162 protein-coding genes, 3 tRNA genes, 1 other RNA gene, 1 pseudogene and 1 riboswitch (1 of these 168 running past the window's edge) are annotated in these 165,619 nt (G+C 73.2%); of the genes and pseudogenes, 93 read left to right on the forward strand and 74 right to left on the reverse strand.

Features of this window, described 5'->3' with window-relative positions:
* The 8 genes from ACLQ2X_RS15915 to ACLQ2X_RS15950 form a co-directional block, all read left to right on the forward strand.
* Window positions 1-491, forward strand: the 3' end of a protein-coding gene (locus tag ACLQ2X_RS15915) for a deoxyguanosinetriphosphate triphosphohydrolase (RefSeq protein ID WP_425681796.1). It extends 745 nt beyond the left edge of the window; 491 of the gene's 1,236 nt are visible here — the last part of the coding sequence; its start codon lies off the left edge, out of view; it ends in the stop codon at window positions 489-491.
* A 46-nt stretch (window positions 492-537) separates the two neighbouring features.
* A complete protein-coding gene (locus ACLQ2X_RS15920) occupies window positions 538-1,374 on the forward strand; it encodes a siderophore-interacting protein (RefSeq protein WP_425681797.1) in 837 nt (278 codons plus the stop codon).
* Window positions 1,375-1,429: 55 nt separating this feature from the next.
* Window positions 1,430-3,061 carry a BCCT family transporter gene (locus tag ACLQ2X_RS15925; RefSeq protein WP_425681798.1) on the forward strand — a complete coding sequence of 544 codons (1,632 nt, stop codon included), beginning with the start codon at window positions 1,430-1,432 and terminating at the stop codon, window positions 3,059-3,061.
* A 44-nt stretch (window positions 3,062-3,105) separates the two neighbouring features.
* Window positions 3,106-4,080, forward strand: a complete 975-nt coding sequence (locus tag ACLQ2X_RS15930) for an ABC transporter ATP-binding protein (RefSeq protein WP_425681799.1) — start codon at window positions 3,106-3,108, stop codon at window positions 4,078-4,080.
* Complete coding sequence (locus tag ACLQ2X_RS15935) at window positions 4,077-4,928, forward strand: ABC transporter permease (RefSeq protein WP_425681800.1); 852 nt, start codon at window positions 4,077-4,079, stop codon at window positions 4,926-4,928. Before ACLQ2X_RS15930 ends, ACLQ2X_RS15935 begins: the two co-directional genes overlap by 4 nt.
* 10 nt (window positions 4,929-4,938) lie before the next feature.
* Window positions 4,939-5,184, forward strand: a complete 246-nt coding sequence (locus tag ACLQ2X_RS15940) for a helix-turn-helix transcriptional regulator (RefSeq protein WP_357388648.1) — start codon at window positions 4,939-4,941, stop codon at window positions 5,182-5,184.
* A gap of 94 nt (window positions 5,185-5,278) precedes the next feature.
* Window positions 5,279-7,147: a DNA primase gene (gene dnaG, locus ACLQ2X_RS15945; protein ID WP_425681801.1), complete on the forward strand. Its 1,869-nt coding sequence runs from the start codon at window positions 5,279-5,281 to the stop codon at window positions 7,145-7,147.
* Window positions 7,147-7,689 carry a hypothetical protein gene (locus tag ACLQ2X_RS15950; RefSeq protein ID WP_425681802.1) on the forward strand — a complete coding sequence of 181 codons (543 nt, stop codon included), beginning with the start codon at window positions 7,147-7,149 and terminating at the stop codon, window positions 7,687-7,689. The genes dnaG and ACLQ2X_RS15950 overlap by 1 nt, the downstream gene beginning before the upstream one ends.
* A 37-nt stretch (window positions 7,690-7,726) precedes the next feature.
* On the opposite strand, the gene ACLQ2X_RS15955 is transcribed toward ACLQ2X_RS15950, so the two are convergent.
* Genes ACLQ2X_RS15955 through ACLQ2X_RS15965 form a run of 3 tightly spaced genes read right to left on the reverse strand, consistent with a single transcriptional unit; the run spans window position 7,727 to window position 10,031 of the window.
* Window positions 7,727-8,284 carry a TetR/AcrR family transcriptional regulator gene (locus ACLQ2X_RS15955; RefSeq protein WP_425681803.1) on the reverse strand — a complete coding sequence of 186 codons (558 nt, stop codon included), beginning with the start codon at window positions 8,282-8,284 and terminating at the stop codon, window positions 7,727-7,729.
* Complete coding sequence (locus ACLQ2X_RS15960) at window positions 8,281-9,072, reverse strand: ABC transporter permease (protein WP_425681804.1); 792 nt, start codon at window positions 9,070-9,072, stop codon at window positions 8,281-8,283. Before ACLQ2X_RS15960 ends, ACLQ2X_RS15955 begins: the two co-directional genes overlap by 4 nt.
* Before the next feature lie 35 nt (window positions 9,073-9,107).
* Window positions 9,108-10,031: an ATP-binding cassette domain-containing protein gene (locus tag ACLQ2X_RS15965; RefSeq protein WP_425681805.1), complete on the reverse strand. Its 924-nt coding sequence runs from the start codon at window positions 10,029-10,031 to the stop codon at window positions 9,108-9,110.
* A gap of 101 nt (window positions 10,032-10,132) precedes the next feature.
* Here ACLQ2X_RS15965 and ACLQ2X_RS15970 point away from each other — a divergent pair, with 101 nt between their 5' ends.
* Window positions 10,133-10,672, forward strand: coding sequence for a GNAT family N-acetyltransferase (locus ACLQ2X_RS15970; RefSeq protein WP_425681806.1), 540 nt, complete (start codon window positions 10,133-10,135; stop codon window positions 10,670-10,672).
* Window positions 10,673-10,784: 112 nt separating this feature from the next.
* On the opposite strand, the gene ACLQ2X_RS15975 is transcribed toward ACLQ2X_RS15970, so the two are convergent.
* The 5 genes from ACLQ2X_RS15975 to ACLQ2X_RS15995 form a co-directional block, all read right to left on the reverse strand.
* Window positions 10,785-11,753: a TAXI family TRAP transporter solute-binding subunit gene (locus tag ACLQ2X_RS15975; RefSeq protein WP_425681807.1), complete on the reverse strand. Its 969-nt coding sequence runs from the start codon at window positions 11,751-11,753 to the stop codon at window positions 10,785-10,787.
* On the reverse strand, window positions 11,750-12,142 hold the full coding sequence (locus tag ACLQ2X_RS15980) for a roadblock/LC7 domain-containing protein (RefSeq protein WP_425681808.1): 393 nt from the start codon (window positions 12,140-12,142) through the stop codon (window positions 11,750-11,752). The genes ACLQ2X_RS15975 and ACLQ2X_RS15980 overlap by 4 nt, the downstream gene beginning before the upstream one ends.
* Window positions 12,139-14,481 carry a nitrate- and nitrite sensing domain-containing protein gene (locus tag ACLQ2X_RS15985; RefSeq protein ID WP_425681809.1) on the reverse strand — a complete coding sequence of 781 codons (2,343 nt, stop codon included), beginning with the start codon at window positions 14,479-14,481 and terminating at the stop codon, window positions 12,139-12,141. Before ACLQ2X_RS15985 ends, ACLQ2X_RS15980 begins: the two co-directional genes overlap by 4 nt.
* 67 nt (window positions 14,482-14,548) lie before the next feature.
* Entirely contained in the window at window positions 14,549-15,568 is a 1,020-nt protein-coding gene (locus ACLQ2X_RS15990; RefSeq protein WP_425681810.1) for a TAXI family TRAP transporter solute-binding subunit, read from the reverse strand.
* The gene (locus tag ACLQ2X_RS15995; protein ID WP_425681811.1) at window positions 15,544-17,967 is read right to left on the reverse strand and encodes a TRAP transporter permease; all 2,424 of its coding nucleotides are present in this window, start codon (window positions 17,965-17,967) and stop codon (window positions 15,544-15,546) included. The genes ACLQ2X_RS15990 and ACLQ2X_RS15995 overlap by 25 nt, the downstream gene beginning before the upstream one ends.
* Window positions 17,968-18,893: 926 nt before the next feature.
* Between ACLQ2X_RS15995 and ACLQ2X_RS16000 the strand changes: the two genes are divergently transcribed.
* Together ACLQ2X_RS16000 and ACLQ2X_RS16005 are read left to right on the forward strand one after the other, a co-directional pair.
* Entirely contained in the window at window positions 18,894-19,907 is a 1,014-nt protein-coding gene (locus tag ACLQ2X_RS16000) for a YihY/virulence factor BrkB family protein (protein ID WP_425681812.1), read from the forward strand.
* Window positions 19,908-20,260: 353 nt separating this feature from the next.
* The gene (locus ACLQ2X_RS16005; RefSeq protein ID WP_425681813.1) at window positions 20,261-21,331 is read left to right on the forward strand and encodes a polyprenyl synthetase family protein; all 1,071 of its coding nucleotides are present in this window, start codon (window positions 20,261-20,263) and stop codon (window positions 21,329-21,331) included.
* Between the two features lie 72 nt (window positions 21,332-21,403).
* Here ACLQ2X_RS16005 and ACLQ2X_RS16010 read toward each other — a convergent pair whose 3' ends face one another.
* Window positions 21,404-21,793, reverse strand: coding sequence for a hypothetical protein (locus ACLQ2X_RS16010; protein ID WP_425681814.1), 390 nt, complete (start codon window positions 21,791-21,793; stop codon window positions 21,404-21,406).
* Window positions 21,794-22,060: 267 nt separating this feature from the next.
* Here ACLQ2X_RS16010 and ACLQ2X_RS16015 point away from each other — a divergent pair.
* The 4 genes from ACLQ2X_RS16015 to ACLQ2X_RS16030 all read left to right on the forward strand — a co-directional run bounded on the left by ACLQ2X_RS16015 (window position 22,061) and on the right by ACLQ2X_RS16030 (window position 25,882).
* Window positions 22,061-22,133 (forward strand) — tRNA-Asn (locus ACLQ2X_RS16015).
* A 191-nt stretch (window positions 22,134-22,324) separates the two neighbouring features.
* Window positions 22,325-24,460, forward strand: coding sequence for an MMPL family transporter (locus ACLQ2X_RS16020; RefSeq protein WP_425681815.1), 2,136 nt, complete (start codon window positions 22,325-22,327; stop codon window positions 24,458-24,460).
* Window positions 24,453-25,685, forward strand: a complete 1,233-nt coding sequence (locus ACLQ2X_RS16025; RefSeq protein WP_425681816.1) for an FAD-dependent oxidoreductase — start codon at window positions 24,453-24,455, stop codon at window positions 25,683-25,685. The genes ACLQ2X_RS16020 and ACLQ2X_RS16025 overlap by 8 nt, the downstream gene beginning before the upstream one ends.
* A gap of 120 nt (window positions 25,686-25,805) precedes the next feature.
* A tRNA-Ile gene (locus ACLQ2X_RS16030) sits at window positions 25,806-25,882 on the forward strand.
* A gap of 280 nt (window positions 25,883-26,162) precedes the next feature.
* Here the strand turns inward: ACLQ2X_RS16030 and ACLQ2X_RS16035 are convergent.
* Genes ACLQ2X_RS16035 through ACLQ2X_RS16045 form a run of 3 tightly spaced genes read right to left on the reverse strand, consistent with a single transcriptional unit; the run spans window position 26,163 to window position 27,923 of the window.
* On the reverse strand, window positions 26,163-26,813 hold the full coding sequence (locus ACLQ2X_RS16035) for a GNAT family N-acetyltransferase (RefSeq protein WP_425681817.1): 651 nt from the start codon (window positions 26,811-26,813) through the stop codon (window positions 26,163-26,165).
* Window positions 26,801-27,076 carry a hypothetical protein gene (locus ACLQ2X_RS16040; RefSeq protein WP_425681818.1) on the reverse strand — a complete coding sequence of 92 codons (276 nt, stop codon included), beginning with the start codon at window positions 27,074-27,076 and terminating at the stop codon, window positions 26,801-26,803. Before ACLQ2X_RS16040 ends, ACLQ2X_RS16035 begins: the two co-directional genes overlap by 13 nt.
* 55 nt (window positions 27,077-27,131) lie before the next feature.
* A complete protein-coding gene (locus ACLQ2X_RS16045; protein ID WP_425681819.1) occupies window positions 27,132-27,923 on the reverse strand; it encodes an aminoglycoside N(3)-acetyltransferase in 792 nt (263 codons plus the stop codon).
* A gap of 107 nt (window positions 27,924-28,030) precedes the next feature.
* Here ACLQ2X_RS16045 and ACLQ2X_RS16050 point away from each other — a divergent pair, with 107 nt between their 5' ends.
* The gene (locus ACLQ2X_RS16050; RefSeq protein WP_425681820.1) at window positions 28,031-28,537 is read left to right on the forward strand and encodes a SigE family RNA polymerase sigma factor; all 507 of its coding nucleotides are present in this window, start codon (window positions 28,031-28,033) and stop codon (window positions 28,535-28,537) included.
* Window positions 28,534-28,935, forward strand: a complete 402-nt coding sequence (locus ACLQ2X_RS16055; protein ID WP_425681821.1) for a hypothetical protein — start codon at window positions 28,534-28,536, stop codon at window positions 28,933-28,935. Before ACLQ2X_RS16050 ends, ACLQ2X_RS16055 begins: the two co-directional genes overlap by 4 nt.
* 114 nt (window positions 28,936-29,049) lie before the next feature.
* Here the strand turns inward: ACLQ2X_RS16055 and ACLQ2X_RS16060 are convergent, their stop codons facing one another.
* A complete protein-coding gene (locus ACLQ2X_RS16060; protein ID WP_425681822.1) occupies window positions 29,050-29,484 on the reverse strand; it encodes a hypothetical protein in 435 nt (144 codons plus the stop codon).
* 61 nt (window positions 29,485-29,545) lie between these two features.
* Between ACLQ2X_RS16060 and ACLQ2X_RS16065 the strand changes: the two genes are divergently transcribed.
* Together ACLQ2X_RS16065 and ACLQ2X_RS16070 are read left to right on the forward strand one after the other, a co-directional pair.
* Window positions 29,546-30,142, forward strand: a complete 597-nt coding sequence (locus ACLQ2X_RS16065) for a GNAT family N-acetyltransferase (protein WP_425681823.1) — start codon at window positions 29,546-29,548, stop codon at window positions 30,140-30,142.
* A gap of 73 nt (window positions 30,143-30,215) precedes the next feature.
* Complete coding sequence (locus tag ACLQ2X_RS16070) at window positions 30,216-30,518, forward strand: DUF7336 domain-containing protein (protein ID WP_425681824.1); 303 nt, start codon at window positions 30,216-30,218, stop codon at window positions 30,516-30,518.
* An 89-nt stretch (window positions 30,519-30,607) separates the two neighbouring features.
* Here ACLQ2X_RS16070 and ACLQ2X_RS16075 read toward each other — a convergent pair whose 3' ends face one another.
* Complete coding sequence (locus tag ACLQ2X_RS16075; protein ID WP_425681825.1) at window positions 30,608-31,150, reverse strand: pyridoxamine 5'-phosphate oxidase family protein; 543 nt, start codon at window positions 31,148-31,150, stop codon at window positions 30,608-30,610.
* A 97-nt stretch (window positions 31,151-31,247) separates the two neighbouring features.
* Between ACLQ2X_RS16075 and ACLQ2X_RS16080 the strand changes: the two genes are divergently transcribed.
* Window positions 31,248-32,024 carry a GNAT family N-acetyltransferase gene (locus tag ACLQ2X_RS16080; RefSeq protein WP_425681826.1) on the forward strand — a complete coding sequence of 259 codons (777 nt, stop codon included), beginning with the start codon at window positions 31,248-31,250 and terminating at the stop codon, window positions 32,022-32,024.
* Window positions 32,025-32,218: 194 nt separating this feature from the next.
* Here ACLQ2X_RS16080 and ACLQ2X_RS16085 read toward each other — a convergent pair.
* Both ACLQ2X_RS16085 and ACLQ2X_RS16090 read right to left on the reverse strand, forming a co-directional pair.
* A pseudogene (locus ACLQ2X_RS16085) lies at window positions 32,219-32,347 on the reverse strand (daunorubicin/doxorubicin resistance ABC transporter ATP-binding protein DrrA); the annotation flags it as partial.
* A gap of 96 nt (window positions 32,348-32,443) precedes the next feature.
* Window positions 32,444-33,025, reverse strand: a complete 582-nt coding sequence (locus tag ACLQ2X_RS16090; RefSeq protein WP_425681827.1) for a TetR/AcrR family transcriptional regulator — start codon at window positions 33,023-33,025, stop codon at window positions 32,444-32,446.
* 71 nt (window positions 33,026-33,096) lie between these two features.
* On the opposite strand from ACLQ2X_RS16090, the gene ACLQ2X_RS16095 reads away from it, so the two are divergent.
* Window positions 33,097-34,302, forward strand: coding sequence for an FAD-dependent monooxygenase (locus ACLQ2X_RS16095; RefSeq protein WP_425681828.1), 1,206 nt, complete (start codon window positions 33,097-33,099; stop codon window positions 34,300-34,302).
* Between the two features lie 3 nt (window positions 34,303-34,305).
* Here ACLQ2X_RS16095 and ACLQ2X_RS16100 read toward each other — a convergent pair whose 3' ends face one another.
* Entirely contained in the window at window positions 34,306-34,836 is a 531-nt protein-coding gene (locus ACLQ2X_RS16100) for an SRPBCC family protein (protein WP_425681829.1), read from the reverse strand.
* A 3-nt stretch (window positions 34,837-34,839) separates the two neighbouring features.
* The gene (locus ACLQ2X_RS16105) at window positions 34,840-35,148 is read right to left on the reverse strand and encodes an ArsR/SmtB family transcription factor (protein WP_425681830.1); all 309 of its coding nucleotides are present in this window, start codon (window positions 35,146-35,148) and stop codon (window positions 34,840-34,842) included.
* 87 nt (window positions 35,149-35,235) lie between these two features.
* Between ACLQ2X_RS16105 and ACLQ2X_RS16110 the strand changes: the two genes are divergently transcribed.
* On the forward strand, window positions 35,236-36,165 hold the full coding sequence (locus tag ACLQ2X_RS16110) for an LLM class F420-dependent oxidoreductase (protein ID WP_425681831.1): 930 nt from the start codon (window positions 35,236-35,238) through the stop codon (window positions 36,163-36,165).
* Between the two features lie 64 nt (window positions 36,166-36,229).
* On the opposite strand, the gene ACLQ2X_RS16115 is transcribed toward ACLQ2X_RS16110, so the two are convergent.
* Window positions 36,230-36,604, reverse strand: a complete 375-nt coding sequence (locus ACLQ2X_RS16115) for a hypothetical protein (protein WP_425681832.1) — start codon at window positions 36,602-36,604, stop codon at window positions 36,230-36,232.
* A gap of 67 nt (window positions 36,605-36,671) precedes the next feature.
* On the opposite strand from ACLQ2X_RS16115, the gene ACLQ2X_RS16120 reads away from it, so the two are divergent.
* Window positions 36,672-37,898, forward strand: coding sequence for an FAD-binding protein (locus ACLQ2X_RS16120; RefSeq protein WP_425681833.1), 1,227 nt, complete (start codon window positions 36,672-36,674; stop codon window positions 37,896-37,898).
* A 1-nt stretch (window position 37,899) separates the two neighbouring features.
* On the opposite strand, the gene ACLQ2X_RS16125 is transcribed toward ACLQ2X_RS16120, so the two are convergent.
* Window positions 37,900-39,039 (reverse strand): site-2 protease family protein, encoded by a 1,140-nt coding sequence (locus tag ACLQ2X_RS16125; protein WP_425681834.1) that lies wholly within the window; start codon window positions 39,037-39,039, stop codon window positions 37,900-37,902.
* Between the two features lie 97 nt (window positions 39,040-39,136).
* Between ACLQ2X_RS16125 and ACLQ2X_RS16130 the strand changes: the two genes are divergently transcribed.
* Window positions 39,137-39,628, forward strand: coding sequence for a DUF1648 domain-containing protein (locus tag ACLQ2X_RS16130; protein ID WP_425681835.1), 492 nt, complete (start codon window positions 39,137-39,139; stop codon window positions 39,626-39,628).
* A gap of 65 nt (window positions 39,629-39,693) precedes the next feature.
* Here ACLQ2X_RS16130 and ACLQ2X_RS16135 read toward each other — a convergent pair whose 3' ends face one another.
* Window positions 39,694-40,113: a PIN domain nuclease gene (locus tag ACLQ2X_RS16135; protein WP_425681836.1), complete on the reverse strand. Its 420-nt coding sequence runs from the start codon at window positions 40,111-40,113 to the stop codon at window positions 39,694-39,696.
* Window positions 40,110-40,319: a type II toxin-antitoxin system VapB family antitoxin gene (locus tag ACLQ2X_RS16140; protein ID WP_425681837.1), complete on the reverse strand. Its 210-nt coding sequence runs from the start codon at window positions 40,317-40,319 to the stop codon at window positions 40,110-40,112. The genes ACLQ2X_RS16135 and ACLQ2X_RS16140 overlap by 4 nt, the downstream gene beginning before the upstream one ends.
* A 192-nt stretch (window positions 40,320-40,511) precedes the next feature.
* Here ACLQ2X_RS16140 and ACLQ2X_RS16145 point away from each other — a divergent pair, with 192 nt between their 5' ends.
* The 5 genes from ACLQ2X_RS16145 to ACLQ2X_RS16165 all read left to right on the forward strand — a co-directional run bounded on the left by ACLQ2X_RS16145 (window position 40,512) and on the right by ACLQ2X_RS16165 (window position 44,336).
* A complete protein-coding gene (locus ACLQ2X_RS16145; RefSeq protein WP_425681838.1) occupies window positions 40,512-41,420 on the forward strand; it encodes an ABC transporter ATP-binding protein in 909 nt (302 codons plus the stop codon).
* Window positions 41,417-42,217, forward strand: a complete 801-nt coding sequence (locus ACLQ2X_RS16150) for an ABC transporter permease (RefSeq protein WP_425681839.1) — start codon at window positions 41,417-41,419, stop codon at window positions 42,215-42,217. The genes ACLQ2X_RS16145 and ACLQ2X_RS16150 overlap by 4 nt, the downstream gene beginning before the upstream one ends.
* 17 nt (window positions 42,218-42,234) lie before the next feature.
* A complete protein-coding gene (locus ACLQ2X_RS16155) occupies window positions 42,235-43,386 on the forward strand; it encodes a sensor histidine kinase (protein ID WP_425681840.1) in 1,152 nt (383 codons plus the stop codon).
* Entirely contained in the window at window positions 43,383-44,003 is a 621-nt protein-coding gene (locus tag ACLQ2X_RS16160; protein ID WP_425681841.1) for a response regulator, read from the forward strand. Before ACLQ2X_RS16155 ends, ACLQ2X_RS16160 begins: the two co-directional genes overlap by 4 nt.
* A 192-nt stretch (window positions 44,004-44,195) precedes the next feature.
* Window positions 44,196-44,336 (forward strand): hypothetical protein, encoded by a 141-nt coding sequence (locus tag ACLQ2X_RS16165; RefSeq protein WP_425681842.1) that lies wholly within the window; start codon window positions 44,196-44,198, stop codon window positions 44,334-44,336.
* 211 nt (window positions 44,337-44,547) lie between these two features.
* Here the strand turns inward: ACLQ2X_RS16165 and ACLQ2X_RS16170 are convergent, their stop codons facing one another.
* Window positions 44,548-45,990 (reverse strand): alpha-amylase, encoded by a 1,443-nt coding sequence (locus ACLQ2X_RS16170; protein ID WP_425681843.1) that lies wholly within the window; start codon window positions 45,988-45,990, stop codon window positions 44,548-44,550.
* Window positions 45,991-46,238: 248 nt separating this feature from the next.
* Here ACLQ2X_RS16170 and ACLQ2X_RS16175 point away from each other — a divergent pair, with 248 nt between their 5' ends.
* Window positions 46,239-47,819 (forward strand): hypothetical protein, encoded by a 1,581-nt coding sequence (locus ACLQ2X_RS16175; protein WP_425681844.1) that lies wholly within the window; start codon window positions 46,239-46,241, stop codon window positions 47,817-47,819.
* Window positions 47,816-49,282, forward strand: a complete 1,467-nt coding sequence (locus ACLQ2X_RS16180) for an NADH-ubiquinone oxidoreductase-F iron-sulfur binding region domain-containing protein (protein WP_425681845.1) — start codon at window positions 47,816-47,818, stop codon at window positions 49,280-49,282. The genes ACLQ2X_RS16175 and ACLQ2X_RS16180 overlap by 4 nt, the downstream gene beginning before the upstream one ends.
* 123 nt (window positions 49,283-49,405) lie before the next feature.
* Here ACLQ2X_RS16180 and serS read toward each other — a convergent pair whose 3' ends face one another.
* The 5 genes from serS to ACLQ2X_RS16205 all read right to left on the reverse strand — a co-directional run bounded on the left by serS (window position 49,406) and on the right by ACLQ2X_RS16205 (window position 55,042).
* Window positions 49,406-50,692 carry a serine--tRNA ligase gene (gene serS / locus ACLQ2X_RS16185; RefSeq protein WP_425681846.1) on the reverse strand — a complete coding sequence of 429 codons (1,287 nt, stop codon included), beginning with the start codon at window positions 50,690-50,692 and terminating at the stop codon, window positions 49,406-49,408.
* Between the two features lie 428 nt (window positions 50,693-51,120).
* A complete protein-coding gene (locus tag ACLQ2X_RS16190; protein WP_425681847.1) occupies window positions 51,121-52,254 on the reverse strand; it encodes a MerR family transcriptional regulator in 1,134 nt (377 codons plus the stop codon).
* A 31-nt stretch (window positions 52,255-52,285) separates the two neighbouring features.
* A complete protein-coding gene (locus ACLQ2X_RS16195; protein WP_425681848.1) occupies window positions 52,286-53,461 on the reverse strand; it encodes a saccharopine dehydrogenase family protein in 1,176 nt (391 codons plus the stop codon).
* 31 nt (window positions 53,462-53,492) lie between these two features.
* On the reverse strand, window positions 53,493-54,620 hold the full coding sequence (locus ACLQ2X_RS16200; RefSeq protein ID WP_425681849.1) for an alcohol dehydrogenase catalytic domain-containing protein: 1,128 nt from the start codon (window positions 54,618-54,620) through the stop codon (window positions 53,493-53,495).
* A complete protein-coding gene (locus ACLQ2X_RS16205; protein WP_425681850.1) occupies window positions 54,617-55,042 on the reverse strand; it encodes a hypothetical protein in 426 nt (141 codons plus the stop codon). Before ACLQ2X_RS16205 ends, ACLQ2X_RS16200 begins: the two co-directional genes overlap by 4 nt.
* A gap of 161 nt (window positions 55,043-55,203) precedes the next feature.
* Between ACLQ2X_RS16205 and ACLQ2X_RS16210 the strand changes: the two genes are divergently transcribed.
* Complete coding sequence (locus ACLQ2X_RS16210; RefSeq protein ID WP_425681851.1) at window positions 55,204-58,011, forward strand: LuxR C-terminal-related transcriptional regulator; 2,808 nt, start codon at window positions 55,204-55,206, stop codon at window positions 58,009-58,011.
* A 5-nt stretch (window positions 58,012-58,016) separates the two neighbouring features.
* Here the strand turns inward: ACLQ2X_RS16210 and ACLQ2X_RS16215 are convergent, their stop codons facing one another.
* Both ACLQ2X_RS16215 and ACLQ2X_RS16220 read right to left on the reverse strand, forming a co-directional pair.
* Entirely contained in the window at window positions 58,017-58,568 is a 552-nt protein-coding gene (locus tag ACLQ2X_RS16215) for a DsbA family protein (RefSeq protein ID WP_425681852.1), read from the reverse strand.
* 128 nt (window positions 58,569-58,696) lie between these two features.
* Entirely contained in the window at window positions 58,697-59,101 is a 405-nt protein-coding gene (locus ACLQ2X_RS16220) for a hypothetical protein (protein ID WP_425681853.1), read from the reverse strand.
* A 415-nt stretch (window positions 59,102-59,516) separates the two neighbouring features.
* Here ACLQ2X_RS16220 and ACLQ2X_RS16225 point away from each other — a divergent pair, with 415 nt between their 5' ends.
* Window positions 59,517-59,876 (forward strand): STAS domain-containing protein, encoded by a 360-nt coding sequence (locus tag ACLQ2X_RS16225; protein ID WP_013287849.1) that lies wholly within the window; start codon window positions 59,517-59,519, stop codon window positions 59,874-59,876.
* Window positions 59,877-59,978: 102 nt separating this feature from the next.
* Window positions 59,979-60,431, forward strand: coding sequence for an SRPBCC family protein (locus tag ACLQ2X_RS16230; protein ID WP_425681854.1), 453 nt, complete (start codon window positions 59,979-59,981; stop codon window positions 60,429-60,431).
* A 17-nt stretch (window positions 60,432-60,448) separates the two neighbouring features.
* Here ACLQ2X_RS16230 and ACLQ2X_RS16235 read toward each other — a convergent pair whose 3' ends face one another.
* From ACLQ2X_RS16235 to ACLQ2X_RS16250, 4 genes are all read right to left on the reverse strand, one after another.
* Entirely contained in the window at window positions 60,449-61,522 is a 1,074-nt protein-coding gene (locus ACLQ2X_RS16235; RefSeq protein ID WP_425681855.1) for a coiled-coil domain-containing protein, read from the reverse strand.
* A gap of 5 nt (window positions 61,523-61,527) precedes the next feature.
* Window positions 61,528-61,658, reverse strand: a riboswitch (cyclic di-AMP (ydaO/yuaA leader).
* A 145-nt stretch (window positions 61,659-61,803) separates the two neighbouring features.
* The gene (locus ACLQ2X_RS16240; RefSeq protein ID WP_425681856.1) at window positions 61,804-62,718 is read right to left on the reverse strand and encodes a cation diffusion facilitator family transporter; all 915 of its coding nucleotides are present in this window, start codon (window positions 62,716-62,718) and stop codon (window positions 61,804-61,806) included.
* A 97-nt stretch (window positions 62,719-62,815) separates the two neighbouring features.
* The gene (locus ACLQ2X_RS16245) at window positions 62,816-64,933 is read right to left on the reverse strand and encodes a HelD family protein (protein ID WP_425681857.1); all 2,118 of its coding nucleotides are present in this window, start codon (window positions 64,931-64,933) and stop codon (window positions 62,816-62,818) included.
* A gap of 151 nt (window positions 64,934-65,084) precedes the next feature.
* Entirely contained in the window at window positions 65,085-66,023 is a 939-nt protein-coding gene (locus ACLQ2X_RS16250; RefSeq protein ID WP_425681959.1) for an alpha/beta fold hydrolase, read from the reverse strand.
* 139 nt (window positions 66,024-66,162) lie between these two features.
* Between ACLQ2X_RS16250 and ACLQ2X_RS16255 the strand changes: the two genes are divergently transcribed.
* On the forward strand, window positions 66,163-66,789 hold the full coding sequence (locus ACLQ2X_RS16255) for a carbonic anhydrase (protein ID WP_425681858.1): 627 nt from the start codon (window positions 66,163-66,165) through the stop codon (window positions 66,787-66,789).
* A 37-nt stretch (window positions 66,790-66,826) separates the two neighbouring features.
* Here the strand turns inward: ACLQ2X_RS16255 and ACLQ2X_RS16260 are convergent, their stop codons facing one another.
* A complete protein-coding gene (locus tag ACLQ2X_RS16260; protein WP_425681859.1) occupies window positions 66,827-67,156 on the reverse strand; it encodes a hypothetical protein in 330 nt (109 codons plus the stop codon).
* Between the two features lie 327 nt (window positions 67,157-67,483).
* On the opposite strand from ACLQ2X_RS16260, the gene ACLQ2X_RS16265 reads away from it, so the two are divergent.
* From ACLQ2X_RS16265 to ACLQ2X_RS16275, 3 genes are read left to right on the forward strand one after another with little or no spacing between them, the layout of a single operon-like run.
* Entirely contained in the window at window positions 67,484-67,975 is a 492-nt protein-coding gene (locus ACLQ2X_RS16265; protein WP_425681860.1) for a DUF3145 domain-containing protein, read from the forward strand.
* A 25-nt stretch (window positions 67,976-68,000) separates the two neighbouring features.
* A complete protein-coding gene (locus ACLQ2X_RS16270) occupies window positions 68,001-69,734 on the forward strand; it encodes a glycoside hydrolase family 3 protein (protein ID WP_425681861.1) in 1,734 nt (577 codons plus the stop codon).
* Between the two features lie 50 nt (window positions 69,735-69,784).
* Window positions 69,785-70,003 (forward strand): hypothetical protein, encoded by a 219-nt coding sequence (locus ACLQ2X_RS16275; protein WP_425681862.1) that lies wholly within the window; start codon window positions 69,785-69,787, stop codon window positions 70,001-70,003.
* Between the two features lie 61 nt (window positions 70,004-70,064).
* Here the strand turns inward: ACLQ2X_RS16275 and fabF are convergent, their stop codons facing one another.
* From fabF to ACLQ2X_RS16300, 5 genes are all read right to left on the reverse strand, one after another.
* Window positions 70,065-71,291, reverse strand: coding sequence for a beta-ketoacyl-ACP synthase II (gene fabF, locus ACLQ2X_RS16280; protein WP_425681863.1), 1,227 nt, complete (start codon window positions 71,289-71,291; stop codon window positions 70,065-70,067).
* A gap of 2 nt (window positions 71,292-71,293) precedes the next feature.
* Window positions 71,294-71,533 carry an acyl carrier protein gene (locus ACLQ2X_RS16285; protein ID WP_007072348.1) on the reverse strand — a complete coding sequence of 80 codons (240 nt, stop codon included), beginning with the start codon at window positions 71,531-71,533 and terminating at the stop codon, window positions 71,294-71,296.
* Window positions 71,534-71,616: 83 nt separating this feature from the next.
* Entirely contained in the window at window positions 71,617-72,561 is a 945-nt protein-coding gene (locus ACLQ2X_RS16290) for a beta-ketoacyl-ACP synthase III (protein WP_425681864.1), read from the reverse strand.
* Window positions 72,562-73,731, reverse strand: coding sequence for an acyltransferase domain-containing protein (locus tag ACLQ2X_RS16295; protein ID WP_425681865.1), 1,170 nt, complete (start codon window positions 73,729-73,731; stop codon window positions 72,562-72,564).
* A gap of 78 nt (window positions 73,732-73,809) precedes the next feature.
* Window positions 73,810-75,156 (reverse strand): PucR family transcriptional regulator, encoded by a 1,347-nt coding sequence (locus ACLQ2X_RS16300; RefSeq protein ID WP_425681866.1) that lies wholly within the window; start codon window positions 75,154-75,156, stop codon window positions 73,810-73,812.
* Window positions 75,157-75,250: 94 nt separating this feature from the next.
* On the opposite strand from ACLQ2X_RS16300, the gene ACLQ2X_RS16305 reads away from it, so the two are divergent.
* A complete protein-coding gene (locus tag ACLQ2X_RS16305) occupies window positions 75,251-75,574 on the forward strand; it encodes a hypothetical protein (protein ID WP_425681867.1) in 324 nt (107 codons plus the stop codon).
* A 49-nt stretch (window positions 75,575-75,623) separates the two neighbouring features.
* Here the strand turns inward: ACLQ2X_RS16305 and ACLQ2X_RS16310 are convergent, their stop codons facing one another.
* Window positions 75,624-76,277, reverse strand: coding sequence for a hypothetical protein (locus ACLQ2X_RS16310; protein WP_425681868.1), 654 nt, complete (start codon window positions 76,275-76,277; stop codon window positions 75,624-75,626).
* Between the two features lie 191 nt (window positions 76,278-76,468).
* Between ACLQ2X_RS16310 and ACLQ2X_RS16315 the strand changes: the two genes are divergently transcribed.
* Window positions 76,469-77,062: a copper resistance CopC family protein gene (locus ACLQ2X_RS16315; RefSeq protein WP_425681869.1), complete on the forward strand. Its 594-nt coding sequence runs from the start codon at window positions 76,469-76,471 to the stop codon at window positions 77,060-77,062.
* A 22-nt stretch (window positions 77,063-77,084) separates the two neighbouring features.
* Here the strand turns inward: ACLQ2X_RS16315 and gltX are convergent, their stop codons facing one another.
* The 3 genes from gltX to ACLQ2X_RS16330 are packed head-to-tail and all read right to left on the reverse strand — an operon-like array spanning window position 77,085 to window position 81,145.
* Window positions 77,085-78,494, reverse strand: coding sequence for a glutamate--tRNA ligase (gene gltX / locus ACLQ2X_RS16320; RefSeq protein WP_425681870.1), 1,410 nt, complete (start codon window positions 78,492-78,494; stop codon window positions 77,085-77,087).
* Window positions 78,495-78,542: 48 nt separating this feature from the next.
* A complete protein-coding gene (locus ACLQ2X_RS16325) occupies window positions 78,543-79,820 on the reverse strand; it encodes an MFS transporter (protein WP_425681871.1) in 1,278 nt (425 codons plus the stop codon).
* The gene (locus ACLQ2X_RS16330) at window positions 79,817-81,145 is read right to left on the reverse strand and encodes a GH1 family beta-glucosidase (RefSeq protein WP_425681872.1); all 1,329 of its coding nucleotides are present in this window, start codon (window positions 81,143-81,145) and stop codon (window positions 79,817-79,819) included. Before ACLQ2X_RS16330 ends, ACLQ2X_RS16325 begins: the two co-directional genes overlap by 4 nt.
* Before the next feature lie 185 nt (window positions 81,146-81,330).
* Here ACLQ2X_RS16330 and ACLQ2X_RS16335 point away from each other — a divergent pair, with 185 nt between their 5' ends.
* Entirely contained in the window at window positions 81,331-81,777 is a 447-nt protein-coding gene (locus ACLQ2X_RS16335) for an SRPBCC family protein (RefSeq protein WP_425681873.1), read from the forward strand.
* Between the two features lie 131 nt (window positions 81,778-81,908).
* Here ACLQ2X_RS16335 and aceE read toward each other — a convergent pair whose 3' ends face one another.
* Window positions 81,909-84,653: a pyruvate dehydrogenase (acetyl-transferring), homodimeric type gene (gene aceE, locus ACLQ2X_RS16340; RefSeq protein ID WP_425681874.1), complete on the reverse strand. Its 2,745-nt coding sequence runs from the start codon at window positions 84,651-84,653 to the stop codon at window positions 81,909-81,911.
* Between the two features lie 202 nt (window positions 84,654-84,855).
* Here aceE and ACLQ2X_RS16345 point away from each other — a divergent pair, with 202 nt between their 5' ends.
* The 7 genes from ACLQ2X_RS16345 to ACLQ2X_RS16375 all read left to right on the forward strand — a co-directional run bounded on the left by ACLQ2X_RS16345 (window position 84,856) and on the right by ACLQ2X_RS16375 (window position 90,222).
* A complete protein-coding gene (locus ACLQ2X_RS16345) occupies window positions 84,856-85,260 on the forward strand; it encodes a YjbQ family protein (protein WP_425681875.1) in 405 nt (134 codons plus the stop codon).
* Between the two features lie 74 nt (window positions 85,261-85,334).
* The gene (locus tag ACLQ2X_RS16350) at window positions 85,335-85,817 is read left to right on the forward strand and encodes a MarR family winged helix-turn-helix transcriptional regulator (protein WP_425681876.1); all 483 of its coding nucleotides are present in this window, start codon (window positions 85,335-85,337) and stop codon (window positions 85,815-85,817) included.
* Between the two features lie 51 nt (window positions 85,818-85,868).
* Window positions 85,869-88,511, forward strand: a complete 2,643-nt coding sequence (locus tag ACLQ2X_RS16355; protein WP_425681877.1) for a transketolase C-terminal domain-containing protein — start codon at window positions 85,869-85,871, stop codon at window positions 88,509-88,511.
* A gap of 113 nt (window positions 88,512-88,624) precedes the next feature.
* Entirely contained in the window at window positions 88,625-89,059 is a 435-nt protein-coding gene (locus tag ACLQ2X_RS16360) for a DUF3052 domain-containing protein (protein WP_425681878.1), read from the forward strand.
* A gap of 43 nt (window positions 89,060-89,102) precedes the next feature.
* A complete protein-coding gene (locus tag ACLQ2X_RS16365; protein ID WP_425681879.1) occupies window positions 89,103-89,570 on the forward strand; it encodes a peroxiredoxin in 468 nt (155 codons plus the stop codon).
* Between the two features lie 78 nt (window positions 89,571-89,648).
* Window positions 89,649-89,723, forward strand: a tRNA-Val gene (locus ACLQ2X_RS16370).
* 187 nt (window positions 89,724-89,910) lie between these two features.
* Window positions 89,911-90,222, forward strand: coding sequence for a hypothetical protein (locus ACLQ2X_RS16375; protein WP_425681880.1), 312 nt, complete (start codon window positions 89,911-89,913; stop codon window positions 90,220-90,222).
* Between the two features lie 62 nt (window positions 90,223-90,284).
* On the opposite strand, the gene ACLQ2X_RS16380 is transcribed toward ACLQ2X_RS16375, so the two are convergent.
* The 6 genes from ACLQ2X_RS16380 to ACLQ2X_RS16405 all read right to left on the reverse strand — a co-directional run bounded on the left by ACLQ2X_RS16380 (window position 90,285) and on the right by ACLQ2X_RS16405 (window position 93,372).
* Complete coding sequence (locus ACLQ2X_RS16380; RefSeq protein ID WP_425681881.1) at window positions 90,285-90,674, reverse strand: Imm32 family immunity protein; 390 nt, start codon at window positions 90,672-90,674, stop codon at window positions 90,285-90,287.
* The gene (locus tag ACLQ2X_RS16385) at window positions 90,667-91,233 is read right to left on the reverse strand and encodes a hypothetical protein (RefSeq protein ID WP_425681882.1); all 567 of its coding nucleotides are present in this window, start codon (window positions 91,231-91,233) and stop codon (window positions 90,667-90,669) included. The genes ACLQ2X_RS16380 and ACLQ2X_RS16385 overlap by 8 nt, the downstream gene beginning before the upstream one ends.
* An 18-nt stretch (window positions 91,234-91,251) precedes the next feature.
* On the reverse strand, window positions 91,252-91,707 hold the full coding sequence (locus tag ACLQ2X_RS16390; RefSeq protein ID WP_425681883.1) for a hypothetical protein: 456 nt from the start codon (window positions 91,705-91,707) through the stop codon (window positions 91,252-91,254).
* Between the two features lie 36 nt (window positions 91,708-91,743).
* The gene (locus tag ACLQ2X_RS16395) at window positions 91,744-92,190 is read right to left on the reverse strand and encodes a hypothetical protein (protein WP_425681884.1); all 447 of its coding nucleotides are present in this window, start codon (window positions 92,188-92,190) and stop codon (window positions 91,744-91,746) included.
* Window positions 92,191-92,300: 110 nt separating this feature from the next.
* Window positions 92,301-92,708 carry a DUF6896 domain-containing protein gene (locus tag ACLQ2X_RS16400; protein WP_425681885.1) on the reverse strand — a complete coding sequence of 136 codons (408 nt, stop codon included), beginning with the start codon at window positions 92,706-92,708 and terminating at the stop codon, window positions 92,301-92,303.
* Between the two features lie 106 nt (window positions 92,709-92,814).
* A complete protein-coding gene (locus ACLQ2X_RS16405) occupies window positions 92,815-93,372 on the reverse strand; it encodes a hypothetical protein (RefSeq protein ID WP_425681886.1) in 558 nt (185 codons plus the stop codon).
* A gap of 58 nt (window positions 93,373-93,430) precedes the next feature.
* Here ACLQ2X_RS16405 and ACLQ2X_RS16410 point away from each other — a divergent pair, with 58 nt between their 5' ends.
* From ACLQ2X_RS16410 to ACLQ2X_RS16420, 3 genes are all read left to right on the forward strand, one after another.
* Window positions 93,431-94,030: an NUDIX domain-containing protein gene (locus tag ACLQ2X_RS16410; protein WP_425681887.1), complete on the forward strand. Its 600-nt coding sequence runs from the start codon at window positions 93,431-93,433 to the stop codon at window positions 94,028-94,030.
* Between the two features lie 130 nt (window positions 94,031-94,160).
* The gene (locus ACLQ2X_RS16415) at window positions 94,161-94,718 is read left to right on the forward strand and encodes a GNAT family N-acetyltransferase (protein ID WP_425681888.1); all 558 of its coding nucleotides are present in this window, start codon (window positions 94,161-94,163) and stop codon (window positions 94,716-94,718) included.
* On the forward strand, window positions 94,715-95,458 hold the full coding sequence (locus tag ACLQ2X_RS16420) for a GNAT family N-acetyltransferase (protein WP_425681889.1): 744 nt from the start codon (window positions 94,715-94,717) through the stop codon (window positions 95,456-95,458). Before ACLQ2X_RS16415 ends, ACLQ2X_RS16420 begins: the two co-directional genes overlap by 4 nt.
* Before the next feature lie 27 nt (window positions 95,459-95,485).
* Here ACLQ2X_RS16420 and ACLQ2X_RS16425 read toward each other — a convergent pair whose 3' ends face one another.
* Together ACLQ2X_RS16425 and ACLQ2X_RS16430 are read right to left on the reverse strand one after the other, a co-directional pair.
* Window positions 95,486-97,333, reverse strand: coding sequence for a glycoside hydrolase family 15 protein (locus ACLQ2X_RS16425; protein ID WP_425681890.1), 1,848 nt, complete (start codon window positions 97,331-97,333; stop codon window positions 95,486-95,488).
* Window positions 97,334-97,456: 123 nt separating this feature from the next.
* A complete protein-coding gene (locus ACLQ2X_RS16430) occupies window positions 97,457-97,960 on the reverse strand; it encodes a hypothetical protein (protein ID WP_425681891.1) in 504 nt (167 codons plus the stop codon).
* A gap of 75 nt (window positions 97,961-98,035) precedes the next feature.
* Here ACLQ2X_RS16430 and ACLQ2X_RS16435 point away from each other — a divergent pair, with 75 nt between their 5' ends.
* Window positions 98,036-98,932 carry a universal stress protein gene (locus tag ACLQ2X_RS16435; RefSeq protein WP_425681892.1) on the forward strand — a complete coding sequence of 299 codons (897 nt, stop codon included), beginning with the start codon at window positions 98,036-98,038 and terminating at the stop codon, window positions 98,930-98,932.
* A gap of 81 nt (window positions 98,933-99,013) precedes the next feature.
* On the opposite strand, the gene ACLQ2X_RS16440 is transcribed toward ACLQ2X_RS16435, so the two are convergent.
* Window positions 99,014-100,345: a TolB family protein gene (locus tag ACLQ2X_RS16440; RefSeq protein WP_425681893.1), complete on the reverse strand. Its 1,332-nt coding sequence runs from the start codon at window positions 100,343-100,345 to the stop codon at window positions 99,014-99,016.
* 186 nt (window positions 100,346-100,531) lie between these two features.
* Between ACLQ2X_RS16440 and ACLQ2X_RS16445 the strand changes: the two genes are divergently transcribed.
* From ACLQ2X_RS16445 to ACLQ2X_RS16455, 3 genes are read left to right on the forward strand one after another with little or no spacing between them, the layout of a single operon-like run.
* Window positions 100,532-101,260 (forward strand): NUDIX hydrolase, encoded by a 729-nt coding sequence (locus ACLQ2X_RS16445; protein ID WP_425681894.1) that lies wholly within the window; start codon window positions 100,532-100,534, stop codon window positions 101,258-101,260.
* The gene (locus tag ACLQ2X_RS16450) at window positions 101,257-102,414 is read left to right on the forward strand and encodes a purine phosphorylase (RefSeq protein ID WP_425681895.1); all 1,158 of its coding nucleotides are present in this window, start codon (window positions 101,257-101,259) and stop codon (window positions 102,412-102,414) included. Before ACLQ2X_RS16445 ends, ACLQ2X_RS16450 begins: the two co-directional genes overlap by 4 nt.
* On the forward strand, window positions 102,411-104,405 hold the full coding sequence (locus tag ACLQ2X_RS16455) for a hypothetical protein (protein ID WP_425681896.1): 1,995 nt from the start codon (window positions 102,411-102,413) through the stop codon (window positions 104,403-104,405). The genes ACLQ2X_RS16450 and ACLQ2X_RS16455 overlap by 4 nt, the downstream gene beginning before the upstream one ends.
* A 20-nt stretch (window positions 104,406-104,425) precedes the next feature.
* Here ACLQ2X_RS16455 and ACLQ2X_RS16460 read toward each other — a convergent pair whose 3' ends face one another.
* The gene (locus tag ACLQ2X_RS16460) at window positions 104,426-104,887 is read right to left on the reverse strand and encodes a SigE family RNA polymerase sigma factor (protein WP_425681897.1); all 462 of its coding nucleotides are present in this window, start codon (window positions 104,885-104,887) and stop codon (window positions 104,426-104,428) included.
* Between the two features lie 139 nt (window positions 104,888-105,026).
* Here ACLQ2X_RS16460 and ACLQ2X_RS16465 point away from each other — a divergent pair, with 139 nt between their 5' ends.
* Window positions 105,027-106,247 (forward strand): ROK family protein, encoded by a 1,221-nt coding sequence (locus ACLQ2X_RS16465; protein ID WP_425681898.1) that lies wholly within the window; start codon window positions 105,027-105,029, stop codon window positions 106,245-106,247.
* Between the two features lie 125 nt (window positions 106,248-106,372).
* On the opposite strand, the gene ACLQ2X_RS16470 is transcribed toward ACLQ2X_RS16465, so the two are convergent.
* Both ACLQ2X_RS16470 and ACLQ2X_RS16475 read right to left on the reverse strand, forming a co-directional pair.
* A complete protein-coding gene (locus tag ACLQ2X_RS16470; RefSeq protein ID WP_425681899.1) occupies window positions 106,373-107,314 on the reverse strand; it encodes a phosphotransferase family protein in 942 nt (313 codons plus the stop codon).
* A 40-nt stretch (window positions 107,315-107,354) separates the two neighbouring features.
* Window positions 107,355-107,957: a dihydrofolate reductase family protein gene (locus ACLQ2X_RS16475; protein WP_425681900.1), complete on the reverse strand. Its 603-nt coding sequence runs from the start codon at window positions 107,955-107,957 to the stop codon at window positions 107,355-107,357.
* 62 nt (window positions 107,958-108,019) lie between these two features.
* On the opposite strand from ACLQ2X_RS16475, the gene ACLQ2X_RS16480 reads away from it, so the two are divergent.
* Together ACLQ2X_RS16480 and ACLQ2X_RS16485 are read left to right on the forward strand one after the other, a co-directional pair.
* Complete coding sequence (locus ACLQ2X_RS16480) at window positions 108,020-108,628, forward strand: TetR/AcrR family transcriptional regulator (protein WP_425681901.1); 609 nt, start codon at window positions 108,020-108,022, stop codon at window positions 108,626-108,628.
* A 53-nt stretch (window positions 108,629-108,681) separates the two neighbouring features.
* Window positions 108,682-109,827, forward strand: a complete 1,146-nt coding sequence (locus tag ACLQ2X_RS16485) for a polysaccharide pyruvyl transferase family protein (protein ID WP_425681902.1) — start codon at window positions 108,682-108,684, stop codon at window positions 109,825-109,827.
* 10 nt (window positions 109,828-109,837) lie between these two features.
* Here the strand turns inward: ACLQ2X_RS16485 and ACLQ2X_RS16490 are convergent, their stop codons facing one another.
* Complete coding sequence (locus ACLQ2X_RS16490) at window positions 109,838-110,044, reverse strand: hypothetical protein (RefSeq protein WP_425681903.1); 207 nt, start codon at window positions 110,042-110,044, stop codon at window positions 109,838-109,840.
* 86 nt (window positions 110,045-110,130) lie between these two features.
* Here ACLQ2X_RS16490 and ACLQ2X_RS16495 point away from each other — a divergent pair, with 86 nt between their 5' ends.
* The 3 genes from ACLQ2X_RS16495 (at window position 110,131) to ACLQ2X_RS16505 (ending at window position 115,059) form a co-directional block, all read left to right on the forward strand.
* Window positions 110,131-110,652: a DinB family protein gene (locus ACLQ2X_RS16495; RefSeq protein ID WP_425681904.1), complete on the forward strand. Its 522-nt coding sequence runs from the start codon at window positions 110,131-110,133 to the stop codon at window positions 110,650-110,652.
* Between the two features lie 97 nt (window positions 110,653-110,749).
* A complete protein-coding gene (locus ACLQ2X_RS16500) occupies window positions 110,750-113,902 on the forward strand; it encodes an SNF2-related protein (protein ID WP_425681905.1) in 3,153 nt (1,050 codons plus the stop codon).
* Entirely contained in the window at window positions 113,899-115,059 is a 1,161-nt protein-coding gene (locus tag ACLQ2X_RS16505) for an SWIM zinc finger family protein (protein ID WP_425681906.1), read from the forward strand. Before ACLQ2X_RS16500 ends, ACLQ2X_RS16505 begins: the two co-directional genes overlap by 4 nt.
* 55 nt (window positions 115,060-115,114) lie before the next feature.
* On the opposite strand, the gene ACLQ2X_RS16510 is transcribed toward ACLQ2X_RS16505, so the two are convergent.
* Window positions 115,115-115,372, reverse strand: a complete 258-nt coding sequence (locus tag ACLQ2X_RS16510) for a DUF3040 domain-containing protein (protein WP_425681907.1) — start codon at window positions 115,370-115,372, stop codon at window positions 115,115-115,117.
* A 455-nt stretch (window positions 115,373-115,827) separates the two neighbouring features.
* Here ACLQ2X_RS16510 and ACLQ2X_RS16515 point away from each other — a divergent pair, with 455 nt between their 5' ends.
* The 5 genes from ACLQ2X_RS16515 to ACLQ2X_RS16535 are packed head-to-tail and all read left to right on the forward strand — an operon-like array spanning window position 115,828 to window position 122,113.
* On the forward strand, window positions 115,828-117,867 hold the full coding sequence (locus ACLQ2X_RS16515; protein ID WP_425681908.1) for a DUF1800 domain-containing protein: 2,040 nt from the start codon (window positions 115,828-115,830) through the stop codon (window positions 117,865-117,867).
* A gap of 14 nt (window positions 117,868-117,881) precedes the next feature.
* On the forward strand, window positions 117,882-119,255 hold the full coding sequence (locus ACLQ2X_RS16520; protein ID WP_425681960.1) for a DUF1501 domain-containing protein: 1,374 nt from the start codon (window positions 117,882-117,884) through the stop codon (window positions 119,253-119,255).
* Window positions 119,252-120,667 carry a ferredoxin reductase family protein gene (locus tag ACLQ2X_RS16525; RefSeq protein ID WP_425681909.1) on the forward strand — a complete coding sequence of 472 codons (1,416 nt, stop codon included), beginning with the start codon at window positions 119,252-119,254 and terminating at the stop codon, window positions 120,665-120,667. Before ACLQ2X_RS16520 ends, ACLQ2X_RS16525 begins: the two co-directional genes overlap by 4 nt.
* 13 nt (window positions 120,668-120,680) lie before the next feature.
* Window positions 120,681-121,280, forward strand: a complete 600-nt coding sequence (locus tag ACLQ2X_RS16530; protein ID WP_425681910.1) for an FMN-binding protein — start codon at window positions 120,681-120,683, stop codon at window positions 121,278-121,280.
* Between the two features lie 50 nt (window positions 121,281-121,330).
* Entirely contained in the window at window positions 121,331-122,113 is a 783-nt protein-coding gene (locus ACLQ2X_RS16535; RefSeq protein ID WP_425681961.1) for an FAD:protein FMN transferase, read from the forward strand.
* A 44-nt stretch (window positions 122,114-122,157) separates the two neighbouring features.
* On the opposite strand, the gene ACLQ2X_RS16540 is transcribed toward ACLQ2X_RS16535, so the two are convergent.
* Together ACLQ2X_RS16540 and ACLQ2X_RS16545 are read right to left on the reverse strand one after the other, a co-directional pair.
* Window positions 122,158-122,319 (reverse strand): hypothetical protein, encoded by a 162-nt coding sequence (locus tag ACLQ2X_RS16540; RefSeq protein ID WP_425681911.1) that lies wholly within the window; start codon window positions 122,317-122,319, stop codon window positions 122,158-122,160.
* 121 nt (window positions 122,320-122,440) lie between these two features.
* Window positions 122,441-123,112 carry a bifunctional DNA primase/polymerase gene (locus ACLQ2X_RS16545; RefSeq protein ID WP_425681912.1) on the reverse strand — a complete coding sequence of 224 codons (672 nt, stop codon included), beginning with the start codon at window positions 123,110-123,112 and terminating at the stop codon, window positions 122,441-122,443.
* 209 nt (window positions 123,113-123,321) lie between these two features.
* On the opposite strand from ACLQ2X_RS16545, the gene ACLQ2X_RS16550 reads away from it, so the two are divergent.
* The 7 genes from ACLQ2X_RS16550 (at window position 123,322) to mctP (ending at window position 130,041) form a co-directional block, all read left to right on the forward strand.
* Window positions 123,322-124,551 (forward strand): helix-turn-helix domain-containing protein, encoded by a 1,230-nt coding sequence (locus ACLQ2X_RS16550; protein WP_425681913.1) that lies wholly within the window; start codon window positions 123,322-123,324, stop codon window positions 124,549-124,551.
* Window positions 124,548-125,129: a flavoprotein gene (locus tag ACLQ2X_RS16555; RefSeq protein WP_425681914.1), complete on the forward strand. Its 582-nt coding sequence runs from the start codon at window positions 124,548-124,550 to the stop codon at window positions 125,127-125,129. Before ACLQ2X_RS16550 ends, ACLQ2X_RS16555 begins: the two co-directional genes overlap by 4 nt.
* Before the next feature lie 92 nt (window positions 125,130-125,221).
* A complete protein-coding gene (locus ACLQ2X_RS16560; protein ID WP_425681915.1) occupies window positions 125,222-126,088 on the forward strand; it encodes a Nif3-like dinuclear metal center hexameric protein in 867 nt (288 codons plus the stop codon).
* Window positions 126,085-126,822, forward strand: coding sequence for a zinc ribbon domain-containing protein (locus tag ACLQ2X_RS16565; RefSeq protein WP_425681916.1), 738 nt, complete (start codon window positions 126,085-126,087; stop codon window positions 126,820-126,822). Before ACLQ2X_RS16560 ends, ACLQ2X_RS16565 begins: the two co-directional genes overlap by 4 nt.
* Window positions 126,823-126,827: 5 nt before the next feature.
* Window positions 126,828-128,000: a bifunctional RNase H/acid phosphatase gene (locus ACLQ2X_RS16570; RefSeq protein ID WP_425681917.1), complete on the forward strand. Its 1,173-nt coding sequence runs from the start codon at window positions 126,828-126,830 to the stop codon at window positions 127,998-128,000.
* A 143-nt stretch (window positions 128,001-128,143) separates the two neighbouring features.
* Window positions 128,144-128,386, forward strand: coding sequence for a DUF3311 domain-containing protein (locus ACLQ2X_RS16575; protein ID WP_425681918.1), 243 nt, complete (start codon window positions 128,144-128,146; stop codon window positions 128,384-128,386).
* Complete coding sequence (mctP, locus tag ACLQ2X_RS16580) at window positions 128,386-130,041, forward strand: monocarboxylate uptake permease MctP (RefSeq protein WP_425681919.1); 1,656 nt, start codon at window positions 128,386-128,388, stop codon at window positions 130,039-130,041. The genes ACLQ2X_RS16575 and mctP overlap by 1 nt, the downstream gene beginning before the upstream one ends.
* A 79-nt stretch (window positions 130,042-130,120) precedes the next feature.
* On the opposite strand, the gene ACLQ2X_RS16585 is transcribed toward mctP, so the two are convergent.
* A complete protein-coding gene (locus ACLQ2X_RS16585) occupies window positions 130,121-130,882 on the reverse strand; it encodes a sulfite exporter TauE/SafE family protein (protein WP_425681920.1) in 762 nt (253 codons plus the stop codon).
* A gap of 116 nt (window positions 130,883-130,998) precedes the next feature.
* Here ACLQ2X_RS16585 and rnpB point away from each other — a divergent pair.
* From rnpB to ACLQ2X_RS16615, 6 genes are all read left to right on the forward strand, one after another.
* Window positions 130,999-131,407, forward strand: an RNA gene (gene rnpB, locus ACLQ2X_RS16590) — RNase P RNA component class A.
* Window positions 131,408-131,805: 398 nt separating this feature from the next.
* Window positions 131,806-132,039 (forward strand): hypothetical protein, encoded by a 234-nt coding sequence (locus tag ACLQ2X_RS16595; protein WP_425681921.1) that lies wholly within the window; start codon window positions 131,806-131,808, stop codon window positions 132,037-132,039.
* A gap of 293 nt (window positions 132,040-132,332) precedes the next feature.
* Complete coding sequence (locus ACLQ2X_RS16600) at window positions 132,333-132,701, forward strand: hypothetical protein (RefSeq protein ID WP_425681922.1); 369 nt, start codon at window positions 132,333-132,335, stop codon at window positions 132,699-132,701.
* A complete protein-coding gene (locus ACLQ2X_RS16605; protein ID WP_425681923.1) occupies window positions 132,698-133,060 on the forward strand; it encodes a hypothetical protein in 363 nt (120 codons plus the stop codon). Before ACLQ2X_RS16600 ends, ACLQ2X_RS16605 begins: the two co-directional genes overlap by 4 nt.
* A gap of 564 nt (window positions 133,061-133,624) precedes the next feature.
* Window positions 133,625-134,410 (forward strand): maleylpyruvate isomerase N-terminal domain-containing protein, encoded by a 786-nt coding sequence (locus ACLQ2X_RS16610; RefSeq protein WP_425681924.1) that lies wholly within the window; start codon window positions 133,625-133,627, stop codon window positions 134,408-134,410.
* Between the two features lie 140 nt (window positions 134,411-134,550).
* Window positions 134,551-135,078: a hypothetical protein gene (locus ACLQ2X_RS16615; protein ID WP_425681925.1), complete on the forward strand. Its 528-nt coding sequence runs from the start codon at window positions 134,551-134,553 to the stop codon at window positions 135,076-135,078.
* Window positions 135,079-135,091: 13 nt separating this feature from the next.
* Here ACLQ2X_RS16615 and ACLQ2X_RS16620 read toward each other — a convergent pair whose 3' ends face one another.
* The 4 genes from ACLQ2X_RS16620 to ACLQ2X_RS16635 form a co-directional block, all read right to left on the reverse strand.
* The gene (locus tag ACLQ2X_RS16620) at window positions 135,092-135,568 is read right to left on the reverse strand and encodes a hypothetical protein (RefSeq protein ID WP_425681926.1); all 477 of its coding nucleotides are present in this window, start codon (window positions 135,566-135,568) and stop codon (window positions 135,092-135,094) included.
* A 14-nt stretch (window positions 135,569-135,582) separates the two neighbouring features.
* Window positions 135,583-136,167 (reverse strand): suppressor of fused domain protein, encoded by a 585-nt coding sequence (locus ACLQ2X_RS16625; protein ID WP_425681927.1) that lies wholly within the window; start codon window positions 136,165-136,167, stop codon window positions 135,583-135,585.
* A gap of 106 nt (window positions 136,168-136,273) precedes the next feature.
* The gene (locus ACLQ2X_RS16630) at window positions 136,274-137,128 is read right to left on the reverse strand and encodes a helix-turn-helix domain-containing protein (RefSeq protein ID WP_425681928.1); all 855 of its coding nucleotides are present in this window, start codon (window positions 137,126-137,128) and stop codon (window positions 136,274-136,276) included.
* A gap of 9 nt (window positions 137,129-137,137) precedes the next feature.
* The gene (locus ACLQ2X_RS16635; RefSeq protein ID WP_425681929.1) at window positions 137,138-137,974 is read right to left on the reverse strand and encodes an alpha/beta fold hydrolase; all 837 of its coding nucleotides are present in this window, start codon (window positions 137,972-137,974) and stop codon (window positions 137,138-137,140) included.
* 128 nt (window positions 137,975-138,102) lie between these two features.
* On the opposite strand from ACLQ2X_RS16635, the gene ACLQ2X_RS16640 reads away from it, so the two are divergent.
* Entirely contained in the window at window positions 138,103-139,059 is a 957-nt protein-coding gene (locus ACLQ2X_RS16640; protein WP_425681930.1) for a threonine/serine dehydratase, read from the forward strand.
* Between the two features lie 86 nt (window positions 139,060-139,145).
* Here ACLQ2X_RS16640 and ACLQ2X_RS16645 read toward each other — a convergent pair whose 3' ends face one another.
* The 3 genes from ACLQ2X_RS16645 to ACLQ2X_RS16655 form a co-directional block, all read right to left on the reverse strand.
* A complete protein-coding gene (locus tag ACLQ2X_RS16645; RefSeq protein WP_425681931.1) occupies window positions 139,146-139,631 on the reverse strand; it encodes a roadblock/LC7 domain-containing protein in 486 nt (161 codons plus the stop codon).
* Window positions 139,628-139,999, reverse strand: a complete 372-nt coding sequence (locus tag ACLQ2X_RS16650; protein WP_425681932.1) for a hypothetical protein — start codon at window positions 139,997-139,999, stop codon at window positions 139,628-139,630. The genes ACLQ2X_RS16645 and ACLQ2X_RS16650 overlap by 4 nt, the downstream gene beginning before the upstream one ends.
* 211 nt (window positions 140,000-140,210) lie before the next feature.
* Entirely contained in the window at window positions 140,211-141,290 is a 1,080-nt protein-coding gene (locus ACLQ2X_RS16655; protein WP_425681933.1) for a DNA glycosylase AlkZ-like family protein, read from the reverse strand.
* A 529-nt stretch (window positions 141,291-141,819) separates the two neighbouring features.
* Here ACLQ2X_RS16655 and ACLQ2X_RS16660 point away from each other — a divergent pair.
* The 3 genes from ACLQ2X_RS16660 (at window position 141,820) to npdG (ending at window position 144,873) form a co-directional block, all read left to right on the forward strand.
* On the forward strand, window positions 141,820-142,599 hold the full coding sequence (locus ACLQ2X_RS16660; RefSeq protein ID WP_425681934.1) for a histone: 780 nt from the start codon (window positions 141,820-141,822) through the stop codon (window positions 142,597-142,599).
* A 71-nt stretch (window positions 142,600-142,670) separates the two neighbouring features.
* A complete protein-coding gene (locus ACLQ2X_RS16665) occupies window positions 142,671-144,107 on the forward strand; it encodes an RNB domain-containing ribonuclease (RefSeq protein WP_425681935.1) in 1,437 nt (478 codons plus the stop codon).
* A 67-nt stretch (window positions 144,108-144,174) separates the two neighbouring features.
* Entirely contained in the window at window positions 144,175-144,873 is a 699-nt protein-coding gene (gene npdG, locus ACLQ2X_RS16670; protein ID WP_425681936.1) for an NADPH-dependent F420 reductase, read from the forward strand.
* A gap of 111 nt (window positions 144,874-144,984) precedes the next feature.
* Here npdG and panB read toward each other — a convergent pair whose 3' ends face one another.
* A complete protein-coding gene (panB, locus tag ACLQ2X_RS16675; RefSeq protein ID WP_425681937.1) occupies window positions 144,985-145,848 on the reverse strand; it encodes a 3-methyl-2-oxobutanoate hydroxymethyltransferase in 864 nt (287 codons plus the stop codon).
* 118 nt (window positions 145,849-145,966) lie between these two features.
* On the reverse strand, window positions 145,967-147,727 hold the full coding sequence (locus tag ACLQ2X_RS16680) for an NAD+ synthase (RefSeq protein ID WP_425681938.1): 1,761 nt from the start codon (window positions 147,725-147,727) through the stop codon (window positions 145,967-145,969).
* Window positions 147,728-147,889: 162 nt separating this feature from the next.
* Here ACLQ2X_RS16680 and glnA point away from each other — a divergent pair, with 162 nt between their 5' ends.
* From glnA to ACLQ2X_RS16705, 5 genes are all read left to right on the forward strand, one after another.
* Window positions 147,890-149,239, forward strand: a complete 1,350-nt coding sequence (glnA, locus tag ACLQ2X_RS16685; protein WP_425681939.1) for a type I glutamate--ammonia ligase — start codon at window positions 147,890-147,892, stop codon at window positions 149,237-149,239.
* A 79-nt stretch (window positions 149,240-149,318) separates the two neighbouring features.
* Window positions 149,319-149,744, forward strand: a complete 426-nt coding sequence (locus ACLQ2X_RS16690) for a DUF350 domain-containing protein (protein ID WP_425681940.1) — start codon at window positions 149,319-149,321, stop codon at window positions 149,742-149,744.
* A gap of 32 nt (window positions 149,745-149,776) precedes the next feature.
* Window positions 149,777-150,469: a helix-turn-helix transcriptional regulator gene (locus tag ACLQ2X_RS16695; RefSeq protein WP_425681941.1), complete on the forward strand. Its 693-nt coding sequence runs from the start codon at window positions 149,777-149,779 to the stop codon at window positions 150,467-150,469.
* A 68-nt stretch (window positions 150,470-150,537) separates the two neighbouring features.
* Window positions 150,538-153,900, forward strand: coding sequence for an NACHT domain-containing protein (locus ACLQ2X_RS16700; protein ID WP_425681942.1), 3,363 nt, complete (start codon window positions 150,538-150,540; stop codon window positions 153,898-153,900).
* Window positions 153,901-153,939: 39 nt separating this feature from the next.
* Window positions 153,940-154,302, forward strand: coding sequence for a VOC family protein (locus ACLQ2X_RS16705; protein ID WP_425681943.1), 363 nt, complete (start codon window positions 153,940-153,942; stop codon window positions 154,300-154,302).
* A 149-nt stretch (window positions 154,303-154,451) separates the two neighbouring features.
* Here the strand turns inward: ACLQ2X_RS16705 and ACLQ2X_RS16710 are convergent, their stop codons facing one another.
* Window positions 154,452-154,982, reverse strand: a complete 531-nt coding sequence (locus tag ACLQ2X_RS16710; protein ID WP_425681944.1) for a hypothetical protein — start codon at window positions 154,980-154,982, stop codon at window positions 154,452-154,454.
* Window positions 154,983-155,162: 180 nt separating this feature from the next.
* Between ACLQ2X_RS16710 and ACLQ2X_RS16715 the strand changes: the two genes are divergently transcribed.
* Window positions 155,163-156,053 carry a virginiamycin B lyase family protein gene (locus ACLQ2X_RS16715; protein WP_425681945.1) on the forward strand — a complete coding sequence of 297 codons (891 nt, stop codon included), beginning with the start codon at window positions 155,163-155,165 and terminating at the stop codon, window positions 156,051-156,053.
* A gap of 74 nt (window positions 156,054-156,127) precedes the next feature.
* Here ACLQ2X_RS16715 and ACLQ2X_RS16720 read toward each other — a convergent pair whose 3' ends face one another.
* A complete protein-coding gene (locus tag ACLQ2X_RS16720) occupies window positions 156,128-157,057 on the reverse strand; it encodes a S66 peptidase family protein (protein WP_425681946.1) in 930 nt (309 codons plus the stop codon).
* 66 nt (window positions 157,058-157,123) lie between these two features.
* On the opposite strand from ACLQ2X_RS16720, the gene ACLQ2X_RS16725 reads away from it, so the two are divergent.
* Entirely contained in the window at window positions 157,124-157,891 is a 768-nt protein-coding gene (locus tag ACLQ2X_RS16725) for a type 1 glutamine amidotransferase (RefSeq protein WP_425681947.1), read from the forward strand.
* A complete protein-coding gene (locus ACLQ2X_RS16730; RefSeq protein ID WP_425681948.1) occupies window positions 157,891-160,917 on the forward strand; it encodes a bifunctional [glutamine synthetase] adenylyltransferase/[glutamine synthetase]-adenylyl-L-tyrosine phosphorylase in 3,027 nt (1,008 codons plus the stop codon). Before ACLQ2X_RS16725 ends, ACLQ2X_RS16730 begins: the two co-directional genes overlap by 1 nt.
* 45 nt (window positions 160,918-160,962) lie before the next feature.
* Here ACLQ2X_RS16730 and ACLQ2X_RS16735 read toward each other — a convergent pair whose 3' ends face one another.
* The gene (locus ACLQ2X_RS16735; protein ID WP_425681949.1) at window positions 160,963-162,519 is read right to left on the reverse strand and encodes a hypothetical protein; all 1,557 of its coding nucleotides are present in this window, start codon (window positions 162,517-162,519) and stop codon (window positions 160,963-160,965) included.
* 36 nt (window positions 162,520-162,555) lie between these two features.
* On the opposite strand from ACLQ2X_RS16735, the gene mptB (ACLQ2X_RS16740) reads away from it, so the two are divergent.
* Both mptB (ACLQ2X_RS16740) and mptB (ACLQ2X_RS16745) read left to right on the forward strand, forming a co-directional pair.
* On the forward strand, window positions 162,556-163,968 hold the full coding sequence (mptB, locus tag ACLQ2X_RS16740) for a polyprenol phosphomannose-dependent alpha 1,6 mannosyltransferase MptB (protein ID WP_425681950.1): 1,413 nt from the start codon (window positions 162,556-162,558) through the stop codon (window positions 163,966-163,968).
* Window positions 163,969-163,979: 11 nt separating this feature from the next.
* Window positions 163,980-165,461 (forward strand): polyprenol phosphomannose-dependent alpha 1,6 mannosyltransferase MptB, encoded by a 1,482-nt coding sequence (gene mptB / locus ACLQ2X_RS16745; protein ID WP_425681951.1) that lies wholly within the window; start codon window positions 163,980-163,982, stop codon window positions 165,459-165,461.
* Window positions 165,462-165,619 lie beyond the last annotated feature (158 nt).

Here is a 165,619-nt window from a genome sequence, read left to right on the forward strand (position 1 = left end):
TGGGTGAGGTGCTTGACGACCTGCTCGCCGATCCGGCGCTCGCCCCGCTGGCCGCGTACGACGGCAGCCATCGCGCCCTCGCCGCGTTGAAGGGCACCACGAGCGTGCTCACCGGCCGTTTCGTCTCGGGAGTGGTGTCCGCCACCGTGCGGCGCCACGGGCCCGGCCCGCACCGTCGCTACGCCGCCGACCTGGTGGTGCCGCGTCGGCTCCGGGCGCAGTGCGCGCTGCTCAAGGGCATCGCCTTGCGGTACGTGATGCGCCGCCCCGGCGCGACGGAGCGCTACGCGCGGCAGCAGGAGGTTCTCGCCGGTCTGGTCGGCGCGTTGCGGGACCGGGCGCCGGACGCGTTGGACCCGGTGTTCGCGCCGCTGTGGCGGGCGGCGGCGGACGACGCGCAGCGGCGGCGCGTGGTGATCGACCAGGTCGCCTCGCTCACCGACCCGGCCGCCCTGGCCTGGCACGACCGCCTGGTGCCCGCACGACGCTGACCGCACCACCCCGGAGCCGGGGAAGTAGTGAGGTTAGCCTAAGCGCATGACGGATCGTCCGAAGATGCTCACCGCCGCCACGGTCGTCCGGACCGCGCGGCCCACCCCGCACCTGATCCGGCTCGTGCTGGGCGGCCCCGAGCTGGCCGGCCTGCCGGTGGGCGCGCACACCGACCACTACGTGAAGTTCGTCTTCCCGCCGGACGGGGTGACCTATCCGCACCCGGTGGACATGGCCACCATCAAGCGGGAGTACCCGGCGCGGCAGTGGCCGCGACTGCGGGCGTACACGGTGCGGGCCTGGGACGCGGCGGCCGGCGAGATGACCGTGGACGTGGTGCACCACGGCGACGCGGGGCTGGCTGGCCCGTGGGCGGCGGCGTTGCGCCCCGGGGACCGGGTGCTGTTCGCCGGGCCGGGTGGCGCGTACGCGCCGGACCCGACCGCCGACTGGCATCTGCTGGCCGGTGACGAGAGCGCGTTGCCGGCGATCGCCGCCGCCCTGGAGCGGCTGCCGGCCGGCGCGCGCGCGGTCGCGTACGTCGAGGTGGACGGCCCGGCCGACGAGATGCCGCTGGCCAGCGCCGGCGATGTGGAGCTCCGCTGGCTGCACCGCGCCGGCCGCCCGTTCGGCGCGGCGCTTGTCGAGGCGGTGCGGGCGTTGGAGTTCCCGCCCGGCCGGGTGCACGCGTTCGTGCACGGGGAGGCCGGGGCGGTCAAGGAGCTTCGCCGGCTGCTGCGGATGGAGCGTGGCGTGCCCCGGGGTGACCTGTCCATCTCCGGCTACTGGCGGCAGGGCATGGACGACGAGGGCTGGCGTTCCTCCAAGCCGGCCTGGAACGCCGCCGTGGAGGCCGAGGAGGCCGCTGCCGTCCCGGCCTGACGGGGTTCCTGCGCGTTCCGGCCCGGCGGTGCGCCAGCCCGCCCACGATGGGGTCATGACAGGACAAGTGGGGCGGCCCGCGACCCAGCCGGTCGACCGGGTGGTGTTCGGGGTCGGGGTCGCCGGTGTGCTGGCCGTGGTGGCGTGGGGCGGGTTCGCCGGGGGCTCGCTGGCCCGGTTCGGCGAGTCCGGCCTGGCCTGGACCGTCAGCACGTTCGGCTGGTTCTTCGTGGTCGCGGCCGACGCCTTCCTGGTGCTGGCGGTGGTCATCGCCGCCTCCCGGTTCGGCCGGATCCGGCTGGGCGCCGACGACGACGAGCCGGAGTTCGAGACGCTGGCCTGGATCGCCATGATGTTCAGCGCCGGCATGGGCATCGGCCTGGTGTTCTTCGCCGTGGCCGAACCGATCCAGCACTACGCCGCGCCGCCGCCTGCCTCCGGCGTCGAGCCGCAGACCGGCGCCGCCGCCGCGACGGCCATGCAGTACACGCTCTTCCACTGGACCCTGCACCCGTGGGGCATCTACGCGGTCGCGGCGCTGGCGCTGGCGTACTCGACCTTCCGCAAGGGGCGGGGCAACCGGATCTCCTCGGCGTTCGCGCCGCTGCTCGGTGCGCGGACCGACGGCGCGCTCGGTCGCGCGATCGACCTGCTGGCCGTCTTCGCCACCGTGTTCGGCTCCGCGACCAGTCTCGGGCTGGGCGCGCTCCAGGTGGCGGCGGGCCTGGACCTGGTGGCCGGCGTGCCGGACAGCCGGGCGGTCGAGGTGGCGATCATCGCCGCACTCACGCTTGCCTTCGTCGTCTCCGCCTTCTCCGGCCTGCACCGCGGCGTCAAGTGGTTGTCCACCACGAACGTGCTGATCGCCGTCGTGTTGATGGTGTTCGTGTTCGTGGTCGGGCCCACCGTCTACACGCTTGAGGTGCTGCCGGCCTCGATCGGTGACTACCTGAGTGGCCTGGTGCGGATGTCGACGCGGACCGGGGCGTTCTCCGACCCGGCCTGGCTGGGCTCGTGGACCATCTTCTACTGGGCGTGGTGGATCTCCTGGGCGCCGTTCGTGGGCACGTTCATCGCCCGCATCTCGCGCGGGCGTACGGTCCGCCAGTTCCTGATCGGCGTGCTGCTGGTGCCCAGCGGCGCGAGCACGGTCTGGTTCGCGGTGCTGGGCGGCAGCGCCCTGCGTGCCCAGACCACCGGCAGCCGAGACCTGGTGGCCGACGTGGAAGCCGGCTCCGAGCAGGCGTTGTTCGGGCTGCTCGACACGCTGCCGCTGGCCACGCTGACAAGCGTGCTCGCCATGGTGCTCATCGCCCTCTACTTCGTCACCAGCGCCGACTCGGCGTCGCTGGTGCTCGGCTCGCTCAGCTCGCGTGGCGCACTGCGGCCGCACCGCGGGCTGGTGGTGCTCTGGGGCGTGCTGATCGGCGCGGTGGCGGCGGCGTTGCTGCTGGCCGGCGGCCTGGCCGCGTTGCAACAGGCGACCATCCTGGTCGCGTTGCCGTTCGTGGTGGTGATGCTGGGCCTGGCGGTCGCGGTGCTCCGGGAGATGGCCGCCGATCCGATGCTGCGCGCCGGGCCCCGACCCCGCCGCGCGGGCCTGGCCGCCGCGGTGAACGCCGCCCGGTCGTACGAGGAGGAGGACCCGGCGCCCGTCACCCGCTGGTTCCACCGTCCGCGCCACTGAGTGGGGGTACCTCGGTTTGTAGTATGAGTGCTACATTCCAAGGTATGACTGTGGTTGAACATCCGGGGGTCGCCGCGTCCTCCCGGCCTCCCGACGAGGATCTCGTCCTCGACGTCCGCGACCTGCGTATGCGCTACGGCGCCGTCGACGTGCTGCACGGCGTCGACCTCACCGCCCGGCGGGGCGAGGTGGTGGCGTTGCTCGGACCCAACGGCGCGGGCAAGACGACCACCATCGAGATCCTGGAGGGCTTCCGGCTGCCCTCGGCCGGCACGATCCAGGTGCTCGGCGTCGATCCCGCCCACGGTGACGAGCGGTGGCGTGCCCGGCTGGGCGTGGTGCTCCAGTCCTGGCGCGACCACGGCAAGTGGCGGGTCCGTGAGCTGCTCGCCCACCTCGGCGACTTCTACGCGCCGTACGCCACCGACCGGAGCCCGCGCCCGTGGCCGGTCGACGACCTGCTGGCCACCGTCGGCCTGACCGCGCACGCCGGCAGCCGGGTGGCCCGGCTCTCCGGCGGCCAGCGTCGCCGCCTCGACGTGGCGGTCGGCATCGTGGGCCGGCCGGAACTGCTCTTCCTGGACGAGCCGACGGTCGGCTTCGACCCGGCCGCCCGGCGCGAGTTCCACGAGCTGGTGCACCGACTCGCCGACCTGGACGAGACCACGATCGTGCTGACCACCCACGACCTGGCCGAGGCGGAGAAGCTGGCCGACCGCATCCTCATCCTGGCCGGCGGCCGGATCATCGCCGAGGGCTCGCCGGACCAGCTCGCCCGGCGAGTCGCGGGGGACGCCGAGGTCCGCTGGACCCGCGCCGGCGAGCGGTACGTGCACTGCACCGCCGATGCCACCGCGTTCCTGCGCGACCTGCTCCGCGAGCACGGCGATCGGGTGGGGGAGCTGGAGGTGCGCCGGGCCAGCCTGGAGGACGCCTATCTGGCCCTGGTGCACGAGGAGGAGACCGGCATCCGCACCGGGCGGGCCGAGCGGGTGTGGCAGCAGGAGGCGAACCGATGAACCCGACCACGAACGCGCTGCGCGCCGGGCTGCGGCGTGGCCTGATCGAGCTGCGCGCCACGTTCACCAACGGCCAGGATCTCTGGACCTACTTCTTCCCCACCGTGGTGCTGCTGGTCGCCGTGTTCTGGATGCGCGGTTCGACAGTGCCCGGCACCGACTTCTCGCTCGGCGCCCGTACGCTGCCCAGCGCGCTCGGCATGGGCCTGCTCTTCGGCGGCCTGCTCGGGCTGGCCAACCAGCTCGTGATCGACCGGGAGGACGGCACGCTGCTGCGCGCCAAGGCGATCCCGGACGGCATGCTCGGCTACCTGGTCGGCAAGATCGTGCTGGTCTCGGCGGTCGCGTTGATCGGCGTGGCCATCCAGCTCACCCCAGGGCTGTTCTTCCTCGACGGGCTGCGGCTCGGCGATCCCGGTGCCTGGCTCACCCTGGCCTGGGTGGTGCCGCTCGGCCTGGTCGCGACGCTGCCGCTGGGGGCGGTGATCGGCTCGCTGATCGAGAACCCGCGCAACATGGGCCTGGTGGTGATGCCGATCTTCGGTCTGATCGCCCTGTCCGGCATCTTCTCTCCGATCAACGGCCTGCCCGGCTGGCTCCAGGGCGTCGCCCAGGTGTTCCCGCTCTACTGGCTAGGCTTGGGCATGCGCTCGGCGCTGCTCCCCGCTGACCTCGCGGCGGTCGAACTCGGCGGCTCCTGGCGGCACCTGGAGACGGTCGGCGTGCTCGGCGCCTGGGCGGTGCTCGGGCTCGTGCTGGCCCCGGTGGTGCTGCGCCGGATGGCCCGCCGGGAGTCCGGCTCGCGGGTCGCCGCCCGGCGGGAGCGGGCCATGCAGCGGGTCGGATGAGAGGGCGTCGATGAGCGAGACCGTGCACAACCGGATCGCGGTGCTGCGCGCCGAACGGGGCGTCTCCCGGCGGCAGCTCGCCGACGCGCTCGGTGTGCACTACCAGACCGTCGGCTACCTGGAGCGCGGTGAGTTCCGGCCCAGCCTGCACCTGGCGCTGCGCATCGCCGCGTACTTCGAGGTGCCGGTCGAGGTGGTCTTCTCCATCGAGCCGTTCCCGCGCATCGGCGACCCCGCCGCCGCCCGCTCGGCCTGAGCCCGTGGGCGGGCGGGTCGGCCACCCGCCCGTCCCCCGGCCGCCGTGACGTCGGTCCGGCAGGGCAGGATGTAGGCCGAGGGGGGTGGCGGTCATGGCGGGGCGGATCCGGGACGAGGACATCGCGCTGGTCCGCGAGCGCACCTCCATCGCGGATGTCATCTCCGACGTGGTGACGCTCAGGTCGGCAGGCGGCGGCAACCTCAAGGGGCTCTGCCCGTTCCACGACGAGAAGAGCCCTTCGTTCAACGTCTCGCCCGCCCGCAACGTGTTCTACTGCTTCGGCTGCGGGGTCGGCGGCGACGCGATCAAGTTCCTGATGGACGCCGAGCACCTCAGCTTCGTCGAGTCCGTCGAGCGGCTCGCCGCCCGCGCCGGCATCCAGCTGCGATACGTCGAGGACGACCGGTCCGCGCCGCGTACCCGTCCGCAGCAGGGGCAGCGGCAGCGCCTGGTGGCCGCGCACGCCGCCGCCGTCGAGTTCTACCGGGCCCAGCTGACCACCGCCGGTGCCCGTCCGGCCCGGGAGTTCCTGGCGGCGCGCGGGTTCGACCGGGCCGCCGCCGAGCGCTACACCTGCGGGTTCGCCCCGGACGGGTGGGACCTGCTCACCAAGCACCTGCGCCAGCAGGGCTTCAGCCACGACGAGATGGTCACCGGCGGCCTGTCCCGTCCGGCCCGCTCCGGGTCGTTGATCGACAGGTTCCGCCGCCGGCTGATGTGGCCCATCCGGGACATCACCGGCGACGTGATCGGCTTCGGCGCGCGCAAGCTGTTCGACGACGACGACGGCCCGAAATACCTCAACACCCCCGAGACGCCGCTCTACAAGAAGTCGCACGTGCTCTACGGCATCGACCAGGCCAAGCGGGAGATCGCCAAGCAGGGCAAGGTGGTGGTGGTCGAGGGCTACACCGACGTGATGGCCTGCCACCTCGCCGACGTGCCGACCGCGGTGGCGACGTGCGGCACCGCGTTCGGCGGCGACCACATCTCGGTGCTGCGCCGGGTGCTGTTCGACAGCGACGAACGGGCCGGCGAGATCATCTTCACCTTCGACGGTGACGCGGCCGGTCAGAAGGCCGCGTTGCGGGCGTTCGAGGACGACCAGCGCTTCGTCGGGCGCACGTTCATCGCGGTCAGCCCCGACAACATGGACCCGTGCGAGCTGCGGCTGGCCAAGGGCGACCTGGCCGTACGCGACCTGGTGGCCCGCCGCGAGCCGCTCGTCGACTTCGCGCTGCGGCACGTGATCAGCCGGTTCGACCTGGACACCGTCGACGGGCGGGTCGAGGCCATGCGCCGCGCGGCCCCGCTGGTGGCCAAGATCAAGGATCGGGAGAAGCGCCCGGAGTACGTGCGCAAGCTGGCCGCCGACCTCGGCATGGAGATCGAGCCGGTGCAGCGGGCGGTGCTGGCCGCCACGCACGGCCAGCCGGCCGCCGGTCGCCCCGCCCCGAACCGGTCGGGCCCGGCCGTGGCGGCGGTGGACAGCCCGCGTTCCATGGTGGAGCGGGAGGCGCTCAAACTGGCGTTGCAGGAGCCGGTGCTCGCCGGGCCGATGTTCGATGCGGTCGAGGCGGGCGACTACCAGCACCCGGTGCACGTGGCGGTGCGCACCGCCATCGCCGCGGCCGGCGGCGCGGCCGGCGCCACCGGCGGCGCGGTATGGATCGAGCAGGTCCGCGACGCCTGCGACGACCTGGCCGGCCAGGCGCTGGTCGGTGAACTGGCGGTGGACCCGTTGCGCATCGACGGCGAGCCCGACCCGCGCTACGTCTCGGTCACCATGGCCCGGCTCCAGTGGAGTTCGGTCACCGGCCGGATTCGTGACCTGAAGTCGAAGATCCAGCGGGTCAACCCGGTGAGTCACAAGGACGAATACTTCGCCCTGTTCGGGGAGTTGCTCTCGCTGGAACAACACGCGCGGGCGCTGCGCGAGCAGGCCGCCGGAGGTTTGTGATGGGTTTGTTCAGACGCCGCCCGAAGCTGCCGTCGGCCGACCGGCCGCCGCTGACCGCCGACGAGCGGGTGCTGGCCTGGGCCGCCGCCGGCAAGGGTGACGGTGCCGGTGAGGGCGTGCTGGTGGCCACCAACCGCGGGCTCTGGCTGCCCGGCCGGGCGGAGCGTCTCGGCTGGCACGACGTCCTCAAGGCGGTCTGGTCCGGCCGGGAACTCACCGTCACCCCGGCGGAGCCGCTCGCCGAGCGCGACGGCTACCTGGTCGTCGTCGACGGCCCGCCCGAAACCCACCTGCTGGTGGACCCGGGCGACCTGCCGCACCAGGTGCGGGCCCGGGTCACCGGTTCGGTGGCGTACACCGTGCACCACGAGGTGCCCGGCGGTGCCGGCCGGATCGCGGCCCGGCGGGTGTCCGGGGTGGACGGACTGACCTGGACGGTCCGCTACGACCCGGGCACGCCCGCCGACGACGAAGCGGTGGTCGCCGAGACCGACCGGCTGGTCGCGGAGGCGCGCGCCGCCACCACCCCCGCCGACGTCTGAGGCCCCGCCGGCCGGGGGAGTCGACGGCGCGGACCGTTCAGGTGCGTGGGCGGGCGCCGTCGAGGAAGAGCGCGACAACCCGGTCCGGCCCGGTGTCGTCGGTGAGGTCGGCCGCGCGGGCCAGGTGCAGGAACGCGTTCATCAGGAACTCGGGGTCGCCGGTGACGGCGCCCTCGGCCCGCGCGTCGGCGAAGAACCGGGTCACCGGCGCCAGCATCAGCGCGACGTAGAGGCCCGAGACGTGCTCGCTGGTCTCGGCGGAGACCAGCGGCAGCGTGTCGTAGATGCGCTGCTCGAAGGTGATCGCGTCGCCGTGCTGCCCGGCGGCGACGGCGGCGAGCGCGTGCAGCCGTCGCGTCACGTCGCCGGGTCCGGTCAGCGCTGCCGAGATCCGGCCGCCGACGTCCCGGATGTACCGTTCCGCCACCGCGATGTAGAGGTCCTCCTTCCCGCCGGGGAAGTGGTGGTAGATGGACGGCTTCTGGATGCCCACGCTGCGGCCCACGCCGACCAGGGAGATGCCCTGGTAGCCGGTCGCGGCGAGCTGCTCGGCGAAGGCGTCCATGATCTGGGTGCGGGTGTCGGTGGGGTTCATCGGTTCTTTCTCACGTGCTGGAGGGCGAGGGCGCAGGCGGCGGTTCCGGCGACGGCGAGGGTGACGATCGCCGTGACGCCGATCGGGGCCGAGGTGAGCGCCGTGCCGTCGCCGAGCTGGCGGGCGGTGTCGACGATATAGGTGAGCGGGTTGACCCGGGCGATCAGGCGCATCCAGCCGGCGAGTTCGTCGACCGGCGCGAACACGCCGGTGAAGAACGACAGGCCGAACACGACGAGCGTGACCAGGTTGGTGGTCGAGGCCGAGGCCGACCGGATCGCGAGCGCCATGCTCAGCAGCGCCACGCCGAGACCCAGGGCCAGCATCAGCAGCAGCATCCCGGCGACGCCGGACCAGCTCGTGGGCCGGTAGCCGATAAGCGACGCGCCGGCGACCGTGACCGTCATCTGGAGTACGACAGCGATCAGCGCGGCGACGACCGGGCCGACGAGGAACGGTGTCGTGGTGCCGTGGGCGAGCCGCAGGCGGTCGAGGTATCCGCTGGTGATGTCGCCCAGCACCAGGGTGCCCGCCGCGCCCGCGCCGGTGGCGACGCCGGTGAGCAGGATCAGCGGCAGCAGGAACGCGACGAAACCCGTCCCGTCCAGGTAGGTGCTGCCCACGGCGTCGAGCTGCCCGGCGTAGACGAGCAGGAAGAACAGGGACTGGGCGACCGGGGCGACAAGCAGCGCGGGGGTACGGAGCACGGCCCGGGTCGAGCGTCCGATCGCCGCGAGGACGACCGGGGCAGGGGAGTGGCGGGGCGGGGTGAGCGCGAGCGGGAGCACGGTGTCGGGCCTTTCCGGGTGTGGTGGGGCACGCCTCAGCGGGCGGCGAGGGCGACGAAGACGTCGTCGAGGGACGGTTCGGCGAGCTGGAGCCGGGTGATGTCGGCGGCGGCCGCGCCCGTCTCGTGCAGGGCTGCCGTCAGCGCCCGCGGGTCGTCCGGGACGCTGAGGCGGACCCGGGCCGGACGGTCGGGGTCGGCCCGGAAACCGGCCTCGGAGGCGGCGGCGAGCGCGGTCGCGGCGGCGTCGTCGGACAGGTCGATCGTCAGCGTGCGGCTGCCCACGCGCTGCTTGAGCGACGCCGGTGAGCCCTGGGCGACCACCCGGCCGTCCCGGAGCACCGCGATCTCCGTGGCCAGCACGTCCGCCTCGTGGAGGTCCTGGGTGGAGATGAGCAGCGAGGTGCCGCCCTGGTTGAGGCGGGTCAGTTCGGTCCAGAAGTCGATGCGTGCGAGCGGGTCCAGGCCGGTGGTCGGCTCGTCCAGGATCACCACGGCCGGCTCGGCGACGAGCGCCACGGCCAGGTCCAGTTTCCGCCGGGTGCCGCCGGAGAGCGTGGCCACCCGGGACGAGCGGTGCTCACCCAGACCGAACAGGTCGACGAGTTCCCGCGTGCGGCGGGCTCGCTGCCGGCGGCCCAGCCCGAGCGCCACGCCGTGGAAGTCGAGCACCTCGACAGGCGAGGCGAGTGGGTCCAGGGCATTCGACTGCGGCGCGAGGCCGAGCAGGCGCCGGGCGTCCCGCGCCTGCGTCACCGTGTCGAACCCGCCGATGCGTACCGAGCCCGACGTCGGGGTGCGCAGCGTCGCGATGACCTCCAGCAGGGTCGACTTGCCCGCGCCGTTGTGGCCGAGCACGACAAAGCGGCTGCCCGGCGCGATGGCGAGGTCGAGCGCGCACAGGGCGTCCCGGTTCCGGTAGGTCTTGGTCAGGGCGGTGGCGAGCACGAGCGGGGTCATACCCCCACCCTACCGACCGGTCGGTAGGGTGGGGGTATGGGATGCCCCCGACCGCCGGATAACCGATCGTAATGTTCGGGACGGGCTGCTAGCGTCGCGGAATGTTCGCCACCGACCGCGTCCGGCTGCGGCCCCCCACGCCCGACGACGCGCCGAACATGTTCCGCCTGCACAGCGACCCCGAGCTGCACCTGATCACCGACGACGAGCCGTTCCTGCCGCACCACGTCGGCCAGGTCCGGGCCCGGCTGGAGAAACAGGTCACCGAGCCGCCCGACGGCCGGAGTTCGGTGTCGCTGCTGGCCGAGACCGTGGCCGACGGCACGTTCCTGGGCGGCGGCGTGCTGTGGGGGATCAACCCGTTCAGCCAGTTCGCCCACCTCGGCATCACGCTGCTCCCGGAGGCACGTGGCCAGGGATACGGCACCGACGTGATCCGCCTGCTCTGCCGGTACGGCTTCCGCAGCCGCAACCTCCGCCGTCTGGAGATCGAGACGCTGGCCGGCAACACCGCGATGCGGCGTACCGCCGAGGCGTGCGGCTTCACGCTCGAAGGCATCCAGCGCGAGCGCGAGTACGACGGCGACGGCTTCGCCGACATGGCCGTCTACGGGCTGCTCCGACGCGACTGGACGCCGTAGCCGGCGAGGCGACGCCCGTCCGCGCCGTGCCGCCGGCCGGCCCGGTCGGGCTCACGTTCCGCGGCACGCGCGGGTGGGCCGGCCCGGCCGGCCCACCGCACGTCACCTCGCCTCAGCCGGTGCGGTAGAAGCGGAGCGCACCAGGGTGCAGCGGAACCGCCCCGGTCGCCGCCGCACTGGCCCGGTTGAAGTTCGCCGCCTCCGGATGCACCCGGATCAGGTCGCCCTGCCACGTGAACAGCACCCGCGTCAGGTCGTACGCGAGCTGCTCGGGCATGTCCACCGGCACCACGAGCACGTTCGCCACCGTGATGGTGGGCGTCGGCTCGGGGGTGCCGTACACGTCCTTCGGCAGCGTGGCGGCGGTGTAGACCCCGCTGTAGCGGGCATCGAGCGGTTCGACCAACTCGGCGAGGGGCAGCAGCCGGAACTTTCCCGGTGCCGAGGAGAGCAGGTCCTTCACACCCGGCGTGGGCAGGCCGCCGGCGAAGAACATCGCATCGAGGTCGTTCGTGCGCATCTGCTTGACCGTTTCCGGCAGCGACAGGTTGAAGCGCTGGATGTCCCGGGTCGGGTCCATGCCGGCGGCGGTGAGCAGCCGCCCGGCGATGATGTCCGTACCGGACCTCGGCGAGCCGGTCGAGACGCGCTTGCCCCGCAGATCGGCGAAACTGTCGATCTTGCCTGAGGTCCGGACGATCACATGCGTGTAGTTGCTGTAGACCCGGGCCAGAGCCCGTACCGGCTGGGGCTGCTTGTCGAACGTCCCCCGCCCCTGGACCGCGTCCGACGCCGTGTCGGCCAGGCTGAACGCGATCTCCATGTCACCGCTGGCCACCCGGGTGATGTTCTCCACCGACGCCCCGGTCGGCTCTGCCCGCGCCTCGTAACCGGGCAGATGCTGGGTGATCAGGTCGGCGTACCCGCCGCCGAGCTGGTAGTAGACGCCCGTGGTGTTGCCGGTAGCCACGAAGATGCGCCCGTCGTGCCACACCTGCGAGTCGGGGCGCTCCGCGCCGCAACCCGCCACCAGCGCCAGCCCCACCAGCGCCGCCACCAGTCGCCGCCCGCGGCCGGTCACCGGCGGACCGCCGGTTCCAGCGCCTCCGCCACCCGCTGCACGAGCGTCGCCGTCTCGTAACCGATCTGCCCCAGGTCGCAGCCGGGGGCGGCGAGCACACCGAGCAGCGCCCGCTCGCCGACCGCCATCACCAGCAACACCCCGCCGTCCATGTCGACGATCTGCTGGCGTACCCGGCCGGCGGACATCAACCGGGCCGCACCCACGGTCAGGCTGGCCAGGCCGCTGATCACCGCGGAGAGCTGGTCGACCTGATCGTGGGAGAGGTCCGGGGACGACGCCAGCCGCAGCCCGTCCTCGGACACCGCGATCGCGTGTGAGACATCCGGCACCTGATCGGCGAAGTTCTTCAACAGCCAATCCAGGCCGGTCGAAACGGGTGAGGTCATGGTCTTCTCCCGGGGGGTGTGGTGTTCGGGGCACGGCGCGTCGCGCTGGCCACACCCTCGGCGAGGGCGGACAGCCTTGCACGTACCACTTCGGGGTCGAGTAGGTCCGTGGCGGGCTGCGGCGCGCCCACCGGGGGCATCGGCGCGGGCAGGTGCTCGCCGACCGGCCGCCGGGGCAGCCCGGCGCCGGTCGTGGGCGGCAGCGCGCTCACCGGCCGGACCCGCGACGTGCCCGGTGTCAGGGGCGCGTTGGCCTGTGGTCGCACCGTGGCGACGCCGCGCACCGGACCGCCGGCCGCTACCGCGCTGACCAGCTCGCGGGGGGCGGCCGGCGCGCCGGGCACGCCCTTGAACCACGGCGCCCCGCGTCCGTGTGCCCGCCGCTCGGCGGGCGGGCGGACCGACGCCGCCTCCACCCGGGTCAACACCGACTCCGGTACGTCGATCTGGGCGATCGTGCCGGCGCCGGGATTGTGCAACTGCACCCGGATGCCGTGTCGGGCGGCCAGGTGCGCCACCACGTGCAGGCCCATGCTGCCGGCGGCGGCGCTGGACAGCATGGCCGGGGCGGCCAGTCGTTCGTTGATCTCGGCGAGCCGCTTGTCGCTGATGCCGATGCCCTGGTCGTGCACGCGTAGCACCAGCCCGTCGATCGTGCGCCGGCCGTTGACCAGCACCCGCGAGTTCGGCGGCGAGTAGACGGTCGCGTTCTCCAGCAGCTCGGCCAGCAGGTGCACCAGGTTGCCGGCCGCCAAGCCGTGGACCGCCGCGGTCGGCACCTCGATCTCCACCCGCTGGTAGTCCTCGATCTCGGAGGCCGCCGCCCGCGCCACATCGTCCAGGAGCAACGCGCCCTCGTGCCCCCGGCCGGGCTCCCCGCCCGCGAGGACCAGCAGGTTCTCCCCGTTGCGGCGCAACCGGGCGGCCAGGTGGTCAAGCGCGAACAGGCGCGCCAGCGCGTCCGGGTCGGTCTCCTCGCGCTCGAAGTCGTCGAGCAGCCGCAACTGCCGGGTGATCAGGGTACGGATGCGCCGGGCCAGCGCCTCGGCCATCCGGGTCATGTCCAGGCGCAGCTCGGCCTGCTGGCCGGCGAGGCGCAGCGCGGCCCGGTTCACCGTGTCGAACGCCTCCGCGACCTGCGCCACCTCGTCGCGTCCCTGGCGGATGCCGGCGGTCATCCGGGTCGCCTGGCCCTCGGCCGGCGCCCCCACACCCGACGCGATCGAGGTGATCCGCTCCGGCAGTTCCCGGTTCGCCATGGTGAGCGCGGCGATCCGCAGTCGACGCAGGCGGCGGCTGGTACGCACCGCCAGCAGCACGGCGGTGGCCAGCGAGGCGAGCGCGACGGTGCTGGTCGCGCCGGCGGTCACTACCGCACGCAGGCGGGCCGTTCCGGCCAGGTCGGCCGCGTCCCGGTCCAGCCCGTCGGACAGTTCCCGGCCGAGCAGGTTGTAGCGGCGGATCGCGCCGCTCTGCGCCACGTACCATGCGTCGCCGTCGGTCCGAAGCGATCCGGGCGCGCCGTCGGAGTCCAGCACCGTGTCCCGGATGCGCCGGGCGGTCGTCACGTCCGTGCCGTCGACCAGGCGGTACCAGTCGGCGCGCGCCGACCCGGAGGCGATCCGGAGGAACTCGGCCTGCCGTTGTTCCCGCGCACCGCGCAGCCGACCCAGCCGACCCAACTCGCCGCGCTGCAGTCCACCTCGGACGAACACCGCGCGCAGCAGGTCACGCTCCAGCGCGGACAGGTGCTCCTGGGCGGCCACCGCGGCGACCTCACGGGCCTCGTTGGCCAGGTCCGCGTCGCGGAGCTGGCTGGGCAGCGCGTCCGCCACCGTGAGCAGCGACTCGACCAGCGACCCGTACGCCACGTCGCCGCGCTCGCCGGCCAACGCCAGCTCCCGGGTGGGCGACATCTGGTTGAGGCGTCCGTTCGCGTCGTCGAGCACCCCGGTCAGGTTCGGGGCGGCCCGGCGGGCGTCCCGGCCGGCCGAGCGGTAACGGTCGACAGCGGCGTCCACCCGACGCCGTTGGGCGTCGACGAGCGGCCGCCCGGCCGTGCCGCCACGCTGGCGCAGCGCGGCGGTCTCGGCGAGTTCGCGCTCCAGTTCGTGGACCAGCCGCACGGTGGCGGTGGCGGTGCCGGCCAGCACGCGGGCCCGGTCGGCGTCGGCGGACGCGTCGAGCGCGGAGCTGGTCTGCACCGCGCCGAGCACGACCAGGCCGGCCGTGGCCACCAGGATCGGGGCGAGCAGTTGGACGCGGACGGAGCGCAGGCGTCCGGTGCGGTCCGCGGAACGGTTGTGCCGGCGTACGCGGGCCGGATGGGGCAGCGGCACGTGGGTCTCCGGATCAGGGTCGGGCCGGGTCGGGCCCGGACATGCGTCCGGACCCGACCCGATCAGGTCAGCTCGCGCCGAGGTCGCTCAGTGCCCGCTCCGCGCCCCGGTGCAGCTGCACCGGGTCGGTCTTGCGGGCGTTGCCCAGCTCGATGCCCTTCGCCGCCGGGTTCGCCTGCGCCAGGACGTCCTTCTTGTCGAAGACCGTCCGGGTGATCGCGCAAGCCACGTCGGCGTCGAGGTTGTCCCGGACCAGCAGCACGTTCGGCACCACGATGGTCGGCACGTCGGCCGGGGTCTTGTAGATGTCCTTGCCGATGGTTCCGGCCTGGTACGCAGGGTTCAGTTCGGCCATCTTCGGCAGCAGCGGGCTGATGTCGACGAATTTCACCTTGTCACCGGAGGTGGTGAACAGGTCGGTGACCCCGCCGGTCGGCACGCCGCCGGACCAGAAGAAGCCGTCGATGCTGCCGTCCTTCATGCCGTCGACGGTCTTGGTGAGGTCGAGCCGCTGTGCCTGGACGTCCTTCGCCGGGTCCAGCCCGGCAGCGGTGAGCAGCCGGTTGGCGATGACCTCGGTACCGGACTTGGGTGAGCCGGTGGAGATCTTCTTGCCCTTCATGTCCGCCACCGACGTGATGCCCGCGTCGGCCCGCACGACCACCTGCGTGTAGTTGTCGTAGATCCGGGCCAGCGCCTTGACCGGCTGCGGCGCGGTGAAGTTCCCCTTGCCCTGCACCGCGTTCACCGCGGTGTCGAACAGCGAGAACGCCACGTCGTACTGCCCGGCGACGAGCTGCTCCACGTTCTGCACCGAGGCGCCGGTCTCCGCGGCCGTGCCGGAGAGCTTGCCGTCGGTCGTCTTGCTGAGTTGGCCGGCGAGCGCGTTGCCCACCACGTAGTAGACGCCTGTCGCGTTGCCGGTCGCGATGCCGACCCGGGTGTCCTTGGTGACCTTGCAGCTGATGTCGCGGGCCGCGTCGTCCGTCGCCGCACTGTCCTGGCGACCTCCGCAGCCGGCGGTGCCAGCGGTGACCAGGACCAGTGCCCCGACCCCTGCCACTATCCTCGCGTCGATCCGTCCCACTCTCTCTCCTCCCCATGGTCCACCGATTTCCGTACCGACGGGTCGCCGGCGTTACTACCGGCGCGACGTCGCACGTACACGCCCGCGACGGCCAGCGCGGCGAGCGCCGCGCCGATCGCCATGGGCAGCGGTTCCAGCCAGAGCAGCACCAGCCCGGCGACCGCGCCGACGATCCGCTCCGGCGCTCCGGCCCGCCCCACGCCGGGCAGCCAGCCGCCGGCCGCCACGGCCAGCACGGCGACGCCGAGCGCGGAGACCAGGCCGGCGGTCAGGATCCGCCCGAACCCACCGATGCCGAGCAGGCCGAGGCCGGTCGGGGTGACCACGAAGGCCAGCGGGATGAGGTAGGCCGGCAGCGCGTACCGCAGGGTCTGCCACATCGTCGGCACCAGCCGACCGCCGGTGACCGCGGCGGCGGCGACCGCGGCCAGGGCCGTCGGCGGGGACACCTCGGACAGCACCGCGAAGTAGAAGACGAACATGGCCGCGGCGGGCGCGGAGACGCCCAGGTTCAGCAGCGCCGGGCCGATGATCACCCAACCGATGACGAAGGACGCGGTGACCGGCACGGCGAGGCCGAGCAGGCTGAGCGCGACCGCGGCGAGCACGGCGGTGAGTGCCAGCACGACTGCCGGCTCCGAGCTGACCACCTGCGCGCCGTCGATCAGCAGCGCCGCCGCCTGCGGCCCGAGGCCGGTCTTCGTGGTGGTGGCGGTGATGATGCCGGCCGCCGCGCAGACCGCGCTGACCGCGAGTACCCCGCGCACGCCGTCGCGCAGCGCCGCCACCAGCCGGCCCGGCGTGAGCCGGTGCCGCCGGTCCAGGAAGGACAGGACGAATGCCAGCGCGGTGGCGATCACCACCGCCCGCGTCGCCGACCAGCCCAGCGCCAGCACCACGATGATCACGAACAGGGAGAGGAAGTGGTAGCCGAAGCGCGCCAGCAGCCGCCATGCCGAGCCGGCGGCGATGACCACCGGGCGTACGCCGGAGCGCCGGGCGTCGATCTCCACGGAGAGCAGGATGCCCAGGTAGTAGAGGATCGTCGGCACCGTGGCCCAGCCGAGCACCTGCAGGTAGGACACGCCCAGGTACTCGGCGATGATGAAGGCGGCCGCGCCGAGCGTCGGCGGGGACAGGATCGCGCCCACACCGGCGGCGGCCAGCATGCCGCCGGCCCGCTCGGCCGGGTAGCCGGCCCGACGCAGGATCGGCCAGGTCACCGCTCCGATGCTGACCGTGGTCGCGGCGCCGGAGCCGGAAACCGTGCCGAGCAGGAACCCGGAGGCCACGGCGGTGCGCCCGGCGGCGGTACGGGAACGGCGGAACGCGGCGGCGGACAGCTCCACGAAGAACCGGCCCGCCCCGGACAGGTCGAGCACCGCGCCGTAGATGGTGAACAGCACGATGTACGACGCGGCCACGTCCAGCGGGGTGCCGTAGAAGCCGCTGTCGGAGTTGTAGAACGAGTCGACCATCTGTCCGAAGTCGAGCCCGGCGTGCGCCACCGGCCAGGCCTGCGGCAGCAGCCCGCCGTAGTAGCCGTATCCCAGGAACAGCACGCAGACCGCCGGCAGGATCCAGCCGGTGGTGCGTCGGCACGCCTCCAGCAGGAGGACCAGCAGGCCGGTGCCGAACGCCACGTCCATTGGGTCGAGCAGGCCCTGCCGGTCGAGGAAGGCGTCGTAGCCGCCGCCGGCGGCGCCGATCGCGACCGGCAGTACCGGGTAGAGGCAGACCACAAGCGCGAGGGCCGCCAGCAGCCAGTCGACGGGCGTCGGCCCGCGCGGCTCCGCCTGATCGGCCAGGTCGGTGCCCTCGCGGCGCAGGCGCACCCCCGAGGGGTACGCGAGGAACACCATCGGCAGGATGCCGGCCAGGAAGAAGATGAGGTAGTACTTGCTGCCCTGCGGCAGCGGGAAGAAGACCTGCCAGAGCGTCAGCAGCGCGACCGCGACGGTGACCCCGGTGAAGAGGAGCCCGACCGGTCCGGCCAGCATCCGTCCGGGTTTCTCGTCCTCGAACCGCGCGGCCAGTTCCTTTGTGTCCGGGTCGTCGCCGGTGCCGAGGCGGTGCGCGGTCCCGGGGTGGTCCTCGCTCCCGGGGTGGTCCTCGCTCCCGGGGTGGTGCTCGCCTCGGGGGTGGTTGTCGCTGCCGGGGTGCGTGCCGTCTGCCGTGGTGCCGTCGGCCGGATGGTGGGCGGCGTCGAGGCGGCGCGCCTCCTGCCGGGTGTGCAGGTGCGGTTCGCCCGGACCGTCGTCGGCCCAGGCCGCGCTGCTGACGCTGCCTTCGTCCGCGGGGAGGGGGACCGGATCGGAGCCCGCGTCGGACCCCGCTTGCGCGGCGGCCGGTGGCCGGGGCGTCGGGGGCGTCGCTTCGGGGGGGCGAACGGACGGCACGAGGGGGCACGATACGCGAATGGAGTGCGCGATGGGAACATTGCCGATCATGATTGCAATGAGTGACGGAGAGATAGTCGGACCACTCTCCTGAGAGTTTCTCGCAATCCCCCTTCGGCGTGCGAAGAGCGCTTCGGCAATCCCCTTGCGGGGAGCGGGCCGGCCACGATTCCAACGATGCACGGAAGGTTTGCTGGACGCGATCCCGTTACTCATGGTAGTTGATTGGTGGAGCTATTCCGCCTCCCGAGGAATGCCCGACCCGGGTCACCGCCTGCGTGCGTGACGCCATGGCCCGGCCCTCCGGCTCGACGGGCGCGACCCGCGGCGCCACGCGCCCGCCCGACGGCACGCCGGGTCCGTGTCGCGCCGTCTCGGACACCGACACGGTCCGCGCCACCTCACCGCAGACCGCCGCCGCAGGTGGCGGCGCGTGAACGGGTACGAGCACGACCAATCCATGATCATTCGCCGCGGTGCGTGGCCGGCCCTCCGGCGGCCGTCGAGCGCCGCTTCGCCGCGATGCCCAGGTGCGCCGTCGCGCGTCGCGTCCCACCGAGGCGTTCGGCGGAGCTGTCACCCACGCCGCTCTACTCGCCGTGACCACCGAACCGGACCCGGGCGAGTTGTCGTCGGTGACCCGGGCGGCATCGTGCACGATCTCCTCCGGCCACCGCATCCGGGCCGGACCGGTGCCCCGATCCGGTTGCGGGTGCTCCGCAGCCTCGTCGCGGCGGACACGCACCGTGACGAGGTGGGTCGATGGTTGTCGAGGCGACGGGAAGGCGGACGGCACCGCGCGGGGGATGGCGAAGCGGTTTGCCGGGGGCGCGCCGTCGACAGACGAACTGATTGGCGCGGGGCGGTTATGGGGTACTCCGACAGGGCATGTCGTCGGCACGACACGACGACGAGGAGGAGGTGCCGTGGCCGCTGACGATGCTTCCGCGGAGGATGGGCGTGACCGCAGCCGACCGGTGGGTCCCGACGAGGGCCCGGACAGCCCGGCCGAGTTGTCCGGCAAGGGCTGGGGCGGGGCGCTGAAGCGGACCGTACGAGAGTTCCAGGAAGACAGTCTGAGCGACTGGGCCGCCGCACTCACCTATTACGGAGTGCTGTCCATCTTCCCCGGTGTGCTGGTGTTGATCTCCCTACTCGGCCTGCTCGGGGAGCGGGCCACCGAAGGCGTGCGGGACGCCGTCGGACAGGCGGTGCCGGAGGAGAACATCCGGAAGATCATCGAGAGCGCGATCGACCAGGCCGGACAGTCCGGCGGCCTGGCCAGCATCGCGGCGATCATCGGTCTGGTCACGGCCTTCTGGTCCGCCTCCGGCTACATCGCCGCCTTCATGCGCGCCTCCAACAGCATCTACGACGTGCCCGAGGGGCGGCCGATCTGGAAGACCCTGCCGATCCGCCTCGGCGTGACCGCCCTGGTCGGCGTGATGCTGCTGGCCAGCGCCGTGATCGTGGTGTTCACCGGCGGCCTGGCCGAGCAGGTGGGTGACGCGATCGGGTTGGGCTCGACCGCCGTCACGGTGTGGAACATCGTCAAGTGGCCGGTGCTGCTGGTGCTGGTAAGCCTGATGTTCGCGATCCTCTACTGGGCCTCACCCAACGCGCGACACGGCGGTTTCCGCTGGGTCAGCCCCGGTGGAGTGCTCGCCGTCGTGCTGTGGCTTGTGGTTTCCGGCCTCTTCGCGCTCTACGTGAGCAACTTCGGCTCCTACAACAAGACGTACGGGGCCGTGGCCGGTGTGATCATCTTCCTGGTCTGGTTGTGGCTGAGCAACATCGCCATCCTGCTCGGCGCGGAGTTCGACGCCGAGTTGGAGCGCAGCCGCGCGATCGCCGCGGGGCATCCGGCCGACAAGGAGCCCTACGTCGAACTGCGCGACGACCGCAAGCTGCGGAAGAAGAAGGCGCGGCCGTCCCGCTGATGCTCGCGCCGCCCACCCCGGTACCGGGGTGGGCGGCGCGTTTCCGCACCCGGAACCCGGCTGTCCGGCTGAACCGACGGCGCACGCCTACGCGGTATTCTCAAGCATGGATACCGGCCGGCTCGGGATCTGCCCGCACCCGGTGTGCGCGGGAAAGGCGCCGGCCGGTCCGCTGATCCGGATGGGGCAGGATGACGCTGCCGGCGGCCGGCGGCGTCCGGTCACCGCCGGGACGCCCGGCCGCGCTGCCGTGGCTCGGACCGGCTCCGGCGCGGCCGCGTTCCGCGCCCGGTCGTGGCGGTCGACGTGACGATCTCTGCTGCCCCAGCCCGTCGACCGGCCAGGGAGGCACCATGACCGTGACCGTCGCACCGACCGATCCGGCCCTGCTGCGGGGCCGCTTCGACGCCGCGCTCGCCGCGTTCCTGGACGCGAGGGAAGCGGACGGGCCGGACGACGGTACGGCGGTTGTCCACTCCGTGTTGCGCCGCTTCGTCCTGGCCGGGGGCAAACGGCTGCGACCGCTGTTCTGCTACTGGGGCTGGCGGGGCTTCGGCGGCCCGGACGACGCGCCGATCGTGGCCGCCGCGGCGGCGTTGGAACTGTTCCACGCGTTCGCGCTGATCCACGACGACATCGTGGACCGCAGTGACCGTCGACGCGGCGAGCCGACGCTGCACCGGCACTTCGCCGACCTGCACGCGCGTTCCGGATGGCACGGCGACCCGGCGGCGTACGGGCGGCAGGCGGCTCTGCTCTGCGGTGACCTCTGCGTGGCCTGGTCGGCGCAGATGTTCCACGACTGCGGACTGCCCGACGAGCGGCTGCGACGCGCACACACCCTGCTGGCGCGGATGCGGTCCGAGGTCATCGCGGGGGAGTACCTGGACGTGATGGCGGCGGTCGGTGACGGCTCGGTGGCGAGCGCACTCACAGTGGTGCGACTGAAGACGGCCCGCTACACGGTGACCCGTCCGGTGCAGATCGGCGCGGCGCTGGCGGGGGCATCACCGGGGCAGGTGGCGGCGCTGGCCGGATATGGCGACCCGCTCGGGGACGCCTTCCAGCTCCGCGACGACCTGCTCGGCATCTTCGGCGACCCGGCGGTGACCGGTAAGTCGAACCTGGACGACCTGCGGGAGGGAAAGCCGACGGTGCTGCTGGCGCTGGCGCGGGAGGCCGCCTCCCCGGCCGCCGCGGCCCGGCTGCGGGCGCTGGTCGGTGACCCCGCGTTGGACCAGGCGGGGGCCGCCGAGGTGCGCGGCATCATCGAGGAGTCCGGCGCCCGGTCGGCGGTGGAGCGGATGATCCGTACCCGGGCCGAGGCGGCTCTGGGCGCGCTCGACGCGCTGCCGCTGGCGCACCCGTCGGCACGGCGGGTGCTGGCCTCGCTCGTGGAGCAGGCGGTCGACCGCCGCGAGTGACCCGGCCGGTCCACGTCGGCGTACGCGAACGAGCCGGCCACCCGAAGGTGCCCGGCCCGTTGTGCGCTTACGTCAGAGGGTGGTGCCCGTGCCGGACGGCTTGGTGGTGCCCGTGCCGGACGTGGCCGAGCCGGTCGTGCTGGCCGAGCTCGTGCCGTTGGCGCTGCTGCGGCTGCCGACGGATGCCGGCGTGCCGGCGAACGGCTTGTCGGCGTCGGTCATGCCCGCCTTGTCCCCGTTGCCGAGCTTCTCGCCGATCTTGGTCTGCCCGAGCTTGTCCTTGCCCTCCGAGTAGAGCCGGTTCGCCTGGGCCTGCGCGACCCCCGCCGCCTCCTGGACGGTCGGGTGGTCGAGCACCTTGCGCCCGCGGACCACCAACTCCTCGTACTTCTCCCGGCCGGCACGGGCGCCCAGGACGAATCCCGCAGCCAGCCCGCCAAGGAACATGATCTTTCCGCGCATGGCGGCTCCTTTCGTACCTGACGCTCTGCCGATTTCCGCCTGCTGGCGGAAGCGACCATGTCGCGCCTGCGTTCTCTGTCGACGACTAACTACCCATCCTGCTCTCCGCTCATACCTGCCTGTGCCGAGATGGCGATTTGTCCGGAAACTGGGGCGCGTCGAGCGGCCTGGTCGAGTCAGCCAACCCTCTGGCGCATCACCCCCCGATGTCCTGTACGCTTGTCTCCGTCGCACGGCGCGGAGTGATCCGGACCGAGCGGTGCACGGTCCCCTGTAGCTCAATTGGCAGAGCAGCCGGCTGTTAACCGGCAGGTTATTGGTTCGAGTCCAATCGGGGGAGCTTCGCTCCACGTCACGCCCGTCGGCATCGCCGGCGGGCGTTTTTCGTTGCCCGGTCCGCTTGTCCGCTCTGCCCCGCGCCTGGAGGGCTCGTCCAGTTTCCGCCCGGAACGGCCTTTCGCCCGGCAGGATGGTCCGGGTCGACCTAGACTCGCGCTGCGTCGATTGATGCGTCGATCCGAGGTGGTGGAGATGGCCGCAGGACGCAGCCGCTGGACCGCGACGGTGATCGCGGTGGCCGTGGTGCTCGGCTGGCTCGTCGTCGGCGGGATCGCCGGACCCTACTCCGGCAAGCTCGGCGAGGTCTCCACCAACGACAACGCCTCCTTCCTGCCCGCCGACGCCGAAGCGACCCGGGCACAGGACCTGGCCGCCGGATTCGTCGACCGGGAGACCACCCCGGCGCTCGTCGTCTACGAACGCCCCGGCGGCATCACCCCCGCCGACCAGCAGCGGATCCGGGACGACGCAGCGCGGTTCGCCCGGGTGCCGGGCGTGGCCGGGCCACTGCCCCCACCCGTCGTCAGCCGGGACGGGCAGGCCGCCGAGGTGATCGTGCCGGTCGACAGCGACGACGGCGAAGGCATCCGCGGCGTCGTGGAGCAGCTGCGCGACATCGCCGGCCCCGACCGCGACGGGCTCACCGTCTCGGTGGCCGGCCCGGCCGGGCTGCTCGGCGACCTGATCGAGGTGTTCGGCGCGATCGACGGGCCGCTGCTGCTGGTCACCCTGGTCGTGGTGCTCGTCATCCTGCTCGTCGTCTACCGCAGCCCGGTGCTCTGGATCTTCCCGCTGCTGGCCGCCGGCATGTCGTACGCACTGGCCGCCGTGTTCGTCTACCTGCTGGCCGACCACGACGTGGTCACGCTCAACGGGCAGGCGCAGGGCATCCTCACCGTGCTCGTCTTCGGCGCCGGCACCGACTACGCGCTGCTGCTCATCGCCCGCTACCGCGAGGAACTGCACCGGCACGAACGCCCCTGGGACGCGATGAGGACCGCGTGGAAAGGCGCCGCCCCGGCCATCATCGCCTCCGGCGCCACCGTCATCGTCAGCCTGCTCTGCCTGTTGCTGTCCAGCCTGAACTCCAACCGCTCACTCGGCCCGGTCAGCGCCGTCGGCATCGCCGCCACCCTGCTGGTCATGCTCACGTTCCTGCCCGCGCTGCTGGTGCTCGGCGGCCGGTGGGCGTTCTGGCCCCGCCGACCCCGGCACGACGACGCCGACCCACGCACCGAGCACGGCCTCTGGGGGCGGATCGCCGGGTTCGTGGCACGCCGCGCGCGTACCGTCTGGGTCGTCACCGCCGTGGCGCTGGCGGTCCTCGCGATCGGGGTGACCCAGCTCGGCGCCACCACCCTCGGCCAGTCGCAACTGTTCACCCAGCGCACCGACTCGGTGACCGGGCAGGAGGTCATCGACAGGCACTTCCCGGCCGGCACCGGCAGCCCGGCCACCGTGTTCACCACCCAGGCCACCGCCGGCCGGGTCGCCCAGGTGGCGCAGGGCGTACCGGGTGTCGCCTCGGTCGTGCCGCTGGGCCAGCGGGGCGGGAACGCGCCACCCGAACCGAACACCCCGCCGAAGGTCGTCGACGGGCGGGTGCAGCTCGACGTCACGCTCGCCGACCCGCCGGACAGCAACGGTGCCGAGCGGACCGTCCGCGACCTGCGCGAGGCGGTGCACCAGGTGCCCGGCGCGGACGCCGTGGTCGGCGGCTTCACCGCGATCAACGTGGACACCGCCGACGCCTCGGTACGCGACCGCAACGTGATCATCCCGGTGGTGCTGCTGGTCATCGCGCTCATCCTGGCCCTGCTGCTGCGCGCCCTGCTCGCCCCGATCCTGCTGATCGCCACCGTGGTCCTGTCGTTCCTGGCCACCCTCGGCCTGTGCGCGCTGCTGTTCCGGTACGTCTTCGACTTCCCCGGCGTCGACCAGTCGTTCCCGCTGTTCGCCTTCGTCTTCCTCGTCGCGCTCGGCATCGACTACAACATCTTCCTGATGAGCCGCGTCCGCGAGGAGTCGGCACGCCGGGGCACCCGGGCCGGCGTCCTCGCCGGCCTGGCGGTCACCGGTGGCGTCATCACCTCCGCCGGCATCGTGCTCGCCGCCACGTTCTCCGCCCTCGCCGTCCTGCCGCTCGTGGTGCTCGTCGAGCTGGGCGTCGCGGTCGCCGTCGGGGTACTGCTGGACACCATCGTGGTCCGCTCGCTGCTGGTGCCCGCGTTGGCGTACGACATCGGACCGAAGGTGTGGTGGCCGGGCCGGTTGTCCCGGTCGCACCGCGAGGGCGACCGCGCCGGCGCGGGGGCCGAGCATGCCTGACACCGACGTGGTCGTGGTCGGCGGCGGCCTGGCCGGTCTCGCCGCCGCCCGGCGGCTGCACCGCGCGGGCGTGCCGTGGCGACTGGTGGAAGCCGCCGACCGGCTCGGCGGGCGGGTCGCCACCGACCGGGTCGACGGGTTCCGGTTGGACCGAGGCTTCCAGGTGCTCAACACCGCGTACCCCCGGCTCGGCGCCCTGGTCGACCTGGCCGCGCTGGACCTGGGCTGGTTCACCCCCGGCGTGCTGGTCCGCCGCGGCGACCGGCTGGCACGCCTGGTCAACCCGCTGCGCGAACCCACCGGCGCACCCGGCACGCTCACCGCCGGCATCGGGTCGCTGACCGACCGGCTGCGGTTCGCGGTGATCGCCGCCGGCTACGCGACCATGCCCGTCGGGCGACTGCTCGACACGACCGAGACCAGCGCCGAGAAGGCCCTGCGCCGGGCCGGGCTCTCCGACGCGATCATCGAGGAACTGCTCCGGCCGTTCCTGTCCGGCGTGCTGCTCGACCGCGAGCTGGCCACCTCCAGCCACGTGCTCGCGGTCATCATGCGCTCCTTCGCCCGGGGCCGGATCGGGCTGCCGGCGGCCGGGATGGCGGCGCTGCCCCATGCGCTCGCCGCACCGCTGCCCGCCGAACTGATCGACCTGAACACGCCGGTCACCGAGGTCGCGCCCGGCCGGGTCCGCACCCCCTCCGGCGAGATCACCTGCCGCGCCGTCGTGGTCGCCGCCGACCCGCCGGCCGCGGCCACGCTGCTGCCCGGCATCCCACGGGTACGGATGCACGCGTACACCACCTACTACCACGCCACCGACACCGCGCCGCTCGACGAGCCGATCCTGCTGCTCGACGGCGACCGGCGCGAACTCGTCGCCAACACGGCGGTGATCAGCCGGGCCGCGCCCACGTACGCGCCGGACGGCCAGCACCTGGTCGCCACCTCCGTGGTCGTTCCGCAGGCCCCAGCCGAACCGGTCATCCGGCGCGAACTGGACCGTCTCTACGGCCGCTCCACCGCCGACTGGACCCACCTCACCACCGTCACCGTGCCGAACGCGCTACCGGCCGCCCCGCCACCGCAGGGCCGGCTGCGCAAGCCCGTCGCGCTCGGCGACGGCCGGTACGTGGCCGGCGACCACCGGGACAGCCCGTCCATCCAGGGCGCCCTCGCCAGCGGATGGCGTACGGCCGGCGCGGTGGTGCACGACCTGCGGGCGTGAGCACGTTGTCGGTCGCCCGTCCTCGCCCAGCCGCTGCATGTCGTTTCGCCGTGACCGGATTGCCGCCGGTTCGGTGGTGGCCGCTCATCGATCCGGCGGGTTACGATCCGGCGCGGTGACGGGGCGGTAGCTCAGCCGGTTAGAGCAGGGGACTCATAATCCCTCGGTCGCGGGTTCGAACCCCGCCCGCCCCACCACCTGTTTTCCCTGGCCAGCCATGCCGCCGACGACCCGGACCGCTCGCGCCGAGGTCCGGTCCGACGCCCTCAGTCCGCACTGAGTCCGCAGCAGCACGCCCCGCCGCCCGGTCGAGGCGATCCGCCACCTGGCCCAGGTCGCTCTCGAACAGGTTCGCGTACACGTCCAGCGTCATGGCCGCCGTGTGCCGCAGCTCGTGTGGCATCAGGCCGGTGAGCCCAATCGACTCCGCAGATCAGCCGGACGGATCCCCTCATCCTCTGCACCGCCCCGGACGTGTCACGAAGCGCGCGGCAGCGCGAGCCAGTCCTGCCAGGTGATGTCGCGACCCAGGTAACGGGGCCGCTGGAAGGGCCAGTCGGCGGCGATCCACTGCGGCACCAGCGCGTCGAGGGCGCGCTCCGTCTCGCTGCCGACGAGGTCGTCCACCACCCACCAGGAGATCTCCCCGTCGGAGCCGGTGCGCTCGGGCGGGTCGATGTAGACGCAGCCGAAGATCGCCGTCTCTTCCTCGTCCAACAGCGCGTAGTTGAACGACTGGTGCGCGGCTATCTCCTTCTCGTGCCGCAGCAGGTCGATGCGGTCCTCTTCATAGGTCATCGTCTCCGTGGGCCAGCCCCAGGCCGGGCCGAAGATCTCCCACAAGCGCTCTCGGGAGCCCATCACCGCGGGGTAGTCGAGCGCGGTGTCCGCCTCCCGGATCGGCCGTAGGTGAAGCGCGGTGTGGGGTACGGGCACGTACACGGGGTGGACGAAGTCCTCAGGCAGCCAGCTCACGAGGGCCGAGGTTACCACCATCTCGCCCAGGAAGCGGGCACCACAGCTGTCGCAGAAGGCTCCCTCCGTCGCGCCGTCGACCACCGGTTCGCCGTGCGTGCCGGGGTAGCCGAGGAACCACCGGCCCTGCAACGTGACCATCAGTTCGGCCATCGGGGCTCACAGGAGCAGTCGGTGTTCTCGGGCTCGTGTGCCCAGTCGAACGGCGGCGGTGTGCCGGGATCGACGACGAAGTTGCCCGGGTAGGTCGCGGAGCACTCGGCGCACCTGGCCGACAGTTCCATCATGGTGGTGAACGGGCTGCCGTATTCGGACGGCTGGCACGGCATGACGTAGCCGTTCATCTTCGTGACGAGAGCCGGCCACCGGGGTCGGCAGCGGCAGGCCGACTTCTTCGTCCGGAACAGGTTGATCACGTACGCTCCCGCGCTCTGCTGGTTGGCCGAGGAGTCTAGCGAGGAGGGCTTCCGGTCAGCGGGCGCGGTTGGTGGCCATCCACGCGGTCGCGAAGTCGACAAGCGCACGCTGGGACATCAGGCGGGCCGTGGCGTTGCCGATCCGCCCGATCGTCGCACCGCCGGTGGCCTCGAAGTCGGCGCCCAGCCGGTCGAAGTCGTCCTCGTCGGTGACGATGTCGGTCCACGTGGTCCACCGGCTCGTTCCGTCGGGCAGCCGTACCGATGAGCCGGTGACCGCGCGCGGCGGCGACGCCTGCCGCCACTCCGCCAGGTGCAGCGACGTGTCGGAGCTGTGGTCGCAGCCGAGCAGCAGCACCTTGCCGTCGAGCCGGTACACCGCACCCAGCGGTGAAGCCTCGCCCAACGCGTCGTCGAGGCGGTGTCCGTCCACGATGTCGGCTGCGTGGGCGCCGAGGGCGGCGAAGGAGACCTGCGGGTGGTCGCTGCGCCGCGCGCCCGGCCACGTGCGTACCGTCTCGGCGACGGCGCCCATCCACCGGCTCGGCGTGCGGGCCGGGTCGAAGCCGGGGGTCTGCTCGCGGATGACCGGCCACCACGCCTCGGGCACCGGCGGATGCCGCCACTGCGCGGGGTCCGTGTTCTCCGGCGTGTGCGTCGGCACGACGAGCGTGCCCTCCGGGCCGAGCGTGTCCAGCAACGCGCGCACCACCGCCTGGGTGCCCCCGGCGACGAACCCGAGACTCCGGTACGACGAGTGCGACAGCAGGACGTCACCCGGGGCGACGCCGAGCGCGCGCAGGTCGGACCCGAGAGAGCGGACGGTGTGTGGTGCGGCCTGCTCCATCCGGCGCAGTCTAGGCGGAACCGCGGGACAGGACTCTCGCCGTCCAGGGATAGCGGCGGTGCCCTCCGGCGTCTGTCACTGGTGAAGGGAAGAGACGAGGGGGTGCGGTGGACGAGGACGAACGGGCGGTGCTGGCCGAGTTCGTGGCGAGCCGTGCGCCGGCGCTGATACGGGTCGCCTACCTGCTCACCGGTGATCGCAGCAGCGCGGAGGATCTGTTCCAGTCGGCGCTGTCGAAGATCATTCCGAAGTGGCGGAGCATTCGGCACGCCGACCCGGAGGGCTACCTCCGCGCTGTCATGTACCGGGAGCAGGTGAGCTGGTGGCGGCGGTTACGTCGTCGCCGGGAGTCACCTGCCGGCGTACACGAGCAGGTGGTGGCCGACCCGGCCGGAGGTACGGACATCCGGCTGGCGTTGCGGGCGGCGCTGTGGCAACTGCCAACGGCGCAACGCACAGTCGTGGTCCTGCGCTACTACGAGGACCTCCCGGAGGCCCAGGTCGCAGACCTGCTGGGCTGCTCGGTGGGGACGGTGCGCAGCCGGACCCACCGGGCGGTCACCCGACTGCGTCAGATCCTGCCGGACAGCGAGCTTCTGGAGATGCAGCGATGAGTGATCCGTTCGAGGGCCTGCTCCGCTCCACCCTCACCGACATCGCCGAGGAGGCACCGACAGTGCAGGACTCATTGACCAGGGCGGAACGGCGCGCGCGCGGCCGTCGACGTAACACGGTGGCGGCAGGCGCGGCGGGCATCCTGGCGGTGCTCGTGATCGGCGCGCCGCTGGCCTACGCGGACCGTGGTGGGGACAGCGGGAAGTCACCGCAACCGGGGACGAGCGTCCCGCAGCCGAGCCGGAGCGAGCCCGTTCCGGCGCCGCCGGGCGTGCGGTCCGACGACCCGGACGGCCCGTCACCGAGCCCCATCGCGCCGGGCGACGTGGTCCCGGCGCCGCCGGGCGTACGGTCGGACGACCCGGACGGCCCGTCACCGAGCCCCATCAGGCGCTGATCGACGCGCACCGGCACCCTCCGAGCCGGTACGCGGGCCGGGCCCACCCCGACGGCGGGTGGGCCCGGCCCGCCCGCGCATCTCGCGCCTACCGGGATCCCGGTGCGGACGGCGTCACGCCCAGGGCGGGGAATGCCTGGTGACGTAGTCGCGGGCGCGGGGGAGCGGATCCCCCCAGTACTGGTGCGGCATCCGGGACAGGTGTGCGCGGCAGAACGTCGCGAGGTCGTCGGTGATGGTGACCTGTTCCAAAGGACGTCGCTCGAACTCCCGGTTGGCGGCGAGCAGAAGCGCCTCCGGGTGCCACCCGGCGTGGTCGAACGCCCAGCCGCCCCAGGTCGCGTACACATGGAAGACCTCGCGTCGATCCGCGAACCGCAACCCCCCGATGCCGATCGGCCGGGTCGGATAGGTCTCCCGGCACACCCAGGCCAGGATGTGGCACGCGCCGGAGGCGAAGAAGGGCTGGTCGGCGCGATCCCAGGCGAGCCGCTGGTCCGCCCGTTCCGCGGGTGTCCGCCGGAAGACCCCTGCTGCCGTCACCGCCATGGCCGCACCCTAGCGGAGCGGCCACTTGACATGCGGGGTGGTTCGCGATGCAGAGTTCGGGATGCGCTTTCCGCCGTCCACGCCGCCCGCCGTTCCCGCCGGCACCCTCGCCGCCGGTCCACAACCGACGCTGACCGCCGAGGGGGACCTGGTCCTGCGTCCCTGGGAGCCGGCCGACGCGCCTGCTGTCCTGGCCGCGTACCAGGATCCGGAGATCCGCCGCTGGCACACCCGCCGCCCGGAGTCGCGGGAGCAGGTGCTCGACTGGTTCGCCCACTTCCACCGGACCTGGCAGCAGGAGACGGGCGCGAGCTGGGCGGTGACGCGCGGCGGTGGCGAGGTGGTGGGCCGCATGGTGATGGGCGGCGTGGACCTCCACGACGGCGTGGCCAGCTGCGCGTACTGGGTGGTTCCGGCCGCTCGCGGCGCGGGCGTGGCCCCGCGGGCGTTGCGGGCGCTGAGCGCGTGGGCGCTCGGCGACGGCCGGCTGCACCGCCTCTGGCTCGACCACTCGATCCACAACGGCGCGTCGTGCCGGGTGGCGGTCAAGGCCGGGTTCCGGCTGGAAGGCACCAGCCGCAGCGCCGCCATCCACGCCGACGGGCGGCACGACATGCACGTGCACGCCCGCGTGCGCGGGGACGAGTGCGCCGGCTGAGAGGGCTGCCGGGTGGAAGGGATCGATCCCGCGGGCCGGGTGGGCACAAGAGTTATGGGTAGTGTCCGCTCGCATGGAGGTCTTCCTGCTCTGGCACGTCCGCCACGCCCGTTGGCTCGACGGGCGGCCGACAACGCACCGAGACGAAGCCGGCGAGCTGGTGTGGGCCGAGGAAGATGGTGACGATCTCAAGATTCTGGGGGTGTACTCGTCAGAGGCCCGGGCGGAGGAGCGGATACGGCGAGCCAGGCAGTTGCCTGGCTTTCGTGACGAGCCCGACTGCTTCTCCATCAACCACCACACCGTCGACCAGGACCACTGGACCGAAGGTTTCGTGTCCGTGCCGAGGTCGGGGTCGGAGAACGAGGACCGGTAACGAGTTCGGTCGCCACCTCGGCCGGGTCTTCGCCGACCGGAGGTGACACGAGCGGGCGTCCACGCGCCGGTGACGGTGGGCGGCGGCGGTCATGAGGGGCGCGAGGGCCCCGGGGGGTCCGGTGGGCGACGCCAGAACTGGCGTGGCGCGAACCCGTCCCGCCGCAGCCAGTGTTCGGTGTAGACGATCCGTTCCGCCTCGACGACCACGAGCGTGTCCTCGGGCGGCTCGGACAGGGCCCGCCCCCGCTCGGCGTGCTCGTTCTCCCACCGGACCGCCGGCCAGTAGTGCGCCCGGTCCGGATGCCCCGCGTCGAGCACCCGGGCGGTTCCGAACAGTTGGGCGCCGCGGCTGCTGGCCAGCCCGACGAGTGGCGCGAAGACGCCGACGGACACCCGCGGGTCGGCGGCGATGTTGCGCATCTTCGGCGAGCGCGGCGCGGCGGTGAACAGCACCGCGAAGTCCAGCGGGTAGTAGCGCACCGGGGTGGCCAGCGGTCCGTCCGGGCCGGTGGTCGCGAGCACGCACATGTTCTGCGACGACAGCAGCTGGCGGATGCGCTCTTCCAGCCGGTCACGATCGAGCCGTCCCGTCGGGGTGGGCCCGGACAGCCACGGATTCGTCAACGGCATGCGGCGTCCCCGATCATGGCGCGCACCCTACACGCACCGCCCGCCCGGTGGGGTAAAAGGATCGCCGCAGCGGACCGGGGCCGCTAACCTGCCGCGCATGCCGGTACGCCAGGGGAACACCGACTCGCTGCTGCTCGGTGACGACGACACACCGCTCGCCCGGATGCGCGTCACCGACGAGGACGGCACGCCCGTCGCGTCCGACGTCCGGCCGCTGCCCGGGGTGGCGCCGGCCCGGCTCGTCGCCCAGGTGCGGCGGGACCTCGCCGGGTTCCGGCTGGAAACACCCGACGAGGCCCTGGCGGCGGCGCTGGTCTCCGACGGGCTGACGGTGGCCCGGGCCGCCACCGACATGCGCCACCACCTGGCCGACCTGCCCGAGCCGGTGGCGTTGCCGGACGGCTGGGCACTGGGCGCCCCCGGTTGGGACGACGACCTCGCCGAAGGACTGGCCGCCGCCTACGGCCCGGACCACCCGGACGGCCGCTGGGAACCGAGCGACACCGACGAGGTACGGGCGATGTTCGACACCGGTGAGCCGGTGCCGCCACTGGTGCCCGCCTCGGCCCGCCTGCTCGACCCGGACGGCCGCAGCGCCGGCCACGTGTTGTGCGCCGGGCCGGTGCCGTGGACCGACGACGGGTGCGTGTGGATCCTCAACCTGGGCGTCGCACCCCGCGCGCAGCGCCGCGGGTTCGGCCGGGCGCTGCTGGTGCACGCCTTGCGCGGCGCACACGAGGCGGGACTGCCCTCGGTCGGCCTGTCCGTGGTGGACGGCAACCCGGCTCGCCGGATGTACGACGCGGCTGGCTTCCGTGTCCGCGCCCGGGTGCTCACCGTGCGGGTCCCCGAGGCCCGGAGGGTGAGAGAGTGACAACGTGCGGGTGGGGATCCTCGGGTCGTTGGAGGTCCACGACGGTGAGCGCGCCGTCGACGTCGCCGGGACGCGGCTGCGGGCGCTGCTGATCCGCCTCGCCCTGGACCCCGGGTCGGCCGGTGGGCTGCCCGCGCTGGCCGAGGCGCTCTGGGACGGCGTGATGCCCGCCGACACCGCCAACGCCGTGCAGACGCTCGTGTCGCGCCTGCGCCGTTCGGCCCCAGCACCGTTCCCCGTCGTGCGGCGAGGTCGATCCCGGCCAGTGCGGTCGTCGTGCCGAACCGCTTGACCAGGCCCTCCGCCCCGAATGCGTAACTCATGGCAGCGACCATGGAGGACGGCGCTGACAGCGGACGCACAGCGCGCTGGCACCCCGCCGACACGACGGGGGTGGGCGGCCCGCACGAGCGGGGTCGTCAGCCCGAACCCAGTTCCCGGGCGACGGTCCGCAGCGCGCGGGTCAGCTCCTTCGCCGAGGGGGCGGCGTCCGGGTCGACCAGCCACTGGGCGGCCACGCCGCCGAGCAACGCCTGGTGGAACGTGCCGACGGCGAGTGCTTCGGTTTCGCCCGCGCCCGGATCGAGCCGGTGGAACACCTCGGCCAGACCGAGGCGCGCCCGGCGGTTGGCCGCGGCGAACGCCTCGCGCAACTCGGGGGAGCGGTCCATCCGGGCGATCAGCTCGAACTGGACCGCCCAGAGTGGACGCAGCCGGGCGAAGGACTCGATGATCCGCTCCCAGGCCAGCTCGAACCGCTGCTCCGCGCTGGCGTCCGAGTCGGCGTCCTGGGCGAGCGCCCGGTCCAGTTCCTCGCCCCACTCGGCCATCGCCTCGAACAGCGCCTCATCGAGGAGTGCTCGTGTGGTGCGGAAGTGGTAGCCGATCGCGGCCAGGCTGGTGCCGGCCTCCGTGGCCACGTCCCGGGCGGTGGTGGCGCTGTAGCCCTTCTCCATCAGGCAACGCTTCGCGCCGGCGAGCAGGTCCTCCCGATTTCCCATGACCGGCATCGTACCCAGCTCTTGCACTTACGTCTTGCACATATGTCTTACACGCTTGTACCGTCGTCGTCATGACCGATGTGCTGATCTCCGGTGCCGGTGTCGCCGGTTCCGCCCTCGCCTGGTGGTTGCGTCGCCTCGGCTTCCGGCCGACCGTGGTGGAATGCGTCGCGGCCCCCCGCGACGGCGGCTACAAGGTGGACGTGCGGGGCGCCGCCCTGACCGTCCTGGACCGGATGGGCCTGGCCGGGGCGGTGCGGTCGCACGACACCGGCATGCGCCTGGCCCGCTTCCTCGACCGGCGGGGCCGTCAACTCGCCACCATGGACGCCGCCCTCTTCGGCGGCCGGACGGGCGGCGACATCGAGATCATGCGCGGTGACCTCACCCGGCTCCTGCGGGTCGCGACCGAGGGCGTGGAGCACCGCTTCGACGACTCGGTCACCGCGCTGCACCCCGTCGCCGACGGGGTGGACGTGACGTTCGCGCGGGGCGCGCGCCGCCGCTTCGACCTGGTGATCGGCGCGGACGGCCTGCACTCGACGGTACGGCGACTCGCCTTCGGCCCGGCGTCGGCCTACCTGCGTCCGTTGGGACACCACATCGCCATCTGCACCGTGCCCGCCGGGTTCGGCGAGGAACGGGTCGAGCTGCTGCACCCTGCGCCCGGTCGGACCGTCGGCGTCTACCGGACCGCGGGCGCGCCCGACGCCCGGGCGCTCTTCCTCTTCCGCTCGCCACCCGACGCGCCCGGCCATGGCGACCTCGAAGCGCAACGCGCGCTGCTGGGTCGGGCCTTCGCCGGGGCCGCCTGGCGGGTGCCCGGTCTGCTCGCCGCGCTGCCGGACGCGCCGGACCTCTACCTCGACGAGATGAGCCAGGTCCGGATGGAGAGCTGGTCGGCCGGTCGGGTCGGCCTGGTCGGCGACGCCGCGTACGCCGCGTCCCCGGCGTCCGGCCAGGGGACCAGTCTGGGCCTGGTCGGCGCGTACGTGCTTGCGGCCGCGCTGGCGGAGGCGGGTGGGCGCCCGGCCGTCGCATTCGCCGCGTACGAGCGCCGGATGCGGCCGTTCGTCGCGGCGAACCAGGCGCTGGCCGAGCGCAACCTGAGGGGGATGGTGCTCGGCTCGGCCGCGCAGATCCGGTTCCAGACGCTGACGCTGCGCCTTCTGCCGCACCTGCCGGGACGGCAGCGGATGGTCGGCCGGGTGGCCGAGCCGATCCGGCGCGCGGCCACCTCGATCACGCTGCCGGAGGCACCGGCCCCCGCCGCCTGAGGCTCACCGGCGATTCAGGCGCTCGGCGTACGCGTCGCGCAGCTCCTCCCAGCCGAAGTTCTTGGCTTCCGCGCCCCGAATCGGGCCGATCGGCTCGCCGTCGAGCAGGTGACCGGCGACGTCCAGGCAGAGGTGCCAGCCGGCGGCCATCATCGGGGCGAGATCGGCCCGCTCGACCCGGTGCCGCAGGGTGAGCGTGGTGCCCTCACCGGTCGCGGTCAGCTCCCAGCGGAGCAGGCCCTCGCCCCAGGTGTACTCCAGCAGGCGCGGCCGGTCGGCGCGCAGCACCCGGGCCGGTGCCGGGTGGGTCCGGTCGCCGTCGACGGTGCTGAGTACGGCGTCACCGGGGCGGCCCAGGTCGCGGTCGGCCAGGAACGGCGCCCACCCGGCGAGCTGGTCGGGGTCGGTCAGTGCGACCCACACCTTCTCCGGCGGGTGCCGCAGGTCCCGGACGAAGACCAGATCCCAGCGGTCGTTCGCGGCTTCCAGTTCCACGTGGGCGAGCGGGCCGGCACGGTAACTGTCGCGGTCCATCGGTCACTCCTGACTGTCGAGATGGCGTTCCAGGGCGTCGAGATGCGCGGTCCACATCGAGCGGTAGGGCCCGAGCCAGTCGTCGACGGCCCGCAGCGGTCGGGCCTCGACCCGGTAGATCCGCCGCTGGGCCGCCGTGCGGCAGGTGACCAGACCGGCGTCGCGCAGCACCCGCAGGTGCTTGGAGACCGCCGGCTGGCTCATGCCCAGCCCGTCCACCAGGTCGCCGACGCTGCTCTCCGCCCGACGCAGCCGGTCGAGGATGCGGCGGCGGGAGGGCTCGGCCAGGACGGCGAAGGCATCGGCGGTCATCCTGGCAATATGCCGCGCCAGTTATATGACTGTCAAGGAATGAAGGGTCGTGCTGCCGGCGCGGGGTCGGCTTCATATGCTCGGGGGATGGAACTGCGGATCTTCACCGAACCCCAGCAGGGGGCCACCTACGACCAGTTGCTCGCCGTGGCGCGCCGCGCGGAGGAGACCGGCTTCGCCGCGTTCTTCCGCTCCGACCACTATCTGAAGATGGGCTCGGTGAGCGGTGACCCCGGCCCGACGGACGCCTGGACGACGCTCGCCGGCCTGGCCCGCGACACCACCCGGATCCGCCTCGGCACGCTGATGAGCGCCGCCACGTTCCGGCTGCCCGGTCCGCTGGCGATCACCGTGGCCCAGGTCGACCAGATGAGCGGCGGCCGGGTGGAGCTGGGCATCGGCGCCGGCTGGTACGCCGAGGAGCACGCCGCGTACGGCATTCCGTTCCCGCCGCTGGGGGAGCGGTTCGACCGGTTGGAGGAGCAGCTCGCGGTCATTACCGGGCTCTGGTCCACCCCGGCCGGGTCGACGTTCGACTTCCCCGGCGCCTACTACCCGGTCAGCGACTCACCCGCGTTGCCCAAGCCGGTGCAGCGGCCCCACCCGCCCATCCTGCTCGGCGGCAAGGGTCCGAAGCGCACCCCTCGCCTGGCCGCCCGGTACGCCGACGAGTTCAACCTGCCGTTCGTGTCGGTCGAGGACACGACGGCGCAGTTCCAGCGCGTGCGGGAGGCCTGCGCCGAGATCGACCGGGACCCGTCCACGATGATCTGGTCCAACGCGTTGGTGCTCTGCTGCGGACGCGACGACGCCGAGGTGGCCCGGCGGGCCGAGGCGATCGGCCGCGAGCCGGCCGAGCTGCGCGCGAACGGTGCCGCCGGCACGCCCGCCGAGGTGGTCGACACGCTCGGCCGGTACGCCGGGGCCGGCAGCGGCCGGATCTACCTCCAGGTGCTCGACCTGGCCGACCTGGACCACCTGGAACTGGTCGCCGCCGAGGTGATGCCGCAGCTCTGAGCGCCGACGGGAAGAGGCGCGGCGGTGCGGGGACGCGGCGGTGCGGGGATGCTGCCTGCGACCGTCAGCGCGCGGTCGCCCGGCGTACGGTGTCCAGCCGGCCGTCCCGGTCGCTGTCCAGGTAGGTCACGTCCGGCACGCCGTCGCCGTCCAGGTCGACCTGCACCACGTCGGCCACACCGTCGCCGTCGAGGTCGGTCACCACCTCCACGGAGCCGTCCACGTGCCGGGTCACGATCGACCGCCCCTGCCCCGTCCGCGGCGGCGGACCCGGACGGGGCAGCGGGTCCGGCTCGGGTTCCGGCATCGGTGGCGCCGGCACCGGCGCGGTCATGGCCCTGTGCGCCCCGGTCGGGTCCGTGCCCACCCCGGTCGGGTCGATCTCCTCCTCCGACGGGTACACGTCGCCGCGGAGGCTCGGGTCGCGATAGCTGCTCATCCGTCCTGGATTCCCGCTGTACGGCCGGGGCAACCCTGCCGGCGCGCGATGGCGCATGATGCAGCGCATGACCGACACCAACTGGGCCGGCAACGTCCACTGGTCCGCCCGTACCCGAACGGCGCCGACCTCCACCGACGAGCTGCGCCGGCTCGTCGCCGGGGTCGACCGGGTCCGGGCCGTCGGCACCGGCCACTCGTTCAACCGGCTCGGCGACACCACAGGCACCCAGATCGCGCTCGACGGTCTGCCGCCCACCGTCGCGCTCGACCCCGACCGCGGCACCGTCACGGTCGCCGCCGGCGTGCGCTACGGCGACCTGGCCACCGCGCTGCACGCCCGGGGGTACGCGCTGGCGAACCTCGCCTCGCTGCCGCACATCTCGGTGGCCGGGTCGGTCGCCACCGCCACCCACGGCTCCGGCCCGCGCAACGGCAACCTGGCCACCGCCGTCGCGGCGCTGGACCTGGTGACCGCCGACGGCGACCTGCTCACCGTCGACCGGAGCGACCCGAGGTTCGCCGGGCTGGTGGTCAACCTCGGCGCGCTTGGCGTGGTCACCCGGCTCACCCTCGATGTGGTGCCCACGTACGCGGTCCGGCAGCACGTCCGCCTCGGACTGCCCCGCGCGGCGCTGGACGAGGCGCTCGACGCCGCGTACAGCGTCAGCGTCTTCACCGGCTGGCGCGGCGAACGCCTCGACCAGGTGTGGGTGAAACAGCACGCCGACGACGCGCCCCCGCCGGCCGACTGGCTGGACACCGTGGCCGCCGACGCACCCCGGCACCCGGTGCCCGGGATGTCGCCGGAGCACTGCACCGCCCAACTCGGCGAGCCCGGGCCGTGGCACGAGCGGCTGCCGCACTTCCGGCTCGGCTTCACCCCGAGCAGCGGCGACGAGTTGCAGTCCGAGTGGCACGTCGCCCGGGCCGACGCGAGCGCGGCACTCGCCGCCCTCGACCCGGTCGCCGAGCGGATCGCCGCCGTACTCCAGATCTGCGAGCTGCGGACGATCGCCGCCGACGAGCTGTGGCTGAGCCCGAACTTCCGGCGCGACTCGCTGGCGCTGCACTTCACCTGGATCGGTGACCCGGTGGCGGTGGCGCCCGTGCTCACCGAGGTGGAACGGCGGCTCGCCCCGTACGCCCCGCGCCCGCACTGGGGCAAGCTGTTCGACCGCGACCCGGCCGACGCGTACCCGCGGCACGGGGACTTCCGGGCGCTGCTGCGCGAGTTCGACCCGGCGGGGAAGTTCCGCACCACGGAGCTGGACCGCTGTTTCCCGCGCGACTGACTCACCGCCCGGCGGGCATCTCCTGACGCAGGCTGCCGCGCTGCACCGCACGACTGATGTCGCTGGGCGAGACGATGCCGACCAACTGGTCGTCGACCACCACCAGCGCCCGGCCGTCGGTGCACTCGTTGAGGCGGGGGAGCAGGTCGGTGAGCTGCTCCTCCGGGCGGGCCAGCACCAGCTCGTCGGCTTTGCAGGACACCTCGGCCAGCGTGGTCGACGCGCGGCGGTCGGCCGCGATGCCGCGTACCCGGGCCAGGGTGACCAGGCCCACCGGCCGCCCGTCCACGGTCAGCGGCAACGCCGAGTGCCGGTACGCGAACAGGTAGTGGTCGACGAAGTCGGCCACGGTCAGCTCCCCGGACGCAGTCTGCGGTTGCGGGGTCATCACGTCGCCGACCCGGACGCCGCGCAGCGCGTCGCCCATCCGGGCCGCGCGCTCCTCCTGACCGGCCGCACCGATCAGGAACCAGCCGATGAGCGCCAGCCAGAGCCCGCCGAAGCCGGCGCCGGTCAGGAACCGCCACAGCCCCAGGCCGATCAGCAGGACGCCCAGCACCCAGCCGGCCCGGGCCGCCACCACTGTCGCCTTCGTGCGGTCGCCGGTGGCCTTCCACACCGCCGCGCGCAGCAACCGGCCGCCGTCCAGCGGGGCGGCGGGCAGCACGTTGAAGACCGCCAGCAGCACGTTGATGCCGGCCAACCAGGACAGCGCGCCGAGCAGCAGCCCGTCGCCGTAGACGACCGCCACCACCACCGCGATCGCGGCGAAGACCAGCCCGATGATCAGGCTGACCAGCGGCCCGACGCCGGAGATCCGCAACTCCGCGCCCGGGTTCTTCGCCTCGCCCTTCAACTCGGCGACACCGCCGAACAGCCAGAGCGTGATCCCCTCGACCTCGATGCCGTTGCGCCTGGCCACCACCGCGTGCGCGACCTCGTGGGCGAGCAGGCCCAGGAAGAAGACCACCGCGGCGGACAGGCCGGCCGCCACGTAGGCGACGGGGGAGTGCCCGGGGTACGAGGCGGGGAACAGGCTGCCCGACAGTGCCCACGCGATCAGCACGAAGATGACCAGGACACTCCAGTTGACGCCGACAGGTACGCCCGCGACCCGGCCGAGCCGGAAACTCGCCCTCATGTCTGCCTCATACCCGGCACACGCACCCCCACACCAGCACCCTGGGCGCAGCACCTGCCCGGGAAGGAGGGTCTAAAGATCAAGATAGGTTGGTCGGATGAGCCGACGAGCTTTCACCGCTGCGGCGGGCCTCTACGCGGTAGCGGTGGTGTGCTGCGCGTTGTTCTGGCCCGAGCGGGTTCCGCTGCATTTCGGCTTCGGGTTGGGCGCTGACTCGTACGGGTCCAAGTGGGCCGGTGTGGCCATGGCCGCAGCGATCGGGTTGTCCATGGTCGCGCTGTTCGCCGGCTGCGCCTGGATCGCCGGGCGGATCAACCTGGACCTCGTCAACGTTCGGCACGCGGAGTTCTGGAGGGCGCCCGAGAACGAGGAGCGCCTGCGTCGCATGCTGGCCGACGACATGTACCAGGTGGGCGCGGCAACCCTCGTGCTGATCGCCGGGGTTTTCGGGTTCGTCACCGAGGTCGCCGTCACCGGGCGAGACGAGTTGTCCTGGTGGGTCGTCGTGCTGTTGGCCGGCTATCTCGCCTACCTCGCGGGCTGGACCGGCTGGCTGCTCACTGGCCGTTACCGCGTCGACCGTCCTTAGCGCTTCCGGACGAGGCGTGGCATGGCTCCTACTCGTGGGAATGAGGACCGGAGCCGGCCCGCCGGTCAGTCGGCGGTGCCGGCCGGGGCCACCCACGTCGTCGGCTGGCCCGTGATCGCTGTTATCAGGTCGAAGTCGTCGTCGTAGTGCAGAACCGTCACGCCATGCCGTTCGGCCGTGGCGGCGATCAGCAGGTCGGCCATCGAGAGGGCCCGGTGGTTGCCCTTGTGCAGTGCCTGTACCTGTACGTCGATCGCGCGATCCCAGATGTCGTCCGGCATGGCGAGCCAATCGAAACCGCGAAGCAGCCATCGAGCGCGCTTCGCGTCCTTGGCCGAGCGGGCGCTGTGCACGACCTCGATCTCGATGGCGCCACAAACCGCCAGCAGGCCACGATCGGACAACTCGTCCAGGACCGGCGCCACGGCGGGCTGCGGCCATCGGGCCAGCGCCGACTTGTCGAGGAGGTAGCGCTCCCGCGTCATGCGGCTTCGGGCTTATTCGCCTGCTCCGGGTCGGTGAGGTCCGGCAGGCCGCCGCTCTTGAGCCAGTCGGCGAACTCCCGCCGCTTCTCCCGGTTGACCACTGCCTGAAGCGCGGCGTTGACGGTGGCCTTCTTGGTGCCCGTGCCGAGGATCTCGGCGGCCTCGGCCAGCAGCTCGTCGTCCACATCAAGAATGGTTCGGGACATGTGCGCCTCCTCGGCCGACCGCTCGAACGAGTCGATGATATCAAGTCCGCCGCTTCTTGATATATCCGCGCGTTTGCTCAGGCGGGTCAGCGGCCCGGCCGGGTGGTCGTCACTGCGGCCTGACAAATGTCACGGGCGCAAGGTGACGGCCGCTCCGGGGAACCGGACACGCCACGCCGGAGCATCGTGGGTATGACCGACACCGCACCGGCCGTCGAACTGGCCGGGCTCACCAAGACGTTCGGCCCGGTGACCGCCGTCAACGGGCTCAACCTGCGGATCGCCCCCGGTGAGGTGGTGGCCTTCCTCGGCCCCAACGGCGCCGGCAAGACCACCACGGTGGACATGCTGCTCGGGCTGGCCCGCCCCGACGCCGGCACGGCCCGGCTGTTCGGTGGCGCCCCGGCCGCCGCCGTCCAGCGCGGTCGGGTCGCCGCGGTGATGCAGAGCGGCGGCCTGCTCAAGGATCTCACCGTTGCCGAGACGGTACGGATGACCGCGCACTTCTACGGCCACACCAGCCCGGTCGACTCGGTGCTGGAACGCGCCGGCATCGCCGGTATCGCCGACCGTACGGTGGGCAAGTGCTCGGGCGGCCAGCAGCAGCGGCTGCGGTTCGCGCTGGCGCTGCTGCCCGACCCGGACCTGATGGTGCTCGACGAGCCGACCACCGGCCTGGACGTGGAGGGCCGCCGCAGTTTCTGGCAGGCGATCCGCGCCGACGCCCGCGCCGGCCGGACCGTCCTGTTCGCCACCCACTACCTGGACGAGGCAGACGCGTACGCGGACCGCATCGTGCTGCTGCGGCAGGGGCGCGTGGTCGCCGACGGCACCACCGCCGAGATCAAGAACCTGGCCGCCGGTCGGGTGGTGCGCGCGACCCTGCCCGGCGCCGACGAGGCCGCGCTCGCCGCGCTGCCCGGGGTCCGGTCGGTCGAGGTACGCGGCGACGTGGTCCTGGTGCACAGCGGGGACTCCGATGTGGTGGCCCGGTATCTGATGACCCGGACCGACGCCCGCGACCTGGAGATCACCTCACACAACCTCGAGGACGCGTTCCTCGCCCTGACCGCCTCCGCCCGACCCGGGAGTCAGCCATGACCACCACGACCTCGTCCACCACCACGTCGGGCGCGGTCGACCGCCGACCCCCCGCCCTCGGCGGCTTCTGTCTCCCGGTGCTCGCCATCGAGATCCGTCGGGTGCTGCGCAACCGCCGCACGCTGATGTTCATCCTGATCATGCCGGCGGTCTTCTTCCTGCTGTTCGGGTTGCCCAACCGTGGCGACAAGCTGGACAACGGGCTGCCCGTCACCGGCTGGATCATGATCAGCCTGGGCGTGTACGCGGCGATGGTCGCCACCACCAGCGCCGGTGCCGCCGTCGCCACCGAACGCGCGCTGGGCTGGAGTCGTCAACTCCGCCTGACCCCGCTGCGCCCCGCCGCGTACGTGGCGACAAAGGTGGCCACCGCCATGGTGCTCGGCCTGTTCGGCGTCCTGGTGGAGTTCACCGTCGGCGCCGTGTCCGGCGTCCGGCTGCCGGCGCACGTGTGGGTGGAGTCCGGCCTGACCGCCTGGATCGGCGCGCTTGTCTTCGCCGCGTTCGGCCTGTTCGTCGGCTACCTCGCCCCGGCTGAGAACGTCATGCAGTTCCTGGGCCCGGCGCTGGCCATCCTGGCCATGCTCGGCGGCCTGTTCGTTCCGCTGGAACTGCTGCCCGAGGCGCTGCGGCGGATCGCCGAGGTGACCCCGGTGTACGGCGTCGGCGAGTTGGCCCGCGCGCCCCTGACCGGTGCCGGGGTGAACTGGGTGGCCGTCGGCAACGTGACCGGCTGGACCGCCCTGTTCAGCTTCGGCGCGGTCCGCCTGTTCCGCCGCGACACCACCCGGGTCTGACCGCTAGCGTGTGGCGCGTGACGTCGCCGCCCGGCCCGGTCGCGCGGGTCACCCGCCACTGGCGGTTCACCGGCTGGCTGCTCTCGGCGGTCTGGTTGTTCTTCCTCAACATCCCGTTCACCACCGCGATGCACCAGCCGCAGCTCTGGCGGCGGGCAGTCGGGGTCGGCGCGCTCGTCGTGTTCGCCGCGGCGTACGTGCTGATCTTCCAGTGGGCCCGCGCCCGCAAGCAGCGCAACCTGCCGATCCCGCGCGGCCGGGCACGGCTGCTGGTCGCGGTGCTGCTCGTCCTCGGGCTGGCCGGCATCCCGGGCACCGCCGGCGACTGGCTGACCACACTGGTCTTCGTGGCCACCGCCGGGGTGTTCCTGCTCCCGCCGGTGGAGGCGCTGGTCGTGGTGGCGCTGTCCGCCGCCACCCCGCCGGTGGCCTCGCGCCCCGTGCCGGGCTGGGAGTCGGAGAGCATTGTCGTGTTCGCGGTGCTGCTCGCCTCGTTCGCCATGTTCGGGGTGAGCCGGCTGGCCCAGCGCAACGGCGAACTCCAGGCGGCGCAGCAGGAGATCCGGCGGCTGGCGGTGGCCGAGGAACGCGTCCGTGCCGCCCGGGACCTGCACGACATCCTCGGGCACTCGCTGACCGTGGTGGCGGTCAAGGCGGAGTTGGCCGGGCGGCTGCTGGAGTTGGACCCGGCGCGCGCCGCCACCGAGATCGCCGACGTGGAGCGGCTGGCCCGGGAGGCGCTCGCCGACGTGCGGGGCACCGTCGGCGCGTACCGGGGGGTGGACCTGGCCGCCGAGCTGGCCGGTGCCCGGTCGGCGCTGGCCGCCGCGGGCATCGTCGCGGCGCTGCCGCAGACGACGCCGCCGCTGTCCCCGGACCGGGACGAGCTGTTCGGCTGGGCGGTGCGCGAAGGGGTGACGAACGTGGTGCGGCACAGCGGCGCGCGGCGCTGTGCGGTCCGGGTCGATCCGACGGCGGTGGAGGTGTGCGACGACGGTCGGGGCCCGGCCGACGAGCCGACGTCGGTCGGGCACGGCCTGGTCGGGCTGCGTGAGCGGGCCCGCCGGCTGGACGCGACGGTGACCGTGGCGCGGCCCGACGACGGGCGCGGCTTCCTGCTGCGGGTCGCGTTGCCCGCGCCGGAGAAGGACGGGAGGGTACGCGGGTGACCGATCCGATCCGACTGCTGCTCGCCGACGACCAGGCGCTGGTCCGGGGTGCGCTGGCGGCGTTGCTGTCGCTGGAGCCGGACCTGACCGTGGTGGCGGAGGTGAGCCGGGGTGACGAGGTGGTGCCGGAGGCGTTGCGCACCCGCCCCGACGTGGCGCTGCTCGACGTGGAGATGCCCGGCCTGGACGGGGTGGCCGCCACCGCCGCGCTGCGGGCCGCGCTGCCCACCTGCCGGGTGCTTGTGGTGACCACTTTCGGCCGACCCGGCTACCTGCGGCGGGCGATGGAGGCCGGCGCGAACGGCTTCGTGGTCAAGGACACCCCGGCCCGGCAACTCGCCGACGCGGTCCGCCGGGTGCACGCCGGACTGCGGGTGGTCGACCCGACGCTGGCCGCCGAGACGCTTGCCACCGGGTCGAGCCCGCTCACCGGCCGGGAGACCGAGGTGCTGCGTTCGGCGCGGGGCGGCGGCACGGTGGCCGAGTTGGCGGCGACGCTGCACCTGTCCGAGGGCACGGTCCGCAACCACCTGTCGTCGGCCATCGGCAAGACCGGCGCCCGCAACCGCGCCGACGCCGTCCGGGTCGCCGAGGCCAACGGCTGGCTGCTGGGTTGAGGGGCCGGTAGGCGGTCGACGACCACGAAGCCGGTGCCGGGTTCCAGCTCGGCCAGGGCGAGGAATGCCAGCGGTCGGCCGCCGGGGGCGTCGTACGCGACGACGTCGCGGTCCGGACGCAGCCCTTCGCCCAGCGGGCGGAGGTCGGCCGGGGCGGGGTCGGGCGGGAAGCCGGGCGGCGCCGGGTCGTAGGTGACCACCGGTAGGTCGGCGGGTGCGGGCGCGGCGGGCGGCACCGACTCCACAGGCGACGGCGACTGCCCGGCGTCGGGCGCGGTGGCGTCGGATCCGCCGGTCGGCGGTGCGGCCGCCGGGCCGCCGGTGAGCGCGTGACCGGTCAGCAGCGCGGCGGCGAGCAGCAGCGGTACGCCGAGCGCGGCCAGCAGTCGGGCGGGGGTCCACGGCGCGAAAAACCGGTCGAACAGCACGAAAGCGACTCTAGCCGACCGGGCGTCCCCGGCCGGCGATCGACGGCCCTGGGACGTCCGGCGCGGTGCCGGAACCGGGGCGGCGCGCCCGGCGGGGGGACCGGGCGCACCCGGGGTCAGCTCAGCTTCGCGCCCACGTGGATGGCGATCGCGTCGTGCGCGTTGACCGTGGCGGCGAACCAGCCCGCGGAGTCCACCGTGATCACCGGCCCGCTGCACGAGCCGTTGCGGTAGGTGCCGTGGATGACGTCGCAGTAGCGGCCCGCCGGCAGCCCGGTCTGGTACGACCGCCCGGTCACCGCGCTGTCCTCGTCGTTGACCGTCAGGTAACCCTTGCCGGTGCGGCTGAACGCGATGTGCTGGGAGCCGTTGTCGTACCAGTTGGCGACCCCGGCGCCCTCGGTGGCGTTGCGGAAGCCGACCATGTTGGCGATGACCGGCCAGCGGTGCTCGCACTCCCAGCCGGAGTAGCAGGTGGTGTTCGTGATCCGGTTGCCGCCGTCGGCGGGCGGGCCCTGGTCGCGGTTGCCGAAGGTGAAGCTGGACATCACCGCCGGGGTTCCGTACGGCCAGGCCAGCATGAACGCGTTCGCCAGGGCGTACGTGCCCCGGTCGCGGTAGGTGAGCACACCGCCCTCGCGCTGGGTGTCGTGGTTGTCGGTGAAGACCACCGCCGAGCCGCCGGGCAGGTAGCCCCAGGACTCGCCGAAGTTCCTCAGGTACGCCAGACGCTCGCTGGTGAACATCCGGGCCAGGTCCTTGCCGTACCGGAACTCGTGCACGTCGCCGTTGCCGGTGTACTCGGCGGGCTGGACCGGTTCGCCGGCGCCGTAGATGACCTCCTGCACCAGGTACGTCGAGCGGGACAGCCGACTCTTGATCGCCGCGATGTCGGCGGCCGGCATGTGCTTGCTGCCGTCCAGCCGGAACCCGTCGACGCCCAGGGAGAGCAGGTCGTTGAGGTACGTGGCGAGCCGACCGCGTACGTAGTCCGACTCGGTCTTCAGGTCGGCGAGGTTGACCAGTTCGCAGTTCTGCACCTCGTACCGGTCCCGGTAGTTGGCGATGTCGTTGTTGCCGTTGCGTCCGCAGTAGTGGAAGTCCTGTGCGGAGTAGACACCCGGGTAGGTGTAGTGGCCGTACGAGGTGCCGGCCCAGCCGGTGCCGCCGTTCTCCTGCCCGGACATGTGGTTGACCACGGCGTCGACGAGCACCTTGACGCCGGCGGCGTGGCAGGTGTTCACCATGGACTGGAATTGCGCGCGGGTGCCCTTGCGGGACTCGATCCGGTAGCTGACCGGCTGGTAGGAGACCCACCACGGGCTGCTGTTGACGTGCTCCTGGGGCGGGGACACCTGCACGTAGCCGTATCCGTTGGGGCCGAGCGTGCTGGTGCACTCGTTGGCCACCGACGTCCAGTTCCACTCGAAGAGCTGGACGATGACCTTCTTGGCGCCGGGGGTGGCCGCGGCGGCGGGGGTTGCTGTCGTGGTCGGGGCGAGCAGGCTCGCGGCCAGGCACAGGGCCAGGGCCGCCGCGCGGCTTCGGGTTCGGTGCATCGGGACTCCTGCGGGGGTGGGGGAGCCGGGGGAGGCGTCAGCGCCGGCTTCTTGCAACCGGTACTGAAATTTTGCAGCAAGGTTACGAGCGTGTTGCAAAGGCTGTCAACGTATTCGCATCCGTTGGTGCGTCCGGCGCTACACGCGCGGACGGCCCGGACGGTTCGAGGAACCGGCCGAGAAATTCACCACCGGAGGTGATCCGCCCGGGCCGTCGCTCCGTACCTGAGTGGGAGCAGGGTCGGCCGGTGGGGGCGCGCCGCCGTGAGACGAGCGAGGAGCAGATGGCCCGGGCACAACAGAACGAGAAGGCCACGACGGTCCGGACCACCAGCAGCAGCCGTGGCGCCCGGACCATGTCGAAACCGGCCGTCGCGGCGCTCGGCGCCTCCGCGCTCGGCCTCGCCTGGGCGGGCGTGGAACTGGCCGGCGCCGGAGGCGCCCTGTACGCGTACGGATTCTTCTTCACCGAGTTCTTCGCCGGCGTGATCGCGCTGGTCTCGCTCAGCCTCACCGTGATGCTGGGGCTGATCGCCACCGACCGGCTGGTGCTGCTGATCCGGCACCGGGTGCTGCTCCAGTCGGCGCACCGCGCCACAGGCGTGCTCGGCGTGGCCGGGCTGGCCTTCCACGTTATCACCAAGATCGCCATCGGCCGGGCCGCGCCCACCGACGCGGTGGTCCCGCTCATCGGCGGGCGCGGCCTCTACGTCGGACTGGGCACCGTCGCCGCGCTGCTGATGGTCAGCGTGCTCTGGACCGGCCTGATCCGGGTCCGGTTCGCCGGCGTCGGCCCGAAGTGGCTCTGGCGGGCGCTGCACTCGACGGCCTACGTGTCGTGGCCGTTCGCGCTGCTGCACGGGCTCAACGCGGGCCGCCCGGCCGCCACCTGGGTGTGGCTCAGCTATCTGGCCTGCGTGGTGCTCGTGGTGCTCGCGCTGCTGGTGCGCGTCTCGGTCCACCTGGGCCGGCGCAGCCGGGAACAGCACCAGGCCGCCGCGCTCAACAAGGCGATGGCCGGCCGCGGCGAGGCGCGCACCGGCGTGTTCGCCGCGCTCACCCGCAGGAAGGCCGCCGACAGGGAGGGCAGCGACGGTGGCCGTGGCCGCTGGGCCGAGACCACCACCACCTGGACCGCCCCGGCCGGCACCGCCCGGCGGCGCGACCCCGAGCGGTTCGCCGTACCGGTGGTGCCGGAACCCGGTTCGCTGCGGGAGCCGGTCCGGGCGGCCGCCGCCCGGCGAAGGACCGTCGAGCCGGACGCGCCCGCCCGGCCCGCGCGCACCCGGCAGACGCCGGCCGCCCGGCGCCGCGACCAGGACACGGCCGCCCGGTACTCCGCCCTGGCGGAGAGCGGCGGCCGGCACTCCGCCCCGCCGGACACCGGCGCTCGCCACTCCGCCCCGCCGGACCCTGGCCGGTACGCCCCCGAGGTCGACGTGGCCCGCTACTCGGCGCCGCCCCGACCGGGCGACGAGGCGGAGGAGCCGTGGGACAGCCCGCGCCGCTGGCAGGCCCGCCCGGTCTCCGGCGAGCCGGTCTCGGCCGGCCCGATCTCCGGGACCCCGATCTCGGCGGAGCCGCGCAGCGGAACCAGCCGGCGCTACCGGGACGAGGAGGAGGTGCCGGAGGAGCCGGACTACTGGCGGCCCCCGGCCCGCTACGCCCCCGACGACGCGTTCGTCGACGAAACCCCGACCCTGGTCGACCTCGCCTCCCGCCGCGCGCTGCGGGCCGGCAAGGACAGCCGGTCCAGCCGCCGCAAACGCGCCGATGCCGATGCCGTGGACAGCGCGTACTGGGCCGGGCTGCGGGGCGAGGCCCGGTGATGCGGACGACCGTCCCGCCGGTCGCCTGCGTCGGCGAACCCCGCCTGACCGCCGGGTTCGCCGAGTTCGGCCGGCTCGACCTGTTCGCCCACGAGGACGTGCACGGCCCGATCGGCCCGATGGAACCGGCGGCGCTGCTGCGGCTCGTCGAGGCGATCGACCTCAAGGGCAAGGGCGGCGCCGGCTTCCCGTTCGCCCGCAAGCTGCGCGCGGTGCTGGAATCCTGCGAGCGACAGGACCTCGCCGCGGTGGTGGTGGTCAACGCCACCGAGGGGGAGCCGGCCAGTTGGAAGGACAAGGTGCTGCTCACCCGCGCCCCGCACCTCGTCCTGGACGGCGCGGCGCTGGCCGCGTTCGCGCTCGACGCCGAGGAGATCGTCATCGGGGTGGCCGACGACGGCGTGGGCCGCCCGTCGCTGACCGACGCGTTGCAGGAGCGGCGGATGCCGGTGCCGACCACCATCGTCACGGTGCCGCACCGGTTCATCTCCGGTGAGGGCGGCGCGCTTGTCAACGGCATCAACGGCCTGCCGCACATCCCGCCCGGCACGAAGAAGCGCTCCAGCGACTCCGGCGTCGGCGGCCTGCCGACCCTGCTGTCCAACGCCGAGACGTACGCCCAACTCGCCGTCGCCGCCCGGATCGGCCCGTACGAGTACGCCGCGCTCGGCACCGACGACGAGCCGGGCACGGTGCTGCTCACGGTCACCGGTGCGGCGAAGCGCCCGGCGGTGGTGGAATGCGCGGCCGGCACCCCGCTGCGTGAGATCCTCGACCTCTGCGAGGTGCCACCGGGACCGGGCATCCTGATGGGCGGCTACCACGGCAAGTGGATCACCGCGGAGGCCGCGGACCGGGCCGAGGTGTCCCGCAAGGGGCTCGCCGCGGTCGGCGGCACGCTCGGCGCCGGAATCATCGTGCCGCTCGGCGCGGACACCTGCCCGCTCGGCGAGGCCGCCCAGGTGGTGCGCTACCTGGCCGGCGAGTCCGCCGGGCAGTGCGGCCCGTGCAAGATGGGCCTGCCCGACCTGGCCCGTTCCGTCGACCTCGCGGTCTCCGGCAGCGCCCCGGTCGAACTGGTCCGGGCCGCCGCCGGGGACGTGAAGGGGCGCGGCGCGTGCAGTCACCCGGACGGGACCGCCCGGTTCGCGCTGTCCGCCATGGAGGTCTTCGCCGACGACCTGCGCCTGCACGCCACGGGCGAGGGCTGCGGCAAACGGGTCAAGGGGATGGTGGGCCTGCCCGGCGCGCCGGACGCCAACCCGCAGAAGCTGACGCTGGACTGGTCCCGCTGCGACGGCCACGGGCTGTGCGCGCACGTGGTGCCGGACTTCATCCGGCTCGACGGCAACGGCTACCCGGCGTTCCCGCCGACCCCGGTGCCGACCTGGCTGCGCGAGGGCGCGCTCAAGGCGGTCAAGGTCTGCCCCGAACTGGCGCTGCGCCTGGTCCGCTCCGAGTAACCTCGGCCTCCGCCCAGCCCTCGGCCTCCGCCCAGCCCTCGGCCTCCGCCCAGCCCTCGGCCTCCGCCCAGCCCTCCCCGCGATCCTGAGTGCACGATCGCGGGGAGGGGCGGGCGGGGAGGGTCAGCGCGTCGGGGTGAGGCGGTCGGTGCCCAGCTTGTCGCGGAGCACCTCGGGGACCACGACCGAACCGTCGGGCTGCTGGCACTGCTCCAGAATGGCCGGGAACAGCCGGCTGGTGGCCAGCGCCGAACCGTTCAGCGTGTGCACGAAGCGGGTCTGCTTGGCACCCGGCTCGCGATAGCGGATGGCCGCGCGGCGAGCCTGGTAGTCGCCGGCCCAGGACACCGACGACACCTCCTTGTACTTGCCGGTGCTCGGCATCCACACCTCGATGTCGAGTGTCTTGCGCATCGACGCGCTGGCGTCGCTGGCAGCCAGCAGGCTGGTCTGGAAGTGCAGGCCGAGCTTGCCGACCAGGCCCTCGACGTGCGACACCATCGCCTCCAGCGCCGCGCCGGCCTGCTCCGGCAGCGTGAACTGGAAGACCTCCACCTTGTTGAACTGGTGGCCGCGTACCGTGCCGCGCTCGTCGGAGTGCGAGCCGGCCGCCTCCCGGCGGTAGCACGGGGTGTACGCGAACGCCTTCAGCGGCAGCCTCGGCGTCTCCAGGATCTCGTCCTGGTAGGCACCGAGGATCGCCGTCTCCGCGGTGGGCAGCAGGAACTGGCCGCGCGAGGACGACTGGTTGTCGATGTGGTAGACGTCGTCGTGGAACTTCGGGAACTGCCCGGCGGCGAAACCGGCGCTGTCCAGCAGCAGGTGCGGCGGGAGCAGGAACTCGTACCCGGCCTGGATGTTCTGCTCGATCAGCCAGTTGACCAGGGCCCACTCCAGTCGGGCGCCCAGTCCGGTGTACATCCAGAAGCCCGAGCCGCCGAGCTTCACGCCCCGCTCGTGGTCGACCAGGCCGAGCGCGCGGCTCAGCTCCACGTGGTCGCGTACCTTCTCGATGGCCGGCGCGTCGCCGAACGTCCGCACCACCCGGTTGGCCTCCTTGCCCCCGGCGACCACGTCGTCGGCGGGCAGGTTGGGCAGCTCGCTCATCGCCGAGCGGAGCCGGGACTGCACCTCGTCGAGCTGGGACTCCAGCTCCGCGAGCTGCTTACGCTCGGCCTCCGGGGCGACCGGCTGCGGCGTGCCGCCGGACCGCTTCGCCTCCGCGTACGCGCGCGCCTCGGCCTTGCGGCGCTGCCGCTCGGCGTCGATCTCCGTGATCAGGGCGCGCCGCTCCTGGTCGAGCCGCTGGATGTCGTCCAGCGCCCGGGTGACCTCGGCGGGATCCAGACGCTTCGCCAGCGCGGTCGCCACCGCCTCGCGATCCTTCCGGATCAACTCCATGTCGAGCATGCTGCTCGTACGCCTCCGTCCAGGCAGTCGGGTGGGACCCACAGATGCTACCGTCGCGCCCCCGCCCACCCGGCCCGGCCCGCGCAGCCCGCCGCTCGGGGGCCCCTTTCGGTGACGGTGCGTGATGGTGGCGCCGTCTGCGGGCGGTGCTCACGGTCCGTCACCGGGGGTTGGTGCCGGCGCTGCGCTGGCTCCGCGCGCGAGCGCGGTGACCTGGTCAATCTCGCGGATCCGCTCCCCGGCTGACATGCCTCTCCGGCGCCTTTGCTCTGCAGCCACCGGCGCAGCGTTCGACGGAGCGTCAGCGCTGCGCGGATGGCTGCAGAGCAAAGTCCGCACGGGGTGACGCAGTCGGGAGGCGGCGGGGCGTCACGCACGGTCACGAAGTGCTGTCGCAGCGGCGTGCCGGAAGCCGGCGAGCGCGACCGTCAGAGGCGTACCGGCATCAGGACGGAGAAGGCGTGCGCATCGTCGGTCCGCCGCACCGCCAGCGGGGTGATCGGGCCGTCCAGTTCCAGCACGAGCTGGCCGTCACCGGACCCCAGCGCGTCCAGCAGGTACTCCCGGTTCACCGCCACCCGAAGCGCATCCGACCCGTCCGTGCCGTCCGTGCCGCCCGCGCCGTCCGTGCCGCCTGCGCCGCCCGAGCCGTTCGGGTCGACCAGGCGCAGCTCGCCGCGGCCGTCCAGGCCGAGCGCCACCACCTCGTGCTCGACGCCCTCGTGCGCGCGGCGGCAGACCGGGACGCCGTCGGCGGTGAGCGCCGCGCGCAACGCCGCGCCGTCGAACGGGATCCGGTACGCGGGCGCGTCGCCGAGCTGCGTCCGCAGCAGCCGGCGGTAGTCCGGGAAGTCGTACGGCAGGGTGCCGGTGCTCAGCGGGGCACCGGCGACCGAGAACGTCACCCGGTCCGCGGCGACGACGACCGTCACGGTGGCCTCGCCGCCGCCCAGCCGCGCGCGCAGTTCGTCGACCGCGGCCACCGGCAGCAGCGCGGCCACCGGCGGTCCGTCGACGGTGGCGCCGACCCACGCCGTGGCCAGCCGGAAGCGGTCGGTGGCGAACAGGTGTACACCGCCCGGCTCGACCTCCAGCAGGACACCGGAGAGCACCGGCAGGTCCGGGTCGGCGCCGACGGCGAAGCGTACGGCGTCCACGGCGGCGGCCAGGTCGGCGCGGGACAGGACGAGGTGGGTGGTCACGGTGGTCTCCTCCGGGTCGAGCAGGCTGCGGATCCGGGAGAGCTCGCGACGGGCGTCGGCCAGGCCGTCCTCCAGCCGGCGCAGGTGCGCGTCCAGCAGGCGGTGCACCTCGCCTGGGCGGTGCCGGTGCCGCAACGCCTCGGCGATCCCGGCCAGCGGCATGCCGACCCGGCGCAGCCCGGCCACCAGGCGGGCCGGGGCCACCTGGTCCCCGGCGTACCAGCGGTAGCCGGTCACCGGGTCCACCCGGGCCGGGGCCAGCACACCGCAGCGGTCGTAGAACCGCAGGGCGCTCACCGTCAACCCGCTGGCCCGCGCCAACTCGCCGATGCTGCGAAGCTCGCTCTCCACGGCCGTCATCCTGTGGCCTCGACCGGGTCGAGGGTCAACATCAGCCGGGCAGGGTTCGGAACGTCATCCCGGCGCGCACCAGCCGCTCCAGCAGCGCGTCACCCATCGCGGTGACCGGCGTGACCTGCCCGGCGGTCTCCGGCAGGTCGTCGAAGGCCAGGCAGAGCGCCGACTCGGCGAGCATCTTGGCCGTCTCGTCGTAGCCGGGGTCGCCGCCGGCCACCTCGGTCAGCACCCGCCGGCCGGCGCCGGTGCCCACGAACCGCACCCGGAACCAGGACTTCGCCCGCTGGTCGGCGCTCGGCCCCTGCCCGGAGGCGAGCCGGCCGAGCAGCCACCGCCGGGTCGGCGGCAGCTTCACCAACCCCACCACGCCGGCCAGACCGACCCCGGCGACCAGCACCGTGGGCAGCCGCTTCATCGCCGCGAAGTGCCGGTAGCGGAAGTCCGGGCCGTACTCCGGGCGGGCCGCCGCGGACCGGCGGACGACCTGCGGGTCGATGGTGGGCAGCGGCACCGCCCACTGGCCGAGTTCGGCCACCCGACCGACCTTGCCGGGCACCGCGCGGACCCGCCGCCCGTCCGGCGAGGGCTCGACCGCGCGGCGGGCCCGCGCCGCCCGGCTCATCTCACCGGTACGGGAGAACGCGGTCAACGCCGAGTGGTACGTCCCGGCGGAGAACCGGCCGCCGGCCCGCACGTAACCGTCCACGGTGATCGGTCCGTCCGCCGGGAGCTGCTTCACCGTGTACCAGACGCCCAGGTCGTGCGGGATCGAATCGAAGCCGCAGGCGTGCACCAGTCGCGCGCCGGTGCGTACCGCCTCGGCGTGGTGGCGCACGTACATCAGGTCGACGAACTCCGGCTCCCCGGTGATGTCCAGATAGTCGGTGCCGGCCGCGGCGCAGGCGGCGACGAGTGGCTCGCCGTGGTGCACGTACGGGCCGACGGTGGTGGCCACCACGCGGGCGCACTGCGCCACCGCGCGCAGCGACTCCGGGTCGGTCACGTCCGCGGTGAGCAGGGGCAGCTCGGCCAGGGCCGGGTCGATGGCGGCGAGCCGGTCCCGCACGGCGGCCAGCTTGTCCGGGTTGCGGCCGGCCACCGCCCACCGCAACCGCTGCGGCGCGTGCCGGGCGAGGTATTCGGCGGTCAGTCCGCCGGTGAAGCCGGTGGCGCCGAACAGGACGAGGTCGTACGGACGGTCTGCGCGCATCAGCCGAGTGTGCCACCGATGACGTCACCCATCACGGGGTGAAGACCACGCGCACGCAGCCGTCGACCCGGTCGCGGAACAACGCGTACCCGTCGGCGCCCCGTGCCAGCGGCATCCGGTGGGTGGCCAGATGCTCGGTGACCAGCTCGCCGCGGGCCATCCGGTCCAGCAGCGCCGGGATCGCGGTCGCGCCCCGCCGCCCGCCGCGCACCACCAGCCCCTTGTCGGTGACCGCGCCGAGCGGGAACCGGTCCACGAAGCCGGGCCGGGCGTCGAGGACCACCACGGTGCCGCCCTTGCGGCAGGCGTGCACCGCCTCGCGCAACGCCACCCCGTCCGGGCTGCCCCCCGGCCATGCCGGGGCGGTCGGCAGCCCGGACGCGTCGACGCACACGTCCGGCCCTCGCCCGCCGCTGCGTTCCCGCAGCTCCGCGAGCACGTCCACGTACCGGTGGTGGAGGGCCTCGACCCCGTCGTGCCGGGCCACCATGCGCAGCCGGTCGTCCTGGTCGTCGACCACGATCACCCGGCTCGCGCCGCGGGCCACCGCCGCACCGGCGGTGAGCTGGCCGACCGCGCCGGCCCCCCACACCGCCACCACATCGCCCGGGCTCACCTCGCCCAGCTCGGCGCCGTACCAGCCGGCCGGGGCGGCGTCCGCCGCGAACACCGCCCGGTCGTCACCGACCGTGTCGGGTACGGCGAACGCGCCCACGTCGGCGTACGGCACCCGGACGAACTCGGCGTGCCCGCCGGCGAAACCGCCGAGCCGGGCCGGCCGCCCGTAGCCGCCGGCGACGGGTTGCCCCCACTCCGGCTCGGCCGCCACCGCGCTGGTGCCGTTGTCGCAGCAGGCCAGCATGCCCTGGCGGCAGAACCAGCACGCGCCGCAGGCCACCGCCGAGCCGACCACCACCCGGTCGGAGACCCGGTGCCGGCGCACCTCCGCACCGACCTCGACCACCTCGCCGAGGAACTCCCGGCCCAGCACCTCCCCGGGGGTCGCCTCGGGGACCTGCCCGCCCAGCAGCGGCAGGTCCGCGCCGCAGGTGACGCTGCGGCGCACCCGGACGATCATGTCCTGGGCGTTGCGCAGCTCCGGGTCGGGGACGTGGCCCACCTCCACCGCACCCGGTCCGGCCCAGCACAGCGCCCTCATCCGGCTGGCCCCGGCCGGTCGTGCGGCGGTCGGTCGGCCCGCAGCACCTCGCCGGTCTCCAGCAGTTGCTTGGTCTCCCGCAGCACCCGCCGCAGGAACCGGCCCGGGTCGTCACCGACGAGGTGCGCGGCCAGTCCGGGAAGCGCCGGCTCCCCGCCGAGCGGGCGTACCGCCAGCTCGGTGCCCCGTCCGCCGGGCGCCGGTCGGGCCCACACCTCCACGCCGCCGGCGAGCCGGCGCAGCGGCTCGGGCCATCGTCCGCCCGGGAGTACCCGCTCGGGCGGGCCGGTCACGGTCACCACCTGCCACCGGCCCGGCCGGGGATCGGCGCCGGCCCGCGGCGACCGCCGTCGGGCCAGGGCCCGCGCGCCGCCGGTGGCGAGCGCCCGCGCGCCCCCGGCCAGCCGTCCCGTTCGCACCACCCGACCTCCCACGGTCCCGGCGCCTCGGGCGGCCGGAAGTGCCCGGCCAGCCGCCCGCGTGCGTCCAGGGTGCCGGCGGTGCGGGTGAGCCGGGTTCGCCCGGAAGGGGTGAACCCGGCCGGTCCGGGTAACCGCTGCCCGCACCGACGGGGGAGGGGCGCATGCAGGAGGCCGACCAGGCCCGGATCGTCGCGAGCGGCACCACGGAGGTCACCGGCACGCCGGTCACCGCCGGCACCGGCGCGACCGGGGCCTCCACCGGCGCGCTGCCGGGCGGTCCGCCGCTGCTGGCTTCCCGGTTGGCCCCGCCCGCCCCGCCCGAGCCGGTGCTGCTGCGCCCCCGCCTGGTGGACCGGGTGGCGCGGGGCGCCGAGGGGCCGGTGACGCTGCTCCTGGCCCCGGCTGGCTGGGGCAAGACGACACTGCTGTCCGTCTGGGCGCGGGCGGAGCGGAACGGACCCGCGGCGGCCTGGGTGACGGTGGGCGGCGGACAGACCACGGGGCGGCTCTGGAGTTACCTGTCGGCCGCCCTGCGCGCGGCCGTCGCCGGTGACCGGGACGAGGGTCCGCCGCCGGTGCCCGACGGCCCGCCCCGGCCGGACCAGCTCGAGGCGCTCGCCGTCGCGCTCGCCGCGCGGGAACGCCCGGTGCTGCTGGTCCTGGACGACCTGCACCGGGTCGCCGAACCGGCGGCCCTGGCGGGCCTGGAGTTCCTGCTGCGGCACGCCGGCGGGCGGTTGCGCCTGGTGGCCGGCGCGCGCGGCGAGTCGCCGCTGGCGCTGCACCACTGGCGGTTGACAGGCGGGTTGACGGTGATCGGGCCGGACGAGTTGGCGTTCACCGCCGACGAGGTGGCCGACCTGCTCGTCGCGCACGGTGTGGCGGTGCCGGCCGAGGCGGTGCCCCGGCTCGCCGAGCGCACCGCCGGTTGGCCCGCCGGGCTGCGGTTCGCCGCGCTGGGCGCCGGGACCGACCCGGCGTACGGGGTGCCGCGGTTCGCCGGTGACCGGCCGGACATCGCCGCGTACCTGCGCGACGAGGTGCTCGCGCCGCTGGGCGCGGCGGCCCGCGACGTGCTGCGCCGCACGTCGGTGGCGGACGCGGCCCGCGCCGACCTGGCCGTCGCGGTGACCGGGCGGCCCGACGCCGGCCACCTGCTGGCCGACGCTGCCCGGAGCAGTGGCTTCGTCGAGTCCGACGGCGGCGTCCCGCCCTGGTACCGGCCGCATCCGCTGTTGGCCGACGTGCTCCGCGAGGAGGTCGACCGGCTGCCCGCAGGCGAGTTGCGCGAGCTGCACCGGCGGGCGGCCGGCTGGTACGCGACGCAGGACCGGCCGGCGGAGGCGCTGCGGCACGCGCTGGCGGCCCACGGGTGGTCCGACGCCACCGACCTGTTCGTCACCGGCTGGCCCGAGCTGGCACCGGACGGGTCCTCGGCCACGCCGGTCCCGCCCGAGCCGCCGGACGAGGCGGTGCGCCGGGAGCCGGAGCTGGCGTTGGCCGCGGCGGCCGAACGCGCGTACGCCGGGCAGCCGGCCGCCGCCGAGGCGCAGGTGCGGCGGGCGCTCGCCCACGCCGCCGGTCTGCCCGCGCCGCGCCGCGACCGGTTCCGGCGGCTGGTCGCGGCCGTCGAGCTGAGCCTGGCCCGGCTCGACGGGGACCACGGGGCGGTGCGCCGGGCCGCCGACCGGCTGCTCGCCACCGCCCCCGGCCCGGCCGGTGCGCGGGTGCCCGATCCGCCGGGCGACCGGGCGACCCCGGACGTGGCCGACGGCGTGGTCGCGCCCGATCCGCGCGCCGGGCTGGTCGAGTACGACGACGTGTGGGCGGTGGCCGGCGCCGCGCAAGGGCTCGTCGCGCTCGCCGAGGGGGACCTGCCCACCGCCCGGTCGCGGTTCGCGGCGGCGCTGGTGGCGGCGCGGCGAGCCGGCCGCGGCCGTGTCGAACTGTGCTGTGCCAGCCGCTTCGCGCTGCTGGAGGCCGCCCGGGGCCGGTTGCGGGCGGCCGAGGAACTCGCCCGGTCCGCGCTGGCATCGCCGCACTGCCAGGGTTGGGCGGGGGCGTCCGCCCGCGGCCACGCGTACCTGGCGTTGACGCTGGTGGCCTGGCACCGGGACGAGCCGGCGGAGGCCGCGGCCCACCTGGCGCTCGCCGGGCCGGCCGGCGCGGAGCCGGGCGGCGCGGCGTTCGTCGCGCTCTGCCGGGGCGGGTTGCTGGCCGACGGTGGGGACGCGGCGGCGGCGGTGCACATCCTCGCCGGGGCGCGGGCGCTCGCGCCGGGCCGGGAGGTGGGCGGCTGGCTCACCGCCGCGGAGGCCCAGGTCCGCGCCGCGGCCGGCGACGCGCACGGTGCGTGGGCGCTGCTCGACGCGACGGGCGACGCCGGGTCACCGACGTCGGCGCTGGCGTCGGCCCGGTTGCGTCTGGCCGCCGGTGACGCCGGCGCGGCCGGGCGGGCGCTGCCGGACTGGACCGCCCCGGAGGCGGCCGACTGGCCGCTGCCGGTGCGGCTGGGCGCCGGTCTGCTCGACGCCGCGCTGGCCGCCGCCGGTGGGGACGCCCGGCGGGCCGGGCGGCTGTTGGAGGAGGTGCTGACGCTCGCCGAGCCGGAGGGCTGCCGGCGGGTCTTCACCCGGGCCGACCCCGGGGTACGCGACCTGCTCGCCGCGCACCTGGACGCCGGCACGGCGTACTGGACGACGGTGCGCGACCTGGTCCGGGACGCGGACACGCGCCGGTCCGACCCGCGGCAGGACGGCCCGGTGCCGGCGCTCGACGAGCCGCTCACCGAGCGGGAGTTGACGATTCTGCGCTATCTGCAGAGCATCCTGTCGAACGTGGAGATCGCCGCCGAGCTGTCCCTGTCGGTCAACACGGTCAAGACGCACGTGCGCAACATCTACCGCAAGCTGAACGCGGGCCGTCGGCGTGAGGCCGTCCGGCGGGCCCGCGAGCTGCGGCTGATCTGATCCGGTCAGGCGTTGGCGGCGGCGTCCACCACGGCCAGCAGTTCGGCCAGGTCGTAGCCGCCGTCGTGGCGGATGTCGTTGACGAACAGGGTCGGCGTGGCGCCGACGCCGCTGCGGATGCCGCCGACGAAGTCCTCGCGGACCCGGTCGGCGTGGGCGTGGCGGGCCACCTCCGCGTCGATCTCCTCCGGCGGCAGCCCGACCTGCTCGACGCCGAGCGACAGGTGCACCGGGTCGAGCTGGTCCTGGTGCTGGTAGAGCCAGTCGTGCATCTCCCAGAACCGGCCCCGGGCGGCGGCGGCCTCCGCCGTCTCGGCCGCGTTCTCGGCGTACGGGTGGACGTTCACGATGGGAAAGTACCGGTACGCCAGGCGCACCACGTCGGTTCGCTGGCGCAGCACCTCGGCCAGGTTCGGGTAGGCGGCACCGCAGAACCGGCACTGGAAGTCGGCGTACTCGACGATCGTGACCGGTGCGTCGACCGGCCCGCGGACGTGGTCCCGTTCGGTCACCGGGTCGCGCAGCCGGGCGGTGGTGACCTGAAGTGGGGTCGTCATGGTCCCCACCCTGGCCGGAGCCCGGATGAGGCGGCCTCACCCGTTGCGGGTGAGGTGGCCACGGGCCCGGACGCGCCGGTGGGCCGCCCCGGAACGCCCGGGGCGGCCCACCGCTCGTGCCTCGTGGGTCAGCCGTCCAGGCCGGCCGGGGAGTTGGGCCGGTCCACGTCGACGAACTCGATCTCGTCGGCGGCGCGGTCCCGGCTGCCGGCGGCGCGCGCGGCGGTGCCGGCAGCCCAGCCGATCGCCGCGCCGGCCAGGGTCGCCGCGATCAGCAGCGTCCAGGGCAGCGCGGGCCGACGCCCGGCGAGCGCGTCGAAGGCCATGGTGGCCCGGCGGCGCGCCTCCTCGGCGGCGGAGCCGACCAGGTCGGTCGCGTCGTCGGCGAGGCCGGAGGAGTTACGGCGGGCGACGCGGGTGGCGTCGCGCATGCTGTCACCGGCGGAGCCGGCTGCGGAGAGCAGGTGCTGCCACGCCTGGTCCGCGATCCGCTCCGGCTTGCTGCGGCGGTCCAACAGGTTGGATCCGAACATGTTCTACCTCCTCGGTGCCGAAGCCCGGCGGCCACTTCGGACTCCGGTGTCCATCCGGCGCGTCACGGTTGACTCCTCGCCAGGCAGTGCCCCGCCGGCCCGTGCGGCAAACCAGGTTCGTCGGTACCGGGGTCGGGAACCGGACGAACCGCACCAACGCGCCGGACCGGGTGCGACCGGGACGTGCGTGCGCCCGCTACCCTTGTCGGCGGACGCGGACCGGCCGGTCGCACGGCTGGTCGGGGTCCGCATCGAAGGGGAAACTGGAACCCGGAGTTCCGGATTGGGTCGCCCAGGTGCTCGGTCCGCGAATTGCTCATCCCGGGGGGTTGGCGACCGAGCTGTTGGAGGAATACTCTCGGTCGCGGCCCGCGTACTGATGAGGCGCCCGTCATGGGCGAGTGGAGGTGCTCGCGTGAGCCTGTCGATCGTGAAGTCGGTGCGGCCCGGTGGTGTCGTCCAGATCGCGCCCCGAGGGGAGATCGACGTCGACACCGCGTACGAGGTGCGGGAAGCGATCGCCGAGGTGCTCGCGAAGGGCCGTCCGTCCCGGATCGAGCTGAACATGCGGCTCGTCACGTTCATCGACTCCGTCGGCATCAGCGCCATGGTCGCCGGCTTCCAGACCTGCGAGGTCAGCGGCGTGAAGCTGGTGGTCACCGAGCCGAGCCGGTTCGTGCACCGGCAGCTCTGGGTGACCGGCCTGCTCGGCCTCTTCGGCGCTCCCGAGCCCTGGTTCGCCGACGACACCCCCGAGGTTCTGCCCGGCGCCTGAGCGCCGCCCCGGCCCCCTGTCCGGCGGGACCTTCTACCCGTTGCCGAGTCGGCTCCGGTACGGGACGATCGTGCGGACGCACGACCGGCGAGGGGGGCCCGCTTGCAGAGCAGCGACAGCTTCAGCTACACCGTGCAGGCCCGTTGTTCCCGGGCGCACGCGGTGGCCCTCCTCGGTGATCTGAGCCGGCAGGGCGAGCTGCACCCGCTGATCGTGCGCGTCCGGCAGCTACCCGCCCGCCCGGGCGCGCTGGCCAGCTACGCGATCACCGACCGGCTGGAGCTCGGCCCGCTGCACTTCCCGGTCACCTACCAGGCGGACGTGCTTGTCGCCAACGACGACGAGATGGTCACGGTCGCCCGGCAGCAGCCGGCCACCACGGTCCGCAACCACACCCGGCTGCGGGACGAGCCCGACGGGGTGGTACGGATCGACGTGGAGATCACCCTCACCGCGCCGGCGCCGCTGTTCGGCTACGCGTTCCGCCAGGCCCGGTCCGCCCACCTGGGGCTGGCCGCCCGGCTCGGGGCGACGCTGGAGGGTCGGTCGGTCTGACCGACCCCCCGCAGGCGTCAGTACACCGACAGGTGTACGTGGTTGGTGTGGTCGCTGGAGGGGTCGCCGTTGCCGCCGTTGTAGGACTTCCACCCGCTGCTGGGCAGCCAGATCTGCTTGAACCAGATCACGTAGAGCACGGCGAGCCGGTCGGCGTTGCGGACGAGGTACGCGGCCAGGTTGTTGCCGTACGTGCGGTCGCCGCCGGTGGCAACGCCCTCGAAGCCGCTCTTCTGCGCCGCGAAGTCGCAGGCCCGGCCCTTGGGATGTTCGCCGCCGCCGCTGGGCCGGTGGCAGGAGGTGTACCGGGTGAACCCGGCCGCCTTGGCCTGTTGCAGCGCGTGCAGCGTACGCGGCGTGATGCAGCCGCTGGCCGGGGTCGGGTCGTTGACGCTGCACGACTCCGACGGCCAGGAGCCGTCCGGGTTGCGCGGCGCCGGCTTGGCGTTCTTGTTCGAGGTGCCCTGGACGCTGCCGCCGCTGCTGCTGCTGCGCGAGGGCTGGTCGTTGGCCACCTCCAGGGCGCGCTCGGCCTGCTCCTTGCGCTTGCCCATCACCGTGACCTGCTTGCGTTGCTCGCGGATCTCGCCGTCGAGCGCGGCGCGGGTGCGGGTGGCCTCGTCGCGGGTGGTGAGCAGGTCACGGAGTGTGCGGTCCTCGTGCGCGGCGACCTGTTCCAGCGCGGCGGCCCGGTCCATGAAGCCCTCGGGGCTGCTGCTGCCGAGCAGGGCCGCGGCGGTGCCCAGGCGGCCGTTGCGGTATGCCACGGTGGCGATCTCGCCGACCTTGGTGTGGCGTACCGCCAGCTCGGCGTCGACGGTCTTGAGTTGTTCGGTGAGTTGTTTCTGGCGGTCCACCGACCGGTTCAGCGCGGCCTTGGCCTCCAGCCAGCCCTTGCTGGCCGCGTCGAGCTGGGCGCGCAGCTGCGGGGTGCCGCCCTCGTCGTCGCCGGGTGCGGCGGCGAGCCGGCCGGTCGGCGGGGCCGCCGAGGCGGGGGAGAGTGGAACGGTCGCGAGGCCGATGGTCAGCGTCGCGACGAGCAGGGCCGCCAACCGGGCAGCCGTCCGTCGGGTGGGTGTAACTGGGGGCATTCAGGTGTCCTTCCGTCAACCGCCGACCGGGTTAGCTGACGGGTTCGGGACGGAAGATCCCTACCGCTGACGCGGATGCACCCCACATACGTGGTTCCCCGGCTCGCCCGTGCGGGCGATTAGGCGACGGTCACTGCACCGGTGCCCAGCGGCGGTGCCGGCGCGGTGGCCGCGGTCGAGCCTACCGGCGTCGCCGTCGGCCGACCGGGGGGCGTAGGCCAGCAGTTCGGACAAAACCGGCATTACCCCATAATAGCCACAGAGATTTAAGATTTCCCTAATCACCACTCGGTCGGAGCGCAGACGCCCGCTGACGCTCCGGGTTCGACCTGCAACGTGGCGTGCTCGATCGAGAAGTCCTCGTGCAGGGCCGCCCGCGCCGCGGCCAGCACCGGCCCGACCTCCACGCCCGGATCGGTGGTCAGGTGCGCCGAGGCCACCTCCATGCCGGAGGTGAGCGTCCACACGTGCAGGTCGTGCACCTCCGCCACCCCGGGCACCGCGGCGAGCCGGTCGTGCACGGCGGTCACCTGGAGGTGCTCCGGCGCGGCCTGCACCAGGATGCGCACCGCCGCCCGCCCCAGCCGCCAGGTGCGCGGCAGGATGAACAGGCCGATGCCCACCGCCACCAGCGGGTCCGCCCACCACCAGTCGGTGACCATGATGACCAGCGCCGCGCCGATCACCCCGAGCGAGCCGAGCAGGTCGCCGAGCACCTCCAGGTAGGCGCCACGCAGGTTGATGCTCTCCCGGGACCCGGCCCGCAGCAGCGCGAACGCGACGATGTTGGCGAGCAGGCCGAGCACGGCCACCACGAGCATCGGACCGGCTAGCACCTGCGGTGGCTCGCCGAACCGGCGTGCCGCCTCGACGAGGACGTAGACCGCGACGGCGCCGAGCAGCACGGCGTTGGCCAGCGCGGCGAGCACCTCGAGCCGGTAGAGCCCGAACGTGCGCTGCGGGTCGGTGCCGGCGCGCCGGGTGGCGGTGATCGCGGCGAGCGCCATGCCGATGCCCAGCACGTCGGTGAACATGTGCCCGGCGTCGGAGAGCAGGGCCAACGAGCCGGTCGCGAACGCGGCCGCCGCCTCGACGAGCATGAGCGCGGCGAGCAGGACGAACGCGGCCCATAGCCGGCCGCGATGGCGGTGTGCCGCGTTGGCCACCGCGCCGCTGTGGTCATGACCTGCGCCCACGCCAACACCCTTCCCGCCGCGTACCGGCCGGGCTCAATGTATGCTCACATCGCTATGTGTGCAAGTGATGGGCGGGCGGCGAACCGCCCCGCCGGTGTCAGCCGATCGGATCGAGCGTGGTCAGACGCTGGGTGGCGCGGGACAACGCCACGTACAGCGTGCGCACGCCCGAACCCGGATCGGCCCGGATCTCACTCGGCGCGACGAGCACCACCCCGTCGTACTCCATGCCCTTCGCCTGCAGGCTGGTCACCACCTGCAGCCGCCGCGCGCCGAGCCCGGCCAGCCAGCCAGCCACCTCGTCCCGACGCGGCACCGGTGTGATCACCCCGACCGTGCCCTCCACCTCGGCCAGCAGCGTCCGGGCCGCCTCCACCGTGGCCGCCGCCAGCCCGGCCGCCGGCACGACCCGCTCCACCGGCGCCACGCCCGTGGAACGGACGGCGTCCGGCAGCGGCAGGTCCGGATAGAGCCGGCGGATCTCCGCCGCCGCCACCGCGAAGATCTCCGCCGAGTTGCGGTAGTTGGTGGTCAGCTCGTAGCGGTACCGGCGCCGACGCCCGAGCGCCTGGTCGCGGGCCCGGTCCAGCTCCTGCGGATCGCCGGTCCACGCGGTCTGTGCCGGGTCCCCGACCACGGTCCACGACGCCAGCCGACCCCGCCGCCCGATCATCCGCCACTGCATCGGCGAGACGTCCTGCGACTCGTCCACCACCACGTGGGCGTAGTCGCGGTAGTCCGTCGGGCGTTCCCGGGCGGCCTCCCGGGCCGCGCGGCGGCGATCGGCGTACGTGCTCAGCTCCCGCACGCCGCCGGCGAGCTGGTACGGGTCGCGCTTCGGCCGGACCCGCTGCACCGGCTTGCCCAGCAGCGCGTCCAACTCGTCCAGCAGGGCGATGTCGGCGACCGTCAACCCCTCGTCGTCCAACGTCCGGTACGCCTCGGTGAGCAGGCGGATCTCCGCCCCGGAGAGGATCCCGCCGGCGTAGCGGCGCAGCCGGCCCGGGCTGGCCAGCCAACCCAGCACGTGCCGCGGATGCAGCCGGGGCCACCAGGCCCGGAGGAAGTCCCGGAACTCCGGCCGCTCGATGATCTCGTCCTCGAACGCCGGCTGCTCCGGCAGCCGACCCACCCGCAGCGTGCGGGCCTGCCCGTACAGCGCGGCGAGCACCGCGTCGAACGCCGCCCGGCGCACCTCGTTGCGACGCGCGCCCCGGGCCAACGTCCGGTCCCGGATCGCGTCCAACCCGGCCACGTCCAGGCGCAGCAGCTCACCCCGGTAGAGCAACCGCAACTCGGCGGGGGAGTCCGGCACCGCGTCCCGCGCCGCGCGGTCCAGCACCCGCCGCATCCGCAGCGACCCCTTCACCGCCGCCACCTCCGGCAGGTCGGTCCGCGACGCCGACATGCCGGGGAACAGCGAGCCGAGCGAGTGCAGCGTGGCCGTCTCCTCGCCCAGCGAGGGCAGCACCGAGGCGATGTACTCGACGAAGACCCCCGACGGGCCGACCACCAGGATGCCGCCACCGGCGTAACGGGCCCGCTCGGAGTAGAGCAGGTACGCGGCCCGGTGCAGCGCCACCGCCGTCTTGCCGGTGCCCGGCCCGCCGGAGACGACCGTGACGCCGTTGCCGGGGGAGCGGATCGCCTCGTCCTGCTCCCGCTGGATGGTCGCGACGATATCCCGCATGCCCCGCCCGGTGGCCCGGGACAGCGTGGCCAGCAACGCCCCGTCGCCGACCACCGCCATGTCCGGCGGCGCGGCCTGCGGGTCCAGCAGGTCGTCCTCGATCCGGGTGACCCGCTCCGCCGCCGACTGGATCGTGCGCCGGCGCACCACGCCACGCGGCTCGGCGGGGGTGGCCTGGTAGAACGCGGCGGCGGCGGGGGCCCGCCAGTCCACCACGAGCGTTTCCGCGTCCGCATCCCGCACACCGAGCCGGCCGACGTGCAGCACCTGCCCGGTGCGCAGGTCCAATCGGCCGAAGACCAACCCCTCGTGCTCGGCGTCCAGCGCGTGCCGGCGCCGGGCGGCGTGGAAGACCATCGCGTCCCGCTCGACCAGCGCGCCGAAATTGCCGACCCGGGCCAGCCGGTAGCCGTCCCGCTCGGCCTCGGCCGCGGACCGGCGCAGTTCGGCCAGCCGGGCGTACACCCGGTCGAGATGACGCTGTTCGGCGGCGATCTCCCGGTCCAGCGTGGTCTGGTCGGTCAACGCGGATGCTCCTGTGGTCGGAGGGCACGGCGGGCTGAATGAGGGTACGGGCACCAGCCGACGCGTGCGTCGGGGCATGCCGCCGGAGTGGCGCGTCCGCGCGGCGTGCCGGCGTCGGCCCACCGCCGCGACGCGGCCGGGGCGAACCGCGTCAGGCGGCGGCGCGGCGCCGGGTCGACGGGCGCTTCGTCGCCGGACCGGCGAGCACCCGGTCCAGCACCCCGGTGACCGCCCCGTTCACCTCGTCGGGACGCTCCATCATCAGCATGTGGCCCCCGCCCGGGCAGACGGTCAGCTCCGCGGTCGGCAACGCCGAGGCGATGGACTGCGCGCAGGGCGGCGGGGTGAGCCGGTCCCGGTCCCCGACCAGCGCGGCGGCCGGGAGCTGCCCCAGTGCGGCGAGCGTGTCCAGCCGGTGCTGGGCGCCGATCGAGGCGCGGAACCCGCCGATCGACCGCAGGGTGGCCCGCGCCACCGCCGAGGTGACCAGCCGGATGTCCGCCGGGTCGCACCGGTCGCCGAACAGCATCCAGCGGATGCTCGGGCGCAGCGCCCGCAGCAGCGCGTGCGGTGGCCGCCAACCGCCGCAGCGGGCCAGCACCCCGGCGCCTGTGGTCTCGGCGAGCCGGATCAGCCGGGTGATCCGCGGGGACAGGCCGTAGGCGGTGTGCGTGTGTCCCTCGGCGGTGGTGGAGACGAAGACCAGCCCGGCGGTCCGCGCGGCGAACCGGTCGGGGTGCCGGTGGGCGTACTCCATCACGGTCATCCCGCCCATCGAGTGTCCGACCAGCACCACCGGCCCGGACGGGGCGACCTCGTCGACCACCGCGGCCAGGTCGTCGCCGAGCTGCGCCAGGGTGGCGTCGCGCAGCGCCAGACAGCTCGACCGGCCGTGGCCGCGCGCGTCGTAGGTGACCAGGCGTAGCCGGTCGGCGAAGCGTTCCCGCAGGTGGGTGAGCTGGCGGTGCCAGCTACGCCCGTCCAGCGTCCAGCCGTGCAGCATGATCACCGTGAGCTCGGCGTCGGCCGGCCCGCTCACGTCCACGTGCAGGCGTACGTCGTCGGGCAGCCGCAGTTCCACGTCGTCCACCTCCGGGCCGGCCGCTGTGTGTCCACCGGGTGGCCCGGCGGTGACACCGGCGTTACCCGCCATGACACCACGGCAACCGGGTGGGGAGAAGATTCCGGTCCGCCCCGTCCGGGGTCGGATCGGTGGCCAGGCTGGAGACATGTCACCGGATCCCGCCGCCCGCCGCCCGCGCGTCGCCCTGGCCGAACTGCTCGCCGGCAACCGCCGCTTCGTCAGCGGGCAGCCGCTGCACGGGCATGACGTCACCGCCGCGGCGGCGGCCTCCGGCGACCAGCAGCCGTACGCGGTGGTGTTGGGGTGTATCGACTCGCGGGTGCCGTTGGAGGCGATCTTCGACCAGACGTTCGGTTCGATCTGTGTGATCCGGACCGGCGCGCACGTCCTGGACCGGGCCGTGTGCGGCTCCATCGAGTACGTGGTGGGGCAGCTCGGCGTACGACTGGTGATGGTCCTCGGGCACGAGCGCTGCGGCGCGGTGGGGGCGACCGTCGACGCGCTGCGCTCCGGCGTCCGCCCCGGCGGCGCGTTGGCGTACCTGGTGGACCGGATCGCCCCGGCGGTGGTCGAGGCCGCCGACCCGGACGCGCACCCGCTGGCGGTGCGCCGGCACGTGCGGCGCACGGTGGCCGCGCTTCGCGCCGACGACCTGCTGGCCGCACCGGTGGCCACCGGTGAGCTGGCCGTGGTGGGCGCGCTGTACGACCTGGCGACCGGCGAGGTCAGGCTGCTGCCGCCGGAGGAGACGCGGAACCGCCCGCCGGGATGATCCCGACGGGCGGTCGCGGTGGTGCGGGTGGGGGCGCTCAGCCCTCGAAGACGCCGGCCTCGACCAGGCGCTTCTCGGTGGCCTCCCAGCCGTGACCCGGGTGGGTCGCGGCCAGGCCGTTGATCTCGGCGCGGATCTTGGTGGCGTGCCCGGCGGCGGCCAGCACACGGATCTCCTCGACGAAGGCCTCGGAGTCGGTGCGCAGGTGCGCGGTCTTGCCGTTGGTCAGGTTGCGCACGTAGGCGTGCTTGCCGCCGTTGAGCGGGATCAGGTACTTGAACTCGCCCAGCACGCTGAGGGCGCCACCCTGGCCAGCCTGGCCGGCCCGGACTGACGCGCGCGCGGTCTTAGAGGTGTTGCTCGCCACGGAGGTACTCCTTGCAGACGTACGGTGGGGACGGAAACCGTCCGGGGGCTGTGCGAGTGACGCCCGGGGTGAGCGCCGGCCCGCGAAGACGTGCGGCGGCACAGAACCGCCCAGAGAACTGTACACGACCACGGTGCCTGGCTGGTCATCGCGCCGTCACGGGGCACAACCGGGTCGGCCACCCGGATATTTCCCGCCGCCGTACCGCGGCGAATTCTCCGATTCTCTGGCGCACCACCTGTCACAACAGTCATCATGTGTGCCAGGGACCACCGGAGACGACGAGGTCGTAGGGGAAGACGCACCTCGGCTCACCGGGAGGTCACCGTGCCAACGCGTGGCGTCGTATACGTCCACTCGACCCCGCTCGCCGTGTGCTCGCACGTCGAGTGGGCGATCGCGCGCGTCCTCGCCGCGCCGGTCAACCTGCACTGGACGGCGCAGCCGGTCGATCCGAGCGCGCGCCGTGCCGAGTGTGGCTGGACCGGCAGCCCGGGGACCGGCGCGGAGCTGGCCGCTGCCCTCCGGCAGTGGCCGATGATCCGTTTCGAGGTCACCGAGGAACCCAGCGCCGGGCTCGACGGCGAGCGCTTCATGTACGTACCCGGCCGTGGCCTGTTCCGGGCCACCGTCGGCGCGGCCGGCGACATCCAGCTCGGCGAGGACCGCCTGCGCAGCCTGATGGCCGCCGCCCGGGCCCCGGAGGCGCTCGCCCACGCCCTGGACAAGGCGCTCGGCACCGCCTGGGACGCCGAGCTGGAGCCCTACCGGTACGCCGGCGACGGCGCCCCGGTCACCCTGCTCACCCGGGTGGGGTGACGCGGGGCCGAGTTGCCCCGATACGGTGGGACGCGTGCCGATAGCCTCGCGCCGCGCCGCCGTCGCGTTCGTCGCAGTGACCGCGCTGCTCGCCTCCGGGTGCACCGACGGGCCCGACCGGCCCCGGCCCACCCCGCCGCCGGCCACGCCGTCGTCGGCCGCGCCGACGCCCGCCGAGTCGCCCGCCGCCGATCCGAGCGCCCAAGCCGCCGCCCTGGCCGGCACGCTCGCCGACGAGGACCTGGTCGGGCAGGTGTTGATGCCGTACGCCTACGGCAGTTCGGCCACGAAGGTCTCCGCCGCCTCGGCGGCCGGCAACCGGGCGCTGGCCGGTGTCGACACCCCCGCCGAGATGGTGGCGAAGTACCGGCTCGGCGGGATGATCCTGGTCGGTTTCAGCGCCGACGACCCGACCTCCGGCAACCAGGCCACCACGAACGTCGACAACCCGAAGCAGGTCCGCGACCTCACCGACGGGCTGCGCGCCGCCGCCGCCAAGCTGCCCGCCGGCCGCGTGCCACTCCTGATCGGCACCGACCAGGAGTACGGCGTGGTCACCCGGGTCACCGACGGGGTGACGCTGCTGCCCAGCCCGCTCGCCGCCGGCGCCGCCGGTCAACCCGCGCTGACCGAGGCCGCCTGGCGGGCCGCCGGGGCCGAACTCGCCGCGATGGGCATCAACCTGGACTTCGCCCCGGTAGCGGACGTGCTGGCCACCCGCAGCGCGGTGATCGGCTCCCGGTCCTTCGGCGCCGACCCGGCGGTCGCCTCCCCCCAGGTGGCCGGCGCGGTACGCGGGCTGCAGGCCCAGGGCGTCGGTGCCGCGGTCAAGCACTTCCCCGGGCACGGCCTGAGCGCCGAGGACTCGCACACCGAGCTGCCCGTCATCAAGCAGTCCCGGGCCGTGCTGGAACGCACCGCGTTCCCGCCGTTCCGCGCCGGCATCGACGCCGGGGCCATGGCCGTGATGTCCGCGCACCTGGACGTGCGGTCCGTCGACCCCGGCACGCCCGCCACGTTCTCCCGCAAGCTGCTCACTGACGTGCTGCGCGGCCAGCTCGGCTTCCAGGGCGTGGTGATCACCGACGGGATGAACATGGCCCCGGCGAAGAAGTGGTCCCCGGGCGAGGCCGCGGTGCGCGCGCTCAACGCCGGCAACGACCTCATCCTGATGCCGCCGAACGTCAAGCAGGCATCCGACGGGCTGCGCTCCGCACTCAAGGACGGCTCGCTGCCCCGGGCCCGGCTGGTCGAGGCGGCCACCCGGGTGCTCGCCATGAAGTTCCGACTGGCCGGCCACCCCGCCCCGGCGCTGTCCACGCTGAACGGCCCCGCCCACCGCAAGGCCGCCACCGACCTGGCCGCCGCCGCGGTGACCGTCCTGCGCGGCCGGTGCGGCGGCGCGGTCACCGGCCCGGTCAGCGTGACCTCCTCGGGCGGGCGGGAGCGCACCCGGACTCTGCTGACCGAGGCGCTCACCGCGGCCGGGGTCAAGGTGGTGCCCTCCGGCGGCACGGTGGTGCACCTGGTCGGGTACGGCGACGGGGCGAAGGACCTGCGCGCCGGCGCCGCCGTGACGGTGGCCATGGACACCCCGTACGTGCTGTCCGGGGCGAAGTCCCCGACGCTGCTGGCGACCTATTCGTCCACCCGGGCGTCGATGACCGGACTGGCCGCGGTGCTCGCCGGCAAGGCCCGCCCGGCCGGTCGCTCCCCGGTGCCGGTCTCCGGCCTGCCGGCCACCACCTGCCGCACCTGACAGGCAAACCGGATGCGCCCACCCCGCTCGGCGTGGCAGGGTGGGCACCCATGGGACAAGCGGCACAGGGTTTCCGGTACGTCCAGCGCGCCGACGGCACGGTGGTGGTCACGCATCACGGGCGGGTCGCCGCCACACTGCGTGGCGGGCGGGCCGCCGAGTTCCTGGCCGAGGTCGAGGACGACCCGCAGTTGGCGATGGCCCGGTGGACCGGCAACTACCGGCACGGCAACGAGCGCACCGCCAAGCAGCACCCGCGCAACCGCTGAGGATGTGAGGAAGGGCCCCTTGTCAACAGACGTCTGTTGACAAGGGGCCCTTCCTTACCGCTCAGGCGCGGGTGAAGACCAGCGCCACGTTGTGCCCGCCGAAGCCGAACGCGTTGTTCAGCGCCGCCGGGATCTCCAGGTGACGTGCCTTGTGCGCGACCACGTCCAGGGTCAGCCTCCCGTCCGGGTCGTCCAGGTTGATCGTCGGCGGGATCACGCCGTCCCGGATGGACAGGATGGTGGCGATCGACTCCAGCGCGCCGGCCGCGCCGAGCAGGTGCCCGGTCATCGACTTCGTGGCGGTCAGCACCGGGTGGTCGCCGACCGCCTTCCGCAGCGCGCCGATCTCCAGGATGTCGCCGATCGGCGTGGAGGTGGCGTGCGCGTTGACGTGCACGATGTCGGTGGGGGCCAGGTCCGCGTCGGTGAGCGCCCGGTTGATGGCCCGGATCGCGCCCTCCCCCTCGGCGTGCGGCTGCACCATGTCGTACGCGTCGGAGGTGATACCGGCGCCGGCCAGGCGCGCGTAGACCCGGGCGCCCCGGGCCGCGGCGTGCTCGGCACTTTCCAGGACCACCACACCCGCGCCCTCACCGAGCACGAAGCCGTCCCGCCCGGTGTCCCACGGCCGCGACGCCCGCTCCGGGTCGTCGTTGCGTGTGGACATGGCCCGCATCGCGGCGAAACCGGCGATCGGCAGCGGGTGGATCACCGCCTCGGTGCCACCTGCCACCACCACGTCGGCCCGGCCGGCGCGGATGATGTCCATCCCCAGCGCGATGGCCTCCGCGCCGGTGGCGCAGGCGCTGGCCACGGCGTGCACCCCGGCCTTCGCGCCCAGCTCCAACCCGATCCAGGCGGCCGGACCGTTCGGCATCAGCATCGGCACGGTGTGCGGGGACACCCGGCGTGGCCCGGACGCCTCCAGGATGTCGTCCTGGGCGAGCAGGGTGGTGGCGCCACCGATGCCCGAGCCGACGCTGACCGCCAGACGTTCCGGGTCCAGCCCGGCGTCGGCGAGCCCGGCGTCGGCCCACGCCTCCCACGCGGCGATGACGGCGATCGCTTCCGAACGGTCCAACCGGCGCAGCTTCACCCGGTCCAGCACCTCGGTCGGGTCAACCGCCAGCTCGGCGGCGATCCGCACCGGCAGAGGCTCGGCCCACTCCTGGGTGAGCGCACTCACCCCGGAGCGGCCGGCGAGCATGGCGTCCCAGGTGGACGCGACGTCCCCGCCGAGCGGGGTCGTCGCGCCGAGCCCGGTGACGACGACGTCGGGGCGACTCATGGTCAGGACTGCGCCTCGATGTAGCTGACGGCGTCCCCGACGGTCTTGAGGTTCTGCACCTCGTTGTCCGGGATCTTGACGCCGAACTTCTCCTCGGCCGCCACCACGACCTCGACCATGGAGAGCGAGTCGACGTCGAGGTCGTCGGTGAAGGACTTCCCCTCGGCCACGTCGTCCGGGTTCACCCCGGCAACCTCTTCGAGAATCTCGGCGAGGCCGGCGGTGATCTCGTCACGGGTCATTGCGGTTGGTTCCTCTCATCGGGGGTTACCGGTGGCCGGCGTCGCCGGCCACCCGCCTCGGCGCGTTCACGCCGGAGGGGGTCTCAGGGGCAGCGCACGACCTGACCGGCGTAGGTCAGGCCGCCGCCGAAGCCGAACAGCAGCACCGGGGCGCCCGCGGGCACCTCGCGCCGCTCGACCAGCTTCGACAGGGCCAGCGGGATGCTCGCCGCCGAGGTGTTGCCGGACTCGGCGATGTCCTTCGAGATGATCGCGTCCGGGATGTTCAGCCGCTTGACGATCCCGTCGATGATCCGGGAGTTGGCCTGGTGCGGCACGAACGCGGCCAGCTCCGACGGCTGCACCCCGGCGCGCTCGCAGGCCTGCAGCGCGAGGGGGGCCAGCGCCGTGGTGGCCCAGCGGAACACCGACTGCCCCTCCTGGGTGATGTACGGCTGCCAGCCCTCGATCCGGACCGCGTCGCTCTTCTCCGGCGCGGAACCCCACACGACCGGCCCGATTCCGGCAGGCTCACCGTCGGCGGTCGCACTCACCACCGCCGCGCCGGCCCCGTCGGCGAAGATGATGCACGTCGAGCGGTCGGTCCAGTCGGTGAAGTCGGAGAGCTTCTCCGCGCCGACGACGATCGCGTTGCGCGCCGCGCCGGCCCGGATCGCGTGGTCCACCGTGCCCAGCGCGTACGCGAATCCGGAGCAGGCGGTGTTGAGGTCGAACGCCGCAGGGGCGTGGATGCCCAACTTGGCCGCGACCCGGCAGGCCACGTTCGGGCTGCGGTCCACTGACGTGCAGGTCGCCACCACGACCATGTCGATGTCGGAGGCGTTGAGGCCGGAGTTGGCGAGGGCCTTGCCGGCGGCGGCGGCGGCCATGTCGGCGACGGTCTCGTCGGCCGCGATCCGGCGGGTCACGATGCCGACGCGGTCCCGGATCCACGCGTCGTTGGTGTCGACCATCTGCGCGATCTCGTCGTTGGTGACCACGCGCGAGGGCTGGTAGTGCCCCATTGCGACAATCCGGCTGGCGGCCATCTAGTGCGTTCCTCCGATGCGGACGAGGGGCTGGCCCGGGGCGACCGGGGCGTCGTGGTGCGCGAGCCACTCGGTGAGCAGCCCGCTGTGGTGCGCGGTCACCTCGACCGGTCCCTGCCCGCCGGTGACGTGGCCGAGGAGCTGACCGGCGCGTACCTCGGTGCCCTCGGCCAGCCTGGTCGCCGGGGTGAGGCGACCGGCGGCGGGGGAGACCACCACCCGGAACCAGGGCGCCGGGAGGTGGGCGGCGGGGCCGGCGTGTCGGGCGACCAGGCTCCGCGCGGCGGGCAGGTCGTCGGGGGTGTTCAGGGTGACGATCTCCGGCGCGCCCTCGCCCTTGAGCTCCCGCTTGACCAGCCCGGCCAGCGTGCCGGCCGGCGGCAGCTCGATCACGCCGGTGATGCCGAGGTCGGCCAGGGCGCGTACGCACAGGTCCCACCGGACCGGGGCGGTCACCTGCCGGACCAGCCGCTGCACCGTCTCCCGGCCGTGCCCGACCGGTGCGCCGTCCAGGTTGGAGAGCAGGATCCGGGTCGGGTCGGCCGTGGTGACGCCGGCCGCGACGTCGCCCAGGGCGGCCGAGGCCGGGGCCATGTAGGGCGTGTGGAACGCCCCGGCGACCTGGAGCCGGACGACCCGGGTCCGGGCCGGCGGGTCGGCGGCGAACTTGTCCAGGGCGGTGAGCGCGCCGGCGGCGACGACCTGACCGGCCCCGTTGCGGTTGGCCGGGTGCAGTCCGTGCGACTCCAGCGCGGCGAGCACCTCCGCCGGGTCGCCGCCGAGCAGGGCGGCCATCCCGGTCGGTTCCAGCGCGCAGGCGGCGGCCATCTCCCGTCCGCGTACGCCGGCGAGCGTCACGGCGGCCTCGGCGGGCAGCACCCCGGCCAGGACGGCGGCGGCCAGCTCGCCGACGCTGTGCCCGGCGACCAGCCCGACGTCGTGCATCGGCAGGTGCTCGGCAGCGAGCAGCGCGGCGGCGACCAGCAGTGGTTGGGTGCGCGCGGTGTCCCTGATCTCGTCCGCGTCCGCGCGGGTGCCGAGGTGGATCAGGTCGACGCCTGCCGATGCCGACCACCAGCGCAGGCGGTCCCCGGCGCCGTCGAGGTCGAGCCACGGGGTGAGGAAGCCGGGCTTCTGCGAACCCTGTCCAGGGGAAAGTACGGCGAGCACGTATACGACTCTGACGGATATTCGTGGGTCGCGCTGTAACGCACGGCACGAAACCGCACTAGAACCTTTGGAGGAAAGCTACAAAGATCGACGGTGTTCGTGCCCGCCCGAGGGTGTTCTCCGCCCCGTTGTGCCCCCTGTCTGGGTCGGCACCGACGCGACTGCCGGCACCACCGGGTCGAGCCGACCGACAGTCAACGCGACCTGCAACGCGAAGGCGTCGCGCGGGCCGAGCGGCGAGAAGCCGGTCACCTCCGCGATCCGCTTCAGTCGGTAGCGCACCGTGTTCGGGTGCACGAACAGCGCCCGCGCCGCGCTCTCCAGGGTGCCTCCGGCGGCGAAGAACGCGTCGAGCGTCGGCAGCAGCTCACCGCCGGAGCGGGCCAGGGCCGCGTACACGTCGTGGCGCAGCCGGCGGCGGGCCTCGGTGTCGCCGGCCAGGGCCCGCTCCGGCAGCAGTTCGTCGGCGGCGACCGGGCACGGCGCGGTCGGCCAGGCCGGGGCCGCCCGGAACCCGGCGAGCGCGGCCCGCGCGGATTCGGTGGCCTCGTCCAGGCTGGGCACCGCCGGGCCGACCACCACCGGCCCCGCACCGAAGGCGGTACGCAGCTTCTCGGTGGCCGCGACCGGGTCGGCCGCCCCGCCCAGCACGATGACCAGGCGGTCGCCGTGCACGCCACCGATCACCTCGACACCGATCCGCCGGGCCTGCCGGTAGACGGTGTGCAGCACGGCCGCCACCTCGCCGCCGGGCGATCGGCCCACCGCGACCGCCACCGGCGGCGCGTCCGACCAGCCGAGCGCGGCGGCCCGGCTGGCCAGTACGTCCGGGGAGTCGCCGCGCAGCAACGCGTCGACGAGCAGCGCCTGCAACCGGGCGTCCCAGGAACCGCGGCTCTCCGCGGCCCGGGCGTAGACCCGGGCGGCGGCGAATGCGATCTCCCGGGAGAAGCGCAGCACCGCCTCCCGCAGCGACTGTTCCTCGCCCGGCACGGCCAGCTCCGAGACCTGTTCCTCGACCACGTCGATGGTCACCTTGATCAGGGACACGGTCTGCTGGAGGCTGATCGAGCGGGCCAGCGCCTGCGGCGCGGCGGCGAACACCTCGTCGGACACCTCCTGCGTCCGGTCGGTGGCGCCGCCGCCCTGACGCAGCCACTGCACCAGGGATCGCACACCGGCCTGGGCCACGAGCGTCACCCAGGAGCGCTGGTCGGCGGGCAGGTCGCGGAACCACCGCAGCGTCTCGTCCATCCGGGCGACGCTGGCGGTGGCCAGTGCGCCGGCGGCCCGTTCGATGCGGCGTAGCGTCGCTGACGTCTCCGTCCCGCCCGGTTCACTCACCGCACCAGCCTGACATGCCCTGACCAGCGGATCCCCCGGCAGGGGGCGGGACGGTGGCGGTGGGGCGATCTCCACCGGCACGCGCTGGTGATCTCGTCGTGCCGGGCCAGTACGGTGTCAGGGCGCGCCGGGCCGCTCCGGCCGGCGGGCGACGGGCGAAGGTGAGGAGACCGGGATGCCGCACGGGGAGGGCGAGCACGGCTGCGCCCAGGGCGACCCCTGCCGACTGGGTCACGAGGGAACGGCCACGCACCTGCGCCGGCACGGCCTGAGCCATCCGGGTGAGCAGGCTGCCGGCCGGGCGGTGGAGCGCGCCGAGGACGAGGCCGGGGTGCCGCGCCAGCGTGGTGTCGAGCCGGCGCATCCGGCCGTCGAGCCGCCACCGGCGCGGGGCTGCCGCAGTGACCTGGCCGGTTGGGCGGGGGCGCACCAGCACGGGGCGGTCCGCCCGCGCAGCCGCGCGACACGCCGGGAGCGGCCGCCGCGCCGCTGGTGCTGACCCCGGCCACCACCGGTGCGTGGGGTGGCCGCCGGGGCCGCGCCGCGGCTCAACGGGTGCGGCGGCGCACCAGGAGGGCGATGCCGGCGAGCCCGGCGGTGATGATCAGGACGACGCCCACGTTGAGCAGCAGCAGTCGCTGAAGGTCGCCGAGCGCGGTGTCGAGGTCGCCCGCCGGGTTGAGTGCCTCCTCCGGCAGGACCCGCTCGCCGCCGCCGATGCCGCCGGAGAGCGTGTCGAACTGCGGTGCCAGCGGTACGCCGACCGACCGCAGCGTCTCGGACATGTTGAGCCGTCCGAAGAACCAGCCGGCGCGCAGCTCGCTCTGGTCGGGCTGCTTGGCCGGCCGGTAGATCCGGGGGCCGCCCTTGGCCAGCGGGAACAGGTCGTAGGTGTTCTTCGCCTTGTCGCCGGCCAGCACGACCACCGTGTACTTCGGGCCGAGGTCGGCAGCCGACGGCCCTCGCAGTTGACCGGTCGCGCCGAGCCACCTGACCTGGTCGATCACCAGGTTGACCTGGGCGGCGTCGGCCTCCGCACGCAGCCGCAGCGGCTCGCCGAGCCGGTCGCCGGTGATGTCCACGCCGGCCGGGAGGGGCTTGGGCTTCGGCGCGGCCTGGGCCGCGGTGGCACCGGTGAGGGCCAGCGAACATGCCACCGCCGCGGTCACCGCCGTCAGCAGCCTTGTCACCCGTCGGACCATCGCCGCCTCCTCGCCCCGTTCGATGGCTGGCTTCCGCTGCAGGTCACACTGAATCGTGCCCACCACAAAGACTCCGCGGAACGACGCCTGGTTGCAGCTGGTGGAAGAGTATTTGGAACTATCTGCGAGCTGAGACCGACCAATGAACGGCCGAAGATCATCGGCCGGATCTTACCCGGATGGAGGAGTTCATGGGGGGCAGGGTCGACCGTGCGACGCGTACCTGGTTGGTTCTGCTCGGGGTGGTGGCGGGGGCGACCCTGCTGCCGGCCGCGCCGGCCGCCGCGCACAACTCGCTCACCGGCAGCGAGCCGCGCGACGGGGCCCGGCTGGCAGCCGCCCCGCAGCGGATCGAGTTGCGGTTCCTGGCCACCCCGAAGGAGGCCACGACCACGGTCACCGTCACCGGGCCGGACAACGCGGCCGCGACCGCGGGCGCACCGACGTTCTCCGGCAAGCGGGTCAGCGTGCCGTTCCGGGCGGGTCCGGCCGGGCTCTACACCGTGACCTACCGGCTCGCGTCCGACGACGGCCACCCGGTCAAGGGGGAGGTCCGGTTCACCCTGACCACCGGGACCACGGCGTCACCGGCCGCGACGCCCACCGGTGCCGCGCCCACCCCGGCGCCCACCAGTGCCGCACCGGCGCCCGCGAATCCGTCCTCGGCCGCCGGCCAGGGGGACGACGACGCGGGTACGGGCTGGTGGTGGGCGGGCGGCGCGGTGGTGGCGCTGGCCGTCCTCGGCGGTGCCGTGCTGCTGCGTCGCCGCGCCGCCCCGACGTGACACGCCGCGCCGGGCGGTCGGCTCAGACCAGGCGTACGCGGGCGGCGCGCAGCCGGGTCAGCGTCCGGTCCCGGCCGAGCACCTCCAGCGACTCGAACAGCGGCAGACCGACGGTGCGCCCGGTGACCGCGACCCGCACCGGCGCCTGGGCCTTGCCCAGCTTCAGCCCGCGCTCCGCGCCGACCGCCTCCAGCGTGGCCTTGAGCGTCTCGGCGTCCCAGGACTCCAGCGCCTCGAACGCGACGATCGCCGCGTCCAGGAGGTCCGCCGCGCCCTCCTTCATCGCCTTGGCCCAGGCGCCCTCGTCGATCAGCGGATCGGCCAGGAACAGGAAGTCGACGTTCGGCACGATCTCGCTGAGCACCGCGATCCGGGTCTGCGCGAGCGGGGCCACCGCGGCGAACGCGGCCGGGTCGAACTCGTCCGGCTGCCACGGCGGCGGGGCGATGGTGTCGGTGCCGGTGAGCCACGGCTGGCACGCGGCGACGAAGTCGTCCACCGGCAGCGCCCGGATGTAGTCGCCGTTGAAGGCGCGCAGCTTCTTCTCGTCGAAGAACGCCGGGGAGGGGTTGACCTCGTCCAGCCGGAACTCCTCCTCGATCACCGACCAGGGCACGATCTCCCGGTCGCCCGACGGCGCCCAGCCGAGCAGCATCAGATAGTTGCGCATCGCGTCGGCGAGGTAGCCCTCGTCCCGGTACGCCTCCAGCGCGACCTTGTCCCGGCGCTTGGACAGCTTCTGCCGCTTCTCGTTCACCACCACCGGCACGTGCGCCCAGATCGGCGGCTCGGCCCCGAGCGCGTTCCAGAGCAACTGCTGCTTCGGGGTGTTGGGCAGGTGCTCCTCGGCCCGGATCACGTGGGTGATCCCCATGCTCATGTCGTCCACCACGTTGGCGAGCAGGAACACCGGGGAGCCGTCGCCACGGGCGATGACGAAGTCCTCGATCAGCTTGTTCTCGAACGTCGGCTCGCCCCGGACCAGGTCGACCACCACGGTCTCGCCCTCGTCCGGGGTGCGGAAGCGCAGTGCCCGGCCCTCGCCCGCACTCAGGCCCCGGTCGCGGCAGAAGCCGTCGTAGCCGCGGTGCTGCGGGCCGGTACGCGCCTGCACGTCCTCGCGGGCGCAGTCGCAGTAGTAGGCCCGGCCGCCCTCGTGGAGCCGCTGCGCGGCGGCCCGGTGCTCACCGGCGTAGGAGGACTGGAAGTAGGGGCCCTCGTAGCTGCCTCGGGCGATGCCGATCCAGTCGAGGGCGGACAGGATGCCCTCGGTCCACTCGGGGCGGTTGCGGGCCGCGTCGGTGTCCTCGACGCGCAGCACGAACACCCCGCCCTGCTGCTTGGCGAAGATCCAGTTCTGCAGTGCCGAGCGGGCACCGCCGACGTGGAACATACCGGTCGGGGAAGGGGCGAAGCGTACACGTACCGTCACGCCCACAGCCTACGGCGGACCGCCACGGGTTTCCGGCAGGGGGCCGGGTCAGGGCACCGCCTTGATCTTCACGACCAGGGCGCTGCCGAGCAGGGTGACCACCGCGGTGACCGCGTACAGCGTCGGGTAGCCGCCGAGGTGCACGACGATCGGGGCGGAAAGCGCCGGCCCGAGCACCTGCGGTGCGGAGTTCGCGATGTTGATCACGCCGAGGTCCTTGGCGCGGTCGGTGGCGGTGGGCAGCACCTGGGTGATCAGCGCGGCGTCCACCGCCAGGTAGACGCCGTAGCCCGCGCCGAGCAGCAGCGCGGCGACGATCGCCATCGGCCAGACCGGAGCCACCGCGAGCAGCACCGCCGCCACCGCCATGATCAGCCCGGAGGTGATCACGAAGATCTTGCGCCGGCCGGAGCGGTCGGAGAGCCGCCCGGCGACCACCGCGGTGAGCATCATGCCCAGCGTGTAGAGCAGGATCAGCACCAGCAGGGAGCCCTCGGGGTCGGCCACCCGCACCCCGTCGGTGAGGAAGTAGAGCAGGTAGAGCGTGCCCAGCGCGTTTCCGGTCTGCACCAGGAACCGGGTGAACCAGGCCCAGGCGAAGTCGGGGTGGCGGCGCGGGCTGATCCACATCGAGGCGAACAGCGCGCGCACCCGCAGCGGCGACCGGTGCTCCCGGGGCAGCGGATCGTCCCGGGTCAGCAGCGCGAACGGCAGCGACAGCAGCAGCACGGCGAGTGCCATCGCCGCGTACCCGGCCGCGTTCCCGGTCACCACGGCGGTCACCAGCACCGCGCCGAGCACCAGGCCCAGCGCCTGCGGGATGCCCACCCAGCCGGACACCCCGCCGCGCTGGGCCACCGGCACCCGGTCCGGGATCGCGGCGGTGAGGCTGGCCAGCATCGTGTTGAAGCAGACCTGCGCGGCCACCCAGGCCACCGCCACCCCGGCGATGCTGCTCTGCCGGGCCAGCAGCACCAGGGACACCGCGCCGACCACCGCGCCGCACGCGGTCCAGACGTGCCGGCGGCCGAAGTGCCGGTTGGCCAGCCGCAGCGAGGTGCGGTCCGACAGCGCCCCGGCGAGCGGGTTGGCCAGCACCGCGGCGAGCGCGCCGAGGCCGGTGACCACCGCCAGCATGGCCTCCTTGTCGGCCGGGGCGATCCGCTCCACCTGCTGCGGCAGCAGCACCTGGATCGGGGTGAAGAACGCCATCCAGACGCCGAGGTTGGCCGCGAAGATGAGCGCGATCCAGCCGCGCCGCACCGGGACCGTCGGTTCGGCGAGCGCCGCCGGCAGCGAGGCCGGCGTCGGGTCGACCGTGGTCATCGCCGGACCAGGTCCCGGAACCAGGCGTACGACGACTTCGGGGTACGTCGCTGGGTGGCGAAGTCGACGTGCACCAGGCCGAAGCGCTTGGTGAAGCCCTGCGCCCACTCCCAGTTGTCCAGCAGCGACCAGACGAAGTACCCGGTCACCGGCACGCCGACGGTGATCGCCTCGTGCACCGCGCGCACGTGCCCGTCGAGGTACGCGATCCGCTCCGGGTCGTGCACCCGCCCGTCGGCGTCGGGCGCGTCGTCGTACGCGCAGCCGCTCTCGGTGATCTGGATCGGCGGCAGGTCGTCGCCGTAGCGTTCGTGGAGCTGGAGCAGCAGCTCACGCAGCCCGCCCGGGGCCACCGGCCAGTCGAACGCGGTACGCGGGTAGCCGGCCAGCGGCACGATCTCGAACGGCAGCGGCGAGTCCGCGCCGGGCGCGCGTACGCCCGTGGGGTTGTAGTAGTTGACGCCGAGCACGTCGATCGGGGCGGCCAGCACGGCCAGGTCGCCGTCGCGGACCGCCGCCGGGTCGAGGCCGGGCGCGGCCGGGTAGCCGCGACCGAACAGCGGGTCGGTGAACAGGCGGTTGTGCAGCGCGTCGTACGCGGCGGCGGCGGCGCGGTCGGCGTCGGTGTCGCCGGCGGCCCGCACCGGGGAGTAGTTGTTGGCGATCGCCACCGGCGCGGTGGTGCGGGCGCGCAGTGCGGCGACCGCGAGGCCGTGTCCGAGAAGCTGGTGGTGGGCCACCGGGAAGGCGTCGAAGAGCAGTGTCCGACCGGGTGCGTGCTCGCCCAGGCCGTGCCCGAGGCTCATGTGGATGAACGGTTCGTTGAGCGTGATCCAGAGCTTCACCCGGTCGCCGAGGCGGGTGGCGGTCAGGTCGGCGTACTCGGCGAAGCGGGCGGCGGTGTCCCGGTTGAGCCAGCCGCCGGCGTCCTCCAGCGCCTGCGGCAGGTCCCAGTGGAACAGCGTGGCGACCGGGTCCACCCCGGCGGCGAGCAGCCCGTCCACAAGCCGGTCGTAGAAGTCGAGCCCGGTGGCGTTGGCCGGGCCGGTGCCGGTGGGCTGTACGCGCGGCCAGGCGATGGAGAACCGGTACGCGGACACGCCCAGTCCGGCCAGCAGCGCGGTGTCCTCGGCGTACCGGTGGTAGTGGTCGCACGCCTGGTCGCCGGTGCTGCCGTCGTCGATGCGGCCGGGGGAGTGGGCGAACGTGTCCCAGATGGACGGTCCCCGGCCGTCCACCGTGGTCGCCCCTTCGATCTGGTACGCGGAGGTGGACACTCCCCAGCGGAATCCGGTGGGGAGATCGGGCATCGGCGTGGTCGTCATTCGCCCTCCCGGACACGAAGCGTGTTCGCGACTCTAGGGCTCCCGTGGCCGCCGCGCCATAGGCCGGGAAGCGCTGATGCCGCAAGGGCTTTCGGCGTGTCTTTTCCGAACCCGTCCGCTTAAGTCCGATTTACACATAGAGTGCCAAATATCGCGGATGTGATTTAAGTGGGGGAAAGATACTCATGATCCTCGTGGAACGCAGCACACACGTGGCGGCGCCGGTGGAAGTGGTCTGGGATGTGGTGCAGCGCGCCGAGCAACTGCCGGCGTGGCTGGCCGGTGTCCGGGCCGCCGAGGTTCTCTCCGGGGAGGGATTCGGACGGCGGCAACGGGTCCAGGCCGGACGCGGCGCCGCACACGAGGCGGAGGTCATCGCCTATCAGGAGCCGACGCTGATCGGCTGGCGCGAGCGGGCCAAGGGCGCCGGCGCCCGCGCCGAGGCGCGTACCGAGATCTACGTCCAGCTGACCTCGGACGAGGAGGACGGCGGCACGGTCGTCCGGCTGATCGTCGTGCGCTGGCCGGCCGGCCCCGTGAAGGCAGCCCTGCTCCGGCTCGGCCTGCGGCGGGTCGGCGCCGACCTGGAGGACTCGCTGGCCCGGCTGACCGACCTGGCCGCCGTCGGCTGACCGAGCCCGTCCCGGCGTCGCCCGCGAAGGTGATGGTCCGGCGTCCCCGCCAGGGGTGCCGGGCCATCGGCGCCCGTACCGACGGCGGAGGGCCCGGCGCGGGTGCGCCGGGCCCTCCGTGGTGCTGCTGCTCAGCTGTCGCCGCCGGTCTCGCCGACCGGGGCGGCGTTGACGTCCTCCAGCGCGTACTTGCGGGCGGCGTCGGCCGGCACGTGGGCCGGGACCGTGCCGCGCCGGGCGAGCTGGCGCAGCGTGGCGACCGCCACCGACTCGGCGTCCACGTGGAAGTGCCGACGCAGCGCGTGCCGGGTGTCCGACATGCCGAAACCGTCGGTGCCCAGCGAGGTGTAGTCACCCGGCACCCAGCGGGCGATCAGGTCCGGCACCGCGCGCATCCAGTCGCTGACCGCGACCTTCGGCCCGTCCGCGTCGGCCAGCTTGTGCTCGATGTACGGCACCCGCGGGTCGTCACCCGGGTGCAGCAGGTTGTACTCCTCGCACTCCACCGCGTCGCGGCGCAGCTCGGTCCAGGAGGTCACCGACCACACGTCGGCGGCCACCCCCCAGTCCTCGGCGAGCAGTTGCTGCGCCTTGAGCGCCCACTGCATGCCGGTGCCGGAGGCCAGGATGTTCGCCTTCGGTGCGTCGCCGTCGAGCTGCGGCGCGGGCGAGTAGCGGTGGATGCCCTTGACGATGCCCTCGACGTCCACGCCCTCCGGCTCGGCCGGCTGGAAGATCGGCTCGTTGTAGACGGTGAGGTAGTAGAAGACGTTCTCCTGCGCCTCGCCGTACATCCGGTGCAGGCCGTTCTCCACGATGTGCGCCAGCTCGAACGCGAACGCCGCGTCGTAGGAGACCACCGCCGGGTTGGTGGCGGCGAGCAGCAACGAGTGCCCGTCCTCGTGCTGCAGACCCTCACCGTTGAGCGTGGTCCGGCCGGCGGTCGCGCCGAGCACGAAGCCACGGGCCATCTGGTCGGCCGCCGCCCAGAAGCCGTCGCCGGTGCGCTGGAACCCGAACATCGAGTAGAAGATGTACATCGGGATCATCGGTTCGCCGTGCGTGGCGTACGAGGTGCCGGCGGCGGTGAACGAGGCGACCGAACCGGCCTCGTTGATCCCCTCGTGCAGGATCTGCCCGGTGGTCGACTCCTTGTAGGACAGGAACAGCTCCCGGTCGACCGAGGTGTAACGCTGGCCGTGCGGGGAGTAGATCTTCGCGGTCGGGAAGATCGAGTCGAGGCCGAAGGTGCGTGCCTCGTCCGGGATGATCGGCACCCAGCGCTTGCCGAACTCCTTGTCCTTCATGATGTCCTTGAGCAGGCGGACGAAGGCCATCGTGGTGGCCACCTTCTGCTTGCCCGACCCGCGCTTGACGTCGGAGAACCGCTCGCTGCCCGGGATGGCGAGCGTCCGGCGCGCGGTGTTGCGCGACGGCAGGTAGCCGCCGAGCTGCTGACGCCGCTCCCGCAGGTAGGTGATCTCGTCCGACTTCTCGCCCGGCGTGTAGTACGGCGGGAGGTAGGGGTTCTCCTCCAGCTGCTTGTCCGGGATGTCCAGGTAGAGGCGGTCGCGGAAGAGCTTCAGGTCCTCCAGCGTCAGCTTCTTCATCTGGTGCGTGGCGTTGCGGCCCTCGAAGTGCGAGCCCAGCGTCCAGCCCTTGATCGTCTTGGCCAGGATCACCGTCGGCTGGCCGGTGTGCTCCATCGCCGCCTTGTAGGCCGCGTAGAGCTTGCGGTAGTCGTGCCCGCCGCGCTTGAGGTTCCAGATCTCGTCGTCGGAGAGGTGCTCGACCATCTTGCGGGTCCGCGCGTCACGGCCGAAGAAGTGCTCCCGCACGTACGCCCCGGACTCCGCCTTGTAGGTCTGGTAGTCGCCGTCGGGGGTGGTGTTCATCAGGTTGACCAGGGCGCCGTCGGTGTCCGCCGCGAGCAGCGGGTCCCACTCCCGACCCCAGACCACCTTGATCACGTTCCAGCCGGCGCCCCGGAAGAACGCCTCCAGCTCCTGCATGACCTTGCCGTTGCCGCGGACCGGACCGTCCAGGCGCTGGAGGTTGCAGTTGATCACGAAGGTGAGGTTGTCCAGCTCCTCGCGGGCGGCCACGCCGATCGCGCCGAGCGACTCGACCTCGTCCATCTCACCGTCGCCGAGGAACGCCCAGACGTGCTGCTGGGAGGTGTCCTTGATGCCCCGGTGCTGCAGATAGCGGTTGAACCGCGCCTGGTAGATCGCGTTGAGCGGGCCCAGGCCCATGGAGACGGTGGGGAACTCCCAGAAGTCCGGCATCAGCCGCGGGTGCGGGTAGGAGGGCAGCCCGCCGCCGGGGTGCGACAGCTCCTGCCGGAAGCCGTCGAGCTGGTCGGCGCTCAGCCGGCCCTCCAGGAACGCGCGCGCGTACATGCCGGGGGAGGCGTGGCCCTGGTAGAAGATCTGGTCGCCGCCGCCCGGGTGGTTCTTGCCCCGGAAGAAGTGGTTGAAGCCCACCTCGTAGAGCGACGCGGAACTGGCGAACGTCGAGATGTGCCCACCCACGCCGATCTCCGGACGCTGCGCCCGATGCACGAGCATGGCGGCGTTCCACCTGATGTACGCCCGCAGCCGCCGCTCGACGTGCTCGTCACCGGGGAACCACGGTTCCTGTTCCGGCGCGATGGTGTTGATGTAGTCGGTGGTGGTCAGCGACGGCACCCCGACCTGGCGCTCGCGGGCCCGCTCCAGCAGGCGCAGCATGACGTACCGGGCGCGCTTGGTTCCGCGCTCGTCGATGACACCGTCGAGTGACTCGACCCATTCGCTGGTCTCTTCAGGGTCGATGTCCGGAAGCTGGCTCGGCAGACCAGCGGTGATCACCGGGCGCTTGCGTTCCGTAGCCACAGGCGTTCCCTCGGTTCTGTGTGGGATAGGTCTCTAGCGCCATCCTGCCCCCTGGTGACACCCGCCGTCACCTCTCCCGCCCTCAGACGCGACGCTCAACACAGGTACCCACCGGTAACTTTCCGCGATCATCGGATGCGGTAACGACGGGTCCAACCGGCGACTGCGAGGGGGAGTCGACGGGTGCGGCAGAATACGCGGTATGCGCAGTGAGGTGATCTCCATCCGGACCGGTTCCCGGCCCACCGTCCGGGACATCACGGCCGAGGCCGAACGGTTCGTCGCCAGGGCCGGCGACGGTCTGCTGCACGTCTTCGTCCCGCACGCCACGGCCGGGCTGGCGATCATCGAGACCGGGGCGGGGTCGGACGACGACCTGCTGCGGGCACTCGACGATCTGCTCCCCACCGACGGCAGGTGGCGGCACCGGCACGGCTCACCCGGGCACGGTCGCGACCACGTGCTGCCGGCTTTCGTGCCGCCGTACGCCACCCTGCCGGTGCTCGGCGGGCGGCTCCAACTCGGCACCTGGCAGTCGATCTGCCTGGTCGACCCGAACGGCGACAACCCCGACCGCCAGGTGCGCTTCTCCTTCCTCGCGGGCTGAGCCGGTGAGGTGCGGTGTGCCGGACGGCGTCGTGAAGCAGGGCAATTGTTGACGAATCACCTATGATGGAGGGCATGGCGCACGTTCCGGCTCCCGGGGTCCGGCCCGGGCCGGACGACCGCCCCGGCCTGGTCGGGGACGCCGTGCACGGCCTCCTGCACGCCGCCGCCGTGCTGCGCCGCCAGCAGGACGAGGCGATCACCGCGCTGGGGCTCACCCCGGCCGCCGGCCGGGCCCTGCGCGAACTCGATCCGGACCACCCGCTGCCCGCCCGTGACCTCGCCGAGCAGCTCGGCTGCGACCGGTCGAACGTCACCGGCCTGGCCGACCGGCTGGAACAGGCCGGTCTGGTGGAACGCCGCGTCGACCCGGTCGACAGGCGCCAGAAGACGCTCGTGGTCACCGGGCGGGGTCGGGCAGTCCGCGACCGGGTCCGGCAGGTGATGTCGGACCCCCGACTCCTCGACGGGCTGAGCACCCCGGAGGTCGCCACGCTGCGGGAACTGGTCGAAAAGATCACCAACCGCGAGGGCCCGCCGGAGCAGGCTGAGGTCTGAGCCACACCGGGCGGAACGTGTCCGAGTGGGCGTGGCGCCCTCGAGTCGGTAATGCTGTCCGACGTGACCACCCCGCACGACCTCGACGATCGGCTCCGCGCCGACCTGGCCGCGCTCGGCGCGCCGGAGCCGCGCCGTGACCTGCGTGAACCGCTCCCCGACGGCGGGCCGTTGACCGGCGCGCAGGCCCTGGCGCTGTTCGACGCGCAGCTCGCCAGCCGGCTGCTCGACCTGGCCGGACGCTGGCTGCGCGGCTTCGGTGAGGGGTTCCACACGAGCGACTCCGCCGGCCACGAGGGCAACGCGGCGGTCGCCGCCGCGCTGCGCCCCACCGACCCGGCGTTGCTGCACCACCGCTCCGGTGCGTTCCACTGCCTGCGGGCCGCACAGGCCGCCGACGCCTTCCCGGCCGCCGCCGCACCACGGTCGGCCCCCGCCGGGTCCGACCGTCCGGACGACGGCAAGGCCGGCCCGGACGACGGGGCGCCCTCTGTCCCGCACGAGCACCGTTCCGCCGTACGGGAGCAGGCGCGGGACGACGCCACCGCTTCGGACGACGCCACCGCTTCGGACGATGCCACCGCGCGGGACGATGCCACCGCGCCCCCCGATGCCACCCCGCAGAGCGCCGCCGTGCCCGCCGATTCCCCTGTGCGCGACGACGTCACCGCGCCCGGCCAGGCCGACGGGGGTGAAGCGGCCACGCTGCCCGGCGGGGCCGGGGTGACGGTGGACGCGGCCGGTGCCGCCACGCCGGGCGTACCCGAGCTGCCGCCCCCCGCTCCCGACGACGCCTATGCGGCGGCGGCCCGCGACGTGCTGCGCGGAATGGTCGCCTCCGCCGAGGAGCCGGCCTCCGGCGGGCGGCACACCGTCTCCGCGGGGGCCGACCTCGCCGTGGTGCCCACCACCTCCACCGGTGCCGCGCACCTGCCCCGGGCGGTCGGCCTGGGACTGGCGCTGGAGCGGCTGCGCCGCGGCGGCCGTCCCGCCGACGCCCCCGAGGTGGCGTCCTGGCCGTCCGACGCCGTCGTGGTCTGCTCCTTCGACGACGCCTCGGTCAACCACGCCACGGCCACCGCCGCGCTCAACACCGCCGGCTGGTACGACCACACCGGCCTGCGCATCCCGGTCCTGTTCGTCTGCGAGGACAGCGGCGTCCGCTCGCCCGGGTCGTGGGTGGCCACCACGCTGCGGTCCCGCCCCGGCCTGCGCTACGTCGCCGCCGACGGCACTGACCTGGTCCAGACCTACCGGGTGGCGGCGGAGGCGGTGGCCTGGGTACGCCGGCACCGCCGGCCCGCCGTGCTGCACCTGAGCACGGTCCGCCTGATGGCGGCCGACGACGCGGACGCCGGGGACACCGCCGAGTCGACCCGCGACCCGCTGCTGGCCACCGCGCGGCTGCTGGTGAGCGCCGGGTACGCCGACGGCGAGCAGTTGCTGACCCGCTACGACGAGCGGGGCTGGCAACTGCGCCGCATCGCCGAGGAGGTGCTCGACGAGCCGAAGCTGACGTCCCCCGTGGAGGTCGTCCAGGAGTTGGCGCCCCGCCGGCCGGCCCGGGTGTCCCGGGCGGTCGCGGACGCCGGGGCGCGGGCGGCGGGCCCGGGCGCCGGGGCGCGGGCGGAGGCGTTCGGCGGCAAGCCCCCGGAGCTGACCGGCCCGTTGACCCTGGCGCAGAGCATCACCGCGGCCCTCGCCGACGGGATGCTCGACCATCCGGAGATGGGGGTGTTCGGCCCGGACGTGGCCACCCGGGGTGGGGCGTACGGGGTCACCCGAGGGCTGCGGGACCGGTTCGGGGCGGCGCGGGTGTTCGACACGCTCCGCGACGAGACCTCGATCCTGGGGCTCGGGCTGGGCGCCGGTCTGGCCGGGATGCTGCCGGTGCCGGAGATCCCGCACCTGGGGCACCTGCACAGCGCCGAGGACCAGCTCCGCGGTGAGGCGGCCACCATGCGGTTCTTCTCCCGAGGCGCGTTGCGCAACCCGATGGTGGTGCGGGTGGCCGGCCTGGCGGGTCCGGACGGGATCGGCGGCCACGTCCGCAACGACAACTCGGTGGCGGTGCTGCGGGACGTGCCGGGGCTGGTGATCGCCGTACCGGCCCGGCCCGACGACGCCGCGTCGATGCTGCGTACCTGTCTGGCGGTGGCCCGGGTGGACGGCGGCGTCTGCGTCTTCCTGGAGCCGGCGGCGCTCTACCACACCCGCGACCTCTACACCGACGGTGACGGCGAGTGGGCGGCCGAGTACGCCGAGCCGGGAGCCTGGGCGGACCGGCACGTGCCGATCGGGCGGGCCCGGGTGTACGGCATCGGAACTGCGGAGGACCTCACCATCATCACCTTCGGCAACGGCGTGCGGATGTCGCTGCGGGCCGCGGCCGGGCTGGCCGACGAGGGTGTCGGCACCCGGGTGGTGGACCTGCGCTGGCTCGCCCCGCTGCCGGTGGCGGACGTCATCCGCGAGGCGTCGGCGACCGGCCGGGTGCTGGTGGTGGACGAGACCCGACGCTCCGGCGGGGTGGGCGAGGGGGTGCTCGCCGCGCTCGTGGACACGGGGTACGTGGGAGCCGCGCGACGAGTGGCGGCACTTGACTCTTTTGTACCATTAGGTCCGGCGGCCCGTCAGGTTCTCATCTCCGAGGAGGCCATTACCCAGGGTGCCCGTACCCTGCTGGCACGGTAAATTCCGTTCCACCCGGTGCGCCACTTGCGCGGCGAGCCGCAACTGTGTGGACTGAGCCCGAAGGTGTCACACCCGACGCTACGAGCAGGCATGAGATGAGGAGGCACGCGACAGTGAGCGCGACCGCTGGCCAGGCCGACGGGGTACGCAGTCTGGCGGACCGGTTCGGCATCGAGCCGGGCATGGTCGTCATGGAGATGGGTTACGACGACGACGTCGACACCGATCTCCGGGACGCCCTGACAGACCGCTGTGGGGAACTGGTCGACGAGGACACCGACGAGGTGGTCGACGCGGTCCTGGTCTGGCACCGCGACGGCGACGGTGACCTGTTCGAGCTCCTCGTCGACGCCCTTGGGCCGCTGGCGGACAACGGCGTGGTCTGGCTGCTGACCCCCAAGGCCGGGCGGGACGGCCACGTCGAGCCGAGCGAGGTCGCGGAGAGCGCGCAGACCGCCGGGCTCCAGCAGACCTCGACCATCAACGCCGGCCGCGACTGGAGCGGCGCACGCCTCGTGCTGCGACGCGGGTCCAAGACCAAGAAGTAGGGTCTTCCTGATCAACTCAAGACCCTATTCCGAGGGAGCACGCATGCCCATCGAGGTTGGCGCCGAGGCGCCCGACTTCCTGCTCAAGGACCAGAACAACCAGGAGGTCCGGCTCTCCGACCTCCGCGGTCGCAAGACCGTGCTGCTGGTCTTCTACCCGCTCGCCTTCACCGGCATCTGCCAGGGCGAGCTGTGCGAGGTGCGCGACAACCTCAACGAGTACGTCAACGACGACGTCCAGGTGCTGACCATCAGCGTCGACTCTGTCTACGCGCACAAGATCTGGGCCGACCGGGAGGGCTACCAGTTCCCGCTGCTGGCCGACTTCTGGCCGCACGGCGCGGTGGCCCAGGCGTACGGCGTCTTCAACGATGTCGCCGGCATCGCCAACCGGGGCACCTTCGTCATCGACAAGGCAGGCGTCGTCCGGTTCGCCGAGATGAACATGCCCGGCGAGGCGCGCGACCAGCAGGGCTGGCGCAAGGCGCTGGCCGAGGCCGTCGCCGCCTGAGTCCCACCCCAGCACGCCGCTGCGGCGGGCCGGAGGACGGCAGGTAAGATTGCCGCTCCGGCCCGCCGCACGGGTTCCGGGCGCGTAGCTCAGTGGGAGAGCACTCGCCTTACAAGCGAGGGGTCGCAGGTTCGAAACCTGCCGCGCCCACCAGGACAAACAACGAGCCGACGTGTGAAGACTCCACGCAAGGTGAGCCGTGGTGCTTCCGGTATGCGATCAACCGATCATGCTTCTTGGGCGATCGCCATCGTCGTGCTTGGGTGCAGCAGACCCCCTCATCCGCATCGGCTTCTGACGTTCCAGTTCTGTTGCTCGGCATGGGGTCCTGGTGTTGGCGGTGCTGTTCGACGACGACCTGGAGTGGTGGATCCAGGGCAGGGTGCTGGCGCACGTCATGAGGCTGGTCCCCGCCGACGTGGCCGCAGTCGACGAGTGGCTCAGCCCTGGCCGGGCAATGGGATATCTGGACATCCGGAAGATCGAAGATCCGGAGGCTGCCAAGCGGCTCGTGCTTGCGCTGTCGGTGGGCGCCCGCAGGGCTCTGGAGGAGACGCTGGAGCAGGAGCCGACAGACGAGGAGATGGTCGAGTTCTACCGTGGCCTCTGCCGGACGGTGGACAAGGCGGTTCGGCTTCCTCGTTTCTCGTGACGTGTCGTCGCGTCACATGGTCGGTCGTTGATTGGGTGATGCCACCGCCGGCGGTCGTACACCTACGCATCTGGCCAGTCAGCCACGATGATCAATGGGACCGAGCCCGGCGACCGGTAGTCGTCACCAGGAAAGTGCTCGATGTGCTGATGCCTGCGGACTGTCCGGTCATCGGCGGTCTCGGCTTGTTCGGCCACACCCTCGAGCGCGTCCCAGATGATGTCGAGATACTCAGGCCCGCCGGAGAAGTGCAGCGTGGTGCCGCCTTGCAGACTGACGAGCAGCGGGCCTGCGGTCGCCTCCTGGCCCACGGCCCCGTCGGTGACCGCCACCTCGAAGGGCTCGGCATGTTGGCGAAGCAGCCGGCTGAGGGCGCGGAGCGCAACTGGCGGCCCGGCAAGCTCCAGCTCGTCGTCGCTGACGGAGAGACGGCAGCGCCGGTGATCATCCATCGGCGCATTGTTCCGCACTGCGCGACCCCTCCTGCTGAACGCCACGCTCGGAGCGGGCGGACCAGGCAGCTTGCAGGGCGGTGAGGAGGTCGGTGAAGGTGGGCGCGACGGTCCGCCAGGAGCACTGACGGGGGTCGGTCCAGAAGTCGGATGCCACTACCCGCGGGTCGGCCGGGTCTGTGCGGTAGTCCAGGGCCAAGGCCACGTCGTCACCCGCGTACTCGTTGACCGCGATGAACACGGCCTGGTCGACGTCGAGCCACGGCAGGCCGAGGGGATGTCCCGAGCGACTCCCACGGGTCATGCGGAACAGGTCGCAGAGCGAGCTGTCGTCGGCGATGTGGTCCAGGAAGGCGTTCTGGAATCGCATGGCGTGCAGGTCCGGCATGAACATCAGAGGGTCTTCGAACCAGGGCATCAGGTCGTGAAGGGCCTGCTGCCCTGGGTGCAGCCATCCACCGGTCCGCAGGAGCGATGCGAGTGCGCCGGGTAGGGCCATGCCGCGCACGGTCCAGACTTGTGGATCGGGAAGGGGGTGCGGCTGCGGCACGATCCTCACGTCCCAGGCTGGTTGGTGTTACGTCGCCACCGTAGCTGTAGCAAGGCGAATGCTTCGCGGGCGCCCGTCCGGCGAGTTCTTCGAGGAAGTCCAGAGCGCCGTCGCTGCCGAACGGTCCGGTCCGAACGTGCCCACGTCATCCTCCCGGCCAACCACGACCGACAGGCGGTCGCTGGTGAGCAGCGAGTCGTAGTAGCCGAGCTTCGGCAAGCCCTGACCGGTGAGGACGTCCGCCTGGTCGTCGGTCACCGAGAAGGCGAGATCAGCGGTGATCTCCGCGACGACGTCGGGGGTGTGGCTCGCGGCGACCCTGGTCGCCGGGTGGAACGCGTGCGTCACCACCGCGAGAAGCACCCGGGTCGCCAGACGCGGATCTTCCCTGCCCACCCCGAAGTAGAGACCGGGCCGCTTGCGTACGGAGTCGTCGAAGTCCAGAACCGTGATGGTCGCCGCGCTGTAGTCATGCTCCGTCATGCCACCTCGCCATGCCGGCACGTGTTCCGTCGCTGATCAACCCTCCACCGGCCGTGTCTGCCTGGTCAGTTGGGTCAGCCACAGGCCGACCAACGCCAGGAGAGCCACGCCGTCGGCGACGAGGGACCACGTGAGGGACGCGAAAAGGTGGGGTTGGGCGTCGAACAGCGGGTAGCCGACGAGGGCCACCCAGCACTCGAACAGCGCGACGCCGAGGACGACGGCGGTCAGCGTGCCCGGCAGTGGGCTGCGGCCCGAGACCAGGGCGAGGACGACCACGGCGGCCACGGCGAGCGTCAGGAGATAGAACGGCAGGTAGATGAGGAAGAAGAGACCGAACCTGCCGCCGGCTTCGAATTGGTCCCACCCCTCCGGGTCGGGCCGGGAGAATCGTAGGCCGTAGCCGAGGACCACCCAGGCGGCCGCGACCGCGCAGGCGGCGACGGCCTGCCAGACCCGCCAGTGCTTCTTCGAAGTCGGCACGGCGACATCATAGGGCCAGCGGATCGGCGAACCGGTCGGCACGCGATGCCTCGCGCCGGGTCGTGGCATCGCGAGGGCCGCGGGCCACCGCTGCCGCGCCGGCGCCGGGTTCAGAGCGCGTACCAGCGCAGCGCCCGCACCTCCCGTAGCTCACCTCGGCCGGCGAGGCGGGAACAGGCGGCGTGCAGTTCGTCAACCGAGAAGCCGTCGTCCCCATGCCCGGCAAGGAAGGCCTGGACCCGCCAGCCGTCGAAGGCCTCCACACCGTCGACCAGGTCGACATCGACCTCGGTGCCCTGCTCGTCGGTCATGCGACAACCGGCGCCGTGGACGCAGTAGTCGATGCCCGTGGTCGACCGGCCCTCCCGGGGCATCACCCGGGCCGACCGCACCGCCGCCAGGAGGTCGGACAGGTCGGTCAGCTCCGGGTAGGCCGCGAAGAGGCGGACGCGGATCCGCCGGAGGGCTGCGCCGTACGACCTGACGGCATCCATCGCCGCCTGTTCACGTCCGTCCACGTGACCACTATGCGCGAGCGAGTCACCCGGTGGGGTCCCGCAGAAGGCCTGCTCGGTCCTCGCCCCGCAGCTCGATCGAGCACGGGTCGGGGTCGGCGTCCACCGGTCAGCGGATGCCCGCGGCGTGGAGCGCCCGGGTGGCGGTGGGGTCGATGCAGGTGCGGACGAGCGAACCGGGCGCGGTCGACGTTCCGCTCAGGAACGCGGTCACCATCAGGGCGACGCACAGCCCTGGCAGGAGCAGCGTCCTGACCAGCATGGCCCAGCATGCCTTGACGCCGACCCGGCCGCCGTCCCTGGATCGTACGAGCTGCGTGCCGGTGAGGACCGCGCCGAGCGCCCGACCGTTGCCGTAGCAGAGGCCGTAGAGCATCGGCACCGCGACGAACAACGAGAGCGCCACCCCGGCGACGGCGTCGTCGGAGAGGGCCACCGCCCGGTCCACCAGGGACAGGGCGACGACACCGACCCCGAAGCCGGTCAGGTACACGATGAAGTCGACGAGCCAGGCCAGGAACTGCGCCCCCGTGCCGGCCCGGACGTACAGTCCGCCGTTGCCGAACATTTCGACCCGTTTGGCCGTCCGGGCGCCGAGCACGTGCTCCGCGTGTGCCCGGGCGGTCTCCAGCCGGGTCAGTTGTCGGACCGTGTCGCGGACTGTCACCGCATTCTCCCGTTGTCGTGGCTTCCGATGCCGTGCCCCGGACGCCGTGCCGTGTCGCATGCGAGTGCAGGATAAAGGCGATGGCCCCGCCCTGCCGTGGTGGTTAGTGTCCAGATGTGACGATCATCGCTGCCGCCGCCAGATCCGACATGCCGTGACGCCGAACCTGCGTCACTCCGTCCGGGCGATCGTGCTCGACGAGAACGACCGTGTCCTGCTGTGCCGGTTCGTCCTTCCCCACCCGGTGGTGCCCGACGAGGTGATGGGCGTGTGGGCGGCACCGGGCGGCGGCATCGAACCCGGCGAGGGCCCGTTGACGGCCCTGCGCCGCGAACTCCGCGAGGAAACAGGTCTGGCGGTCACCGTCGACCCACCGCACGTCTGGCACCAGGAAGTCGTCGCCACGGACATGACGCCGGGGTTCGACGGCATCGTCAATGACTACTTCCTCGTTCGCACGAGTCACTTCCAGCCCCGCGGCGAGCTGAGCGACGACCAACTGGCGGCCGAGAACCTGGTCGGGTTCCGCTGGTGGCACCTTTCGGAGATCGTCAGCTATGCCGGCACGGAGCTGTTCTCGCCCCGTGACCTCGCCACCCCGTTGACGGCGCTTCTCGCCACGGACCTGCCCGCCCAGCCGATCCACCTGGGCCTCTAGACAGGACACTCCTGTGCCGCGTCAGCGACCCGGGTGGGGTTTCCAGGCATCGGTGGAGGTGCCGGTGCGGGAGAGGCGCGGGTGGTGAAACCCGCTGGGCTGACCGGACCGCTTCCGGCACGATCGGCTCGTGGACACCTATCTGGACACCGGGCGCCTGGTCCTGCGCCGGTTCACCGCGGACGACGCCGACCTGCTGATCGAGCTGGACAGTGACCCGGCGGTGATGCGCTACCTGACCGGCGGCACGCCGACCGCACCGGAGGTCATCCGCGAGCGTTCCCTGCCGAACATCATCGCCGTGTACGACAGGTGGAACGGCGAGTTCGGGCTGTTCGCCGCGTACGAGAAGGACGTCGGCGCGTTCGTCGGCTGGTTCATCCTGCGACCCGCCCGGGACGGCCCGCGGGACGAGGTCGAACTCGGCTACCGGCTGCGGCGGGCGGCGTGGGGCAACGGTTATGCCACCGAGGGCTCGCGGGCGCTGCTGGGCAAGGCGTTCACGGAACTGGGTGTGCGTACGGTCTGGGCGGAGACGATGGCGGTGAACCACGGGTCGCGCCACGTCATGGAGAAACTCGGCATGACGCTCGTGGCGACCACCCCCACCCCGTCCGACATCGGGGTGATCGAGGGCGCTGAGCACGGGGCCGTGCGGTACGAGATCACCAAGGACGAGTGGCGGTGACCCGGTCGGCTCTGGTGGCGCGCGCCCAGGAGCTCTGGGTCGGCCTCGCCGGTGTCCCCACCAGCTTCGCGGCGGGCGGCGTGCGGGTGGTCGTCGCTGCCCGGTCGCGACTGTGTCCACCGGGGTGGGCGGGGATCGTGGTGTTGGACGACTCGGGTGTCGCGACCGCGCCCGACGCGGCCACCGCCCGGGTCCTGCGCGAATCGCTCGACGGAAGGCAGCTCCGCTCGGCGGTCGAGGCCGGGCGATGGAACGGGGAACCCGGCGTCGTGGACGTGCTCGGTCCCGCCTCGTTGGCGTACCTCGACGGGGACGAGTTCCGACCGGCGGCGGGAGTCGCCGACCCGCCCAGCCTGCCACCCGGGCACCCGGACCTCGCGGGGCTGGTCGCGGACGTCGCCGAGGAGGACGTCGCGGAGAGCGGGCTGGCCGACATCACCTCACAGGTGTTCGTGGTGCGGGACCGTGGACGAGTGGTGGCGGCGGCGGGCTACCGCCGGTGGCCGGGCTCGGTCGCCCACCTCGGTGTGCTGACCGCCGCCCGCCTCCGAGGTCAGGGGCTGGCCGGCGCGGTGGCGTCCGCGGCGGTGGCGGAGGCCCTCCGGGCGGACCTGCTACCCCAGTGGCGTGCACGCCCGGAGCCCTCACGGCGCCTCGCGCGCCGGCTCGGCTTCCGTGAGTTCGGCGCCCAGGTGAGCGTCCGGATCGCGGCGGACCGGGGCGCGCCGGGCGGCAGGTAACCACCGCCGGCGGTCCCGCACACGGCGCTACCGGCGGCGGCGGGCGTCGGCTTCGGCGTCGAGCAGGTCGTTGACGGCCAGCGCCGAGTTGATCAGAGCGAGGTGGCTGAACGCCTGCGGGTAGTTGCCGATCTGCTCACCTGTGGAGGCGATCTCCTCGGCGTAGAGGCCGAGGTGGTTGCTGAAGGTGAACATCTTCTCCAGGGTGAGCCGGGCGTCGTCCAGCCGGCCGGAGCGGGCCAGCGCCTCGACGTACCAGAAGGTGCACATGTTGAAGGTGCCCTCGTGGCCGGGCAGGCCGTCGGGGGAGTTGACCGGGTCGTACCTGTGGACCAGGCTGTCCGAGACCAGGTCCCGCTCGATCGATTCCAGTGTGGAGTGCCAGAGCGGGTCGCTGGGCGTGACGAAACCGACCGCCGGCATGTACAGCAGTGCGGCGTCGAGCACGTTCTCGTCGTACGCCTGCACGAAACTGCCGCGTTCGCGGTGGAAACCGCGGGCCATGACCTGGTTGTAGATCCGGTTGCGCTGGTCGGTCCAGCCGTTGATGTCCCCGGGCCGGCCGGTGCGGGTGGCCAGGCGGATGGCCCGGTCCAGCGCCACCCAGGACATCACCCGCCCGAAAGTGTAGTTGCGGGGGTGGTGGCGGCTCTCCCAGATGCCGGCGTCGCGCTGGTCCCAGTTGTGGCAGAGCCAGTCGATCAGGCGGACGGTGCTCTTCCACACCTGGTGGGACACGCGGATGCCCTGCTCGTCGGCGAGGTGCATGGCGTACAGCGCCTCGCCGTGGATGTCGAGCTGGATCTGGTCGGCCGCCCCGTTGCCGATGCGTACCGGCCGGGAGCCGCGGTAGCCCTCCAGGTGGTCGAGCACCTCCTCGTACAGGTCCGAGGAGCCGTCCACCCGGTACATGATCTTGAGTGGGTCCTGGTGGTCGCCGGCCTCGCGGATGCGCTCGTCCAGCCAGTCCATGTAGCGGCTGACCTCCTCGGTGAAGCCGAGGCCGAGCAGCGCGTGCACCGAGAACGAGGTGTCCCGTACCCAGGTGTAGCGGTAGTCCCAGTTGCGGGAGCCGCCGACCAGCTCGGGCAGCGCGGCGGTCGGGGCGGCGATCATCGCGCCGGTCGGCGCGTACGTCATGAGCTTGAGCGTGATGGCGGAGCGCTCGACCATCTCCCGCCACCGCCCGGTGTAGCGGGAGCGTTCGACCCAGCGTCGCCAGTAGTCCCGGGTCCACTCGAACATGCCGTGGACCTCTGCCGGCGAGATGAGCCGGGGTTCCTCGTTGCCGGTCTCCAGGATCACCCCGCCGGTGTCGCCCTCGCTGAGCGTCCCGTACGCGATCAGGTCGCCATCCTCGAAGCGGACCTCACCCGTCTGGGCCCACAGTTGCCGCACCGGATCGACCAGGTTGAAGGTGAGCGTGGTCGACGGGCTGCGGAACACGTAGCCGTTGCGGTGGGGTTCCAGCACGTGCTGTTCCCGGGCGTAGTCGAACCGCGGGCGGCACTCCACCCGGAACCGCATGCTGCCCCGCACCATGTTGACCTGGCGGACCAGTCGGTGCGAGTCGGTGACCCGCTCGCCGGTGACCGGCATGAAGTCGATCACCTCGGCGACCCCGTCGGCGCTGATGAACCGGGTGATCAGGATGGGCGTGCCGGGCAGGTAGAGCTGCTTGGTGACGTACCGGGTCTCGTGCGGGGCGATCTGGAAGAAGCCGCCCTTGTCCTTGTCCAGCAGCGCGGCGAAGATGCTGGGCGAGTCGAACCGGGGGGCGCAGAACCAGTCGATGGTCCCGTCGCACGTCACCAGCGCGGCGGTCTGCAGGTCGCCGATCAGCCCGTGATCCTCGATCGCCGGATAGCCCTTCACGTCGTCCCCCGGTGTCGACTACGTTCTGACACCACAAACCTAGGGGAACAATTGTCAGGTTAGGGGGGATTGGTCCCTACCCACCCTTCCGCATCCGGCGCGCCCACCTGCCCGCCCGCTGACCTACCCGGCGAGCGCCGGGGCCTGCGCGCGCGCCGTCGTGCGCGGGCGCGGAGTCCGGCGCCGATCGCGAACGCCAGGTGGAAGCCGCTGGTCAGCGCAGTGGCCCGATCGTCGCCGAGTGCGACGCGGCCGGCGCGCGGTGGCCTGCCGGAGCACGAAGCCGACGAGCAGCGCGGCGGCTAGCGCGCCGAGGCCGAGCGTGCGCGCCGACGTCGCCCCGTGCCGCTCGATCGTGACCACCGTGTAGATGCCGAGCACCAGGCCGCCGAGGCTCACCGCGACCAGGCCGGCCTCCTCCAGCGCGTCCACCGTCACCACCATGGTGGTCTTGTCCATGTCGCCCATCTCGGCGACCTGGATCTGCGTACGCTCCTCAGGCAGCGCGTGGGCCGGCACACAGTGCATCCGCGCGGTCAGCCCGATCTCGGCCAACGCCGCCGCCACCCGGGTACGCAGCACGTGGCTGGTGTGGTCGAGCAGATACGACAGGTCCGGGGTGCTCATCCGCCAGCGTACCGACGGGTCCGCAGCGGACGATCCGACGCGGACCCGGTCGGATCGCGGATACGATCTTGTGGGATGTCGTCGGCGAGAGGGTTCGGTGTGGTGAGCGACGTGCACGGCAGGCAAGTGCTTGTGGGTTACGACGGGTCTCCGGTTGCGAGCGCCGCCATCGAGGCGGGTGCGCTGCTGTTCCCCGGCGCGCGCGCATGGATCGGGCATCTGTGGACGCCTCCCTTCGCCAGCGAGGAACTGCGCAAGCGGCTCTGGACCGGCAAGCGCAACATCAACGCCTTCGTGGAGGCGATCGAACGCGAGGGCGGCCGGGAGGCCGACCGGCTGACCTCCGTCGGCGTGATGCTGGCCCGCTCGGCGGGTTGGGACGCCGAGCCGCTCGTGTGCCGCAGCTACGGCGGGGAGGGGCTCCGCCTCGCCGAACTGGCCGACGAGAAGCAGGCCGACGTGCTGCTGCTCGGCTCGCGTGGCCTGGGCGGCGCCCGGGCCGTGCTCGGCAGCGTCTCGGACATGGCCGTGCACTACAGCCCGCGGCCCGTACTCGTGGTGCCGCACCCGCTGCTGACCGACGAGCACGAGGCGCTCGCCGCCGGACCGGTGGTGGTCGGCTGGGACGCCTCCGCCGGCGCCGAGGCGGCGCTCGACTCCGCCCGGCGCCTCTTCCCCGAGCGGGACGTCATCCTCGTCGCCGTTGACGGCGACGAAGAGACGCCCGCCGTCGACGCGCAGTCGGTGACCACCCTGCGGGTGAGCGCCGGACGCGGCGCCACCGGGCGTGCGGTGGGCGAGGCGCTCTCCGCCGTCGCCACCGAGCACAGGGCGAGCGCGGTGGTGGTCGGCTCACGCGGCCGCACGGCCGTGCGCAAGATCCTGCTCGGCAGCGTCGCCATGGCCACCCTGCACCGCGCCCACCGGCCGGTGATGGTGGTGCCGCCGAGCCCGGTCCGCGAGGCCGAGTAGCCCTCCGGCGCGGTGCCCCGCGCCGACCGGAACGCCACGGGTGTCTCCCGGCCCGGGAGACACCCGTGGCGTTCCACCGCGTCACCGGCGCCTGCGGCGCACCCACCGGTACGTGGCCAGGCCGCCGAGCACCAGCGCCACCACGCCCGCCCCCCACCACACCCGGCCGCCCAGGACCGACGGCGGATTGGCCTCGCGGACCCGGCCGGCGTGTACCACCGAGTCCGCCACGTCGACGGCGAGCACCTGGTCCGGCGCGGTGAGCAGCGTGGCCGGGGTGGCGGCGCCCGGCATCAGGCCCAGGACCCGGATCGACCGCACGTTGGCGTACGCGGTCCGCTGGTCCATCGCCAGCTCGTCGGCGTACCGATACGGCGCGCCCGGCTCCGGCCGGTAGGCGACCACCCACGCGGTCCCGTCCGGCTGCCACCCGAGCAGCCGGATCGCCCCCACACCCGAGACGGCGGGCAGCGCGGGCGCCGGCAACTCGCGTCCGCCGGTGTCGACCCGGCGCAGCCGCCACCTGTCGCCCGCCGCCTCGTGGGCGACCAGAGTCAGCGAGCCGTCCGGCAGCCAGGCTCCCTTGCCGGCCAGCGCGGTGTCGGGCGGCAACGCGAAGGAGTCGATCTGCCGCCCGTCCGGGCTGCTCACCAGCACCTTCGTGCCGACCTGGTAGGCCAGCTGCGACCCGTCGGCGGCGAACGCCACAGGCGAGCCGAACACCGGCACCTGCGGGGTCTCCAGCAGACGGACCGCCCGCCCGCCGTCCAGCCGTACCAGGCTGAGCGTGTTGATGTGCGAGCTGACCTCCGGATTCGCCGGGGTGGTGTCCACGACCGCCAGCGCGGACCCGTCCGGCGCCCACCCGGCCGGCGCCGTCGTCACACTGCCCGGTCGCGGGCTGGGCAACCACCGGGCCGTGCCGACGGTCAGGTCGATCACGTTCACCCCGGGGCTGGCGGGCACCGCGAGGAACCGGCCGTCCGGGGAGAGCAGCACGCCCTCCCCGGCCGGCACCTCCGACCCCACCTTCCACGTCCGGTACCGGTCCGCGGACGCCCCGACGACGGCGACCGTGCCGTCCTCGTCGATCAGGCCGGTCAGCCCGCGCGCCTGCCCGCTGAACACCACCGACGCCGGGCCGAGCGCGGGCCGCTCGGTGGCCCGCAACGCGCCGATCGGCGGCAGCCCGAGCCGGTCCGGCAGCGCCGCCCCGCCCACGCCCGCCGGTGCCGTCAGGCCGTCTCCGCGTACCGTCAGCGGCACGGCCGCCACCAGCGCCAGCACCGCCGTGGCCACCGCGGCGGTCCGCCACCGCGTGCGCCTCGCGGTCCGCACCGCCCGGTCGTGCACCGAGTACGCGGGCACCTCGGCCGCCGCCTCCCGCAACGCCTCCCGCAGCCGTATGCTCACCGCCCGCTCCTCTCCGACGTCAGCTCCCGCAGGCCGGGGATCAGGTCCCGGAGCCGGCGTACGGCGTCGTGCCCGTGCCGCTTCACCGTAGTCAAGCGTTGATAGAAGCCACGGTGTGCGCCGGGCGCTGAAATCCGACACTCGACGGTCTTCCTGTCATAGTGACAATAAGTCTATGGTCGATTCATGTCCGACGATCGTTGGGTTCCGCCGACCGTTCTTCTTGCGGTTGACCTTGTCATCCTCACCTTGCGGCAGACCTGCCTTCATGTGCTGTTGATCGAGCGCGGGGTTGAGCCCTATCAGGGCGCCTTGGCCCTGCCTGGCGGTTTCCTCGGCCACGAGAAGGAGGACCTCGTGACGGCTGCCCATCGAGAACTTGCCGAGGAGGCTGGCTTGGGGCCGGATCAGTTGCACCTCGAACAACTTGGCATCTACGGTGCGCCGGATCGTGACCCTCGAGGGCGGGTGGTCTCCGCGGCTTACCTGGCCATTGCCCCTCGGCTACCCGAGCCGGTCGCCGGCACCGACGCATCCCGGGCGTGTTGGACGCCGGTGGAGCAGGCGTTGTCCGGTGACGTGCAGCTTGCCTTCGATCATGAGCAGATCCTGACCGACGGGGTCGACCGTGCGAGGGAGAAGTTGGAGCGCTCGGCGCTTGCCACCGCATTTTGTGGTCCGACCTTCACGATCTCGGAGCTTCAGGACGTCTACGAGGCGGTGTGGGGCGTGCCGCTCGATGCGCGGAACTTCTACCGGAAAGTGCAGAGCGTGGACGGCTTCATCGTCCCCGCCGGGCCGAGTCGCAAGACCGATGGTGGGCGTCCCGCTCGGCTGTTCCGTCCCGGGCCCCGCACGACTCTTCACCCTCCGATGATCCGACCCCTCGGCCAGGCAGACAGGGAGACAGCGTGAGCACGAACAGCGGTCTCGTCGTGATCCTCACGGCGCTGGACCTCGAGTACGCAGCGGTCCGCGACCAACTGACCGACCTACGTGTACGGCGGCACCCCGCCGGCACCCGCTTCGAGGTCGGCCGGATCAGCCAAAGCGAGTGCCGGGTCGCCCTAGGTCTGGTCGGTAAGGGCAATCATCCGGCCGCGGTGCTCGCCGAGCGGGCGATGGCCGAGTTCTCCCCGGCCGCTGTGCTGTTCGTGGGAGTCGCCGGTGGCCTTTGGCCCAACATCCGACTCGGTGACGTCGTCGTCGCCAGCAAAATCTATGCCTACCACGGCGGCACCAGCGAGGACGACGGTTTGAAGGCCCGACCGAAGGCATGGGAAATCCCCCACGAGGCCGACCAGATCGCCCACCACGTCGACAGGTCCGTCGCGTGGCGCCGTGGTCTTCCCGCAGGCGCAGCACCCAAAGTCCACTTCGGGCCGATCGCCGCAGGGGAAGTGGTGCAGGACTCGGGGATCTCCGAACAGGCCCGCTGGATCCGCCAGCACTACAACGACGCCGTGGCGATCGAAATGGAAGCGGCTGGTGTGGCCCAGGCGGGCCACCTGAACCGTGCCTTGCCCGTGGTGGTCGTGCGCGGCATCAGCGACCACGCCGACGGCAGCAAAGCAGCCACCGACGGACAGAACTGGCAACCGAAGGCCGCACGTAACGCCGCCGCGTTCGCCACCGCGCTGGCGCAAGAACTCATCAGCGACACGCCGACCAGCCGAGGCGCTGCGGACCGGGACGGGAGCCCCACGATGCGAATGAGCAACCGCAACATCGCCACCGGTAACGCCCACGTCGGGGTGCAGGCCGGGCAGATCTACGGCAACGTCACCGTCGGCGCTGAGGCCGTTCGGCCGATCGACCTGGCAACGAGCATCGCGGACTTCCGAACGCACCTCAAGCAGGCCCACCTCGACGGACAGTTGGACGAAGAAACCTATGCCGCGGCCGAGTCGGAACTGGAGGCGGCCACGACATGCGTCTCGGCGGACACAGCCGAGAAGAAGAGTGGCCTGATGGTCGCGCTCAAGCGGTTGCGGGGCCTGGTAGCCGACGTGGCGGAGCTGGCAGCGCGGCTTGCGGCGATCATCGCCGTGGTGCGGGGCATGTCATGACGACACCAACCGCGACCAACGTCGCTCAAGGAGACGCGCACGTCGACGTACAGGCCGGGGTAGTCCACGGCGACATCAACTTCTACCGAGTGCCGCCGGGCTCGAGTCCGGAGGAGGAGTTCATCCTCGCGCTGAAATATCTCGACGGGCGGGTTCGTGATCAGGCGCGCACGCTGATCGAGAAGGCGGTCGCCCGTGGATACGTCACGACCGAGGTCCAGTTCTACCGGCTCATCGCCCTGTTGAGCGGACGCACCCTGCGCCAACTCTCCGACGAGGAACTGGATCACCTCACCGCCATCTGCGCCGGCATGCCTCACCTCGACGACCATGACGAATGGGCGGCGGGGTTGAAGGTGATCATCCACCACCTCTTGGCCCCTGTCAGCGCCGCCGAGACGGAACTCGTGGTCAAGGAAATCGACGCGTTGAACCAGCGTCAGCGCGAAGGCATCTACGGTCATCTTGAGGCGTTGCTCGACGGTGCAATGCAGGAGAAGTTGTGGCGGAAGTCCGTCGCCCTCGCGGATTTACAGCGCACAGCGGGCGACCGATACAACCGGGTCTGGAAATTCTTCCACCCCACACCTGCCCAGCCTCGGACCCTGCCAGTGCAGCCCGCTTCTGTTCCGCTTGGCGACCGGCTGCGAGTCGGTGCCGGTGCCGCGATGTTTGCCCTCGCCGTGGTGCAGGTGATCCTGCTGGTCGCGGCACGCGGAGCGATCGACCCGTTCCTCGGTCTGTTCGCCGGCCTAATCGGGCTGGGGGCCTTCTGCGTCGGCGGGGCAGACCGGTACTACCGCGGGACACGACTGCGCGCGAAGGAAGCGCAGATTCGTCCACCCCAGCAGCGGCGACGAGAAGCGCCACCGCGGGGCTTCGCCCGCAACATGGACCGGCTCTTCGACCGCTACTTCGGCCAATACGTGCCTGAAGGAACCGACCGGACCTACTGGCGCACCCAGACAGCGGGGATCGAGCGATACCTCCGCGACGAGGTAGTCGAGCTCTACCGGGAACAGCGCATCGACGCCGAACGAATCGCCTGGCTCGTTCGACACCTGGTCGGCCGCGTGCGAAGCCAATGGGAACGGGACACGCTAACGGCCCACCGCCAACTGCTACGCGTCCCCGCCCGGACGAAGGCCCTCTACTCCGGTGGAATTGCACTGCTCGCTGCTGGGAGCCTCTGGGTTGTTCCTGCCGTCATGGCTAGCGCCCCCCTGTCCGGCACAGGCTGGCTGCTGCTCGCGGTGGCGTCCGCGGTGTCAGCCGTACGCTCGTCGTTCCGGATCGTCGCGGAACGACGCAGAGTCGCCGACGACCAGGCGGAACGAGACGACAAGGACACCGCCCGCTGGGCGGCATACCACCGGTGGTGCCACAAGCTGTCCGACAAGCCGTCAGACACCGAGATGGCTGCCTGGTTGGAAAGCGACCGCAAAGTCCTAGTCGACCAGGCCATGCAGCAGTACCGACTCCACCCCAGCCACGTGATCGCACACGCCTTCATCGAGGCACCTGCTCCCTCATGCAAGAAGGCGCGGTACCCCCAGGGACCGTGGCGGTACTCCCGGTACCGGCTACTGCTGTTCCTGCTCACCGACGACGGGGTCCGCCAGGTGAACATCGACCTCGACTTCAGAACCGTCGCGAGCTGCACCACCCAACGGCTCAACTACCGCTTCGACGCCGTCGCCGCGGTCCGGATCGACGGCATCGCCACACAACAGCAAACCTTCGAGCTGACTCTCTTCAACGGAGAACCCATCTCCATCCGAGTGAGCGAACCCGACAACGACGCGCTCCAGCAGGATGAGAACGCCACCAAGATCGCTGAACTGTCGTTGGACGCCGCCGGACTCAGTCACACCCTGCACGTCCTCGAAGGCGTAGCTGCCGAAGGCAAGGAATGGGTGAAACACCGACGCCACCGTGCCGACAAAAGACTTGCCAACCTCGCAAGCACCATCCGCGGGCTACTCGACTAGGCCCTGGTGGCACTCGCGCCCTACAGGGGATCGGGTAGGAGGCGGCTCATCCGATGGTGCCACTCGATGGTGCCCACCGAGCAGCCGAGCACCTCGGCCACCTGCGCCTCGGTCATGTCCTCGTAGTACCGCAGCACCACCACGGCCCGCTGCCGCGCGGTGAGCCGCCGCAGCGCCGCCACCACGCTCAACCGCAGCGCGGTGTCCTCGCTGTGGTCGCCACCGCCCCGCTCGGTAGGCGTCGCGTCCAGCCGTTCGGCCACCCGCCGGCGGCGCCACCAGGAGACCTGCTGGTGGTACATGACCCGGCGCACGTACGCCTCCGGGTCGCCCTCGCGGATGCGCCGCCAGTGGCGGTAGGTGCGGGCCAGCGCGCTCTGCAACAGGTCCTCGGCGAGCTGGTGATCACCGGTCAACAGGTACGCGCTCCGCGACAACGCGGGTGACCGCTGCACCACGAACTCGCGGAACGACTCCGACATGCCCACCCCCTCACCGCAAAGAACGTCGGGCGGGCCCTCGATGGTTGAGACGGCCGTCCTCGCTTCGGGCGCTGGCACCCGTCGATGTGCGGGAACTATCCTCGGGCCACGAGCCAGTCGCCATCCGACGGAGTGGTCGATGCTGAAAGGTCTGGCAGTGGACCGGCATGCGCAGGGGGACAGCCGCAGGGCCAACCTCGGCGCGTTGCTCCGGCGCGTCCACCTGACCGGCCCGGTCACCCGCGTCGAGCTGGCCGAGTGGATGGGCGTCAACCGCAGCACGGTCCTGGCGCTCACCGCGGAACTGGCGGCGGCCGGCCTGGTCCGGGAGGTGCCGGCCACCGGCAGCGGACGGGCCGGACGCCCCTCGCACGTGGTCCGGCCGGCTTCGGACACCGTCTACGTCCTCGCCTTCGACATCGCCGTGGACCGGCTCGTGGCCGCCCGCGTCGGGCTCGGCGGTGTGGTGGCGGCCCGCCTGGAGGCGGAACGGCCGCGGGCCGGGGCCGACCTGGACTCCGTGGTATCAGTGCTCGCCGACTTCGGGCGGGCGCTGCACCACGCCGCGCCACCCGGGTCGGTGTGCGTGGGCGTCGGCGCCTCCTACTGCGGCATGATCCGGCCCGGCGACGGCATGGTCCGCTTCGGACCGGACATGGGGTGGGTGGACCAGGCGTTCGGCGCCGAGCTGGCCCGGCGGCTGGATCTGGGCCTGCCCGTCCTGGTCGGCAACGAGGCGCACCTCGGGGCGTTGGCCGAACATCAGCGCGGCGCCGGGGTCGGCGTGCGGAACGTCGTCTACCTGCACGGTGACGTGGGCGTCGGCGGCGGCATCATCGTCGCCGGGGAACTGCTCGACGGCGACGGCGGGTACGCCTCCGAGGTCGGGCACATGCTCGTGAACCCGTACCAGGGGCGGGCCTGCGGCTGCGGCTCACGCGGATGCCTGGAGGCCGAGGTCGGCGAGCGGGCGTTGCTCGACGCCGCCGGCCGCCCGGCGCGGGAGAAGGGCCGCGAGGCGGTACGCGCCGTGGTCGCCGCTGCCGCGCGCGGCGAACCGGCCGCCCGGGACGCGCTGCGGCACATCGGTGACTGGCTGGGCATCGGCGTGGCGAACGTGATCAACCTGGTCAACCCCGGCGTGGTGATCTTCGGGGGCACGCTCAGCGAGGTCTTCCCCGCCTCGGCCGACCACGTGCGGAGCCGGATCGCGGCCAACGTGCTGCCGATCTCGCGCGACAAGGCCCGGCTGCGCGTGTGCGCGCTCGGCTACGACGCGACCCTGATCGGCGCCGCCGAGCTGGGCTTCGCACCCCTGTTCGCCGACCCCCTCGGCACCCCCACGCGCGTCCCCGGTTAGGCCCACGCGCCGCCCACCCGGCTCGTCGATCTTGCAGTTGCGGCCCCGGCAAAACGCGCCGAAGGGACACCCGAAGGGCTGCAACCGCAAGATCGACGGCAGCAGGCGGGAGGGGCGAGGGCGGGCTAGGGGGTCAGGCGGTGGGTGAGCCAGGGGAGCAGGGTGTCGCCCTGTAGGCGCTGGAATGCCCGCACGGTGGGGATGCCGGGTGGCGGTGGCTGGCGGGCGCCGTCGAGGAAGAACCCGGTGAACCCGGCCAGTACCCCGGTCAGGTCGGCCGGGTCGACATGCGCGGTCAGTCGCCGGGCGGCCAGCAGCGCGTCCGGGTCGTGGCCGCCGTACACCTGCACGTTGACGACGGCGAGCAGCGTGTCCAGCCACGCCGGCCCCCGGCAGGCCCAGGGCCAGTCGACGACGGTGACCGATCCGTCCGGGCCGAGCAGCAGGTTGTCGGCGCGGACGTCGACGTGGCAGAGCGTGTCGCCGGTCAGCGCGGCCAGGCCCCGGTCGGCGGCGGCGCACAACTCGTCCAGGTGGGACCGGGCCCACGGGTCGAGGTCGGCCGGCGGGTCGGCGGCGAGGCGCCGCCAGCCGCCGAAGTCGTGCGCGAGCAGCTCGGCGGCGGTGGGCGTGGTCGCGGCGGCGGGCGCCGGGGTGAGCGCGGCGGCCAACGCCTCCAGTGTGGACAGCACGGCGGTCAGCTCGTCGTGCCGCCACGGCGTGGCCGGGTGCCGCCCCTCGACGTCGGCGAAGACGAGCGCGATCCAGTCGCCGTCGTCGTAGCTGCCGAGCAGCCGGGGCGCGGGCGCGTCCGGCGGCAGGGCGGCGGCGATCCGGGCCTCGGCCCGGTGCAGGGTGGGGCTGCGGTCGTTCTGCGCCGGGCTGACCGCCTTGACGAAGGCCCGCCCACCCCGGGCGGTACGGACCCGGTCGGCGGTGCCGGGGGAGAAGCCGCCCGGCTGCGAGCGCGCCGCCACCACCCGGTCGCCGAGGATGGACTCCACCCCGTCCCGCACGTGCGCGGGCAGCTCGTGCCAGTGCAGCCGGGTCTTCATCTGGCTCGTCACCGTTCCACGATGCGTGCCGCCCGGCGCCTGCGGCAACGGGTTAACCGTCGCGCGTGTAGCGCAGGACCACCACGCCGGAGTCGAACTGCCGCGTCGAGGTCAGCGTGAGCCGGTGCGGATCGAAGCCCCGGTCCACAAGCTTGATGCCGCTGCCCACGACCACCGGGTTGAGCTTGACCACCAGCTCGTCGATCTCGCCGAGGAGCTGCCCGGCGAGGTGGCCGCCGCCGCAGAGCCAGATGTCGCGGCCGGGCCGGGTCCTCAGCTCGCGTACGAAGGCCGCCGGGTCGCCGGCGACGACCTCGACGTCCGGGTAGTCGGCCGGGGGCAGGGAGCGGCTGAACACGTACTGCCGGAGGTGGGCGTAGGGGCTGGCGACGCCGAGTTTCAGGCCCGGCTCGTAGCTGGCGCGGCCCATCAGCACGGTGTCGAAGCGGCCGGCGGGCGGGGAGTCGACGCCGAGCTGCGCGTGGGCGAACGTGGGCAGCGTCTGGGGCCATTCGGCCACCAGGTGGGGTGCCACGTCGGGCATGAGCGGGAGGAAGTCGAACGACCCGTCGGGCGCGGCGATGAAGCCGTCGAGGGTGGTGGCGACGAAGTACGCGAGCTTACGCAAACCGGCTCCGATGTCTGGGCTATCCACGACGTCTGTCGTGGTTGACGGCAATGTACAACAGCTGTCGTGGTTATTGCTAGGGTGATTCCGTGGCCAGGAACCCGGAACGCCGTGCCCTGCTCGCCGACGCTGGCCTGCGGGTGCTCGCCGACGCGGGCGCGCGCGGGCTCACCCACCGGGCGGTCGACGCCGAGGCGGGCGTGCCCACCGGCACGAGCTCCAACTACTTCCCGTCCCGCGCGGCGCTGCTCGCCGGCCTGGCCGAACGGATCTTCGACCGGATCGCGCCCGACCCGGCCGTGCTCGCCGACCTGGGCGGCCGGGAGCCGTCGGTCGCGCTGATGACCGACTACCTGCGCGACATCGTCGCCCGCACCACACGCGAACCGGGCCTCACCCGCGCGCTGTTCGAGCTGCGCCTGGAGGCTGCCCGCCGCCCCGAGTTGCGGTCCGCGCTCGGCGGCGTGCTGCGCCGGGGGTACGCCGACGACGTCGCCCACCACGCCGCCGCCGGCCTGCCCGGCGGGGCGTACGAGGTGGCCCTGCTGCACTACGCGGTCGACGGGCTCCTGCTCGACCTGCTCACCACCTCGATCGACGCCGGTTTCGACCCCGATCAGGTGGTCTCCACCCTGGTCGCCCGTCTGGTCGGCGGCGCCACCGACCGAGCGCCCCTCGGCGCCCCCGGCGCACGTTAAGCCGGGCCGACCAGTGGGAACGCTGGCGCGGACGCCCCTGGGAGGAGCAACGGATGACAGATCGCAGCGGACTGACCATCGGCGTGCTCGGTTCGTACGGCGGTCGCAACCTCGGCGACGAGGCGATCCTCACGGGTCTCCTGGACGATCTGCGGCGGCACGAGCCGAACGCCCGGATCATCGTGTTCTCCCGCAACCCCGCGCACACCGCCCTGGCCCACCCGGACGTGGAGGCGGTGCCGTGGGAGGGCGTCAGTCGGGTCGACTCCTCCCAGGTGCTCCACCAGCTCGACCTGCTCGTCCTGGGCGGCGGCGGGATCCTCTACGACAAGGAGGCCCGGCGTTACCTGCGGGTGGTGCGGGTCGCCCAGGAACGGGGCCTGCCGCTGCTCACCTACGCGGTCGGGGTCGGGCCGCTCACCGACCCGCTGGACACCGGCATGGTGCGGGAGACGCTGGCGCAGGCGGTCGAGGTGACCGTGCGCGACCAGGAGTCGCGGATGGTGCTGGAGGAGGCCGGCCTGCTCAACCCGATCACCGTGACCGGCGACCCGGCGTTCCTGCTGACCCCGGAGGAGTTCCCGGCGCAGTGGCTGCGCGACGAGGGCGTACCGTCCGGCGCCCGGCTGGTCGGGTTGAGCGTGCGCGAGCCGGGACGCGCGGCGGAACGCCTCGACGTGGACGGCTACCACCGGCTGCTCGCCCAGATCGGCGACTTCCTGGTGCACCGGATAGACGCGGACGTGCTGTTCGTGCCGATGGAACGCGACGACATCCGGCACTCCCACGGGGTGCTGTCCCACATGATCGCCGCCGACCGGGGCCGGATCCTGCACGGCGACTACCGGCCGGCGCAGATCCTCGGCCTGATGCGCCACTTCGACCTCGCGGTCGGGATGCGACTGCACTTCCTGATCTTCGCCGCGATGATGGGCACACCGTTCCTGCCCCTGCCGTACGCCGGGAAGGTCTTCGACCTGGCCCAACGGCTCGGGGTGCCGGCGCTGCGCGGAATGGAACGCGAGGTGGAGGGCCCGCTGCTGGCCGAGGTCGACAGGTTGTGGGACGAACGGGCGGCGCGGGCCGCCCAGACCGCCCGGCGGGTCCGGGAGGTCTGCGAGCAGGCACGCGGCACCTCGCAGGTGACCCGCAGCGTGCTGGACAGCATCCGGGCCCGGGCGCTCACCCCGACCCCGTGAGGCGGGCCGGTCAGACCGCCGGGCCCCGCCAGGCGTACACCCACTCCCGGTCGGGCCGGCCGTCCGACTCCAACTCGTAGATCTGCGCCTCCGCCAGCCCCTGCGGACCGAGGTGGTGGTGGGTCAGCGGCGGGCGGCCGTTGCCGTCCAGCTCGACCGTGACGCTTTCGCCGTCGGCCGCGCCGCCCACCAGGGGGATCTGCACCGTGGAAGCCATGCGGACCATCCTGCCCCGCCCGGGGCACAGGCGCAGGGGATCACGCGGGGCAGCGGACCGCACACGGGGCGTACTAGGGTCTCGGAATGGTGACCCCGACGATCGATCCGACACTCGGTCCGGTCGTCGCCCGCACGGGCGACGAACGGGCGATCCTCGACGCGTTCCTCGACTTCCACCGCGCCACCGTGCTGCGCAGGGTGCGCGGCCTGTCCGACGACGACGCCACCCGGCGTCTGGTGCCCTCGCTGACCACCCTGGCCGGGCTGCTCAGACACCTCACCCTGGTCGAGACGAACTGGTTCGCCAGGCTGTTCGAACCGGAGCCGGGCCGGCCGCACCTCACCGCCCAGTCCGAGGCCGACGCCAGTTTCACGCTCCGCCCCGGCGACACGCTCGCCGCGCTCACCGCCGCGTACGAGTCGGCCTGTGCCCGGTCCCGCACGGTGGCCGCCCGCTTCGACCTCGACCACGTGGTGCCGCAGCCGCAGCTCGGTGAGGTGTCACTGCGCTGGGTGCTGGTGCACCTGATCGAGGAGACCGCCCGGCACGCCGGGCACGCCGACATCCTGCGGGAGCTGACCGACGGCGAGACCGGAGTGATCTGACGGGTCGCCCGCCGGCAGCGGCACATGCGGCCACGGCGCCCACGGCACGCACTCCGCGCCCCCTATCCTGGGCGCGAGCGTCGTCGAGGAGGAGCACGTGCTGGTCACCCACGGGCTGTGGCTGCCCGGCGCCGGGCTCGCCCTGTGGGCCGAGGACAGCACGCTGCCCGCCCACGCGCCCCGCCGGCCCGGCCGCGCCCCACGGGAGCGTCCGCACCCGTACGCCGCCGACCACACCACCCTCGCCGCCGCGCTCGACGCCCCACCCGGCGACCCGGTCTCCGTGCTGCTCGCCCTGCCCACCCGGGCCGGCTCGCCTGTGGACTCGCCGGAACTCGTCCGGGCCACCGTCGGCGACCCGGTGCGCGGCCCGCTCACCCGCTCCGGCTGGCGCGTCCCCGCCCTGGCGTACGCGCCGGACGCCGCGTACGCGCTGCTGCGCGGCCCGCTGCCGGACCCGATCGGGGCGAGCCTGCGCCACCTCGTCGCGCTTGCCGACTTCGCCGCCGACCTGGTGGCCCGTGGCCGGCTGCTGCCCGCCGTGCTCGACGCGTACCCCCTGGCGGCCGGCGGGCCGACCGCGTCGGCGGCGTCCCGACGGCGCCTGCGGGCGGCGGGCGGCGACGTGGCGACCGGATGGGCGCTCTGGCGGCCACTGCTCACCGGCACCGACGCGGCCTGGGCCCGGGACCTGGCGCAGGCCCTGCCCCCGGCGGCGCGCGCCGCCCGCGAATGGCAGGCCCCCGGCCGCGTCGTGGACGCCGGCCCGCCGGAGGGCTTCGGCGCCGGCCGGGCCGGCGAGACCGCGGCCGGCGCGTTCGTCGCGGAGATGCTGGACACGCTCGTCGACGCCGCCGCCCGGGTGGCCCTGGCCGACACCCGGCTGCACCGGGGGATGCGCCCCGGCGGCGCGGTGCCGCGCTGGCTGGCCGCGCTGACCGGCCCGGAGCGCGCCTTCCCCGCCGAACCGGATGCGCTGGCGACGCTGCGCACCGAACTGGACGCCTGGCAGCGTGACGCGGCGGGCGGGGCGGTACGGGCCACGTTCCGCCTGGTCGAGCCGGCCGTGGACCCGGTGGCCGAGCTGGTCGAGGACGCCGTCTGGCGGGTGGAGTTCGGCCTGCACCCGGCCGACGAACCGGCGCTTGTGGTCGACGCCGGGCGCATCTGGCAGCACCGCGCGCCGGCGCTGACCGCCCGGGGCGTCGAACCGCAGGAGACGCTGCTGGCCGAACTCGGCCGGGCCAGCCGGCTCTGGCCCGAGGTGGACTCCGCGCTGCGTACCGCCGCGCCCGAGGGCATGGAGCTGGACGCCGAGGGCGCCCACCGGTTCCTGCGCGAGGGTGCGCCGGTGCTGCACGCGGCCGGGTTCGGGGTGCTGCTGCCGTCCTGGTGGCGGCGTTCCTCGTCCCGGCTGGGCGCCCGCCTGCGGGCGCGCAGCCGGACCGCCCCGGCCGCGGTGGCCACCACCGCCGGCAAGCTGGGGCTGGACGCGCTCGTCGACTACCGCTGGGAGGTGGCGCTCGGCGACCAGCCGCTGACCGCCGACGAACTGGCCTCGCTGGCCGACCTGAAGTCGCCGCTGGTGCGGCTGCGGGGCCGGTGGGTCGAGCTGGACCCGCAGCGGTTGGAGGCCGGATTGCGGCTGCTGCGCTCCTCGGGTGAGCTGACCGTGGCCGACCTGCTGCGGATGGGGCTCTCCGGCGACGACCGGGCCGGTGAGCTGCCGGTCCTGGACGTGGTCGCGGACGGGGCGCTCGGCGAGTTGCTGGCCGGCGAGGCGGAACGCCGGCTCACCCCGGCCGACCCGCCGGACGGCTTCGTCGGGACGCTGCGGCCCTACCAGCGGCGTGGCCTGGCCTGGCTGGCATTCCTCCAGTCGCTGGGGCTGGGCGGGATCCTCGCCGACGACATGGGTCTGGGCAAGACCGTGCAGTTGCTCGCGTTGCTGGCCGGCGACCCGCCGCAGGCCGGGCCGACGTTGCTTGTCTGCCCGATGTCTCTGGTGGGCAACTGGCAGCGGGAGGCCGCGAAGTTCGCCCCCGGGCTGCGGGTGCACGTGCACCACGGCGCCGAACGCGCCCGCGGCGAGGGCTTCGCCGGCGCCGTGGCGGCGGCGGACCTGGTGCTCACCACCTACTCGGTGGCCGCCCGGGACGCCTACGACCTGGCCGGCGTCGACTGGCACCGGGTGGTCGTGGACGAGGCGCAGGCGATCAAGAACGCCGCCACCCGGCAGGCCGAAGCCGTGCGGTCGCTGCCCGCGCGGCACCGGGTCGCGGTCACCGGTACGCCCGTGGAGAACCGCCTCGCCGACCTCTGGTCGATCATGCAGTTCGCCAACCCGGGGCTGCTCGGCCCGGCCGCGGCGTTCCGCAAGCGGTTCGCCGAGCCGATCGAACGGCACGGCGACACCGAGGCGGCCGAGCGGCTGCGCCGGATTACCGGCCCGTTCGTGCTGCGGCGACTCAAGACCGACCCGTCGATCATCACCGATCTGCCGGAGAAGCTGGAGATGGAGGTGCTCTGCAACCTCACCGCCGAGCAGGCCGCCCTCTACCGGGCGGTGGTCGACGACATGATGGCGAAGATCGAGTCCAGCGACGGCATCGAACGGCGCGGACTGGTGCTGGCCACCATGACCCGGCTCAAGCAGGTCTGCAACCACCCCGCCCAACTGCTGCACGACGGCTCCGCGCTCACCGGCCGCTCCGGCAAGCTGGAACGTCTCGACGAGATCGTCGACGAGGTGCTCGCGGCGGGGGAGAAGGCGCTGCTGTTCACCCAGTACGCCGAGTTCGGCGGGATGCTGCGCGGACACCTCGCGGCGCGTACCGGGCAGGAGGTGCTGCTGCTGCACGGCGGGGTCGGCAAGGCCGACCGGGACGCCATGGTCACCCGGTTCCAGTCGCCGGACGGGCCGCCGCTGTTCGTCCTCTCGCTCAAGGCCGGCGGCACCGGCCTCACCCTGACCGCCGCCAATCACGTGGTGCATGTGGACAGGTGGTGGAACCCGGCGGTCGAGGACCAGGCCACCGACCGGGCGTTCCGCATCGGCCAGCGCCGCCGGGTGCAGGTACGCAAGTTCGTCTGCGCCGGCACCGTCGAGGAGAAGGTCGCCGCGATGATCGCCGACAAACGCAACCTGGCCCGGTCGGTGGTGGGCAGCGGCGAACAGTGGGTCACCGAACTGTCCACCGAGACGCTGCGCGAACTGTTCACCTTGGAGGCGGGGGCGGTGGTCGAGTGAGCCCGGTCAACCGGTTCGACGAGTACGGACCGCCGCGGCGGGTCGAGGGCGGCCTGCGGGCCCGCAGCACCCGGGGGGCCATCGGCAGCTCCTGGTGGTCGCGCCGCTTCCTGGAGGTGCTGGAGTCGTTCGCGCTCGGCTCCCGGCTCACCCGCGGTCGGGCGTACGCCCGGCGTGGGCAGGTGCTGCGGCTGGACGTGGCGCCGGGACTGGTCACCGCGCAGGTACAGGGCTCCCGCCCGAGCCCCTACCCGGTGCGGATCGGGTTGGCCGCGTACCCGCAACGGGTGTGGCGGCGAATCGAGGCGGACCTGGCCGGGCAGGCGTTCTTCAGCGCCCGGCTACTCGCCGGTGACCTGCCGGCCGAACTGGAGGAACTGTTCGACGCCGCGAGCGCGCCCCTGTTCCCGACCGACGTCGACGAGTTGGACCAGCGCTGCGGCTGCCCCGACTTCGCGGTGCCCTGCAAACATCTGGCGGCCACGTTCTACCTGCTCGCCGAGGCGTTCGACGCCGACCCGTTCCAACTGCTGCACTGGCGCGGCCGGTCCCGCGCCGATCTGCTGGACCGCCTGCGTACGCTGCGCGGCGTCGCCTCCGGGACGGGCGAGGCACGGCCCGGCGGTGCCACCTCGGACGGCCGGGACGACACCGGCGGCGACACGACCGCCGGGCGTGAACCGGGCGGCGGAGCCGGCGGTGGACGGGACCGGGCCGATGAGGCCGCGCCGGCCCGCAACGGCAGCACCGCGTCCGGCCGCGCCGTTTCAGGCCGGGACGGCGGCACCGCGTCGGGCCGCGCCGTTTCAGGCCGGGACGGTGACGCCGGGCGCACCGGGGCGCCCGTGGCGCCGGCGGTCGGTGCGGCGCGGGCGCTGGCCGGGCTGTCGGCGATGGAGCCGGAGCAGGAACTGGACCGGTTCTGGCTGGCACCTGTCGCGTTGCCGGACCGGCCGCCCACGCTCGCCACCGCACCGGAGTTGCTGCTGCGCCAACTGGGCCCACCGGGGGCCGCGATCGGCGGGCCAGGACTGGCCGAGCGGCTGCGGCGGGCGTACGGGGAGTTCGGTCGCGCCGCAGGCGCGTCCCCCACGGAGTTCGGTCGCGCCGCAGGCGCGTCACCCGGCTCGGCGGGTCGCCCCGAGGGTGCGTGTTAAGCGGGGCCCCTTCCTCTACCGGAGGCGTTAACAGGGGGCCCTTCCTTACGCCGCGTCAACCGAGGCGGCGGCGGAAGCGCCACATCAGGGCCGCGTTGGCGACCAGCACCACGGCGCAGATCGCCCCGGCCACCCGCCCGGCCAGCACTGTCATCGCCGGCAGTGAGGCCCACAGCACGATCGTCAACAACATCAGGTAACGACCCCGGCGCCCCTTGATCCGGCTGTCCAGCCGGGCGAAGAACCGCGGATCACTCTCCCGTAGCTTGCGGGTGATCTGTTCGAACCTGCGCTGATCCTCTTGGCTGAGCATGGCGGTGCCTTCCCCTCACGGCTTCAGCGGTTCGGCGGCATACCCGCATCGGCGGCGGATCACGCGCTGCCGCCGCTGCTGTTTCGGCGACCCGGACAGCCGTGCACGCACCGCGCGGACACCTCAGGGCAGCCTTATCCGTTCCTTAAGTTTGGATGTGGTGGGGAGTGGTGCCGGCCGGGTCGCCACGGCGCGAAACGTCGCGGCCGGGTGGTGGGCGCCGGGGGTCGGCCCTGTTCGGGGCGCTGCCGCGCGGAGGGCGGCCGGACGCGTTGCCACCCGCCGGCTTGAGCGCCGTCTTAACCCCGCCTCCGGCAGCCATCGACGCGCCTTGAGCGGCCGCCGCCGCATGGCTACCTTCCCGTTGCAACTCTCCGGCAACCGTCGCCGCCCCCGCGCCACCCCACCCCCCGGGTGGCAGGCGTGCCGGCGCTCGAAGAAAACGGGATAGCTACATGGCCGACCTGAACGTGCCACCGCGTCGACCCCAGGACGACCGCGGCTGGGACGGATACCAGCACCCCCATCCGGACGGGTACCGCGATCTGGATTCCGCTGCCGCGTACGGCGGCGGCTACCCCGCACCCGGGGCGCACCCCGCGTCGGGGCCGCAGTGGGTCGGGCCGAACGGGTTCGCCCCCGCCGGCCACCCCCAGCCCGCCGGTGGGTACGGCCCGCCGCCCGGCCCGGCACTGCCCAATCTGGACGACGACGGCGACGAAGCCCCGAACCGGGGCCGGCGCCGGGCGCTGGCCACCCTCGGTGGCGTCGCGGTGGTCGCCGGTGGGGCGGCCTTCGGCCTGTCCTCGCAGGTGCGTGGCCTGTTCACAGGCGACGCCGGTGCCGGTGACGCCACCGGCACGGTGACCACCGACGGCAACTCGGGCCGGCCCAGCGGCCAGCAGCCCAGCACGGTGCGTACCTACACCGAGCAGAACGAGAGCTACATGGGTTCCCGGGCCGGCGAGGCGCTCAAGCGCAACGCGCCGTCCGGGGGTCGGCTCCACGCCAGCCCGGCGGCCGCCGCCGCGGCGACCAAGGTGACCGTGAAGACGGTGCTTGCCAAGGACCCGATCCGGCACCTGCTGAGCCGGACCACCTTCGGTCCGACGTCGAAGATGATGGCCGAGGTCAAGCGCGTCGGCATCGACGACTGGCTGCGCGGGCAGCTCGAACCGGAGAAGATCGCCCCGACGAAGGCCGAGCTGAAGCTGGCCGACCTGACCTCGCTGAAGCTCAGCCCGACCCAGTTGCGCGAGCAGCGGGAGCAGCTCAGCGACAAGGGCATCGACCCGGCCCGGGAGACGGTGGACGCCACCATCGCCCGGCAGATCTGGTCGGACCGGCAGCTCTTCGAGGTGATGGTCGACTTCTGGAACGACTTCCTGCACGTCGCGGCGGACTTCGACGGCGGCGAGCACTACCGCAACGCGTTCGACCGGGACGTCGTCCGCAAGCACGCGCTGGGCAACTACGCGGACATGCTGGTGGCCGCCAACAAGCACCCGGCGCTGCTGCTCTACCTGAACCAGGTCGACTCCCGTAAGGACGCGGTCAACGAGAACCTGGCCCGGGAGAACCTGGAGCTGTACTCGGTCGGCGTGGACGGCGGCTACACCGAGAAGGACGTGCGTCAGGCCGCGCTGCTGCAGACCGGACGTGGCGTGGCCGACGGCAAGTACCGGTTCTTCCCGGAGCGGCACTACCTCGGCAAGGTGAAGATCCTCGGGTTCAGCCACGCCAACAACTCGAACGACCCCGTGGCCGCCGACAAGGTGATCGACTCCTACATCCGGTACATCGCGTTGCACCCGTCGACCGCGCGGTACGTGGCGCAGAGCCTGGCTACCCGGTTCGTCTCGGACACGCCGCCGAAGTCCGTGGTGGACCGCCTGGCCAAGGCGTACACCACGAACAAGGGCCAGATCCGGCCGGTGCTGGCGACGCTGTTCAGCTCCTCGGAGTTCTGGGCCGCAGTCGGGCAGAAGGTGCGCCGCCCGATGGAGTACCTGGTCGCCACGTACCGGGCGCTCGGTGTCGGGCCGGACGCGTCTCCCGACTACTCCGGTGACGCACGGCGCACGCCGTTCGCGCAGGGTCTGCGGCAGATCCAGGACAAGATGCGCGAGCTGGGCCAGTACCCGATGGGTAAGCCCACTCCGGACGGCTACGCCGACGTCTACCTGGCCTGGACCTCCGCCGGCACGATGATCGACGGGTGGAACGAGGCCGGCGACCTGCTCGGTGGCTGGCGCAAGCAGTTCACCTACGTCAAGCCGGAGAAGCTGGTGGCGAAGCCGCCGAGCACCGCCGGGGCGTACGTGGACGCGCTGGCCAAGCGCCTGGTGCAGCAGAAGCTCAGCGCCAAGGAGAAGAAGCTCGTGTTGGCCGTCGCCGGGGTGGCGGAGAACGCCCCTGTCGACGCCACCTTCAACGGGGCCATCGCCGCGGTCGCGCGGACGATCCTCGCGTCCCCCCAGCACCACCTCCGGTGAGGCATTCGATGGAGATGACCGTGAACCCGTACCCCCTGCACCCCGAATGCCCCGACCTGCGGCGGCTGGCCGACAACCCGGCCGAGGCGCTGCTGCGCGCGGAGGCGGACATCGTCGCGGCCGAGAACGCGGCCGAGACCGACCGGTACCGCCGGCTGGAGGAGATCGAGGAAGCCCAGCAGGACGGCCGGGGCGTCACCCGGCGTACGTTCGTGGCCGGCGCCGCGGCCACCGCGACCGCGCTGGCGACCGCCCAGTTCGTCACCACGTCGGCGTCGTTCGCGGCGACGAAGACCGGCACGCTGATCCATGTCTTCCTCTACGGCGGGCTGGACGGGTTGAGCCTGGTCGCACCGTCCGACGACCCGGTGCTCGCCAAGGCGCGTCCCGACCTGCTGCTCGGCAACGACTCGCTGGCGCTGAACCGCGGGTTCAAGTTGACCAGCGCGTTCGCCCCGCTGGACAAGTGGCTCAAGGCCGGGCAGCTCGGCTTCGTGCCGGCGGTGTCCGACCCGCGGCTGTCCCGCAGCCACTTCCAGGCCGCCGACGCGTGCAACCTGGGCGGCCTGCCCGGCGAGACCGGCGGCCGGGGCTGGCTGGACAGCCTGGTCGACTCGCTCGGCAAGGGCACCGCGTTCCGCAGCGTCGGTATCGGCAGCACGCTGCCCCGTTCGCTCGTCGGGGTGAACGGCGCGATCTCCCTCAACAGCGTCGGTGACCTGCGGCTCAACGGTGCCGACAAGTACCGTGCGGCCACCGAGAAGGCGATCCGTGGTCTGTTCACCGGGATCAACCACCCGGTGGAGGAGGCCGTGCAGGAGGGGATGGGCGCGCTGGCCACCGCGCAGAAGCTGGCCGCGAAGCCGTACGCCGCCGCCGCGGGCGTCGAGTACCAGGGCGTCGGCAACTCCTTCAAGCAGCTCGCCCAACTCATCAAGGGCGGGGCGAACGTGCGGGTGGCGACCGTCGGCATGGGTGGCTACGACACCCACGAGAACCAGGGCACCCGCGAGGGTGGCCAGCTGTGGCGGCGGCTCAACGAACTGGCCAAGGCCATGGCCGCGTTCTTCACCGACCTGGGCGACCAGGCGGCGGACGTGACGATCATGGTGTCCAGCGAGTTCGGCCGCCGGGTCGGCTCCAACGGTGGCGGCACCGACCACGGGCACGGCGGTGTGGTCACCGTGTTGTCCGGCCGCAAGCTCGCCGGTTCGCTGCTCGGCACCTGGAACGGACTGGACAAGTTGGACAGCGGCGACGTGCCGGAGTACAACAACATGTTCAACGTCTACGGTTCCGTGGCGCAGGGCCGCTTCGGCCTGACCGCCGCCCAGGTGGACAAGATCTTCCCCCGGCAGAAGTTCACCCCGGTCAAGATCTACGCGTGACCTACCAGGACACCCACGCCGCCGGCCGCCGTACCGGGCATTCCGCCCCGTACGGCGGCCGTTCGGCTGCTTCCGTACCCCCGGGTCGGCCGCGTCGGGGGTCGGGCGGCCGGCACGCGTTGACGGCGGTGTTCTGGCTGGGTCTGGTCGCCGCGGTCCTGCCGTGGTGGCTGGACACCCCGGCCGGGTCGCTCGCCGGGCCGGCCGACCTGCTCACCGCCGGCGGCCGGATCACCGGCCTGATCGCCGGCTACCTGCTGCTGGCGCAGGTGCTGATGATGAGCCGGCTCGGGGTGCTGGAGCGGACGCTCGGCGGCGAGCGGATCTCCCGGCTGCACCGGGACCTCGGCGCGACGCTGCTGGTCACCGTGCTCGTCCACATGTCCCTGCTGGTCGTGGGCTACGCCCGGCAGGAGAGCAACTCGGTGTTCGACGAGGTCGGTGTGCTGCTGACCGACTACGAGGACATGGTCACCGCGTTCGCGGCCGCCGGGGTCCTGGTCACGGTCGGGTTGACCGCGGTACGCGCGGTGCGTCGCCGGATGCCGTACGAGCTGTGGCGCGTGCTGCACCTGGCCAGCTATGCCACGCTGCTGCTCGGTTACGCCCACCAGTTCAGCAACGGCGCCCAGCTCTACGAACCCGGCCCGGTGCGCACCGGCTGGATCGCCGGGTACGTGCTCGTGGTGGCCGCGCTGGTGTGGGGTCGGCTGGTCGCGCCGCTGGTGTTCAACCTGCGACACCGGCTGCGGGTCGCCGACGTGGTGGCGGAGAGCCCGGACAGCATCTCGGTCTATCTGACCGGGCAGCGGCTCAACCAGATCGACCTGCTCGGCGGGCAGTACTTCCGCTGGCGGTTCCTCAACCCCGGCTGCTGGTGGCAGTCGCACCCGTTCTCCGTCTCCGCCGCCGGCAACGGCCGCTGGCTGCGGATCACCGTGAAGGTCGTCGGTGGGCACACCGCCGAACTGCGCGACCTCACCCCCGGCACCGGGGTGTGGGCGCAGGGACCGTCCGGCACGTTCACCGCCGCCCACCGCACCCGGGAGCGGGCGCTGCTGATCGCCGGCGGCAGCGGCATCGCGCCGCTGCGGGCCATGCTGGAGGAACTGCCGCCCGGCGCGGCGCTGATCTACCGGGCGCGTACCCCCGCCGACGTGCTGCTGCACCAGGAACTGGACTGGTTGGCGCAGGCCCGGCAGGCCTCCGTCTGGTACGTCGTCGGCCGCCGTGACGACCCCGGCCCGCGCCAGGTGATGAACCCGGACGGGCTGCGCCGGCTGCTGCCCGACCTGACCCGCCGCGACGTCTACCTGTGCGGCCCGGCCGGCCTGGTCGACGAGGCCGTCACGGCGCTGCGCGCGGCCGGTGTGCCCCGCCGCCAGATCCACCTGACCGCGTTCGAGTTGTAGGAAGGCACTGCCCATGCGTCGCGCCCTGTTCGCGATCACCGGTCTGGCCGCCAGCACCACCGCTCTCGTGGTGCTCAAGGGCGGGCCGGGCGCCGGGCCGTCCGCCCAGGAGGTGCCGGCCGCGCTGGCCCCGGCCACCCCGGGCGCCTCGACGGACCCCGACAAACCGGCCCCCACCGGTGCCGTGCCGGCCGCCACCCCGTCGGGAACGCCCCGCGCCTCGGCGAAGCCGACCCCGAAGCCGGCCGCCGACCGCAGCCCGGCCAGCCGGGGCAGCACCCGCACGCGCACCACACCTGCGGCGCCCCGCACCACGAGCACCGCGCCGAAGGTCACCACCCGCACGGTCACCGGCTCGGCGGTCAAGTTCGAGTTCGGCTCATTGCAGGTCCGGATCACGCTCAGCGGCAACCGGATCGTCGACGCGACCGCGCTGGGGATGCCGCTCGGCGGGCAGTCCGGGCAGCGCAGCGACGACGTGCAGGCCCGCTACAGCGGCACGTCCGGGGAGGTGGTGGACCGGCAGAGCGCCAACCTGAGCACCGTCTCCGGGGCCACCGAGACCAGCATCGCGTACAAGCAGTCGTTGCAGGCCGCGCTGGACAAGGCGTGACCGGTCCGGCCGCCGCCGTCCGGCCCGGCCTGCGCCGGGTCGAGCACATCATGGGTACGGCCATCAGCCTCGACCTGGCCGACGACCTGCCCGCCGCCACCCTGCACTCCGCGGCCGAGCGCACGTTCGACTGGCTGCGCGAGGTGGACGCGCGGTTCAGCACGTACCGCGAGGACAGCGAGGTGTGCCGCCTGGACCGCGGTGAGTTGCGGCTGGCCGACGCCTCCGCCGACCTGCGTGCGGTGCTGGAGCGCTGCGCCGACCTGTGGACCGCCACGGACGGCTTCTTCGACGTGTACGCGACCGGCCGGCTCGACCCGTCCGGTTACGTGAAGGGCTGGGCGGCGCAGGTCGCCTCGGACCGGCTGCTCGCCGCGGGCGTGCCGAACCACTGCGTGAACGCGGGCGGTGACGTGCGGGTGCGCGGCCACGCGCCGGACGGCGGGCTGTGGCGGGTCGGGATTCGCCACCCGTGGAACGCGATGTCCGTCTGTCTGGTGCTCACCGGCACCGACCTGGCGGTCGCCACCTCCGGCGGGTACGAGCGCGGGCCGCACGTGGTGGACCCGCGCCGGGGTGTGCCGGCGACCGGGTTGAGCTCGGTCACCGTCATCGGCCCGGACCTGGGTGTCGCCGACGGGTACGCCACCGCCGCGGTGGCCATGGGCCCGTCCGGCATCGGCTGGCTGGACCGCCTGCCCAGCCCGTGGCGGCACGCGGTGGTGACCGACGACGCCCGCCTGCTCCACTCCCGCACCCTGCCCACCGACCCCCCGCCCGGCGATGATGAGGTTGGCGGCACGTTCACCCGGCGGGTCGTGCCGCCGACCTGATGAGCACCGTGGCGCCCGGGCTCCGGCGCGGCCGTGCGGTGTGGTCAGCGCAGCGGGCGGTGGAGGATGGCCGGCCGGGAGCCGGCCGGCCGGGGGCGGCCGGGGCGGGTGCCCCGGGGGCGGGTGAAGGCCCACAGGCGGGGACGGCGGCGGTGCCGCGCTGGTTCGGTGCCGCCGGTGTAGCGGGCAGCGTCGTCCCTGGACATCGTCGAACCCCCGCTCTGGCGCACACGCGCTCTCGGCAGGCTCAACGAGCCCGGTGCCGGTGAGGTCGCTGTCGGGCACCCGTCCGGGGCCCCGCGCGTCCCCGGAACCACCGCGACGGGCTCAGCGGCCCCGGCGGGGCAGCGGCAGGTGCCCGGGGAGCAGGTCGGTGGTGAGCGTGACCCCGGCCCCGCGCAGCGCCCCGATCAGCGCGTTCTGCACCAGGTACGAGTCGGGTAGCTGCCAGCGGGCCTGTTCGGGGGCGACCGCCCAGCGCACCGTCCCCTCGGGCAGCCGGGTCGGCGGTGCGGGGATCCACGAGCCGGGTCCGTGCCGCACCACGTGGAAGCAGTGCTCCAGCTCCGGCCGCAGCGGGTCGCCGGGGCGGACCAGGAACATCCACCGGCCGGTCGGGGTGACCAGCGCCGGCCCGCGTACCCCGAAGCCGGCCGGATGGTTGGCGACCGTCTCCAGCGCCTGCCGGCCCAGGTGGGCGGCGACCTCCAGCACGTCGAACGCGTGCCCGGTGGGCAGCAGGACGCCGTGCGGGCGTTCCTGCCACCAGCCGGCCACCCGGGCCGCGTCGGTGCTGGCCGCGTGTTCCCAGTCGGCCAGCGCCGGGTGGCAGCCGACGGTGGGGCAGCCGGGCCGGCCGCAGACGAACCGGCTGTTGGCCAGGCAGGCGCCCGGGGTGACGGGCCAGCCGTGCAGCGCGTACCGCACCGCGACCCGGCGCAGCCGGACCCGTTCCAGCGGTGTCAGGTGAGCGACGCGCGGTCGGACGTTCCTCCACATGTGCCATCCCCTCTCGCCCCCGGCAAAGCGTCCACGTGCCACACGTCGAAGGCCGTCACTGTCGTAACCCGCGATCGTTGACCTGACGAACGGCCGGTGCAACTTGCACGAAAACTACGAGAACTGACTGAACGGCGGACGCACACCCTGTGCGACCAGGTCAAACCTGATGGACGGGGAGCCGACCGGCGCGGGTGGGGGGAGCACGGATGGACGAACTGCCGATCGGCCGGCGGGTCTCGTACTGGCGGACCAGACGCAAGATGTCCCAACAGGTGTTCGCCGATCGGCTCGGCAAATCCAAGAGCTGGGTCGACAAGGTCGAACGCGGCGTCCGCCGGTTGGACAAGTTCTCCGTGCTCTACGAGATCGCCGACATCCTCCAGATCGACGTGCAACTGCTGCACGGCCGGGACCCGGAGCGGCGCGTCGACGCGCTCAACTGCATCGACCAGGTCGAGGTGGAGGAGATCCGCACCTCCCTGGTGCGTTATGACGCGATAAGCGCCTACTTCGACGCGGCGCCCTGCCCCCCGCCGCTTGCCGACACGCGCAAGGCGGTCAACCACGCCTGGCTCACCTACCAGTACGGCCGCTACGGCATGCTCACCCGCGCGTTGCCCAAGCTGCTGCGCGACGCCCAGGCGGCGGACGCCTGCTACGGCGACAGCGACCAGGCCCGGGAGGCCGCCCACCTGCTCGGGCAGGTCTACCAGATCACCTCGTCGGTGCTGCGCAAGCTCGGCGAGGGCGAGCTCGCCTGGCTGGCCGCCGACCGCGCCATGGCGGTCGCCCAGCGGGCCGACGACCCGCTGCTGGCCGGCATCGCCACCACCCGGGTCTGCAACGCGCTCGTCGCGATAGGTCGGCCCCGCCCCGCGCTCGAACTCAACGTGCGCATCGCCAACCGCCTGGCCCCCGGCGGCGAGAACGACGCCCGGCCCGAACGCCTCTCCGTCTACGGCATCCTGCTGCTCCAGGGGGCGATGGCCGCCGCACGCATCGGCGACTCGGCGACCGTGGACGACCTGCTCTCCGGCGCCGCCGAGGCGGCCACCCTGCTCGGTGGCGACCACAACCACTACTGGACCTCGTTCGGCCCGACGAACCTGGAGCTGCACCGCGCCGCCGCCGCGGTCGAGCTGGGCGACGGCGGCCGGGCGGTGGAGACCCACCACGGGCTGTCCGAACCGGCGTTCAACGCGCTGCTGCCGGAACGCCGCGCGCACCACATGCTCGACCTGGCCCGGGGGTTCTCCCAGATCGGTGACGTCGCCAACGCCGGCGAGATGCTGCTGCGCGGCGACCGGTTCGCGCCCTCGGAGATCCGGTGCCGGCCCATCGCGCACGAACTGATGTCCGAGATCCTCCGTCGCACACGTGGTGCGCCGCCCGCGCCGATCGCGGAGTTGGCCGAGCACATGGGAGTCGGGGTATGACCGGGCCGCACCCCAGCGGCGGGCAGCGGCGGGTGCTCTACGTCATCGCCTGCGGCTCGCCGCTGGCCCGGCACGTCGGCCGGGTGGTCGACCTCGCGCAGCGGGAGGGTTGGACGGTCTGCGTGGTCACCACGCCGGACGGCGCGAAGTTCGTCGACCGCGCGGCGTTGGCCCGGCAGACCGGCCACCCGGTCCGCACCCACTACAAGAACCCGGGCGACCGCGACGTCCTGCCCTCGGCGGACGCCATGCTGGTCTGCCCGGCCACCGTCAACACGGTCAACAAGTGGGCGGTGGGCATCACCGACACGCTCGCGCTCGGCCTGTTGATCGAGGCGCAGGGGCTGGGGGTGCCGATCGCGGCGGTCCCGTACACGAACGAGGCGATGGCCCGGCACCCGGCGTTCCAGGCCAGCCTGGAACGGCTCGCCGGCTGGGGCGTCCGGGTGGTCTTCGGCGACCACGTGGTACGCCCGCACCCGCCGGGCACCGGCGACCGGCACGCCGCCGGGTTCCCGTGGGACGCCGGCCTGGCCGCCCTGCGCGGCGCGGACCGGCCGGTCTCGCCGGTCGGCTGAGGGACGGGCGGGGGTCCTCCGGTGAGGTCCGGGGACCCTAGCTCGATGGCGGTCGGCGCGTACCGCCCCGGACGCCGGTAAGCTGGCCGGCCGTGAGCACAACCGGATCGCCGCCCACGGTCGCCGACGTGGTGGCCGCGCTGGACCGCCGCTACCCGCCCGCCTGGGCCGAGGAATGGGACCGGGTGGGCCTGGTGCTGGGCGAACCGGACCGGCCGGTACGCCGCATCGCCTGCGTGGTGGACGTGGTCCCGGAGACGGTCGACGAGGCGCTGGACGCCGGGGCGGACATGATCGTCGCGCATCATCCGCTGCTGTTGCGCGGCGTCTCCTCGGTGGCCGCCACCACGTACAAGGGGCGGATCGTGCACCGGCTGATCAAGGCCGACGTCGCCCTGTTCGTGGCGCACACAAACGCCGACGTGGCCGACCCGGGGGTGTCCGACGCCCTCGCCGCCCGCTTCGGGTTGACCGGGTCGCGCCCGCTGCACCCGCCGCGTCCCGGCTCACCGGCCGCCGGCCCCGGGCGGGGCATCGGCCGCGTGGGCGAGCTGCCCACCCCGATGACGCTTGCCGAGTTGACCCGAGTGGCCGCCGCCGTGCTCCCGGTCACCGCCTGGGGCGTTCGCGCCGCCGGTGATCCCGGGCGTATGGTTCGTACCCTCGCGGTGAGCGGTGGTTCGGGGGACAGCTTCCTCGCCGACGCGACCGCGGCCGGGGCGGACGCGTTCCTCACCGCGGACCTGCGCCACCACCCGGCCGGCGAGCACCTCGCCGCCGGTGGCCCGGCGCTGCTGGACGCCGCCCACTGGGCGACCGAACGGCCCTGGCTGGACGACCTGGCCGCCCACCTGGCCGACGAGCTGGGTGTCGAGGTCGTGGTGTCCGACCTGGACACCGACCCGTGGACCGTGCACGCCGCCGCGCCCCGACCGGACGACAAGGAGCCCCGACCGTGAAGGCTGACCCGAAGGTGCAGCGCCGCCTGCTCGACCTGCAGGCGATCGACACCACGCTGGCCCAGCTCGCGCACCGCCGCCGCAGCCTGCCGGAGACCGCCGAGCTGGACGCGCAGGCGCGGGAGCTGTCCGCGCTTGAGGACGAGCGGGTCCGCGCCCAGGTGGCCGTGGACGACCTGGACCGGGACATCGCCCGGATCGAGAAGGACGTCGACCAGGTGCGTGCGCGCAAGAGCAAGGACGAGGCCCGGCTGGCCTCCGGCAGCGGCCCGGCCCGGGAGCTGGAGGCCACCCAGCACGAGCTGGTGTCGTTGAACCGCCGGCAGAGCGACCTGGAGGACGCCGAGCTGGAGCTGATGGAGCAGCGGGAGACCGCGCAGGGGGCGCTCGACGACGTGCAGCGGCGGCTGGTCGAGGTGCGGGAGCGCCGGGCCGCGACCGAGCGGCGTCGCGACGAGACGCTCGCCGAGATCGCCAAGGAGGAGGAGTTCAAGCGCTCCGCCCGCCAGCCGCTCGCCGGTGACCTGCCGGCCGAACTGGTCGACCTCTACGAGCGCATCCGCGCGGACACCGGCATGGGCGCCGCGCTGCTCACCGCCGGCCGCTGCGGCGGCTGCCGGCTGGAGCTGTCCGGCGTCGACCTGGCCCGCATCCGCAGGACCGACCCGGACGACGTGGTCCGCTGCGAGGACTGCCGGCGGATCATGGTCCGGACCAACGAGTCGGGACTGTAGTCGCCATGGCGGTACGCGCGGTCGTGATCGAGGCCGACGGCGGGTCCCGGGGCAACCCGGGGCCGGCCGGCTACGGCGCGGTGGTCCGCGACCCGGAGACCGGTGAGGTGTTGACCGAGCGGTCGGCGGCGATCGGCACGGCCACCAACAACGTGGCCGAGTACCGCGGCCTGATCGCCGGCCTGGAGGCCGCCGCCGAACTGGGCGCGGCCGAGGTCGAGGCGCGGATGGACTCCAAGCTGGTGGTCGAGCAGATGTGCGGCCGCTGGCAGATCAAGCATCCCGGGCTGCGCCCGCTGGCCGCCCAGGCCGCCGCGCTGGTCGGTCGGTTCACCGCCGTGCGGTTCACCTGGATCCCCCGGGACCGCAACCGGCACGCCGACGCCCTCGCCAACGCGGCCATGGACGCCGCCGCCTCTGGCGCGGCCCCGGCCGAGGCGGCGCCGCGCGGCGCGACCGCGTCGGCGCCGCGGGAGCGGGAAGCCGCGGTCACCCGGGCCACCGGCACCGACCCGGCCACCACACCCGCCTCCTGGGAACCCCGCCCGACCGAGGAGGCCACCCGGCTGATCCTGGTGCGGCACGGGGAGACCGAACGCACCGTGCGCAAGCACTACTCCGGCCGGGGCGACGTGCCGCTGACCGACCGGGGGCGGGCCCAGGCCGCGGCCACCGCCGCCCGGGTGGCCGCGCTGGCCCCGTCCGCCGCGGCCGTGGTCAGCTCACCGCTGTCCCGCTGTACGGCGACCGCCGAGGCGATCGCCGCACGGGTCGGCGACCCGCCGGTACGCACCGACGACGACCTGATCGAGTGCGACTTCGGGGTGTGGGAGGGGCGCACCTTCGCCGAGGTGCGGGAGCGTTGGGCGGCGGAGCTGGACTCGTGGCTCGCGTCCACCCGGGTCGCCCCGCCGCAGGGCGAGTCGTTCGTGGCCGTCGCCGAGCGGACCGGCCGGGCGGTGGACCGGCTGCGGTCGGCGTACCCGGGGGAGACCGTCGTGGTGGTCTCGCACGTCTCGCCGATCAAGCTGGTGCTGCGCGACGCGCTCGCCGCCGGTGACGCGTTCCTGCACCGGCTCTACCTGGACACGGCGGGCATCTCGGTGGTGGACCTGTACCCGGACGGCGGCGTCGCGGTCCGCTCGGTGAACGACACCTCGCACCTGTCCGAGGGGTGACGGCCGCCGGGAGCCGCCGGCCGTTCGGCGCACGGCGGCGCCCACTCGGCGCATCGGCGTCCCCCGATCTAATGTGATCCCGTTCACCGGGTCGTAGCCTCCGGCCGTCACATGGCCGACTACGAATGCCCGGAGGGTGTCACATGGCCGCACCGGAACCGGAGGCGCCGGAAACGGCGCGATCCAGGGCGAAGGACAAGAGTCCCTGGAACTGGTTGCTCTTCATCCCGATCGTGGTGCCGCTGATCCCGGCCTTCTTCAACGCCGACGCGCCGCGACTGTTCGGGTTCCCCCGCTTCTACTGGCTGCAACTGGCCTGGATCCTGCTGGGCGTCGGCACCACCACGCTCGTCTACCAGATGACGAAGAAGCGGGGGGCGCACTGATGTGGCGCGACCACCTCACCGAGATCATCGTCTTCTCGCTGCTGTTCCTGCTGGTCAGCGTGTTGGGCTTCGTGGCGGCCCGGTGGCGGGCACCGCGGGACATGGCCCACCTCGACGAGTGGGGGCTGGGCGGGCGCAGCTTCGGCGGCTGGGTCACCTGGTTCCTGGTCGGTGGTGACCTCTACACCGCGTACACGTTCGTGGCCGTGCCCGCGCTGGTCTTCGGGGCCGGTGCACTCGGGTTCTACGCCGTGCCGTACACGATCGTCATCTACCCGCTGGTGTTCCTGGTGCTCTGCCGCCTCTGGTCGGTGTCGCACCGGCACGGCTACGTCACCCCGGCGGACTTCGTGCGCAACCGGTTCGGCTCGCCGATCCTCGCGCTGCTGGTCGCGATCACCGGCATCGTCGCCACCATGCCGTACATCGCGTTGCAACTGATCGGCATCGAGGCGGTGCTCAAGACCATGGGCGTCACCGGGGACAGTGCGCTGGCCCGGCACCTGCCGATCATCATCGCGTTCGCGATCCTGGCCGCCTACACCTACCAGTCGGGGCTGCGCGCCCCCGCCCTGATCGCCTTCGTCAAGGACTCGTTGATCTACATCGTGATCCTGGTCGCGGTGATCTGGCTGCCCCACAAGCTGGGTGGCTGGGGCGCGATCTTCGACGCGGCCGACGCGAAGTTCCAGGCGAGCCCGGCACCCGGCGACGGGATCCTGCTCAACCCCAACAACCAACTCCAGTACGTCACGCTGGCGTTCGGGTCGGCGCTGGCGCTGTTCCTCTACCCGCACAGCATCACCGGCGTGCTGGCCAGCCGGAACCGCGACGTGATCAAGCGGAACATGTCCGCGCTGCCCGCGTACAGCCTGCTGCTCGGGCTGATCGCGTTGCTCGGCTACATGGCGATCGCGGCGAACGTGAAGCCGCTGCCCGGCGCGAAGGCCGGCACGACCGACGGCAACACGGTGGTGCCGCTGCTGTTCGACCAGCAGTTCCCGGACTGGTTCGCCGGCGTGGCGTACGCGGCCATCGGCATCGGCGCGCTGGTGCCGGCGGCGATCATGTCGATCGCCGCGGCGAACCTGTTCACCCGCAACATCTACAAGGAGTACCTGAAGCGGGACGCCACCCCGGCGCAGGAGGCGAACGTCTCCAAGATCACCTCGCTGGTGGTGAAGGTCGGCGCGGTGGCCTGCATCGTCTTCCTGGACCCGCAGTTCTCCATCGACCTCCAGCTCATCGGCGGCGTGATCATCCTCCAGACGCTGCCGGCGGTGGCCCTGGGCCTCTACACCCGCTGGTTCCACCGGGGCGCGCTGATCGCCGGCTGGGCCGCCGGCATGAGCCTGGGCATGTGGATGCTCTACCAGATCGGCAACCCGGCCACCGGCAAGAAGCACTTCGCCGGCTCGGCGTTCCCGCTGGAGAAGTTCGGCTTCGACACCACCAAGACGATCTACGTGGGGATCGTGGCAGTCCTGGCCAACCTGCTGGTCGCCGCGCTGCTCACGCTTGTGCTGCGGGCCGCGAAGGTGGCCGACGGGCCGGACCACACCACCGGAGACGACTACTTCGCCGACGAGGGTGACCCCCGGGTGACCCCCGGCACCGACAGCGACGCCACCTCCGCCCGCGAACCTGTCGCCTGAAAGGAAGGGCCCCCGCTTAACGCCTCCGGTAGAGGCGGGGGCCCTTCTTAACACCTCGCCGGCCGGCCGGGCCGCCAGCTCAGGTCAGCGCCCGCCACAGCAGGTATAGACCGATGGCCGTGCCGAACAGCACGATCACCGCCTTCAACACCACCTGCGGCAGCCTGCGGGCCAGCCGCGCGCCCGCGTACCCGCCGAACAGGGTGGCCGGCGCGACCACCGCGACCGCAGCCCAGTCCACCGGCCCGAACAGGGCGAACACCACGAGCGTGGTCAACCCCACCACCGCCGACAGCAGGTTCTTCACCGCCGACACCCGGGCCAGCGTCGCGTCCAGCACCAGGGCCAGCCCGGCCACCAGCATCACCCCGAGCGCCGCGCCGAAATAACCGCCGTACACCGTACCGAGCGCGACCATGACCTGCACGGTGACGGTACGGCGGCGCGCGCCCAACCGTTCCGGGTGGCCGACCAGCCGGCGCAGCGGACCCTGGAACGCCAGCACCGAGGTCGCGCCGAGCACCAGGAACGGCACCACCACCTCGAACGCGCGGGCCGGGGTGGCCAGCAGCAGCGCGCACCCGGCGATCGTGCCCAACACGGCGGTCGGCAACAGCGACCACAGCGCCCGCCCGCGCGGCAGGTCCATCCGGCTGCCCGCCACACTCGCCACGTACCCGGGAAAGACCGACACCGAGTTGGAGACGTTCGCCGCCACCGGCGGCAGGCCCGTGGCGATCAACGCCGGGAACGTGATCAACGAGCCCCCGCCGGCAACCGCGTTCACCGTGCCCGCGGCCAGACCGGCGGCGACCAGGAGTACGGCGTCGGAGAGGTCCATGATCCCCCGAGGCTAGTACGCCGGAGGCCGGCACGCCGCGTCGGATGAGATGGTCCGCGCCGCCCGGGGTGGAATCGGGGGCGGCGGGCGCGTCGTTAGGATGAGGGCGCGACGGACGAGTCGACCGGGCGGTCGCGTCGACGGGCTCCGGCCCGTCGCCGAGGAACGTCCGGACTCCACAGGGCAGGGTGGTTGCTAACGGCAACCCGGGGTGACCCGCGGGACAGTGCCACAGAAAACAGACCGCCGCCCCGTTACGGGACGGTAAGGGTGAAACGGTGGGGTAAGAGCCCACCAGCACCCCGGGTGACCGGGGTGGCTCGGTAAACCCCACCCGGAGCAAGGCCAAGAAAGGGCCGTCACCGCAAGATGACGACCCGCGCAGACGCTTGAGGGCTGCCCGCCCGATGTCTGCGGGTAGGCCGCTGGAGCCTGCCGGCAACGGCAGGCCGAGATGGATGGCCGCCGCCGGCGCGCCTTCGGGCGTGCCGGGCACAGAATCCGGCGTACAGGTCGACTCGTCCGTCGCCCACCAGCTCAGAGCCTCAATCATGGCTCTGAGCTGGTCGTTTATCTGGTGCCGTTGGTTGACCTTGGTCATCGTTGGGTGGCGTTTGACGGCCTGGCAACGGCCTGAGACGGCCTGGAGGCGGCCTGAGTGTCGGCTCAGTTGACCTCATCTCGGGTCGGGCCTGGCTGTGCCGCCTTGGGCTGTCTCCGGCTGCGCTCGATGGTTTCGGGGTCGAGCCGGCGGCTGTGAGGGAGGGTAGGGCACGTCCTCGCGGTGGAGCTGGTGCCGCGATCCGACGACCCGGTGGCAAGCCAGTCCCGGGGTTGGACTGGCGCGGCAGCCGGAAGCCCCCGACGCACGACCAGGCCGACCCCGCTGGCTTCCGTAGCGGTCTTGGTGGTCCCATTCGTGGATGAGGTGGGATGCGTGCGTGCCGGAGCTGCTGGAGCACCTGGGGGAGATGGGTCTGGTCGGGCTGGTCAAGATTGACGGGGAACGGGAGCGCAAGCCCTGGACCGTGGTGATCTCGGGTCAGCGGCTTGACGGCGCGTTGATCAGGGTCGACGGCCACAGCCTCGATTACTGCCTGCGGCATGTGGTCGCCGCGCTTCACGAGCGCTTCCCGGACGAACTCGCGCTGAGCTGAGATCTGACTGTGGGGCGGTGTCCCGGCGGCTGTCGGTGGCTTACCGCCCCGGCGCCGTAGGCGGCCGGGGCGGCTTGCCGCCGGCCGGGCTTGCCGCCCCGCACCGCGCGGAGCGCGGTGCCTTGATCCAAAACAGAGGAATTCGGCAGCAGAAGATCACAAAGATCACAAAGATCACAAAGACCCACCTTCCGCGGTAGCAGCCACCTCGTTCTGAAGTCTGCATGTCGAGGCTGAATCACTGAGTGAAGGCGGGGTCGCGCTCGGTGGTTGTCCTGTGGGATGGTGCGGGCGTGAGTGAAACGGGGCAGACGGATCGGGTGACGGCGGTGCCGGAGAAGCTGGATCAGTGGCACGACTTCCGCAAGAGCGTGGCACTGGTGTCGATGGTGCTGTTCTTCTTCTGCCTCCTCGCCCTGGGCAACGTCGTCTACCAGCTAGCCATTGCCGGAGACGAACGGGGAGTCTTCGACCCTTGGTCGTTCCTCGGCTTCCTGTCGGTCGCGGTGCCCCTCGGTGTTGCCGCAGTGACCGGCTTGCGCGTCTACCGGGCAACCAACAACGCCGAGTCGAAGCGGCGCGGTCGGATCATGGGCCTCGCGTTGCTCGCCGCCGCCGTCCTGCTCGTCGTAACGGGCGTCATCGGGGACCTGCTGTCGTGAGCTTCTTCGTCGAACCCGGTGCCCTGGACCGGGCCGCGTCCCTCATCAACGACGCGAGCAACGATGCCCAAACAGCGAAGGCGTACATGCTCAGGCACACGGACATGCAGTTCGACAGCCAAGGGCTACTGAACAAGGCGTGGCAGGCTCATGGGCAGCTCGTTGATGAGATGACCAAGCGGCTCACCCACCTGGTCGACCTGCTGAACAAGTCACGAGATGCGCTGCAAGGCACCGCGAACTACTACCGGCACACCGACACCGGCAACGCGGCCCGCCTGGACGCCACCTACCCGACCGTTGACCGCAGCGGCTACGAACTTCCCGCTGGGCGCCCGCTGAGCGGGAACATGCCGTGAGAGAGCCTCGTCCTGACGGCCGTTCGATGGCTTGGCGGGGCTCCTGCGCGGTGCCGCCGGCTGTCGTGAATGGCGGGCACGTCCTGGCGGTGGTGCTCCTGGCGAGGCTCGGAGATGCGGTGGCAAGCCAGTCCCGGGGTTGGACTGGCGCGGCAGCCGGAAGCCCTGTCCACGCGAACAGGCCAACACTTCGAGGACGTTGTCCTGGCTGGCTTCGCCCCGCTGGAGGTGAGCGGGAGGGGCATGTTCGGGCTCGTCGTTCTCGATGTTCCACCGACAGCGGATCTGCCACGGGTGCGGTGGCTCCTACGCGACGGTGAACGCACCGGCCGCTGGATAGTCGATGAGCTGTGTGTCACCACGGCATGGCGGGCAGCCGCTCCATGATCGCCGACGACGGATGCCCCCACGACTTCACCGGCGACCGCTGTGCGAGTGGTTTCCACGTGGTGGATGCCGCTCGTCCACGCGTCAACCAGGGGCACGTGTCAGTGCTGGGGCGGCCGGCGCGATCGGCTGCGGAATTCGCTGTCCGGTCGTCGGAGCTCGGTGATAGAAAGCCGGGTGCAGAAAATCCTCACGTTCTCCGATCACCTGCGGCTGATCGACGAACGGTCGGCCGCGCTCCGCGCTGCGGTGGCCGCGGCACCCAGTCTCGGTATGCAGGTTCCGACCCATCCCGGACGGACGCTGTTCGATCTTGTGCAACACGTGGGGATGGGCCGCCGCAAGTCGGCCGCCATCGTCGTCGCGGGGCCCGCGGACGCGCCCCCGGACAAGTCGGCCTGGGACGACGGCGCGGGTGCGCCTCGGGATCGCGAGGCGCTGCTGGCCTGGTGGACCGAGTCCGTCGCGCACCTGACGGGCGTGCTGCGTGAGGCGGGCCCGGATCGCGGTTGTTGGACGTGGTGGGATGACTCGCCGTCACCGCAAACCTCTGGTGCCTGGGCGCGTCGCCAGGTTCCCGAGATCGCGGTGCACACCTACGATGCCCAGCTCACCCTGGGTGCCCCGCAGCCGCTGCCGGTCGAGGTCGCCCTCGACGGTTTCGACGACTGCCAGTTCACCCTCTGCGCCACCACGGTCGCCTGGCCACACCAGCCCGCCGTCGTCGATTACCACGCCACCGAGGGCTACTCCTGGCGTCTGCGGCTGTCCCGCGAAGGCGCACAGGTCGCCCGCCTCACGCCCGCTGGCGGCGGGGATCCTGAAACGGTCGACGCCTCCGCCTGGGGTACGGCAAGTGACCTGGTTCTGTTTTTCTACGGCCGCATACCGCTGGATGCGCTGGAGTTCGAAGGCGACCGTCGAATCTTCGACCAGCTCGCCGCCTGGGATCCCTCCCTGTGACAACCGACGACATCGGATCCTGCGCTGACGCACCGCCGGTTGGCCGGGTAGACCTTGTGTCGGTCGGGGTCGGCTCCCACCTGCTGAGGGTGCCCCCTTCATCCCAGAGCGGGGACGACGGAGCCGGGGCGACGGACGTCGTGTCGTACGTGGACGGCAGGATGCCGATACGACCACCGCGACGGCACAGGCCGGCAGCCGAGGAAAGGACGCGCCAGATGAGCGCCGGACCACCGCGCCGCCTCGCCATCGATCCTGATGACTATCATGCCGAGCATGTGGGGCGGACCGCCGACGGACGGCAGTTCTTCCTCACCACTCCCTTCGAACCTGGCGGGCAGGAAGGGGAGGGCGGTCAGGAATTCGTCGCGCTGTTCCTCTTCGACGCCGACGGACGCTTCCTGGAAGCCCGGATCGATGCCTTCGGGCCCCGGGCCGGGATGGACCGCGCGGCGCGCCGGGCGGTGTACGACGCCCGGCTGGCGGAGTTGGGGGAGGTCACGTTCACCCGCATCGAGGTCGAACCGTTCGCGACCGAACGATTCGGTACGACCTTCGGTCTCGTCCCCAGATCGCCGGAGGACGACGAGGCGTGGTGGGTCACCCTGGAGCCCGGTGACTACATGGCCTTCACCGAGCCGTGGGACAGCGGCGAGTACGACACCTGACGCACCTGCCCGCTCACGGCCGGCCCCGGCGGATCCGGACGGTGCCGCGGTAGAACGCCCAGAGGACAATGCCGATGAAGCCGGAGGTCACCAGGGTCCACGGGTCGCCCAGCGCGAACCGGGTGAGCGAGTACAGGCCGAGGGTCGCCAGCGCGGCCAGCAACAGCCGGCCGAGTGCCTTCAGGACCCGGCTCGTCCGGGCCAGGCGTGCCCGGGACACCGACACCCCGTCACTGCCCGCCCGGTCGTACAGGACGGTGCCGACCACGGTGGCGGCGGACAGTTGGGCGAGAGCACCACCGATCGCGAACGGCAACGCCACCACCTCGCCGACGCTCACCAGGATCGTTCCCCCGACAGTGAAGAACGTGAGGATGAGGAACACGAGGGCGCCCATCAGGACACTCGTGTGGGCGCCGCGTCGTGCGGCGGCCGGGTCGGTGAGGAGCAGGCGGTCCTCGTCGATGTCCATGGGGTGCGACGTCGTCACGTCGCGACGTTCGGTCATCGCGTCGGGTCGGTGACGAGCAGGGGTGAGTGCCGGGCCAGTTCGCCGAGCACCTCGGCGGTGGAGGTGGCCTTCATGCGTTCCATCTCCTCCGGGGTGATCCCCACGACGGTGAGGAACCGCGCCGCGCCGTGCGGCGAGCTGATCGCCGGCAGGTGCGGGTCGGCGGCGAGGGCCAGGGCGCGCAGCCGGGTGTCCGGCTGCCCGGTGATCGGGCCGCCCGGGTCCATGCGGTGCCCGTCGGCGAAGGGCCGGCCGGTGCTGAACACGTAGCCGGCGAGTTGTTCCAGCAGGCGCAGCGACCACGCGGGCGGCTGGGCGCCGTCGCGCGGAACCCGCATGGTGAACTCGAAACCCCAGCCGCTGACGTGCGGGTTGGCGCTGTCCTTGCCGAACAGCTCGGTCAGCCCGAAGGTGACCAGCAGCCAGTAGCCGGGACACCGGTACGCGCTCATGCCGTGGAGGCCCTGACCGGGCAGGCTGTCCGTACCCCAGTGCAGTGGGTCGTGGTCGTCCGAAACGGCGGCGACCGCCGTCTCGATCGCATCCCAGCCCGGTGCCTCGTCGAGAATCTCCGTCACTTTTACCCCGTACTCACGATTGTTTCATGATCTTGGCCAGGTTACGTCACGCCGACTCTTGCGCGTTGTCCCTGACAGGGAGGCAGGCTGTGCGTGAGGCCACCGGTCATCGGGTGCGGGTGGACGGTGGAGCCGGCCACGCGACGTCGTCTATCGCGAGCCACGGAGCGGCGGCCACGGCCGTGGGCGTGAGCCCGGTGAACGCGGAGACCTCGCGGTGCAGGTGCGACTGGTCGACGTAGCCGCTCGCGGTGGCAACGCTGGCGGGGGTGTGGTTCGCCGCGAGAAGGTGGGCGGCGTGGTCGAACCGCACCAGCCGGGCGGCGCGTTTGGGGGTGACGCCGAGCTGGGACCGGAAGCGGGACCACAGGCGCTTACGACTCCAGCCCACCTCGTCCGCCAAGCCGTCGACCCGCAGCCGCCCCCGGCTGGTCAGCGTCCGCCGCCAGGCGTGGACGACCTCGGGGTCGATCCGACGGTCGGCCGGCCGTCGGCCGAGGATCTCCGTCGCGATCGCGAACCGTTCGTCCCACGACACCGCCGCGCGCAGCCGGTCCTCGGCACACCCGGCGTCGCGCCCCCAGAGATCCTCAAGCGACACGACCGCGCCGGTGAGTTCGGTCGAGGCGGGGAGAACCGCGGTCGCCACGACCGGATCCAGCCGAACCTGGAGGCACTCGACCCTCGCCCGGCCGGTCGCCCGAAGCCCGCCGGGGAGGAGCCCGACGGCCACGCTGCCACGCTGGTGCCGGCCGTGGACGTCGTAGACGGCGCCTTCGTCCTCGCTCAGGTCGACGAGCAGGGTGACGGCCGGGTGCACCACCATGGCGATGTCCCACAGCGCGGGGGTGCGTTGGCGGAACCCGGCCATGCTGATCCCCGGCAGCCGACGTGACGGGTGCGGAACGGCCACGTCCACGTCCGACCACGCCCAGGCGGGTGGGGAACCGCTCGACGGCACCTGCTCAGCCTATGCCTCGGGGATGACGGGCGGGATGTCGATGCTCGTCGCCGTGAAGTCCAGCAGCAGGACGCTGGTGGCCTCCGGCGCTTCGAGGACCGACAGGTGCCCGACGCCGGGCAGCATGGCCACCCGCGCATTGGGCGCCGCGCCGTACCGGTGCGCCGACGCCGGGTCCCAGCGCGGGTCGGCAGCGCCGAAAATCACCAGCACGGGGATCGTGAGCGCGGCGATGCGCGCGGGCACGCCGCGCTCGACGATGTACGCGGTGTTCTCGCGAAGGACCGTCCTCATGGTGCGGTACGTGATGCCACGCACCTCGGCGACCATGTCGTCCGGGATGTCCACCGGGCGAGCCGCCGTCGCGCCGATTCCCTTGCGGATCCACCCGTCCGGCCGGGCCGACCAGATGAGCGGGCCGAGTGGCGGGCTCAGCAGGATGCGGAGGACGACCGGCTGCGGCAGGAGTACGTCGACACTCGGACCGGTGCTGATCAGCGCGAGCGACGCCACGAGGTCGGGGCGCTGTTCGGCCAGCGCGGTGCCGACGTAGCCGCCGCTGGAATGCCCGGCGACGGCCACCTGGCGTAGACCGAGGTCGTCGAGGACGTCTGCCACCCGGTTCGCCTGGGCGGGCACGTCGTAGGACGGCGCGGGCGGGGACTGGCCGCAGCCGGGCAGGTCGACCCGGATGACGTGATGGTGGCCGGCCAGTGTCGGGACCATCGGGCCCCAGGAGGCACTCGCGGTCCCCGAGCCGTGGATGAGCAACAGCGGTGGCGCCTGCCGCGGGCCGTCGTGGACGACGTGCATTCCCTGCACGTACTCAACGTCGTGCTCACTCATGCAGGTGATTCTGCGCGGGCCACCGGCTGCCCGTCTTGGACAAATGTCGTCGCGGAGGTGACGAGCCACCGGCAGCTCGCCCACCTCGGGGAGCCGCGTGTGACCGGCGGGTGTGGCACGCTGCGCTGATGATCGCCCTCGCCGACATCGAGGCGGCCGCGCACCGGATCGCCGGTGTCGTGGTCCGCACGCCGACCCTGCCCAGCCCGGGCCTGTCCGACCTGCTCGGGGTGCCCGTCACCACCAAGCTGGAGCTGCTGCAACGTACCGGATCGTTCAAGGCCCGGGGTGCGACCGCCAAGCTGCTCGCCCTGGACGACGCCGAGCGGGCGGCCGGGGTGGTGGCGGTCAGCGGCGGCAACCACGGCATCGCCGTCGCGGTGATGGCCGGCGTCTGCGAGGTGGCGGCGACCGTGGTCATGCCCCGGACCGCCCCGGCGCGGGCCGTCGAGCTGGCGCGCGCGGCCGGCGCGGACGTGCGGGTGACCGACGACATGGCCGGGGCGTTCGCGCTGATGAACCGGTTGCGGGACGAGGGAGTCACGCTGCTGCACCCGTTCGACGACCCGCTGGTGGTCGCCGGGCAGGGCACCGTCGGCCTGGAACTCGCCGACGACGCCGGTGAGCTGACCGACGTGCTGGTCAGCATCGGCGGTGGGGCGCTGATCTCGGGGGTGGCCACGGCGCTGCGGGCGCGGCGACCGCAGGTGCGGATCTGGGGTGTGGAGACCGAGGGCGCGCAGGCGATGTCGCAGGCCCTGGCCCGGGGCGGGCCGGTCGACGTGCCGCTGTCGTCGATCGTCACCACGCTGAGCGCGCCGAGTGTTGCGCCGCTCACCTACGAGCATGTGCGGGCGCTCGTCACCGACGTCCTCGTGGTCTCCGACGCCGAGGCGGTGCGCGGGACGCTGGAGATGGCCGAACACGCCAAGGTCTGGGCCGAGCCGGCCGCCGGGTGCCTGCTGCCGGCCGCCCGCCTGGTGCGCGAGCGGGTCGGCGCCGACGCCCGGCTGGGCCTGGTGGTCTGCGGCGGCAACACCACAGTCGCCGACGTCACCGCCTGGGCGGGGCGCTTCGGGCTCTGACCGCCCGCCGCGCGGGCCCCGGTGGCACCCACCGCCGGTCGCGTCGGCCCCGGGGCGGGGCAGGGGGCCGACGCGACCGGCGCGGTTCAGCGTGCGGTCGGGCCGACGCCGTCGAGCAGTTCGGCGAGGCGGGCCGCGGTCACCGGCGCTTTCAGGTGCAGGCGGGCCACGTTGATGGTGTCCGTGCCGACCACGGCGAGCAGGGCGTGCCCGTTGATCGCGTACACGGCGAGGTAGCCGCCCTGGTTGCGCACGGTGGACTGCTGGAACTCACCCTGGCCCAGCCGGGAACCGACCTGCCGGCCCAGCCCGTACGTGGTGGCGGCGAGCGCCGCCAGGTCGTCCGGGTCTGCGCCGTTCTGCAGGTTGTGGGTCACGAGCAGCCCGTCGACACCACCGAGGACGCAGCCGTGCACACCGGGGATCTGCAACCGCAGCGCGGACAGTTCCTGGCCGATGGCCGGGTACGGCAGCGCCGGGTTCCCGGCCAGTGAGGGCGGCAGTTGGCGTGCCGGCGGCAGGGTGCCGGTCTGGGAACGGGTACGGCGAGGAAGGTCGTCCACCCGGCTCACAGCTCCAGGCTCTCCTCGACCTGACGGAGCTGGTGCCGGGCCATCGCGAGGTTGGCGCGGCTCTTGCTCACCATCAGGTAGAGGAACAGCCCCTTGCCGGTGCGGTTGCTCAGCGGCCGGATCAGGTGGTACTGGCCGCCGAGCGTGATGAGGATGTCCTCGATCTCGTCGTCGAGCTTGAGCATCTCGATGGTGCGCATCTTGGCTCGCACCACGTCGGTGTTGCCGGCGGCGGCGACGGTCAGGTCGATCTCGTTGGTGCCCCCGGCCACGCCGAGCGTCATGCCACTGGTGTAGTCGACGAGCGCGGCCCCGATCGCGCCGTCGATGCTCATCGCGTTCTTCAGCGCGATGTCAAGATTGCTCACGATTGTTCTCCCCAGTTCTGCCGGAAGACGCCGCCGCCCGAAGCGGGCTGACAGGCGGCGTCGTCCGCGATTATGGTTCGTCGAGGCTCGCATATGGATCGCGACCCCGCATCCTGGCGTCCGGTGATCCACCTGAGCGGTCCCCGCGGCACGGGCCGCCGGGCCGGTGAAGGCCGCCAGGCCACCCGATGGTCGATCATGGGCCTGGCTGCTACGCGCTCGGGGCTTGTTCGGGCAGGCGCAGGTCGCGCAGGCCCGACCAGGACGCGAGCGCGGCCAGCTCGGCGTGCACGGCGGCGGTCAGCTCCGGGGGGAACGGCACGTCCGGGTGGATCGCGTCGACCCGCAGCACCGACGCCCGGCGGTCGGCCGTCGCGTCGACCTTGCCCACCAGCCGGTCGTGGTGCAGCACCGGCAGGGCGAAGTAACCCCAGCGCCGCCGCGACTTCGGCACGTACATCTCCAGCCGGTAGTCGAAGTCGAACAGGTCCTTGGCGCGGACCCGGTCGTGCACCAGCCGGTCGAAGGGGGAGAGCAGGGCGGTACGCCCGGCGAACGGCGCGCCGTCCAACGCGGCCGGGTCGACCCGCCACTCGCCGGACGTACCGTCGACCTGCGCCGGCTCGCCGGCGTCGCCGACCACGCCGCGCCGGGCGATGCCGAGGGAACGCAACAGCCGCTCCGCGCGCCGCCGCGCGGCCTCCTCGGCGGGCACCGCGGCGGTGGGCGGGTAGACCCGCTCGGCCAGGTCCCAGGTGCGCTGGCGGCCGACCCGACCGGCGACGGCGACCTCACCGCGGGCGGCGAGGAACTCCAACATCTGGGTGACGTTGCGGTTGTTCGTCCAGCCGGTGGACGGCCACGGCACCACGCTGCGGTCCTCGATGTCCCGGCTGAGCCGGGGACCGCCGTCGCGCAGCACGTCCAACACGTAGCGGCGGAAACTGTCGTTGGCGGTCAGCCACTCCCGCCACCGGCCCGCCGAGGGCCAGGCGGCCATCTCGGCGAGGTGCAGCTCCAGGTCGGCCATCGGCCGGATCATCGCCCGATGCTCGAACAGGCTGCGTTCCCGCTCCAACTCCCGCACCAGGTCGCTCGGGTGGTAGCCGGCGCCCAGGCGGGTCCAGGCGACCAGGTCCGCGTTGGGTGCGATCGCGGCGGTCGGGTCGATCTGCAGGAACGTCAGCCGGTGCACCACCGGGAGCAGACCGGTCGGGCGGTGCGCGTCCAGCAACTGGGCGCGTACGGCGAGTCGGCGGGCGGTGGTCCGGTCGAGCCGGTGCGGGGTCACCCCGGCGAGGCTAGTCGGCCGGCCGGCCGAGCGCCGCACCCCGCCGGACCGTGCGGACGGGGTGCTCGCCGAGTCGATGTTCTTCCTGGCCTGCATCCCCTACGCCCTGGCGTACGCGATTGCGGCGGCCCGGCCGGCGGCGGCCGTACCCGGCCCGGCGGCGCTCCGAGCAGGTCTAATGTGGAGAAACTCAGGCTATTTGTGCCGTTCCGGTGGCGGACGGGCGGTTCGCGGTGCACAGTGATCGCATGAGCGACGACGGAAGTGGTGGGCACTACTACTGGTGCACTCGACACCACCGGGTCGAGACCGATGCCGACGTATGTCCCGCCAGGCACGTTCTCGGACCGTATTCCTCCGCCGCCGACGCGGACAACGCCCTGCAGCAGGTGCGGGAGCGTAACGAAGCGTGGGAGGCCGAGGACGCCCGTTGGGCCGGGGAGGGCCGCTAGACGACGCGGGAGTGCCCGCGTCGAGGTGATCCGTGCTCCGCGAGGGCGAGAGCATGTCCCCAGGAAAGGGAACCGAGATGGCCGAAGCACAGCAGGCCACCCCCCGCCCGGCCGCGAAACGGACGACCGCCGGACGGGCGACCGCGACGAGGACCACCGCGGGCAGGTCCACGACCGTCACCAAGGCGTCGCCGAGCGCCTCCGGTGCCGGTGCCGGACGGACCCCGGCGAAGAAGGCGGCGGCGAAGAAGGCCGCCGCGAAGAAGGTCGTGTCGGCGGCGCGCAAGGCGCCGGCCAGCCGGACCACCGCCAAGAGCGCGCCCGCCAACAAGGCCACCGCGAAGCGGACCACGGCGACGAAGACCACGGCCGCGAGGAAGGCGGGCGCCGCGAAGAAGACGGCGGCGGCGAAGACGGCGGCCGCGAAGCGGACCACGACGGCGAAGAAGACGACGGCCGCGCGCAAGAGCACGGCACCGGCGCGGAAGACCACGTCGGCCGCGACCAAGAAGACCACCACCGCCAAGAAGACCACGGCGGCGAAGCGGACCACGGCGGCGAAGCGGACCACGGCGGCGAAGAAGACCACCACGGCCCGCACCGGCACGGCGGCGAAGAAGACAGCGACCGCGAAGAAGGCGCCGGCCCGCAAGACGACCACCGCCCGGAAGACGACGACGGCGAAGAAGACGACCGCCGCGAAGAAGGCACCGGCCAAGAAGGCCACCGCCTCCACCAGACCGGCGGCCCGCAAGACGGCGGCCAAGAAGGCGCCCGCGCGTAAGACCACCACCGCGCGCAAGACCACCGCGAAGAAGACCACCACCGCGCGCAAGGCCCCGGCCCGGCGGGCCTGACACCCGCCGTACGCCACACCGGCCGACGCGCCGGTGAGCGGAACGTGCGGGGCGCTGTCAGGATTGACCGCGTGGTGATCCGACGCGTACTGGCGCCCCGCATCGACTTCGGCGCGCTGCGCCGCGAGCTGGGACTGCCCGAGAGCTTCCCGCCCGCGGCGCAGCGCGAGGCCGACGCGGCAGCCGCCGCACCGCTGCCCGCCGCCGCCGACCGCACCGACATCCCGTTCGTCACCGTCGACCCGGCCACGTCACGCGACCTCGACCAGGCCATGCACCTCACCCGCCGTCCCGGCGGCGGCTACCGCGTCCGGTACGCCATCGCCGACGTGCTGACCCACGTACGCCCCGGCGGTGAGCTGGAGGCCGAGACGTGGCGTCGGGGACAGACCGTCTACCTGCCCGACGGCAACGTGCCGCTGCACCCGCACACGCTCAGCGAAGGCGCGGCCAGCCTGCTGCCCGACGTCGACCGGGCCGCCGTGCTCTGGACCGTCGACCTGGACGCCGACGGCGCCACCGTCGACGTCACGCTGGAACGCGCCCGGGTGCGCAGCCGGGCGAAACTCGACTACGACGGGGTGCAACGCGACGCCGACGCCGGCACGCTGCCCGACCCCGTCGCCCTGCTGCCCGAGATCGGGGCGCTGCTCACCGAACGGGGCCTGCGCCGGGGCGCGATCAACCTGCCGCTGCCCGAGCAGGACGTCGAACCCGACGGCGACGGGTGGCGGCTCGTGCTGCGCGGCCCCGCCCCGATGGAGGAGCACAACGCCCAGATCTCGCTGCTGACCGGGATGGCCGCCGCCGACATCATGCTCGCCGCCGGGATCGGCCTGCTGCGCACCATGCCCCGCCCCCGCGCCGAGGCGGTCGAACGGCTGCGGCTGGCCGCCGGCCCGCTCGGCGTGCCCTGGCCGGACGACGCGCCCGTCGGTCGGGTGCTCGCCGGACTGGACGCCTCCCGACCCCGGGCGGCGGCGTTCGTCGACCAGGCCGCCGAGCTGATGCGCGGGGCCGCGTACACCGCCTTCGACGGCGAACGGCCGGAGCAGCCGGAGCACGGCGGGGTGGCCGCCGCGTACGCGCACGTCACGGCGCCGCTGCGCCGACTCGCCGACCGGTACGCCACCGAGGTCTGCCTCGCCCTGCACGCCGGCCGGGACGTGCCCGACCACGTCCGGGCCGTGCTGCCGAAACTGCCCGAGGTGATGGCCGCGACCGACCGGACCGCCGGGGCGGCCACCCGCGGCGCCGTGGAACTGGCCGAGGCGGTGCTGCTGGCGCACCGGGTGGGGGAGACGTTCGAGGCGGCCGTGGTCGACGTGGACGAGCCGCGCCCCGCGGCCAACGGCCGGCCCGGCCGCCCGCCCGGCGGCACCGTCGCGCTGGACGAACCGCCGGTACGTGCCCGCTGCACCGGTGAGCTGCCGCTCGGCGAACGGGTCCGGGTGCAGCTCACCGCCGCCGACCCGGCCCAACGCCGGGTCACCTTCGAGCGGGCGTGACGTGGCGCGGTGATTGTCACAGCCTCCGGACGCGCCGCGTGCCGACCGGCTTTGCGAGGATGAGCCCATGGCTTACGACGCGACCACGCTGCCCGACGTCTCCGGGCTGACCGTCGGCATCATCGGTGGCACCGGCGACCAGGGGCGCGGTCTGGCCTACCGGTTCGCCCGGGCCGGGCAGGCCGTGCTGATCGGGTCCCGGACCACCGAGCGGGCCGCCCAGGCCGCCGCCGAGATCGCCGCACTGCCCGGTGTGCCCGACGGCGCCCCGGTCGCCGGCGGCGACAACGAGGACGTGGCCCGACGCAGCGACGTGGTGATCGTCGCGGTGCCGTGGGACGGGCACGCGGCCACCGTCGCCGCGCTCGCCGGCCCGCTCGCCGGCAAGATCGTGGTGGACTGCGTGAACCCGCTCGGCTTCGACAAGCAGGGCCCGTACGCGCTGACCGTCGCCGAGGGCAGCGCCGTGCAGCAGGCCGCCGCGCTGCTGCCCGACTCCCGGGTCTGCGCCGCGTTCAACCACGTCAGCGCGCCGCTGCTGGCCGACCCGGAGGTCGACCGGATCGACCTGGACGTGCTGATCTGCACCGAGGACCGGGACCTCGTCGGCGTGGTCGCCGCGTTGGCCGCGCGGATTCCCGGGATGCGGGGCATCTACGCGGGCCGGCTGCGCAACGCCCACCAGATCGAGGCGTTCACCGCCAACCTGATCGCCATCAACAAGCGCTACAAGGCGCACGCCGGGGTCCGCGTCACCGACCTGTGAACCGCCGCGCCGCCGTGCCGTCCCGGCGGCGCGTCCGAGCGCGTGTGAGCGCGTGTTAACAAGGGGCCCCTTCGCTACGCCAGGCGTTAACAAGGGGCCCCTCCTTACACCTCAGAACGTGTGCTCGGCCGCGGGGAACTCGCCGCCGCGCACCTCATCGGCGAACCGGCGGGTGGCGTCGGTGAGCGCGCCGGCCAGATCCGCGTACCGCTTGACGAAGCGCGGGGCCCGCCCGGTACGCAGCCCGGCCATGTCCTGCCAGACCAGCACCTGCGCGTCGGTGTCCGGGCCGGCGCCGATGCCGACGGTGGGGATGCGCAGCTCGGCGGTGACCCGCTTGGCCACCTCACCGGACACCATCTCCAGCACCACGGCGAACGCGCCCGCCTCGGCCACCGCCCGCGCGTCGGCCAGCACCTCCTCGGCGCCGTCGCCACGCCCCTGCACCAGATAGCCGCCCAGCGTGTGCTCGCTCTGCGGGGTGAACCCGACGTGCGCCATCACCGGGATGCCCGCCCCGACGATCGCCTCGATCTGGGCGACGCAGCGCCGGCCGCCCTCCAACTTCACGGCGTGGCAGCCGCCCTCCTTCATGAACCGCACCGCGGTACGCAACGCCTGCGCCGGCCCCTCCTCGTACGAGCCGAACGGCAGGTCCGCGACGACGAGGGCCTGCGTCGTAGCGCCTACCACGGCGCGCACCAGCGGCAGCAGCTCCTCGACCGTCACCGGCAACGTGGTCTCGTAGCCGAAGACGTTGTTCGCCGCCGAGTCGCCGACCAGCAGCACCGGGATGCCGGCCCGGTCGAAGATCGACGCCGTGTACTGGTCGTACGAGGTGAGCATCGCCCACCGCTCGCGGCGTGCCTTGGCGGCGCGCAGGTCGCGGGTGCGGACCCGCCGGGTGGCCGGCCCGCCGTACAGCGCGGTCACCTCGGACGGGGCGGTCACCTCGGGCGGGGTGGACTCCACCATGACAATCTCCTTCCTCGAGGCCGCGCACGCGGTCCCCGGGCTCCCGCGATCGTCGCACCGCACCGCCGGCCGGGGGCAGGTCGCAGTGGAGGATGTCACTCCCCGGGCGGGGGAACGGTCAGCCGTCCTCGCGCCAGCGGTTGGTGATCGGCAGCCGCCGGTCCCGCCCGAACGCCTTCATGGAGATCTTGGTGCCGGGCGCGGACTGCCGCCGCTTGTACTCGGCGGTATCCACCATCCGCAGCACCTTGTCCACCACCGCCGGGTCGTGGCCCGACTCCACCAGGCCGTCGCGGCCCAGGTCACCGTCGACGTAGCCGATCAGGATCGGGTCGAGCACGTCGTAGTCGGGAAGCGTGTCGCTGTCGAGCTGGCCGGGGCTCAACTCCGCCGACGGCGGCTTGCCGATCGAGTTCTCCGGGATCGGCGGGGTCTGGCCGCGCCGGGCCGCGTCCGCGTTGCGCCACTTCGCCAACCGCCACACGAGCGTCTTCCACACGTCCTTGATCGGGTTGTAACCGCCCACCGAGTCGCCGTAGAGCGTCGAGTAGCCCACCGCCAGCTCACTCTTGTTGCCCGTGGTGAGCACGAGGTGCCCCTCCTGGTTCGACAACGCCATGAGGATCACGCCGCGCACCCGGGCCTGGAGGTTCTCCACCGCCACCCCGGACAGCGACATGTTGGCCAGGAACGTGTCGACCATCGGCTGGATCGGCTCCACCCGGTAGTCCAGGCCGGTGCGCTTGGCCAGGTCCTCGGCGTCGGAGCGGGAATGCTCGGAGGAGTGCTGGCTGGGCATCGAGACGCCGACGACCCGCTCCGGGCCGAGCGCGTCCACCGCGAGGGCCGCCGCCACCGCCGAGTCGATGCCGCCGGACAGGCCCAGCACCACCGAGGGGAAGCGGTTCTTCACGACGTAGTCGCGCAGCCCCAGCACCAGCGCCTGCCACACCTCCGCCTCGTCGGCGACCGGCTCGATGATCCCGCCGCTGACCGCCGGGCCGGACGGCGCGGCCGGGACCGGCCCCAGCTCGTGGCGCACCACCCGCATCCCGTCGGCCGCCCCGGTGACCCGGTCGGGCGCCTCGGCCGCCGCCGGCAGTTCCAGGTCGTGCACCAGCAGGTGCTCGACGAACTGCGGTGCCCGGGCCAGCAGCGTGCCGTCCGCGGTGACGATCATCGAGTCGCCGTCGTAGACCAGCTCGTCCTGGCCGCCGACCATGTTCACGTACGCGATGGCGGCGCCCGCCTCGGCGGCGCGGCGGCGCACCAGCGGCAGCCGCACGTCGTCCTTGTTCAGCTCGTACGGCGAGCCGTTGACGGTGAGCACCAGCCCGACGCCGGCCTGCCGGGCCACCGCGAACGGGCCACCGCCCTGCCACAGGTCCTCGCAGATGGTCAGCGCCACGTCGACCCCGCCGACCCGCACCACGGTCAGCGTGTCACCGGGCACGAAGTAGCGGTCCTCGTCGAACACCCCGTAGTTGGGCAGGTGGTGCTTGAAGTAGGTGGCGACCACCTCGCCCCGGTGCAGCAGCGCCGCCGCGTTGCGCGCCCCCCGCCCCGGCTCGGCGTCCGCGCTGACCTGCGGCGGGCCGTCGGCGTCCAGGTAGCCGACCAGGACCGGCAGGTCACCGAGGCCGTCGGCGACGAGGTCGGCGGCGAGCCGGTGCAGCGCGGCCCGGGACGCGGCGACGAACGAACGGCGGAAGACCAGGTCCTCGACCGGGTAACCGGTGAGCATCAGCTCGGGGAACAGCACGAGCTGGGCGCCGGAGTCGGCTGCCTTGCGGGTCCACGCGCGGACCTCACCGGCGTTGCCGGTGAGGTCGCCTACCGTCGGGTTGACCTGGCACAGAGCGAGACGCAGGGTGGGCATGTCCCCATCTTCCCCCAGCCGTGGCGACCGAATCCGCCCGGACACCACGGGACGGCCCGCCGGGTGGGGGCGTAACGTCGGCGTAACGAGCCCGGTGGACACTGGGCGGTCAGGTCGGGCCCGGACCGGCCGGTGCGAACGTAGTTGTCACGAGGGGTGGAAGTGGACCGTCAGCAGGAGTTCGTCCTCCGTACGCTGGAAGAACGGGACATCCGTTTCGTCCGGCTGTGGTTCACCGACGTGTTGGGCACGCTCAAGAGCGTCTCGGTGGCCCCGGCGGAACTGGAGTCGGCCTTCGAGGAGGGCATCGGCTTCGACGGCTCCGCGATCGAGGGCTTCGCCCGGGTCTTCGAGTCGGACATGGTGGCCATGCCCGACCCCACCACGTTCCAGGTGTTCCCGTTCGAGGGCGGGGTCAGCGGCGAGAGCGCCCGGATGTTCTGCGACATCCTGCTGCCCGACGGCAGCCCGTCCTGGGCCGACCCGCGGCACGTGCTGCGCCGGATGCTGTCCCGGGCGGCCGAGCGGGGCTTCACCTTCTACACCCACCCGGAGATCGAGTTCTTCCTGCTGGAGAACGGCCCGCAGGACGGCTCGGTGCCCATCCCGGTGGACACCGGCGGCTACTTCGAGCACACCACGCACGCCGTCGCGCGGGACTTCCGCCGCCAGGCCGTGCTGGCGCTGGAGCGGATCGGCATCTCGGTGGAGTTCAGCCACCACGAGGTCGCCCCCGGCCAGCAGGAGATCGACCTGCGCTACGCCGACGCGCTCACCACCGCCGACAACATCATGACGTTCCGGCACGTGGTGAAGGAGGTGGCGCTGTCCACCGGCGTGCAGGCCAGCTTCATGCCCAAGCCGTTCACCGACCAGCCGGGCAACGGCATGCACACGCACCTGTCGCTGTTCGAGGGCGAGCGCAACGCGTTCCACGACGCGTCCGACCCGATGAAGCTGTCCAAGGTGGCCAAGTCGTTCATCGCCGGGCTGCTCACCCACGCCCGCGAGTACACCGCGGTCACCAACCAGTGGGTCAACTCGTACAAGCGGCTGTTCCCGCAGGCGCTGCCGGACCGGATCACCGAGAGCCCCGCGTACGTCTGCTGGGGTCACCTGAACCGGTCCGCACTGGTGCGGGTCCCGGCGTACGGCAAGCCGAACTCGGCCCGGGTCGAGGTCCGTTCGCTGGACTCCGCGACCAACCCCTACCTGGCCTTCGCGGTGCTGCTCGGTGCCGGGCTCAAGGGCATCGAGGAGGGCTACGAGCTGCCCGCGGGCGCCGAGGACGACGTGTGGTCGCTGAGCAGCGCGGAGCGGCGTGCGATGGGCTACGAGGCGCTGCCGGAGAACCTGGCCGAGGCGATCGACGTGATGTCCGGCTCGGAGCTGGTCGCCGAGGTGCTCGGCGAGCACGTCTTCGACTTCTTCCTGCGCAACAAGCGGGCCGAGTGGGAGCAGTACCGCCGCGAGGTCACCCCCTACGAGCGCCAGCGCTACCTGTCGCTCTAGATCACCCTGGCGCGGTGCCGCTATCGTCTGCGGCACCGCCGCGGCACCGTGCCGGGCGGTTGAGCCGGGGAGGCGCGGGGTGCTGGGAGACCTGCTCGACGGGGCGTGGCAGAGCATCGTGTTCGGAATCGTCGGGGTGGCGTTGATGGCCGCCGGGTTCCTGCTCGTCGACCTGCTCACCCCGGGCAAGCTGCGGGAGCTGATCTGGGTCCGCCGCAACGGCAACGCCGCGCTGCTGCTCGCCGCCAACCAGGTCGGCATCGCCGGCATCGTCTTCACCGCCATCCTGACCAGCTACAGCTCCTTCACCAAAGGGCTGGCCTCCACGGTGGTCTTCGGGCTGGTCGGCCTGCTGGTGATGGCGCTGGCGTTCCTGGTGCTGGACCTGCTCACCCCGGGGCGGCTCGGTGACGTCATCGCCGCCGACGAGCGGCACCCGGCGGCCTGGGTCAGCGCCGCCACCCACTTCGGCGCCGCGCTGATCGTCTGCGCCTGCATCGCCTGACCGGTGTCGCACCCCGGGGCTAGGTTCCGGGGGTGAACCGCACCGACCGCCTCTACGCCCTGGTCGAGGAGTTGCGCGCGGTGACCCCGCGCCCGCGCAGCGCCCGCTGGCTGGCCCGCCGCTTCGAGGTCAGCACCCGCACCGTGGAGCGGGACATCGCCGCGTTGCAGGGCGCCGGGGTGCCGATCTGGGCCGAGCCGGGCCGCACCGGCGGCTACGTGGTCGACCGGGCGCGCACCCTGCCGCCGGTGAACCTCACCCCGGCCGAGGCGGTGGCGATGGCCGTCGCGCTGCACCGGCTCGGCGGTTCCCCGTTCGCCTCGGCGGCCGGCGCCGCGCTGCGCAAGCTGGTCGCGGTGATGCCGCCCGCCGCGGTCGCCGAGGCGCACCGGCTCGCCGGTCTGGTACACCTGGTCGGGGAGGGGCCGGGCACGCCCGTCCCGGCCGCCGTCGCCGACGCGGTCGCCGCCGGCCGGGTGCTGCGCCTGCGGTACGTCGACCGCGGTGGCGCGGATTCGGCGCGGGACGTGGAGCCGCTGGCCTACCTGGGCAGCTCGACCCACTGGTATCTGGTCGCCTGGTGCCGGCTGCGCGACGGCGTGCGGTGCTTCCGTACCGACCGGATCGTGTCGGTGCGTCCGCTGGGCGAGCCGGTGACCCGGGAGTTGCGCCCCGGCGACCTCGACGTCCCGGCCGACCGGGTGCGCCAGCTGAGCCTGGTCTGAAAGGCGACAGCGTTTCCGGCTCGGGTGGGGGAAGCTGGCGGGTCTGCCGTACCGGGGGAGGAACGCGGGTGCCCGACACGCTCAGTTACGCCGACGCCGTACGCCTGCTCGGCGGGGAGAAGAGCAGGTTCGTCGACTGGTTCGACAAGCTGACCGGAGGGGTGCTGCTGGCCGCTTCCGTGCCGGTGCCGGCGCTGCTCGGCATCTTCGACGCCAAGGCGGAGTTCGTCCGCCTCGGCCACGGGCTGGTGCGCGGCGTGTCCGAGGAGCGTTCCGGGCTGTCCCGGTACGGGCGGACGCAACGGCTGGAGGCGGCGCACGCGGTGCTCGCGGTGACCGCGTTCTTCGAGGCTCTGGCCGGTCTGCCGCTGCCGTTCGACCTCAAGGGACTGGCGATCGGCCGGTCCGACCAACTGCGCCTCGCCGGCGCCCGGCACATCGCGGACGACCTCACCGCCGCGCTGTTCGGCACGGCGGCGCCGGCCCCCGGCCCGCACCTGCCCCAGCCGGCGCTGCGGTCGGCGCTCGTCGACTGGTACGGGCAGCAGGCCCAGGCGTTCCTCGACCTCCTCCGCGGGTTGGCCGTCGGCGACACGCTCTCCGGTGCGGGCTGGCGGCGCACGGAGTCGGTCCTCGCCGGCCTCCCCGAGGCCGCCGTCGACAGGTACGTCGCCTCGCTGCACCGGCTCGCCGTGGACTTCCCCGAGGTGTCCTTCTGGATCGACCTGCACGAGCACGAGGCCACCCGGGTCGAGGTCCGCCGGCTGTCGGTGGGACTGGCCGACCTGCACCGGGCCCTGGCCGACCTGTCCACCGGGTCGGCTCCGGACAGGCGGCGGGCCGGCCTCGCCGCCGCGTACACCGCGGAACTGGATCGCCCGATCATCGCCTCCGGCGACGTGCCGGCCGGGCTGACCGTGCCGACGCTGGGTGAGGCGTACGTACCGCCGCTGTGCCGGATCGCCGACCTGGACCAGGCGGCGCAGCCCAGCGACGAGAACTGGTGGGGCGACCGGCCGGATCGCGACGACCTCTGGCAGGCGCTCGTCGTCCACTTCACCTCGCCCGGGGCCGTGCGGGCCCCGCTGCTGGTGCTCGGGCAGCCCGGCTCGGGCAAGTCGGTGCTCACCCGGGTCGTCGCGGCCCGGCTGCCGGCCGCCGACTTCCTGGTGGTCCGGGTGGTGCTCCGCGACGTGCACGCCGCCGGCGACATCCAGGAGCAGATCGAACAGGCGGTGCGGCAGGACACCGGCGAACGCGTCGAGTGGCCGGCGCTGGCCCGCTCGGCCGGCGACGCGCTGCCGGTGGTGCTGCTCGACGGCTTCGACGAGCTGTTGCAGGCCACCGGCGCCAGCCAGACCGACTACCTGCGGCGGGTGGCCGCCTTCCAACGGCGCGAGGCCGACCAGGGGCGGCCGGTGGCGGTCGTGGTGACCAGCCGGACCAGCGTGGCCGACCGCGCCCAGCCGCCGCCCGGCACGGTCGCGGTGCGGCTGGAGCCGTTCGACGAGACGCGTGTCGACGCCTGGGTGCGGACCTGGAACCGGGTCAACGCCGTGGCGTTCCGGACGCCGGGTGCCCGGCCGCTGGACCGGGCCACGGTGCTGTCGCACCGGGAACTCGCGGGGCAGCCGTTGCTGCTGCTGATGCTGGCCCTCTACGACGCCGAGGGGCACGACCTGCGCCAGGCCGGTGACCTGCGTCGTGGCGAGCTGTACGAGCGGCTGCTGCGCCGCTTCGCCCGCCGGGAGGTGGTCAAGCAGCGCCCCGGCCTGCCCGAGCCGGAGTTGGAGCGGGCGGTCGAGGAGGAGTTGTGCCGGCTGGCCGTGGTGGCCTTCGCGATGTTCAACCGGGGCGCCCAGTGGGTGAGCGCCGCCGAGCTGGACGTCGACCTGGGCGCGCTGCCGTTCGGCGGCCCGGTCGCGGAGCGGCGGCGGGACGGGCTGCGCGCCCCGCTGTCCACGGCCGAGGTGGTGCTGGGCCGGTTCTTCTTCATCCACCGGGCCCGCGCCGGTGACGAGGAGCGGCGTCGCGAGACCTACGAGTTCCTGCACGCCACGTTCGGCGAATACCTGGTGGCCCGGCTCACCGCGCAGGTGGTCGACGACCTGATCGTCCGGCATCGGGCGGCCAGCCTCACGCTGGCCGGCGAGCCGGTCGAGGACGACCTGCTGCACGCCCTGCTCTCGTACGCGGTACTCAGCAGCCGGGCCACCGTCCTGGCCTTCCTCCGGGAGACGCTGGCCGAGCGGGACGGTCCCGTCCGGATCGCCTGGGCCGACCTGCTGCTGCGGCTGTTCCGGGCCGCGCCGTTCGCGACCGGTGGTCGCCGCTTCGACGACTACCGGCCCCGTCGTCCGCGGGTGCCGGCCCGGTACGCCGCCTACAGCGCGAACCTGTTGTTGCTGATCCTGGTGGCGGTGCCGGACACCGTCGGACGGGCGCTGTTCCCGGAGGCGCCGACGCCGGTGACCGAGTGGCGGACCCAGGTGGGGTTGTGGCGTTCCCAGCTCTCGCCGGACGAGTGGCAGGGTCTCAGCGACCTGCTGGCCCTGGACCGGCTGGGGGCGGGAGCGGACCGGGACGTTCGGTTGCGGCTGGACGGCCGCCTCGCCGTGCCGCCGGACGCCGACCCGATGTGGGCCGTCGGAGTGCCCGAGCCGATGGCCATACGCGGCTTCGGCCTGTCGGCCGAACAGCTGTCCCGGGTCCGCCGCACCGCCCACCTGACCTGTGACATCGACGGGGCGGTGCTGGTCGGCGCGTTGGAGCCGGTGTTCGACAAGTTGGCGACGGCGCTCGCCCTGATCTCCGGGCCAGGGCGGCCGGGTTACGCCTCGTCCGCAGCCCACGCGTTGCTCGAGGCGTGGGTGCTGCCGCTGCGCCCGGCGTCGCAGCAGGAGCGGCGACGGGTGTATCTGCGCTGCGTCGACATGGCCGTCCAGGGTGTGGAAGTGGTCCCGGACTGGGACCGGCTCGCCTTCCTGCGCCTGCTCTTCGACCGGATGGCTGGTGACCGCGAGCTTTCCGCCGAGTCCGCGGCCGAGGTGTTGGAGGCGGTCTGTCGACACTCGCTGCTCTCCGGCGTCGATGCCACGCTGGCCTTGCTGCGCTGCGTGCAGCGGGTGCTGGGCGTGGATCGGCAGGTCGACCGACGGCTCGCCCTGGTCGTCCAGAGGGTGGCCGGCCCGCCCCTGCCGATATACGGGTTCGAGCTGGACGACGTCGCGGCGGAGGTGATTGTCCGGCTGCACGAGGGTCACCTGGCGACGGTGCCGGTCTGGCCCGCCACGTTCGCCGAGTTCGACAGGCGTTACGGCGAGCGGCTGCCCGACCTGGCCCGTCGGCTGGCGCGCCTGGTGGATCCGTCCGATCTGCCGCCGAAACGCCGACAGGACGCTGTCGCGGACACCTCCGACGCTGGCTCCTGACGACGTCGGCCGCCCCGGCCGGCGCGGCGAGGAGGAATCATGTCCCGCACGCCCATCACCTGGTTCGAGATCGGCTCCGACCGGCCGGACGAGGCGCAGCGGTTCTACGCCGAGATGTTCGGCTGGAGTTTCGAGCAGGGCGGCCCGGGTGGGTCGTACCGGCAGACGACGGCCGGGGGCGAGCAGGGGATCGGTGGCGCGATCCGGGGCACCGACACCGGCAACTACGCGACCTTCTACGCCCAGGTGGCCGACGTGGCGGAGACCTGCGGGCGGGCCGAGAAGGCCGGTGGCGCCGTACTGACGGCGCCGGTGACCACGCCGGCCGGACTGGTGCGTGCCATGCTGCGTGACCCGTCGGGCAACCTGTTCGGCGTCTTCAGCCCGCCCGCCGAGGGCTGACAGCGCTTCGGGTGCGGTCGCCGGCGTCGAGGCGACCGCACCCGAAGCGGTGTGGTGGCGGTGCCCGGTCGGCACCGCCACCGTGGGTGGCCCCGCTCGGCTCCGGCCAGGGGGAGGGAACGGCCGGGGCGGGTGGCGGGGTCACCGCGTCACTTGCCGCCCTGGCCCTCCTGGCCGGCCTCGGCGCCCTTGTCGGCCTTGCCCTCCGGGCCGCCCTTGTCGCCCCCCTGGCCGTGGTGGCCGGGCCGGCCGCCGTGGCCGCCCTTGCCCGGGAACACGCCCGCCTCGGCGGCCTTGAGCACCGCGTCGGCCTGCTCCTGGGTGAGCTTGCCGTCGGTGACGGCCTGGTCCAGCCGCTCCTTCAGCGCGGCCTGCCGGTCCTCCGTCGAGGGCCGCTCGGGGCGGTCGCCCTTGCGCTGCTCGTGCAGCTTCTCCAGCGCCGCGGTGACCTTGTCGGTCGGGACGCCCAGTTCCTTGGCCAGTGCCTCGGCGAACTCGGCCTGCCGGTCGGCGTGCTTCTGGCGGCGGTCGTCACCCTGGTCCGTGGTGCTCGCGCTGGAGGACGGGTCCGGGCTCTTGTCCTCGGCGAGCGCCACCGTCGGGGCGGCGATCCCGACGCCGAGCACCCCGGCGGCGGCCAGGCCTGCCAGCAGGTGCTTCTTCGACATCGTGCGGATCATGCGATTCTCCTGTTCGGTGGTGGTGCGATGACGTCACCGACAGTGACCGCCGCAGCTGAGGGTGGGCCGTGGCGAACCTGTCAGCGAGCTGGCAATCGCGCCGGGCGGCCCGGTTATTCCGGTTGTCGCGTCCCCGGGTGGGCCGGAAGGCTGGGTCGAATTCCGACGAAAGGCCACTCGATGACGCAGCCTGTCATTCGCGAGATCCCGCTGACCGGGCCGGGCTCCGGGCCGTACGCGATCACGGTCGGCTCCGACGGTGCCCTCTGGCTGACGCTGGCCGGCTCCGGCGGCGTCGCCCGGCTCGATCCCGACGGCGGGGTGCGGACCTACCGCGACGACCCGCCGGACAGTCGTCCCCTGATCATCGTCGGCGGCCCCGACGGCGCGCTCTGGTACACCCGGTCCGGCGACGACCGGCTCGGCCGGATCACCGTGGACGGCCGGGCCGACGCCGTGGCGCTGCCGACCGGCAGCGCCCCCTGCGGCCTGGCCGTGGGCGCGGACGGCGCGCTCTGGTACGCCGGCATGGGCAACGACACGGTCGGCCGGGTGACCGTCGACGGGGAGGTCACGTCCTTCCCGCTGCCGGCCGCCAAGGGCTTCCCGTCGATGCTGGCCGCCGGCCCGGACGACGCGCTCTGGCTCACGCTCAACCAGGCGAACGCGATCGCCCGGGTCGGCCTGGACGGGTCGGTGACGCCGTATCCACTGCCCACCGGGGCGGCCGGGCCGGTCGGCATCACCCGCGGCGGCGACGGTGCGCTCTGGTTCGTGGAGATCGTCGCCGGGCAGCTCGGCCGGATCACCCCGGACGGGCGGATCGACGAGTTCCCGCTGCCGGACCGGGCGGCCCGCCCGCACGCGATCGTCGCCGACCCGGCGGGTGGCTGCTGGTTCACCGAGTGGGGCGCCAACCGGATCGGGCACATCGACCCGGACGGCCACATCACCGGCCACCCCCTGCCCACTCCCGCCGGCGAGCCGCACGGCCTCACGGTCACCGCCGACCGCTCCGTCTGGGTCGCCCTGGAGTCCGGCGCCGTGGCCCACCTCAGCCCGCCGCGGTGACCGTGGGGTCGGCGGCGGTGGTGGATCTCCAGAACGCCGCCGGCCCCATGATCGACCGGTCGTGGGTGGGGTGGTCAGCGGACCGCGGGGGCGATGGTGAGGGTGCCGCTGGTGGCGTCGAGGGTGGCGGGGGTGCCGACCGGGACGGTGAGCTGGCCGGGGCCGTGGCCGACCGGCAGGCCGCCGAGCACCGGTACGCCCAGGTCGCCCAGCCGGTCGGTGAGCACGTCCACCACTGTGGTGTCCCAGCCGTCGGCGCACTCGGTGAACTGGCCGACCGCCACCCCGGCGACGCCGGCCAGCGCGCCGCAGCGGCGCAGGTGGGTGAGCATCCGATCGATCTTGTACGGCGGCTCCTGCACCTCCTCGACCAGCAGGATCGCCCCGGTCAGGTCGGGCATGTCCGGGGTGCCGACCGACGCGGTGATCAGGCACAGGTTGCCGCCGAGCAGCCGCCCCTCGGCCCGCCCGGGCACCCGCACCGGATACGTCTCCTCCGCCTCAACGGCCTCGACCGTCACCGGTTCGGCGCGGGTCAGCGCGGCGTGCAGCGACTGTGCGGAGCGGATCGGGGTGCGCTCGTCCCGCCAGGCGGCGCCGGGACCGTGCAACCCGGCCAGCCGGGCGCCGCGCCACAGGGCGAACTGCAACGCGGTGATGTCGGAGAACCCGGCCACCACCTTCGGGTCCCGGCGTACCGCCGCCATGTCGATCAGGTCGACCACCCGCTGCGCCCCGTAGCCGCCCCGGGTGCAGATGACGCCGCGGATCTCCGGGTCGGCGAACGCCGTGTTCAGGTCCGCGGCCCGCAGCGCGTCGTCACCGGCCAGGTAGCCCCGCCGGGCGTACGCGTTCGGCGCGGACACCGCCCGCAACCCCCACCCGGTGAGCAGTTCGATGCCCCGCGCCACCCGCTCGGGTCGGGTCGGGCCGGACGGTGACACAAGCATCACCGCGTCGCCGGGACGCAGGGCCGGCGGGCGCAGGCAGTCGTCGGTGGGCACGACCCGGAGCCTAGCGCCGCCGTGCCGGACCGCCTGCCGTCGGGCGCACCGGCTAGCCTCGACGTCGTGGCGACCGCGCTGGTGATCGAGAACGACCCGACCGACGACCTCCGCCGCCTGGGGGAGTGGCTGACCGAAGGGGGGCTGGGGCTGCACGTCGTGCGCCCGCACGCGGGTGACGCGCTCCCTGCCGACCTGGAGGGATTTGCCGCCCTGGTGGTGCTCGGCGGCGCCCAACAGCCCTATCCGCTGCCCGACGGCAGCCCCGGCGCGCCCTGGTTCCCGGCGCTGGAAGGGCTGCTGCGCAAGGCGGTCCGGGGGCGCGTGCCCACGCTGGGCATCTGCCTCGGCGCGCAACTGCTCGCCACCGCGCACGCCGGCCGGGTGGAACGCAGCCGGTCCGGGCCGGAGGTCGGGCCGACGCTCGTCGGCCGGCGCGACGCCGCGGAGTCCGACCCCCTGTTCCGGTACGTGCCGTTGATGCCCGACGTGCTCCAGTGGCACGTCGACGAGATCACCGAGCTGCCGCACGGCGCGACCCTGCTCGCCGCCTCCACCCGCTACCCGCACCAGGCGTTCCGCCTCGGTGACCGGGCCTGGGGCCTGCAGTTCCACATCGAGTGCGACACCGCCATGATCGCCGAGTGGTCCCGCGACTCGGCCGCGCTGGCCGAGCTGGACTACGACCCGGAACTCGTGGTGGCCGCCTGCGACCGGGTGATGGCCGACATCGAGGAGGTCTGGCAGCCGTTCGCGATCCGGTTCGCCGCGCTGGCCCTCGGTCAGCTGGGTGACGACAACCCGCGCCGCAGCCTGCCGCTGCTCGGGCCCTGATGGTGACCCGACCGGCCCGCGGCCGGCTGGCCCGCTACGGCTTCGCCGAGGGCGAGGGCACCGTGAGCGCGGCCGACCTGCTCGGCCCGGACGGGCTGGACCTGTGGCGGCCGGACACTCAGGAACCGGTCGACGCACCGGCCGCCGAGTTGCTCACCGCGCTGTCCCGCGCCGCCAACCCGGACCTGGCGCTGCGCCAGTTGCACCGGCTGGTCGAGGCGGAGCGGCGGTTCGGCGACGAGGCGGCGGTACGCGACGCGCTCGCCGCCGACCCGGGCCTGCGCCGCCGGTTGATCGCGGTGCTCGGCGCCTCCTCCGCCCTCGGTGACCACCTGGTGGCAAACCCGGGGCAGTGGGCGGTGCTGGCGACCCGGCCGGACGGGCTGGCCCCGATCGCGGACGGCCGGCTCGACCTGGCCGTCGCCGCCCGACTCACCACGGCCAGCGGCGCCGTCCCGTTGTTGCGCCAGGCGTACCGGTTGGCGTTGCTGCGGATCGTGGCGGCCGACCTGACCGGTGGGCGTGGCCTGGAGCAGACCATGGCGGCGCTGTCCGGGCTGGCCGACGCCACCCTGGACGCCGCCTGCGACATCGCCGTGGACGAGCTGCCCGAGGGCACGCCCCGGCCGCGCCTGGCCGTGGTGGCGATGGGCAAGTGCGGGGGCGACGAGCTCAACTACATCTCCGACGTGGACGTCATCTTCGTCGCCGCCGACGACGACGACCTGACCGCCGCCACCGGGGTCGCCGCCCGGCTGATCCAGGTGTGCGGGCTGGTGGCCTGGCCGGTGGACGCGGCGCTGCGGCCGGAGGGCAACCGGGGGCCGCTGGTCCGTACGCTCGCCAGCCACCTGGCCTACTACCGCCGCTGGGCGCGCACCTGGGAGTTCCAGGCGCTGCTCAAGGCCCGCCCGGCGGCGGGCGACCTGGAGCTTGCCCGGGAGTGGGTCGAGGCGCTCGCCCCGTTGGTCTGGACCGCGGCGGAGCGGCCGGAGGCGGTCGAGGACATCCGCGCCATGCGCCGCAGGATCATCGACAACATCCCGCCGAAGGAGCAGGACCGCGAGATCAAACGCGGTCCGGGCGGGCTGCGCGACATCGAGTTCGCGGTCCAGCTGCTCCAGCTCGTGCACGGCCGGGGTGACGAGTCGCTGCGGGTGCCGGGCACCCTGCCGGCGCTGCGGGCCCTGGTCGCCGGCGGCTACGTCGGCCGCGCCGACGGGGAGGCGCTGCTGCGCGGCTACCGCTTCCTGCGCGCCGTCGAGCACCGGCTCCAACTCCAGGCCCTGCGCCGCACCCACACCGTGCCCACCGAGCCGGCCGCGTTGCGCTGGCTCGCCGCCGCGCTCGGCTACGCGGCCACGCCGGGGCGCAGCGCCGTCGAGGAGTTCCGCGCCGAGTGGATCACGCACGCCGCCGAGGTACGCCGGCTGCACGCGAAACTGCTCTACCGGCCGCTGCTGGAGTCGGTGGCCCGGGTACCGGCCGAGGGCCTGCGGCTCACCCCGGAGGCGGCCCGGCACCGCCTGGAGGTGCTCGGCTTCGCCGACCCGGCCGGGGCGCTGCGGCACATCCAGGCGCTCACCGGCGGGGTGAGCCGCACCGCCGCGATCCAGCGCACGTTGCTGCCGGTGCTGCTGGACGAGTTCGCCGATGCCCCCGAGCCCGACCGGGGGCTGCTCAGCTACCGCCAGGTCTCCGACAAGCTGGGCAGCACGCCGTGGTATCTGCGCCTGCTGCGCGACTCCGGCCCGGTGGCGCGCCGGCTCGCCCGGGTGCTCTCCTCCTCCCGGTACGCCGCGGACCTGTTGGCCCGGGAGCCGGAGGCGCTGCGGCTGCTGGCCGAGGACAGCGAGTTGACCCCGCGTCCCCGCCCGACCCTGGTCGAGGGGTTCGCCGCCGCGGCGGCCCGGCACGACGACCCGGTCGAGGCCATCCGGGCGGTCCGCGCGCTGCGCCGCCGCGAACTGGTGCGGATCGCCTGCGCGGACGTGCTGAGCCGGGCCGGCGCACTGGCCCCGCTGACCCCCCGCCCGGCCGGTGGCGGGGAACGCCGGCCCACAGTGGTGGACGTGACCGCGGTCGGCGCCGCGCTGTCGCACGTCACCGACGCCACGCTTGCCGCCGCGCTGCGCGCCGCCCGCACCGTCCACGCCGGCCCGCCCGGCCTGCGTTTCGCGGTGATCGGCATGGGCCGGCTCGGCGGGTACGAGTCCAACTACCTGTCCGACGCCGACGTGCTCTTCGTCTACGACCCGCCGCCGGGCGTGGACGAGAGCGCGGCCAGCGCGGCCGCGCACGCCATCGCCGAGGAGCTGCGCCGGTTGCTCTCCGCGCCCGCCCCGGACCCGCCGCTGGGCGTCGACGCCGACCTGCGCCCCGAGGGTCGCCAGGGTCCCCTGGTCCGCAGCCTGGCCGCGTACGCCCAGTACTACGCCCGTTGGTCGCGGGTGTGGGAGGCGCAGGCGCTGCTGCGGGCCCGGTTCGTCTGCGGCGACGCCGACCTGGGTGCCGAGTTCGAGGCGATGGTCGAACCGGTGCGCTACCCGGCCGACGGGCTGAGCCGCGAGCAGGTGATCGAGATCCGCCGGCTCAAGGCGCGGGTGGAGACCGAGCGCATGCCCCGCGGCGCCGACCCGGCCACCCACACCAAACTGGGTCGGGGCGGGCTCGCCGACGTCGAGTGGGCGGTGCAACTGCTCCAGCTCCGGCACGCCGGTCAGGTGCCGGCGCTGCGCGGCACCCGTACCCTCGACGCCCTCACCGCGGCCCGCGACGCCGGCCTGCTCGACCCGGAGGACGCGGTCGAACTGGCCGCCGGTTGGACGCTCGCCGCCCAGGTGCGCGACGCGCTGATGCTGGTGCGCGGTCGGGCCGGCGACCAGTTGCCCCGGCACGGGGTGGAGCTGGCCGGCGTGGTCCGGCTGCTGGGCCGCGAGGACCAGGGCGAGTTCCTCGACGAGTACCTGCGCACCGGCCGCCACTCCCGCACGGCCGTGCAACGCATCCTGGAGTCCCCGCTCTGACCGACCACACCCCGCCCGTCGGATGCGCCGGGGGAGCAGGGTGGGTCAGCTCGTCAGGGTGTAGAGGCCGGGGCGGGGGACGGTGACCGTCGTCCACGCGCCGTCGGGGGTGACGGTGGCGCCGCCGGAGGCGGTCAGCCAGCGGTCATGGCGTATCCGCACCGGGACCGGGCCGGGCGCGGAGGCGCGGAACGTGATCGAGGCCCCGTCCTGGCGGACCAGTTCGCCGGGTGCGCCGACGAGCGGGGTGGGCGCGGCGACGGCGTACAACCGCCAGTGCCGGTCCGACCAGACCTCGGTCAGGTACGGCTGGCCGAGCGCCACCAGTTCCGCCTCCGACCGGCCCACCCAGGAGAACTCGGCGTCGGGCACCGCCACGTACTGCACCGCGTTGTCGGCCAGCCAGTCCCGGTAGGTGATCGGGTTCAGCGGAATGCCGGTGCCGTCCGCGCCGGGCACGGTGGTGAAGAACAGTCCGTTGCGGTCGATGTCGGCCTGCCGCAGCCAGCCCCGGGCCAGCGGCACCTCGCCGAGGCGGGCCGCCTCCCAGTAGTTGCGGGTCGGCGGCACCTCCACCCGCCCGGTGAGGCCGCGCCGGGCCAGTTCCGCGCGCAGCGGCGCGTAGTACGCCGGGTCGGCCGTCGGGTCGCCGGCGCTACGCACGTCGGCGGTGACCACCGGCGGCTGCCACCAGCAGACCACGGCCAGCAGGGCGGCCAGCCCGAGCGCGCCGACCGGGCGAGGGAGCCGGCCCGCGCCGAGCCGGGCGGGTGCGGTGGCGGCGGCAGCCAGCACCGGCAGCGCGAACATCACCACCAGACGGGTGGCGTTCAACCCGACCGGGGTGGGCAGCAGCGCCGACGCCAGCACCCCGGCCGCGGACAGCAACGCGCCCACCCGCACCGGCCGGTACGCCACGAGCGCCCCCACCACCAGGCTCGTCACCACCGCGTGCACGGTGTCGGCCGTGCTGATGTTCATCCAGCCGCCCTCGCCGAACAACAGCCCGGTCACGGCCAGCGGAACCGCCGCCGGCACCGCTAGCAGCAGGCCGTCGGCGTACCGGCGGGTCAGCAGAAGCGCGACGCCGGCGAGCCCGACGAACAGCCCCGCCACCGGGCTGGCCGCGGAGGCGAGCAGCGCGGCGACGACCGTGGCGGCGGTGCGGGCGCGGCGGGCGGGCAGGGTCAACGCCAGCAGCGCGGCCAGCCCGAACGCGACGCCGAGGGCGTAGGTGACCCGGCCGGAGACCAGGTTGCCGGCGATGGTGAGCGCCCCCACCAGGCTGCCGAGCAGCGGGCGGGGCACCCGGGTGCGGACCAGCAGCGCCGCGAACGCGGCGGCCGAGGCGAGCAGCGCGAGCGCGCCGGTGACGCGTACCCCGAGCAGGGCCATCAGGGGCGGCGACAGGAGGCTGTAACCCCACGGGTGCACCCCGCCGTACCAGCGCAGGTCCACCAGGGCCGGCCCGTGCGCGGCGAAGAAGTCGGCGCGGGCGACCTGCGCGGACAGGTCCGAGCCGGTGGCCGGCAGGACGAGGTACGCCACCGCGAGCACCAGCGCGAACGCGGCGGACACCGCCACCACCCGACCGCCCCGCATGCCCACCTCCTGATCGCGAACCACCGTACTGGCAGCATGTCCGACGTGCCTCACCACCTCTCGCGTTGGATCGGACTGGCGGGCTCGGTGCTGCTCGCGGTGGCCGCGTTCCTCGGCGGCTCGCTGCCCGACGGCGACCTGCGCCCCACCCCGGTCAGCATCTGGCAGGGCCCCGACGGGCCGCTGGTCATCGGGTTGTGGCTGGTCGGCACCGGTCTGCTGGCGTGGGCCTGGTGGTCGCTGCGCGACCGGGTGCCGTCGACCCGGTGGGCGCTGGTCACGGTGGCGCTGTGGCTGCTGCCGATGCTCGTCGCACCGCCGCTGGGCAGCCGGGACGTCTACGCGTACGCCTGCCAGGGTGCCAGCTTCTCGGCCGGGATCAACCCGTACGAGCAGGGCGTGTCCGCGCTGCCCTGCCCGTGGCTGGACACCATCTCCTTCATCTGGCGGGACACCCCGGCCCCGTACGGACCGCTGTTCGTGCTGCTCGCCGGCGCCGTGGTGAAGGCCACCGGTTCGCTGCTCGGGGCGGTGGTGCTGTTCCGGGTGCTCGCCGTTGCCGGGGTGGCGCTGACCGCCTGGGCGGTGCCGGTGCTGGCCCGCCGCTGCGGGGTGCCGCCGCAGCGGGCGGTGTGGCTGGCGCTGGCCAGCCCGCTGGTGCCCGTGCACCTGGTGTCCGGGGCGCACAACGACGCGTTGATGGTCGGCCTCCTGGTCGCCGGGCTGGCCGTGGTCGCGGCCCGGCCGGGGCGGCCCGGCCCGCTGCTAGCCGGTGGGGCGCTGCTCGGGCTGGCCGCCGCGATCAAGATCACCGCGTTGGTCGTGGTGCCGTTCGCGGCGTTGGCCGCGATCGTCGGGGCGTACCGGATCCGGACGCTGGTGCGCGACGGTGGGTGGGTGGTCGGCGGCTCGCTCGCGTCGCTCGCCGCGGTCACCCTCGTCTCCGGCCTGGGGTTGGGGTTCGTCGGCGGGCTGGAACAGGGCGGCCTGGTGGTCGCCTGGACGTCCCCGCCGACGGCGGTGGGGCAGACCGTCGGTTACCTGCTGGTCCCGTTCGGGGTGCACGTCGACGCGCTGCCGGTGACCCGGGCGATCGGCATGGTGGTGCTGGTCGGGGTGCTGGTGTGGCTCTGGTTCCGGTCGTGGCGCCGGGGTGAGCCGCTCTGGCACGCCGCGCTGGCGCTCACCGCCACGGTCGCGTTGGCCCCGCTGTTCCACCCCTGGTACTGGCTGTGGCCGCTGGCCGTGCTGGCCGCCACCGCCCACCGCACGCTCTGGTTCTCGATCGTCACCGTGGTGTCGTCGTTCCTGGTGCTCGCGGACGGCACCGGGTGGGCCCGGTTCACCAAGATGCCCGGTGCGCCGCTGATGACGCTGTTCGTGATCGTGGTGGTGGTGCGGTTGGTACGGTCGGCTCGGCAGGGTCGGCAACCGGTTCCCGTGGACTGAGGAGGGTGCCGGTGAGCGAGCCCGACGCACCCGTCCGGCCGATCGCCGCCGGTCTCGCCCGCTACGCCGGTCTGGCCGGGGCGGTCCTGCTCGCCGCCGCCGGCTGGCTCGGCGGGGCACGCCCCGACACGCCCCCACGCGCCACGCCCGCCGCGATCTGGCAGGCGCCGTACGGGCCGTTGGCCCTCGGTTGCTGGCTGGTCGGCACGCTGCTGCTGGTGGGCGCCTGGTGGTCGCTGCGCTGGGGCGCCCCGTCGACGCGGTGGGCGTACCTGACCGCGGGCCTCTGGGCGCTGCCGCTGCTGGTCGCGCCGCCGGTGGGCAGCCGGGACGTCTACTCGTACGCCTGCCAGGGCTGGACCTGGACGCAGGGGCTCAGCCCGTACCGGGTGGGGGTGGCGGGGGCTGGCTGCCCGTGGACCGGCTCGGTGTCGCCGATCTGGCGGGACACCCCCGCGCCGTACGGGCCGTTCTTCGTGCTGCTGGCCGGCCTGGCCGTGCTCGCCGGTGGCGGCCTGCTCGGGACGGTGGTGCTGCTGCGGTTGGTCGCGGTGGCCGGGGTGCTGCTCGTCGCGTTCTGCCTGCCCGGCCTGGCCCGGGCCGCCGGGGTGCCCGCCCGCCGGGCCGCCTGGCTGGTGCTGGCCTGCCCGCTGGTCGGCACGCACCTGGTCGCGGGCGCGCACAACGACGCCTTCGCGCTCGGGTTGGTGCTGCTTGGGCTGCTGGTGCTGGTCCGCCGGCCCGGCACGGCAGGCGCGCTGGTCGCGGCCGGGGTGCTGTTGGGGCTCGCGGTGGCGGTGAAGGCGCTGGCCGCGGTGGTGCTCCCGTTCGCCGCGCTGGCCGCCGTGCCCGGCCGCCATACGTGGCGGGCGTTGCTGCGCGACGGCGGTCGGCTGGCCGGGGCGGTGCTCGGCACGCTGCTCGTCGCCTCGCTCGCCACCGGCCTCGGCCTGGGCTGGGTGGCCGGGTTGGGGCACAGCGGCGACTCGCAGCAGTGGACGTCGCCGCCCACCGCGCTCGGCCTGGTCGTCGACTACGCCGGTGAGCTGGCCGGGTCCCGGCCGTCCGCGGTGCCGGTGACCCGGGCGGTGGCGCTGGTGCTGCTGGCCGTCGTGGTCGTGGCGCTCTGGTGGCGGGCGTGGACGAGGCTGCTCCGAGGGGACGACACCCCGCCGGGGGACCGGCCGTCCCCGGTCGGGACGGCGCTGCTCGGCGCCGGCCTGGCACTGGCCGCCACGGTGCTGCTGTCCCCGGTCTTCCACCCCTGGTACGCGACCTGGCCGCTGACCCTGCTCGCGGTGGCGGCCGTGCCGCTGGCCCGGGAGGTCTGGTTCGTGGCGCCCTGCGCGCTGGCCTCGGTGCTCACCCTGCCCGACGGCACGAACCTGGCCCGGTTCACCAAGGCGCCGGGCGCGGTGCTGATGAGCGTGCTCGTGCTGGTGCTCGCCGTGGTCGGTGTCCGGGCCGGGCTGCGCCGCCGCGCGGCCCGCTGAGCCGACGTGCGTGGCCGCGACGGAAACGGCCGGGCCGGCCCCGCGTGTGGCGGAGCCGGCCCGGCCGGTGCGGACAGCGGTGTTCAGCAGTCGTAGTACATGGCGAACTCGTGCGGGGTCGGCCGCAGGCGCACCGGGTCGACCTCGTTGGACCGCTT

The sequence above is a fragment of the Micromonospora sp. DT31 genome, from assembly GCF_049841795.1.
GTDB lineage: Bacteria > Actinomycetota > Actinomycetes > Mycobacteriales > Micromonosporaceae > Micromonospora.

Coding starts and splice junctions, on each gene's coding strand:
- ACLQ2X_RS15980 (WP_425681808.1), bottom strand. CDS start 12,142: ATGACCTCACCCGTTTCGACCGGCCTGGATTGGCTGTTGAAGAACTTC.
- ACLQ2X_RS16305 (WP_425681867.1), top strand. CDS start 75,251: ATGCCGCACGGGGAGGGCGAGCACGGCTGCGCCCAGGGCGACCCCTGC.
- ACLQ2X_RS16345 (WP_425681875.1), top strand. CDS start 84,856: ATGCGCAGTGAGGTGATCTCCATCCGGACCGGTTCCCGGCCCACCGTC.
- ACLQ2X_RS16515 (WP_425681908.1), top strand. CDS start 115,828: ATGGCCGACCTGAACGTGCCACCGCGTCGACCCCAGGACGACCGCGGC.
- ACLQ2X_RS16005 (WP_425681813.1), top strand. CDS start 20,261: ATGACCGTGACCGTCGCACCGACCGATCCGGCCCTGCTGCGGGGCCGC.
- ACLQ2X_RS16465 (WP_425681898.1), top strand. CDS start 105,027: ATGCTGAAAGGTCTGGCAGTGGACCGGCATGCGCAGGGGGACAGCCGC.
- ACLQ2X_RS16595 (WP_425681921.1), top strand. CDS start 131,806: ATGAGGTGGGATGCGTGCGTGCCGGAGCTGCTGGAGCACCTGGGGGAG.
- ACLQ2X_RS16365 (WP_425681879.1), top strand. CDS start 89,103: ATGCCCATCGAGGTTGGCGCCGAGGCGCCCGACTTCCTGCTCAAGGAC.
- ACLQ2X_RS16070 (WP_425681824.1), top strand. CDS start 30,216: ATGGAGGTCTTCCTGCTCTGGCACGTCCGCCACGCCCGTTGGCTCGAC.
- ACLQ2X_RS16445 (WP_425681894.1), top strand. CDS start 100,532: ATGTCCGACGATCGTTGGGTTCCGCCGACCGTTCTTCTTGCGGTTGAC.
- ACLQ2X_RS16545 (WP_425681912.1), bottom strand. CDS start 123,112: ATGTGGAGGAACGTCCGACCGCGCGTCGCTCACCTGACACCGCTGGAA.
- ACLQ2X_RS16635 (WP_425681929.1), bottom strand. CDS start 137,974: ATGAGTGAGCACGACGTTGAGTACGTGCAGGGAATGCACGTCGTCCAC.
- ACLQ2X_RS16125 (WP_425681834.1), bottom strand. CDS start 39,039: ATGAGGGCGAGTTTCCGGCTCGGCCGGGTCGCGGGCGTACCTGTCGGC.
- ACLQ2X_RS16390 (WP_425681883.1), bottom strand. CDS start 91,707: ATGACGGAGCATGACTACAGCGCGGCGACCATCACGGTTCTGGACTTC.
- npdG (WP_425681936.1), top strand. CDS start 144,175: ATGGCTTACGACGCGACCACGCTGCCCGACGTCTCCGGGCTGACCGTC.
- ACLQ2X_RS16195 (WP_425681848.1), bottom strand. CDS start 53,461: ATGCGCGCAGACCGTCCGTACGACCTCGTCCTGTTCGGCGCCACCGGC.
- ACLQ2X_RS16075 (WP_425681825.1), bottom strand. CDS start 31,150: ATGCCGTTGACGAATCCGTGGCTGTCCGGGCCCACCCCGACGGGACGG.
- serS (WP_425681846.1), bottom strand. CDS start 50,692: ATGCTCGACATGGAGTTGATCCGGAAGGATCGCGAGGCGGTGGCGACC.
- ACLQ2X_RS16020 (WP_425681815.1), top strand. CDS start 22,325: ATGGCCGCAGGACGCAGCCGCTGGACCGCGACGGTGATCGCGGTGGCC.
- mptB (WP_425681950.1), top strand. CDS start 162,556: ATGTCCGACGTGCCTCACCACCTCTCGCGTTGGATCGGACTGGCGGGC.
- ACLQ2X_RS16290 (WP_425681864.1), bottom strand. CDS start 72,561: ATGGCCGCCAGCCGGATTGTCGCAATGGGGCACTACCAGCCCTCGCGC.
- ACLQ2X_RS16060 (WP_425681822.1), bottom strand. CDS start 29,484: ATGGCGGTGACGGCAGCAGGGGTCTTCCGGCGGACACCCGCGGAACGG.
- ACLQ2X_RS16055 (WP_425681821.1), top strand. CDS start 28,534: ATGAGTGATCCGTTCGAGGGCCTGCTCCGCTCCACCCTCACCGACATC.
- ACLQ2X_RS16200 (WP_425681849.1), bottom strand. CDS start 54,620: ATGAGGGCGCTGTGCTGGGCCGGACCGGGTGCGGTGGAGGTGGGCCAC.
- ACLQ2X_RS16130 (WP_425681835.1), top strand. CDS start 39,137: ATGAGCCGACGAGCTTTCACCGCTGCGGCGGGCCTCTACGCGGTAGCG.
- ACLQ2X_RS16215 (WP_425681852.1), bottom strand. CDS start 58,568: ATGACGACCCCACTTCAGGTCACCACCGCCCGGCTGCGCGACCCGGTG.
- ACLQ2X_RS16730 (WP_425681948.1), top strand. CDS start 157,891: ATGGTGACCCGACCGGCCCGCGGCCGGCTGGCCCGCTACGGCTTCGCC.
- ACLQ2X_RS16380 (WP_425681881.1), bottom strand. CDS start 90,674: ATGGATGATCACCGGCGCTGCCGTCTCTCCGTCAGCGACGACGAGCTG.
- ACLQ2X_RS16460 (WP_425681897.1), bottom strand. CDS start 104,887: ATGTCGGAGTCGTTCCGCGAGTTCGTGGTGCAGCGGTCACCCGCGTTG.
- ACLQ2X_RS16350 (WP_425681876.1), top strand. CDS start 85,335: ATGGCGCACGTTCCGGCTCCCGGGGTCCGGCCCGGGCCGGACGACCGC.
- ACLQ2X_RS16235 (WP_425681855.1), bottom strand. CDS start 61,522: ATGCCCCCAGTTACACCCACCCGACGGACGGCTGCCCGGTTGGCGGCC.
- ACLQ2X_RS16325 (WP_425681871.1), bottom strand. CDS start 79,820: ATGACCACGGTCGACCCGACGCCGGCCTCGCTGCCGGCGGCGCTCGCC.
- ACLQ2X_RS16540 (WP_425681911.1), bottom strand. CDS start 122,319: ATGTCCAGGGACGACGCTGCCCGCTACACCGGCGGCACCGAACCAGCG.
- ACLQ2X_RS16510 (WP_425681907.1), bottom strand. CDS start 115,372: ATGCTCAGCCAAGAGGATCAGCGCAGGTTCGAACAGATCACCCGCAAG.
- ACLQ2X_RS16715 (WP_425681945.1), top strand. CDS start 155,163: ATGACGCAGCCTGTCATTCGCGAGATCCCGCTGACCGGGCCGGGCTCC.
- ACLQ2X_RS16105 (WP_425681830.1), bottom strand. CDS start 35,148: ATGACCGCCGATGCCTTCGCCGTCCTGGCCGAGCCCTCCCGCCGCCGC.
- ACLQ2X_RS16555 (WP_425681914.1), top strand. CDS start 124,548: ATGACCGGGCCGCACCCCAGCGGCGGGCAGCGGCGGGTGCTCTACGTC.
- ACLQ2X_RS16210 (WP_425681851.1), top strand. CDS start 55,204: ATGCAGGAGGCCGACCAGGCCCGGATCGTCGCGAGCGGCACCACGGAG.
- ACLQ2X_RS16045 (WP_425681819.1), bottom strand. CDS start 27,923: ATGGAGCAGGCCGCACCACACACCGTCCGCTCTCTCGGGTCCGACCTG.
- ACLQ2X_RS16535 (WP_425681961.1), top strand. CDS start 121,331: ATGGGTACGGCCATCAGCCTCGACCTGGCCGACGACCTGCCCGCCGCC.
- ACLQ2X_RS16435 (WP_425681892.1), top strand. CDS start 98,036: ATGTCGTCGGCGAGAGGGTTCGGTGTGGTGAGCGACGTGCACGGCAGG.
- fabF (WP_425681863.1), bottom strand. CDS start 71,291: ATGAGTCGCCCCGACGTCGTCGTCACCGGGCTCGGCGCGACGACCCCG.
- ACLQ2X_RS16275 (WP_425681862.1), top strand. CDS start 69,785: ATGGGACAAGCGGCACAGGGTTTCCGGTACGTCCAGCGCGCCGACGGC.
- mctP (WP_425681919.1), top strand. CDS start 128,386: ATGTGGCGCGACCACCTCACCGAGATCATCGTCTTCTCGCTGCTGTTC.
- ACLQ2X_RS16355 (WP_425681877.1), top strand. CDS start 85,869: ATGCTGTCCGACGTGACCACCCCGCACGACCTCGACGATCGGCTCCGC.
- ACLQ2X_RS15930 (WP_425681799.1), top strand. CDS start 3,106: ATGACTGTGGTTGAACATCCGGGGGTCGCCGCGTCCTCCCGGCCTCCC.
- ACLQ2X_RS16490 (WP_425681903.1), bottom strand. CDS start 110,044: ATGGCTTCCACGGTGCAGATCCCCCTGGTGGGCGGCGCGGCCGACGGC.
- ACLQ2X_RS16570 (WP_425681917.1), top strand. CDS start 126,828: ATGGCGGTACGCGCGGTCGTGATCGAGGCCGACGGCGGGTCCCGGGGC.
- ACLQ2X_RS16065 (WP_425681823.1), top strand. CDS start 29,546: ATGCGCTTTCCGCCGTCCACGCCGCCCGCCGTTCCCGCCGGCACCCTC.
- ACLQ2X_RS15925 (WP_425681798.1), top strand. CDS start 1,430: ATGACAGGACAAGTGGGGCGGCCCGCGACCCAGCCGGTCGACCGGGTG.
- ACLQ2X_RS16095 (WP_425681828.1), top strand. CDS start 33,097: ATGACCGATGTGCTGATCTCCGGTGCCGGTGTCGCCGGTTCCGCCCTC.
- ACLQ2X_RS16150 (WP_425681839.1), top strand. CDS start 41,417: ATGACCACCACGACCTCGTCCACCACCACGTCGGGCGCGGTCGACCGC.
- ACLQ2X_RS16335 (WP_425681873.1), top strand. CDS start 81,331: ATGATCCTCGTGGAACGCAGCACACACGTGGCGGCGCCGGTGGAAGTG.
- ACLQ2X_RS16520 (WP_425681960.1), top strand. CDS start 117,882: ATGACCGTGAACCCGTACCCCCTGCACCCCGAATGCCCCGACCTGCGG.
- ACLQ2X_RS16090 (WP_425681827.1), bottom strand. CDS start 33,025: ATGGGAAATCGGGAGGACCTGCTCGCCGGCGCGAAGCGTTGCCTGATG.
- ACLQ2X_RS16120 (WP_425681833.1), top strand. CDS start 36,672: ATGACCGACACCAACTGGGCCGGCAACGTCCACTGGTCCGCCCGTACC.
- ACLQ2X_RS16660 (WP_425681934.1), top strand. CDS start 141,820: ATGGCCGAAGCACAGCAGGCCACCCCCCGCCCGGCCGCGAAACGGACG.
- ACLQ2X_RS16100 (WP_425681829.1), bottom strand. CDS start 34,836: ATGGACCGCGACAGTTACCGTGCCGGCCCGCTCGCCCACGTGGAACTG.
- ACLQ2X_RS16140 (WP_425681837.1), bottom strand. CDS start 40,319: ATGTCCCGAACCATTCTTGATGTGGACGACGAGCTGCTGGCCGAGGCC.
- ACLQ2X_RS16410 (WP_425681887.1), top strand. CDS start 93,431: ATGCGAGTGCAGGATAAAGGCGATGGCCCCGCCCTGCCGTGGTGGTTA.
- panB (WP_425681937.1), bottom strand. CDS start 145,848: ATGGTGGAGTCCACCCCGCCCGAGGTGACCGCCCCGTCCGAGGTGACC.
- ACLQ2X_RS16550 (WP_425681913.1), top strand. CDS start 123,322: ATGGACGAACTGCCGATCGGCCGGCGGGTCTCGTACTGGCGGACCAGA.
- ACLQ2X_RS15950 (WP_425681802.1), top strand. CDS start 7,147: ATGGGTTTGTTCAGACGCCGCCCGAAGCTGCCGTCGGCCGACCGGCCG.
- ACLQ2X_RS16585 (WP_425681920.1), bottom strand. CDS start 130,882: ATGGACCTCTCCGACGCCGTACTCCTGGTCGCCGCCGGTCTGGCCGCG.
- ACLQ2X_RS16190 (WP_425681847.1), bottom strand. CDS start 52,254: ATGACGGCCGTGGAGAGCGAGCTTCGCAGCATCGGCGAGTTGGCGCGG.
- ACLQ2X_RS16430 (WP_425681891.1), bottom strand. CDS start 97,960: ATGAGCACCCCGGACCTGTCGTATCTGCTCGACCACACCAGCCACGTG.
- ACLQ2X_RS16115 (WP_425681832.1), bottom strand. CDS start 36,604: ATGAGCAGCTATCGCGACCCGAGCCTCCGCGGCGACGTGTACCCGTCG.
- ACLQ2X_RS16310 (WP_425681868.1), bottom strand. CDS start 76,277: ATGGTCCGACGGGTGACAAGGCTGCTGACGGCGGTGACCGCGGCGGTG.
- ACLQ2X_RS16575 (WP_425681918.1), top strand. CDS start 128,144: ATGGCCGCACCGGAACCGGAGGCGCCGGAAACGGCGCGATCCAGGGCG.
- ACLQ2X_RS16010 (WP_425681814.1), bottom strand. CDS start 21,793: ATGCGCGGAAAGATCATGTTCCTTGGCGGGCTGGCTGCGGGATTCGTC.
- ACLQ2X_RS16495 (WP_425681904.1), top strand. CDS start 110,131: ATGGTGACCCCGACGATCGATCCGACACTCGGTCCGGTCGTCGCCCGC.
- ACLQ2X_RS16220 (WP_425681853.1), bottom strand. CDS start 59,101: ATGTTCGGATCCAACCTGTTGGACCGCCGCAGCAAGCCGGAGCGGATC.
- dnaG (WP_425681801.1), top strand. CDS start 5,279: ATGGCGGGGCGGATCCGGGACGAGGACATCGCGCTGGTCCGCGAGCGC.
- ACLQ2X_RS16530 (WP_425681910.1), top strand. CDS start 120,681: ATGCGTCGCGCCCTGTTCGCGATCACCGGTCTGGCCGCCAGCACCACC.
- ACLQ2X_RS16145 (WP_425681838.1), top strand. CDS start 40,512: ATGACCGACACCGCACCGGCCGTCGAACTGGCCGGGCTCACCAAGACG.
- ACLQ2X_RS16330 (WP_425681872.1), bottom strand. CDS start 81,145: ATGACGACCACGCCGATGCCCGATCTCCCCACCGGATTCCGCTGGGGA.
- ACLQ2X_RS15970 (WP_425681806.1), top strand. CDS start 10,133: ATGTTCGCCACCGACCGCGTCCGGCTGCGGCCCCCCACGCCCGACGAC.
- ACLQ2X_RS16315 (WP_425681869.1), top strand. CDS start 76,469: ATGGGGGGCAGGGTCGACCGTGCGACGCGTACCTGGTTGGTTCTGCTC.
- ACLQ2X_RS16485 (WP_425681902.1), top strand. CDS start 108,682: ATGACAGATCGCAGCGGACTGACCATCGGCGTGCTCGGTTCGTACGGC.
- ACLQ2X_RS16110 (WP_425681831.1), top strand. CDS start 35,236: ATGGAACTGCGGATCTTCACCGAACCCCAGCAGGGGGCCACCTACGAC.
- ACLQ2X_RS16035 (WP_425681817.1), bottom strand. CDS start 26,813: ATGGCCGAACTGATGGTCACGTTGCAGGGCCGGTGGTTCCTCGGCTAC.
- ACLQ2X_RS15935 (WP_425681800.1), top strand. CDS start 4,077: ATGAACCCGACCACGAACGCGCTGCGCGCCGGGCTGCGGCGTGGCCTG.
- ACLQ2X_RS16680 (WP_425681938.1), bottom strand. CDS start 147,727: ATGCCCACCCTGCGTCTCGCTCTGTGCCAGGTCAACCCGACGGTAGGC.
- ACLQ2X_RS16080 (WP_425681826.1), top strand. CDS start 31,248: ATGCCGGTACGCCAGGGGAACACCGACTCGCTGCTGCTCGGTGACGAC.
- ACLQ2X_RS15965 (WP_425681805.1), bottom strand. CDS start 10,031: ATGACCCCGCTCGTGCTCGCCACCGCCCTGACCAAGACCTACCGGAAC.
- ACLQ2X_RS16735 (WP_425681949.1), bottom strand. CDS start 162,519: ATGCGGGGCGGTCGGGTGGTGGCGGTGTCCGCCGCGTTCGCGCTGGTG.
- ACLQ2X_RS16025 (WP_425681816.1), top strand. CDS start 24,453: ATGCCTGACACCGACGTGGTCGTGGTCGGCGGCGGCCTGGCCGGTCTC.
- ACLQ2X_RS16640 (WP_425681930.1), top strand. CDS start 138,103: ATGATCGCCCTCGCCGACATCGAGGCGGCCGCGCACCGGATCGCCGGT.
- ACLQ2X_RS16455 (WP_425681896.1), top strand. CDS start 102,411: ATGACGACACCAACCGCGACCAACGTCGCTCAAGGAGACGCGCACGTC.
- ACLQ2X_RS16135 (WP_425681836.1), bottom strand. CDS start 40,113: ATGACGCGGGAGCGCTACCTCCTCGACAAGTCGGCGCTGGCCCGATGG.
- ACLQ2X_RS15920 (WP_425681797.1), top strand. CDS start 538: ATGACGGATCGTCCGAAGATGCTCACCGCCGCCACGGTCGTCCGGACC.
- ACLQ2X_RS16255 (WP_425681858.1), top strand. CDS start 66,163: ATGTCACCGGATCCCGCCGCCCGCCGCCCGCGCGTCGCCCTGGCCGAA.
- ACLQ2X_RS15940 (WP_357388648.1), top strand. CDS start 4,939: ATGAGCGAGACCGTGCACAACCGGATCGCGGTGCTGCGCGCCGAACGG.
- ACLQ2X_RS16170 (WP_425681843.1), bottom strand. CDS start 45,990: ATGCACCGAACCCGAAGCCGCGCGGCGGCCCTGGCCCTGTGCCTGGCC.
- ACLQ2X_RS16710 (WP_425681944.1), bottom strand. CDS start 154,982: ATGATCCGCACGATGTCGAAGAAGCACCTGCTGGCAGGCCTGGCCGCC.
- ACLQ2X_RS15955 (WP_425681803.1), bottom strand. CDS start 8,284: ATGAACCCCACCGACACCCGCACCCAGATCATGGACGCCTTCGCCGAG.
- ACLQ2X_RS16705 (WP_425681943.1), top strand. CDS start 153,940: ATGTCCCGCACGCCCATCACCTGGTTCGAGATCGGCTCCGACCGGCCG.
- ACLQ2X_RS16285 (WP_007072348.1), bottom strand. CDS start 71,533: ATGACCCGTGACGAGATCACCGCCGGCCTCGCCGAGATTCTCGAAGAG.